Annotated in this window: 194 protein-coding genes, 6 tRNA genes, 3 rRNA genes, 6 pseudogenes and 1 riboswitch (1 of these 210 only partly in view); of the genes and pseudogenes, 112 read left to right on the top strand and 97 right to left on the bottom strand. The window is 59.5% G+C overall.

Features of this window, described 5'->3' with window-relative positions:
• Positions 1-186: 186 nt before the first annotated feature.
• The 5 genes and pseudogenes from ACA041_RS25990 to rimO all read right to left on the bottom strand — a co-directional run bounded on the left by ACA041_RS25990 (position 187) and on the right by rimO (position 4,567).
• A pseudogene (locus tag ACA041_RS25990) lies at positions 187-958 on the bottom strand (SDR family oxidoreductase).
• Positions 959-1,193: 235 nt separating this feature from the next.
• A complete protein-coding gene (locus ACA041_RS25985; protein WP_497438447.1) occupies positions 1,194-1,664 on the bottom strand; it encodes a YehS family protein in 471 nt (156 codons plus the stop codon).
• A 78-nt stretch (positions 1,665-1,742) separates the two neighbouring features.
• Positions 1,743-2,453 carry an rRNA pseudouridine synthase gene (locus tag ACA041_RS25980; protein ID WP_497438446.1) on the bottom strand — a complete coding sequence of 237 codons (711 nt, stop codon included), beginning with the start codon at positions 2,451-2,453 and terminating at the stop codon, positions 1,743-1,745.
• Between the two features lie 189 nt (positions 2,454-2,642).
• The gene (locus ACA041_RS25975) at positions 2,643-3,116 is read right to left on the bottom strand and encodes an acetyltransferase (RefSeq protein WP_497438445.1); all 474 of its coding nucleotides are present in this window, start codon (positions 3,114-3,116) and stop codon (positions 2,643-2,645) included.
• 113 nt (positions 3,117-3,229) lie between these two features.
• Positions 3,230-4,567, bottom strand: a complete 1,338-nt coding sequence (rimO, locus tag ACA041_RS25970) for a 30S ribosomal protein S12 methylthiotransferase RimO (protein ID WP_449644962.1) — start codon at positions 4,565-4,567, stop codon at positions 3,230-3,232.
• Between the two features lie 290 nt (positions 4,568-4,857).
• On the opposite strand from rimO, the gene ACA041_RS25965 reads away from it, so the two are divergent.
• Complete coding sequence (locus tag ACA041_RS25965) at positions 4,858-6,759, top strand: potassium transporter Kup (RefSeq protein ID WP_497438444.1); 1,902 nt, start codon at positions 4,858-4,860, stop codon at positions 6,757-6,759.
• 165 nt (positions 6,760-6,924) lie between these two features.
• On the opposite strand, the gene ACA041_RS25960 is transcribed toward ACA041_RS25965, so the two are convergent.
• The 4 genes from ACA041_RS25960 to ACA041_RS25945 form a co-directional block, all read right to left on the bottom strand.
• Positions 6,925-8,214: a virulence factor family protein gene (locus ACA041_RS25960; RefSeq protein ID WP_497438443.1), complete on the bottom strand. Its 1,290-nt coding sequence runs from the start codon at positions 8,212-8,214 to the stop codon at positions 6,925-6,927.
• Positions 8,214-10,850, bottom strand: a complete 2,637-nt coding sequence (gene mprF / locus ACA041_RS25955) for a bifunctional lysylphosphatidylglycerol flippase/synthetase MprF (protein WP_497438442.1) — start codon at positions 10,848-10,850, stop codon at positions 8,214-8,216. Before mprF ends, ACA041_RS25960 begins: the two co-directional genes overlap by 1 nt.
• A gap of 248 nt (positions 10,851-11,098) precedes the next feature.
• Positions 11,099-11,175, bottom strand: a tRNA-Met gene (locus tag ACA041_RS25950).
• A 220-nt stretch (positions 11,176-11,395) separates the two neighbouring features.
• Positions 11,396-11,472, bottom strand: a tRNA-Met gene (locus tag ACA041_RS25945).
• Positions 11,473-11,773: 301 nt separating this feature from the next.
• Between ACA041_RS25945 and dinB the strand changes: the two genes are divergently transcribed.
• Positions 11,774-12,835, top strand: a complete 1,062-nt coding sequence (gene dinB / locus ACA041_RS25940; RefSeq protein ID WP_497442171.1) for a DNA polymerase IV — start codon at positions 11,774-11,776, stop codon at positions 12,833-12,835.
• Positions 12,836-12,979: 144 nt separating this feature from the next.
• Here the strand turns inward: dinB and ACA041_RS25935 are convergent, their stop codons facing one another.
• The 4 genes from ACA041_RS25935 to ACA041_RS25920 all read right to left on the bottom strand — a co-directional run bounded on the left by ACA041_RS25935 (position 12,980) and on the right by ACA041_RS25920 (position 17,792).
• Positions 12,980-13,933, bottom strand: coding sequence for a hypothetical protein (locus ACA041_RS25935; RefSeq protein WP_497438441.1), 954 nt, complete (start codon positions 13,931-13,933; stop codon positions 12,980-12,982).
• A gap of 17 nt (positions 13,934-13,950) precedes the next feature.
• On the bottom strand, positions 13,951-15,666 hold the full coding sequence (locus ACA041_RS25930) for a proline--tRNA ligase (protein WP_497438440.1): 1,716 nt from the start codon (positions 15,664-15,666) through the stop codon (positions 13,951-13,953).
• 141 nt (positions 15,667-15,807) lie between these two features.
• Entirely contained in the window at positions 15,808-17,367 is a 1,560-nt protein-coding gene (locus ACA041_RS25925; RefSeq protein WP_497438439.1) for an AmpG family muropeptide MFS transporter, read from the bottom strand.
• 44 nt (positions 17,368-17,411) lie between these two features.
• Positions 17,412-17,792 (bottom strand): MGMT family protein, encoded by a 381-nt coding sequence (locus ACA041_RS25920; RefSeq protein WP_497438438.1) that lies wholly within the window; start codon positions 17,790-17,792, stop codon positions 17,412-17,414.
• A 158-nt stretch (positions 17,793-17,950) separates the two neighbouring features.
• On the opposite strand from ACA041_RS25920, the gene ACA041_RS25915 reads away from it, so the two are divergent.
• Positions 17,951-18,958, top strand: coding sequence for a DUF481 domain-containing protein (locus tag ACA041_RS25915; protein ID WP_497438437.1), 1,008 nt, complete (start codon positions 17,951-17,953; stop codon positions 18,956-18,958).
• A gap of 307 nt (positions 18,959-19,265) precedes the next feature.
• Here ACA041_RS25915 and ACA041_RS25910 read toward each other — a convergent pair whose 3' ends face one another.
• The gene (locus tag ACA041_RS25910; RefSeq protein ID WP_002554837.1) at positions 19,266-19,475 is read right to left on the bottom strand and encodes a cold-shock protein; all 210 of its coding nucleotides are present in this window, start codon (positions 19,473-19,475) and stop codon (positions 19,266-19,268) included.
• 354 nt (positions 19,476-19,829) lie between these two features.
• Here ACA041_RS25910 and dcd point away from each other — a divergent pair, with 354 nt between their 5' ends.
• Positions 19,830-20,396 (top strand): dCTP deaminase, encoded by a 567-nt coding sequence (gene dcd, locus ACA041_RS25905; protein ID WP_497438436.1) that lies wholly within the window; start codon positions 19,830-19,832, stop codon positions 20,394-20,396.
• Between the two features lie 107 nt (positions 20,397-20,503).
• Positions 20,504-20,710 (top strand): hypothetical protein, encoded by a 207-nt coding sequence (locus ACA041_RS25900; protein WP_497438435.1) that lies wholly within the window; start codon positions 20,504-20,506, stop codon positions 20,708-20,710.
• A 269-nt stretch (positions 20,711-20,979) separates the two neighbouring features.
• Here ACA041_RS25900 and pdeM read toward each other — a convergent pair whose 3' ends face one another.
• The 14 genes from pdeM to ACA041_RS25830 all read right to left on the bottom strand — a co-directional run bounded on the left by pdeM (position 20,980) and on the right by ACA041_RS25830 (position 36,256).
• The gene (pdeM, locus tag ACA041_RS25895) at positions 20,980-21,639 is read right to left on the bottom strand and encodes a ligase-associated DNA damage response endonuclease PdeM (protein WP_497438434.1); all 660 of its coding nucleotides are present in this window, start codon (positions 21,637-21,639) and stop codon (positions 20,980-20,982) included.
• Positions 21,639-24,125 carry a ligase-associated DNA damage response DEXH box helicase gene (locus ACA041_RS25890; protein WP_497438433.1) on the bottom strand — a complete coding sequence of 829 codons (2,487 nt, stop codon included), beginning with the start codon at positions 24,123-24,125 and terminating at the stop codon, positions 21,639-21,641. The genes pdeM and ACA041_RS25890 overlap by 1 nt, the downstream gene beginning before the upstream one ends.
• A gap of 181 nt (positions 24,126-24,306) precedes the next feature.
• Positions 24,307-25,071, bottom strand: coding sequence for an ABC transporter ATP-binding protein (locus ACA041_RS25885; RefSeq protein ID WP_497438432.1), 765 nt, complete (start codon positions 25,069-25,071; stop codon positions 24,307-24,309).
• 13 nt (positions 25,072-25,084) lie between these two features.
• Positions 25,085-26,203, bottom strand: coding sequence for a succinylglutamate desuccinylase/aspartoacylase family protein (locus tag ACA041_RS25880; RefSeq protein ID WP_497438431.1), 1,119 nt, complete (start codon positions 26,201-26,203; stop codon positions 25,085-25,087).
• A gap of 26 nt (positions 26,204-26,229) precedes the next feature.
• The gene (locus tag ACA041_RS25875) at positions 26,230-26,940 is read right to left on the bottom strand and encodes an ABC transporter permease (protein WP_497438430.1); all 711 of its coding nucleotides are present in this window, start codon (positions 26,938-26,940) and stop codon (positions 26,230-26,232) included.
• Entirely contained in the window at positions 26,937-27,665 is a 729-nt protein-coding gene (locus ACA041_RS25870; protein WP_497438429.1) for an ABC transporter permease, read from the bottom strand. Before ACA041_RS25870 ends, ACA041_RS25875 begins: the two co-directional genes overlap by 4 nt.
• 56 nt (positions 27,666-27,721) lie before the next feature.
• Positions 27,722-28,504, bottom strand: a complete 783-nt coding sequence (locus ACA041_RS25865) for a transporter substrate-binding domain-containing protein (RefSeq protein WP_497438428.1) — start codon at positions 28,502-28,504, stop codon at positions 27,722-27,724.
• 309 nt (positions 28,505-28,813) lie between these two features.
• The gene (locus ACA041_RS25860; protein WP_497438427.1) at positions 28,814-30,502 is read right to left on the bottom strand and encodes an ATP-dependent DNA ligase; all 1,689 of its coding nucleotides are present in this window, start codon (positions 30,500-30,502) and stop codon (positions 28,814-28,816) included.
• Complete coding sequence (locus ACA041_RS25855; RefSeq protein WP_497438426.1) at positions 30,499-31,533, bottom strand: ligase-associated DNA damage response exonuclease; 1,035 nt, start codon at positions 31,531-31,533, stop codon at positions 30,499-30,501. The genes ACA041_RS25860 and ACA041_RS25855 overlap by 4 nt, the downstream gene beginning before the upstream one ends.
• 198 nt (positions 31,534-31,731) lie before the next feature.
• The gene (locus tag ACA041_RS25850) at positions 31,732-34,182 is read right to left on the bottom strand and encodes a penicillin acylase family protein (RefSeq protein ID WP_497438425.1); all 2,451 of its coding nucleotides are present in this window, start codon (positions 34,180-34,182) and stop codon (positions 31,732-31,734) included.
• Positions 34,183-34,466: 284 nt separating this feature from the next.
• Positions 34,467-34,676, bottom strand: a complete 210-nt coding sequence (locus ACA041_RS25845) for an SEC-C metal-binding domain-containing protein (RefSeq protein WP_497438424.1) — start codon at positions 34,674-34,676, stop codon at positions 34,467-34,469.
• Entirely contained in the window at positions 34,673-35,167 is a 495-nt protein-coding gene (locus ACA041_RS25840) for an LEA/WHy family protein (protein WP_497438423.1), read from the bottom strand. The genes ACA041_RS25845 and ACA041_RS25840 overlap by 4 nt, the downstream gene beginning before the upstream one ends.
• Before the next feature lie 110 nt (positions 35,168-35,277).
• A complete protein-coding gene (locus ACA041_RS25835; RefSeq protein WP_497438422.1) occupies positions 35,278-35,754 on the bottom strand; it encodes a YchJ family protein in 477 nt (158 codons plus the stop codon).
• Positions 35,755-35,758: 4 nt separating this feature from the next.
• Positions 35,759-36,256, bottom strand: coding sequence for a DUF6231 family protein (locus tag ACA041_RS25830; protein WP_497438421.1), 498 nt, complete (start codon positions 36,254-36,256; stop codon positions 35,759-35,761).
• 191 nt (positions 36,257-36,447) lie between these two features.
• Here ACA041_RS25830 and ACA041_RS25825 point away from each other — a divergent pair, with 191 nt between their 5' ends.
• The 4 genes from ACA041_RS25825 to ACA041_RS25810 all read left to right on the top strand — a co-directional run bounded on the left by ACA041_RS25825 (position 36,448) and on the right by ACA041_RS25810 (position 39,125).
• Complete coding sequence (locus tag ACA041_RS25825) at positions 36,448-37,143, top strand: PA1041 family peptidoglycan-binding anchor lipoprotein (protein ID WP_497438420.1); 696 nt, start codon at positions 36,448-36,450, stop codon at positions 37,141-37,143.
• A 90-nt stretch (positions 37,144-37,233) separates the two neighbouring features.
• Positions 37,234-37,947, top strand: a complete 714-nt coding sequence (locus ACA041_RS25820; RefSeq protein WP_497438419.1) for a PA1041 family peptidoglycan-binding anchor lipoprotein — start codon at positions 37,234-37,236, stop codon at positions 37,945-37,947.
• A 148-nt stretch (positions 37,948-38,095) separates the two neighbouring features.
• Positions 38,096-38,374, top strand: a complete 279-nt coding sequence (locus ACA041_RS25815; protein WP_497438418.1) for a DUF1145 domain-containing protein — start codon at positions 38,096-38,098, stop codon at positions 38,372-38,374.
• Positions 38,367-39,125 carry a collagen-like protein gene (locus tag ACA041_RS25810; RefSeq protein ID WP_497438417.1) on the top strand — a complete coding sequence of 253 codons (759 nt, stop codon included), beginning with the start codon at positions 38,367-38,369 and terminating at the stop codon, positions 39,123-39,125. The genes ACA041_RS25815 and ACA041_RS25810 overlap by 8 nt, the downstream gene beginning before the upstream one ends.
• A 143-nt stretch (positions 39,126-39,268) precedes the next feature.
• Here ACA041_RS25810 and ACA041_RS25805 read toward each other — a convergent pair whose 3' ends face one another.
• Positions 39,269-39,733 (bottom strand): CopD family protein, encoded by a 465-nt coding sequence (locus ACA041_RS25805; RefSeq protein WP_497438416.1) that lies wholly within the window; start codon positions 39,731-39,733, stop codon positions 39,269-39,271.
• A 99-nt stretch (positions 39,734-39,832) separates the two neighbouring features.
• Between ACA041_RS25805 and dinG the strand changes: the two genes are divergently transcribed.
• From dinG to pdxH, 5 genes are all read left to right on the top strand, one after another.
• Positions 39,833-41,977, top strand: coding sequence for an ATP-dependent DNA helicase DinG (gene dinG / locus ACA041_RS25800; RefSeq protein ID WP_497438415.1), 2,145 nt, complete (start codon positions 39,833-39,835; stop codon positions 41,975-41,977).
• A gap of 96 nt (positions 41,978-42,073) precedes the next feature.
• Complete coding sequence (locus ACA041_RS25795) at positions 42,074-44,497, top strand: beta-agarase (protein WP_497438414.1); 2,424 nt, start codon at positions 42,074-42,076, stop codon at positions 44,495-44,497.
• A 114-nt stretch (positions 44,498-44,611) separates the two neighbouring features.
• Positions 44,612-45,757, top strand: a complete 1,146-nt coding sequence (locus ACA041_RS25790; RefSeq protein WP_497438413.1) for a serine hydrolase domain-containing protein — start codon at positions 44,612-44,614, stop codon at positions 45,755-45,757.
• Between the two features lie 114 nt (positions 45,758-45,871).
• The gene (locus tag ACA041_RS25785; RefSeq protein WP_497438412.1) at positions 45,872-46,969 is read left to right on the top strand and encodes an OmpA family protein; all 1,098 of its coding nucleotides are present in this window, start codon (positions 45,872-45,874) and stop codon (positions 46,967-46,969) included.
• A gap of 24 nt (positions 46,970-46,993) precedes the next feature.
• Positions 46,994-47,638, top strand: coding sequence for a pyridoxamine 5'-phosphate oxidase (gene pdxH, locus ACA041_RS25780; protein WP_497438411.1), 645 nt, complete (start codon positions 46,994-46,996; stop codon positions 47,636-47,638).
• A 5-nt stretch (positions 47,639-47,643) separates the two neighbouring features.
• Here the strand turns inward: pdxH and ACA041_RS25775 are convergent, their stop codons facing one another.
• Entirely contained in the window at positions 47,644-47,880 is a 237-nt protein-coding gene (locus tag ACA041_RS25775; RefSeq protein WP_497438410.1) for a hypothetical protein, read from the bottom strand.
• A gap of 169 nt (positions 47,881-48,049) precedes the next feature.
• On the opposite strand from ACA041_RS25775, the gene ACA041_RS25770 reads away from it, so the two are divergent.
• Positions 48,050-48,514 (top strand): outer membrane lipoprotein, encoded by a 465-nt coding sequence (locus ACA041_RS25770; protein ID WP_064676178.1) that lies wholly within the window; start codon positions 48,050-48,052, stop codon positions 48,512-48,514.
• A gap of 188 nt (positions 48,515-48,702) precedes the next feature.
• Here the strand turns inward: ACA041_RS25770 and nhaA are convergent, their stop codons facing one another.
• Positions 48,703-49,881: a Na+/H+ antiporter NhaA gene (nhaA, locus tag ACA041_RS25765; protein ID WP_497438409.1), complete on the bottom strand. Its 1,179-nt coding sequence runs from the start codon at positions 49,879-49,881 to the stop codon at positions 48,703-48,705.
• A 239-nt stretch (positions 49,882-50,120) separates the two neighbouring features.
• On the opposite strand from nhaA, the gene ACA041_RS25760 reads away from it, so the two are divergent.
• Complete coding sequence (locus ACA041_RS25760; RefSeq protein ID WP_497438408.1) at positions 50,121-51,215, top strand: PLP-dependent cysteine synthase family protein; 1,095 nt, start codon at positions 50,121-50,123, stop codon at positions 51,213-51,215.
• 136 nt (positions 51,216-51,351) lie between these two features.
• On the opposite strand, the gene ACA041_RS25755 is transcribed toward ACA041_RS25760, so the two are convergent.
• The 3 genes from ACA041_RS25755 to ACA041_RS25745 form a co-directional block, all read right to left on the bottom strand.
• A complete protein-coding gene (locus ACA041_RS25755; RefSeq protein ID WP_497438407.1) occupies positions 51,352-52,965 on the bottom strand; it encodes an NAD(P)/FAD-dependent oxidoreductase in 1,614 nt (537 codons plus the stop codon).
• A gap of 95 nt (positions 52,966-53,060) precedes the next feature.
• A complete protein-coding gene (locus ACA041_RS25750; RefSeq protein WP_497438406.1) occupies positions 53,061-53,726 on the bottom strand; it encodes a COG3650 family protein in 666 nt (221 codons plus the stop codon).
• A 169-nt stretch (positions 53,727-53,895) separates the two neighbouring features.
• Positions 53,896-54,495 carry a short chain dehydrogenase gene (locus ACA041_RS25745; protein WP_497438405.1) on the bottom strand — a complete coding sequence of 200 codons (600 nt, stop codon included), beginning with the start codon at positions 54,493-54,495 and terminating at the stop codon, positions 53,896-53,898.
• A 106-nt stretch (positions 54,496-54,601) separates the two neighbouring features.
• On the opposite strand from ACA041_RS25745, the gene ACA041_RS25740 reads away from it, so the two are divergent.
• On the top strand, positions 54,602-55,510 hold the full coding sequence (locus tag ACA041_RS25740) for a LysR family transcriptional regulator (protein ID WP_497438404.1): 909 nt from the start codon (positions 54,602-54,604) through the stop codon (positions 55,508-55,510).
• 191 nt (positions 55,511-55,701) lie between these two features.
• On the opposite strand, the gene ACA041_RS25735 is transcribed toward ACA041_RS25740, so the two are convergent.
• The 5 genes from ACA041_RS25735 to ACA041_RS25715 form a co-directional block, all read right to left on the bottom strand.
• Positions 55,702-56,403 carry an ABC transporter ATP-binding protein gene (locus ACA041_RS25735; RefSeq protein ID WP_064676186.1) on the bottom strand — a complete coding sequence of 234 codons (702 nt, stop codon included), beginning with the start codon at positions 56,401-56,403 and terminating at the stop codon, positions 55,702-55,704.
• The gene (gene livG / locus ACA041_RS25730; protein WP_497438403.1) at positions 56,404-57,171 is read right to left on the bottom strand and encodes a high-affinity branched-chain amino acid ABC transporter ATP-binding protein LivG; all 768 of its coding nucleotides are present in this window, start codon (positions 57,169-57,171) and stop codon (positions 56,404-56,406) included. It lies immediately after the preceding gene.
• Positions 57,168-58,424: a high-affinity branched-chain amino acid ABC transporter permease LivM gene (locus ACA041_RS25725; protein ID WP_497438402.1), complete on the bottom strand. Its 1,257-nt coding sequence runs from the start codon at positions 58,422-58,424 to the stop codon at positions 57,168-57,170. The genes livG and ACA041_RS25725 overlap by 4 nt, the downstream gene beginning before the upstream one ends.
• Positions 58,421-59,344, bottom strand: a complete 924-nt coding sequence (gene livH, locus ACA041_RS25720) for a high-affinity branched-chain amino acid ABC transporter permease LivH (protein WP_307340685.1) — start codon at positions 59,342-59,344, stop codon at positions 58,421-58,423. Before livH ends, ACA041_RS25725 begins: the two co-directional genes overlap by 4 nt.
• Positions 59,345-59,576: 232 nt before the next feature.
• Entirely contained in the window at positions 59,577-60,704 is a 1,128-nt protein-coding gene (locus ACA041_RS25715) for a branched-chain amino acid ABC transporter substrate-binding protein (RefSeq protein WP_497438401.1), read from the bottom strand.
• Positions 60,705-61,042: 338 nt separating this feature from the next.
• Between ACA041_RS25715 and ACA041_RS25710 the strand changes: the two genes are divergently transcribed.
• Together ACA041_RS25710 and ACA041_RS25705 are read left to right on the top strand one after the other, a co-directional pair.
• On the top strand, positions 61,043-61,348 hold the full coding sequence (locus ACA041_RS25710) for a DUF2288 domain-containing protein (protein WP_154979000.1): 306 nt from the start codon (positions 61,043-61,045) through the stop codon (positions 61,346-61,348).
• 234 nt (positions 61,349-61,582) lie between these two features.
• Entirely contained in the window at positions 61,583-62,476 is an 894-nt protein-coding gene (locus tag ACA041_RS25705) for an NAD(P)-dependent oxidoreductase (protein WP_497438400.1), read from the top strand.
• On the opposite strand, the gene ACA041_RS25700 is transcribed toward ACA041_RS25705, so the two are convergent.
• The gene (locus ACA041_RS25700; protein ID WP_497438399.1) at positions 62,367-64,649 is read right to left on the bottom strand and encodes a putative bifunctional diguanylate cyclase/phosphodiesterase; all 2,283 of its coding nucleotides are present in this window, start codon (positions 64,647-64,649) and stop codon (positions 62,367-62,369) included. The genes ACA041_RS25705 and ACA041_RS25700 overlap by 110 nt on opposite strands.
• 281 nt (positions 64,650-64,930) lie before the next feature.
• Between ACA041_RS25700 and ACA041_RS25695 the strand changes: the two genes are divergently transcribed.
• The gene (locus tag ACA041_RS25695; RefSeq protein ID WP_497438398.1) at positions 64,931-66,280 is read left to right on the top strand and encodes a spinster family MFS transporter; all 1,350 of its coding nucleotides are present in this window, start codon (positions 64,931-64,933) and stop codon (positions 66,278-66,280) included.
• A gap of 187 nt (positions 66,281-66,467) precedes the next feature.
• On the opposite strand, the gene rapA is transcribed toward ACA041_RS25695, so the two are convergent.
• Complete coding sequence (gene rapA / locus ACA041_RS25690; RefSeq protein ID WP_497438397.1) at positions 66,468-69,314, bottom strand: RNA polymerase-associated protein RapA; 2,847 nt, start codon at positions 69,312-69,314, stop codon at positions 66,468-66,470.
• 216 nt (positions 69,315-69,530) lie between these two features.
• Here rapA and ACA041_RS25685 point away from each other — a divergent pair, with 216 nt between their 5' ends.
• The 3 genes from ACA041_RS25685 (at position 69,531) to ccoM (ending at position 70,365) form a co-directional block, all read left to right on the top strand.
• A complete protein-coding gene (locus ACA041_RS25685) occupies positions 69,531-69,872 on the top strand; it encodes an aspartate-semialdehyde dehydrogenase (protein WP_497438396.1) in 342 nt (113 codons plus the stop codon).
• A 72-nt stretch (positions 69,873-69,944) separates the two neighbouring features.
• On the top strand, positions 69,945-70,106 hold the full coding sequence (locus tag ACA041_RS25680; RefSeq protein ID WP_007906621.1) for a hypothetical protein: 162 nt from the start codon (positions 69,945-69,947) through the stop codon (positions 70,104-70,106).
• A 145-nt stretch (positions 70,107-70,251) separates the two neighbouring features.
• A complete protein-coding gene (gene ccoM / locus ACA041_RS25675) occupies positions 70,252-70,365 on the top strand; it encodes a cytochrome c oxidase subunit CcoM (RefSeq protein ID WP_497438395.1) in 114 nt (37 codons plus the stop codon).
• A gap of 219 nt (positions 70,366-70,584) precedes the next feature.
• Here ccoM and ACA041_RS25670 read toward each other — a convergent pair whose 3' ends face one another.
• The 3 genes from ACA041_RS25670 to ACA041_RS25660 form a co-directional block, all read right to left on the bottom strand.
• Complete coding sequence (locus ACA041_RS25670; RefSeq protein WP_497438394.1) at positions 70,585-72,060, bottom strand: inorganic phosphate transporter; 1,476 nt, start codon at positions 72,058-72,060, stop codon at positions 70,585-70,587.
• Positions 72,061-72,438: 378 nt separating this feature from the next.
• On the bottom strand, positions 72,439-72,639 hold the full coding sequence (locus ACA041_RS25665; protein WP_064676198.1) for a hypothetical protein: 201 nt from the start codon (positions 72,637-72,639) through the stop codon (positions 72,439-72,441).
• Positions 72,636-72,812 carry a hypothetical protein gene (locus tag ACA041_RS25660; RefSeq protein WP_497438393.1) on the bottom strand — a complete coding sequence of 59 codons (177 nt, stop codon included), beginning with the start codon at positions 72,810-72,812 and terminating at the stop codon, positions 72,636-72,638. Before ACA041_RS25660 ends, ACA041_RS25665 begins: the two co-directional genes overlap by 4 nt.
• A gap of 496 nt (positions 72,813-73,308) precedes the next feature.
• On the opposite strand from ACA041_RS25660, the gene pcaR reads away from it, so the two are divergent.
• From pcaR to pcaC, 11 genes are all read left to right on the top strand, one after another.
• On the top strand, positions 73,309-74,151 hold the full coding sequence (pcaR, locus tag ACA041_RS25655; protein ID WP_497438392.1) for a pca regulon transcriptional regulator PcaR: 843 nt from the start codon (positions 73,309-73,311) through the stop codon (positions 74,149-74,151).
• Positions 74,152-74,281: 130 nt separating this feature from the next.
• A complete protein-coding gene (gene pcaK, locus ACA041_RS25650; RefSeq protein WP_497438391.1) occupies positions 74,282-75,628 on the top strand; it encodes a 4-hydroxybenzoate transporter PcaK in 1,347 nt (448 codons plus the stop codon).
• A gap of 269 nt (positions 75,629-75,897) precedes the next feature.
• Positions 75,898-76,755 carry a CoA transferase subunit A gene (locus tag ACA041_RS25645; protein ID WP_007947285.1) on the top strand — a complete coding sequence of 286 codons (858 nt, stop codon included), beginning with the start codon at positions 75,898-75,900 and terminating at the stop codon, positions 76,753-76,755.
• Entirely contained in the window at positions 76,755-77,534 is a 780-nt protein-coding gene (locus ACA041_RS25640) for a CoA-transferase subunit beta (protein ID WP_497438390.1), read from the top strand. The genes ACA041_RS25645 and ACA041_RS25640 overlap by 1 nt, the downstream gene beginning before the upstream one ends.
• Positions 77,531-78,736 carry a 3-oxoadipyl-CoA thiolase gene (pcaF, locus tag ACA041_RS25635; RefSeq protein ID WP_497438389.1) on the top strand — a complete coding sequence of 402 codons (1,206 nt, stop codon included), beginning with the start codon at positions 77,531-77,533 and terminating at the stop codon, positions 78,734-78,736. The genes ACA041_RS25640 and pcaF overlap by 4 nt, the downstream gene beginning before the upstream one ends.
• A gap of 38 nt (positions 78,737-78,774) precedes the next feature.
• Positions 78,775-79,479, top strand: a complete 705-nt coding sequence (gene pcaH / locus ACA041_RS25630; RefSeq protein WP_497438388.1) for a protocatechuate 3,4-dioxygenase subunit beta — start codon at positions 78,775-78,777, stop codon at positions 79,477-79,479.
• 1 nt (position 79,480) lies between these two features.
• Entirely contained in the window at positions 79,481-80,047 is a 567-nt protein-coding gene (gene pcaG / locus ACA041_RS25625; protein WP_497438387.1) for a protocatechuate 3,4-dioxygenase subunit alpha, read from the top strand.
• Between the two features lie 128 nt (positions 80,048-80,175).
• Positions 80,176-81,480, top strand: coding sequence for an MFS family transporter (locus ACA041_RS25620; RefSeq protein WP_497438386.1), 1,305 nt, complete (start codon positions 80,176-80,178; stop codon positions 81,478-81,480).
• 47 nt (positions 81,481-81,527) lie between these two features.
• Positions 81,528-82,892: a 3-carboxy-cis,cis-muconate cycloisomerase gene (locus ACA041_RS25615; RefSeq protein WP_497438385.1), complete on the top strand. Its 1,365-nt coding sequence runs from the start codon at positions 81,528-81,530 to the stop codon at positions 82,890-82,892.
• Between the two features lie 11 nt (positions 82,893-82,903).
• The gene (gene pcaD, locus ACA041_RS25610; protein WP_497438384.1) at positions 82,904-83,695 is read left to right on the top strand and encodes a 3-oxoadipate enol-lactonase; all 792 of its coding nucleotides are present in this window, start codon (positions 82,904-82,906) and stop codon (positions 83,693-83,695) included.
• A gap of 10 nt (positions 83,696-83,705) precedes the next feature.
• On the top strand, positions 83,706-84,098 hold the full coding sequence (pcaC, locus tag ACA041_RS25605; RefSeq protein ID WP_497438383.1) for a 4-carboxymuconolactone decarboxylase: 393 nt from the start codon (positions 83,706-83,708) through the stop codon (positions 84,096-84,098).
• Positions 84,099-84,290: 192 nt separating this feature from the next.
• On the opposite strand, the gene ACA041_RS25600 is transcribed toward pcaC, so the two are convergent.
• The 4 genes from ACA041_RS25600 to ACA041_RS25585 form a co-directional block, all read right to left on the bottom strand.
• Positions 84,291-85,550 carry an OprD family porin gene (locus tag ACA041_RS25600; protein ID WP_497438382.1) on the bottom strand — a complete coding sequence of 420 codons (1,260 nt, stop codon included), beginning with the start codon at positions 85,548-85,550 and terminating at the stop codon, positions 84,291-84,293.
• A 441-nt stretch (positions 85,551-85,991) separates the two neighbouring features.
• Positions 85,992-87,452: an efflux RND transporter outer membrane subunit EmhC gene (gene emhC / locus ACA041_RS25595; protein ID WP_497438381.1), complete on the bottom strand. Its 1,461-nt coding sequence runs from the start codon at positions 87,450-87,452 to the stop codon at positions 85,992-85,994.
• Positions 87,452-90,613, bottom strand: coding sequence for an efflux RND transporter permease subunit EmhB (gene emhB, locus ACA041_RS25590; protein ID WP_497438380.1), 3,162 nt, complete (start codon positions 90,611-90,613; stop codon positions 87,452-87,454). Before emhB ends, emhC begins: the two co-directional genes overlap by 1 nt.
• Positions 90,614-90,616: 3 nt before the next feature.
• Positions 90,617-91,774 carry an efflux RND transporter periplasmic adaptor subunit gene (locus ACA041_RS25585; protein ID WP_497438379.1) on the bottom strand — a complete coding sequence of 386 codons (1,158 nt, stop codon included), beginning with the start codon at positions 91,772-91,774 and terminating at the stop codon, positions 90,617-90,619.
• Between the two features lie 265 nt (positions 91,775-92,039).
• On the opposite strand from ACA041_RS25585, the gene emhR reads away from it, so the two are divergent.
• Complete coding sequence (gene emhR / locus ACA041_RS25580) at positions 92,040-92,672, top strand: efflux system transcriptional repressor EmhR (RefSeq protein ID WP_497438378.1); 633 nt, start codon at positions 92,040-92,042, stop codon at positions 92,670-92,672.
• Positions 92,673-92,842: 170 nt separating this feature from the next.
• Here emhR and ACA041_RS25575 read toward each other — a convergent pair whose 3' ends face one another.
• The gene (locus ACA041_RS25575; protein WP_497438377.1) at positions 92,843-93,328 is read right to left on the bottom strand and encodes a GNAT family N-acetyltransferase; all 486 of its coding nucleotides are present in this window, start codon (positions 93,326-93,328) and stop codon (positions 92,843-92,845) included.
• 141 nt (positions 93,329-93,469) lie between these two features.
• Here ACA041_RS25575 and ACA041_RS25570 point away from each other — a divergent pair, with 141 nt between their 5' ends.
• The 3 genes from ACA041_RS25570 (at position 93,470) to ACA041_RS25560 (ending at position 95,652) form a co-directional block, all read left to right on the top strand.
• Positions 93,470-93,895 carry a YybH family protein gene (locus ACA041_RS25570; protein ID WP_497438376.1) on the top strand — a complete coding sequence of 142 codons (426 nt, stop codon included), beginning with the start codon at positions 93,470-93,472 and terminating at the stop codon, positions 93,893-93,895.
• Between the two features lie 99 nt (positions 93,896-93,994).
• Complete coding sequence (locus ACA041_RS25565) at positions 93,995-94,339, top strand: YciI family protein (protein WP_497438375.1); 345 nt, start codon at positions 93,995-93,997, stop codon at positions 94,337-94,339.
• Positions 94,340-94,416: 77 nt separating this feature from the next.
• Positions 94,417-95,652, top strand: coding sequence for an RNA polymerase sigma factor (locus ACA041_RS25560; protein WP_497438374.1), 1,236 nt, complete (start codon positions 94,417-94,419; stop codon positions 95,650-95,652).
• 49 nt (positions 95,653-95,701) lie between these two features.
• Here ACA041_RS25560 and ACA041_RS25555 read toward each other — a convergent pair whose 3' ends face one another.
• Positions 95,702-96,556, bottom strand: coding sequence for a LysR family transcriptional regulator (locus ACA041_RS25555; protein ID WP_497438373.1), 855 nt, complete (start codon positions 96,554-96,556; stop codon positions 95,702-95,704).
• 89 nt (positions 96,557-96,645) lie between these two features.
• Here ACA041_RS25555 and ACA041_RS25550 point away from each other — a divergent pair, with 89 nt between their 5' ends.
• Positions 96,646-97,083 carry a multidrug/biocide efflux PACE transporter gene (locus ACA041_RS25550; RefSeq protein ID WP_497438372.1) on the top strand — a complete coding sequence of 146 codons (438 nt, stop codon included), beginning with the start codon at positions 96,646-96,648 and terminating at the stop codon, positions 97,081-97,083.
• Positions 97,084-97,146: 63 nt separating this feature from the next.
• Here ACA041_RS25550 and ACA041_RS25545 read toward each other — a convergent pair whose 3' ends face one another.
• Positions 97,147-98,169, bottom strand: coding sequence for a transporter (locus ACA041_RS25545; RefSeq protein WP_497438371.1), 1,023 nt, complete (start codon positions 98,167-98,169; stop codon positions 97,147-97,149).
• Between the two features lie 274 nt (positions 98,170-98,443).
• Between ACA041_RS25545 and ACA041_RS25540 the strand changes: the two genes are divergently transcribed.
• Positions 98,444-100,069 carry a methyl-accepting chemotaxis protein gene (locus ACA041_RS25540; protein WP_497438370.1) on the top strand — a complete coding sequence of 542 codons (1,626 nt, stop codon included), beginning with the start codon at positions 98,444-98,446 and terminating at the stop codon, positions 100,067-100,069.
• A 68-nt stretch (positions 100,070-100,137) separates the two neighbouring features.
• Here ACA041_RS25540 and ACA041_RS25535 read toward each other — a convergent pair.
• The 3 genes and pseudogenes from ACA041_RS25535 to ACA041_RS25525 form a co-directional block, all read right to left on the bottom strand.
• A pseudogene (locus tag ACA041_RS25535) lies at positions 100,138-100,266 on the bottom strand (sensor histidine kinase); the annotation flags it as partial.
• A 159-nt stretch (positions 100,267-100,425) separates the two neighbouring features.
• Positions 100,426-100,731, bottom strand: coding sequence for a PepSY domain-containing protein (locus ACA041_RS25530; protein WP_497438369.1), 306 nt, complete (start codon positions 100,729-100,731; stop codon positions 100,426-100,428).
• A gap of 160 nt (positions 100,732-100,891) precedes the next feature.
• On the bottom strand, positions 100,892-102,019 hold the full coding sequence (locus ACA041_RS25525; protein WP_497438368.1) for a glycerophosphodiester phosphodiesterase: 1,128 nt from the start codon (positions 102,017-102,019) through the stop codon (positions 100,892-100,894).
• A 234-nt stretch (positions 102,020-102,253) separates the two neighbouring features.
• Between ACA041_RS25525 and ACA041_RS25520 the strand changes: the two genes are divergently transcribed.
• The gene (locus ACA041_RS25520) at positions 102,254-102,580 is read left to right on the top strand and encodes a DUF2025 family protein (RefSeq protein WP_497438367.1); all 327 of its coding nucleotides are present in this window, start codon (positions 102,254-102,256) and stop codon (positions 102,578-102,580) included.
• Positions 102,581-102,741: 161 nt separating this feature from the next.
• Here ACA041_RS25520 and ACA041_RS25515 read toward each other — a convergent pair whose 3' ends face one another.
• Complete coding sequence (locus ACA041_RS25515; RefSeq protein ID WP_497438366.1) at positions 102,742-103,350, bottom strand: TetR/AcrR family transcriptional regulator; 609 nt, start codon at positions 103,348-103,350, stop codon at positions 102,742-102,744.
• A gap of 214 nt (positions 103,351-103,564) precedes the next feature.
• Here ACA041_RS25515 and ACA041_RS25510 point away from each other — a divergent pair, with 214 nt between their 5' ends.
• Positions 103,565-104,617 carry an MBL fold metallo-hydrolase gene (locus tag ACA041_RS25510; protein WP_497438365.1) on the top strand — a complete coding sequence of 351 codons (1,053 nt, stop codon included), beginning with the start codon at positions 103,565-103,567 and terminating at the stop codon, positions 104,615-104,617.
• A gap of 136 nt (positions 104,618-104,753) precedes the next feature.
• Positions 104,754-106,274, top strand: a complete 1,521-nt coding sequence (locus ACA041_RS25505; protein ID WP_497438364.1) for an amidase family protein — start codon at positions 104,754-104,756, stop codon at positions 106,272-106,274.
• A gap of 65 nt (positions 106,275-106,339) precedes the next feature.
• Here ACA041_RS25505 and ACA041_RS25500 read toward each other — a convergent pair whose 3' ends face one another.
• Both ACA041_RS25500 and ACA041_RS25495 read right to left on the bottom strand, forming a co-directional pair.
• The gene (locus tag ACA041_RS25500; protein WP_497438363.1) at positions 106,340-106,657 is read right to left on the bottom strand and encodes a helix-turn-helix domain-containing protein; all 318 of its coding nucleotides are present in this window, start codon (positions 106,655-106,657) and stop codon (positions 106,340-106,342) included.
• Positions 106,658-106,750: 93 nt separating this feature from the next.
• Positions 106,751-107,518, bottom strand: coding sequence for an AraC family transcriptional regulator (locus ACA041_RS25495; RefSeq protein ID WP_497438362.1), 768 nt, complete (start codon positions 107,516-107,518; stop codon positions 106,751-106,753).
• A 113-nt stretch (positions 107,519-107,631) separates the two neighbouring features.
• On the opposite strand from ACA041_RS25495, the gene ACA041_RS25490 reads away from it, so the two are divergent.
• Positions 107,632-108,432 (top strand): sulfite exporter TauE/SafE family protein, encoded by an 801-nt coding sequence (locus ACA041_RS25490; protein WP_497438361.1) that lies wholly within the window; start codon positions 107,632-107,634, stop codon positions 108,430-108,432.
• Between the two features lie 245 nt (positions 108,433-108,677).
• Here the strand turns inward: ACA041_RS25490 and ACA041_RS25485 are convergent, their stop codons facing one another.
• The 6 genes from ACA041_RS25485 to ACA041_RS25460 all read right to left on the bottom strand — a co-directional run bounded on the left by ACA041_RS25485 (position 108,678) and on the right by ACA041_RS25460 (position 114,440).
• On the bottom strand, positions 108,678-109,667 hold the full coding sequence (locus ACA041_RS25485) for a hypothetical protein (protein WP_497438360.1): 990 nt from the start codon (positions 109,665-109,667) through the stop codon (positions 108,678-108,680).
• A 452-nt stretch (positions 109,668-110,119) separates the two neighbouring features.
• Positions 110,120-110,833, bottom strand: coding sequence for an HNH endonuclease (locus ACA041_RS25480; RefSeq protein ID WP_497438359.1), 714 nt, complete (start codon positions 110,831-110,833; stop codon positions 110,120-110,122).
• Between the two features lie 115 nt (positions 110,834-110,948).
• On the bottom strand, positions 110,949-111,488 hold the full coding sequence (locus ACA041_RS25475) for a BRO-N domain-containing protein (protein ID WP_497438358.1): 540 nt from the start codon (positions 111,486-111,488) through the stop codon (positions 110,949-110,951).
• A gap of 416 nt (positions 111,489-111,904) precedes the next feature.
• A complete protein-coding gene (locus tag ACA041_RS25470; protein WP_008034875.1) occupies positions 111,905-113,155 on the bottom strand; it encodes a ribonucleotide-diphosphate reductase subunit beta in 1,251 nt (416 codons plus the stop codon).
• A gap of 519 nt (positions 113,156-113,674) precedes the next feature.
• Positions 113,675-113,989: a hypothetical protein gene (locus ACA041_RS25465; RefSeq protein ID WP_497438357.1), complete on the bottom strand. Its 315-nt coding sequence runs from the start codon at positions 113,987-113,989 to the stop codon at positions 113,675-113,677.
• Between the two features lie 187 nt (positions 113,990-114,176).
• Positions 114,177-114,440: a DUF2790 domain-containing protein gene (locus ACA041_RS25460; protein ID WP_497438356.1), complete on the bottom strand. Its 264-nt coding sequence runs from the start codon at positions 114,438-114,440 to the stop codon at positions 114,177-114,179.
• 473 nt (positions 114,441-114,913) lie between these two features.
• Here ACA041_RS25460 and acs point away from each other — a divergent pair, with 473 nt between their 5' ends.
• The 7 genes from acs (at position 114,914) to argR (ending at position 122,946) form a co-directional block, all read left to right on the top strand.
• Complete coding sequence (gene acs, locus ACA041_RS25455; RefSeq protein WP_497438355.1) at positions 114,914-116,869, top strand: acetate--CoA ligase; 1,956 nt, start codon at positions 114,914-114,916, stop codon at positions 116,867-116,869.
• 698 nt (positions 116,870-117,567) lie between these two features.
• Positions 117,568-118,341, top strand: a complete 774-nt coding sequence (locus tag ACA041_RS25450; RefSeq protein ID WP_497438354.1) for an ABC transporter substrate-binding protein — start codon at positions 117,568-117,570, stop codon at positions 118,339-118,341.
• A gap of 91 nt (positions 118,342-118,432) precedes the next feature.
• Positions 118,433-119,122 (top strand): ABC transporter permease, encoded by a 690-nt coding sequence (locus ACA041_RS25445; protein WP_497438353.1) that lies wholly within the window; start codon positions 118,433-118,435, stop codon positions 119,120-119,122.
• Entirely contained in the window at positions 119,119-119,817 is a 699-nt protein-coding gene (locus ACA041_RS25440; protein ID WP_497438352.1) for an ABC transporter permease, read from the top strand. Before ACA041_RS25445 ends, ACA041_RS25440 begins: the two co-directional genes overlap by 4 nt.
• Before the next feature lies 1 nt (position 119,818).
• Positions 119,819-120,931, top strand: coding sequence for a M14 family metallopeptidase (locus ACA041_RS25435; RefSeq protein WP_497438351.1), 1,113 nt, complete (start codon positions 119,819-119,821; stop codon positions 120,929-120,931).
• 27 nt (positions 120,932-120,958) lie between these two features.
• Positions 120,959-121,723: an ABC transporter ATP-binding protein gene (locus ACA041_RS25430; protein WP_497438350.1), complete on the top strand. Its 765-nt coding sequence runs from the start codon at positions 120,959-120,961 to the stop codon at positions 121,721-121,723.
• 242 nt (positions 121,724-121,965) lie between these two features.
• Positions 121,966-122,946: a transcriptional regulator ArgR gene (gene argR, locus ACA041_RS25425; RefSeq protein ID WP_497438349.1), complete on the top strand. Its 981-nt coding sequence runs from the start codon at positions 121,966-121,968 to the stop codon at positions 122,944-122,946.
• A gap of 57 nt (positions 122,947-123,003) precedes the next feature.
• On the opposite strand, the gene ACA041_RS25420 is transcribed toward argR, so the two are convergent.
• Entirely contained in the window at positions 123,004-129,909 is a 6,906-nt protein-coding gene (locus tag ACA041_RS25420) for a dermonecrotic toxin domain-containing protein (protein WP_497438348.1), read from the bottom strand.
• 306 nt (positions 129,910-130,215) lie between these two features.
• Here ACA041_RS25420 and ACA041_RS25415 point away from each other — a divergent pair, with 306 nt between their 5' ends.
• The 7 genes from ACA041_RS25415 (at position 130,216) to astE (ending at position 138,100) form a co-directional block, all read left to right on the top strand.
• A complete protein-coding gene (locus ACA041_RS25415) occupies positions 130,216-131,436 on the top strand; it encodes an aspartate aminotransferase family protein (protein WP_497438347.1) in 1,221 nt (406 codons plus the stop codon).
• Between the two features lie 198 nt (positions 131,437-131,634).
• Positions 131,635-132,654 (top strand): arginine/ornithine succinyltransferase subunit alpha, encoded by a 1,020-nt coding sequence (aruF, locus tag ACA041_RS25410; RefSeq protein ID WP_462024842.1) that lies wholly within the window; start codon positions 131,635-131,637, stop codon positions 132,652-132,654.
• Between the two features lie 85 nt (positions 132,655-132,739).
• Positions 132,740-133,765 (top strand): arginine N-succinyltransferase, encoded by a 1,026-nt coding sequence (gene astA, locus ACA041_RS25405; RefSeq protein ID WP_497438346.1) that lies wholly within the window; start codon positions 132,740-132,742, stop codon positions 133,763-133,765.
• On the top strand, positions 133,762-135,231 hold the full coding sequence (gene astD, locus ACA041_RS25400; protein ID WP_497442170.1) for a succinylglutamate-semialdehyde dehydrogenase: 1,470 nt from the start codon (positions 133,762-133,764) through the stop codon (positions 135,229-135,231). Before astA ends, astD begins: the two co-directional genes overlap by 4 nt.
• Before the next feature lie 161 nt (positions 135,232-135,392).
• Positions 135,393-136,739, top strand: a complete 1,347-nt coding sequence (gene astB / locus ACA041_RS25395) for an N-succinylarginine dihydrolase (protein ID WP_497438345.1) — start codon at positions 135,393-135,395, stop codon at positions 136,737-136,739.
• A gap of 51 nt (positions 136,740-136,790) precedes the next feature.
• Positions 136,791-137,078, top strand: a complete 288-nt coding sequence (locus tag ACA041_RS25390) for a hypothetical protein (RefSeq protein ID WP_033056735.1) — start codon at positions 136,791-136,793, stop codon at positions 137,076-137,078.
• An 11-nt stretch (positions 137,079-137,089) separates the two neighbouring features.
• Positions 137,090-138,100: a succinylglutamate desuccinylase gene (astE, locus tag ACA041_RS25385; protein WP_497438344.1), complete on the top strand. Its 1,011-nt coding sequence runs from the start codon at positions 137,090-137,092 to the stop codon at positions 138,098-138,100.
• Between the two features lie 171 nt (positions 138,101-138,271).
• Here the strand turns inward: astE and ACA041_RS25380 are convergent, their stop codons facing one another.
• Positions 138,272-138,781 carry a 6,7-dimethyl-8-ribityllumazine synthase gene (locus ACA041_RS25380; protein WP_497438343.1) on the bottom strand — a complete coding sequence of 170 codons (510 nt, stop codon included), beginning with the start codon at positions 138,779-138,781 and terminating at the stop codon, positions 138,272-138,274.
• 102 nt (positions 138,782-138,883) lie between these two features.
• Positions 138,884-139,055: riboswitch (FMN riboswitch) on the bottom strand.
• Positions 139,056-139,251: 196 nt separating this feature from the next.
• Between ACA041_RS25380 and ltaE the strand changes: the two genes are divergently transcribed.
• The 8 genes from ltaE to mgtE all read left to right on the top strand — a co-directional run bounded on the left by ltaE (position 139,252) and on the right by mgtE (position 147,199).
• Positions 139,252-140,256: a low-specificity L-threonine aldolase gene (ltaE, locus tag ACA041_RS25375; RefSeq protein ID WP_497438342.1), complete on the top strand. Its 1,005-nt coding sequence runs from the start codon at positions 139,252-139,254 to the stop codon at positions 140,254-140,256.
• A gap of 145 nt (positions 140,257-140,401) precedes the next feature.
• Positions 140,402-143,026, top strand: coding sequence for an alanine--tRNA ligase (gene alaS / locus ACA041_RS25370; RefSeq protein WP_497438341.1), 2,625 nt, complete (start codon positions 140,402-140,404; stop codon positions 143,024-143,026).
• A gap of 89 nt (positions 143,027-143,115) precedes the next feature.
• A complete protein-coding gene (locus ACA041_RS25365) occupies positions 143,116-144,357 on the top strand; it encodes an aspartate kinase (protein WP_064676255.1) in 1,242 nt (413 codons plus the stop codon).
• 186 nt (positions 144,358-144,543) lie between these two features.
• Entirely contained in the window at positions 144,544-144,732 is a 189-nt protein-coding gene (gene csrA / locus ACA041_RS25360) for a carbon storage regulator CsrA (RefSeq protein WP_002554426.1), read from the top strand.
• 62 nt (positions 144,733-144,794) lie between these two features.
• Positions 144,795-144,885, top strand: a tRNA-Ser gene (locus tag ACA041_RS25355).
• 108 nt (positions 144,886-144,993) lie between these two features.
• Positions 144,994-145,070, top strand: a tRNA-Arg gene (locus tag ACA041_RS25350).
• A 71-nt stretch (positions 145,071-145,141) separates the two neighbouring features.
• Positions 145,142-145,218: transfer RNA gene (locus tag ACA041_RS25345), tRNA-Arg, on the top strand.
• 538 nt (positions 145,219-145,756) lie between these two features.
• The gene (gene mgtE / locus ACA041_RS25340) at positions 145,757-147,199 is read left to right on the top strand and encodes a magnesium transporter (protein ID WP_497438340.1); all 1,443 of its coding nucleotides are present in this window, start codon (positions 145,757-145,759) and stop codon (positions 147,197-147,199) included.
• A gap of 211 nt (positions 147,200-147,410) precedes the next feature.
• On the opposite strand, the gene ACA041_RS25335 is transcribed toward mgtE, so the two are convergent.
• From ACA041_RS25335 to ACA041_RS25325, 3 genes are all read right to left on the bottom strand, one after another.
• Positions 147,411-147,737 carry an Arc family DNA-binding protein gene (locus ACA041_RS25335; RefSeq protein WP_003178899.1) on the bottom strand — a complete coding sequence of 109 codons (327 nt, stop codon included), beginning with the start codon at positions 147,735-147,737 and terminating at the stop codon, positions 147,411-147,413.
• 440 nt (positions 147,738-148,177) lie between these two features.
• Entirely contained in the window at positions 148,178-148,357 is a 180-nt protein-coding gene (locus tag ACA041_RS25330) for a PA3371 family protein (RefSeq protein WP_497438339.1), read from the bottom strand.
• Positions 148,358-148,379: 22 nt separating this feature from the next.
• Positions 148,380-148,613, bottom strand: a complete 234-nt coding sequence (locus ACA041_RS25325; protein ID WP_497438338.1) for a hypothetical protein — start codon at positions 148,611-148,613, stop codon at positions 148,380-148,382.
• Positions 148,614-148,901: 288 nt separating this feature from the next.
• On the opposite strand from ACA041_RS25325, the gene ACA041_RS25320 reads away from it, so the two are divergent.
• The 3 genes from ACA041_RS25320 to ACA041_RS25310 all read left to right on the top strand — a co-directional run bounded on the left by ACA041_RS25320 (position 148,902) and on the right by ACA041_RS25310 (position 151,313).
• Positions 148,902-148,978 (top strand) — tRNA-Arg (locus tag ACA041_RS25320).
• A 153-nt stretch (positions 148,979-149,131) separates the two neighbouring features.
• The gene (locus tag ACA041_RS25315) at positions 149,132-149,254 is read left to right on the top strand and encodes an SEC-C metal-binding domain-containing protein (protein ID WP_497438337.1); all 123 of its coding nucleotides are present in this window, start codon (positions 149,132-149,134) and stop codon (positions 149,252-149,254) included.
• A 157-nt stretch (positions 149,255-149,411) separates the two neighbouring features.
• A complete protein-coding gene (locus tag ACA041_RS25310; protein ID WP_497438336.1) occupies positions 149,412-151,313 on the top strand; it encodes a potassium transporter Kup in 1,902 nt (633 codons plus the stop codon).
• Between the two features lie 83 nt (positions 151,314-151,396).
• Here ACA041_RS25310 and ACA041_RS25305 read toward each other — a convergent pair whose 3' ends face one another.
• Positions 151,397-152,347: a magnesium transporter CorA family protein gene (locus ACA041_RS25305; RefSeq protein WP_497438335.1), complete on the bottom strand. Its 951-nt coding sequence runs from the start codon at positions 152,345-152,347 to the stop codon at positions 151,397-151,399.
• A gap of 66 nt (positions 152,348-152,413) precedes the next feature.
• Positions 152,414-154,000, bottom strand: a complete 1,587-nt coding sequence (locus tag ACA041_RS25300; protein WP_497438334.1) for a RimK family ATP-grasp domain-containing protein — start codon at positions 153,998-154,000, stop codon at positions 152,414-152,416.
• Positions 154,001-154,092: 92 nt separating this feature from the next.
• Here ACA041_RS25300 and rimI point away from each other — a divergent pair, with 92 nt between their 5' ends.
• From rimI to ACA041_RS25285, 3 genes and pseudogenes are all read left to right on the top strand, one after another.
• Positions 154,093-155,250: a ribosomal protein S18-alanine N-acetyltransferase gene (gene rimI / locus ACA041_RS25295; protein WP_497438333.1), complete on the top strand. Its 1,158-nt coding sequence runs from the start codon at positions 154,093-154,095 to the stop codon at positions 155,248-155,250.
• Positions 155,204-155,410, top strand: a pseudogene (locus tag ACA041_RS25290) (nickel/cobalt efflux protein RcnA); the annotation flags it as partial. The gene rimI and the pseudogene ACA041_RS25290, both read left to right, overlap by 47 nt.
• 500 nt (positions 155,411-155,910) lie before the next feature.
• A pseudogene (locus ACA041_RS25285) lies at positions 155,911-156,651 on the top strand (AAA-associated domain-containing protein); the annotation flags it as partial.
• A gap of 154 nt (positions 156,652-156,805) precedes the next feature.
• Here ACA041_RS25285 and corA read toward each other — a convergent pair.
• Positions 156,806-157,708, bottom strand: a complete 903-nt coding sequence (gene corA / locus ACA041_RS25280) for a magnesium/cobalt transporter CorA (protein WP_497442169.1) — start codon at positions 157,706-157,708, stop codon at positions 156,806-156,808.
• A gap of 391 nt (positions 157,709-158,099) precedes the next feature.
• A pseudogene (locus ACA041_RS25275) lies at positions 158,100-158,507 on the bottom strand (Arm DNA-binding domain-containing protein); the annotation flags it as partial.
• A 967-nt stretch (positions 158,508-159,474) separates the two neighbouring features.
• On the opposite strand from ACA041_RS25275, the gene ACA041_RS25270 reads away from it, so the two are divergent.
• The 4 genes from ACA041_RS25270 (at position 159,475) to ACA041_RS25255 (ending at position 165,183) form a co-directional block, all read left to right on the top strand.
• A 16S ribosomal RNA gene (locus ACA041_RS25270) occupies positions 159,475-161,013 on the top strand.
• Between the two features lie 312 nt (positions 161,014-161,325).
• Positions 161,326-164,217: ribosomal RNA gene (locus tag ACA041_RS25265) — 23S ribosomal RNA — on the top strand.
• A 156-nt stretch (positions 164,218-164,373) separates the two neighbouring features.
• A 5S ribosomal RNA gene (gene rrf, locus ACA041_RS25260) occupies positions 164,374-164,489 on the top strand.
• The 16S, 23S and 5S rRNA genes sit together here, the layout of an rRNA operon.
• A 154-nt stretch (positions 164,490-164,643) precedes the next feature.
• Positions 164,644-165,183, top strand: a complete 540-nt coding sequence (locus tag ACA041_RS25255; RefSeq protein ID WP_497438332.1) for a hypothetical protein — start codon at positions 164,644-164,646, stop codon at positions 165,181-165,183.
• Between the two features lie 7 nt (positions 165,184-165,190).
• Here ACA041_RS25255 and ACA041_RS25250 read toward each other — a convergent pair whose 3' ends face one another.
• Together ACA041_RS25250 and ACA041_RS25245 are read right to left on the bottom strand one after the other, a co-directional pair.
• A complete protein-coding gene (locus ACA041_RS25250) occupies positions 165,191-165,508 on the bottom strand; it encodes a response regulator (protein WP_497438331.1) in 318 nt (105 codons plus the stop codon).
• A 19-nt stretch (positions 165,509-165,527) separates the two neighbouring features.
• Positions 165,528-168,575: a CheR family methyltransferase gene (locus tag ACA041_RS25245; RefSeq protein ID WP_497438330.1), complete on the bottom strand. Its 3,048-nt coding sequence runs from the start codon at positions 168,573-168,575 to the stop codon at positions 165,528-165,530.
• 491 nt (positions 168,576-169,066) lie between these two features.
• Here ACA041_RS25245 and ACA041_RS25240 point away from each other — a divergent pair, with 491 nt between their 5' ends.
• Positions 169,067-170,308 carry a glutamine synthetase family protein gene (locus ACA041_RS25240; RefSeq protein ID WP_497442168.1) on the top strand — a complete coding sequence of 414 codons (1,242 nt, stop codon included), beginning with the start codon at positions 169,067-169,069 and terminating at the stop codon, positions 170,306-170,308.
• A gap of 70 nt (positions 170,309-170,378) precedes the next feature.
• On the top strand, positions 170,379-171,761 hold the full coding sequence (locus ACA041_RS25235; protein ID WP_497438329.1) for an MFS transporter: 1,383 nt from the start codon (positions 170,379-170,381) through the stop codon (positions 171,759-171,761).
• 77 nt (positions 171,762-171,838) lie between these two features.
• On the opposite strand, the gene ACA041_RS25230 is transcribed toward ACA041_RS25235, so the two are convergent.
• The 4 genes from ACA041_RS25230 to flgA all read right to left on the bottom strand — a co-directional run bounded on the left by ACA041_RS25230 (position 171,839) and on the right by flgA (position 174,448).
• The gene (locus ACA041_RS25230; RefSeq protein ID WP_497438328.1) at positions 171,839-172,585 is read right to left on the bottom strand and encodes a flagellar brake protein; all 747 of its coding nucleotides are present in this window, start codon (positions 172,583-172,585) and stop codon (positions 171,839-171,841) included.
• Positions 172,586-172,678: 93 nt separating this feature from the next.
• Positions 172,679-173,146: a flagella synthesis protein FlgN gene (locus tag ACA041_RS25225; protein WP_497438327.1), complete on the bottom strand. Its 468-nt coding sequence runs from the start codon at positions 173,144-173,146 to the stop codon at positions 172,679-172,681.
• Between the two features lie 48 nt (positions 173,147-173,194).
• Entirely contained in the window at positions 173,195-173,521 is a 327-nt protein-coding gene (gene flgM / locus ACA041_RS25220) for a flagellar biosynthesis anti-sigma factor FlgM (protein WP_497438326.1), read from the bottom strand.
• Between the two features lie 165 nt (positions 173,522-173,686).
• Positions 173,687-174,448: a flagellar basal body P-ring formation chaperone FlgA gene (gene flgA / locus ACA041_RS25215; RefSeq protein WP_497438325.1), complete on the bottom strand. Its 762-nt coding sequence runs from the start codon at positions 174,446-174,448 to the stop codon at positions 173,687-173,689.
• A gap of 81 nt (positions 174,449-174,529) precedes the next feature.
• Between flgA and ACA041_RS25210 the strand changes: the two genes are divergently transcribed.
• From ACA041_RS25210 to ACA041_RS25185, 6 genes are all read left to right on the top strand, one after another.
• Positions 174,530-175,462: a chemotaxis protein CheV gene (locus ACA041_RS25210; protein WP_497438324.1), complete on the top strand. Its 933-nt coding sequence runs from the start codon at positions 174,530-174,532 to the stop codon at positions 175,460-175,462.
• Between the two features lie 46 nt (positions 175,463-175,508).
• On the top strand, positions 175,509-176,336 hold the full coding sequence (cheR, locus tag ACA041_RS25205) for a protein-glutamate O-methyltransferase CheR (RefSeq protein WP_497438323.1): 828 nt from the start codon (positions 175,509-175,511) through the stop codon (positions 176,334-176,336).
• A 363-nt stretch (positions 176,337-176,699) separates the two neighbouring features.
• Complete coding sequence (gene flgB / locus ACA041_RS25200; protein ID WP_497438322.1) at positions 176,700-177,107, top strand: flagellar basal body rod protein FlgB; 408 nt, start codon at positions 176,700-176,702, stop codon at positions 177,105-177,107.
• A 3-nt stretch (positions 177,108-177,110) separates the two neighbouring features.
• On the top strand, positions 177,111-177,554 hold the full coding sequence (flgC, locus tag ACA041_RS25195) for a flagellar basal body rod protein FlgC (RefSeq protein WP_497438321.1): 444 nt from the start codon (positions 177,111-177,113) through the stop codon (positions 177,552-177,554).
• A 15-nt stretch (positions 177,555-177,569) separates the two neighbouring features.
• Entirely contained in the window at positions 177,570-178,292 is a 723-nt protein-coding gene (flgD, locus tag ACA041_RS25190) for a flagellar hook assembly protein FlgD (protein ID WP_497438320.1), read from the top strand.
• A gap of 31 nt (positions 178,293-178,323) precedes the next feature.
• Complete coding sequence (locus ACA041_RS25185) at positions 178,324-179,814, top strand: flagellar hook protein FlgE (protein WP_497438319.1); 1,491 nt, start codon at positions 178,324-178,326, stop codon at positions 179,812-179,814.
• A gap of 153 nt (positions 179,815-179,967) precedes the next feature.
• On the opposite strand, the gene ACA041_RS25180 is transcribed toward ACA041_RS25185, so the two are convergent.
• Positions 179,968-182,862 (bottom strand): ribonucleoside-diphosphate reductase subunit alpha, encoded by a 2,895-nt coding sequence (locus ACA041_RS25180; RefSeq protein WP_497438318.1) that lies wholly within the window; start codon positions 182,860-182,862, stop codon positions 179,968-179,970.
• Positions 182,863-183,596: 734 nt separating this feature from the next.
• On the opposite strand from ACA041_RS25180, the gene ACA041_RS25175 reads away from it, so the two are divergent.
• Both ACA041_RS25175 and ACA041_RS25170 read left to right on the top strand, forming a co-directional pair.
• Positions 183,597-184,310 (top strand): response regulator, encoded by a 714-nt coding sequence (locus tag ACA041_RS25175; protein ID WP_497438317.1) that lies wholly within the window; start codon positions 183,597-183,599, stop codon positions 184,308-184,310.
• The gene (locus ACA041_RS25170) at positions 184,307-185,917 is read left to right on the top strand and encodes an ATP-binding protein (protein ID WP_497438316.1); all 1,611 of its coding nucleotides are present in this window, start codon (positions 184,307-184,309) and stop codon (positions 185,915-185,917) included. The genes ACA041_RS25175 and ACA041_RS25170 overlap by 4 nt, the downstream gene beginning before the upstream one ends.
• Before the next feature lie 71 nt (positions 185,918-185,988).
• On the opposite strand, the gene ACA041_RS25165 is transcribed toward ACA041_RS25170, so the two are convergent.
• Both ACA041_RS25165 and ACA041_RS25160 read right to left on the bottom strand, forming a co-directional pair.
• A complete protein-coding gene (locus ACA041_RS25165; RefSeq protein WP_497442167.1) occupies positions 185,989-186,714 on the bottom strand; it encodes a 4'-phosphopantetheinyl transferase family protein in 726 nt (241 codons plus the stop codon).
• A gap of 162 nt (positions 186,715-186,876) precedes the next feature.
• A complete protein-coding gene (locus ACA041_RS25160) occupies positions 186,877-187,668 on the bottom strand; it encodes a dienelactone hydrolase family protein (protein ID WP_497438315.1) in 792 nt (263 codons plus the stop codon).
• Positions 187,669-187,814: 146 nt separating this feature from the next.
• Between ACA041_RS25160 and ACA041_RS25155 the strand changes: the two genes are divergently transcribed.
• From ACA041_RS25155 to ACA041_RS25145, 3 genes are all read left to right on the top strand, one after another.
• The gene (locus ACA041_RS25155; RefSeq protein WP_497438314.1) at positions 187,815-188,417 is read left to right on the top strand and encodes a hypothetical protein; all 603 of its coding nucleotides are present in this window, start codon (positions 187,815-187,817) and stop codon (positions 188,415-188,417) included.
• A 118-nt stretch (positions 188,418-188,535) separates the two neighbouring features.
• Positions 188,536-189,213 carry a response regulator gene (locus ACA041_RS25150; protein ID WP_497438313.1) on the top strand — a complete coding sequence of 226 codons (678 nt, stop codon included), beginning with the start codon at positions 188,536-188,538 and terminating at the stop codon, positions 189,211-189,213.
• Positions 189,210-190,556: an ATP-binding protein gene (locus ACA041_RS25145; protein WP_497438312.1), complete on the top strand. Its 1,347-nt coding sequence runs from the start codon at positions 189,210-189,212 to the stop codon at positions 190,554-190,556. The genes ACA041_RS25150 and ACA041_RS25145 overlap by 4 nt, the downstream gene beginning before the upstream one ends.
• Positions 190,557-190,713: 157 nt before the next feature.
• Here the strand turns inward: ACA041_RS25145 and ACA041_RS25140 are convergent, their stop codons facing one another.
• Positions 190,714-191,712 (bottom strand): AraC family transcriptional regulator, encoded by a 999-nt coding sequence (locus tag ACA041_RS25140; protein WP_497438311.1) that lies wholly within the window; start codon positions 191,710-191,712, stop codon positions 190,714-190,716.
• A gap of 337 nt (positions 191,713-192,049) precedes the next feature.
• Here ACA041_RS25140 and ACA041_RS25135 point away from each other — a divergent pair, with 337 nt between their 5' ends.
• Entirely contained in the window at positions 192,050-193,384 is a 1,335-nt protein-coding gene (locus tag ACA041_RS25135; protein WP_497438310.1) for a dicarboxylate/amino acid:cation symporter, read from the top strand.
• 161 nt (positions 193,385-193,545) lie between these two features.
• Positions 193,546-194,727 carry a CaiB/BaiF CoA transferase family protein gene (locus ACA041_RS25130; protein WP_497438309.1) on the top strand — a complete coding sequence of 394 codons (1,182 nt, stop codon included), beginning with the start codon at positions 193,546-193,548 and terminating at the stop codon, positions 194,725-194,727.
• A 120-nt stretch (positions 194,728-194,847) separates the two neighbouring features.
• Here ACA041_RS25130 and ACA041_RS25125 read toward each other — a convergent pair whose 3' ends face one another.
• Both ACA041_RS25125 and ACA041_RS25120 read right to left on the bottom strand, forming a co-directional pair.
• The gene (locus ACA041_RS25125; protein ID WP_497438308.1) at positions 194,848-195,342 is read right to left on the bottom strand and encodes a SprT family zinc-dependent metalloprotease; all 495 of its coding nucleotides are present in this window, start codon (positions 195,340-195,342) and stop codon (positions 194,848-194,850) included.
• A 160-nt stretch (positions 195,343-195,502) separates the two neighbouring features.
• A complete protein-coding gene (locus ACA041_RS25120; RefSeq protein WP_017340184.1) occupies positions 195,503-196,105 on the bottom strand; it encodes a Yip1 family protein in 603 nt (200 codons plus the stop codon).
• 292 nt (positions 196,106-196,397) lie between these two features.
• Here ACA041_RS25120 and ttcA point away from each other — a divergent pair, with 292 nt between their 5' ends.
• Together ttcA and ACA041_RS25110 are read left to right on the top strand one after the other, a co-directional pair.
• The gene (gene ttcA, locus ACA041_RS25115) at positions 196,398-197,222 is read left to right on the top strand and encodes a tRNA 2-thiocytidine(32) synthetase TtcA (RefSeq protein ID WP_497438307.1); all 825 of its coding nucleotides are present in this window, start codon (positions 196,398-196,400) and stop codon (positions 197,220-197,222) included.
• Between the two features lie 132 nt (positions 197,223-197,354).
• A complete protein-coding gene (locus ACA041_RS25110) occupies positions 197,355-198,029 on the top strand; it encodes a DNA-3-methyladenine glycosylase I (RefSeq protein WP_497438306.1) in 675 nt (224 codons plus the stop codon).
• A gap of 99 nt (positions 198,030-198,128) precedes the next feature.
• Here the strand turns inward: ACA041_RS25110 and ACA041_RS25105 are convergent, their stop codons facing one another.
• From ACA041_RS25105 to arsC, 3 genes are read right to left on the bottom strand one after another with little or no spacing between them, the layout of a single operon-like run.
• Positions 198,129-198,554 (bottom strand): DUF2069 domain-containing protein, encoded by a 426-nt coding sequence (locus ACA041_RS25105; protein ID WP_497438305.1) that lies wholly within the window; start codon positions 198,552-198,554, stop codon positions 198,129-198,131.
• Position 198,555: 1 nt separating this feature from the next.
• On the bottom strand, positions 198,556-199,152 hold the full coding sequence (gene wrbA, locus ACA041_RS25100) for an NAD(P)H:quinone oxidoreductase (RefSeq protein ID WP_497438304.1): 597 nt from the start codon (positions 199,150-199,152) through the stop codon (positions 198,556-198,558).
• Positions 199,149-199,502 (bottom strand): arsenate reductase (glutaredoxin), encoded by a 354-nt coding sequence (gene arsC / locus ACA041_RS25095; protein WP_497438303.1) that lies wholly within the window; start codon positions 199,500-199,502, stop codon positions 199,149-199,151. Before arsC ends, wrbA begins: the two co-directional genes overlap by 4 nt.
• A 114-nt stretch (positions 199,503-199,616) precedes the next feature.
• Between arsC and ACA041_RS25090 the strand changes: the two genes are divergently transcribed.
• A complete protein-coding gene (locus ACA041_RS25090) occupies positions 199,617-200,084 on the top strand; it encodes a TlpA family protein disulfide reductase (RefSeq protein ID WP_497438302.1) in 468 nt (155 codons plus the stop codon).
• 113 nt (positions 200,085-200,197) lie between these two features.
• Here the strand turns inward: ACA041_RS25090 and ACA041_RS25085 are convergent, their stop codons facing one another.
• From ACA041_RS25085 to ACA041_RS25070, 4 genes are all read right to left on the bottom strand, one after another.
• Positions 200,198-200,602, bottom strand: coding sequence for an META domain-containing protein (locus ACA041_RS25085; RefSeq protein WP_497438301.1), 405 nt, complete (start codon positions 200,600-200,602; stop codon positions 200,198-200,200).
• A complete protein-coding gene (locus ACA041_RS25080; RefSeq protein WP_497438300.1) occupies positions 200,602-201,036 on the bottom strand; it encodes a hypothetical protein in 435 nt (144 codons plus the stop codon). The genes ACA041_RS25085 and ACA041_RS25080 overlap by 1 nt, the downstream gene beginning before the upstream one ends.
• A gap of 77 nt (positions 201,037-201,113) precedes the next feature.
• Positions 201,114-202,106 carry a 2-hydroxyacid dehydrogenase gene (locus ACA041_RS25075; RefSeq protein ID WP_497438299.1) on the bottom strand — a complete coding sequence of 331 codons (993 nt, stop codon included), beginning with the start codon at positions 202,104-202,106 and terminating at the stop codon, positions 201,114-201,116.
• 49 nt (positions 202,107-202,155) lie between these two features.
• Complete coding sequence (locus ACA041_RS25070) at positions 202,156-204,909, bottom strand: response regulator (RefSeq protein WP_497438298.1); 2,754 nt, start codon at positions 204,907-204,909, stop codon at positions 202,156-202,158.
• A 213-nt stretch (positions 204,910-205,122) separates the two neighbouring features.
• On the opposite strand from ACA041_RS25070, the gene ACA041_RS25065 reads away from it, so the two are divergent.
• From ACA041_RS25065 to ACA041_RS25030, 8 genes and pseudogenes are all read left to right on the top strand, one after another.
• Entirely contained in the window at positions 205,123-205,845 is a 723-nt protein-coding gene (locus ACA041_RS25065; protein ID WP_497438297.1) for a response regulator transcription factor, read from the top strand.
• Complete coding sequence (locus tag ACA041_RS25060; protein ID WP_497438296.1) at positions 205,832-207,256, top strand: sensor histidine kinase; 1,425 nt, start codon at positions 205,832-205,834, stop codon at positions 207,254-207,256. Before ACA041_RS25065 ends, ACA041_RS25060 begins: the two co-directional genes overlap by 14 nt.
• 68 nt (positions 207,257-207,324) lie before the next feature.
• A pseudogene (locus ACA041_RS25055) lies at positions 207,325-208,105 on the top strand (PDDEXK nuclease domain-containing protein).
• A 108-nt stretch (positions 208,106-208,213) separates the two neighbouring features.
• The gene (gene cysM / locus ACA041_RS25050) at positions 208,214-209,116 is read left to right on the top strand and encodes a cysteine synthase CysM (RefSeq protein ID WP_497438295.1); all 903 of its coding nucleotides are present in this window, start codon (positions 208,214-208,216) and stop codon (positions 209,114-209,116) included.
• Positions 209,116-210,468: a 23S rRNA (uracil(1939)-C(5))-methyltransferase RlmD gene (gene rlmD, locus ACA041_RS25045; protein ID WP_497438294.1), complete on the top strand. Its 1,353-nt coding sequence runs from the start codon at positions 209,116-209,118 to the stop codon at positions 210,466-210,468. The genes cysM and rlmD overlap by 1 nt, the downstream gene beginning before the upstream one ends.
• A gap of 123 nt (positions 210,469-210,591) precedes the next feature.
• Entirely contained in the window at positions 210,592-212,835 is a 2,244-nt protein-coding gene (relA, locus tag ACA041_RS25040; RefSeq protein ID WP_497438293.1) for a GTP diphosphokinase, read from the top strand.
• A 121-nt stretch (positions 212,836-212,956) separates the two neighbouring features.
• Entirely contained in the window at positions 212,957-213,790 is an 834-nt protein-coding gene (mazG, locus tag ACA041_RS25035) for a nucleoside triphosphate pyrophosphohydrolase (RefSeq protein WP_497442166.1), read from the top strand.
• Between the two features lie 28 nt (positions 213,791-213,818).
• Positions 213,819-214,361 (top strand): DUF2058 domain-containing protein, encoded by a 543-nt coding sequence (locus tag ACA041_RS25030; RefSeq protein WP_497438292.1) that lies wholly within the window; start codon positions 213,819-213,821, stop codon positions 214,359-214,361.
• A 70-nt stretch (positions 214,362-214,431) separates the two neighbouring features.
• On the opposite strand, the gene ACA041_RS25025 is transcribed toward ACA041_RS25030, so the two are convergent.
• The 6 genes from ACA041_RS25025 to ACA041_RS25000 form a co-directional block, all read right to left on the bottom strand.
• On the bottom strand, positions 214,432-214,620 hold the full coding sequence (locus ACA041_RS25025; protein WP_497438291.1) for a hypothetical protein: 189 nt from the start codon (positions 214,618-214,620) through the stop codon (positions 214,432-214,434).
• Between the two features lie 402 nt (positions 214,621-215,022).
• Positions 215,023-216,243: a beta-ketoacyl-ACP synthase I gene (gene fabB, locus ACA041_RS25020; RefSeq protein WP_497438290.1), complete on the bottom strand. Its 1,221-nt coding sequence runs from the start codon at positions 216,241-216,243 to the stop codon at positions 215,023-215,025.
• Positions 216,244-216,254: 11 nt separating this feature from the next.
• Positions 216,255-216,770 (bottom strand): 3-hydroxyacyl-[acyl-carrier-protein] dehydratase FabA, encoded by a 516-nt coding sequence (gene fabA / locus ACA041_RS25015; protein WP_497438289.1) that lies wholly within the window; start codon positions 216,768-216,770, stop codon positions 216,255-216,257.
• Between the two features lie 247 nt (positions 216,771-217,017).
• Positions 217,018-218,928: an ATP-binding protein gene (locus tag ACA041_RS25010; RefSeq protein WP_497438288.1), complete on the bottom strand. Its 1,911-nt coding sequence runs from the start codon at positions 218,926-218,928 to the stop codon at positions 217,018-217,020.
• Complete coding sequence (locus ACA041_RS25005) at positions 218,925-219,854, bottom strand: ABC transporter substrate-binding protein (protein ID WP_497438287.1); 930 nt, start codon at positions 219,852-219,854, stop codon at positions 218,925-218,927. Before ACA041_RS25005 ends, ACA041_RS25010 begins: the two co-directional genes overlap by 4 nt.
• Position 219,855: 1 nt before the next feature.
• A complete protein-coding gene (locus ACA041_RS25000) occupies positions 219,856-221,979 on the bottom strand; it encodes a TonB-dependent receptor plug domain-containing protein (protein WP_497438286.1) in 2,124 nt (707 codons plus the stop codon).
• A 196-nt stretch (positions 221,980-222,175) separates the two neighbouring features.
• Here ACA041_RS25000 and ACA041_RS24995 point away from each other — a divergent pair, with 196 nt between their 5' ends.
• From ACA041_RS24995 to ACA041_RS24950, 10 genes are all read left to right on the top strand, one after another.
• Positions 222,176-223,201: an NAD(P)H-dependent glycerol-3-phosphate dehydrogenase gene (locus ACA041_RS24995; RefSeq protein WP_497438285.1), complete on the top strand. Its 1,026-nt coding sequence runs from the start codon at positions 222,176-222,178 to the stop codon at positions 223,199-223,201.
• A 31-nt stretch (positions 223,202-223,232) separates the two neighbouring features.
• Positions 223,233-223,580 (top strand): DUF4389 domain-containing protein, encoded by a 348-nt coding sequence (locus ACA041_RS24990; RefSeq protein ID WP_497438284.1) that lies wholly within the window; start codon positions 223,233-223,235, stop codon positions 223,578-223,580.
• Positions 223,577-224,029 carry a phosphohistidine phosphatase SixA gene (gene sixA, locus ACA041_RS24985; protein ID WP_497438283.1) on the top strand — a complete coding sequence of 151 codons (453 nt, stop codon included), beginning with the start codon at positions 223,577-223,579 and terminating at the stop codon, positions 224,027-224,029. Before ACA041_RS24990 ends, sixA begins: the two co-directional genes overlap by 4 nt.
• Before the next feature lie 209 nt (positions 224,030-224,238).
• Positions 224,239-225,906, top strand: a complete 1,668-nt coding sequence (locus tag ACA041_RS24980; protein WP_497438282.1) for an AMP-binding protein — start codon at positions 224,239-224,241, stop codon at positions 225,904-225,906.
• Between the two features lie 32 nt (positions 225,907-225,938).
• Entirely contained in the window at positions 225,939-226,382 is a 444-nt protein-coding gene (locus ACA041_RS24975) for a hotdog fold thioesterase (protein WP_497438281.1), read from the top strand.
• Positions 226,383-226,548: 166 nt separating this feature from the next.
• Positions 226,549-227,355: an alpha/beta fold hydrolase gene (locus tag ACA041_RS24970; protein WP_497438280.1), complete on the top strand. Its 807-nt coding sequence runs from the start codon at positions 226,549-226,551 to the stop codon at positions 227,353-227,355.
• Complete coding sequence (locus ACA041_RS24965) at positions 227,352-228,206, top strand: alpha/beta hydrolase (RefSeq protein ID WP_497438279.1); 855 nt, start codon at positions 227,352-227,354, stop codon at positions 228,204-228,206. Before ACA041_RS24970 ends, ACA041_RS24965 begins: the two co-directional genes overlap by 4 nt.
• A 50-nt stretch (positions 228,207-228,256) precedes the next feature.
• The gene (locus ACA041_RS24960; RefSeq protein ID WP_497438278.1) at positions 228,257-228,916 is read left to right on the top strand and encodes a glutathione S-transferase family protein; all 660 of its coding nucleotides are present in this window, start codon (positions 228,257-228,259) and stop codon (positions 228,914-228,916) included.
• Positions 228,917-228,924: 8 nt separating this feature from the next.
• Positions 228,925-229,731 carry a DUF4892 domain-containing protein gene (locus ACA041_RS24955; RefSeq protein ID WP_497438277.1) on the top strand — a complete coding sequence of 269 codons (807 nt, stop codon included), beginning with the start codon at positions 228,925-228,927 and terminating at the stop codon, positions 229,729-229,731.
• Positions 229,732-229,799: 68 nt separating this feature from the next.
• Positions 229,800-230,686, top strand: the 5' portion of a protein-coding gene (locus ACA041_RS24950; RefSeq protein ID WP_497438275.1) for an AI-2E family transporter. Its footprint extends 169 nt past the window's final position; only the first 887 of its 1,056 coding nucleotides appear in the window; it begins with the start codon at positions 229,800-229,802; the stop codon falls past the right edge of the window.

Raw genomic sequence — 230,686 nt, 5'->3', positions numbered from 1 at the left:
GTGGTGCCTGTTGGTCAGTATTCGCGAGCAGGCTCGCTCCCACAGTTGGTCTCTGGTGGTCACAACATTGGTGAACACAGCAAGTCCCCGTGGGAGCGAGCCTGCTCGCGAAAGTCACGCCGCCGATTTAAAGACTGAACCCGACCTGTAGGAGCGAGGCTTGCCCGCGAAGGCCGCGCCGCCGATCTAAAGACTGAACCCACCATCCAGAGGAATAATATTCCCGGTCATGTAAGCCCCCGCCGTACTCGCCAGACTGATCGCCAGCGCCGCCATCTCTTCCTCCCGCCCCCAGCGCTTCATCGGAATCAACGCCGTATCCTCCGCCAGCGCCTGCTCATCATTGCCAATGTGCTGCGTCATCTTGCTCGGAAAGCGCCCCGGCGCAATCACGTTGACGTTGATGTGCTGGCTCACCAGCTCCCGCGCCAGAATCCGCGACAATATGATGCAGGGCAGCCTTGCTCGGCCCGTAGGCATAAGCCTGTTCACCAAAGGAAGAAATCCCGGCCACCGAGCCTATGTTGATGATCCGCGCCGGATTCGCTTGGGAACCCGCCTTGCGCAGCAGGGGCAAGAACTGCTGAATGCAGTTGAAGACCGAGGTCACGTTGAGCTGCATGACCTTTTCCCAGCCCTTGACCGGGTAATTCTCCAGCGGCGCACCCCAGGTGGTGCCGGCGTTGTTCACCAGAATATCCAACTGGCTGATCTGCTCACCCAGGCGTGTGGCCAGCTGATGTACGCCGTCTTCGGTCGCCAGATTGGCCGCCACGGCGTGGCAACGGCCGAGTGCGCTCAGTTCATCAACCGTTTGCTGGCAGGCTTCGGCGTCCCGCGCGCAGACGTAAACGGTGGCGCCGGCTTCGACATAGGCCTTGGCGATCATTTTGCCGATACCACGGGTGCCGCCGGTCACCAGGGCGGTGCGGCCTTGCAGGGAAAAGTAGGGGTGCATGGCGAATCCTGAGGGCTGAGGGTCACTACACCCTAGTCGTCAGCCGCCGGAAGTGGAGCCACTATTTTTGCGAGGAATGGGGGGGCATACAGCCTGCGAACACCATTGTAGGAGCCGGCCTGTTGGCGATGGCGCTTTGAAGGTCGCCATCGCCGGCAAGCCGAGCTCCTACAGGGCGATGGCGTTTGAAGGTCGCCATCGCCAGCAAACCGGCTCCTGCAGAGCAGGCGTGCGCTTATTGTGGGCGCACGCGCAGGGTCAGGCCCTTGAGGAAGTTGCGCAGCAACTGGTCGCCGCACGCGCGGTAGTTGGTGTGGCCGAATTTGCGGAACAGCGCGCTCAACTCAGGCTTGGACACCGGGAACTCGGAGGCCTTGAGGATCGCGTGCATGTCGTCTTCCTTCAGTTCGAAGGCCACGCGCAGTTTCTTCAGGATAATGTTGTTGGTCACCGGCGTTTCGATCGGCTGCGGCGGACGGCTTTCGTCCTTGCCGCGCTTGAAGATCACCAGGCCATCGAGGAAATGTGCCATGACCTCGTCCGGGCAGCGTACGAAACCTTCCTCGTCTTCCTCTTTTTTATCGAGGTACGTCACCAGGTCTTCCAGGGTGACGTCCATGCCGCCGAGCTTGATGATCTCGATGACTTTCTTGTCGCTGATGTCGAGCATGTAGCGCACGCTGCGCAGTACGTCGTTATGAATCATGGTGTGCAGTCCTGGTATTCAGCAGTGGGCGCCGCGCAAAAAACGGTGGCACCAAAATGTGTGGCGGCGTGAGCAGTCTTAGAACTTCTCTTTGCCGGACAGGTAGCGCCATTGCCCCACGGGCACTTTGCCAATGGAGACACCGCCAATGCGGATACGACGGATGGCGACGACCTTCAGGCCGACGGCCTGGCAGAACAGGGCGATCACACCCGGTTGTGGGTTTTTCATCGCAAAGCGCAGACGGTTTTCATTCTGCCAGCTGGCTTTGACCGGCGGCAGTTCCTTGCCCTTGTAGGTCAGACCGTGGTTCAGGCGATTGAGGCCGTGAGCCACCATGTCGCCTTCAACCTCGACCACGTACTCCTGCTCGATCTTGGCGGAGTCGGCGGTGAGCTTGCGCAGGATCTTCCAGTCCTGGGTGAACACCAGCAAGCCGCTGGCGTTGGCCTGCAGGTCGGTACTGGCGGTCAGGCGCAGGAAGTGGCCCTTGAGCGGACGTTTGCTGAAGCGGTGTTCTTCGCTCAGGGTCTCGGCGCTGATGGTCGCCATGGCCGTTTGCGCGTCCATGCCCGCTGCGACGTTGAACAGGATGGTCACCGGCTCCGGCGCAGTGGCCTTGGCCTCGGGATCGAGCTCGACTTTCTGGGTGTCGACCTTGAACTGCGGCTCATCGATGACTTCACCGTCCACGGTGACCCAGCCGCCCTCGATGAACAGCTCAGCCTCCCGACGGGAACAGCCGACGAGTTCGATGAGGCGTTTGGAGAGACGAATCGGGTCAGTCATGACAGGGCCGTAACAAAAAAGGGGTGGGCATTGTACCTGCCTGGCGCCGGTTAATCCCGGCTCCATTTCAATGCGGTTGCATTTCCTGTGGGAGCTGGCCTGCCAGCGATTGCATCAACTCGGTTTATCTGACAAACCGTAGCGTCTGCATCGCTGGCAGGCCAGCTCCCACAGGGGGGGTATGGTGTGTCAGGCATGTTGTGAGCGCTGCTGGTTCTGGCGCAAACGCATGTGCAGCAATGGATAGGGCTGCCCCATGCCATCGACTTCCGAGCGGCCAATCACTTCGAACCCCTGCTTGAAGTAGAACCCCAGGGCTTGCGGGTTCTGCTCGTTGACGTCCAGTTCGTAAGCATTCAAGTGTTCCATGGCATAACGCAACAGCTGTTTGCCCAGGCCCTGGCCTCGATGCGTCGGGTCGATGAAGAGCATTTCGATCTTGCCCGCCGCCACCCCGGCAAACCCGGTGATGCGCTGGCGCGAGTCCTTGGTGCAGATCAGCATCACCGCGTCGAGGTAGCGGGTCAGCACCAGGTTCTTCAGCAGTTCGATGTAACTCTGCGGCAGAAAGTCATGGGTGGCGCGCACCGAGGCTTCCCAGACCTGCGTCAGTTCTTTGTAGTCGCTCTGTTTCGGCGTATGGATGACCGAATGTTGGCGCATGGCCGAATGCCCCTTTTGGCGGTTGATCGTGCGAGTCCTTTCTCCCGCAAACGATAGACGTAAAAAAGCCCCGCATCTCATCAAGAGAGCGGGGCTATGGGTATTTTTTTAGTTTAGATCTGTTCGGCCCACAGATCGTACTCGTCGGCGTCAGTCACTTTGCACCAGACCTTGTCGCCCGGCTTCAGGTTGCTGCCGTTGTCGATGAACACGTTACCGTCGATTTCCGGGGCATCGAAGAAGCAGCGGCCGACCGCGCCTTGCTCGTCGACTTCATCGACCAGCACTTCGATTTCACGGCCGACGCGCATTTGCAGGCGGGCCGAGCTGATGGCCTGCTGGTGCGCCATGAAGCGATCCCAACGGTCTTGCTTGACGTCGTCCGGCACGATGTCCAGATCCAGGTCGTTGGCCGGTGCGCCATCGACCGGCGAGTACTGGAAGCAGCCGACACGGTCGAGCTGGGCTTCGGTCAGCCAGTTCAGCAGGTACTGGAAGTCTTCTTCGGTTTCGCCAGGGAAGCCGACGATGAAGGTCGACCGGATGATGAGGTCCGGGCAGATCTCGCGCCAGTTCTTGATGCGGGCCAGGGTCTTGTCTTCGAAGGCCGGGCGTTTCATCGCTTTGAGCACTTTCGGGCTGGCGTGCTGGAACGGGATGTCCAGGTACGGCAGGATTTTCCCGGCGGCCATCAGCGGGATCAGCTCGTCGACGTGCGGGTACGGGTAAACGTAGTGCAAGCGCACCCAGACGCCGAGGGTGCTCAAGGCTTCGCAGAGTTCGGTCATGCGGGTTTTCACCGGCGCGCCGTTCCAGAAACCGGTGCGGTATTTCACGTCGACGCCGTAGGCGCTGGTGTCTTGCGAGATCACCAACAGCTCTTTGACGCCGGCCTTGACCAGGCGCTGGGCCTCGTCCAATACATCACCGACCGGACGGCTGACCAGTTTGCCGCGCATCGACGGAATGATGCAGAAGCTGCAGCTGTGGTTGCAGCCTTCGGAAATCTTCAGGTAGGCGTAGTGACGCGGGGTCAGCTTGATGCCTTGCGGCGGCACCAGGTCGATCAGCGGGTTGTGATCCTGGCGCGGCGGCACGGCGTCGTGCACGGCGTTGACCACCTGCTCGTACTGCTGCGGACCGGTCACGGCCAGCACGCTTGGGTGAATCTTGCGAATGTTGCCTTCTTCGACGCCCATGCAGCCAGTCACGATGACCTTGCCGTTTTCCTTGATGGCTTCGCCGATCACTTCCAGGGACTCGGCCTTGGCCGAATCGATAAAGCCGCAGGTGTTGACCACCACGACATCGGCGTCCTGATAGGTGGACACGACGTCATAGCCTTCCATGCGCAGCTGGGTAAGGATGCGCTCGGAGTCGACCAGTGCTTTTGGGCAACCCAGGGATACGAAACCAACCTTTGGATTGGCTGGCGCAGGAGTGGTGGACATGTCTAACCTCGGTATGGGGTAGCGCCTCCAGCCGAAGACGGCAAGGCGACAGACGGGCGCTTGGGTGCGCCTCTGATCAAAAAGTGCGCAATTCTAGCGATGGGGAGCGCACTTGACCAGCTTTATGCAGCGAAATACGACGAGTGCTGCGCTATGCTTCGCGCCGTTACACCTTGCCGATTTCCTGTAGTCAACAAAACGTCTGTAACAGTAAGTAAAACAGCGCATGCTGCGCGGCAAAGCATAGTGTTTTTTCCCAAGCGATTCTGGTCTGGATGTAGGAGTGGTGGATGGGTCAGGCAAGTAGTCAGGCGGCGGGTGCCGAGCATTCGGCGGCCAAGCCGATCGGCATGCTGGTCGCGGCGGTCGGAGTGGTTTACGGCGATATCGGCACGAGCCCGCTGTACACCCTCAAAGAAGTGTTTTCCGGTGGCTATGGGGTGCCCGTCACCCATGACGGGGTGCTGGGGATTCTGGCACTGATCTTCTGGTCGCTGATCTGGGTGGTCTCGATCAAATACATGATGTTTGTCCTGCGCGCCGACAACCAGGGTGAAGGCGGGATCATGGCCTTGACCGCGCTGGCGCGGCGGGCGGCCGCGGGGCATGCCCGGTTGCGTACCTTGCTGGTGGTCTGCGGGTTGATCGGCGCGGCGCTGTTCTATGGCGACAGCATGATCACCCCGGCGATTTCCGTGCTCTCGGCCATTGAAGGGCTGGGGCTGGCGTTCGAGGGCATCGATCATTGGGTGGTGCCACTGTCGTTGATCGTGCTGGTGGCGTTGTTCCTGATTCAACGCCACGGCACCGCACGCATCGGCATCCTGTTCGGTCCGATCATGGTCACCTGGTTCGTGGTGCTGGGGGCGCTGGGTGTCTATGGCATCCTGCAGCATCCGGAAGTGTTGCAGGCGATGAACCCGGTGTGGGGCGTGCGTTTCTTCATCGTGCACCCGGGCATGGGCGTGGCGATTCTCGGTGCGGTGGTGCTGGCGCTGACCGGTGCCGAAGCGCTATACGCCGACATGGGCCACTTCGGTCGCAAGCCGATTGCCCGCGCGTGGTTCATCCTGGTGTTGCCGGCACTGGTGCTGAACTACTTCGGCCAGGGGGCGCTGTTGCTTGGTGATCCGGAAGCCGCGCGCAATCCGTTCTACCTGCTGGCGCCAAGCTGGGCCCTGATCCCGTTGGTCGGCCTGTCGACCATGGCGACGGTCATCGCTTCCCAGGCGGTAATCTCCGGGGCGTTCTCCCTGACTCGCCAGGCGATCCAGCTTGGCTATATTCCGCGCATGCACATCCAGCACACCTCCAGTGCCGAACAGGGTCAGATCTATATCGGCGCGGTAAACTGGTCGCTGATGGTCGGCGTGATCCTGCTGGTGCTGGGCTTCGAATCCTCCGGCGCCCTGGCCTCGGCCTACGGTGTCGCGGTGACCGGCACCATGTTGATGACCACCATCCTGGTGTCGGCGGTGATGTTGCTGTTGTGGAAATGGCCACCGATCCTCGCGGTGCCGGTGTTGCTCGGCTTCCTGTTGGTGGACGGCCTGTACTTCGCCGCCAACGTACCGAAAATCGTTCAGGGCGGGGCATTCCCGGTGATCGCCGGTATTGTGCTGTTCGTGCTGATGACTACCTGGAAGCGCGGCAAGCAACTGCTGGTCGATCGAATCGACGAGGGCGGATTGCCGCTGCCGATCTTCATCAGCAGCATCGCCGTCCAACCGCCCCATCGCGTCCAGGGCACCGCCGTGTTCCTCACCGCGCGTCCGGACGCCGTGCCCCACGCGTTGTTGCACAACCTGCTGCATAACCAGGTGTTGCACGAGCAAGTGGTGCTGCTGACGGTGGTCTACGAAGACATTCCGCGAGTGCCGCCGACGCGACGCTTTGAAGTTGAATCCCACGGTGAAGGGTTCTTCCGGGTGATCCTGCACTTTGGCTTCATCGATGAGCCGGACGTACCGCAAGCGCTGAAGCTGTGTCATCTCGATGACCTGGACTTCAGCCCGATGCGCACCACCTACTTCCTTAGCCGCGAGACGGTCATCGCCTCCAAGCTCGAAGGCATGGCCCGCTGGCGCGAGGCGCTGTTCGCCTTTATGTTGCAGAACGCCAATGGCAATTTGCGGTTTTTTAATCTGCCGTTGAACCGGGTGATTGAGTTGGGTACCCAGGTCGAAATGTAACCCTCATCAAAAAGCCCCCGTTGCCGTGAAGGCAGCGGGGGCTTTTTTGTGGCCGGGGCGCCTGATCACCTGTAGGAGCGAGCTTGCTCGCGAAGGACTCGAGAGCAACACGTTCATCCAGGATGAATGCGTTATCGTTGACGTCCATCGCGAGCAAGCTTGCTCCTACAGCGCCGTTTCCTTCGCCTGGCGCTTCTCGATCACATCCACCAACCGCTGAGCCAGAGCCGGGTAGTTCTCATCAAAGTGATGCCCACCAGGCAGTTTCATCGCCTCACCGACGGCCGTCTTGTCAGTACAGCCACTCTCATCGACTTCTTCCTCACCATAAATGCACACCACTTTCTCCGGCGGCAGCTTGGCCATTTCCGGCCCAGTGGCGGCTTCCTTGCCTGCATTGCCGAGCCAGCCTTCGACTTCGATTTCGAAGCTGCCGGTGCGGGCGAAGGCCAGTAGGATGATCGCATCGACCCGTTGTTGCTCCGCAGGCTCCAGGCGGTTGTAGATCGCCGGCAATACGTCGGCACCGAACGAGTAGCCAGTCAGGATGAAGCGCTTGGTGCCCCATTTCTGCCGGTAATGCTGCATCAGTTCGGCCAGGTCGAGGGCGCTTTGCTCGGGGCTCTTGTGCTGCCAGTAGTAGCGCAGGGTGTCGATGCCGACCACCGGGTAGCCGATCTTGGCCATCTCGCCCGCCACGTCGCGGTCCAGGTCGCGCCAGCCGCCGTCACCGGAGAGGAACAGGGTGACCGTGTCCCGGGCCTGGCCGGCCGGGACTTCGACCACCGGGATCTGCAGGCCGCCGGCGGCTTTGTCGCCACCGACCAGGAGTTTGCGCAGTTCGTTGTTCAGCACTTGCGGCAGGCTGATGTCGTAGTCGCTGATGCGGGTTTCGGCATTGGGTTGGTCACGCACGAAGCCGGCGCTGGTGTCGTCCGGGTTGTCGTTCCAGGCCGCCAGCCAGTGACCATGGGCGGCACTTTTTGGCAGCAGGTGGGTGCAGCCGGGTTTTTCCAGGGCCAGGTCCACCGACACGGCCTGGGCTTTATCGTTCTTCTGCTCGGACAGCCAGCGCCATGCCAGCACGGCACCGGGGCCGATGCCGCTGACCAGGGTCGCCGGGCCGTTCAGTGCCCTCAGGCCCGATTGCAGGGCACGGCTTTGCAGCAGGCAGTCTTTGGGCAGGATCACCTGGACGATCTGCGCCGAGCCGCTGCGGCTCAGGGTCAGCAGTTGTTTATCGCTCAGTTTCTGCTCAGCGTTGACCGCCACCAGCACCTGGGCGCGCGGTGTGTTGCCGGGGATGACTCGAGTCATCGCCGCACCGTCGGCCGGCGTCAGCTGTTCGAGGGTCGGTTCGGGTGCCGGGCGTTTCAGGTACCAGTAACCGCCACCGAGAATCAGGGCCAGCACTACCAGTGTGGCCAGTACATACCGCAGGGAGCGTTGAATCATCAGCGTTTCACCAATCCAGTCAAGCCACCCGCAATCAGGGCGGCAGTGTCGGCCAGGGCAACCAGCGGATCGAGTCCGGCGGGCACGGCCATATAACGGGGTTCCCAGTCAGGCTGGAACTTGTCTTTGAAGCGGCGCAAGCCTTGGAAGTTGTAGAGCTGCTCACCACGGCGGAACACCATCGAGCCCAGGCGCTGGGTCAGCGGTGCGCCACGACGGGGTTGCAACCCCGACAACGGCACCATGCCCAGGCTGAAGCGCGCGTATCCATGATTTTTATAATGTTGGATCAGGCCGACCATCATGAACTCCATGGTCAGCTTCGGAGCGTCCGGGTGCGCGCGCATCAGGTCGAGGCTGGCCAGGTCATGGCTGTAGGTCTCAAGCAGGTTGGCGAAGGCCACCGGGCGCCCTTCGAAACGAATCACCGCGATGCGGAAATGCTTGAGGTAGTCATCGCTGAAACGGCCGAGGGAGAAGCCTTTCTCGCGCACGTTCTTGCCGGTCAGCCAGGCATCGGAAATCACCTTGAGTTCATCCATGGGCGCTTGCCCCGGCTCATGGATCTCCAGCGACAGGCCATCGCGGGTGCCGCGGTTCCAGGTGTAGCGCAGGTCCTTCATCTCTTTGCCCTTGGCCTCGAGATCGAAGCGCTGCAGATCGACCCGGGCTTCTTCGCCAAGCTTGATCGCGGTCAGGCCGATGTCCATGTAGTACGGCAAATTTTCGGCGCGCACTTGATAGAACACGGGGCGGGCGTGGTGGAGGTCACACAGGTCACGGAACTGCCAGATCATCTCGGCCCGTTGCTGGGCCGGGCCGATCGGGTCATACAGAGCCACCAGGCTGCGACCGCGGCGCGCGTACATCAGGAACGCTTCGTCGTTGGGGTGAAACAGCAGCGCCTTGTCACCGGTCAGGGCCAGGCCGCCATCCGGTTGGGCCGAGGCCATGAGGATCTTTACCGCGCGGTCCAGCTCTTCGGTGGTCGGTAGATGGATCACCGGGCGTGCGGTGCGCAGCAGCCAGGTCAGGGACACCACCAGCAGCAGGACGGTGGCGCCGAGCAGCGAGCGCAAGCCACGGGGGGCATCGGCGTCGAGGGTGAACTGCCACCAGAGTTGATGGCTGTAGGGAACGTCCTGATAGGCGAACAGCAGCAGCCAGATCGACGCACCGAGCACGCACAGGCTGGACACCAGGTACAGCGGCGAGAAGGGCAGTTCGGTCAGGCGGCTGGGGCGATAGAACGAGCTGCGGAAAACCCCCAGCAGGCTCGCGGTCAGCGTCATCAGGCAGGCTTCTTCCCAGTCGAAACCCTTGAGCAGCGAGAGCAGGGCGCCCACCAGCAACAGAATGGTGGTGAGCATCCACGCCGCCGACAGGCGTCGGCGCAGACCTTGAGCCAGCAGCAGGCAAAGCACGCCGACCAGGCTGGCGCCGAAGTGCGAGGCGTCGACCAGTCGATGCGGAATCAGAAAACCGATGTGCTCCAGGCGCGTATCGATTTCCGGCGTCACACCGGAGAACAGCAGCACCACGCCGGACAGGAACACCAGCACCGCCAGAATCGGTGCGGCCAGGCCGGACGCGGCACGCAGGGTCTGACGTGTCTGGAACAGTCGCTGCCCTTCATTGATCAGCAGCAGCAGACAGGCCACCAGCAACGGCAACACCACATAGATCAGGCGATAGAGCAGCAGCGCAGCAGCCAGCGGCGCGGCGCCGAGCTTGTCGGCGAAGGCCGCCAGGAGAATCGCCTCGAACACCCCGACTCCGCCGGGAACGTGGCTGAGCACCCCCGCGGCCAGGGCCAGCAGGTACACCAGCAGGAAAGCGCCGAACGGCGGCGCTTGCGGTAGCAACAGATAGAGCACGGTCGCGGCGGCAGCCACGTCCAGAGCGGTGATGAGCAATTGCAGGAAGGTCAGGCGACGCCCTGGCAGGCGCAAGGTGCGGCGACCGACCTTGACCAGCAGATTGTCCGGGTAAGGCTGTTCCGGCAGGCGACGACGGTAGATGCCGATGGCCAGCACCGTAAAGAGCAGCAGCACGGCGGCAGCGACCGCGCCGAGCAAGGTCTCGGACAGACCCAGGGCGGCGGCAGCGGCAGGCAGATCACTGAGAGTGGCGAGCGCCGCGAGCGGCGGCAGCGCACAGCCCAGCGAAAGGCTGGCAAACAGCGTCATGTGGGCGACTTCCGAAGCCCCCAGGCCATGACGTGCATATAAACGGTAGCGAACCGAGCCTCCCGAGAGCATCGACAGACCGATTGCATTGCCGATGGCGAACGCGGTGAACCCGCCCAGGGCGAGGATGCGCGGCGCCAAGGTCACGCCGGCATAACGACTGGCCGACCATTCATAGCCCAGCAAGATGATAAAGCCGACCAGGGTCGCAGCCAGCGCGCCGAGCAGCGCCGGTTTCGGTACTTCGAGAATCGAGTCGTGCAGCGCGTACAGATCGAGTTCGCTCAACAGGTGACGACAGGCGATCAGCGCGATAGCGAACAATAGCAGGGTGACCGCCAGACCTATGGGGTGACGGTATTTACTGACCAGATCGAGCAAGCGCAGACGCTCGGCCTTGATTGTCTTTGTGACGGTGTCTTGTGGATCAGACGAGTTGGCGCGCATCAATCACCTCTTGGATTGTGCGCGACAGGATGGGGGTATCCAGCCAAGTTACCAATCCCTGTGGAAAAAAATAGTTACAAATATTGATCCCTCTCACCGGGATCCGGCGATGTGCGATCGAGCATAGTTTGGCGTTAGCGCACTCGAGGCCCGAACAGGTGTGCTGGACGATGATAGATCAAGGTTGCGAAGGGCTTTTTCAACGGACACAAAAAAGGCCACTCTTTCGAGTAGCCTTTTTTGATGTTTGGTTGCGGGAGCCGGATTTGAACCGACGACCTTCGGGTTATGAGCCCGACGAGCTACCAGACTGCTCCATCCCGCGTCTGTGTGGCGGCATTCTACAGGCGAACGGCGGTGTGTCAACCGTTAATCCTGAACCTGGTCAAATAAGTGCAAATGAATGGCAAAACGCGGCAGGGGAGAGCTAAGTTCAGGAATCAGAACGATTTCTCTTTTCTGCGTTACCAATGGTGAGCGCTGCACCTGCACAAAATAGACGCGCACAAAAAAGGCCACTCTTTCGAGTAGCCTTTCTTGATGTTTGGTTGCGGGAGCCGGATTTGAACCGACGACCTTCGGGTTATGAGCCCGACGAGCTACCAGACTGCTCCATCCCGCGTCTGTGTGTCGGCATTCTACAGCGGATGGCGGGTGTGTCAACCCTAATCCTGAAAAAACCTGTTAATGGTCAATCGCTTAGCTCTCCATGAGGGTGGGTCGGGAAGCCTGTAAGGCCGATGTGGCAAGGCCTGCAGCTCTATTGGAGGGGGTTGTTCGATAGAGAAATTAAATTCACCCGGTACTTGTCCTACGTATGGAAAAGAACATTCCCAGTACTGGTGCTATATACAGGTGTCAGTGAGATACTGCCTGTCCGGCAGGCCATGACTCCATTTCTTCGCCATGAATACCGCTTTTATATGACCCAGCGAAAAATCATTCACGTCGATTGTGACTGTTTCTACGCCGCGATCGAGATGCGCGACGACCCCCGCCTGGCCGGCAAGCCTCTGGCAGTGGGCGGGGCGGCGGAGCGGCGAGGGGTGATCGCTACCTGCAATTACGAAGCGCGGGCGTATGGCGTGCGTTCGGCCATGTCGTCGGGGCATGCCTTGAAACTGTGCCCGGACCTGACCATCGTCAAGCCGCGCATGGACGCCTATAGAGAAGCGTCGAAGGAAATTCACACGATCTTTCGCGATTACACTGACTTGATCGAGCCGCTTTCCCTGGATGAGGCCTACCTCGATGTGTCGGATTGCGCGCATTTCGGTGGTAGCGCCACGCGCATTGCCCAGGACATCCGGCGCCGGGTATCCAATCAGTTGCACATCACCGTCTCGGCCGGCGTGGCGCCGAACAAGTTTCTCGCCAAGATCGCCAGCGACTGGAAGAAGCCCAACGGCTTGTTCGTCATCACGCCGGATCAGGTCGAGGACTTCGTCAGTGGTTTGCCCGTGAGCAAGTTGCACGGCGTAGGCAAGGTGACGGCAGACAAGCTGGGCAGGCTCGGTATTGTCGACTGCTCGCATTTGCGCGAATGGGACAAGTTGGCGCTGGTGCGGGAATTCGGCAGCTTTGGCGAGCGACTCTGGAGCCTGGCCCGTGGGATCGATGAGCGTCTGGTGCATAACGATAGTCGTCGACAGTCGATCAGTGTCGAAAACACCTATGACGAGGATCTGCCGGATCTGGTGAGCTGCCTGGATAAACTGCCCGAACTGCTGGAGACCTTGGCCGGACGCATGGCGCGGATCGACAGCAGTTATCGGCCGGGCAAGCCGTTCGTCAAAGTGAAATTCCATGACTTTACCCAGACCACGCTGGAGCAGGCCGGGGCAGGGCGGGATCTTCAGAGTTATCAGTTGTTGCTGACCCAGGCGTTCAATCGCGGCGGCAAGCCGGTGCGGTTGTTGGGGATCGGGGTCAGGCTGGAGGATTTGCGCGGTGGGTTTGAGCAGATGGAGTTGTTTGAGCGGTAGTGGCAGTTTTCGTGTAGCGGTGAATGTGAGGCCGCCTTCGCGAGCAGGCTCGCTCCCACATTTGCCCGCATCCTTTCTGATTAGAACGCGGTTCCTTGTGGGAGCGAGCCGGCTCCGGGCGGCGTTCCGACGAAGCTTTTGCTCTTAATTCGGCCCCGGATCCGCCACCAGTCGCCCGGCATCCCTGGTCAACGACTTGAGGAATTCGGTCTGTAACTCCGGATCGTTGCGAGTCAGCTCGATCAGGCTCTGCTCCAGCTCCGTGGCTTCTTCTTCCAGGCCCAATTCCGACAGACGCTTGACCCGGTGTACCCACTGGCTCACTTCGTCGTCTTCGAGGTCGTCGTAAATCAGCCCATGGGCTTCGAGCAGTTTGCCGCGCAATCCACTGCTGACCGCCAGGGACGAGTCGGAGTGCACGTCGTCCTGGGCGTCTGCGACAGTGATCAGCAGTCGGCTCAGATGATTGATGTCATGTTCGGCGAACGGGCTGTCCAACAAGTTCAGGCGCAAAATGCCGTTCTTGTCGGTGCTCAGTTGGAAGGTTTCCTTGCCGGCCTTGACCTCTACCGGGCGCTCGCTCCACGGCAGGCTCGAGTACTCGGTGCGCTTGTCCAGCTGGACTTCGTCGATACCGGCCAGGTTCTGTTGCGCACGACCATTGGACTGCGCGTTCATGAACGGGTTGAGCCCGTCGAAGCCGTAGCTGAACCAGTCCCGGGTGACACTGTCTGGAAGGTTGCCAAGGGCGAACACGTTGACCACGTTCGCGCCGACACCGCCCACCACCGCCACCGCGCCCAGCGGAATCTCGTAGACCTCCCGCCAGGGTTGGTACGGCGTGTAGCGATCATAGTGGCGCGTGACTTCGAATTCGGTGACTTCGAAGGTCTTCTGCTCGTGGATTTTCACCCGCCGTTGCGGCAGCTCAAGCACCTTGGGCTCGCCGACATCGATCTGCAGGCTGTGATCGAGCAATTTGCGCTCGACACGCTCCTCGTGCTCGCTGCGTTGCGACATGTGATTGGCACAGCCGCTGACCAGCAGGGCGCCGCACAAGGCGGCACCACTGAGGCCTAAGGTGTTTCGCTTGAACATGACTTCTCTATCTGGTGTCAGCGGCGGATACGGGCCTGGAGGAAAGACAGCACTTCAGCGACCGGCAGCGCTTGCGCCTCGGGCTCGGTGCGGCTCTTGTATTCCAGATTGCCATCGGCGAGGCCGCGGTCACTGACCACGATCCGGTGCGGAATGCCGATCAGCTCCATGTCCGCGAACTTGATGCCCGGGCTGGTTTTCTTGTCACGGTCGTCCAGCAGCACTTCGAAGCCGGCTGCAGTCAGTTCTGCATACAGTTTGTCGGTGGCTTCGCGAACCTGTTCGGTTTCGTAGCGCAGCGGTACCAGGGCGACCTGGAAGGGGGCCAGGGTGTCGCTCCAGATAATGCCGTTTGCATCGTTGTTCTGTTCGATGGCCGCAGCCACCACGCGAGACACGCCAATGCCGTAGCAGCCCATTTCCAGGGTGACCGGCTTGCCGTTTTCGCCCAGCACTTCGCACTTCATCGCTTTGCTGTACTTGTTGCCCAGCTGGAAAATGTGCCCGACTTCAATGCCGCGCTTAATTTCCAGGGCGCCCTTGCCATCCGCACTTGGATCGCCGGCCACGACGTTGCGCAGGTCGGCCACGGTCGGTACCGGCAGGTCACGCTCCCAGTTCACGCCGAAGTAGTGCTTGTCGTCGATGTTGGCGCCGATGCCGAAGTCGCTCATCAGCTCGACGGAACGGTCGATGATGATCGGCAGCGGCAGGTTCAGCGGGCCAAGGGACCCGGCACCGGCGCCAATGGCGTCGCGCAGTTCGGCTTCGGACGCCATCACCAGCGGGCTGGCAACGCCTGGCTGGTTGGCGGCCTTGATTTCGTTCAGCTCGTGGTCGCCACGGATGATCAGGGCAATCAGCTTGCCCGGCTCTTCAGCGTGGACTACCAGGGTCTTGATGGTCTTCTCGATCGGCAGATTGAAGCCTTCGACCAGTTGCGCGATGGTCTTGGCGTTCGGCGTGTCGACCAGGCGCAGCTCTTCGGCAGGTGCGGCACGGGACGTTTCCCGTGGCACGGCTTCGGCTTTCTCGATGTTTGCCGCGTAGTCGGAGCCGTTGCAGAAGACGATATCGTCTTCACCGGATTCGGCCAGCACGTGGAACTCGTGGGAACCGGCGCCGCCAATGGAACCGTTGTCGGCTTCAACCGCACGGAACTTCAGGCCCAGGCGGGTGAAGACATTGCAGTACGCCTGGTACATGCGATCGTAAGTGACCTGCAACGAAGGCTGGTCGGCATGGAAGGAGTAGGCGTCCTTCATGATGAATTCGCGGCCGCGCATCAGGCCGAAGCGTGGGCGGATTTCGTCACGGAATTTGGTCTGGATCTGATACAGGTTGATCGGCAGCTGCTTGTAGCTGCTCAACTCGTTGCGCATCAGGTCGGTGATCACTTCTTCGTGGGTCGGGCCGGCGCAGAAGTCGCGACCATGGCGATCCTTGAAGCGCAGCAATTCCGGGCCGTATTCTTCCCAGCGACCCGATTCCTGCCACAGCTCAGCCGGTTGTGTGCTCGGCATCAACACTTCAAGAGAGCCCGCGGCGTTCATTTCTTCACGAACGATGGCTTCGACCTTGCGCATCACTCGCAAGCCCATCGGCAGCCAGGTGTACAGGCCCGAGGCGAGTTTGCGGATCATGCCGGCGCGCAGCATCAGCTGATGGCTGATGACTACGGCATCGGAAGGCGTTTCTTTCTGTGTGGCGAGCAAAAATTGACTGGTGCGCATGGTTGGCCGTTGTCGGTTGCTGATGACGAGAAATGACGGGGCATTGTACGGGTGAGATCTGCTGGCGTACAGGCGTGCGGTCGGCGGGGTGGCAGAAGGGCGCAATCGTCGGCCCTTCTGCGATCTTGCTGTGTTCGGCGCTTACGATTCTTCCGCGACCTGGGTCGGGACCGGCTCCGGCGTCGGTGTCGGACCGGCGCGGCGGTTCTCCTGGTACCAGTGCACGGCGATCAATACCAGGGTCGGAACACCCAGGAGTGCGGTGATCAGGAAGAAGTTGTGATAACCGAATTTCTCCACCATCACCCCTGAATAGCCACCGATCAGGCGTGGCAGCAGCAGCATGATCGAACTGAGGAGTGCGTACTGGGTGGCGGAGAATTTGAGGTTGGTGAGGCTCGACAGGTAGGCGACGAACGCCGAAGTCGCCAGGCCCGAGCTGAAGTTGTCCAGGGAGATGGTGCCGATCAGCATGTTCAGGTTGGCGCCCATGTCGGCGAGCATCAGGAACAGCAGGTTGGTGCCGGCCGACGTGATGCCGCCGATGAACAGGATCGGCAGGATGCCGAAACGCACGATCAGCAGGCCGCCCATGCCGGCGCCGACCAGGGTCATGATCAGGCCGAAGATTTTGCTGACGCTGGCAATCTGATCCTTGGTGAAGCCCTGGTCGATGTAGAACACGTTGGCCATCACGCCCATGACCGTATCGGACATCCGGTAGGTGGCGATCAGCCCGAGCAGCAGCAGCGCCTGCCAGCGGTAGCGCAGGATGAAGTCGTTGACCGGCGTCAGCACCGGTGCCAGGCCGCGGCGGCCCATGGCTGACAGGCACAGTGCGGTCAGTGTGATGTAGAGGATTGCCCGCAGGAAGGCGCGGTCTTCGAGCAGCAGGTCGAGCAGGCTCTCGCCCTGGAACAGCACGCTGGCGAAGTCGGTGTTGTAGAGCTGGGTGAACATGGCCGGTACGGACACCAGCAGTACGATCAGCACGAAGACCGAGGCCAGTTGATGCACAAAGCTGTAGCGCCCGGCTTGCAGTTGGGTGCGCAGGGGCACCGGCGGTTCGCGCATGAAAAAGGAGGTCAGCAGCGCCGGGACCATCAACACGCCGAACAGTATGTAGGTGCCGGCCCAGGCCGAATGCTGGTAATTGAAGCCGGTGGAGCCGAAGCCTTCGGCAAAGAACAGCGCGCCAGCGGTGGCCAGCAATGCGGCGATCCGGTAACCGGCCATGTAGCTGGCGGCCAGCGCTGCCTGGCGGCTGTCGTCGGCGATTTCCAGGCGATAGGCGTCGACCGCGATGTCTTGCGTGGCGGAGGCGAAGGCGACGACCACGGCGATAGCGATCAGCCAGGACAAGTGCTTTTGCGGGTCGCAGAAACCCATCCCGATCAGGCCGAGAATCACCAGTGCCTGGGAAAGCACCAGCCAGGAGCGTCGGCGACCGAGCTTGCCGAGCAACGGCAGGCGCCATTGATCGAGCAGCGGTGACCAGACCCATTTAAAGGCGTAGGCCAGACCGATCAAGCTTGCATAGCCGATGGTTTCGCGAGCCACACCGGCTTCACGCAGCCAGACCGAAAGTGTCGAAAACACCAGCATGTAAGGCAGGCCGGCGGCGAAACCAAGCAACAACAGTACAAGCGTTGAAGGGCTGGCATAGGCGGCGAGCGCGGCGCGCCAGGTTTTACGGGGCATGGGCTGGAGTCTGCCTCAAGAATTACGGAAACAAAGCGCGCACTCTAACCGCTGTGCTCTACCGGGCGCCAGCCATGGCGCTGAATATCAACACGATTATTCAGGATACTGACGCCTTCCATGCGCAAACGCGCGCGCTGTTCGTCCCCCGAAGGGCTGCCCACCGGCAGGCTGATGCGCCCGCCGGCACCGAGTACGCGATGCCAGGGTAATTTGCTGTCACCGGGCAGTTGGCTCAACGTTCGTCCGACCCAGCGGGCAACACGCCCCAGGCCCGCCAACTCTGCGAGTTGGCCATAACTCACGACTTTGCCCTCGGGCACCTGCGCCAGGGTCAGATAGAGCGCCGTGCGTCGGATTTGCGCCGGGCTTTCATTTTCAGCGGTCGAGTCGGTCACGTCCGGAGTTCCTGGGGAGGTTCGCATTACCGTCTGTAGAGTAATTCCTGAATCACCAATTGAGAAATGAACTCAATAGAAATAGTCGTGTCAGTCCTTGCTAGGGTTTTATTCCTACGGATCCACAGTCCTTTTCCTACGGATAATGCCGACTTTTTTTCGCAATCTTGAGCCTGTATTCGCTTATGGTGTCCAGAACCCTGCTGTGCCTCGCTGTCTTCACTGCTTCCACACCCTTGCTCGCCGATACCGTCTGGTTGAAGAACGGTGACAAGCTGAGCGGCAAGATCACCCTGTTCGACGGTGGTAAATTACTGATTCAGACCGAATACGCCGGTGCGGTCCCGATCGACTGGAAACAGGTCAAAACCCTGGAAAGCGATCAGCAGTTGCTGGTCAAACAGGATGCCTACACCGGCGAGAAGGCCAAGGCCCTGCATGCCGCGGAAGACGGCAAGGTGACCCTTGCCAACGGCGACGGTCCCAAGACCGTGGAACTGGCCAGTATCCAGCAGATGCTCAAGCCCAAGCCGGTGGTCGAAGATCTGGTGTGGAAGGGTAATGTCGACATGGCGCTGGATTATCAGCGGGCGGAAAAAGACACCGATGATTACGACGTCGACTTCAAGACCAGTGCCCGCCATGGCAGATGGCGCCACATCGCGGAAGGCGAGTACAACCGCGAATTCCAGGATGACGTGGTCACCACGGACAACTGGCGGGGCGAGTACTCCCTCGACCGCTTCCTGACCGACAAATGGTTCTGGCAGGGTCGTCTGGTCTACAAGCGTGACAAGGTCGAAGACCTTGCCCGTCAGCGCACCGTCGGTACCGGTCCCGGTTACCAGTTCTGGGATGACGAGCTGGGTGCATTCTCCCTGGGCTCGCTGCTCAACCGCACCGACTATGAATACAGCGATGGCGGCAAGGACAACTTCTACTCTGTTGCCATGAAGTGGGACTACAACCGCTACCTGGTCGGCAAGAAGGTGGAGTTCTTCACCAATGGCGAGGTGGGCAAGCCGCTGGGCAACGTGGCGGATTATGCGCTGGATGCCGAAGTCGGGCTGCGCTACAAGGTGACCGATTGGGCGTCGCTGAACCTGAAGGCCGAGAAGGACATCATCACCGGCAGCGATGAAGCTGACCTTAGCAAGACCCGCTATACCGCAGGGTTTGGCGTCACCTGGTAAACCTCGCTCCCTGTAGGAGCGAGCTTGCTCGCGAAGAACCCGAGGATGACGCGTTCATCCAGACAGCACGCGTTATCGTTAACGTCCTTCGCGAGCAAGCTTGCTCCTACAGGGCGGCGTGTTCATCCAGACTGCGCGCGTCATTGTTGACGTTCTTCGCGAGCAAGCTTCGATCAGGTTCATCGAGGCCGTTCGCGGACTTGCCGCGAAGGCGTCAGCCCAATCAATGAGATTGATCGGCAAAAACACACAGGCACAAAAAAGCCCCGCTTTTGAGGGCGGGGCTTTTTACTAAAGCAAGTACAAGTTAGATAACTTGAACTTCTTCAGCTTGCATGCCTTTCTGACCGCGGGTAGCGATGAAAGAAACCTGTTGGCCTTCTTTCAGGCTTTTGAAGCCGTCGGATTGGATAGCTTTGAAGTGAACGAACAGGTCGTCACCGGATTGTGGAGTGATGAAGCCGAAGCCTTTTTCATCGTTGAACCACTTAACGGTACCGGTTTGGCGATTAGACATGGTGTAACTCCTTGAACAAAGATAACTGCGACACAGGAAGAACCCTGGACGAGACTGAGTGCAAAGAGCAGGAAAAATTCTTGTAGATGGTTGGATCGAAATTCAACATATCGTGTAGAGATTCTCAGTGACACAAGCAGCACAGTGGCGCCACCTTAACCCTTTTTGCGGAACGTGCCAATGTTTCTTGCGAAGGTTTCTCTATTTTCGTGACTGACGGTGCAGTGCATGGCGGCTAAGTCCCGCAAATTAAGGGGCGGATGGCGAGAATTGTGCCTCGGACTTTGAACCCGGCGGCGCGCCCGGTAAGATGCCGGACAGAATTTTTCCACCTCGCTATTCAGGACACCCGCCATGAGCATCAAATCGGACAAGTGGATTCGCCGCATGGCGCAAGAGCACGGAATGATCGAACCTTTCGTCGAACGCCAGATCCGCGGCGAAGGCGCCGAGCGAGTGATTTCCTACGGTGTGTCGAGCTACGGCTACGATGTGCGTTGCGCCGATGAATTCAAAGTGTTCACCAATATCAATTCGGCGACCGTTGATCCGAAGAACTTCGACGAGAAGAGCTTTGTCGACGTCAAGAGCGACGTCTGCATCATCCCGCCGAACTCCTTCGCCCTGGCGCGCACCGTGGAATTTTTCCGTATCCCGCGAAACGTGCTGACCATCTGTCTGGGTAAAAGCACCTACGCCCGTTGCGGCATCATCGTCAACGTGACGCCGCTCGAGCCTGAGTGGGAAGGCCATGTGACCCTGGAATTCTCCAACACCACCACCTTGCCAGCGAAAATCTACGCCAATGAAGGTGTGGCGCAGATGCTGTTTTTCGAATCCGACGAAGAGTGCGAAGTCTCCTACAAGGACCGTGGCGGCAAGTATCAGGGCCAGCGCGGCGTCACTCTGCCACGCACCTGATTGGGTCCATCGGACGGTCAGCGGGAATTCTTGAGCGGGTAGACACTCTATTGGGTGTACTGCCCGGTTCGCGTACAGCGGACGAGGCCATTGCTCAGGAGTGTCCCATGAAGATCGATCCGCGAATAAGTGCCGAACTGGCAAGGCTTGAGCCCAATCAGGTTGGCGTGATGGCCTGGTCCCTGCTGGCACACCCGCCAATGATGGCAGGGGGCATCCCCGGCCAGCCTGATCCCGATACCCCCAACGAACAGCCGACAGAACCTGGCGAGCCCACCCTGCCGGATGAGCCGCCTCCCGCGCCTGTTGCTTGATCATTGGGGGCTAGCTTGCTCCGGGCGGCGTTCCGACGATGGTCGTCAACGATGACGCGGCAAGCCTGATACCCCGTGGGGAACTCGGGTTTTTCGCGAGCAAGCTCGCTCCTACAGGGTGGTCGTCAGCGATGATGGGGCAAGCCTGATACCCCGTGGGGGACTCGGGTTTTTCGCGAGCAAGCTCGCTCCTACAGGGTGGTCGTCAGCGATGATGTGTAAGCCTGACACCCTCGGCGGGTTCGGGTTTTTCGCGGGCAAGCTTGCGCCTACAGGCTGACTGGCCATATTTCGTTGTCGCCAATGACGAATATCCTGCAACTGTCATCCAGTTCTACCTGATAACCCCCGGTAAACGCGCCGAAGGCGGGTAATAGACTGATTTCATCTGCGAGCCTGAAGCAGGGCAGACGCAGACTTTGCCGTCCTCGACCTTTCAATCGGTAGACCGGGTGCACATGGCCGGCCAACACGTGCCGACTCATATGAGGGGTAGGCTCGTGTTGCAAGGCGAACGGCCCCAGCAGCAAAGGCTCGGGCACCACGCGAATGTTCAGTAACGCGGGCGGGTCTCCGGCGCGCTTGTCGTGGTTGCCACGGATCAGGGTCATTGGCAGGTCGCGGTGCTGTTCTCGCCACTCGAGTAAAGCGCTTAGCGTAGATTTTGCGTGAGAACCGGGACCGTGCAGAAAGTCCCCGAGAAAAATCAGCTGCCGACAGGGCAGGGCTGCCAGTAAGCCGTTCAATACGGCGATATTGCTGGCGGTGGTTCCCTGAGGTACCGGTTGGCCGAGGCTCCGATAAGCGGCAGCCTTGCCGAAATGCACATCGGCGATCAGCAAGGCCTGTTGCGCCGGCCAATAGACAGCCTTCTCCGGCAGCAACCAGAGTTCTTCACCCCCTAGGCGGACCGGATAGGGCGTATTCATCAGGCTTTCCCGGTTTCGGCAGATTTTTCGAGATCGCTGACCATGCGTCTGATGCGATCGGCGAGTTTTTCCGAACTCATGCTTTCGCGCATGCGCTCCACCAGTAAAGGAAACCCCAGGGGCGTCGGGCGTTTGAGCTGATGCAGGTCCAGTTTCAATCGATTGAGCTGCTCCAGGGTTTGTTCGAGACGACGAATATCCAGTTCCTCCCGCAGGACCTCCTCCCCGGCCTGGGTCAACAGCAGATTTCCAGCGTCGTATTGTTTGAATACTTCAAAGAACAAACTGCTCGACGCCTGCACCTGGCGCGTGCTTTTCGGCGCGCCGGGATAGCCGGCGAACACCAGTCCGGCGATGCGCGCGATTTCCCGAAAGCGGCGCAACGCCAATTCGCCTGCATTCAGGCTGGCGAGTACGTCCTTCAACAAATACTCAGGGCTCAACAGTTCAGGATCCAGATGCCTGGACCAATCGACGCAGGTGGCGCTGAGCAGTTCCAGGCCATAGTCGTTGACCGCTATCGAAAACGTGACGGCCAACCGTTGGCTGACTCGCCAGGCCAGCAGGCTCGCCAGCCCCAGATGCACCTGGCGTCCGGCAAACGGGTAGAGGAAGAGGTGCCAGCCTTCGCGGGATTTCAGCACTTCGGCCAGCAGAGTGGTCTCGGTGGGCAATCCGGACCAGCGTTGCTGTACCTCCAGTAGCGGGCGCAGGGCCTGCATTTCCGGGCCGATAAAGGTGCCTTGGGCCGCTGCACTGAAGCGCGCCACCACGGCGTGCGCCAACTCGCTGGACAACGGCATGCGCCCACCATTCCAGCGTGGCACCGCGGCTTTTTTCGTGGCGCTGCGTTTGACATAAGCGGTCATGTTTTCCACCCGGACCAACTCCAACAAGCGCCCGGCAAACAGAAAGCCGTCGCCGGGCTTGAGCCTGGCGATAAAGCCCTCTTCCACACTGCCCAACTGCTTGCCGCCGCCGCCCTTGCTCCAGAACTTCAGCTGGATGCTCGCATCACTGACGATGGTGCCGATGCTCATGCGATGCCGTCGGGCCAATCGCGCGTCCGTCACGCGCCACACACCGTGCTCATCCGGTTCTGCCCGGCGATAGTCCGGATAGGCCGTCAGGGAAAGCCCGCCGTGGCGGACGAAAGCCAGGGCCCAGGTCCAGTCCTCGGTTGTGAGGTCGCGATAAGCCCAAGCCCCGCGCACTTCCTGGTACAACTCATCGGGTAAAAAACCGCCGCCCAATGCCATGCTGACCAGGTGTTGAACCAGTACATCCAGCGGCTTGTGCGGCGACTCGCGGGGCTCGATCCGGCGCTGCGCCACCGCGTCCTGTGCCGCGGCGGCTTCGATCAATTCCAGACTGTGGGTGGGCACCAGCGTCACCCGCGACACCCGGCCCGGCGCATGACCGGAACGTCCCGCGCGCTGCATCAGCCGCGCCACGCCTTTGGCCGAGCCGATTTGCAGCACCCGCTCGACGGGCAGGAAGTCCACCCCAAGGTCCAGGCTGGAGGTGCAGACCACGGCTTTGAGCTGACCTTCCTTGAGCGCCCGCTCGACCCAGTCGCGGGTATCCCGGGACAGCGAGCTGTGATGCAGGGCGATCAACCCGGCCCAATCGGGGCGCGCCTCCAATATCGCCTGATACCAGATCTCCGATTGGGCACGGGTGTTGGTGAAAACCAGGCTGCTGGGGCTGGAATCGATCTCTGTAACAACCTGCGGCAACATTTTCAGCCCGATGTGCCCGGCCCACGGGAATCGCTCAATGGCGGGCGGCAGCAAAGTGTCGACCCGCAGCGCCTTGGATGTTTGCCCCTGCACGCTGATACCACCGCCTTGGGGGATGAGTACCTGTTCGGCATGGGCCTGATTGCCCAGGGTTGCGGAAACGCCCCAGACGATCAGCTGCGGATGCCAGTGGCGCAGGCGGGCGAGGGCCAATTGCAGTTGCACGCCGCGCTTGTTGCCGAGCAATTCGTGCCATTCGTCGACCACCACCATGCGCAAGGTCGACAGCGCGGTCTGCGCATCGGCGCGGGCCAGCATCAGGGTCAGGCTTTCCGGGGTGGTGATCAGCGTGGTGGGCAGGCGCCGGCTCTGCCGTGCTCGTTCGGCGCTGCCGGTATCACCGGTGCGCAGGCCGATGCTCCACGGGATCTGCAAGTCGTGCAGCGGCGCTTCCAGCGCGCGGGCGGTATCGGCAGCCAGGGCGCGCATGGGGGTTATCCACAGGACAGTCAGCGGTTCGGCTACCGGTTTGCGTTTGCGAGGTATATCCACAGAGGGCGCGGCGCGGGCGAAGCGCTGAAGTGCACCAAACCACAGGGCATAGGTTTTACCGGCACCGGTGCTGGCATGCAGCAAACCGGACTGTCCGTTCCTGACCGCAGTCCACACCTGTTTCTGAAAGGCAAACGGCTTCCAGCTGCGAGCGGTGAACCACTGTTTTGCGAAGTCAGGGGAGGTTCCCATGCCGGCCGTGTGCGCTCTGAAAGTCTTCTTTCAGTGACCACGGCGCAATGGGACAAGTTTAATTGCGCTGTTCTTGTGGGAGCGGGCTTGCTCGCGAAAGCGGTGTAACAGGCACATCGATGTTGAATGTGCCACCGCCTTCGCGAGCAAGCCCGCTCCCACAGGGAGGTTTCGTGTACCGTTACTTAAGGTTGCCGCTGAGGAACTGTCTGAGCCGCTCACTCTTCGGCTGGCCCAACACGTCTTCCGGCGCGCCTTCTTCCTCGACCAAACCCTGATGCAGAAACAGCACCTGGCTCGATACCTTGCGGGCAAAGCTCATTTCGTGGGTGACCATGATCATGGTCCGGCCTTCTTCGGCCAGGCCCTGGATCACCCTGAGCACTTCACCCACCAGCTCCGGGTCGAGTGCCGAGGTCGGTTCGTCGAACAGCATGACTTCCGGTTCCATGGCCAATGCGCGCGCAATCGCGACGCGTTGCTGCTGGCCGCCGGACAGAAATGCGGGGTATTGATCAGCCACGCGCGCCGCCAGCCCGACCTTGTCCAGATAACGCCGCGCGCGGTCTTCGGCTTCCTCTTTGCTGCAACCCAGCACCCGGCGTGGCGCCATGGTGATGTTTTCCAGGACCGTCATGTGGCTCCACAGGTTGAAATGCTGGAACACCATGGCCAGGCGGGTGCGGATCCGTTGCAGTTCATCGGCGTCGGCGACATGGATGCCGTGGCGGTCCTTGGCCATGCGGATGTTCTGGCCATCGAGGCTCATGGTGCCCTCGTTGGGTTGTTCAAGAAAATTGATACAGCGCAGAAACGTGCTTTTGCCCGAGCCGCTGGCGCCGATCAGGCTGATGACGTCGCCGGTATTGGCCTTGAGCGAAACGCCTTTGAGCACATGATGGTCGCCATAGCTCTTGTGCAGACCTTCGATGGTCAGTTTGTACATGGGGCATGCATCCTCAAGGCGAAAGTAGGTAGCCGCTGCGATAGGCTTCGGTGCCCGCGACGTGCGCGATCACCATGCCAGCAGTAGCCATGCGTCGCAGCGAGCGGGCGTACATCAGCCCGGCGGCGGCGCAATGAACGGGGGTGACACGGTCCAGGATCGGGTCAATGATTTCGGCAACCTGTTGTCCGGCTTCCAGGTACTCGCCCGGTAGCGCGGTAAACACCAGCAATCCGCCGACTGGAGTGGCCACCGGTTCGACGCCGGCCAGCGGTGTGGCCGGGTAGGGCAGTTCGGGCAGGGGCGCAGGCTCCCCGGCAATGGCGCCATAGTGAATCAGATAGTCCACCAGCGCCTGGCAGTCGAGGCTGGCCAGCGGGTGGTTGACGTCGCCCTGGCCACGCAGTTCGACGGTGACCGAAAAGCTCCCCAGCGGAATGTCGAAGTGTTCGCCAAAGCGCTCCTTGAGCTGCCACCAGAGCAGGGTGAAGCATTCATCGAACGACTGGCCGCCCGAATCGGTGGCCAGCAGACTGGCTTCGGCGCCAATGTAGCGGGCCAGCGGCTCGACCCGCGGCCAGGCCTCGGGTGTGGTGTAGAGGTGCGCGACCGCTTCGAAATCGCAATGCAGGTCCAGCACCATGTCGGCATCGCAGGCCAGCCTTTGCAGAATCAGGCGCTGGGATTGCAGTTGCGTGGCGGCGCCCTGGCGCGTCAGCGCCTCACGCAGGCTGCCGCGGATCAGTTCGAGGTTGCGCTGCGGATCGTCGCCGAGCTGGTCCTCGATCGCATTGCCGACTTCTTCGCTCAAATCGACGAACCAGCGGTTGAAGTTCTGCCCGCTTTCCAGTTCGTAGCGGCCCAGGGGCACATCCATCAGCACCTGTTCCAGCCCGACCGGATTGGCCACCGGCACCAACACGATTTCGCTGCGCAGGCGGCCGGCGGCTTCAAGTTCCGCCAGGCGCTGCTTGAGGTGCCAGGCCACCAGCATGCCGGGCATTTCATCGGCGTGCAGGGAGGCCTGGATGTAGATCTTGCCTTGGGCCGAGGTCGGGCCGAAGTGGAAGCTGTGAATCTGTCGTGCAGTCCCCGGCACCGGGGCCAGCAGGTCATGAATCTGGTGGCGCATTCTGTGTTTCCTGAAGCGAATGAGTCCTAGTGGGTCGGCCCGAGAAAGGCCAGCCATCGGCGTTCGGCGAGGCGGAACAGGCCGACCAGCGCAAAGGTGACGGTCAGGTAGATCAGCGCGGCGATGCCGAACGACTGGAAGGTCAGGAAGGTCGCCGAGTTGGCGTCCCGCGCGACTTTCAGCACATCCGGGATGGTCGCGGTGAACGCCACGGTGGTCGAGTGCAGCATCAGGATCACTTCGTTGCTGTAATAAGGCAACGAGCGACGCAGGGCCGACGGCATGATCACATAGGCATACAGCTTCCAGCCGGTCAGCCCGTAAGCCTTGGCCGCCTCGACCTCACCATGGGCCATGCTGCGAATCGCCCCGGCAAAAATCTCCGTGGTATAGGCGCAGGTGTTCAAGGCGAATGCGAGGATCGTGCAGTTCATCGCATCACGAAAGAACGCATCGAGTATTGGCTGCTCACGCACCGCGGCCAGGCTGTAGATACCGGTGTAGCAGATCAGCAGCTGGATATACAGCGGCGTACCGCGGAACAGGTAGGTGTAGAACTGCACCGGCAGACGGATGTAGAAGTGCGGTGAAACCCGGGCGATGGACAACGGGATCGACACCACGAAACCGATGAAGATCGAAGCGCTGAGCAGCCACATGGTCATGGCCAGGCCGGTGATGTTGTAGCCGTCGGTATAAAGAAAGGGTCTCCAGTATTCCTGCAAGAGTTCGATCATCGTACGGCCTCCCGGGTACCGGCGGCGTAGCGACGTTCAAGCCAGCGCAGGACGACATTGGAGGCGCTGGTGATCAGCAGGTAAATCAATGCGGCGAGCACCAGGAAGTAAAACAGTTGATAGGTGCTTTTACCGGCATCCTGGGCCGCCTTGACCAGGTCGGCGAGGCCGATGATCGAGACCAGCGCGGTGGCCTTGAGCATTACCATCCAGTTGTTGCCGATGCCGGGCAGGGCGAAACGCATCATTTGCGGGAACACCACGATTCGAAAACGCTGGCCGCGTTTGAGGCCATAGGCGGTGGCCGCTTCAACCTGGCCCCGGGGGACGGCGAGGATCGCGCCACGGAAGGTTTCGGTGAAATACGCGCCATAAATGAAGCCCAGGGTGATGACCCCGGCGCTGAACGGGTTGATCTCGATATATTCCCATTCCATGAAATCGGTAAAGGTCGTCAACCAGGTTTGCAGGCTGTAGAAGATCAGCAGCATCAGCACCAGGTCCGGCACGCCGCGGATCAGCGTGGTGTAGAGCTGGGCGGGGATGCGCACCAGCTTGACTTTTGACAGCTTGGCACTGGCCCCGAGCAGACCGAGCAACACGGCCAGCAACAGTGACAACACCGATAATTTGATGGTCATCCAGGTGCCTTCCATCAGCAACGGACCGAAGCCCTTGAGGCTGAAGGCTGAGAGCCCCAGATCCTGCAGTAGATTTTCGAACATAAATCAGCAACCTGATCGGATGAAAAAAGCGCCCATCGCGAGATGGGCGCCGGGCATTATTTGCCGCTGTACAGATTCAGATCGCCAAAGTGTTTCTTCTGAATGGTGGCGTAGGTGCCATCGTCGTGTAACGCTTTGATACCTTTATTCAAAAGCTCTTTGAGGTCTTTGTTACCTTTAGAGATACCGATAGCTGTTTTGGACGGCAGCAGTTCGCTGGCGACCGGCTTGCTGACTTCGTAGCCTTCGCCTTTTGGCGACTTCAAGAAGCCCAGTTCGGCTTGCAGCATGTCCTGGATCGCCGCGTCGAGGCGACCGGACATCAGGTCGGAATACACCTGATCCTGGTTCTGATAGGCCTGGGTTTTGACCCCGGCCTTGTCCAGCACGGCCTTGGCGTAGGCTTCCTGAATGGTGCCTTGCTCGTAGCCTACGGTCTTGCCCTTCAACGAAGCGACATCTTCGCTCAGGCCGGACCCTTTCTTGAACACGTAAGCGGTCGGACCGGAAAACAGCTCATCGGAGAAGTCGATGACTTTTTCGCGAGCCGGGGTGACGGTCATCGAAGAGATCACACCGTCGAATTTGTTGGCCTTCAGGCCCGGAATCATGCCGTCGAAATCGCTCTCGACCCATTTGCACTTGACCTTCAGCTCGGCGCAGATCGCGTTCCCCAGATCGATATCGAAGCCCACCAGGCTACCGTCGGCCGCTTTCGACTCGAACGGTGCATAGGAAGGGTCAACCCCAAAACGCAATTCCTTGTACTCCTTGGCCACGGCGGAGCCCGCAGCCATGCACAACGCCAGTGCAGAAAGGGTCAGCAATGCTTTTTTCATTATTCAATCCCTAAAAACCAATATGAGCGCTTGTGGCGCAGAATTATTGTTACTGGAAAGCGTAAGACCCTATGAAAGTAGCAATTTCCGAACCAGAGTCCCGAACAAGCGTTTAAAAGGTAGTACAAGAAATGACGGGGAGGGATTTATGCACGAAATTGGGCGCTGGAAAAAGACTGCACCGTTTTGGTTCGAATCGGCATAAATCCCCTGTGGGAGCGAGCCTGCTCGCGAAGAGGGGGAGTCAGTCAAATTAAATGGGTTTGAAAGACCGCTTTCGCGAGCAGGCTCGCCCCCACAAGAACACCGTCAGCCCAATAAATCCTGCAGGGTGCCAAGATTGTCAGCCTCCTCGACCGACTTGTCCTGCCGCCAGCGCAGCATCCGCGGAAACCGTACGGCGATCCCGCTCTTGTGCCTCTTCGAAAGGGCAATCCCCTCGAACCCCAGCTCGAACACCAGGCTCGGCTTCACACTGCTGACCGGTCCGAACTTCTCCACCGTGGTCTTGCGCACGATGCTGTCGACCTGGCGCATTTCTTCATCGGAGAGGCCCGAATAGGCCTTGGCAAACGGCACCAGCGTGCGTTCGCTGGCGCCGGGTGGGCCATCCCACACGGCGAAGGTGTAGTCGCTGTAAAGACTGGCTCGGCGGCCATGCCCCCGTTGCGCATAGATCAGGATCGCGTCGACGCTGAACGGGTCGACTTTCCATTTCCACCAGACGCCCATGTCCTTGGTCCGGCCGACGCCATAGAGTGCATCCCTGGCTTTGAGCATCATGCCCTCGACACCCAGGCTGCGGGACGCTTTCCGTTGTCGGGCGAGGTCGAACCAATCGTCACCGTTGAGCACCGGCGAGGGCATTAACACCGGGTTGGCGCAGGTGGCAATCACCTGATCCAGCTGAGTGCGACGTTGGCTTTGGGTCTGGTTGCGCCAGTCTTCGCCTTGCCATTCCAGCAAGTCGTAGCCGAGTATCACCACCGGCACCTCGTCGAGGATTTTCTTGCCCAGGATCTTGCGGCCAATGCGCTGCTGCAGCAGGGCAAAGGGTTGCACCGCGGGCGCGGCGGGTGCTTGTGGATCGAAGGCATCCTCGGTGTCCGGTCGAACGGTTTTCCAGGCAACGATTTCGCCGTCGATCACGGTGCCGTCAGGCAGGCAGTGAACCAGGCTGTTCAGTTCGGGGAAACGCTCGGTCACCAGTTCTTCGCCGCGCGACCAGATCCACAGGCGTCCTTCGCGCTTGACTACTTGGGCGCGAATGCCGTCCCACTTCCATTCCACTTGCCAGTGGCTGGCGGGGCCGAGCAGGGCTTCAAACTGTTCGACCGGCTGTGACAGCGCATGGGCCAGAAAAAACGGATAGGGCTGGCCGCCCCGTTGGGCGTGCTCGTCGGAGGATTCGGCGGCAATCAGCTTCAAATAGCTGGCCGCGCTCGGACGATTGGACAGGTCGGTATAGCCCACCAGCCGCTGCGCCACGCGTTTGCTGTCGAGGTGCGCCATGGCCGCCAGGGCGCGCGTCACCAGCAGCTTGGAAACGCCGACGCGGAAACTGCCGGTGATCAGTTTGATACAGAGCATCAGGCTGGGGCGGTCCAGTTGTGACCAGAGCGCCGGAAGTCGTTCGGCGAGCACGTCCGGTGGTTCGCCGCGCAGTGGCAACAGCTTGTCTTCGATCCACACCGCCAAGCCATCCGTGGAACTGTGGGCTGCTTCTGGCAGTACCAGCGAAATGGTTTCCGCCAGATCGCCGACGGCCTGATAACTCTCCTCGAACAGCCACGTCGACAGGCCGGAAAACTTCACCGCCAGTTCGCGCAGGATACGCACCGGCACCAATTGCCGGGGGCGTCCGCCGGACAAAAAGTAAACCGCCCACGCCGCATCTCCTGGAGCAGCCTCAGCGAAATAACGTTGCATCGCCGCCAGTTTGGCGTTGCTCGACGTCGTGGCGTCGAGCTCGGCATACAACTGGGCGAAGGCCTTCATGTCGGCACCTCGGCGAGTGCCGGTTCGATGATCGGAGTTTCTTCCTCGTCGTCGCCGTACTCGGTGTTGAAACTCTGTGCGTCGAGTCCTTGCTCACGCAGATGGCGCACCAGTATGGCGACCGAGCCGTGGGTGACCATCACCCGTTCCGCGCCGGTTTGCTCGATGGCCCACAGCAGGCCGGGCCAGTCGGCGTGGTCGGACAAGACGAAGCCGCGGTCGACACCGCGCCGCCGACGTGTGCCGCGCAAACGCATCCAGCCACTGGCAAAGCCGTCGCTGTAGTCGCCGAAGCGTCGCATCCAGGTGCTGCCGCCAGCCGAAGGCGGGGCCAGCACCAACGCCTTGCGCATGATCGGGTCGCTCTTTTTCAGCTCGCCGGCGTAGATGGTTGGTGGAAGATAGACACCGCTCTCGCGATACACCCTGTTCAAGGGTTCTACCGCGCCGTGAACCAGAATGGGGCCGAGGCTGGCGTCAATTCCATGGAGGATGCGCTGCGCCTTGCCGAAGGAGTAGCAGAACAACACGCTGGCCTTGTCGGCGGCGGCATTGGCTTGCCACCACTGATTGATCTCGGCAAAGACCTGCGCCTGGGGCTGCCAGCGATAGATCGGCAGGCCAAAGGTCGATTCGGTGATGAAGGTGTCGCAGCGTACGGGTTCGAACGGTGCGCAGGTGCCGTCCGGCTCGATCTTGTAGTCCCCCGAGGCGACCCAGACTTCGCCACCGTATTCCAGGCGAACCTGGGCCGAACCGAGCACGTGCCCAGCGGGATGGAAACTCAAGGTCACGCCATGGTGAGCCAGTGGAACGCCGTAAGGCAGGGTTTGCAAATTGATATCGGCCCCCAGGCGAGTGCGCAGGATGCCTTCGCCGGGAGCCGCCGCCAGATAGTGCTGGTTGCCACCCTTGGCATGGTCGCCATGGGCGTGAGTAATCACCGCGCGTTCGACGGGGCGCCAGGGATCGATATAGAAATCTCCGGCGGGGCAGTACAGACCTTCGGGACGGGCGATAACAAGGTCCATGTTTGTTACCAAAAATGGAGGGATTTGTTAGCTATGAGGTGGGCGCGAGGCGAGAAGTTCTATCGGGATTCTTGGGACAAACGACATTCAACTGGGGGAGCGGGCTTGCTCGCGAAGAGCGCGTATCAGTCGACATTGCTGTTGAATGACACACCGCTTTCGCGAGCAAGCCCGCTCCCGCACAGGTCGCGGTGACGCTTATTTGCCCGGTGTCAGGGTCAACCGCTTGCTCCCATACACCTTGTCAAAGTTCTGCGGCTGCATCGGCAAGCTCATGTACTGGCGCTTGAGCCACGGATCGATGCTGTCCAGGTAGTTCGCACTCGCCGGGTTGCCGGACTGGCCTGTACCGTTTTGTCCCATCAGGGGTTCAGCCTGGCCGAAGTCGACGATCATGCGCATGGCCGGCGCCAGGGTGGTGTTGAAATCCTGGCCCCAGGTGAATGCCGCGGTGTTGAGCGTCGTGTGATCGCCGCCCGCCGCCAGCGGACCGCGCACGACCTGGCCACTGGCATTCTTCCATTCGTAGCGGTGCAGTTTGCCCCACTGCCAGGCTTTGTGATCGCCACCCAGCTGACTGTCACCGGCGCTGATAGCCGCCGCGAGGCTGCGAGCGAGGATCGCCGGTTTGTCTTCTTTTTGCGCCGTGCGAGTGTCATCCCAGAACGGGCTGTCCTCACGGCCCAGCAGGTGATCGGCCTGAGCTGCGTAGGACAACGTGCCGTTGGCGATAAAGGCTTTCCACGCCGGGCTGTTTTCCGGACCCAGTTCGTCGAGAAAGATCTGCCGGGTGCTTTCCTGGAGGAACAGTTCGTAGATCGCCGCGTCGGCGGAGACCGGACTGAGTTTGCCGTCGAACGCCATCAAGCGGGTGTGTGCCTCGCGAGCCTTGTCGCGGTCGGCAGCCGGCAATGCGTCGATGGCCTGCTTGAGCGGCTGGGCCATGCCCGGCGCGGCGAACACTTTCTTCAGCTTGGCGGCGAACGTAGTGCTCTGGTCATATTGCATGGCGATCAGGCTGCGGGTGTCATGTTTGCCCGCGCCAGCCAGTTCGGCCATGCGTTCGCCACGTTCCGGGGCCGACCAGGAATTGGACAGCTGCATGCCATAGCCATGGGGAATGACCCGCTGGTTGGCAGTGCCGAGCCAGCCTTGGGCCGGATCCTGATCGTAGGGGTGCAGCATCGGGTCGGCGTAACCGTCCCAGTCGTAACGGCCTTCCCAGCCCGGGGAGGGCAGCAGGCCTTCGCCTTCGCGACGGTTCGGGTAGCGACCGGTGACTTGCCAGCCAATGTTGCTGGCGTCGGCGAAGACCAGGTTCAGGGTCATGGCGCGGATTTCGCGGCTGGCATCCGACGCTTTTTCGACGTTCTGCGCCCGGGACAGGTCGAAAAACGCATCCAGGGTCTTGTCGTCGGTGAAGTTCGGCGTCTGCAAGGCCAGGCCGAAGCCGTTGGCCAGCGCGGCGCCCTGGGCACTGTTGAGCAGTGGGCCATGGCGAGTTTCGTAGACAGGTTCACGAATCGGCCGCTGGCCTTTGACGAAATAGGTTTCGTTGCGCACGATCGCCGGTTGCCATTTGCCACCAACTTCGTAGGAAAGTCCGTTGCCCTGGCGTTTGATTTTTTCCAGAAACAGGTCCTGGTTATCGCCCATGACCGACGTCATGCTCCAGGCCACCTTGCCGTTGAAACCGCCCAGCACCATGGGCAAGCCGGCGACGGTCGCACCGGAAGCCTGGTACTTCGGCGCGCGAATCTGCACGTAACTGAACAACGACGGCACGCCCAGCGGCCCATGGCTGTCGCTGGCCAGCAGGCTTTTACCGCTGCGGCTGCGTTGCGGGGCAATCGCCCAGTTGTTCGATGAAGTGGCGCCCAGCAGGTTCAGATCCGACAGTTGGCCGGTGGCTTTGTTGATTTGCGCCAGGCCCGGGATCTGCCCGTTGAGCTTGATGCCCTGAAGTTTCTCGGCTTCGGCCACCGGCAGTTTTTCATCGGGCGCGGACGGAGTCAGCCACGCCAGTTTGTCGGTGCTGACGGTCTGGGCCAGCATCAGCGAGGAAATTTCTTCCGGCAGGTTGGCCGATTGACTGAAATTGAGCAGGCAGAAAATCAGCGCCGAGTCTTCCGGTTTCCAGTATTCAGGCTTGTAGCCGGTGGCGGCGAGGTCCGCCGGCAGCTTGTCCTGGAAGCGGAACAGGTAAGCGTTGACGCCACGAGCATAGACCTCGAAAAAGCGCTTGAGGCGCGGCGACGACGCTTTATACAGCTCGCCCGCGCTCTTTTTCAGGTTGACCGCACGCATGTAGCGGTCGGCGTCGAGCAGGTCCGAACCGGACATCTCCGATAGACGGCCCTGTGCCAGCAGGCGCAAGGTCACCATTTGCGCGATGCGGTCCGTGGCGTGCACGTAGCCGAGGGCGAACAGCGTGTCGTGGAAGTTGCTGCTTTCGATCAACGGCACGCCCATGGCATTGCGCCGCACCGAAACGTTCTGCGCCAGGCCTTTGAGCGGCTGTACACCGGTGGCTGGCGGAAGGGTGTCCTGGGTGTTCCAGGTCTGACAACCGGTCAGGCTCAAAACACCGGCCACTGCTGCGGCAACGCCGAACCGGGGAAGAAAATGTGTGAGGGCTGGCGAGGCCATGGCAAAGCTCCTGCGGGGGTAGCGTCAGTAAAGGCGCTACGTTAGTGAGCAGGAGGTGGGCGCGCAAGCGGGGGGTAAGGTTATTTCAGGATTTGGAGTGAGTTGCTCGCGATGGCGCCGCGGTTTTGTCAGAAAGGGCGCGTTATCGTTGACCACCATCGCGGGCAAGTCGGGTCGTCGCATCGCTCGCTCCTACAGGGGGTATGTCGTTCACAGGACCCCTGTGGGAGCGGGCTTGCTCGCGAAGGCGATTCAACAGGCGAAGAAAATCTTCGCCAGAAGCCTCAGGCCCCGTGGCACTTCTTGAATTTCTTGCCGTTGCCGCATGGGCACGGGTCGTTGCGGCCGACGTCTTTCAGGGCGTTGCGCACCGGTTCCTGGTGGGCGTGGCCGCAGTTCGGGCCGTGGACATGGCCTTGGTCGTGATCATGGTGCTCGTGATGGTCATGATCGTGGTTGCAGTCAGGGCCATGGACATGAGGTTGCTGGGTCATCGAGGTTGCTCCGGAATTAAATCGGCGGGGATTATCACGCCATTGCGCGCAAGGTGCACGTAGTGCGCGATGAATAAACCGGTTTCCATTTCGCCTTCCAGACGGTAGGGGATGGGCTGATCGGGTTTCTTCAGCAGTTTCACCAGATCCCGGACCTTGGGCCACAGGTTGGTGCGAACCGGTACCTTGAAGTACGCACTGCGCTTGGGACCGACCGTAAACCAGTGTTCGTGCTCGCCTTCGGTCAGCAGCATGTCGCCCAGGTGGATGCGATATTCGAGGCCGCGCACTGTCAGGTCGCTGTCGTTGGGGTTGTCGACGCGAAAGTAGAGGAGGAATCGTTGCTGCATCAGCTTGGCCTGGACGACTTCGACCTTGACCAGATGCACCTGCGGCTCTGGCAGATCGTCGCCGAACCAGGACGCGCAGCCGCCAAGCCCCAGACACAGGAGCAGGGCGAGCAGATGCAATGCGAGCCGGCGGGTGATCATGGTCGAATTTCTCCCTTGAACACCAGTTTAGTCTTTAAAAGATCGCAGCCTTCGGCAGTACGCCGACCAAATGCAGGAGCTGTCGAAGGCCGTCGGCTTTTGACCTCACTTCACGCGGCGAAATACCCCGCGCAGCACTTCTTGAATTTCTGCCCGCTGGCGCATGGGCAGGCATCGTTGCGCCCGGCCTTGAGTGGCACGGTGGGATCGATGAAGTACCAGCGGCCGGCGTTCTGCACGAACGATGAGCGTTCGCGGTGGCTGTGTTCGCCGCCGCCGTCGTGCCAGCGCGCCGTGAAAGTGACGAATGCGTGTTCCGGCTGACCGCCGAGGACCTCGGAACTCTCTACTTCCAGGCCCAGCCAGGTGCTTTGGGCGCTCCAGTCGCTGATGGACTGCCGGTCCAGGCCTGGCTGTTGCGCAGGCAAGGTGGTCGTCACCAGATAATCGATCAGGCCCAGCACATAAGCGCTGTAGCGCGAACGCATCAAGGCTTCGGCACAAGGCGCCGGATGCCCGGCATGGTAATGACCGCAGCAGGCGTCCAGCAGGGTGCCGCTGCCGCAAGGGCAAATGGATGTACTCATTGCGTTACCACCAATATTTCCCGAAGTTTTCCGGATTGGCCCAGAACCGCGAATTGAGCCAGTCGGGTACTTGTTTATAGTCAAGCAGATCGTAGGTAAACAGTGTCAGCACCTGCTCGTCGCGCTGGAAGCGTTCGCTGGCTTGCAGGGCTAAAGAGAAGAAGTCGGTTTCTTGCCAGCCACTGGCCGGCAAGTCCGCCAGCACCGCGATGCGGCTGGCGTTGAGGTTGCGAATCCCGCCCAACAGGTTCAGGCCGTCGCGTTTAGGCAAATGTTCCAGGCAATCGACCACCAGCGCCAGGTCGAACCGGCGTGCCGCCAGTTCAGCCGGCAACGGCCCGGGTGCCGCGTGGGCCACGCAGGTGTCCGGATGGGCGAGCTTGAAGGCTTCAAGCGCGGGGAATTGGCTGGCACCAATCAGCAACAGGCGCAGCGGGGCGTAACGATCGAGCAAAGCGGCCAGCGCTTGCTGGGGCGTGCGCGGAGAATAACCTGCAATCATCGAAGATCCTCAATCAGAGCGCCAAGACTAGCCTGCCCACAGGTCCAGATATAGAGCTGTATCAGGTTAAAAGTGCCGATCAGCCGGGAAACACAGGACGAAACGGCAATAGCCTATTGTTGGCGGAGATTAAAACTCGGGTCTTTACTCCCTAGAATCGGTTTCAAGCCGATCCCTCAGGAGAAAACTAGATGAGCATAGTTCGGACAGCATTACCCTTGGTTCTGCTAACCAGTGTGTTGACTGGTTGTGCAGGTTTGCAGAAAACCGACTGGCCGACCTGTGCGGCAGTCGGCGGTGTCGTGGGTGCGGGGCTCGGCGCAACCGAGAGTTCGGCATGGGCAGGGTATGGCGCGCTGCTGATCGGCGGCACGGCTGCGGCCTATTGCTGGGTTCACGGCGATGGCGACGAAGACGGCGATGGTGTGCCGGATAGCCGCGACAAGTGCCCGGGTACGCCTCGAGGCGTACAGGTCGATGCCGATGGTTGCCCGCCACCGGTGCCTGCGCCAGTGGTCGAAGAGGCTGTGGTGGTCAAGGAAGAAGTCATCGTCATCCGCGATGTTCATTTCCAGTTCGACAAAGCCACACTGACCCCTTCGGATAAGGATGTACTCAACATCATCGCCACCCGCCTGAAACAGGAGGCCAGTACCGCCCAGTTGACCGTGACCGGTCACACCGACAGCGTGGGCAGTGACGCTTATAACCAGAAACTGTCGGATCGTCGCGCGCACTCGGTGGTCGAATACCTGATTTCCCAGGGTGTACCACGCAGCAGCTTTGTGTCCGTGACGGGTGCCGGTGAAAGCCAGCCGGTTGCCGACAACAAAACCGCTGACGGTCGTGCGTCGAACCGTCGCACCGAAATCAAAATCAACCGCTAGGCCCCTCGCATTGCGCGGCTTGTGCAGTCGCGGATGCGGGTCTTTACTCCTGTGTAACCGGCATCGGCCGGTAACACAGGAGCTTTCACCATGAGTGTTCTCACAAGGACCGTCTTGCCGGTTCTGCTGCTTGGCAGTCTGTTGACCGGTTGCGCTACTCACAGCGATGGCACCGCCCCCTTGAATCAACGAACCTGGCCGATCTGCAGCGTCGTCGGCGGGCTGGTCGGCGGGGGCCTGGGCGCTTTGCAAAGTAGCGGTTGGGCGGCTGGTGGAGCGGCGCTCGGTATCTTGACCGGTGGTTTGATCTGTTTCGCCCAGGATGGCGACGAAGATGACGACGGCGTCTTCGATCGTCGTGATCGCTGTCCTGACACCCCCGCCGACACTCCCGTCGAGCATCACGGGTGTCCGTTGCCACAGTATCCGGTCAGCGTGAAACCCGTTGAACCGGTACGCGCCGAAGTCATCGTCCTCAGAGACGACGTGCTGTTTGCCTTCAACAAGTCCGACCTGACCCCTTCGGCGCAAAGCAAGCTGGATTCGCTGATGAGCAAACTGCAAGGCGCCGATGTGGTGAGCATCAAGGTGATCGGTCATACCGACAGCAAAGGCTCGGACGCCTACAACCAGGCACTCTCTGAACGGCGGGCCAGCGCCGTGGCGGACTATCTGTTGAGCCGGGGCCTGGCGGCGAACAAACTCACCAGCGAAGGCCGCGGGGAGCTCGAGCCGGTGGCCGATAACGAAACAGACGCGGGGCGTGAGCAAAACCGTCGCGTGGAGTTGCACATCAATCGCTGAGGCCCGTCATAGAGCCGTCGGACAGACATCTTGGTAGGTCCGGCGGCCATTGGGCACCTTCCGGAAGAATTTGCACATTGCCCTCTGGCTTATCCCGTGTGGAAGCCGTTACTGTGCGTGCAAAGAATAATTCTCACGGAGGGAGCGTATGAAGGTGTTCTGGTGGCTGGGGAAGCTGTTGACCCTGCTGTTCTGGTTGGTGGTGCTGGTCAACCTGCTCATGCCGTTTATCAATCCGCTGCATTTACTGGTCAATATGGCTGGTACCCTATTGGCAGGCCTTCATCTGCTTGAGGCGGTATTTTGCTTTCGCAGCCTCAGAGGCCGCCCCCACCCATGGCTTGATCGCCTGAAAATCCTCTTCTTCGGCGTTTTCCACCTGCAAACCATTCCGGCTCCCACCGTATCGAAGGCTTCCCATGCGTAAACTCTGTCTGCTCGCCGCACTCGTCAGTCCATTGGCCTGCGCACAGGTGGTAAGCGTTGAAACCAACTCGCTGATGCGTTTGCCCAATACCGCCAGCACCTTGCATCTGGAACGCCTGGAAGTGGCGGATTACGGCACCTTGTTGATTCCTTCAAACGTGACCGAAGTGTCCGTCGACCAGTTGCACATGGGGCGTGAAGCGCGGATCGCGATCGTACCCAGCGAACAGGCCCTGGCGCTGAAGGTCAGTCGTGCGCAATTGTCCGAAGGCAGTCAGATCACCGCTCGCGGTGCGCCGGGAACCTACCTCAAGGCTGCCCGTTCCGGGCGCAACCTGACGTTGCAGATCAAGGCACTGAATGCGCCACAATTGTCGGTGGACGCGCGCGGTGGTGCGGGTGCACCGGGTTTTGTCGGTCTCGATGGGGCCAACGGACAGGCGCCGGGTTGCACCTGGGGCCAGGCCGGTCGCGGAGCCGATGGCAGCAATGGCAGCGACGGCCAGCCGGGAGCGTCGGGGGCGTTGGTCCGGCTGGAAGTGCCGCGCGATTACCCGATAGAACAGATCAAGGTCCAGGTCGCCGGCGGCATCGGTGGGCTGGCCGGCCCTGGCGGCAAGCCGGGGGCGGGTGGCAAGGCCAAGGGCTGTTTCGTATACAAGGCCGATGGCGGTAAGAGCGGGCGCCCTGGCGATGACGGCCAGCCGGGGCCTGCGGGTGCGGAAGGTTCGGTGACTGTTCAGCGGTTGTAATCCATTCCTGAGATATGTGTCGTTTGATCGATTGTCTTCGCGGGCAAGCCTCGCTCCTACGGGTTTGTGTCGTTCGCAATGTCTTGCACGACTCAAACCCTGTAGGAGCGAGGCTTGCCCGCGAAGGCGTCAGTCCAGCCGCCTCAAAACATAGGCCTGGCCGCAGCCACTGCCACCAGCACCAACCCAACCAACAGATTAATCCCCACCAACCTGCGAATCCTCCCCAGCACCGCCGCCCCCGTCGGCCAGTCCTGCGCCGTCACCGCCATGCGCAATTCCGGCAACAACAACGCCTGGATCCGGATAAACAGCGCAGTCATCACCACATACAACCCCATCATCACCTGCACATACCGCGGCGCGGTTTCAAAACCGGCGTACTGCATATGAATCATGCCCACGCCGCTGATCGGCAGAAGTACCACCGCCACCCAGACCCAGCGGAAAAAACCCTGAAACACTTCTACCCACAGCTTCAACCGGGCAGGCCCCTCCAGCGCCTTCATCGCCGCCGGGCGCAAGACCATCCAGGCGAAAAACATGCCGCCGACCCATACCAGGGCGGACAGGACATGCAGGGTATAAACGATGCCAAAAGGTGTCATTGAGGTACTCCGTTCTGCGCGGGATTAATTAGCGGGGTATGATAGCGACCGAACCGAACCACTGAAAATTTATCCAGCGTTTTTTGCGCCCGACAATCCATGATCAGCACCGAACTCAAAACCACGATCCAGGGCGCCTACTCGCGTTTTCTCGAAGCCAAGAGCCTCAAGCCGCGCTACGGACAACGCCTGATGATCGCCGAAATTGCCAAGGTCCTCGGTGCCATCGACACCGACGACGAAGGCCGGCGCAGTGGCGACCCCGCGATTGTCGCGGTGGAAGCTGGCACCGGTACCGGTAAAACCGTGGCCTACAGCCTCGCGGCCATCCCCACGGCGAAGGCCGCCGGCAAGCGCCTGGTGATTGCCACGGCCACCGTGGCCCTGCAAGAGCAGATCGTCTACAAGGACCTGCCCGACCTGATGCGCAACAGCGGGCTGAACTTCAGCTTTGCCCTGGCCAAGGGGCGGGGGCGCTACATGTGCCTGTCCAAGCTCGACATGTTGCTCCAGGAAGGCCACGCACAAACCGCCACGGCGCAGCTGTTCGAAGAAGACGGCTTCAAGATCGAGGTCGACGAGGCCAGCCAGAAGCTGTTCACCAGCATGATCGAGAAGCTCGCCGGCAATAAGTGGGACGGCGATCGCGACAGTTGGTCTACCGCCCTGGAAGACGCCGACTGGGCACGCCTGACCACCGACCATAGCCAGTGCACCAACCGCCATTGCCCGAACTTCGGCCAGTGCGCCTTTTACAAGGCCCGCGAAGGCATGGGCAAGGTCGACGTGATCGTCACCAACCACGACATGGTCCTGGCCGACCTGGCCCTCGGCGGCGGCGCGGTGCTGCCGGACCCGCGCGACACCATCTACGTGTTCGACGAAGGTCATCACCTGCCGGACAAGGCCATCGGCCACTTCGCCCATTACACGCGCCTGCGCTCCACCGCCGACTGGCTGGAAACCACCGCCAAGAACCTGACCAAATTACTGGCCCAACACCCGCTGCCGGGGGATCTGGGCAAGCTGATCGAACAGGTGCCGGAGCTGGCGCGGGAGATCAAGACCCAGCAGCAGTTCATGTTCACCGCCTGCGAGCAGGTCGCCGATTTCAAACCCGGCGAAGACGTCGAAGGCCGCGAGCGGCCGCGGCACCGTTTCGTCGGCGGGGTGATTCCCGAGCATATGCGCGAGATGGGCATCGAACTGAAGAAGGGCTTTGCCCGTCTGACCGACCTGTTCACTCGGCTTACCGAACTGCTCAAGGAAGGCATGGACGGCGAGGTCAACATCGGCATCGCCAGCAACCAGGCCGAAGAGTGGTATCCGCTGTTCGGCAGTCTGTTGTCCCGTTCTTCGGGCAACTGGGAGTTGTGGACCGCCTTCACCGTCGAAGACCCGGAAGACAACCCCCCCATGGCCCGTTGGCTGACCCTGGCTGAAAGCGGTTCGCTGTTCGACATCGAGGTCAACGCCAGCCCGATCCTCGCGGCGGAAATGCTCCGACGCAACCTGTGGAACGTGGCCTATGGCGCGCTGGTAACCTCGGCGACCCTGACCGCCCTCGGAACCTTCGATCGTTTCCGGATGCGCGCCGGCCTGCCGAAAAAAGCCGTCACCGCCGTAGTCCCGAGCCCGTTCCACCACGCCGATGCCGGTGTGCTGCGGGTACCGGACCTGAAGGCCGACCCGCGTGATGCGCCGGCCCACACCGCCGCGATCATTCGCGATCTGCCGCAATTGGTCGAAGGTTCCCGTGGCACCCTGGTGCTGTTCTCCTCGCGCAAACAGATGCAGGACGTATTCGACGGCCTGGATCGCGACTGGCGCAAGCAAGTGTTCATTCAAGGCAACCTGTCGAAACAGGAAACCCTGAACAAGCACAAGGCGCGGGTCGATGGCGGGGATTCCAGTGTGCTGTTCGGCCTGGCGAGTTTCGCCGAAGGGGTCGACTTGCCCGGTGCGTATTGCGAACACGTGGTGATTGCCAAGATTCCGTTCTCGGTGCCCGACGATCCGGTCGAAGCGGCGCTGGCGGAATGGATCGAAGCCCGTGGCGGCAATCCGTTCATGGAAATCTCCGTGCCGGATGCCTCGCTGAAACTGGTCCAGGCCTGCGGGCGTTTGCTGCGCACCGAAGAAGACCGCGGCACCATCACCTTGCTCGATCGGCGCCTGGTGACCCAGCGCTACGGCAAGGCGATCCTCAATGCGTTGCCGCCATTCCGTCGTGAAATTTCCTGAAACAGGGCTGGGCAATTTTGCCCAACCTGTTGTCTATCTCTCTACCATCGCTATTCCATTGGCCCATTGAAGGTCGTTAGGGAGAACTTCGTTCCTATGATTCGCCGTTCGTTGCCTGCTGTTTTTGTCCTGATGTTTGCAGCCCCTGTGCTGGCGGCCCCCGCCGGCCAACAGACGCTGTTCAACTTCGTGCGCCCCGCCGACGTGGTCCAGGTGGCGACTCAGGATGCCAGCCTGCCGCAAGCCAACGCCGAACAAACGGCTGAAGGCGAGGTGTTGCGCCGGGTGACGTTCAACCCGGCGGCGCAGCCAACCTTGCGCCTGAGCCCGCAAACCGGTGCCTGGGACTGGTCGCAGTCGGGTTTCATGAGCCTGCGGATTCAAAGCGCGATGAATTGGGCCGTGACCCTGCACGTGAAAATCCAGAGCAACGACGGCAAGACCCTGGTCAGCCGCGTCGATCTGCCGGCCGGCCCTGCGCAAACCTTGCTCGTGCCGCTGCAGCCGTTTACGCCATTGAGCCTGGGCATGAAAGCCGGGCCGCCGATGCCCATGACCTTTGACGGCCAGCGCGTATTGCTGGCCAGCAGCGCGGGTGAGCTGGAGCGCAGCCAGGTGGTGTCGGTGACCTTGTCGATGGATCAGCCGAAAGTCGCCCAGAGCATTCTGCTCGAGCGGTTCGGCGTGCAGGATGGCGAAGCGGTGACCAAAGCGGCTTATGGCGGCCTGGTGGACGCTTACGGGCAATCCACCCGCGGCAAATGGCCAGAGAAGATCGGCAACGACGAACAACTCAAAAGCGTCGCCGCCAAGGAACAGCAACAGCTGAAAACCTGGCTGGCCGAGCGTCAGAAGTCCTCGTTGGACAGGTTCGGAGGCAGGGAAAAAGGCCCGGTGTTCAAGGCCAGTGGCTTTTTCCGCACCGAAAAACGTGACGGGCGCTGGTACCTGGTGACCCCAGAAGGGCATCCGTTTTACTCGCTTGGGGTCAACACCGTGACTCCGGACGTCAATCGGACCTACATCGCCGGTCGCGAATGGATGTTCGAATCCCTGCCAAAACCCGATGAGCTGCTGGCCAGTCACTATGGCGAAGGCGACAACCGCGGAGGCAACGGTGCCGATCAGGGCCGTGGGTATAACGCCGGTCGCTGGTACGACTTCTATGGGGCCAACTTGCAGCGTGTGTATGGCGAACCTTGCGCCCTGGGCAGCGACACCAAGGCCGGTGTCGCCGAGGCGGCCAAGGCCGACGCGGTCGAGTCGACGGTCGACAAGGCCGCCGAGCAACCCGCCGCACCTGCAGCTGCCGAGTCCAAGGCCGGTGTCGCCGAAGCGACGAAGTCCGAGGCCGTTGCAGCAACGGTCGTACAAACCGCTGAACAGACAGCCGCCGAGCCGTGCAAGGCCGTGGTCGATGAAAAGCAATGGGCCAACCATGCGCTTGACCGCCTGCAGGCCTGGGGCTTCAACACCGTCGGTAACTGGAGTGCTCCGGTATTGGCCAACTCCGACCGGGTGCCCTATACCTTGCCGCTGTCGATCGTCGGTGATTACGCCAGTATCAGCACCGGCAGCGACTGGTGGGGCGGCATGCCCGACCCGTTCGATCCGCGGTTCGCCATGGCTACCGAACGTGCCGTCGCCATCGCTGCCCGCGACCATCGCGACGATCCGTGGCTGATCGGCTACTTCGCCGATAACGAACTGGCCTGGGCCGGTCCCGGCGACGACCCGAAGGCCCGTTACGCGCTGGCCTATGGCACCTTGAGAATGACCACCGACGTGCCGGCCAAACGCGCCTTCCTCAAGCAGCTGCGGGACAAATACCGCAACCAGGCGGGCCTGTCCAAAGCCTGGGGCATCGATTTGCCGGCCTGGGAACTGATGGAAGACCCGGGCTTCGTGCCGCCATTGCCGAGCGCTGAATACCCGGAAATCGAAGCTGATTTCAAATACTTCCAGAAGGTCTTCGCCGACACTTACTTCAAGACCATTTCCGATTCGCTGAAATGGCATGCGCCGAACCAGATGTTGCTGGGCGGCCGCTTCGCCATCAGCACCCCGGAAGCCGTGACCTCCTGCGCCCAGTATTGCGATGTGTTGAGTTTCAACATGTACACCCTGAAACCGCAGGACGGTTATGACTTCGCCGCGTTGCGCAGCCTGGACAAACCGGTGCTGATCACCGAATTCAACTTCGGCTCCGCCGATCGCGGCCCGTTCTGGGGTGGCGTGACGCAACTGGCCAAGGAAGAAGACCGTGGGCCGGCCTACGCGAACTTCCTCAAACAGGCGATGAGCGAGCCGTCGATTGTCGGGGTGCATTGGTTCCAGTACCTCGATCAACCGGTGACCGGGCGTCTGCAGGACGGTGAGAACGGTCACTTTGGCCTGGTGGGCATTACCGATCTGCCGTTCCAGGGATTTGTCGACAGTGTGCGCAAGAGCAACCTGGCGATCGTTGATCAATTGGGCAAAGAGGCCGGGAAGGCCAAGGCCGAGGAAAAGACGCCATGAATTGCTGATCTAGGCAAAGGCGACCAACCGCCGAGCCCGCCCCTGTTCCCAAAACCCTCAATGGCTGGAACAATGCGGGCCACTTTATAGTGCGTTTATCCAAGGGAGTTGCGGGTGCAGATTCAGGGTTATTACGATCTAAAGTTCGAAGCGGTGCGTGAGGCGTTCGCGGCGCTGTTCGACGATCCCCAGGAACGTGGCGCAGCGTTGTGCATCCAGATCGGCGGTGAAACCGTGGTCGATCTTTGGGCCGGCAGTGCCGACAAGGATGGCAGCGAAGCCTGGCACAGCGACACCATCGCCAACCTGTTCTCCTGCACCAAGACCTTTACCGCCGTCACCGCCCTGCAATTGGTGGCCGAAGGCAAGTTGCAACTGGACGCCCCGGTTGCCCGCTATTGGCCCGAGTTTGCTGCCGCCGGCAAAGGATCCGTGACCCTGCGCCAATTGCTCTGCCACCAGGCCGGTCTGCCGGCGCTGCGCGAACTGCTGGCACCCGAAGCGCTTTACGACTGGCAAACCATGGTCGATGCCCTGGCCGCCGAAACCCCGTGGTGGACGCTGGGTGAGGGTCATGGTTACGCCGCGATAACCTACGGCTGGCTGGTCGGCGAGTTACTGCGGCGTGCCGACGGCCGAGGGCCGGGCGAGGCCATCGTGGCGCGGGTTGCCAAGCCGTTAGGGTTGGATTTTCATGTCGGCCTGGCGGATCAAGAGTTTCACCGCGTGGCGCACATTGCCCGGGGCAAGGGCAGTGTCGGCGATGCCGCGGCCCAGCGCTTGCTGCAAGTGACGATGCGCGAGCCAACGGCCATGACCACGAGGGCGTTCACCAACCCGCCGTCGATCATGACCAGCACCAACAAGCCAGAGTGGCGTCGGATGCAGCAGCCGGCGGCCAATGGCCACGGCAATGCCCGCAGCCTGGCCGGGTTCTACGCCGGCTTGCTCGACGGCAGCCTGCTGGAAAGCGAGATGCTTGATGAGCTGACCCGCGAACACAGCCTCGGCGAAGACAAGACTTTACTGACCCGGACCCGTTTCGGCCTGGGTTGCATGCTGGATCAACCGGACGTCGCCAATGCGACCTACGGCCTTGGCCCTCGTGCCTTCGGCCATCCGGGCGCGGGCGGTTCCACCGGTTTTGCCGACCCTGAATACGACGTGGCCTTCGGTTTTGTGACAAATACCCTGGGGCCGTACGTCTTGATGGATCCACGGGCGCAAAAGCTGGCGCGGATACTGGCCACTTGTCTGTAAATCCTGCTCAAGGGTTCCAGGGCCGGAACCCAAAGGCCTTTATGTTTTCAAAGCGTCTGTTTATCCCGGGTCAATCCGGCCTGTTTTTTCATTACTTCATTTTGTGGAAATCCAATGTCATCCAATAAAACCCTCGCCTTGGCCCTGTGCTTCGCCATTACCGGTTGCGCACAAACTCCACAAAATGATTCGGATGGCAGCAGCTGGTGGCCGTTCGGTTCGTCCGACAAAGTCGCCAATAAAGAACCGGCTCCAGCAGCAGCCCCGGCTCCCCTCAAGCCTGCCGCGACTGCACCTGTCGCCAAGGCTGAAAGCGCCAGCCCATGGTACTGGCCGTTTGGCTCCGAAGAGGTGCTCGACAAGAAGCCGGAAGTAAAACCTGAAGCCAAACCGGTCGAAGTGGCCAAGGCTGAGGCCGCTGCCGGCGGCAAATGGTGGTGGCCGTTCGGTGGCAAGGAGCAAAGCACCGCCAAAGCCGTGCCAATGCCTGATCCGAAAGTCACCCAGGCCTGGCTCGACGATTACGAACCGCGTCTGCGCGCAGCCATCAAAGACAGCAATCTGCAGCTTGAGCGCCGTGAAAACGTTCTGGTGGTCACCGCGCCGGTAGAAGGCTCGTTCAACCCTGACCGTCCGGCCATGCTGCTGCCGGTGACGCTCGGTCCGTTCACCCGGGTTGCAAAAATTCTCGAAGTCGATCCAAAGACTGCCGTACTGGTGCTCGGTCACAGCGATACGTCAGGCGCCGCACCGGCCAACGTGAAGCTGAGTCAGGAGCGTGCCCAGTCCGTGGCCGCGATTTTCCGTCTCAGCGGTCTGCAACGTGATCGCCTGATGTTGCGTGGCATGGGCGGTGAAGCCCCGCGTGCTGCCAACGACAGCAATGAAGGTCGTGCCTTGAACCGTCGCGTGGAACTGCTGGTGACCCCGCAGAACACCATGGTGGCGCTGCTGAGCAAGTACAACATGCCGGCCCCGGCGCCAATACGCCTGGTCGCCGCTCAGGACGTCAAGCCAGTGGCCGCGCCGGTCACTCCTGCGCCAGCCGCGAAGAAAGCCGCTGTACCTGCTGCGAAGAAGGCGCCAGCCAAGAAAGCTGCCAAGGCTCCAGCCAAGAAAGCACCGGCTAAAACGCCGGCGAAAAAGACCGCGCCAGCCAAAGCCGCAGCCGCCGACAAGAAAGTCGCAGCTGCCGAAGCTGCAAAAAAGTGATCCGTTAACCAAAAGGAATGCGCCATGACCCAGGGCCTGGCTGATATGCGTCGCGACTACACCCGTGATGGCCTGACGGAGGCGCAAGCCCCGGCAGAGCCGTTCGCGCTGTTCCATCAGTGGTTCGCCGACGCGGTGAAAACCGAGCAGGCGCCGGTGGAAGCCAACGCCATGACCCTGGCCACCGTCGATCAGGACGGTCGGCCGCATTGCCGCATCCTGCTGCTCAAGGGACTGGACGAGCAGGGCTTCACCTTCTTCACCAACTACGACAGTGCCAAGGGCCAGCACCTGGCGGCGAACCCGTTCGCGGCCATGACCTTTTTCTGGCCGGCCCTGGAGCGCCAGGTGCGCATCGAGGGTCGGGTGGTGAAGGTAACGCCCGAGGAGTCCGATGCCTACTTTCAAGTCCGGCCGCTGGGCAGCCGGCTGGGTGCCTGGGCTTCACCGCAAAGTCGCGTGATTGCTGATCGTGACGAACTGCAAGCGCTGCTCAAGAACACCGAGCAACGCTTCAGCGACACCCAGCCTCACTGCCCCGAGCATTGGGGAGGTTATCGCCTGCTGCCTGAGCGCATCGAATTCTGGCAGGGCCGTCCGAGCCGCCTGCACGATCGCCTCAACTACCGTCTGGGCGCCAACTGGATTCTTGAACGTCTGGCACCCTGAGCAGTCTACCGAGCGGGATAGCCTGCCGCAGCGGCCTCCAGCCACTGGGGCAGGTCCCGACGCTTGATCTTCTGCGCCTGAGCGTTTGCCAATTGTTGCAGCATGAAGGCTTTCTTATGCTCATCGCTGCCAGCAAGGGCCAACGCCAGATCGCGGTCCATCCAGCGCTTGATCCGTACGTACAACCACCCATGGAAGTACAGGCCGGCGACAGTGGTGACGACAATGATGAAGTAATCCATGACAATCCTTGAGTCAGCGGGGCAGATCCCGGAATTTGCCGCTACTGTGTGGTGAGTTTGCGAGGGCGTCTGTACCGGAACTGAATGAAACCAATTTTATCCGGGCGATGCCGTGACAGGCGTCATGCTGCGGAGTTTAATGAATACCTGTCTTTTTGGAGTTAATGCTATGCGTAAGTCTGTTCTGTTGGTTGCTTCCTTTTCCACCATGGCGATGTTGCTCACTGGCTGCCAATCGAACCTGACCGGTGACTCCTATTCCCGTGACGAAGCGCGTCGTGTACAGACGATTCGCATGGGCACCATTGAAGCATTGCGTCCGGTAAAAATCGAAGGCACCAAGACCCCGATCGGCGGCGCAGCTGGCGCAGTTGTAGGCGGTGTCGGCGGTAGCGCCATCGGCGGCGGTCGCGGCAGTATCGTTGCAGCCGTCATCGGCGCAGTGGCGGGCGGTCTGCTCGGTTCCGCAACCGAAGAAGGCCTGACCCGCACCCAGGGCGTGGAAATCACCGTCCGTGAAGACGACGGCAGCATGCGCGCCTACGTGCAACAGGTTCAGGAAAACGAAGTGTTCCGTGTTGGCGAGCGTGTGCGGATTGCCACGGTGGATGGTACGAGCCGCGTTTCGCATTAAGCCGGACGAGGCAAAAGAAAACCCCGATCAGGTGACTGGTCGGGGTTTTTTTTCGGATGCAAGATTGGAGTGGCGGGTGATCTCATCTCCCCCTGTAGGAGCCAGCTTGCTAGCGATGGACGCCAACGATAACGCGTACTGCCTGAATGAATGCGTCGCTCAGGAGTCCATCGCGAGCAAGCTTGCTCCTACAGCGCGTGCTTGCGACTCGCCACTGCCGTCACCGCATACCCGATCACCGCCGCCAGAATCGAACCCGTCAGAATCCCCATCCGATCCATCCCGGCGTATTCACTGGCGCCCGGCACAAACGCCAGGGAGCCAACAAACAGACTCATGGTGAAACCGATGCCGCAGAGGATCGCCACGCCCAGTACCTGGCCCCAGTTGGCGCCTTGGGGCAGGGCGGCGATGCCGATTTTCACCGCCAGCCAGGTCAGGCCGAACACGCCGAGCATCTTGCCCAGGAGCAGGCCGACGGCGATGCCCATCGGCACGTCGTGGGTGAAGCTTTCGACGGTGACGCCGCTCAGGGACAGGCCGGCGTTGGCGAAGGCGAACAGCGGCAGGATGCCGTAGGCCACCCATGGATGCAGGGCATGCTCCAGGGTCAGCAGCGGCGAAGGTTCGGCATTGCGGGTGCGAAGCGGAATGCAGAAGGCCAGGGTCACGCCGGCCAGGGTGGCGTGGACGCCACTCTTGAGGACGCAGACCCACAGGATCAGGCCAATGATCATGTACGGCCCGAGCTTGACCACGCCCAGTCTGTTCATCGCGATCAGTGCCACGATGCAGGCGGCGGCAAGGCCCAGGGACAGGGTCGATAATGCGCCTGAATAGAAGATCGCGATGACGATGATGGCGCCAAGGTCATCGATGATCGCCAGGGTCATCAGGAACAGTTTCAGCGACACCGGCACCCGCTTGCCCAGCAGGGCGAGCACGCCGAGGGCGAAGGCGATGTCGGTGGCCATCGGAATGGCCCAGCCGCTGAGAGCTGGCGGGTTATCGCGGTTGAGAAACCAGTAGATCAGCGCCGGTACCACCATGCCGCCAATGGCGGCCGCGCCGGGCAAGACGATCTGTGACGGCTTGGACAGCTGGCCGTCGAGCACTTCGCGCTTCACTTCCAGGCCGATCAGCAGGAAGAACATGGCCATCAGACCGTCGTTGATCCACAGCAGCAAGGGCTTGGCGATTTTCAACGCGCCGATCTGGGCGACCACGGGGGTATCCAGCAGGCCGCTGTAGAGCCACGACAGCGCAGAGTTGTTGATGATCAAAGCCAGGGCTGCAGCGGCGATCAGTAACAGACCGCTGGCAGCTTCCAACTGAAAGAAACGCGTGAAAGTGCTACGCAGAGGCAAGGTCGCTCTCCATCGATTGGTTCAAAAGGTGGCACACCCTAACCCGTACCGTTAGTTGTTAAAACAAAAGTTATATTCTTTTTTGTTATATACCGTTACAACGGTAATGGCCGACTCGGAGCTGAGCCTAGCAGTTGCCGGGCGTATTGAACCTCAGCTGTATCTGTGCGTGATGTAGGATCTTTCCTAAGCTTGTCTGCTGAGCCTTGCACAAAGGCCGACTCGACGAGAAAACCACCATGAGCGACAACCGACAGTGGGCCCGCGAAGCCATCCGGATCATCGAAGCCGATTTCCAGCGCAGTGCCGATACCCACCTGATCCCCTTGCCGTTGCCGGGTTTTGCGGGCATCGAGTTGTATTTCAAGGACGAGTCCAGTCATCCCACCGGTAGCCTGAAACATCGGCTGGCCCGTTCCCTGTTCCTTTATGCGCTGTGTAACGGCTGGCTCAAACCCGGTGCGCCGGTGATCGAAGCGTCGAGTGGCTCGACGGCCATTTCGGAGGCGTATTTTGCTCGTTTGCTGGGCTTGCCGTTCATCGCGGTGATGCCCGCGACCACCTCCAAAGAGAAAATCGAGCAGATCGGGTTCTATGGCGGCAAGAGCCATCTGGTCGATGATCCGACGCAGATCTATGCCGAATCCGAACGTCTGGCCCGCGAGCAGGACGGGCATTTCATCGACCAGTTCACCTACGCCGAGCGCGCCACCGATTGGCGCGCCAACAACAATATCGCCGAATCGATCTTCCAGCAGATGCGTTTCGAACAGCATCCCGAACCGAGCTGGCTTATTTCCAGTCCCGGCACTGGCGGCACCACCGCGACCCTCGGGCGTTACGTGCGTTATCGCCAGCATTGCACCCGCGTGCTATGCGCCGATGCCGAGCGTTCGGTGTTTTTCGATTACTACCAGACGGGCGACGCCAGCCTGCGCCTGGATCATGGTTCGCGAATCGAGGGCATTGGTCGGCCCCGGGTGGAAGCGTCGTTCCTGCCCAAGGTGATCGACGCGATGGTCAAAGTGCCGGACGCCCTGTCCCTGGCGGCGATGCATTACCTGGCGCAGCACTTGGGGCGAAGAGTAGGCGGATCCAGCGGGACCAATCTGATCGGCGCATTGATGGCGGCTCAGCAGATGGTTGCAGCGGGCGAGACGGGGTCGATCGTGGCGATTTTGTGCGATGGCGGTGAGCGCTATGCGACCACCTATTACGATCAGGATTGGCTCAAGGCTCAGGGGTACGAATTGAGTGGTTTGATGGCCGCGGTGGCGGCTAGCGCCGAGCGCGGCGAACCGCTGCCGGACACTGTGCTGCGCGCCAATATCTAAGCTCGACACAACCCCCCTGTAGGAGCGAGGCTTGCCCGCGAAGAACGATGACGCGGTCTATCTGGAAGACCGCATTATCGTTCTTCGCGGGCAAGCCTCGCTCCCACGGGGAAATGTGTCGATCGTGGGTTTTTGGTCAGGCCTCGAGACCAAGGATATCGCGCGCTACCGCTTCCGCAATCCGAATCCCGTCCACACCCGCCGACAGAATCCCGCCCGCATAACCCGCGCCTTCACCCGCCGGAAAAAGGCCCTTCACGTTCAGGCTCTGCATCGACTCGTTACGGGTAATCCGCAGCGGCGACGAAGTGCGCGTTTCGATCCCGGTCAATATCGCGTCGTGCAGCGAATAACCACGGATCTGCTTCTCGAACGCCGGCAGGGCTTCGCGGATGGCTTCGATGGCAAATGCCGGCAACGCCAGCGCCAGATCACCCAGGGCAACCCCCGGCTTGTAGGACGGTTCAACACTGCCCAGCTCGGTGGACGGCTTGCCCGCGATAAAGTCGCCGACCAGTTGCGCCGGCGCTTCGTAGTTGCTGCCGCCCAGCACAAAGGCGTGGGATTCCAGGCGTTCCTGCAGCTCGATCCCGGCCAGCGGGCCGCCCGGATAATCGACTTCCGGGGTGATGCCGACGACGATCCCGGAGTTGGCGTTGCGCTCGTTACGCGAGTACTGGCTCATGCCGTTGGTGACCACGCGACCCGGCTCGGAGGTCGCCGCCACCACGGTGCCGCCCGGGCACATGCAGAAGCTGTAGACCGAACGTCCATTGCTGGCGTGGTGCACCAGTTTGTAGTCGGCGGCACCGAGTTTTGGGTGGCCGGCGTACTTGCCCAGGCGCGCGCGGTCGATCAGCGACTGCGGATGTTCGATGCGAAAGCCCACCGAGAATGGCTTGGCTTCCATGAACACGCCACGACCGTGGAGCATGCGGAAGGTGTCCCGGGCGCTGTGGCCCAAGGCCAAAATCACGTGTTTCGAATGAATTTGCTCGCCGCCGTTGAGTTCGACGCCGACCAGCTGACCGTCCTCGATCAAGACGTCGGTAACACGTTGCTGGAAGCGTACTTCGCCGCCCATGGCGCGAATCTGCTCACGCATGTTTTCCACCACGCCGGTCAAGCGGAACGTGCCGATATGCGGTTTGCTGACGTAAAGGATTTCTTCCGGTGCGCCGGCCTTGACGAACTCGTGCAGGACTTTGCGCCCGATGAATTTCGGGTCCTTGATCTGGCTGTAGAGCTTGCCATCGGAGAACGTCCCCGCGCCGCCTTCACCAAATTGCACGTTGGACTCCGGGTTGAGCACGCTCTTGCGCCACAGACCCCAGGTGTCCTTGGTGCGCTGACGCACTTCGGTGCCACGCTCGAGAATGATCGGCTTGAAGCCCATTTGTGCCAGCAGCAGCCCGGCGAAAATCCCGCACGGCCCGAAACCTACGACAATCGGGCGTTGCTGCAGGTCGGCCGGCGCCTGGCCGACCGCCTTGTAGCTGACATCCGGCGCCACGTTGACGTTACGGTCATCGGCGAACGTGTGCAGCAGCGCCGCCTCATCGCGAACGTTGAGGTCGATGGTGTAGATGAAGCACAGTTCGGAAGACTTTTTACGCGCATCGTAGCTGCGCTTGAACAAGGTGAAATCGAGCAGGTCATCACTGGCGATGCCCAGGCGCTGCACGATGGCAGGGCGCAGGTCTTCATCGGGATGGTCGATCGGCAGCTTGAGTTCAGTGATTCGTAACATGACGGGATCCGGTTCGCGGGGCGCACAACTGCGCCAAGGCGTATGAAACCGGCGATTATAAGCCCCAAAGGCGCATTCCCGTGAGGCTTAAACGATCAGTCGTCCCGGGATCCGCCGAAATACCCGCAGCCACGCTGAACCTTGCCGTCGATGCGCAGTTCGGCGCTCATGTGCTGGACACTGCCGGTGGTGCTGTCGACACAACGTTGTGGCGTGACCCACAGCTCGATGTGTTGGTTATTGGCTTCGGTGCTGAGGTTGAAGCGGCCATCGCCCAATTGTTCTTCAACGTACGGCACCGCCAATGGCTTTTGACCGACGCGGTCGATGATCATGCCTTTGGCGCTGACCCTGACGTTCCACTCAGGACCGTGGCCGGCAGCACGCAGGATCAACTTCTTGAAGTCTGGATCGTCACAGGCGGTGCCGGAACGCTCGACGCGGTAGAGCTGCTGCAGATCGAGCCGGTTATCGGCTCCATTGGCAACGATTCGGCCACGCACGTCGGCGAACAGCTTGCCCCGGGCATTGGCCAGGGTGGCGGCCTCTTGCAGGACGCTGGTGCCACCGGTGTCGTTGACCACGTAGCTGCGTTGTTCGTTGCATGGCACAAACAGCAGCTTGCCGTCGGCCGCCGTCAGTTGACCCTGCAGGCGGGTTTGTCCCGCCTGGGAAGCGCTTTCACGCGGTCCATCGAGTAATTGGCAGGCAGCGAACAGCGGAAGCAGGGCGACAAGGACTAAGGAACGGGCGACACGCATCTTTGGTTCTCCAGACAAGTGCCGACACGTTACTCAGCATGACCGCTCATCACAACCCCGCCGGCTCATGATTTGGGTGCATCGATCAACCTGTAGGAGCCGGCTTGCTGGCGATGGCGATCTTGAGGGCGCCATCGCCAGCAAGCCGGCTCCTACAGGTTGTGCTGGTTTAGCCGACGTGAAAAGTCTGGCCGGTCTGCAGGCCTTCGACGCTTTTGGCGTAGGCCAGCGCCACATCGGCTGCCGGAACCGGCTTATAGCCACGGAAGTACGGCGCGTACTTGCCCATGGCTTCGACCAGCACGTTCGGGCTCACCGAGTTGACGCGCAGGCCGCGCGGCAATTCGATCGCGGCGGCACGAACGAAACTGTCGATGGCGCCGTTGACCAGGGCTGCCGAGGCACCGCTGGCAATCGGGTCGTGGCTGAGCACGCCGGTGGTGAAGGTGAACGAGGCACCGTCATTGGCGAATTCACGGCCGATCAGCAACAGGTTGACCTGGCCCATCAGCTTGTCTTTCAGGCCCAGGGCAAAACTGTCTTCAGTCATTTCATTCAGTGCCGCGAAGGTCACGTTACCGGCGGCGCAAACCAGCGCATCGAACTTGCCGGTCTGTTCGAACAGTTGGCGGATCGAGGCGCTGTCACTGATATCCACATGGAAATCACCACTGCTGCGACCGATGCGGATGACCTCATGGCGCTCGGACAGCTCCTTGTCGATCGCTGTACCTATGGTGCCGCCTGCGCCTATCAAAAGAATTTTCATGGTGCTGATCCTCGTGAGCTATGAAAGAGGGCTCAGTGTAGGAGTGGTTTTTTCCGCTGATAAGCGTGCTAATAGGCAACCTTTGGTTTTCAAAAGGAAACAATCCATGAGCGAAATGGATGATCTGACGGCGTTTGCGGTATTGATCGAAGCGGGGAGCTTCACCCTGGCGGCGCAGCAATTGGGTTGCAGCAAAGGCCAATTGTCCAAACGCATCAGCCTGCTGGAGGCGAAGTTTTCGGTGGTCTTGCTGCAACGCACCACGCGCCGCTTGAGTTTGACCGCCGCCGGCGCGGCGCTGTTGCCGCAAGCCCAGGCGCTGGTCGTACAGGTTGAGCGGGCCCGTCAGGCGTTGGCGCGGTTGAAGGACGATATGGCCGGGCCGGTGCGTATGACGGTTCCGGTCTCGCTGGGGGAAACTTTCTTCGACGGCTTGTTGCTGGAGTTTTCCCACGCCTATCCCGAGGTGCAGATCGAACTCGACCTCAGCAATGACTACCGTGATCTGGCCCGTGACGGTTTCGATCTCGCCGTTCGCTCCGAGGTGGGCAATGACGAGCGGCTGGTCGCCCGACCCCTGCTGGCCTGGCACGAGATGACCTGCGCTAGCCCGGCCTATCTTGAGCAATACGGCGAGCCATCGACGCCACAGGACCTGGTCGAACAGCGCTGTCTGCTCAATAGCCATTACAGCGGCCGCGAAGAGTGGCTTTATCATCAGCAACACGAGTTATTGCGGGTTCGCGTGTCGGGACCTTTCGCCAGCAATCATTACAGTCTGCTGAAGAAAGCGGCACTGGCCGGCGCCGGTATTGCGCGTTTGCCGTCGTATTTGCTGCAAACGGAATTGGCTGACGGACGATTGCGCTGGCTCCTGCGCGATTATCAGACCCGCAAAATGCCGATGTACCTGGTACATCCCTATCAGGGTGGCTTGCCCAGACGCACCCAGGTGCTGGCGGATTACTTGATTGGCTGGTTCAAGCGCAGTGGGGAGGCGTTGGACAGGCTTTAACTGATCACACAACCCCTGTAGGAGCGAGCTTGCTCGCGAAAAACCTGAGAGCGCCACGTGCATTCAGGCAGCCAGCGTCATCGTTCACGACCATCGCGAGCAAGCTCGCTCCTACAGGGGGCTGTGTTGTCGGAATAGGGGCAGGCATAAAAAAAACGGCCCGAAGGCCGTTTTTTCATTACCGCAAAGGCTTAACCACCGAGGTACGCTTCACGCACTTTCGGGTCGGTCAACAGCGCTTCACCGGTGCCCTGCATCACCACCCGACCGTTCTCCAGAACGTACGCGCGATCAGCGATTTTCAGTGCCTGGTTAGCGTTCTGCTCCACCAGGAACACCGTCACGCCGTCCTTGCGCAGCTGTTCGATGATGTCGAAGATCTGCTGGATGATGATCGGCGCCAGACCCAGCGAAGGCTCGTCGAGCAACAGCAGTTTGGGCTTGCTCATCAGCGCCCGGCCGATGGCGAGCATCTGTTGTTCGCCGCCGGACATGGTGCCGCCACGCTGGGCGAAGCGCTCTTTCAGGCGGGGGAACAGTCCGAGAACCTTGTCCATCTGCTCCTGATAATCACCCTTGTCGGTGAAGAAACCGCCCATGGCGAGGTTTTCTTCCACGGTCAGGCGGGCAAACACCCGACGACCTTCCGGCACGACGGCGATGCTCTTGCGCATGATCTGCGCCGAGGTCTGCCCGACGAGCTCTTCGCCCATGTAGCGGATGCTGCCGCTGTGGGCCTGCGGCGAACCGCAGAGGGTCATCAGCAGGGTCGACTTGCCGGCACCGTTGGCACCGATCAGCGTGACGATTTCGCCCTGACGGATTTCCACGTTGACGCTGTGCAGGGCCTGGATCTTGCCGTAGAAGGTGGAAACGTTTTCGAATTGCAGCATTTACGCTTCCCCCAGGTAGGCTTTGATCACTTCAGGATTGTCGCGGATCTGTTGCGGCGTACCGTCGGCCAGGGGGGTGCCCTGGTTGATCACGACGATGTGGTCGGAAATGCTCATGACCAGTTTCATGTCGTGTTCGATCAGCAGTACGGTGACGTTGTGCTCTTCACGCAGCATGCTGATCAGCGCCTTGAGGTCCTCGGTTTCCTTCGGGTTCAGGCCGGCAGCCGGTTCGTCGAGCATGAGGATCCGCGGACGGGTCATCATGCAGCGGGCGATTTCCAGACGACGTTGCTGACCGTAGGCCAGGGTGCCGGCCGGACGGTTGGCAAACGCCGTGAGGTTGACCTTTTCCAGCCAGTACTCGGCGAACTCCATGGCCTCGCGCTCGCTCTTGCGGAACCCCGGGGTTTTGAACAGGCCGGCCAGGAAGTTGGTGTTCAGGTGACGGTGCTGAGCGATCAAAAGGTTCTCGACCGCGGTCATGTCCTTGAACAACCGCACGTTCTGGAAGGTGCGCACCACGCCTTTGAGGGCGATCTTGTGGCCGGGCAAGCCTTCGATTGCCTGACCATCAAGCAGGATGCTGCCGCCACTGGGCTTGTAGAAGCCAGTCAGGCAGTTGAACACCGTGGTCTTGCCGGCGCCATTGGGGCCGATCAGCGCCACTACCTGTTTTTCCTTCACGGTCAGGGCCACGCCGTTGACCGCCAGCAAGCCGCCGAAGCGCATGCTCAGATTTTCGACTTTAAGGATCTCGCGGCTCATTTGCGCAGCTCCATGTGAGGACGTTGCATGGGCAGCAGGCCTTGAGGACGCCAGATCATCATCAGCACCATCAAGGCGCCGAACATCAACATGCGGTACTCACTGAACTCACGCATCATTTCAGGCAACAGGATCATCACCACGGCGGCCAGGATCACACCCAGCTGCGAGCCCATGCCACCCAACACCACGATGGCAAGAATGATCGCCGACTCGATGAAAGTGAAGGACTCCGGTGTCACCAGGCCTTGGCGGGCGGCGAAGAAGCTGCCGGCGAAACCGGCGAAGCTGGCGCCCAGGGTGAAGGCCGACAGCTTGATCACCGTAGGGTTGAGGCCCAGCGCACGGCAGGCGATTTCATCTTCACGCAACGCTTCCCAGGCGCGGCCCAGCGGCATGCGCAGCAGGCGGTTGATGACGAACAGCGCAGCCAGGGCCAGGAACAAGGCAACCAGGTACAGGAAAATCACCTTGTTGATCGAGTTGTAGGCCAGGCCGAAGTACTCGTGGAAGGTCTGCATGCCTTCGGCCGCCTTACGCTCGAAGGTCAGGCCGAAGAACGTGGGCTTCTCGATGTTGCTGATGCCGTTCGGGCCACCGGTGAGGCCGGTCAGGTTACGCAGGAACAGACGGATGATTTCACCGAAGCCCAGGGTCACGATCGCCAGGTAGTCACCGCGCAGGCGCAGTACCGGGAAACCGAGCAGGAAGCCGAAGGTGGCCGCCATCAGGCCGGCGATCGGCAGGCAGATCCAGAAGCTCAGGCCGTAGTAGTGCGACAGCAGCGCATAGCTGTAGGCGCCGACGGCATAGAAGCCAACGTAACCGAGGTCGAGCAGCCCGGCCAGGCCGACCACGATGTTCAGGCCAAGGCCGAGCATCACGTAGATCAGCACCAGGGTGGCGATATCCACCGCCCCGCGAGAGCCGAAGAACGGCCAGATCAGGGCACCCGCGATCAACGCAATGATGATCCAGCGCTGGGTGGTCGGCAGGGTCAGGAAGTTACTCGCCTTGGCCGGAATCAGCGGCATGCTTGGCGAAGAACGCCAGGCCGAGCTGATCTGCTGGTCGAACAGCACCCGCAGGAACATCAATACCGAGCACACGGCGATGGTGATCAGTGTGGCGTCACTGGTGCCATGGACTTCGAGGTTGATGCCGACGATGGTCAGTTTCAGACCGAGTACCGGATACGCCACTGCCCAAACCAACAGCGCGCTGAACAACGCCTGTTTAAGATTCCTAGTCATACTTTTTCAACCTCCGGACGGCCCAGCAGGCCGGTTGGCCGGAACAACAACACCAGAACCAGCAGGCCGAACGCGACAACGTCCTTGTACTGGTCGCCGAAGATATCGGCACCGAAAGCTTCCGCCACCCCGAGCACGATCCCGCCGAGCATGGCGCCGGGAATGCTGCCGATACCGCCCAGTACCGCAGCGGTGAAGGCCTTGAGGCCGACCAGGAAACCGGCGTTCGGGTTGATCACGCCGTATTGCATGCTCAACAGCACGGCGGCGATCGCTGCCAGTGCGGCACCGATGACGAAGGTCAGGGCGATGATGTTGTTGGTGTTGATGCCCAGGAGGTTGGCCATCTTGATGTCTTCGGCACAGGCGCGGCAGGCGCGACCCAGGCGAGAGCGGGAGATGAACATCGTCAGGCCGAGCATGGCGACGAAGGTCACCACGAACACCACGATTTGCATGTAGGAAATCAGCACTTCTTGTGCGCCACCTGGCCCGATGGAGAAGTTACCAGGGATCAGGTTGGGGATGGATTTGTCCTTGGAGTCTTGCGCCAGCAGAACGGTGTTCTGCAGGAAGATCGACATGCCGATGGCGGAAATCAGCGGGATCAGTCGGTTACTGCCACGCAAGGGGCGGTAGGCGATCCGTTCGATGCTGTAGCCGTAGGCACTGGTCACGACGATGGTCGCGATGAAAGCGGCGGTCATCAACAGCGGAACACTGTCGAGTCCCATCATGGCCAGCCCGGCGATGGCGATGAACGCCACGTACGAACCGATCATGTACACCTCGCCGTGGGCGAAGTTGATCATTCCAATGATGCCGTAAACCATCGTATAGCCGATGGCGATCAGGGCATACGTGCTGCCAATGGTCAGACCATTAACCAGCTGTTGGAAAAAGTGATAGATGTCAGGCATTACAGCGCTCCTAAAAACCTGATACGCATTTCACTGGTGGAGTCATTTTCCCCCTCGAGCCCCATGGATCTGCACCCACTTCGAATTCGAGATTTGCCAGCGAACCGCTGATGACGGTTTTGAGATTTTCAGGTGGGGAGACTGGCGGATCACGCCAGCGCGGCCCAATACGTTCGTAAAACAAAGCCCACGGCACGCCGTGGGCTTTGTTGGCAGTCAGTCAGGCAGCGCCTTACTGAGGCTTGGCTTCAGTTTTTGGCTTGCCGAAGTGCCACTCGTAAACCACGAACTTGAAGTCTTTCAGGTCGCCCTTGGCGTCGAAGCTCAGGTCGCCAGTCGGGGTTTTGAACGTGCCGGCGTGAATGGCTTCAGCCACTTTTGCCGTGTCTTCGCTCTTGGCGGCCTTGATGCCTTCGGCAATCACGGTCACTGCCGAGTAGGACGGGAACACGAACGGACCGCTTGGATCTTCTTTCTTGGCTTTGAACGCATCAGCCAGGGCAATGTTGGCCGGATCCTGGTCGAAGGATTTCGGCAGGGTCACCAGCAGGCCTTCGGAAGCGTCCTTGGCGATCTGCGAAATGGAGTCGTTACCCACGCCTTCCGGACCCATGAACTTGGCTTTCAGGCCTTTTTCACTGGCTTGACGCAGGATCAGACCCAGCTCCGGGTGGTAGCCGCCGTAGTAGACGAAGTCGACGTTGGCTTGCTTGAGCTTGGAGATCATCGAGGAGAAGTCTTTGTCGCCGGCGTTGATGCCTTCGAACACGGCAACCTTGGTGCCTTTTTTCTCGAGAGTCTGTTTAACGGCGGTGGCAATGCCTTCACCGTATTGCTGCTTGTCGTGCAGCACGGCAACGATTTTAGGTTTTACGAAGTCGGCGATGTAGTTACCGGCGGCAGGGCCCTGGGCGCTGTCCAGACCAATGGTGCGGAACACCATTTTGTAACCACGGGAGGTGATGTCCGGGCTGGTGGCAGCCGGGGTAATCATGATCACGCCTTCGTCTTCGTAAATGTCCGAAGCCGGTTGGGTGGAGCTGGAGCACAGGTGACCGACGACGAACTTGACGCCGTCGTTGACGACTTTGTTCGCAACAGCCACGGCTTGTTTTGGATCGCAGGCATCATCGTATTCAACGGCTTCCAGTTTCTTGCCGTCTACGCCGCCTTTGGCGTTGATTTGTTCGATGGCCATTTTGGCGCCACTGAACTGCATGTCGCCGTATTGGGCTACAGGGCCGGTCTTGGGGCCGGCGATGCCGATCTTGATGGTGTCGGCTGCGAACGAATGGCTGGCCACCCCGGCCAGAACCATAGCGGCAAACAGTTTGGAAATCTGCTTAGTAGCCTTAGTCATAGTGCTCCACTCTTGCTGTTGTAGTTTTTATAGTCCTGGCGCCGTAGCAGCAGAACCGGGTCAGATATCTTCGATATCCTCCGGAAAATGCCCCCGGCAACTGTACCGGTACAGTGTAGAGCGCTGATTGTCAGCCTGGGAAGCTGGCGCCAGGGGGCAAATCCTGAGGGTGTCGCTTAATTGAAAGAAAAAGACAGAATTGCGGCGGGGGTTATAGCTGAAGTATCAGCAATCCTTGGCGTTCCTGCTCTTTTCGTTCGGTGACTCAATTGCATCCGGGTTTTTCTGCCAGAGCACCGACGTTATGATGACGACGATTATTTTCCCGGACAGGACCCATGACTCAAGAACCTAGCACCCTCTATGCCAAGCTGCTTGGTGAAACCGCATCCATCACCTGGAAGGAGCTTGAACCGTTCTTCGCCAAAGGTGCCCTGTTATGGGTCGACCCGGGCCTTGATTTGATCGCCGCCGCCGAGGCCGTGGCGACGGATGAGGGCGAGAAAGTGGCTGCCTGGCTGGCCGCCGACCAGCTCGCCAAGCTCTCTGAAACGCGGGCGCTGGATCTTTTCGAACGTGATCCCGAGCTGTGGGCGGTGGTGGTTTCGCCGTGGATTCTGATCCAGGAAAGGGCGACGAGCTGAGGTGCGCACATTATTGGTGCGTCGCTTTTGGCGGATAAAAGTGTGTAGGTGAGTAGCGTGATGGCATGTTGCCGTGAAGAAAGGCCACAGAAGGGTCTTGGCGAGGGTGACGTGCGCGTAACGGGAACAGTTTATTGCGCTGCCTTGGTGCTGCTTAATTGTTTCAGATTGTGAGCAAGACACTGGGTTTTGCGGCCAGCATTTGACGATCTTCAATTGAAAAGAGGTTAAAGCATGGTAACGCTACCGTCGCTCGGATTTGCCGGGATCGGCCTGATGGGCTTGCCCATGTGCCGGCGCCTGCTGGCCGCGGGTTATCCGTTGACCGTGTGGAATCGCAATCCGGCCAAGTGTGCGCCGCTGGTCGAGGCTGGCGCGCGACAGGTCGCCACGGCCGCTGAACTGTGCCAGCACGCGCAGGTGGTGATGTTATGCCTGGCGGACACTGCAGTGGTGCGCGAGGTGGTTTTTGGCGCGGCGGGGGTGGCGCAAGGTGCGCAAAGCGGCCAACTGTTGGTGGATTTCTCCAGCCTGGACCCTGCCGCGACGCGGGAAATGGCGGCAGCGCTGGCCAGCCAGACCGGCATGAGCTGGCTGGACGCTCCAGTGTCCGGCGGAGTGGCCGGCGCTGAGGCCGGCAGCCTGGCGATCATGGTCGGCGGCGAAGCGACGGATCTGGAGCGAGTCAGGCCAGTACTGATGAGCCTCGGCCAGCGCGTGACCCACATGGGCGCCGTCGGGGCAGGGCAGGTGACCAAGGCTTGCAATCAGATGATTGTCGCCTGCAATGCGCTGGTGATCGCCGAAGTGGTGGCGTTGGCCGAGCGTTCCGGCGTCGAAGCCCGCCTGATCGCCGAGGCCCTGGCCGGTGGTTTTGCCGATTCCAGGCCGTTGCAGATACTCGCGCCGCAAATGGCCGAGAGTCGTTTCGAACCGGTGAAATGGCACGTACGGACGTTGCTCAAGGACCTCGACACGGCGGTGAAATTTTCCCGTGAACAGGGCTCGGCCACGCCCATCAGCGGATTGGCCGCACAACTGATGCGCCTGCATGGGGGCCAGGGTTTTTTGGAAAAGGACCCGTCAACGTTGGTGCAGCTGTACCGCCAGCCAGACTCAGAGGGTTGACCGGGCGGGCGTGCTGGCGCTGATTGATTTCGTTCAGCACCGGATGCAATTCACTCAGCGGCACCGGACGGCTGAGCAGGTGACCCTGGACAAAGTCACAGCCATGGCGCTCGAGAAATGCGTACTGCTCGAAGGTTTCGACGCCTTCGGTGACCACCTGCAGATGCAGGCTGTGGGCCATGACGATGATCGCCTGGACGATTTGCATGTCCTGGGTGGCCTGGGGAATGTCCTTGATGAACGAGCGGTCGATCTTCAGGGTATCGAGCGGCAGGCGCTTGAGATAGGCCAGCGAGGAGTAACCGGTGCCGAAGTCGTCGATCGACAGCGAGACACCGAGGGCACGAATCCGGTGCAATACCTCCAGCGTATGGGCAATGTTACCCATCAGCGCATTCTCGGTGACTTCCAGTTCGAGCCGTTGCGGCGCCACGCCGACGATTCGTAGCGCGTCTTCAATCTCATCGGCCAGATCTTCGCGGGCCAGATTCAGGGGCGAGCAATTGACCGCGATGTGAAGTTCTTCGCAGCCCTGGCGTGACAACTCGCCCAAGTCCTCGCAGGCCTTGCGCAGCACCCAATAGTCCAGTTCGGCAATCAGGCCATTGGCTTCGGCGATGGCGATGAACCGGTCCGGTGCCATCAGGCCGTGGACCGGATGTTGCCAGCGAATCAGTGCTTCAAGCTTGCTGACCTGGCCAGTCTTCAGGTCATAGATCGGCTGGTAATGGAGCATCAGTCCGCGATCCTCGCGCAGGGCGCTGCGCAACTCCTCTTCCAGCTGCAACTCCAGGGGGGCGCGGGTTTTCAGGTGGGCACTGAAGAAACTCAGGCCGTTGCGGCCGCTGCCCTTGGACTGATACAGCGCCAGATCGGCGTTTTTCAACAATTCTTCGCACGTTTTGCCATCTTCCGGAAACAGACTGATGCCGATGCTGGTGGTCATGACCATGCGTCGTCCGGACAGATAGATGGGTTCTTTCATTTTCAACATGATGCGTTGGGCCATGTGTCGTGCCTCTTCGCGATCGTGCAGGCCGATGAGGATGCAGAATTCGTCGCCACCGAAGCGCGCCACCACATCATCGTGGCCGCGCACCGAGTCCTTGATGTGGCCGGCCAGGACTTTGAGCAATTCGTCACCGGCGTCATGGCCGAGGCTGTCGTTGATCCGCTTGAAATGGTCGATGTCCAGGAACAGCACGGCCAGCATGCCGCCTTCGCTGGTTTTCTCGATCAGCTTTTCGGCGAAGACCTGGTTGAAACCGCGGCGATTCATCAGGTTGGTCAAGGCATCGTAGTGCGCCACCTGTTGCAGCGACATGCGCGCCTGATCGAGTTGACGGAGCAGGGTATTGACCCGCTGCAGGTCACATTCCTTGTGTTGCAGCTTCTTGTCCGCCAGGGCCGCGCTGATGCTACTGCCGATGATCAGCAACGCCATCACCGCCACCGTCAGCCCCAGTTGCAGGTGATTGTTATCGCCGGGCAGCGTGTGCAGGCTGCCCGTGGGCAGCACCAGATTGAAGGCGGCCATACCGGTGAAATGCATGCTGACAATGCCTGCCCCAAGTACCAGGCTGGCGCTGTATTTGAGCAGTGAATGGAACAGTCCGGTGCCATTGCGCAGACGACTCGAGATCAGCAAGGCTGCCAGGCTGGCGCCGATAGCGATCACGATTGAAAGGGCAAACAGCGCGGGTTGATAGTAGGCCACCGCATTCGAGCGCATGGCGCCCATGCCCACGTAATGCATGGCGGCAATGCCAAGCCCGATACAAATCGACGCCTGGAAGTATCGCCAGAGGCTCAGGTGCGGATGGCTGAGCGTAAGCATCGCCAGCCACGAAGCGATCAGGGCGATCAGCAGCGAAAGCAGGGTGATGGGCAGCTCGTAGTGGATTTCGATCGGTGCCTGGAACGCCAGCATGCCGATGAAGTGCATGGTCCAGATTCCGCCAGCCAGACACCCGGCACCGACCCAGCGCCATAGACGTTGCGAGGCGGATTTTTGCGCATTGCCGACCCGTTCGGCGATGTCCAGGGTGGCGAAACTGCCCGCACAGGCAACCAGATACGCCACCAGCACCAGAAAGGGGCTGTGTGTGCAATTGAGTATTAGATGCCCGTTCGCTGTTAGCTCGGTAATGAAATGCAAACCAAGCCACTCCATAGCACGCCCCGTTCGTTCTCATCCAGCCAACGCCATAAATTCTGGCGAATGCGTTGGAGTATAGGAGTGCATGTCACGACCGGGAGCGGTAGTGGCAAATCAATGTCAATGATTTTGGAATGATTGTCAGGGCCTTTAGAAATAAATCGTTGCATGGCCCACGCCAGCGGCCATGGGCAGATATCAGCTTTACGAATAATTACAGACAGCTTCGGCGGGTCTGACTAGATTGCAGGTTCCGGGACAGTGATGTCTCCAATAACAATAAAAGAGACGGACCCATGCAGAACTCGACCCAAGCGGCGAATGCCTGGCGCATTCTGTTCCTGCTGTTCCTGGCCAACCTGTTCAACTTTTTCGACCGCACCATTCCGGCCATCATCATTGAGCCGATCCGCATGGAATGGCACCTCAGCGATTTTCAGCTGGGGATCATCGGCACTGCATTCACCATCGTCTACGCCATCGCCGGTCTGCCGCTGGGGCGGATGGCAGATACCGGCTCGCGCAGCAAGCTGATGGGCTGGGGCCTGGCGACGTGGAGCGCGCTGACTGCCGTCAACGGGCTGGTGGGCAGCTTCTGGAGTTTCCTGATCGTGCGCATGGGCATCGGCATCGGCGAAGCCAGCTACGCGCCGGCTGCCAACTCACTGATCGGCGACCTGTTCCCGGCCCACCGCCGCGCGCGGGCGATGGGTATTTTCATGCTCGGCCTGCCGTTGGGGTTATTGCTCGCCTTCTTCACCATTGGCTGGATGGTCAAGGCGTTCGACAGCTGGCGTGCGCCGTTCTTTATCGCGGCGGTACCGGGGCTGATCCTGGCGGTCTTCATGTTCTTCATCAAGGAGCCCAAACGCGGTGCCGCCGAAAGCGTGCAAGTCTCGCAGGAACGTGTGGACCGGCCGATCCGTCGCGTCCTGGCCGTACCGACCTTCCTGTGGCTGGTGATGGCGGGGCTGTGCTTCAACTTCGCGACCTATGCCTGCAATTCGTTCCTGGTGCCGATGCTGCAGCGCTATTTCCTGATGCCGCTGCAGGACGCGGCGGTGGCGACCGGGGTGATCGTGGGCGTGACCGGGTTGTTCGGTCTGACGCTGGGCGGCTGGGTCGCCGACAAGATTCACCAGCGCATAGCCAATGGTCGCCTGCTGTTTGCGGCATTCAGCCTGATCATCTCGACGGTGTGCACGGCCTGGGCCCTGCATTCGGGGCGGATCGAGATCGGAGTGTTTGTCGCGGTGTTCAGCCTGGGCTGGTTGTTTGCCTACAACTTCTACACCTGCGTTTACACGGCGATTCAGGACGTTGTCGAACCGCGCCTGCGGGCGACGGCGATGGCCCTGTTCTTTGCCGGTTTGTATTTGCTCGGCGGTGGGTTGGGGCCGGTGGTAGTGGGGGCTCTGTCCGATCACTTCGCCCATGCCGCCATGCTGTCGGCCGGTGCCGAACAGATGACCGAGGCGTTCAAGGCGGTGGGCCTGCATGACGCGATGTACCTGATTCCGGTGGCGTTGTTTTTCACGATGGTGTTTCTGGTCCTGGCTTCGCGGTGTTTTGTGCGCGATGCCAAGCGGATGAAGGATGGGTTGGTGGCGATGGTTGAGCCTGGGGTTACTGCGGCGACAGCCTGATCGCCTTCGCGAGCAGGCTCACTCCCACAGTTGATTAGTGGTGTCCTTAAATAATGTATCCACATCAGATCCTTGTGGGAGCGAGCCTGCTCGCGAAGAGGCCATCGGCAACAGCACAATAATCAAGCAGACAAAAAAAGGCCCGCATCACTGCGGGCCTTCTTTTTCACCGGTGGAGCAGGGGGACTTAACCCGCGACCAACACCCGGATCGCTTCCAGTCGCAACGCCGCCTTGTCGAGCATGGCCAAGCCTTGTTCGCGCTGTTTGCGCAGGGCAATCAGTTCGCTGTCGCGCACGGTCGGGTTGACCGCTTGCAACGCGGTCAGGCGTGCCAGTTCTTCGTCGGTGTCGGCTGCCAGGCGACGCTGGGCTTCGGCCACGCGCTCGGCGTGACGCGGGAAGATCTTCTCTTCGCCGGCGTTGATCCGTGGTGTCAGCTGATCGCGCTGGGCCTGGATGAACTTGTTGGCGCTGGCGCGGGGCACGCTTTCCAGTTGGTCGTTCAGGGTTTCGAACGAGACCCGGGCCGACAGGTCGTTGCCATTGGGATCAAGCAGGCAGCGAAGAGCGGCCGGCGGCAGGTAACGGCCCAGTTGTAGCGAGCGTGGGGCAACCACTTCGCTGACGTAGAGCAGTTCCAGCAACACGGTGCCAGGTTTCAGCGCCTTGTTCTTGATCAGCGCCACGGCGGTGTTGCCCATGGAACCGGACAGCACCAGATCCATGCCGCCCTGAACCATCGGGTGTTCCCAGGTGATGAACTGCATGTCTTCGCGAGACAGCGCCTGGTTGCGGTCGTAGGTGATGGTCACGCCTTCGTCGTCGCCCAGAGGGAAGCTGGCGTCGAGCATTTTTTCGCTCGGCTTGAGGATCAGGGCGTTTTCCGAGTGGTCTTCGCTGTCGATACCGAAGGCGTCGAACAGGGTTTCCATGTAGATCGGCAGGGTGAACTGATCGTCTTGCTCGAGGATGTCCTCGACCAGCGCATCACCTTCACCGGCTCCGCCGGAGTTGAGCTCCAGCAAGCGGTCACGGCCGGTGTGCAACTCGGCTTCCAGCCGCTCGCGCTCGGCGCGGGCTTCGTCGATCAGTGCTTGCCACTCGCCGTCGTCGGCATTTTCCAGCAGCGGCAGCAGGCGCGGGCCGAACCGGTGCTGCAAGGCGTTACCGGTCGGGCAGGTATTCAGGAAGGCGTTCAGCGCTTCGTGATACCACTGGAACAGCCGCTCTTGCGGGCTGGTTTCCAGGTACGGCACGTGCAGTTCGATGATGTGCTTCTGGCCGATCCGGTCCAGACGTCCGATACGCTGTTCCAGCAAGTCCGGGTGCGATGGCAGATCGAACAGCACCAGGTGATGGGAGAACTGGAAGTTGCGACCTTCACTGCCGATTTCCGAACAGATCAGCACTTGCGCGCCAAATTCCTCGTCGGCGAAGTAGGCGGCGGCGCGGTCACGCTCGAGGATGTTCATGCCCTCGTGGAACACCGTTGCGGGGATGCCGGAACGCACGCGCAGGGCGTCTTCCAGGTCCATGGCGGTTTCGGCGTGGGCGCAGATCACCAGCACTTTGGTGCGCTTGAGCATCTTCAGGGTGTCGATCAGCCATTCGACGCGCGGGTCGAATTTCCACCAGCGTTCTTCTTCGTTGGCGTCCGGCTGGGCCTGGAAGCTGACTTCCGGGTACAGCTCGGCGTGATCACCCAGCGGCAGTTCGAGGTATTCGTCCGGGCACGGCAGCGGGTACGGGTGCAGTTTGCGCTCCGGGAAGCCCTGCACCGCGGCACGGGTGTTACGAAACAGCACGCGGCCGGTGCCGTGACGGTCCAGCAGTTCGCGGACCAGACGGGCGCTGGCTTCGGTGTCGCCATCGTTGACCGCGGTCAGCAGCGCTTCGCCTTCGTTGCCTAGGAAGCCATGAATAGTCTTGTGCGCTTCGGGCGACAGGCGCCCCTTGTCCAGCAGCTCCTGAACGGCCTCGGCCACCGGGCGATAGTTTTCGCTCTCGGCACGAAAGGCGTGCAGGTCATGGAAACGATTCGGGTCGAGCAGGCGCAGACGGGCGAAGTGGCTGTCCTGGCCCAGTTGTTCCGGGGTTGCGGTCAGCAGTAATACGCCAGGGATCGTTTCCGCCAGCTGCTCGACCAGGGTGTACTCGGGGCTGGCCTTGTCTTCGTGCCACACCAGGTGGTGAGCTTCGTCGACCACCATCAGGTCCCAGCCGGCGGCGAACAGCGCGTCCTGGGCCTTCTCGTCGTCCACCAGCCACTCCAGTGCAACCAGCGCGAGCTGGGTGTCTTCGAACGGGTTGGAGGCATCGCTTTCGATAAAGCGTTCTTCGTCGAACAGCGCCACTTGCAGGTTGAAGCGCCGGCGCATCTCCACCAGCCACTGGTGCTGCAGGTTTTCCGGCACCAGGATCAGCACGCGGTTGGCGCGACCCGAGAGCAGTTGGCGATGGATCACCAGGCCGGCTTCGATGGTTTTGCCCAGACCCACTTCGTCCGCCAGCAATACCCGCGGCGCAATGCGGTCGGCGACTTCACGGGCGATGTGCAGCTGGTGCGCGATTGGTTGCGCGCGCACGCCGCCCAGGCCCCACAGCGCGGACTGCAATTGGCGGCTGGTGTGTTCCAGGGTGTGATAACGCAGGGAGAACCACGCCAGCGGATCGATCTGGCCTGCGAACAGACGGTCGCTGGCCAGGCGGAACTGGATGAAGTTCGACAGCTGGGTTTCCGGCAGGGTCACCACTTCGTTCTGCGCGTTGAGGCCGTGGTAGACCAGCAGGCCGTCGACGTCATCGACTTCCTGTACGGTCAGTTTCCAGCCTTCGAAGTGAGTGATCGAGTCGCCCGGCGAAAACCGCACACGAGTGAGGGGCGCATTCCGTAGCGCGTACTGGCGAGTGTCGCCAGTGGCCGGATAGAGCACGGTCAACAAGCGCCCGTCCTGTGCCAGAACGGTGCCCAAACCCAGCTCGGCTTCGCTGTCACTGATCCAGCGTTGCCCCGGTTGATACTGCTGCGCCATGCTGCCTGACTCCCACCTTGAAAAAGCCGGCTATCTTAACGGAATGAGGGCTTCAGGGCCAAAGGACTCTCATAAAACTGACGCTATTACCTTAGACTACCCATGCGAAGGGGGCAGGCCGGGGCACCTATTGGTGCCAACCGGGTCACAGTTTGCGACCGATGGCTCAAGTCGCCATCTGCGCAGCCGACAGCCTGCAGACAGGAGACTCATCTTATGCTGCCACCGATGCTCCCCTTGAGTGCGGTTCCGATCACCTCACAGCTCGACCCGGTCCGCCCGCGTCCGGATATCCCGCCTGTGGTGCCGGTGCAGGAAAGCTCCAGCGAAAGCACCATCGACCTGCAGCAGCGCGATCCGGAAGAAGCGGCGTTTCAGTTGCGCGAGGAGCAGCGTCGCAAGCAGGAGCGGGAAAAGCGTCGTCGTGAAGCGGATGAAGGCGCTGAAGTTCACCTGGCGATTCCCGGGACTGAGCTCAACGCCGACAATACCGTGCCGGTCGTGCCGCTGATTGAGGACGAGCCGCGTCAGGGATTGTGGGTTGATATCAAGATTTGAGTCGATGGCTGTTCAGGGTTGCCGTCAGACCGCATTATTAAGTCAAACCTGCCAAGCGATGCACTGAATGCCATGAGCCAAGACGACAAGCTGATCGACCTCAACACGGAACGCGCAAAGCGGGTTCATGACCTCAACGAAAAACGCCTGAACGAAGTGCGTCAGGCGTTTGAGCAGGCCATGCCGTTGGGTAAAGCGAAGAAAAAGCCGAAAAACAAACCGAAAAAGCGTTGATGCCCCCCCTGCATCCGTTGATGCAGGTCAATTTTCTCCCTCCTTTACGCCCAGTCTCGGGCGACATTGATCCCGGTCAATTTTCTCTTCTGCCCGATTGGTTACCTTGGCTCCATCGCAACAGGGCAACAGCAGGAGAGCCAGCATGTTCCTCGACAATGTGGTGATCGCCGGAGTGCTGACAGTCGGCCTCATGGTTCTGTTTTTCGCAGGGTTTGGATTTTTTATCTGGAAGGATTCGCATAAGCGCAAATCGTAGGTCTTTCTGGAAGCAATGAGCACGCAAGGCATTTTGGGCGACTTCGGTCGCCTTTTTTTTTGCCCGATTTTTGAAGATGTACTACCACAGTGGATTGGTGGGGTTTGGAAGTAGGGTTGTCTAGTCCTGAAACAGGTGTAAACCTTATTCAGGACGGGACAGGTGCAATAAAAAAGGCGCGAACCTCACGGAACGCGCCTTTTTTTCTTCAGCTGTGAATCAGCTGCCGAGCGCTTTCGATGCCAGCCAGAACAGGCCAGCGGACAGCGCCACGGTGGCCGGCAGGGTCAGGACCCAGGCCAGCAGGATGGTTCTGACGGTGCCGCCTTGCAGGCCGCTTTTGTTGGCGACCATGGTGCCGGCCACGCCCGAGGACAGGACGTGGGTGGTGGACACCGGCAGGCTGAAGATGTTGGCCATGCCGATCAGGCTAGCGGTAGTGATCTGTGCCGACATGCCTTGGGAATAAGTCATGCCCTGCTTGCCGATCTTCTCGCCGATGGTCAGTACCACGCGTTTCCAGCCGACCATGGTACCCAGGCCGAGGGCCAGGGCGACCGCCAGAATCACCCAGAACGGGGCGTATTCGGTGGTGGTGGTCAGGTCTTTGCGCAGCTTGTCCAGGTCAGCCTTTTCACGGGCCGCCAAGCCAGGCAGCTTGCCGACTTTCTTCGCCGTGTCATCCAGGCACAGCAGGTAGCGACGCACTTCGATACGGCTTTCCGACGGCAGCGAGTGATAGTCGGCTACACCCTTGAGGGTGCCAAGCAAGGCGGTGATGGTCGGCTCGGTCTGTTGCGGGTTGCAACGGAATTTCTCCGGCAGATCGCCTTCCACGCTTTTGCCCAGGGCCAGGTATTCACCCAGCGTATCGACATTGCGCTTGTAGAACTGGCTCAGGTGCAAGGTCGCGTCGCGAGTCCGCTCGATCTGGTACGTCGTGCTGCCCAGGTCGAGCACGAACTGCGCCGGCACGATACCGATCAGCACCAGCATGATCAGGCCGATACCTTTCTGGCCATCGTTGGAGCCGTGCACAAAGCTCACGGCCATCGCCGAAATCACCAGTACCAGGCGGTTCCAGAACGGCGGGTGTTTCTTGTCGTCGATCTTGCGGCGCTGTTCCGGCGTCTTGTGCATCTTCGACAGCGGACGCCACCATTTAAGGCCGATCAGGATCAGGGCTGCGACCAGGAAACCGGCCATCGGCGAGAACACCAGGGAGGCGCCGATATCGATCGCTTTCTGCCAATTGACGCCATCGGCCAATGGAATGTCGTTGATCAGGGCGTTGGCCAGGCCGACACCGAGGATCGAACCGATCAGCGTGTGGGAACTGGAAGCCGGGATGCCGAAATACCAGGTACCCAGGTTCCAGGTAATGGCGGCGGCAAGCAACGAGAACACCATGGCCAGCCCGTGACCGGTGTTCACATTGATCAACAGCTCTACCGGCAACAGGTGGACGATGGCATAGGCCACGCCAACCCCGCCCAGCAGCACGCCGAGAAAGTTGAACACACCGGAAAAGAACACCGCCAGATGAGGCGGCATGGCTTTGGTGTAGATGACAGTGGCCACCGCGTTAGCGGTGTCATGAAAGCCGTTGATGAACTCGAAGGCGAGGACAAAGGCCAGGGCGAGCAAGAGGCTCACAAGCACCCAAGCATCCAGTCCGCTGAATAAATCGATCATGAAGGTTTTCTGACCCGGTCGTAAGGGGGCGCGATTATGCCAGAAAAGACCGGAAATCGATGCACTTGCTGCTCATCGGTAACATTCTTCAACGAATTAATTTGTAAAAATACCTTGGGCCCCCGTGTTTTACCGGGGTTTACAAGTCATTGAATTCCTTTGGAAAGCCCACAGGCACAAGGGTTTCTCTCGTTGGAACGAGAAGCTTCAACACTTGTGTGAAATATCTGAAAAGAGGGCCAGACATAAGCCATTTACCTCATCCGGTGGCTGAGGCGGCCGCTGCCCGCGGTTAACGGGCGCGAAAAGGCAACATCGATACACGCCGCTTGTAACGGGTGCAGACACAGGCCCATGAAAAGATTCAGGCCGAAGCGGTCACGGCTCTTCGGCTTTGAGTTCCTTTTCCATCTTCTGCAATTCTTGAGTGAATGCCTGATCCTGAACGGTGGCGCGTTTGCGCCAAGGCTTGCGTTCCGGTTCGGGCTGAGCGGCGTAGGTGGTAACTGCCCCGCCGTAAACTTCCTTGTAGCGTTGTTCCTGGCGCTCAAGTTCCGCGCGCAGTTCGTCTTTCGTCACAGTGCTACCTGATTGAGATGAGGGTTAATTCTGGTGAAACGCGCTGCATCAAACCATTGACCACGCTCGCCGAAAGACAAAGCCGCGAAGGCATCGTTCTTTTTGGGCATTGCGATCAATACTTCCATGTTGCAGGCGGCCACGGCACCAGAAACAAACAGCTGACGTAGCATCAGATTCCTGTTTCAGCAAGCGCGTAGCCGTTGCATGTAAATGAGCGTCTGGCGCTTGCTGCGGGTAGCGGTGATGGGACATCGCGCTACCGGGTGGCGAATTCGGCAAGTAAAAACCGGTCACCACTGAACTGTATTATAGCGGTCGATTCGAAGAACACTATCTCCCGGGAGTTAAAAGTGGTTCTCCATGTGTGATTGTTTTGTTATTCGCAAGTTCAAGGCCAACTAGGATGCCCTGGATGTCAGGTTAACAGCGGTGTCTTTCTGACGCCATTAAGTCGATCACATAAAGACATCTATATTGGCCATTGATGTGCGCCCGACAGTCGTGACTTAAGAGGGAAGGGTAATGACCTCACCGGGTGCTTGATCCCATCGATTGCGATAATCGGCTGAGTGTTCGATAATCGCCCACTGCAGGGCGCTACGGCTTGTGCAGGACGCCGGGAGCCGCTTGTAATAGTTGGTGATCCGTATGGGAAAAGGACCTGATATGAACGACCAGATGCGCAATTCCTTCGCTTCAGTGGCGCCGCCGATTGTTGCGTCGCCGGCCAAGCGGATTCAGGCCATGACCGGCGACCCGGATTTCATGACTTCCCTGGCCCGTGGCCTGGCAGTGGTGCAAGCGTTCCAGGAGCGCAAACGGCACCTGACCATCGCCCAGATCAGCCACCGCACGGAGATTCCCCGCGCTGCGGTGCGACGTTGCCTGCACACGCTGATCAAGCTCGGCTATGCCACTACTGACGGCCGCACCTATTCGCTGCTGCCCAAAGTACTGACCCTGGGCCATGCATACGTGTCCTCGACTCCGCTGGCGGTCTCTGCCCAGCCGTACCTGGACCGGATGAGCGAGCAACTTCACGAGGCTTGCAACATGGCCACCCTGGAGGGTGACGACATCTTGTATATCGCCCGCTCCGCCACCACCCAGCGTCTGATTTCAGTCGATTTGTCGGTGGGTGGACGCCTGCCGGCCTATTGCACTTCGATGGGGCGGATTCTGCTCGCCGCGCTGGATGATACTTCGCTGGGTGAATACCTCGATCACGCGGAGCTGCAAGCCAAGACCAGTCGTACCTTGCACACCCCCGAGGCATTGCTCGAATGTCTGCAGCAAGTGCGGCGGCAAGGGTGGTGCATTGTCGACCAGGAACTCGAGCAAGGCCTGCGCTCGATCGCCGTTCCTGTGTACGACGCGTCCGGGCAAGTCGTGGCGGCATTGAATGTCAGTACTCACGCCGGCCGGGTCAGCCGCAATGAGCTGGAGCAACGTTTTCTGCCGGGTTTGCTGAGCGCCAGTCGAGACCTGAGTGCGCAGCTCTTCGCCTAAGCTGTTCGATAATCGCACAGAGTCGCATTTAGCGAATTGACGCTCTTTCACCAGGATCACTAATGTCGCGACAGCGTCAGCCCTAGGCTGACTCCTGTCCGACTGCGTTCTTGCGTGGAATAAAAGAATAATGAACCAGCCTCAGTCCGCTGTAGGGAACTGCCTCGATGTGCAGTCCTTCATCAATGCTCAACCCATTTCGCGCTATCAGTGGCGAGTGGTGATCCTGTGTTTCCTGATTGTCTTCCTCGATGGCCTCGACACCGCGGCGATGGGGTTCATTGCGCCAGCCCTGTCCCAGGATTGGGGTATCGACCGCGCCAGCCTCGGCCCGGTGATGAGTGCCGCATTGATCGGCATGGTCTTCGGGGCACTGGGTTCCGGCCCATTGGCTGACCGCTTCGGACGAAAAGTCGTCCTGGTCGGCGCGGTGCTGTTGTTCGGCGCCTTCAGCCTGGCATCGGCCTACAGCACCAACGTCGATCAATTACTGGTACTGCGCTTCCTCACGGGTCTGGGGCTGGGCGCCGGAATGCCTAACGCCACGACGCTGCTGTCGGAATACACGCCTGAGCGCAACAAATCCCTGCTGGTGACCAGCATGTTCTGTGGCTTCAACCTCGGCATGGCCGGTGGCGGCTTTATTTCGGCCAAACTGATTCCGGCATTCGGCTGGCACAGCCTGCTGCTGATCGGTGGGATTCTGCCGCTGATCCTGGCTGTGGTCCTGCTGTTCTGGCTGCCGGAATCGGCGCGTTATCTGGTCGTGCGCAATCGCGGCACGGACAAAGTGCGCAAGACCCTGGCGCCCATCGACCCGACGGTCGTCGCCCGGGCCTCCAGCTTCAGCGTGCCGGAACAAAAAATCGTCAAGGCCCGCAACGTGTTCGCGGTGGTCTTTTCCGGCACCTATAGCGCCGGCACCTTGTTGCTGTGGCTCACCTATTTCATGGGCCTGGTGATCGTTTACCTGCTGACCAGCTGGCTACCGACGTTGATGCGCGACAGCGGCGCCAGCATGGAGCAGGCGGCCTTCATCGGGGCGCTGTTCCAGTTCGGTGGCGTCCTGAGCGCGGTGGGCGTGGGCTGGGCCATGGACCGGTTTAATCCGCACAAGGTCATCGGCATTTTCTACCTGCTGGCCGGGGTGTTTGCCTACGCGGTGGGGCAGAGCCTGGGCAACATCACGTTACTGGCGACCCTGGTGCTGGTGGCCGGGATGTGCGTGAACGGCGCGCAATCGGCGATGCCATCCCTGGCGGCACGGTTTTATCCGACCCAGGGTCGGGCGACCGGTGTGTCGTGGATGCTCGGGATTGGCCGCTTCGGCGCCATTCTCGGTGCGTGGATGGGCGCAACGTTGCTGGGCCTGGGCTGGAACTTCGAGCAGGTGTTGACGGCGCTGGTGATTCCGGCGGCAGTGGCGACGACGGCGGTGGTGATCAAGGGCATGGTCAGTCACGCGGATGCGACCTGACAGTCTGATCCGGAATCTCAAGTGGTTTTGATGGCCTCTTCGCGAGCAGGCTCGCTCCCACAGTTGATTGTGTTTCCCTGTGGGAGCGAGCCTGCTCGCGAAGCTTTTGAGGTCGATAGGCAGACAACAATGTGTTCGATAAACGAACACTCAGTCGATTATCGGATTGTTTGGGATTTTTCAGGGGCTTACTCTTTCAGTCATTCCGGCGCTGCGCATCGCGCCTTTTTCTACCACTGTCGGTTCATAACAACACGGGAGCCTGCCCCATGGCTGAAATCCTTTCCCTGCACGACGCGGTGAAGCAATTCGTCAACGACGGAGACACTGTCGCGCTCGAAGGCTTCACTCACTTGATCCCTACCGCGGCGGGTCATGAAATCATTCGCCAGGGCAAAAAAGACCTGACCCTGGTGCGCATGACCCCGGACTTGATCTACGACCAGTTGATCGGTGCCGGTTGTGCTCGCAAGCTGATCTTCTCCTGGGGCGGTAACCCGGGCGTCGGTTCACTGCACCGTCTGCGCGACGCCGTCGAGAAACAGTGGCCGCACGCGCTGGAAATCGAAGAACACAGCCACGCCGACCTGGCCAATGCCTACGTCGCTGGCGCTTCGGGCCTGCCTTTCGCTGTGCTGCGCGCCTACGCCGGCTCCGACTTGCCGAAGGTCAACCCGCTGATCAAGACCGTCACTTGCCCGTTCACCGGCGAAGTGCTGGCGGCCGTGCCGTCGGTGCGACCGGACATCACCGTGATTCATGCGCAGAAAGCCGACCGCAAAGGCAACGTGCTGCTCTGGGGCATTCTCGGGGTGCAGAAAGAAGCCGCGCTGGCCGCCAAGCGTTGCATCGTCACGGTCGAAGAAATCGTCGACGACCTCAATGCACCCATGAACTCTTGTGTCCTGCCGACCTGGGCCCTGAGCGCGGTCTGCCACGTCCCCGGCGGCGCGCACCCGTCCTACGCCCACGGCTACAACGAGCGCGATAACCGTTTCTACCAGGCCTGGGATCCGATTGCCCGCGACCGTGAGACGTTCACCGCTTGGATCAACGAGTACATCCATGGCTGCGCTGACTTCAGCGAGTTCCAGGCCAAGCTGGCCGCTGCTTCGGAGGCGAAGTAATGACTTACACCACCAATGAAATGATGACCGTCGCCGCCGCCCGCCGCCTGAAGAACGGTTCGGTGTGCTTCGTGGGCATCGGCCTGCCGTCGAAAGCGGCCAACCTGGCACGTCTGACCTCGTCGCCAGATGTCGTGCTGATCTACGAATCGGGCCCGATCGGTGCCAAGCCGAGCGTACTGCCGTTGTCGATCGGTGATGGTGAGTTGGCGGAAACCGCCGACACCGTGGTCCCAACCGGTGAGATCTTTCGCTATTGGCTGCAGGGCGGGCGCATTGACGTCGGCTTCCTCGGCGCCGCGCAAGTCGACCGCTTCGGCAACATCAATACCACCGTAGTTGGTGATTACCACGCGCCGAAAGTCCGCCTGCCGGGTGCCGGTGGCGCGCCAGAGATCGCCGGTTCCGCTAAAAGCGTGCTGATCATCCTCAAGCAGTCGGCGCGTTCCTTTGTCGACAAGCTCGACTTCATTACCTCGGTCGGGCATGGCGAGGGCGGTGATTCCCGCAAGCGTCTCGGTCTGCCAGGCGCAGGTCCGGTCGGCATCATTACTGACCTGTGCATCATGGAGCCGGAAGCGGATACCCACGAGTTCGTGGTCACTGCACTGCACCCGGGCGTCACCCGCGAGCAAGTGACCGCTGCCACGGGTTGGGCGATTCGTTTTGCCGAACACGTTGAAAACACTGCCGAGCCGACCGAAGTCGAGCTCAAGGCACTGCGCGATCTGGAAGCCCGCACTGCCGCGGCCCACGGCCAAGCACCCGGAGAAGCATGATGCGTGACGTTTATATCTGCGACGCGATTCGCACCCCTATCGGCCGATTCGGCGGTGGCCTGTCGGCCGTTCGCGCCGACGACCTGGCCGCCGTGCCGATCAAGGCGCTGATCGAGCGCAACCCGTCGGTGGACTGGAATGCGGTGGACGAGGTGTTCCTCGGTTGCGCCAACCAGGCCGGCGAAGACAACCGTAACGTGGCGCGCATGGCGTTGCTGCTGGCGGGCCTGCCGGAAACCATTCCCGGCGTGACCCTCAATCGCCTCTGCGCCTCGGGTATGGATGCCATCGGCACCGCGTTCCGGGCCATTGCCAGCGGCGAAATGGAGCTGGCGATTGCCGGTGGCGTCGAGTCGATGTCCCGCGCGCCGTTCGTGATGGGCAAGGCCGATGCCGCGTTCTCGCGCAACATGAAACTTGAAGACACCACCATCGGCTGGCGCTTTATCAACCCGTTGATGAAGGCCCAGTACGGCGTGGATGCAATGCCGCAGACCGCCGACAACGTCGCCGACGATTACGAAATCTCCCGCGAGGATCAGGACGCTTTCGCCCTGCGCAGCCAGCAACGTACCGCCGCCGCGCAGGCCGCAGGATTTTTCGCCGAAGAAATCGTTGAAGTACGCATTGCCCACAAGAAAGGCGAAAGTGTCGTCAGCCAGGATGAGCATCCTCGCGCCGACACCACCCTGGAAACCCTGGCCAGGCTCAAACCGGTCAACGGTCCAGACAAAACCGTTACGGCGGGCAATGCCTCGGGTGTGAACGACGGTGCGGCCGCGCTGATCCTGGCCTCCGGCGACGCAGTGAAGAAACACGGCCTGACGGCGCGTGCCAAAGTATTGGGCATGTCCAGCGCCGGTGTCGCGCCTCGGGTCATGGGCATCGGCCCGGTGCCCGCGGTGCGCAAACTGACCGAACGCCTGGGCCTGGCCGTCAGCGAGTTCGACGTGATCGAACTCAACGAAGCCTTCGCCAGCCAGGGCCTGGCCGTGTTGCGTGAACTGGGACTGGCGGACGACGCGGCCCAGGTCAACCCGAACGGCGGCGCCATTGCCTTGGGCCATCCGTTGGGCATGAGCGGTGCGCGCCTGGTGCTGACTGCGCTGCATCAGCTGGAAAAGACCGGTGGCAAGAAAGGTCTGGCGACCATGTGCGTCGGCGTTGGCCAGGGTCTGGCGTTGGCAATCGAACGCGTCTGACACGTCACCTGCAACAATAAGATCTGAGGGAATGCTCCATGACTGACAAGCCTGGTTACCGTCGCCCGCAGGCGGGCACTCAGCCGGAATACCTGCACCCGGCTTACCAATCCACCAACCGTCGCTCGCCGTCCAAGCCGCTGGTGTTTTTGCCTCATTCGCTGTCGGAAATTACCGGTCCGACCATCGGCGCCGAGCGCATCAGCGAAAAGGACAACGACCTGACCGCTCAACATCAGGGCGAACCGCAGGGCGAGCGCATCATCATCCACGGCCGCGTTCTGGACGAGGACGGTTTGCCAGTGCCCGGGATTCTGGTGGAGATCTGGCAGGCCAACGCCGCCGGTCGCTACAACCATGATCGCGACCTGCACGATGCGCCGCTGGACCCGAACTTCACCGGTACCGGCCGTACCGTGACCGATGCCGATGGCTGGTACCAGTTCCAGACCATCAAGCCCGGTGCCTATCCGTGGGGTAACCATCACAATGCGTGGCGCCCGGCGCATATCCATTTCTCACTGTTCGGGCCGAGCATTCTGACGCGCCTGGTCACCCAGATGTATTTCCCCGGTGACCCGTTGCTGGCATATGACCCGATCTACAACTGCGTGCCGGATACCACCGCCAAAGAGCGCCTGATCGCCAGTTTCGACCTGGAAAAAACCATTCCTTCCTACGCCCTCGGTTATCGCTGGGACATCGTCCTGCGCGGCCGCGAAGCCACGCCGATGGAGAAATAAGATGACGCTGAACGCGACTACGTCCCACACCGTCGGGCCGTACTACCACATTGGTCTGACCTGGCTGAACCGCGAAGACCTGACCGTCGAACAAACCCTCGGCGAGCGCGTGGCGATCACCGGGCAGGTCATCGATGGCAACGGCGATGTCGTCAACGACGCGATGCTGGAAGTCTGGCAGGCCAACGCCGCTGGCAAGTACGACCATCCCGAAGACGATCAGGACAAACCCCTGGACCCGAACTTCGAAGGCTTCGGCCGGGTGCCGGTGGATGCGCAAGGGCGTTTCCGCTTCACCACCATCAAGCCGGGTACGGTGCAAGGCCTCAAAGGTACGACCCAGGCCCCGCACCTGGTGGTGCTGGTGTTTGCCCGCGGGTTGGTCAAGCACTTGCTGACGCGGATCTACTTTGAGGGCGAGCCGGCCAATGTGGCTGATTCGCTGCTCGAATGTGTACCTGCCGAGCGCCGCGCTACCTTGCTGGCGAAAAAGGATGCGTCCGGTGTGTACCAATGGAATGTCATCCTGCAGGGCACCGATGCCGAGACGGTGTTTTTCGACTATTGAGAGAACACCATCAATCCATGTGGGAGCAAGCTCGCTCCCACAGGGGATGTATGTTGCCAGTGCTTCTGTGGAACGGGACTGTTGCAAATTGTGTCTAGACTCTCACGGTCCCCAAAGAGTGAATATCCATGACTACCCCCACCGCTATTCCAGCGCACTACACCCGTGAAGAGCGCAGCAAACGGATCTTTGCGATTGTCGGCGCCTCGTCGGGCAACCTCGTCGAATGGTTCGACTTCTACGTCTACGCCTTTTGTGCAATCTATTTCGCGCCAGCGTTCTTTCCGTCCGACAACCCCACGGTGCAGCTGGTCAACACGGCCGGCGTATTCGCCGCCGGGTTCTTGATGCGGCCTATCGGTGGCTGGATCTTCGGCCGGGTCGCGGACAAACACGGGCGCAAGAATTCGATGTTGATCTCGATTCTGATGATGTGCTTCGGTTCGTTGCTCATCGCTTGCCTGCCGACCTATAAGGACATCGGCGTCTGGGCGCCGATCATGCTGCTGTTCGCCCGCTTGCTGCAGGGCTTGTCGGTAGGCGGTGAGTACGGCACCACGGCGACCTACATGAGCGAAGTCGCCCTCAGGGGCCAGCGCGGTTTCTTCGCCTCGTTCCAGTACGTAACGCTGATCGGCGGGCAGTTGCTGGCCGTGTCGCTGGTGGTGGTCCTGCAACAGTTTCTCACCGAAGACGATCTGCGCGCCTACGGCTGGCGGATCCCGTTCGTGGTCGGTGCGGCGGCGGCATTGGTTTCTCTGTTCCTGCGTCGTTCGCTCAAGGAAACCACCAGCAAGGAAATGCGCGACAACAAGGACGCCGGCAGCATCCGGGCGCTGTTCCGCGACCACAAAGCCGCGTTCATTACCGTGTTGGGTTACACCGCCGGTGGCTCGCTGATTTTCTACACCTTCACCACGTATATGCAGAAGTACCTGGTCAACACCGCCGGCATGCACGCCAAGACGGCCAGCTACATCATGACCGGCGCGCTGTTCCTGTATATGTGCATGCAGCCGTTTTTCGGCATGCTCGCGGACAAGATCGGTCGCCGCAAGTCGATGCTCTGGTTCGGCGCCCTCGGTACCTTGTGCACCGTGCCGATCTTGCTGAGCCTGAAAAGTAACACCAGTCCGTTCCTGGCCTTTGTGCTGATTACCCTGGCGCTGGCGATCGTCAGCTTCTACACCTCCATCAGTGGCCTGGTGAAAGCCGAAATGTTCCCGCCGGAGGTGCGCGCATTGGGTGTCGGCCTGGCGTATGCGGTGGCGAATGCAATCTTTGGTGGTTCGGCGGAGTATGTGGCCTTGAGTCTCAAAGCCGTGGGCTTGGAAAACTCCTTCTACTGGTACGTGACGGTGATGATGGCGGTGGCGTTCCTGTTCAGCCTGCGTCTTCCGAAGCAGGCGAAATATTTGCACACCGATATTTGATCATTTTTCCCGTGGGCCTGACCGGCCCACGCCTCCAGGGACTGTTTATGAACCAGCGACCGGGCAATCAATTGTTCGATGCCTATTTCACTGCCCGCGATATGCGTGACGTGTTCTGCGATCAGGGCCGGGTTCAGGCCATGCTCGATTTCGAAGCGGCACTGGCCCGGGCCGAGGCGCGGGTCGGGTTGATTCCGCCGTCTGCCGTCGCACCCATCGAAGCGGCTTGTCGGGCCGAGCAATACGACTTCGTCGCCCTCGGTGAGGCAATTGCCACGGCGGGTAACTCTGCGATTCCGCTGGTCAAGGCGCTGGGCAAGCAGATCGCGATAAAGCATGCCGAGGCCGAGCGCTATGTGCATTTGGGCGCCACCAGCCAGGACGTGATGGACAGCGGCCTGGTGCTGCAGCTGCGCCGAGCGCTGGCATTGATTGAAAGCGACCTGGCGCAACTGGGAAACATCCTCGCGGCCCAGGCCTCGCGCTACATCGCCACGCCGCTGGCCGGGCGCACCTGGTTGCAACATGCGACGCCGGTCACCCTCGGCATGAAGATCGCCGGTTGGCTGGGCGCCGTGACCCGTAGCCGCCAGCGCCTGCAAGAACTCAAACCGCGACTGCTGGTGCTGCAATTCGGTGGGGCCTCCGGCACGCTTGCCGCCCTGGGCGAACAGGCGCTGCCGATTGCTCAAGCGCTGGCCGAAGAACTGCAACTGACCTTGCCCGAACAACCCTGGCACACCCAGCGCGATCGCCTGGTGGAGTTCGGTTCGGTGCTGGGCTTGATCGCCGGCAGCCTCGGCAAGTTGGGCCGCGACATCAGCCTGTTGATGCAGACCGAAGCCGCCGAAGTCTTCGAGCCTTCGGCGCCGGGCAAGGGTGGTTCCTCGACCATGCCGCACAAACGCAACCCGGTGGGCGCAGCGGTGCTGATCGGTGCCGCGACCCGGGTGCCGGGCCTGCTGTCGACGCTGTTCAGCACCATGCCTCAGGAACACGAGCGCAGCCTGGGCCTGTGGCATGCCGAATGGGAAACCCTGCCGGAGATTTGCTGCCTGGTATCCGGTGCGTTGCAGCAAGCGTTGCTGGTTGCCGGCGGACTGGAAGTGGATGCCGATCGCATGGCCCGCAACCTCGATCTGACCCAGGGCCTGGTGCTGGCTGAAGCGGTGAGCATTGTCCTTGCGCAACGGGTCGGCCGCGACACCGCCCATCATCTGCTCGAACAATGCTGCAAGCGCGCCGTGGCGCAACGACGGCATCTGCGCGCGGTACTCGGCGACGAGCCGCAAGTGACCGCCGAGCTGTCTGCCACTGAACTCGATCATCTGCTGGACCCCGCCCATTACCTCGGTCAGGCCCATACTTGGGTCGAACGAGCAGTGGCTGAACATTCTGCGTTGACTGCCTGAAGGAGATTGCTGTGGCTTTCGTACAACTCGCCGAGGGCGAACTGAACTACCAACTCGATGGGCCGGCCGATGCGCCAGTGCTGGTGCTGTCCAACTCGTTGGGCACCGACCTGCACATGTGGGACGCGCAGATTGCGGCGTTCACCGAACAGTTCCGGGTGTTGCGTTTCGACACCCGTGGCCACGGCAAGTCGCTGGTCACGCCGGGGCCCTACAGCATCGAGCAACTGGGCCAGGACGTCCTGGCACTGTTGGACGCCTTGCACATCGAGCGCGCGCATTTCTGCGGCCTGTCCATGGGCGGCTTGATCGGCCAATGGCTGGGGATCAACGCCGGCCAGCGTCTGCACAAACTGGTGGTGTGCAATACCGCGGCGAAAATCGGCGACCCGTCGGTATGGAACCCGCGCATTGAAACCGTGCTGCGTGACGGCGCTGCAGCGATGGTCGCGCTGCGCGATGCCTCGATTGCGCGCTGGTTCACCGCGGATTTTACCGAAGCCAATCCCGCAGCGGCGAAGAAGATCACCGATATGCTTGCGGCCACCTCGCCTGAAGGCTATGCCGCCAATTGCGCCGCCGTTCGCGATGCCGACTTCCGTGAACAGCTGTCCTCGATCAAGGTACCGTTGCTGGTCATTGCTGGCACCGAAGATGCGGTTACGCCGCCAGCCGGTGGGCACTTCATCCAGGAGCACGTGCAGGGCGCCGAGTACGCCGAGTTCTACGCCGCGCACCTGTCCAACGTCCAGGCCGGCGCTGCGTTCAGCGAACGGGTACTGGCATTTTTGTCAGCTCGTTAAGGGGATTGTCGTGGACGAGAAACAACGTTACGACGACGGCTTGAACGTCCGTCGCGCGGTACTCGGTGACGCCCATGTCGACCGCAGCCTAAATGCCCTGACCGAGTTCAACTCGGAGTTTCAGGAGATGATCACCCGCCACGCCTGGGGCGACATCTGGACCCGCCCGGGCCTGCCGCGCCACACTCGCAGTCTGATCACCATCGCCATGCTGATCGGCATGAACCGCGAGGGTGAACTCAAACTGCACCTGCGCGCCGCCGCCAACAACGGCGTGACCCGCGGCGAGATCAAGGAAGTGATCATGCAGAGCGCGATCTACTGCGGCATCCCGGCGGCGAACGCCACAATCCACCTGGCGGAGTCGGTGTGGGACGAGTTGGGGGTCGAGTCGCGGGAGTGATCCTGGTGATTTGCGGTGCCTGAGCTGGCCCCTTCGCGAGCAGGCTCGCTCCCACATTTAACCGAGTCCTTCCAGAAAGAATGCGGTCGAAAGTGGGAGCGGGCTTGCTCGCGAAGACGGTCTGACAGCCAACATCTCTGCTGAATGATAAATCGCCATCGCGAGCAAGCCCGCTCCCACAAGTTCGTGTGTTTACAACAAGCTGATCGGATAGCTGACGATCACCCGGTTCTCATCGAACTCGTTATTGCTGAAGTCGCGGCGGATGGTCGAGTTACGCCATTTGAGGTTCAGGTCCTTGAGCGCTCCGCTCTGTACGGTGTAGCCCAGCTCACTTTCGCGACCCCATTCCTTACCGTCGGTGAGGGTGCCGGTGTGCACGTTGTCGCCGCTGATATAACGGTTCATCAGGGTCAGGCCCGGCACTCCGAGTGCGACGAAGTTGTAGTCGTGGCGCAGCTGCCAGGACTTCTCCCTGACGTTGTCATAGCTGGCGTTATAGCTGTCGTTGGCCAGGGTGCCGCCGCTGGTGCCGTTGACCCGCATCCAGGCATTGTCGCCGGTGAGCTTTTGCAGGCCGACGTAGAAGGTGTGGCCGCCGTATTTGGCGGAGAACATGCCTGACCAGGTCTTGTTATCCAGCTCACCGGCCCGGGCGCTGCCGTCATCCTTGCCGTAGAAGAAACCGAGGTTGGCGCCCAGGGTCCAGTCGCCAATCGGCTGGCTGTGGACCAGATTGACGTATTGCTGGCTGTAAATGTCCTTGAGTTCGGCGTTCCACAGGCCGATCTGGGTGCGTTTGTCGTTAAACAGGTATTCGCCGCCCTGGAAGTTGAAACGGTCTGAAGTGAAGGCGACTTGGCCAGTCATCGACATGTCGCCCATGCTGCTGTCGTCCCGCGGGCTGTTGGCGCGGAACTGGCCGCCGTAGAGGGTCAGGCCGTCGATTTCCCTCGAAGTGATCTGGCCGCCGCGGAACGTTTGCGGCAGGGAGCGGCCGTCGTCGGAGCGCAGGATCGGCAGCACCGGCATCCATTCGCCGACCTTCACTTCGGTCTGGGACAGCCTGGCCTTGAACGCCACGTTGGTGCGACCGAAGTTGTCCGCCGGGCGACCGTCGCTGTCCAGCGGCAGCAATTGCGTGCCGCCAGTGCCTTTGCCGCCGTCGAGTTTCACCGAATACAGCCCCAGTACATCCATGCCGAACCCGAGGGTGCCCTGGGTGAACCCGGACCTGGCGTCGAGGATGAAGCTTTGCGTCCATTCTTCGGCCTTGCCCTGAGCCCTGGTCGGGTTGGTGAAGTTGCGGTTGATGTAGAAGTTGCGCAGGTTCAGGTTGACCTTGGCCCCTTCGACAAAACCCGATTCCTGTGCCGCGGCGGGCAGGGTGCTGCTGGCCAGAGCGATGGCGATCAGGCTGGGGAAAAAATACGGCGCGGTGGAAGGCGTCATGGGCTCGGTCTCTCTGATTTTTGGAGATGAAACGGGGCGATGCCGCAACCTGGGGTTGCAGTCCAAAGATTCGAAATCGGGAACAGCAGGGCGGGATCAGCCGGAGAGGGCAGGGCGCTGGGACATGGTGTCGAACCTGTTGTTATTGGTTTTGTGGGGCGAATGGTGCGGGGAATGTACTAGTTAGTTCAATCAGACAAAACGGGTTTTGGGCGATAATCGAACGTAAGATTGACTGAATGTTATGTGTTGCTTGCACTGGCCCCATCGCGAGCAAGCTCGCTCCCACTGGGTCCGAGCTGCACATACGCGTTGTGAACCCCGCTGAACCTGTGGGAGCGAGCTTGCTCGCGATGGGGCCAGTAGGGCCAGCACAACTTTTCCCGCAGCCAACAAAAAGCCCACCAAAAAGGTGGGCTTCCAGTTTTTTTCACCGCGCTATCAGAACAACTTCAGCTTCGGCGCTTCTTCTTTCTGCGGCTCGACTTTCGCGGTCTGCTCGTTCCAGCCACCCCCCAGTGCCTTGTACAAATTCACCGCACTGGTCAACTGCGCCAAACGGTCGGTGATCAGCGCCTGTTGGGCACTGAACAGCTGACGCTGGGCATCGAGGAAGGTCAGGTTGCTGTCGACGCCGATGCGGTAACGACGCTCGGCCAGGCGGTAGTAGTCCTGGTTGGCGGTGACGAAGTCACGCTGGGCCTGCAGCTGCTCGGTATAGGTCTGGCGGGCAGCCAGGCCGTCGGCGACTTCCTGGAAGGCCGTTTGAATGGACTTCTCGTAGTTCGCCACGCCGATGTCTTTCTGGATTTTCGAGTAATCCAGGCTGGCGCGCAGGCTACCGGCGTTGAAGATCGGCAGGTTGATCTGCGGCTGGAACAACCAGGTGCCCGAGCCGCCCTTGAACAGGCCGGACAGGTCCGGGCTCAGGGAGCCGGCATTGGCCGTCAGGCTGATGCTCGGGAAGAACGCAGCCCGTGCCGCGCCGATGTTGGCGTTGGCCGCCTTGAGGTTGTACTCGGCCTGGAGGATGTCCGGACGACGTTGCAGCAAGTCCGACGGCAGGCCGGGCGGAACTTCGCTCAACAGATCGTCGGACAGCGGCTTGGCGGCTTGCAGGTTGGCCGGGATACCGGTGCCTAGCAGCAACACCAGGCTGTTTTCATCCTGGGCGACCTGACGGGTGTACCGGGCCAGTTGCGCCCGGGCGTTTTCCACCGAGGTACGCGACTGGGCCAGGTCCAGGGCCGATGCCACACCGACTTCGTTGCTGCGCGCGGTGAGCTTCAAGCTCTCCTCGAACGCACCGAGGGTGTCCTGGGTCAGTTTGCGCAGCTCTTTGTCAGCCTGCCAGGTCAGGTAAGCGTTGGCCACGCTGGCCACCAGGCTGATCTGCGTGCTGCGGCGTCCTTCTTCAGTGGCGAAGTACTGCTGCAGGGCTTCTTCGCTCAGGCTGCGAACCCGACCGAACAGGTCGAGTTCATAGGCGCTGATGCCGACCGTGGCCGAGTAGGAACTGGTGATGCCCGCTTCGCCCGTCTGCGAAGCCCGTGCCGGGACCCGCTGCCGGCTGCCGGTGCCATTGGCCGACACCGCCGGGAACAGGTCCGCACGCTGGATGCGGTACTGCGCCGCGAAGGCATCGATGTTCAGCGCCGCGACCCGCAGGTCACGGTTGTTCTCCAGGGCGACCTGGATCAGCTGCTGCAGTGCAGGGTCATGAAAAAACTGCTTCCAGCCCTGTTCGGCGGCGGCCTGGGCAGGCGCCTGGGCCGGCGAATACGCCGGGCCCTGCGGGTACTGCCCTGCCACCGGCGCTTCAGGCCGCTGATAATCAGGTATCAGTGAGCAACCGCTCAGCACCAGGGCCGCGATTGCGATGGAGAGTAGCGACTTGCTCATTAGCCAGCCTCTTTAGAAGGTTCGAGAGCGTCATCCTGGTCAGCGGTTTTGCGCTGCCCAATGGCCGACACAGTGACGAAAAACAATGGGACCCAGAAGATCGCCAGGATCGTGGCCGTGAGCATACCGCCAATCACCCCGGTACCGATCGCATGTTGGCTACCTGAACCTGCGCCCGTGGAGATGGCCAGTGGTACCACACCGAGCACGAAGGCGAGCGAGGTCATGATGATCGGTCGCAAACGCATCCGGCAGGCTTCGATCGCCGCATCGCGCAGGCTACGCCCTTGTTCATGCAGTTCCTTGGCGAACTCGACGATCAGGATGGCGTTTTTCGCCGCCAGGCCAATGGTCGTCAACAGCCCCACCTGGAAGTACACGTCGTTGGACAGGCCGCGCAGGCTGGTCGCCATCAGCGCGCCGATGATCCCCAGCGGCACCACCAGCATCACCGCGATCGGGATCGACCAGCTTTCGTACAACGCCGCCAGGCACAGGAACACCATCAGCAGCGACAACGCATACAGCGCAGGCGCTTGCGAGCCCGACAGACGTTCTTCGTACGACAGGCCGGTCCAGGAAATACCGACACCGGCCGGCAACTTCTTGGCCAGGGCCTCGACTTCGGCCATGGCTTCACCGGTGGAATAGCCGGGCGCCGGGGCACCGAGGATTTCCATCGCTTCCACGCCGTTGTAACGCGACAGCTTCGGTGCACCGTAGATCCATTCACCCTTGGCGAAGGCCGAGAACGGAACCATGGTGCCGGCGCTGTTGCGCACATACCATTTCTTCACGTCTTCAGGACTCATGCGTGCACCTGGCTCGCCTTGCACGTAAACCTTCTTCACCCGACCGCGGTCGATGAAGTCGTTCACGTAGCTACTGCCCAGGGCAATCGACAAGGTGTTGTTGATGTCGGTGAGGGTCACGCCCAGGGCGCTGGCCTTCTCGTCATCGATTTCCAGCTGATATTGCGGTTCGTCGTTCAGGCCGTTGGGACGCACTTGCGAGAGGATCTTGCTCTGCGCTGCCATGCCGAGGAACTGGTTGCGCGCTTCCATCAACTTGTCGTGACCGATACCGGCGCGGTCCTGCAGGAACACGTCGAAACCGGTGGCGTTACCCAACTCCAGAACCGCCGGCGGTGCGAATGCAAACACCATGGCGTCACGGAAGGTGAAGAAGTGCTGCTGCGCCCGGGCCGCGAGTTTGAACACGCTGTTGTCAGCGTTACGCTCGTCCCAGGGTTTGAGCATGATGAACGCCATACCCGAACTCTGGCCACGACCGGCGAAGTTGAAGCCGGTCACGGTAAACACCGAGGCCACTGCATCGCCTTCACCGCCGTCCGCGCTCGGTCGCAGCAGGAACTCACGCATCTCGTCCACCACCACCTGGGTGCGCTGGGCACTGGAGCCGGCCGGGGTCTGCACCTGGGCAAACAGTACGCCCTGGTCTTCTTCCGGCAGGAACGCCGTTGGAATGCGGGTGAACAGCCAGATCATGCCGACCACAATAATGATGTATGCCAGCAGGTACGGAGCCTTGTTCGAGAGCATGTTGCCCACGCCACGCTCGTAGCTTCTGACACCACGGTCGAAGCTGCGGTTGAACCAGCCGAAGAAGCCGCGTTTGGGCGTGCCGTGCTCGCCCTTGGGAATCGGCTTGAGCATGGTGGCGCACAGTGCCGGAGTGAAGATCAGCGCGACCAGTACCGACAGGGCCATGGCCGAGACGATGGTGATCGAGAACTGCTTGTAGATCACACCGGTGGAGCCGCTGAAGAACGCCATCGGCAGCAGTACCGCCGACAGCACCAGGGCAATACCGACCAGTGCGCCCTGGATCTGCCCCATGGATTTCTTGGTGGCTTCCTTGGGTGACAGGCCTTCCTCACTCATGACCCGTTCGACGTTTTCCACCACGACGATGGCGTCGTCCACCAGCAAGCCGATGGCCAGCACCATGCCGAACATGGTCAGGGTGTTGATGCTGAAACCGAATGCCGCGAGGATGCCGAAGGTACCCAGCAATACCACCGGTACCGTCATCGTGGTGATGACGGTGGCGCGGAAGTTTTGCAGGAACAGGAACATCACCAGGAACACCAGCACGACCGCTTCGACCAGGGTTTCAACCACGCCCTTGATCGATTCGGTCACCACCGGCGTGGTGTCGTACGGGAACACCACTTCCATCCCTTGCGGGAAGAACGGCTTGAGGGTGTCGATGGTCTTGCGCAGGGCTTTTGCCGTGTCGAGGGCGTTGGCGCCGGTGGCCAGTTTCACCGCCAGGCCGGACGCCGGGCTGCCGTTGAACTGGGCGCTGATCGCATAGTTTTCACCACCCAGACCGACATCTGCCACGTCGCCGACGCGCACTTGCGAACCGTCCTTGTTGACCTTGAGCAGGATCGCCTTGAACTGCTCGGCCGTCTGCAGACGGGTCTTGCCGATGATCGTCGCGTTCAGTTGCTGGCCTTGCACGGCCGGCAAACCGCCGAGTTGACCGGACGACACCTGGACGTTCTGCGCCGCGATGGCGGTTTTCACGTCCACCGGGGTCAGGTTGTAGTTGTTCAGCTTGGCCGGGTCGAGCCAGATCCGCATCGCGTACTGGGCACCGAAGACCTGGAAGTCACCGACACCGGCGGTCCGCGAGATCGGATCCTGCATGTTCGACACGATGTAGTTGGACAGGTCGTCCTTGGTCATGCTGCCGTCACGCGACACCACGCCGATCACCATCAGGAAGTTTTTCACTGCCTTGGTCACGCGGATGCCCTGCTGTTGCACTTCTTGCGGCAGCAGCGGGGTGGCCAGGTTCAGTTTGTTCTGGACCTGAACCTGCGCGGTATCGGAGTTGGTGCCCTGCTCGAAGGTCGCGGTAATGGTCATGCTGCCGTCGGAGTTACTTTCCGAAGAGACATAACGCAGGTTATCGATGCCGTTGAGCTGTTGTTCGATCACCTGCACCACGGTGTCCTGCACGGTTTGTGCGGACGCGCCCGGGTAGGTCACCTGGATCGCAATGGCCGGAGGCGCAATGCTCGGGTATTGGTTGATCGGGAGTTTGAGGATCGATAGTGCCCCGACCAGCATGATCACCAGGGCAATGACCCAGGCGAAAATAGGACGGTCGATAAAAAATCTGGACATGGTTTACTCCCCTTTGCCGCTGGCAGCTTTTTCAGCTACCTGTGCGGGGGCCGGGTTCTTGGCGCTGACGTTAGTGGCTTCAGTGGCTTTGACTTCCACTCCAGGCTTGACGTATTGCAGCCCTTCCGTGATCAGGCGATCGCCAGCCTTCAAGCCATCCTCGATCAGCCATTGGCTGCCCACCGTGCGGCTGGCCTTGAGCTGACGCAGTTCGACCTTGTTGTCCGGGCCGACGACCAGTGCGGTCGGGGTGCCTTTGAGGTCGCGGGTCACGCCTTGTTGCGGCGCGAGGATCGCCGCGCTGTTCACGCCGGATTGCAGACGGGCGTGAACGAACATGCCGGGCAGCAGGGTGTGGTTTGGGTTGGGGAACACTGCACGCAGGGTCACGGAACCGGTGGTCTGGTCGACCGAGACTTCGGAGAACTCGAGCTTGCCCGGTTGTTGGTACTCGCTGCCATCCTCGAGCATCAGCTTGACCGCCGCGGCGGTGTCGCCAGCCTTTTGCAGGCGACCGCTTTCGAGTTCGCGGCGCAATTCGAGCAGTTCAACCGACGACTGAGTCACGTCGACGTAGATCGGGTCGAGTTGCTGAATAACGGCCATGGCGTCTGCCTGGCCGTTGGTCACCAGCGCGCCTTCGGTGACCGAAGAACGGCCGATACGGCCCGAGATCGGCGCGTAAACCTTGGTGTAGCGCACATTGATCTGGGCGCTTTGCATGGTCGCTTCCGATTGCAGGCGGTTGGCCAGGGCCGTGTCGTATTCCTGGCGACTGACAGCCTGTTCTTTGACCAGCTGCTGGTAGCGATCCGAGATCGACTTGGTCTGTTGCAGGTTGGCCTGGGCGCTTTTCAGGGTGGCTTCATAAATGGCCGGATCGATCTGATACAGCTGCTGGCCGGCCTTGACGTCGCCGCCTTCCTTGAACAGACGCTTGAGAATGATGCCGTTGACCTGAGGTCGAACTTCGGCGATGCGGAACGCGCTGGTGCGGCCCGGCAGCTCGGACGTAAGAGTAAAAGCTTGGGGTTGCAGGGTTACGACGCCGACCTGAGGGGGCGGTGCGGCAGGCGCCGCCTCTTCCTTTTTACATCCGCTAAGCAGTGTTGCCAAGGCGACGGCGGTGACCAGAGCGGTAACAGCTGGCTTGAATTGCATGAAAATCCTCGGGTCAGGCGCGCAAATCGCGCACAAGAAAGGTGGAAGGTTAAAAATTGTGCGCTGAGTAGATAAGTAGCTTGCTAAGTAATATACTTACGTTCATGGTTGTTTGTAAATAGCTTCGCCGCGTACCCATACCGTTACAAAAGTTGTTCAAGGGTTCGAATTGTAGGCCGGGGATGACGCCTGAGAGCGCTCGCCCCACTTTTATTCAGCTGATATTCAGACATCGCTGAAGCATCCTGATTGAGGTTGTACTGCCATGGTCCGTCGTACCAAAGAGGAAGCTCAAGAAACCCGTAGCCAGATACTCGAGGCGGCCGAAAAAGCCTTTTTCGAGCGGGGCGTGGCGCGCACGACACTGGCGGAAATCGCGACCCTGGCCGGCGTCACGCGCGGGGCCATCTATTGGCATTTCAGCAACAAGGCGGCCGTGGTGCAGGCCATGCTCGACACCCTGCATGAGCCGCTGGATGAAATGGCCAAGGCCAGCGAAAGCGCAGAAGAACTTGATCCGCTGGGTTGCATGCGCAAGCTGCTGATTCATTTGTTTCATCAAGTTGCCCTGGACCCGAAAACCCGACGGCTCAATGAGATTCTGTTTCATAAGTGCGAATTCACCGATGAAATGTGCGACCTGCGCCAGCAGCGCCAGGTGGCCAGTCTCGATTGCAATGTGCGGATCGCCCTGGCCTTGAGTAATGCAGTGAATCGGGGACAGTTGCCGGAAAACCTCGACACAGACCGCGCCGCCATCAGCCTGCATGCGTACATCGATGGCATCCTGTACCAGTGGCTATTGGCGCCCGACAGTTTTCAACTGCACGCCGAAGCCGAGCGTTGGGCCGATACAGGGTTGGATATGCTGCGCTTGAGCCCGAGTCTGTGCAAATAAAACAAAATTCGTAAAGGGAGCCGGTGGTGTCAATCCTCGACAGGGTGACGCCCTGATCCTGGCCTGCGTTGTTGCATTGGGGTGCTTTTATATACGTAGGCCCGCCCGGTTGACAGGCAGCGGGCCAAGTATTTTGTAGGGATTTTGTGTTCAGTGTGTCGCTGAGCCCATCAGAAGACCAGACCCATTCGCCGCTCGTAACCGATCCGGCCCTTGTAGGCTTCGCCACTGTCGACCCAGCCCAGTTTTGCGTAAAGCGCGATGGCCGCTTCGTTGTCGGCATCCACTGACAACTCCAGCCCCTTTATTTCCGGCCAGGCCTGACGCGCCACTTCGGGCAAGGCTTGCAGACAGACCTTGCCATAGCCTTTGCCCTGAGCGCGGCGATCCACTTGCAATGCATGCAGGGTCGCGCTGTGTTCGTCGGCCCACGCCGGCAGCACCGGCGGGCGTTTGAGCAGCAGGAAGGCCACCGGAATACCCTCGGCCAGCAGGGCAAATCCTTTGACGCCGGGGCCGGGCTTTGACAGCAGGGTGTGCAGTGCACCGTGGATGTCGCCGGAGAACCTGATCTGTTCTTTGTGTACTTCAATGGCCTCGATCTGCCGGCGCTGGAGCGCGTTGAGGCTTTCGTAAGGCACGAGTCTGGCTGTCACTGGAGTATCCTTTTTCCATTACCAATTGTTGTCGAATTCTAACGAGTTTGCGCCGATGGATTATTTTTATTTGAGTTGTCGATTTGGCGTTCAGCCAGACGACAAAGGGTGTCTTCACAACAAAAAACACGGAGAACCACCATGAACGCTACCCACGAAATCCAGACCCTGATCGACACCTATCGTCAGGCGGTCATCGCCAAGGATGTCGAGAAAATCATGGCCCTGTACGCCGACGACATCGTCTCCTACGACGCAGTCAAGGCCCTGCAATTTCGGGGCAAGGCCGCCTACCGCGCGCATTGGCTGGAGTGCATGGAAATGTGCCAGGGCGCGCACACGTTCGACTTCGACCATATGAATATCGTGGTGGACGAGCACATCGCCTTCGCCCATTGGCTGGCCCATTGCGGTGGCACCAATGAAAAGGGCGAAACCCAGGCCTGCTGGATGCGCGTGACCGCCTGTTATCGGCGCGAAGCCGGACAATGGCGCATCGTCCACGAACACTGGTCAGCCCCGTTCGACATGATGAGCGGCACTGCGCTGTTCAATCTGGAACCCTGATCCTCGGGCTGTTGATCGGCAAGCCGCGCCAACATGCCAATCTGCAGCCATAGTTGATCAGTTCGATTAGGGCAGAGCCTCAAGAAATGGAGAGCGTCCATGAAATATCTATGCCTGGTCTACAGCAACGAGCTCGAGTTGCACTCGCAGCCCGAAAGCCCGAAAGACGCCGAATGCATGGCCTACGCCGAGTCGATCCAGGGCAGCGGCCGGATGATCGCGGCCGAAGCGCTGGAGTCGGTGCAGACCGCGACCACCGTGCGCATGCGCAACGGGAAAATGTCGATCACCGATGGCCCGTTCGCCGAAACCAAGGAGCAGTTGGCCGGCTTCTACCTGATCGATGCCAAGGACCTCAACGAAGCCCTCCAGGTCGCCGGCAACATCCCGGCGGCCCGGGTCGGTTGTGTCGAGGTGCGTCCCGTTCGCCAGCTGAATCCCTGAACAACCATCAAAAAACAGGAGATCTGCATGAACCCGCAACCTTGTAGCAAGCAGCCTGCCGCAGGCCTGCCGGACTGATGCCTGACGTCTCGGTTACGACTCGGGTCGAGCAGGTCTACCGTGAAGACTCACGGCGGATCCTGGCGACCCTGATCCGCTTGCTTGGCGATTTCGATCTTGCCGAAGAAGCCTTGCACGAGGCGTTTTTCGTCGCGGTCGAGCGCTGGCAGCGCGACGGTGTGCCGGACAATCCGCGTGCCTGGCTGGTGTCCACCGGCCGCTTCAAGGCCATTGACGTGTTGCGTCGGCGTGCGCGGTTCAACGCGTCCCGGCCGATGTTGATCGCGCAACTGGAGGCACTGGAGCAGGCCGACTGGAGTGACGAAGACGTGGAAGACGACCGCCTGCGCCTGATTTTTACCTGCTGTCACCCGGCACTGGCGGCGGACGCCCAGGTGCCGTTGACCCTGCGGGAAGTCTGCGACCTGACCACCGAAGAAATCGCCCGGGCCTTTCTTTCGGCACCGACCACCATTGCCCAGCGCATTGTGCGGGCCAAAGCGAAAATCCGTGACGCGAAAATCCCCTATCAAGTGCCGACCCTGACCGAGTTGCCCGAGCGCCTCGACAGCGTGCTACGGGTGATTTACCTGGTGTTCAACGAAGGCTATTCGGCGTCCGTCGGTGCCGAACTGACCCGTGAGGATTTGACCCGCGAGGCGATACGGCTCGGCAGGTTGTTGGTCGAGTTGCTGCCGGAACCGGAGGTGATGGGCCTGCTGGCGCTGATGCTGTTGCACGAGTCGCGGCGCCCGGCCAGGACTTCGGCGAGTGGTGAATTGATTGTGCTGGATGAGCAGGACCGTTCGTTGTGGGATGCCCGGATGATTGCCGAAGGCTGCACGCTGGTGGAGCAGGCGCTGACCACCGGGCGTTTCGGGCCTTATTGCCTGCAGGCGGCGATCGCGGCGGTGCATGCCGAAGCGCCGACGGCGCAGGAGACGGACTGGCCGCAGATTGTCGGTCTGTATGACGTGCTGCTGCGAGCCCTGCCTTCGCCGGTGATCGAGCTGAACCGGGCGGCGGCGTTGGCCAAGCGGGATGGACCGTTGGCGGGGTTGATCTTGATTGAAGGGATTCTGCAGCGTGGTGAGCTGCTGGATTATCACCTGGCGCATTCGGCGCGGGCGGAGTTTTGTCGGCAGTTGGGGCGGGTGGAGCAGGCGCGCGAGGCTTATCGGCGGGCGTTGGAATTGACGCAGCAGGTGCCGGAGCGGCGGTTTATCGAGGGGCGGCTCAAGGCGATGGAGTGAGGTGATCTTGCGGGCCTCTTCGCGAGCCTGCTCGCGAATGGCGGCACCGCTATTCCAGCATTTTGCTGATTAACCAACTCCCGGCTGGCCCCGGCGGATGCAGGCTCGACCACAGCGCGTCCACCGACACGGTCTTCGGCCAGCCACGCACCTGAATCTCTTGCAACGACCCCGCCCCAAAGCGCTCCACCAACCACCGGGGCAAGGGTGCCCAGCCGAATCCGCCTTGAGCCATTTCCAGCAGCATCAGGTAACTCGGCGCCGACCAGACACGCCCCTTGGCCCGGCTTTCATAGGGATTGACGATGGTCGCCAGGCGCAGTTCGCGATGCTGCTGCAGCACGTCCTGATCCACCTTTGCCAACGCTGCCAACGGATGTTCAGGGGCTACGAACAGGGCGATTTCCGTGCGTTCGTCCACCGTTGAGCTGAGCAGGTCCGGCGGGTAGCTGTCTTGCCTCTCGGCGAAGGCGACATGGGCTCGACCGCTTTGCACCAGCGCCACCAGGTCATCGCATTCGGCAATCAGGCATTCGAGTTCCAGGTCCGGATATCGCTGTTCGAAGGTACTCAACGCCGCTTCGAAGCGATCGGACTGGTAGGTGTCGGACAGCGCCACCGTCAGTTTCGCCTCGATCCCCTCGGCCAATTGGCTGGCGGTCATTTCCAGGCGGCTGGTGGCGGCCAGGATTTCTTCGGCCCGCTGTAACACGACGTGCCCGGCCGGGGTCAGACCGGGCTTGCGACTGCTGCGATCGAACAAGGTCAGGTTCAGGTCGATTTCCAGGCTGGCCACCGCCGCGCTGATGGTCGACTGACTGCGGCCCAGCTTGCGCGCCGCAGCGGAAAACGAGCCTTGCGTCGCCGCCTGGACGAACGCCAGCAGCACTTCGTGAGAGGCCATGAACTATCGCCCTGATCGATGGTTATTGATTATGAAGTATCGGCGTGATGACAGACCATGGCAACCACAGTCACTCAAGGAGTCTGGCCATGAACGCCAATAAATCCATCACTGAACGTATTCTCCAGGCCATGGGTTTCGAACTGCTGGCGGTGCTGATCTGCACCCCGTTGCTCGCCTGGGTCATGGACAAACCGATGCTGGAAATGGGCGTGGCGACCATTGCAATCGCAGGGTTGGCCCTGGCCTGGAACGTGATCTTCAACGGCTTGTTCGACCGCGCGCTCAAGCGTCTTGCCCTGGTGCGTAACGCCTGGCTTCGCGTGGTACATGCGTTGCTGTTCGAAGGCGGGCTGGTCGCCGTCGGCGTGCCGCTGATAGCCTGGTGGCTGAATATCAGCCTGTGGCAAGCGTTCCTGCTGGACATTGGCGTGTTGCTGTTTTTCCTGCCGTACACCTACGTTTATCACTGGGCGTATGACGTGGTGCGTGAGCGGGTGGTAATGCGCACTTCTTTCGATGGATAAAAGTAAAGATCGCAGCCTGCGGCAGCTCCTCGGATCGCCGCGCCGCTCGCTCCTACAGAGAACTCAATAATCCTGCCGCTTGCGAAACGCCCAGCGCCCGGCGATCACGGTAAAGGTCGCGACCAATGCCACCAGGATCCAGAACCCCTCAGGGTCACCGGAAAGCGGTACCCCACCGACGTTCATGCCAAAGAACCCGGCAATGATGTTGATCGGCAGCGCCAGCACCGTGACCACGGTCAGGGTGAACAAGGTGCGGTTACTTTGTTCATTGAGGTTGGCGGCGATTTCTTCCTGCAACAGCTTGATCCGTTCCCCCAGTGCCGTGAGGTCGTTGATGATCAGCGCAAACTCCTCGGTGGATTTGCGCAACTCCTTCACGTCCTCTTTCTGCAACCACTGCGGCGGCCGATTGAGCAACCGCAGCAACGAGCCCGGTTCGAGCGCCAGCAGGCGTTGCAGGCGCACCAGCACCCGGCGGTTGGCGCCCAGTTCCGCGCGATTGGTCGACAATCGTGAGGACAGTAATTCATCTTCGATCTGGTCGACACTGAGGCTGGTCTTGCGCACGATCTGCGTCAGCACTTCGCCCTGATCGCGCAGTAAATGCACCAGCAATTCCAGCGGCGAGCGAAAGCACTCGCCGGCCTTCACCGACGAGCGCAATTTATCCACCGAATGCAGTGGTTGCAGGCGCGCGCTGATGATCAGCCGGCTGCGAGCACAGACCCACAGGGTCGACACATCGGACGACACCATGCTGCTGAGGTTGAACACCACATCGTTGACCACCGCCAGCAGCGCCGAATCGACGTGCTCGATACGCGTCGAACGCGAGCCTTCATGCAGTGCTTCAAAAAACTCTTCGGGCAACTCCAGATGATTTTTCATCCAGCGCTCGCACGCGGCATGTGCGAGGTTGAGGTGCAGCCAGAGAAATTCGTCGCTGTCATCCGGCTGATCCAGGCACTGCAAGGCCCTGGCCGAATCGATTTCCCGACCGCGTTCGCCGGGGCGGAAACTGAAACCGTACAGCAGACCGAACAGGTCCGGGTCGCGATGACTTTGATCGATGCTGTGGTTCATGGAGGCTCGCTGCGAGGAGGCGCCTGTCGCGGGTTTCACAGGTTCCCTTGAGCCACATCATCGCAAGCCGCGATGACGGTTTTGTGACAGTTAAATAACGCAGACGATTGCTCTGCCATTGGTCGAATTAATCTCAAGAACCGCTCTGGCACGCCGATTACGCTTGGGTTAGATTGCGCGCCTTCGGCCATCTGCCAAGGTCGCAGACAGGGATGTCCCAACTACTTTACGTCTTACCCAAGGCGTACCTCACTCCTGTCACGAGTACCTTCCGATGTTTTTGCAAAAGTCCTTGAGAGCGCAAATTCTCGCCCTGCTGAGCGGCAGTCTGTTCGCAATGTTGTTGATCGCCCTGGCCTGCTTTCACTTTCTGTCCAGCGGTGTTCAGAGCTACGCCAAGCTGATCGAAGGCCCGTTGCAGACTTCGCAATTGATCGATGAAGCCAACTTGCAATTCAAGGTGCAGGTTCAGGAATGGAAAAACGTCCTGCTGCGCGGCAAACAACCGGCGGACCTGGAAAAGTACTGGAAACAATTCGAAGACCGTCAGCGCGATGTACAGGGCATCCTCGGGGAGTTGGCCGGGCAGAAGGGCATCGAGCCGCAACTCAAGACCCGCATCGAACGTCTGCGTGAGGAACATCGTCTGCTAGGCGCGGCGTATCGGAAGGGGCGCGATGCGTACGTGGCAGCCGGTGCCGATCCAACCGCGGGTGACACTGCGGTGAAGGGCGTGGACCGTGCGACCAGCGATCAAATGAGCGAACTGGTCAGCGAGTTGCGCCAGCAGGGCGCCGAGCAGTCGAAACTGATCAGTGCCAGCGCTGATCAGACGGTGCTGTCGGGAATTGTGGTGATGCTCGCTTCGGGGCTGTTGATCGGCCTGTTGAGCCTGTGGCTGATCAACCGCAACCTTGTGGTGCCGATCCGCAAGCTGATCGAGTACGTGGCGCAACTCAGTCAGGGCAGGTTTGCCGAGCGTGTGGCCAGCAACCGTCAGGATGAGTTGGGCAAATTAGCGATTGCGGCCAATACCCTTCGCGATTTTCTCGCCGACACCTTCAGCCGTTTGCAGGTCAGCGCCAAGGATCTGGACAGCGCCAGCGGTGAGCTCAAAGCGATCGCCAGCCTCATGGCCGGTGGCACCAACGAGCAGTTCAACCGTACCGATCAGGTGGCCACGGCAATGACCGAAATGTCCGCCACCGCGCAGGAAGTCGCGCGCCACGCCGTCGACGCCGCCCGTGCCGCCGACGATGCCGACCAGAGCGCGCAGCAGGGCGAGAAAGTCATGCAGGGCACCATCCACACCATCACCCAAATGCGCGGAGAAATCGCCAACACCGCCACGGTCATCCGTCGTCTGGAAACCGACAGCGGACGCATCGGCAAAGTGCTGGAAGTGATTCGCGGCATCGCCGAGCAGACTAACCTGCTGGCGCTCAACGCGGCTATCGAAGCGGCTCGCGCGGGTGAGGCCGGGCGTGGTTTCGCCGTGGTGGCCGATGAAGTGCGCAGCCTGGCCCAGCGGACGGCGGCGTCGATCATCGAGATCAACCAGATTATACAAAGCGTGCAAACCGGAGCGGTGGACGCAGCCCAGGCGATTGAAAGCGGCCAGTCGCGCAGCGAGGAAAGTGTCCAGCAAGTGACCGAGGCAGGCGCCATGCTGGAACGCATCACCCAGGCTGTGGAAGCCATTCGCGACATGAACCGCCAGATCGCCACGGCCGCCGAAGAGCAGACCTCGGTGGCGGAAGACATCTCGCGCAACCTGAGCGAGATCACCAGCATCGCCAGTACCAACCTGGACAACGTGCAGCGTACCGAAGCGGCCAGCCACAATCTGCACGGGTTGTCGGGGCAGCTGAACGAGGTGACGGCGCGCTTGAGCGCCTGATCAGTGGCTCAATACCTGTTCACTTCGGTGTGGGCAGGCTGAAGGTAAAGATCGTGCCCTGCTCGGCGGGAATCTTCGGTGACGCGGGCCACTGCGGCAAAGCGCTGGCCGGTCATTTCGCGGATCACCTGAAGAATGGCGGGCACCGCGCCGATGCGACCGATGGTGGCGATGTCTGCTGCCGCTGTTTGACCCATGTACGTTGTTCTCGCTGCAGGATGCCGAGGCGTGTCGAGGAGTTCCAGCGGGCTGGCGCGAGGTTGGCGTCACTTGATTGATGGTGTTGGGGATCGGCTGCCGCAAGATGCAAAAAAGCCGCACGGACCCGAAAGTCGTGCGGCTTTTTGATGTGTGTATCAGTCGTCTTTTTTGTTTTTCAGGACTTCGCCAGTGGCGGCGTTCAGATCCACGTCCCACTCGACGTTCTTGGCATCACGCAGTTCGACTTCGTATTCGTAGCCGTTGAAGTGGTTGTCCAGGTCGCTGTCGGTAATCGTGGCACCCTTGTGCAACTTCAGTGCGATCTGGTTCAGTTCTTCCAGCGGCTTGATCTTGCCGTCTTTGACCAACTGAGGGATCTGGTCGACAGGAACATCGGCCTGGGCCAGGCCAGCGGTGAGGGTCAGGGCAGCAGCGGTGAACAAGGCAGTCAGGGTTTTCATGGGATTCTTTCCTTGGATGATCTGTTTAAGTGGGATCAGATTAACTGTGGCAACTTAATTCACCCTTAATTCCTAAAACCGCGTCGTAAAGTTTGCGCAGCCCCTGTAGGAGCTGGCTTGCCAGCGAAGCAGGCGACTCGGTGTATCGCCAGGCGCAAAATCAATACCCATTGTTCTGCAACAACTGCGTAACACTCGCCGCCGCCGGCCGTTTATAAAACTTGAGCAATTCGCTGGCGCGATTGGTAAAGATGCCATCGACGCCGGCGTCCATGACTATCTGATAATCCACTGCATCGTCGACAGTGTAAGCATGCACCAGCAAGCCCTGATCATGGGTGTACTGGTTCATCCACGGTTGCACCAGGTCCGAATAACTCTGATCGCCCCCTTGGGTCAGCCTGACAGACGGGCCGGTGCCGATCGCGCCCTGGGCCTTGGCATACTCGACCCAGCGCTGGAATTCAGCTTTGTCCTTCGGTTGCTGCTTGGCATAAAACGTCGCTTTGTCCTTGTCGCCGGACTCGGCAAAAGTCACCTTGGACTTGGGCTCGATGCTGCCTTCGCCGACCCACAGCAACAGGATCTTCGGCACTTGCGGCATTTCCTTTTCCAGCAGTTCAAGGCTGCCCTTCTCAAATGTTTGCAACACCACCTTGCCTTTGCCCTGGCCGACTGCCAGTTCACTTTTCACCAACTTCGAACCGGTCGGGCTCAACCAGCCGCGATCCTGGAGTTTTTCCTTGAGGTCGCGTTCGAGACCGGGAAACTGCTTCGGTTCCTTGGTTTCGATGTACAGGCCCGGCTTGTGCAGCGGGTTACCCTGGGCGATGTCGATGATCTCGTCCAGGGTCAGGATTTTCAAACCCGCATAGGCCGGACGGGCGCGATCCGGGTAAGCGCTGTTGAACCAGCTGCCCGCATCGAGGGTTTTCAGTTCGGCAAGGGTGAAGGCGTTGGCCGGGCTGTCCTTGCGCTCCGGAAATTTGGTGGCGACGTCGGTAGTGCGTTGCAGGTTGTCGTCGTGCAGGGCGAACAGCACGCCGTCCTTGCTGCGCTGCAAGTCCAGCTCCAGGTAGTCGGCGCCCAGATCGCGCGCCAGTTTGTAAGCCGGGGCGGTGGACTCCGGTGCATCGAAAGACGCGCCACGGTGGGCGATCACGGCCGGATGCGGGATACCCAGGCGGGTCGCCAGTGCGGTGGGGCTGGGTTCGCTGGCGGCCTGTGCCTGGCCGAGGCCGAGCAGCACACTCAGCAGCAGGGCGCTTTGGGTGAAGTTGACAGGCATGGGTCGAGGTCCTTTCGCAGTTTTTCAAAGAGCTCTCTTTTAACAACTGAGCGCCGCCGGCGCTATCGCGAGACCGACATAAACCTGTTCAAAGCAGATTTTTCCGCGCTTTTGTGCGGTTCTTTGCAGTACCCTTGGCCCCGGCAGTTTCCCCGACAGAGGGAAAAACCCTTCGCTTGCCTTGCGTGTAAACCATCGATCACCGGTCCTTCGCGACCCTTTGTGAGGTTTACCATGCGCATCACTTCCCAGCTTATCTGCCAGGCCGCTGACCAACTCAAAGGCTTCGTCGGCCTCAATCGCAAGACCGGCCAGTACATCGTTCGTTTCAGCGAAGACTCGTTCGGCATGGACGTGGCCGATGACGGCATTATTCCTGTGAGTGAGTTCGTCTGGGCGCCCGGCCCGGAGCAAGCCATGACGCTCAAGCGCGAGTTGATCCAGTTGCTGCTGGATCAGAATATCGATGACCGGATCAACATCACCGAGCCGTTGCGGGTGTATATGGCTCGGCGGGAAGTGCCGGAGATTTCGGCGGTGCGCAGTTTGGTGTCTGGCTGAGTTTTGCGGTGTCTGAGCGGGCCCCTTCGCGAGCAAGCCCGCTTCCACAGGGGATCCGGGTCGTACACAAAATGTGTGAACAACAAAGATCAAATGTGGGAGCGGGCTTGCTCGCGAAGGCGGCCTGAAGAGCTCAACAATTGTTACCGCTCAAGCTTGAGTTACACCTGGTAGCAAGCCAGAAACATATCCAGCGCCGACTCCACCACGGTGGCCTGCCTCTCGGGCGACAGACCCGGTAAGCCCATGGAAATCTGTGGCCAGAACGCAAAGGATTTGAGCATCCCTTGAATCTGCTGCGCGGCAAATTCCGGGTCAACCGGTTTCAAACGGCCATCGGCCTGGGCGGCACGGATCCACAGAGTCAGGTTCTCTTCACGTTCGCCCATCCGCGCGACCATGTTTTGCGCCCGCTCCGGGGAGTGGATGGTGGCGGCGATGGCGACCCGGGCCAGGTTGAGAAAATTGTCATCGCCCATCATCTGCAATTTAGCCATCAGCATCCGGCGCATCTGGTCGCGCAGGGGCAGGTCAGGGCGGTAGGACGTTTCCGGTTCTGCAGTCAGCCGCGCCCACAACTGATTGAGGATTTCGGCGAACAACTCTTCCTTGCTCGGAAAGTGGTTGTACACCGTGCGCTTCGACACCCCCGCGGTGGCGGCGATCTTGTCCATGCTGGTGATGTCGAAGCCGTTGGTACGGAATTCGGCAATCGCCGCCTGAATGATGGCTGCACGTTTTCGATCGGTGAGGCGCTGTGGAGCAGTCATGGGAACGCTTCGTAAGGATTAGGTAAAGAATTACACTGAGCAGTTTACTTGTGATCGGCATTGATGCAACCTAGAAACTACACTGTGCAGTGTAACGCTCTGTTAATCCTGTGCAGTAAAAATAGAGCTTTTCGGCTAATGCGTGCGTGCTTGGCCATTTATCGTTTCAAAGCAGAGAGCCGCGATTCATGCGGTTTTCCTGGAGTCCTCAGTCATGGCCTGTTCAATTTCCCCGGCGGACAACGCCTCCACACCCCAAGCCTCTCGCCAGACCCAAGGGCAGTACCGAAACCATGCCCCGGTGCAGCGCGAAGGCTTTCGTACAACCTTGCGCATCCTGTGGAACGTGATCTTCCACAAACCGAACAACACCCGCCCGACTGCGCCCGTTCCGGTTCAGAACCTGACTCGAGACGCCTTGATTGCCGCCCCCAATCACAGCGTCTACCGCCTTGGCCATTCCACCGTATTGCTCAAACTGCGGGACAAATTCTGGATCACCGACCCGGTTTTCGCCGAACGCGCCTCGCCGGTGCAATGGGCCGGCCCCAAGCGTTTTCATCAGCCGCCCATCAGCCTGGAAGAGCTGCCGCCGATTGAAGCGGTGATCCTGTCCCACGATCACTACGACCACCTCGATTCTCAGGCGGTCCTTAAACTGGCGGACAAGACCCGCTACTTCCTGACTCCGTTGGGCGTTGGCGATACCTTGATCAAGTGGGGGATCGACCCCGGCAAAGTGCGTCAACTGGACTGGTGGCAGGGCACCGAGGTCGATGGCCTGCAGTTCATCGCTACGCCTTCGCAGCATTTTTCCGGCCGTGGCCTGTTCGATGGCAACAGCACGTTGTGGGCTTCATGGGTGATGATCGACGGCGATACGCGAATCTTCTTCAGCGGCGACAGCGGCTACTTCGACGGCTTCAAACGCATCGGTGAACACTATGGGCCGTTCGACCTGACGCTGATGGAAACAGGCGCCTACAACGTCGAGTGGCCCCATGTGCACATGCAGCCAGAGCAAACCTTGCAAGCGCATATCGATCTCAAAGGACGGTGGTTACTGCCCATTCACAACGGTACGTTCGATTTGTCGATGCATGCCTGGTACGAGCCGTTTGACCGGATTCTGGCACTGGCCTGGGAGCGCAATGTTTCGATCGCCACGCCGCAAATGGGCCAAGCGTTTAATGTGAACTATCCACAGCGCGGCAGCACCTGGTGGGATGAGGTCGAGCAGCGGACGTACCAACAGAGTGTCGGCTGAAGCGGCTACAGATGGGTGCGAGTATTCGTACAGGATCCAGCGATAAGTGATGACGGACATTTTCAGCGGCGTCTGTAGGCTGGAAACCGAGTGAGCTCAATCACTCGCCATCAATTATCACAAGGATCTTTTTCACATGGATGTGACATTAAAAGCCTGCATGACGCGGCTGGTCCCGCTTGTCCTGCTTTCGATCGCCAGCGCAACCCTTGCGCAAATAGCGGCAGCTGAATCGAGGCTGGAGTATTTAAGTGTCGATGAAATCAACAAGAGAATGGAGCGCGACCAGCTGAGTGCTGTAGTGCTGGTGCAGCACCTGCAACAGCGGATCGAGAGGCTGGATAAACGGGGGCCGGCGATCAACGCGATCATTGAGCTCAATCCGGACGCATTGGCCATTGCCGAGTCGCTGGATCAGGAGCGACGACAAGGACACGTGCGCGGTCCTCTGCACGGAATTCCGGTATTGCTCAAAGACAATATCGATACCTCCGACCAGATGCAGACCAGTGCCGGCTCGTTGGCCATGGTCGGGCAACCTGCCGCGCAGGATGCCTTTATCGTGCAAAGGCTCAGAGCCGCCGGGGCTGTCATCCTGGGTAAAACCAACCTCAGCGAGTGGGCCAATTTTCGCGACCCTGCCATCCCCGATGGCTGGAGTGGCCGCGGCGGACAAACCAAGAACCCGCACGTGTTGAGTGAAACCCCCTGCGGTTCCAGCTCGGGCTCCGGCGCTGCCGTCGCCGCGGGTTTTGCACCCTTGGCTGTCGGGACGGAAACCTCTGGCTCGATCATCTGCCCGGCATCCCTCAACGGCGTGGTGGGCCTCAAGCCTACCGTGGGCCTGCTCAGTCGTAGCGGCATCATTCCCGTGACGGACAAAACCGATACACCTGGGCCGATGACGCGCACCGTTCGCGAGGCTGCACTGCTGTTAAATGCCATGACGGGCAATGACGGCGCCGAACCCGTCAAAAAGCCACATTCCGTGCGCGGCGTGGACTATACGCAACTACTGCAACCGAACGCCCTGGCTGGACGGCGCATCGGTTACCCGATCAAGTTCGATACCAGCATCGAGGCGAAACAAATCGACCCTCAGTTTTCCCTGGCGCTGGAAATCATGCAGGCTGCAGGCGCCACCTTGATTCCGGTGGAGTTCATCGATCCTGAATCAAAAGGGGTAGAGGAGGCGTTCTCGATGGGTATCAAACGCAACCTTCCCGTCTATCTGGCAACGCGCAAAGGCCTTGCGGCACGGAGCCTGGAGGATCTTGTGAAATTCAACGATAACTCTCCCGGCGCCGAAGGTTATGGACAAACCACGTTGAGCGCAGCCAACGACATTGATTTTGACGAGCGCACGTACAACCAGTTGTGGCAAAAAATCCAAAGTGAAAATGCGGCCGCCATCGACAGCTTGCTGGTCACCCATCAACTGGATGCCCTGGTGCTGGACGTCGGTTCACCCGGCTTGAACGTGGCCCCGCTGGCGGGGTATCCCGGCATCATGATGCCTTCGGGGATAGACGATGCCGGGGTGCCTACCTCGGTGTACTTCTTCGGTGCACGCTGGAGCGAGGCCACGCTTCTGGCGCTGGCTTACGGTTATGAACAAGTGTCTCGTGCGCGGCGGGCACCGGCGTTTATTCCGTAGGTATTGACGGGTGCGGAACAGGTCGTAGCTCGGATGCTCATCGAGTATTAGAGCTACTACCTGTGTCACTCAACCATCGCAAAATCCGGCCGCCCCACCGGATTCGGCGTCGACCCCCTCACATTCATCCCTCTCCCCGGTGCAAAACCCGGGAAGAACACCAAGCCCTCCGATTCAAACCGATAAGCCAACGCCAGCCGGGTTACATCCAGCACCTCGCGCTCGGCTTCAAACCGTTGAATGGCGTCAACCGAAACACCGGATTCCTCAGACAGCTCTTCAACGCTCCAACCCAGCATCGCCCGGGCCTGGGCGCAGTGTGTGGGGGTGAATTGGAAAAGGGCGATACGTTCCAGGGTAATTTTCATCGCAAGAGAGGCCATGGTGTTCTCCGGGCTCGAGAGTGTCGGTTCAAAATATACTGTGTTTTTGTACAGTTGTTTTGCCCCCGGATCAAACTCATTTTTTGATGGATCCTATTTCACACCCTCCAACCAGACGGACGGTGGCTGCCCCAACACCCGGCGAAACATGGTCGAAAACGCCGCCGGACTCTCATAGCCAAAATCCAGGGCAATGCGCGTCACCGGTTCACCCACGGCCAATCGCGCGAGCGCCAGCACCACACACGCCCGCTGCCGCCACTGGCTGAAACTCAGATCGGTCTGTTGGCGAAACAGACGATTGAACGTGCGCAAACTGATATGTAACTGATCCGCCCATTGCTGCGGTGCCTGATGCGCGTCGGGCCGCTGCAAAAAGCCCTGGCACAACCCGAGCAGACGGGCATCGACGGGCAGCGGAATGTGCAAGGGCAGGTGAGCGCTACGCGACAGTTCATGCAGCAGCAAGTCGACCAATGCGCCATCGCGGCCGATTTCTTCGTACTCCAGCGCCATCTCCACCGCCTCCATCAGCAGATGCCGCAGCAACGGCGAAACACTGATCACCTGGCAACGAAGCCCCAAGTCCACTGCTCCCGGTTCGATGTACAAGCTGCGAGTACTCACCCCCAGCATCAACACCTCATGGGCCACCCCCGGTGGAATCCACACCGCTCGTTGCGGTGGCACCACCCAATTGCCGTCGTGGGTGCTGACCTGCATCACCCCGCTGGCGCCGTACAACAACTGCGCCCGACGGTGCGTATGCCGAGGCAACAAATGACCATGGGGATAATCCGTGCCGATGGCTACCACTCGCCGTGGAGTGTCATCCAGCAGATCAATCGAAACATTGCGCATCGAAGCAGCACCCGGCGGTTGGCGTAAACGAACACATTATTGGCCGACTTGCTGAAGCAGGCCAAGTCGCCTCGCTCTATCGTCGACCGCTCTCAACCCACGGATGAAACACAATGTTCTATCTCTTGCTGGCACTGTTCGGCTGCATGACCGGCATCACCGCCGTGCTGTTCGGCTTCGGCGGCGGCTTCGTCGTCGTGCCATTGCTCTACCGCATGCTCATGGCCAGCCACGGCGCAGACGACCCCATCGGCCAATCGGCAATGCACATTGCCGTGGCCACCTCGACCTGCGTGATGATCGTCAACGCGCTGATGGCCACGGCAAAACACCGCCGAGCCGGTCATCTCATTCGCCATTATGTATGGCCATTGGCTGGATTCATCGGCATGGGCTCAATCATCGGCGCCGCCGCGGCAATGTGGGTGAGCGGCGAGGTGATCCGGTATGCGTTCATTGCCTACCTGGGCGTGACCATTGTTGACTGTCTGTTCAGACGCGGCTTTCTGACGCAATCCAATGACGCCATTCCACGGCGGTTGGGGAGGGTGGAAGTGTCTGGAGGTGGCGTAGGAATCGGCGCTATTGCCACGTTTCTCGGTGTAGGCGGGAGCGTCATGACTGTGCCGCTGTTGCGGCGATGCGGGTTGAGCATGACCCGGGCGACGTCCATGGCCAATCCTCTGAGTTTGCCGGTGGCGGTGGCTGGGACCCTGACTTACATGGCGATGGCTCGCTTCACCGAATTTGATCTGGGGCCGTGGTTTGTCGGTTACGTGGATGTGTTGGCGTTTGCGATATTGACGTTGGGATCCTTGCTGGGGATCAGGCTGGCAACACCATGGATCGGACGGCTACCGGACCGAATGCATGCGCGGGTCTATATTGGTTTGTTGGTTTGTTGGTTTTGGTGATGCTGAGTATGTGCGCCAGGTAAAGTTGGAATCAGCAGGCGTATTCGCAAGAATATGCCTTCGGCAAAGGCCATAAAGACCATTACTTCCCGGATGAGGAAATGATGGCTCACGGGGGCCGGCAATATTGCGGACTCGATGAAACCGGCATTCAGGCTGCGCGGGATCGACGTGACGAAGTGAAGCAGGAGATATGGCGCTGCAAAGACAACTTGACGCGCAATAAGCCAGCGCTGTGATTCGGATCACTTGCCCTCCAACCCTGGCGCCTCACGAATAATGAAGTGATCCAGGTTCTCGATATTGGCACTGAACACCCCGAACGTCTGCTCGGGGTTCTTCTTGCTCGGCACCTGCTGCAACTCCGGCGTCACACCATAGAAGAAGCAGTACAACTCGGCATCACTGTCGATGGCATGCTTGATCTCTTCCAGAAACGCTTTGCGCTTGCGGTAGTTCTCGATCAGCTTCTTGCTCAGGTAAACGTTGACCGAATAAGGCTTCTTCTTCGCCTCGTCCGCTTGCTTGAACCAGACCTTCTGCTCGAAATCGATGCGAAAGCTCTGGGTGTAGTCTTTGATTTCCTTGATCCTGCCCCAGTAGATCAGTCCCTTGTTGTCCTGCAGATACTCGATCTTCTTGAAGAACGATGCATAAGGCGCCGTATGCTCGCCAATCTTCAGCGGCATGCGCTTGAGCAACTCCTTGCCCTCGAAGTTCGACACGAAGCACTCTACCGGGTGGGCGAAGACACTGGTCTTGTCCGGCGCTGAATCGCGAGTCGGATGATCGACGTCATTGACCGCTGAAAATGGTTTGGGATCATCCCGCATGACATCCGCCGCCACCGCCGGGCTGGACGGCTTGCGCACATACTCACGCCGAGTCAGCAACAACTCCGACGGGAAATGTTCCTCGCGACTGTCATCTGTTTCCGCACCATCCGCCTCCACGCCCGACGCTGGCGTCTTCAGGCTGACATAAGGACAACCCTCAACATGCCGGGTGCTGGGTATGTTCTTGAAGTGCGGCGTGCGCACGTAATTCACATTTTTGGCGTTGAACGTCCCCAACACATTCGCTGCATCGAACGCCAATCGACAAGCATCGTTGGGGCACTGGAAGTGCTCTTTGGCGGAATCGAACGCCATCGTCTCGTCGAAATTCAAATCGCGCACGTCATAGATCGACAGCTTGTCGTCGAGACTGAGGCAGTAGGCGAGGTCGAATTTCATGGCGAGCTCAAGTACTTGAGTGGGAAAGGCTATTAATAGCGAGAGGCGGGCCGAGTTGCACTGACTGTTTTCAAAACCCCGCAAAACCCGCAACAAGCCACCGGCCCTGTAGGAGCGAGCTTGCTCGCGAAAAACCCAAGAACGCCACTGGGCATCTGGATACACGCATCATCGCTCAAAACCTTCGCCGAAACGCCACCCCTAGCCAGCTCGCTCCTAAGAACGAAGCCTGACAGAACTATTGATAGATTTGACGGCAGCCTGTGAGGTCATTTATTAGGGGAAGCCCACGCGCTTCTCATCCCCCTGTGGCGAGGGAGCTTGCTACCGCTGGGCTGCGCAGCAGCCCCAAATCCAGCAACGCGGTGAGTCAGACATACTCAGTTGTTTACTTGGCGACTGCTCCGCAGTCGACGGGAGCAAGCTCCCTCGCCACAGATTCGATCAGCCACTCATTCCTCTTCCAGCCGGCCCACCTTCTCATAAAGCTGAGCAGTGAATTCATCCCGGTCACTAGAATGGTGACAGCGGCGATGACAATTCGGGCACAACGCCACAGCATTGCTCGGACGATCCGAACCTTCCTGCGCTAAATGCTTAACGTGATGAACCTCCATAAACGGCCTGCCGTCCTTTTCAAATGGAGCCGGCTTTGCGCAACCCTCGCAGATGCCCTTGGCTTCTTTCCGCACCCAGGCTCTAACCTCAGGATCTCGTACAAAAGAGTTGCCCGAGCTCGGAACTTGTTGGGGTTTTAAAATCCCTTTCGGTTCGCCCTTGAACGATTGCTTCTCAAGTTTGATGGCGCGTTGTTCAAGCGTCGCTTCATCAGCCGTCGGGGCAAAGTCCTCGGGCGTTAAAGGACTAGGAGCGTTCAGCGCGTCGCGAATGCTGCGAATAACATTCGCGCCGACATTCTTGGCGGGTTTGTAGCCCACAATGCGCTTTCGCCCAAGTTCTTCCAACACGGTAGAAATGTTCTGCATCCGAAACTCAACCGAACCTTTGGTGCGGCCTGCTAAGGCCCCTTCGCGCAGGACACGATTCTCATGAGCCTTATTGACCGTCTGACCGCTCTGCTCGCGTGACAACATACTGAGATAGGCATCTACCGCAGCCTGAATCTCCGCGTCGCTCCAATCGCTGTTGCTCTTTTTCGTATCCATACAATCGCCGAGGGTAGAAAACCCTCGGACGATACTGAGTGGCCATCACGACTGTCTACGAAAATTCCTACAGAAAAAAGTAGCGATTCTTACGGTCGGTCCTACAAAGCGCTTTTCAGCGCTGACCAATCAAATGCTTCGAAGACTGAAACACCTCCAAAACTTTCCGCCACCAAGGCTTTACCACGGGCACTCGCCGCCGCGTGCGATTGAGCAGTAGATAAGGCATATCACGAAGTCTAATCCAGCCTTCATCTTGCCAATGCAACAGGCTCAACGACATCTCCCGCCAGTCCATCAAACTCATCATTGGCCGATCCGCATTTTTCGACTGTCCCGAATCGCGTAGTGTCGGTACCACGTGATGAGTCAACCACTCACGCAGCAACCTATGCCCCGGTGCGTAGTGATACACCAACAATGCATACACACCGGACTCGCTGAGCATCAACCGTTTTTCTGGTTGACCGTAGTAATCAATCAACAAGGTCTGGCGCTGATCCTCATCAAGCTTGCTGACCACACGATCATTCAGATGCACGCCTATCAAGCGACCCAGATCACGGGCGCAAAACCACGTCTGGTTTTCGAGAAGTAGGGCGTGGAGGGGGAGGTTGTGGCGTATGAATATCGTTGGGATGAATTGATCATGCATGACCGATCTCCGAAGCGGAGGGAGAACGGAGTGGAATTGATATAGGCATTTTCCCGAACCTCTACGTATGTATTTGGAGTGGGCCAGAACCCGACGTAGAGGACTTAAGAACATCCCAACAAGCATTCTTTCAAACACAAAGTTGTACGTATGTCTTTGAGACAAGCGCATTTCTGTGTGAGGAAGTTGCTTCTACGTTGGGCGTTTCTTAGGCACCTGCAACGGAGATTAGAGGTGATTTTAATGGGCATCAATGCGGAAGCAGCCGTAAGTGCTGTAGGAAATTTAGTTTCGTATCGTAGGGGTGAAAAAAGTACATTCACTGACCCATAAAAAAGCCCCGATCAGATCGGGGCTTTTGCTTTTTCGGTTTGTCGATTCAGATTGAGATCGTCAAATCGCGGCGAGCTCGGGAATCAATCCCAGCTAAGCGCACCACCGGTTTGGTATTCAATAACCCGAGTCTCAAAGAAATTCTTCTCTTTCTTCAAGTCCATAATCTCGCTCATCCAAGGGAACGGGTTAGTCGTCCCTGGATACTCTTCTTTGAGACCAATCTGCGACAGACGACGGTTAGCGATGAACTTGAGGTAGTCCTCCATCATCGCCGCATTCATCCCCAACACCCCACGAGGCATGGTATCGCGAGCGTATTCAATCTCCAGCTGAGTCCCCTGCAGAATCATCTGACTCGCTTCTTCCTTCATCTCGGCATCCCACAAATGCGGGTTCTCGATTTTGATCTGGTTGATCACGTCGATGCCGAAGTTCAGGTGCATGGATTCGTCGCGCAGGATGTACTGGAACTGCTCGGCGACGCCGGTCATTTTGTTGCGGCGGCCCATGGAGAGGATTTGGGTGAAGCCGCAGTAGAAGAAGATGCCTTCCAGGACGCAGTAGTAGGCGATCAGGTTGCGCAGCAGTTCTTTGTCGGTTTCGACGGTGCCGGTTTCGAACTTCGGATCGGAGATCGAGCGGGTGTATTTGAGGCCCCAGGTGGCTTTTTTCGCGACCGATGGGATCTCGTGGTACATGTTGAAGATTTCGCCTTCATCCATGGCCAGCGATTCGATGCAGTACTGGTAGGCGTGGGTGTGGATCGCCTCTTCGAACGCCTGGCGCAGGATGTACTGGCGGCATTCCGGGTTGGTGATCAGGCGGTACACGGCCAGGACCAGGTTGTTGGCTACCAGGGAGTCGGCGGTGGAGAAGAAGCCGAGGTTACGCATCACGATGCGGCGCTCGTCGTCGGTCAGGCCTTCCGGGTCTTTCCAGAGGGCGATGTCGGCGGTCATGTTGACTTCTTGCGGCATCCAGTGGTTTGCGCAACCGTCCAGATACTTCTGCCAAGCCCAGTCGTACTTGAAAGGTACGAGTTGGTTGAGGTCGGCGCGGCAGTTGATCATGCGCTTTTCGTCGACGGCGACACGGGCGGAGGCGCCTTCGAGTTCGGCGAGGCCTTCGGCGATGTCGAGGTTGTCCAGGGCTGCTTTGGCACGGGCGATTGCGGCGGAGTCGGACGCGGTAACGGCGCGAGCTTCTTGAGCAGCAACACCGCCAGCGGTGTCGAGGCGGTCCATGTTGGCTTCAGTCGCGTGGCCGGCGTTGGCGCCTTTTACAACGGTTTCGCCGCTGTCTTCTTTGTCGAATTCGTCCCAGCTCAGCATGACGTGTCGTCTCCTGCGTGAGGGCCAGATGCCCGTGTGAAAACTGATAGGTTGGTTTTTCACACGACCGTACTGGCCGCATTGGATAGCGTTTTTTGCAGCGGTACACGCAGGCAAATAAACATAATTTTGTACGGGGTTCCGAGAGCCTCTGACGGGCGCAGAAATCTGTGAAGACTTCGGCGTGGGCTTCAGACTGGCTGTTATCCCTGTAAGGGGATATTGCAGGCCCGTTTAAGGCGGCATTATAGGGAAATTTTTGCGGCCGTGGTGGGGCGAATCCGCGCATGGGGCAGTCGAGAATGAGGGGTTTTTCGGTCGGAGCGAGGGTTTACAGGGCTTTGGCTGGATATCGCGGGTGCAGATTTTTTTTCATAAATTTTGCCGAAGATTTTTTTTGTTCAAAAAACAGCCAGAAAATCGACTTTTTCACTACATCTTGTGTTTTTAGTCGTTTTTCGGTAGCTCCAGACACAACTAAGCCCGACCGAAGTCGGGCTGTGAAGTCGCACTCGAGGATCAGCTGAGGCGAGCAGCACCTACATGATCAGAACCATCGGCAGCGACTTTGGCGGCGCCGGTGTGATCGAAGCCGTCAGCAGCGACTTTGGCGGCGCCCGTGTGATCAAAACCATCCGAGGCGAGTTTGCCGGCTGCGGTGTGATCGGAACCGTCGGAGGCGAAGGACGCCGAACCGGTATGGTCGTAACCGTCAGAAGCGACAGCCGCCGAGGTGGTGTAGGCAGCCGAACCCGTGCGGTCGTAACCGTCGGCGGCGAAGGTGTTGGCGGCCAGGACGGAGAGGGTCAGGGCGAGGATCAGTTTGGTTTTCATGGTGTTGGCTCCAGGTTCGTTGGCGTTTTGTGCCTTGGGTGTGGAATTCATATTACGCCGATGAGTTCGATTAAAAAGCGCAAATAGATGCTTAAAACAATCGGTTTAATCGATATAAGGTTCGACGCTTCATTTGCCGAGGAGGGCGATCGGGTGGGTCGAACCTTGGGAAAAGGAGAGCGGAGGATCAGCCGTTGGAGCAGCCGTTGCCCATGACGCTGTAACGCAGAATGTGACGCTGGCCCTTGGAGTCGTCGTATTCCATTTTTGCCGGAACAACTTCGCAGACGTTGGGGATTTCGCTCATCGATATGACTTTGGCGATGTCCAGGTCGGTGGAGTAAGTGTATTCCTCGATGGCCGGTTGTTGCTGTGCGACATCAGTCGGCACCTCGTCTGCCATGGCGGTTGCGCACAGGCTGCTGAGGGCCAGAACTAATAAAGCTTTCATTTCAGGGTTACCTTTCAAAGGTCGAGTGGGGTCACGCAACCTTTTTGGGGTTGCGTGTGGAACTTTGTTGAAGAGTTTTGGATTAACTGCCTTTGTGGGGGCTGCGACTTGGTTAATCACGGTGCCTTGTTGGCGGGGCTGATTTTAGGGGTGGGGGGTGGATTCATATAGGTGGGCTTTTGATAAACACCTTTGGCAAATTTTGTAACAATCATCGGATAACGGTGGGGGAATGGGTTTGTTCGTGTGGGGTGTGGGCGATAATGCGTGCGGTCTGACGGCCCGTGGTGTTCTCTGGTTTTTCGCGAGCAAGCTCGCTCCTACGGAGGGTTGCGGGGTGTTTGGGGGGTGGGTTTCGGGCTTATCACGGTAATTTGTAGGGGCTTGTTACTACCATCGTCGAATGGTTCTATAGGCCCGGTCCGGCTACAACTGGGTCATACAAAAACAACTATTCCACCGAGGTAAGAAAGATGAGTGCGGCTTCTTTGTATCCCGTTCGTCCCGAGGTAGCAGCCAACACGCTGACTGACGAGGCCACCTACAAGGCCATGTACCAGCAGTCGGTCGTCAACCCGGACGGATTCTGGCGCGAGCAAGCCAAGCGTCTCGACTGGATCAAGCCTTTCACCACGGTGAAGCAGACCTCTTTCGACGATCACCATGTCGACATCAAGTGGTTCGCTGACGGCACCCTCAACGTTTCCTACAACTGCCTCGACCGTCATCTGGCCGAGCGCGGCGATCAGGTCGCGATCATCTGGGAAGGGGATGACCCTGCCGAGAGCCGCAACATCACCTACCGCGAATTGCACGAAGAAGTCTGCAAGTTCGCCAACGCCCTGCGCGGCCAGGATGTGCACCGCGGCGACGTGGTGACTATCTATATGCCGATGATCCCCGAAGCCGTGGTCGCCATGCTGGCCTGCACCCGGATCGGCGCGATTCACTCGGTGGTGTTCGGTGGTTTCTCGCCGGAAGCCCTGGCTGGCCGGATCATCGACTGCCGCTCCAAAGTGGTGATCACCGCTGACGAAGGTGTTCGTGCCGGCAAGAAGATCCCGCTCAAGACCAACGTCGATGACGCGCTGACCAACCCGGAAACCAGCAGCGTGCAGAAAGTCATCGTGTGCAAGCGCACCGGTGGCGACATCAAGTGGAACCAGCATCGCGACATCTGGTACGAAGACCTGATGAAAGTGGCGGGCAGTGTCTGCGCGCCGAAAGAGATGGGCGCCGAAGAAGCGTTGTTCATCCTTTACACCTCCGGTTCCACCGGCAAGCCCAAGGGCGTGCAGCACACCACCGGCGGTTACCTGCTGTATGCGGCGATGACCCACGAGCGCGTGTTCGACTATCGCCCTGGCGAAGTCTACTGGTGCACCGCTGACGTCGGCTGGATCACCGGCCACACCTACATCGTCTACGGCCCGCTGGCCAACGGCGCGACCACGCTACTGTTCGAAGGCGTGCCGAACTATCCGGACATCACCCGGGTGGCGAAGATCGTCGACAAGCACAAGGTCAATATCCTCTACACCGCGCCGACCGCGATTCGCGCAATGATGGCGTCCGGCACTGCCGCTGTTGAAGGTGCTGATGGCAGTAGCTTGCGCCTGTTGGGTTCGGTCGGTGAGCCGATCAACCCGGAAGCCTGGGATTGGTACTACAAGAATGTCGGGCAGTCCCGTTGCCCGATCGTCGACACCTGGTGGCAGACCGAAACCGGCGCCACCCTGATGAGCCCGTTGCCGGGTGCTCACGGTCTCAAGCCGGGTTCTGCGGCGCGTCCGTTCTTCGGCGTGGTGCCGGCCCTGGTGGATAACCTGGGTAACATCATCGAAGGCGTGGCCGAGGGCAACCTGGTGATTCTCGATTCGTGGCCGGGCCAGGCGCGTACGCTGTATCGCGACCATGACCGCTTCGTCGACACCTACTTCAAGACGTTCCGTGGCATGTACTTCACCGGTGACGGTGCGCGTCGTGACGCCGATGGTTACTACTGGATCACCGGTCGTGTGGATGACGTGCTCAACGTGTCCGGGCACCGCATGGGTACGGCAGAGATCGAAAGCGCGATGGTTGCCCACCCGAAAGTCGCCGAGGCGGCAGTGGTGGGTGTGCCGCACGACATCAAGGGGCAGGGCATTTATGTCTACGTCACGCTGATCGGTGGCGAAGAGCCGACCGAGCAGTTGCGCCTGGAACTGAAAAACTGGGTGCGTAAAGAGATTGGCCCGATTGCTTCACCGGATGTCATCCAGTGGGCGCCGGGGCTGCCGAAAACCCGTTCGGGCAAGATCATGCGCCGGATTCTGCGCAAGATTGCCACGGCTGAGTACGATGGGTTGGGGGATATCTCGACCCTGGCGGATCCGGGTGTGGTGCAGCATTTGATTGATGAACACAAGATCATGAACGTCGCTTAACCTGGCGTTCCTGAGTCATCGAAGCCCCGCCCGGCATTGCGCCGGGTGGGGCTTTTTTTGTCTGGGGTTTTTGTGGGGGGGCATTCGGGCCTCATCGCTAGCAGGCTAGCTCCCACAAGGATCTCCAGTGGATTCACAATTTGAACCGAGCGCAGTTCCCATGTGGGAGCTAGCCTGCTAGCGATGGCGATCTGTCAGACGCTAAATAAACATCGACCAATAATTATCGGCTTCACCCGTAAGCCAATTCCCACTGTTACCCATCCCCCTTCAAGTAACTGAATGTGTAACCGCTCGCGCCGTTACGGGGCCTTGGGAAACGCAAAGTCTCACTTTCGGACGTCCTGCGCCTTCATAAAAAATTAGGTATGACGCTACGCTTGCCGGATTAGAAGGCTTTGCCAATAATAGGCCCGCAATTTGCAACTATGATCGGTTCACTGTCTTTTGCTCTTGCATGAAATTGCACAGCTGTCAACGCGCCCAAACCGCTTTCTCGGTGCATCTGTAATTTGTTGTCGCATTGAAGAAATATCGGCTTCGGGCCTGTCGTTAGAATGCCGATCACTCGCTCGTCGTTGCTCGCGTTGAAAACAACGCGGTTTCCCAGGACGCAGCACTGCTTTGCGGTTCACTCATTCGCATATTGGGCTGTCGCTCACTCTGCCGTTTTAGCCCTTTACCGATGGAGTCCCAAGATGAAGAAACTCGTGCTGCTTGGCGCCCTGGCACTGTCCGTGCTGTCCCTGCCAACTTTTGCCGATGAAAAGCCTCTGAAAATTGGTATCGAAGCGGCCTACCCTCCGTTCGCTTCCAAAGCGCCGGACGGCAGCATCGTTGGTTTCGACTACGACATCGGCAACGCCTTGTGCGAAGAGATGAAGGTCAAGTGCACTTGGGTCGAGCAAGAGTTCGACGGCCTGATCCCGGCCCTCAAGGTGCGCAAGATCGACGCGATTCTGTCGTCCATGTCGATCACCGAAGACCGCAAGAAATCCGTGGACTTCACCAACAAGTACTACAACACCCCGGCTCGCCTGGTCATGAAGGCCGGCACTCCAGTCAGCGACAGCCTGGCTGAGCTGAAGGGCAAGAACATCGGCGTACAACGTGGTTCGATCCACGAGCGTTTCGCCCGCGAAGTCCTCGCCCCGCTGGGTGCCGAGATCAAGCCTTACGGTTCGCAGAACGAAATCTACCTCGACGTGGCCGCTGGCCGCCTCGACGGCACCGTGGCAGACGCTACGCTGCTGGATGACGGTTTCCTGAAAACCGACGCCGGCAAAGGTTTCGCCTTCGTGGGCCCGGCCTTCACCGACGAGAAGTACTTCGGCGACGGCATCGGCATCGCAGTGCGCAAGGGTGACGCGCTCAAAGACAAGATCAACACCGCGATCACGGCCATTCGCGAGAACGGCAAGTACAAGCAAATCCAGGACAAGTACTTCGCCTTCGATATCTACGGCAAGTAATCCGTCCCGACGACCCGTCAGAAATGGCGCAAGCAACAGGATCTCTGAGGTTTGCGCCATTTTTTCATCCCAACTTTCGAGGACCTGAATCATGTTGAAAGGCTACGGGGCTGTCATCCTCGATGGCGCATGGTTGACGCTTCAGCTCGCCTTGTCGTCCATGGTCCTGGCCATCGTCCTGGGGCTGATCGGCGTTGCGCTGCGTCTGTCGCCGATCCGCTGGCTGGCCTGGCTAGGCGACCTGTATTCCACGGTGATCCGCGGGATTCCCGACCTGGTACTGATCCTGCTGATTTTCTACGGTGGTCAGGACCTGCTCAACCGCGTCGCGCCGATGCTGGGTTTTGACGATTACATCGACCTCAACCCGCTGGCGGCCGGTATCGGCACCCTGGGCTTCATCTTCGGGGCGTACCTGTCGGAAACCTTCCGTGGTGCCTTCATGGCCATTCCCAAAGGTCAGGCCGAAGCCGGCGTGGCGTATGGCATGAGCAGTTTCCAGGTGTTCTTCCGGGTGCTGGTGCCGCAGATGATTCGCCTGGCAATTCCCGGTTTCACCAACAACTGGCTGGTCCTGACCAAGGCCACCGCGCTGATTTCGGTGGTGGGTCTGCAAGACATGATGTTCAAGGCCAAGCAGGCGGCGGATGCCACCCGCGAGCCTTTCACCTTCTTCCTCGCAGTGGCGGCGATGTACCTGGTGATCACCAGCGTCTCGTTGCTGGCATTGCGTCACCTTGAGAAGCGCTACTCGGTAGGCGTAAGGGCGGCTGATCTATGATCTTCGACTACAACGTCATTTGGGAGGCCCTGCCGCTGTACTTCGGCGGCCTGGTGACCACCCTCAAGTTGCTCGCGCTGTCGCTGTTTTTCGGCCTGCTGTGTGCCTTGCCGCTGGGCTTGATGCGCGTCTCCAAGAACGCGGTCGTCAACATGACGGCCTGGCTCTACACCTACGTGATCCGCGGCACGCCGATGCTGGTGCAGCTGTTCCTGATCTACTACGGTCTGGCGCAATTCGAAGCCGTGCGCGAAAGCTTCCTCTGGCCGTGGCTGTCCAGCGCCACGTTCTGTGCCTGCCTGGCTTTCGCGATCAACACCAGCGCCTACACCGCCGAAATCATCGCCGGCAGCCTGCGCGCCACGCCCAATGGCGAGATCGAAGCGGCCAAGGCCATGGGCATGTCGCGCTACAAGCTGTACAAGCGCATCCTGCTGCCGTCGGCCCTGCGCCGGGCGCTGCCGCAGTACAGCAACGAAGTGATCATGATGTTGCAGACCACCAGTCTGGCGTCCATCGTGACCCTGATCGACATTACCGGCGCCGCGCGCACGGTCAACGCGCAGTTCTACCTGCCGTTCGAAGCCTACATCACCGCTGGCGTGTTCTACCTGTGCCTGACTTTCATCCTGGTGCGCCTGTTCAAACTGGCCGAGCGCCGCTGGCTGGGCTATATGGCCCCGCGGAAGCATTGATATGGAACGCATCGATCATGCATTGCCGTGGAACCACCTGGGCAGCGAACGCCAGATTACGGTGTTCCGCTTCGGCAGTGGCGAACGCAAGGCCTATATCCAGGCCAGCCTGCACGCCGATGAATTGCCGGGGATGCGCACGGCCTGGGAGCTGAAAAAGCGCCTGACCGAACTCGAAGCCCAAGGCTTGCTCAATGGTGTGATTGAATTGGTGCCGGTGGCCAACCCGTTGGGTCTGAGCCAGTTGCTGCAAGGCAATCATCAAGGCCGTTTCGAAGCGGGCAGCGGCAAGAATTTCAACCGCGATTTCGTCGAGCTGAGCGCGCCGGTTGCCGCCGCGCTGGATGGCCATCTGGGCGATGATCCGCACGCCAATATCCGCCTGATCCGTCAGGCCATGAGCGATGTGCTCGACGCGTTGCCGCAGGCTACAAGTCAGTTGCAAGGCATGCAGCGCATCTTGCTCAGCCATGCCTGCACTGCCGACGTGGTGCTGGACTTGCATTGCGACACCGACGCGGCGCTGCACATGTACGCCTTGCCGCAGCACTGGCCGCAATGGCGTTCGCTCGCCGCGCATCTGAATGTGAAGGTGGGTTTGCTGGCGGAAGATTCCGGCGGCAGTTCCTTCGACGAAGCCTGCTCGCTGTCGTGGCTGCGCCTGTCACGGCTGTTTCCGGATGCGCAGATTCCGCTGGCGTGCCTGGCGACTACCATCGAACTGGGTGGTCAGGCTGACACCGGTCGCGCTGAATCCGAAGCTTACGCCGAAGGCATCCTGGCGTTCCTCGCCGAGCAGGGGCTGATCAGCGGCGAATGGCCGAAACCAGCGCATGAGGCGTGCGAAGGCCTGCCGTTCGAAGGCACCGAATTGCTGTTCGCGCCGCACCCGGGCGTGATCAGCTTCTTGCGTAAACCCGGCGAGTGGATCGAGGCCGGCGACGAGATTTTCGAAGTGATCGATCCGTTATCGGATCGGGTCAGCACGGTGTGTGCTGGTACGTCCGGGGTGCTGTTTGCCATTGAACGGCTGCGTTATGCCCAACCCGGTTTCTGGCTGGCCAAGGTGGCGGGGCGCGAAGCGCTGCGGCACGGGCGCTTGCTCAACGACTGACTGACTGTTTTTGTGAGAACCGACCGCATGTACAAACTTGAAGTCCAAGACCTGCATAAACGCTATGGCAGTCACGAAGTGCTCAAGGGCGTGTCCCTGAAAGCGGCGGCTGGCGATGTGATCAGCATCATCGGCTCCAGTGGCTCTGGCAAAAGTACTTTCCTGCGCTGCATCAACCTGCTCGAGCAGCCCCACGCGGGCAAGATCCTGCTCAACAACGAAGAGCTGAAGCTGGTGGCGAACAAGGACGGCGCGCTGAAGGCGGCCGACCCGAAACAGCTGCAACGCATGCGTTCGCGCCTGTCGATGGTGTTCCAGCATTTCAATCTGTGGTCGCACATGACCGCGATGGAAAACATCATGGAAGCGCCGGTCCACGTGCTCGGCATGTCCAAGGCCGAAGCTCGCGAGAAGGCCGAGCTGTACCTGAACAAGGTGGGCGTGGCCCATCGCAAGGACGCCTACCCCGGCCACATGTCCGGCGGCGAACAGCAGCGCGTGGCGATTGCCCGGGCGCTGGCGATGGAACCGGAAGTGATGCTGTTCGACGAACCGACGTCGGCGCTCGACCCGGAACTGGTCGGCGACGTGTTGAAAGTCATGCAGTCCCTGGCCCTTGAAGGCCGGACCATGGTGGTGGTGACGCACGAAATGGGCTTCGCCCGGGAAGTGTCGAACCAGCTGGTGTTCCTGCACAAAGGCGTCGTCGAAGAAAGCGGCAACCCGCGTGAGGTGCTGGTCAATCCACAGTCCGAACGCTTGCAACAATTCCTCTCGGGCAGCCTGAAGTAATCGCTCCCGTTACGCACCGGGATAGTGCATGCTTCGCAACCTGAAGGCTGGCCCCGATCCCTGTGGGAGCTGGCCTGCCAGCGATAGCGGTGGGCCAGTTTGCATCTCTGGCACAGACACGCCGCCATCGCTGGCAGGCCAGCTCCCACAGTTTGATCTCCATCGGTTTTGAGATTTGCGTTCATTTACGGGCTAGCATTGGCCCATGCCTTCATCACTGTTTTCGTTTCGGATTGCCCGCCATGACTGCCCATCGAATTGGTTTCCTGATTTGGCCCAGCACTAAAGCATTGACGCTTGCGCTGGCTGAGGAGGCCTTGCGTGTTGCTCAGCGTGTGCATCCGGAGGTGGTCTACGAACTGTCGTTCCTGCAGGCCGAACCGCAGGCCGAAGGCGCCTGGCAATTGCCGGGTGAACCCTGGGCCGGCAAGCTCGAGCACTTCCAGAAACTGTTCCTGCTCGCCGATGAGCCGCCGACCACACTGGCGCCGGCGCTCAGCAGTGCGCTGAAGCAATTGGTGCGTGCCGGTTGCGTGATCGGCGGTCTGTCGGCCGGTGTCTACCCGTTGGCGCAGCTCGGTTTGCTCGACGGTTATCGCGCCGCCGTGCACTGGCGCTGGCAGGACGATTTCGCCGAGCGCTTCCCGAAAGTCATTGCCACCAGCCATTTGTTCGACTGGGATCGCGATCGATTGACCGCGTGTGGCGGCCTGTCGGTACTCGATCTGTTGCTGGCGGTGCTGGCCCGTGATCACGGTGCGGAACTGGCCGGTGCGGTCTCCGAAGAGCTGGTGGTCGAACGCATTCGCGAGGGCGGTGAGCGCCAGCGCATTCCGCTGCAGAACCGTCTCGGCTCCAGCCATCCGAAGCTGACCCAGGCGGTGTTGCTGATGGAAGCCAATATCGAGGAGCCGCTGACCACCGACGAAATCGCCCAGCACGTGTGCGTGTCCCGTCGGCAACTGGAACGGATCTTCAAGCAATACCTCAACCGTGTGCCGAGCCAGTACTACCTGGAGCTGCGCCTGAACAAGGCCCGGCAGATGTTGATGCAAACCAGCAAGTCGATCATCCAGATCGGCCTGTCGTGTGGCTTCTCTTCGGGGCCGCATTTCTCCAGCGCCTACCGCAACTTCTTCGGCGCCACGCCGCGCGAAGACCGCAACCAGCGGCGCAGCAGCAGTCCGTTCGAGTTGTCTTCGGCACCTTCCGAGCGCGGCTAGTCCAGGCGTGAGCGGGCCATGGAAATGACTCCCATGGCCCGGAGTTATCGGGAAAGATCAATGTGCATCAAGCTGCTGCTCGCTGATCAAGGTGGCGGCTTCGGCTTGCCGGCGCGCCAGTTCGACGCGTCCGTCGGCCAGCGAACCGGGCAGGCGATAGATAAAATCGCTTGCCTGTTCATTATCAAAACCGGGGTATAACGCTTTCACTTGATCGATATCGTCTTGGGCGGCCAATACTCCCAAGTCTATTTCTGTGCGCTGGTAGTAAGTTTTAATCCGCTCCAGAGTCGTTTCGGAGAGCGGGTTGTTGCCGAAATCAAAGCCCTCGCCCACCGCGGCGGAAAGGTTGTAAATGCCGTGCGGTATTTCAGTTATTTGATTGTTGCTCAGAATGGCAAATTTAAGCCGGGGATGGCTCGACAGGCCGGCAGGAACGCTGTCAATGCCAGTACTTGAGAGGTCGATATAAGTCAGGGTCGGCAGGGCCGCTACATCCGGGGCCTGGGTCAGTGGGTTATTGAACAGGTCCAGCATTTCCAGGCGTGGGAGCGCGGACAGTGCGGCCTGTCCCTCGGCGTCGAGTACGACGCCGCAATGACTTAATACCAGTCTTTCAAGGGATGGCATGCCGGTGATCGCCTCAGGCACGCGGCCCATGGCCAAATTGCGCAATTCCAGGTGCTCCAGACCCGTAAAGCATTCAAGAAAGCGGGAAGAGACACCCAATGCAGTGTTGCCGTTGAGAGCCAGCGTCGAGACGTGGCTGAAGTCTGCTGTCAGCGCTGGCATATCGCCGATAAAGGCCAGGTCTGACTTGAGCGTTTTTTCTACAAACCTTTGGCGCCAGCATTGCTCCAATGCCTGGCTGAATTCGTTTCTTGCTATGCGCTCCGCACGCTTGTCGAGGGGGCTCAATGCGTCGCCCGTCGAAGGGTTATGCGTTGGAATGTCATCGGCCCAGGTGCGGAGGTCACTGGTGAGCCGGGCAATTTCCGCTTCCCAGTGCAACAGCTGAGTACGGCCGTCTTCCAGCGTTCCGGGCAGTTTGTAGATCACATTACTCGCGTCTTCGATATCCAGGTCTGGAAACAGGGCTTGTGCGCGATCGATGTCGGCCTGGTCGGCCAGCACGGCGAAGTCGTTTCCGTTTTTTGCGTAGTAGGTTTTTATCCGCTCCCGACTGATTGAGGACAACGGGTTATTGGCGAGGTCGACCCCTTCGGCGAGATCGAGGTCAAGATCGAAGAAGGCCTCGGGCAGTTCGGTGATCTGGTTGCCATTGAGAATCACGGTTCTTAGATACTGACGGCTGGTGAGACCGTTTGGCAGGCTGGAAATACCGGTGTTGGACAGTCGGATGTCGTTCAGTTCAGCCATGGTTTCGATATCGGGAGCGATCGCCAGTGGATTGTCACTCAGGTTCAGAACATAAAGCTCGCTCAAAGATGAAAGCGCTGACTGGCCTTCGGGCGTGATGGTCACGCGGCATTTGCTCAGTGTCAGCTCCTTGAGGTTGGGCATGCGCGTGATGGCCTGGGGCACTTGGCCCAGAGCGAATTCGTGCATTTGCAGACTGTGCAGATTCGGAAAAAGGTCGAGGAATGGGCCAGTTGCACGAATTGCATCGTTGCCATTGAGGGTCAGGCTGGAGACATGGCCGAAATCCGCACTCAGCCGCGGCATGTCACCCGAGAAGGTCAGATTGGCTACCAGGCGGTCGTCCCGCATCCGGGATACATCGGGTCGACGACGCCAGAACTGTTCCAGTTTTTGCCCGAACTCTGCTCTCGAAACGTGCTCGGCATACATCTGATTGGCGTCGAGCGGTTCATCGGTGACAGGGTGATGCGAAGGAACTTCGCGTGCCCAGGTCGCCAGGTCACCGGACAGTTGTGTGAATTCGTCTCTCCAGCGTTCGAGTCGCAGCCGGCCATCGTCCAGTGTCCCGGGCAAGTCATAGATCACATCACTGGCGTCTTGCGTGTCTAACGCTGGAAACAACTCCCTGGCCAGGTCGATGTCGGCCTGGGCGGCTCGTACTCCAAAGTCTTGCCCGGTTTCACGGAAGTAAGTTTTGATGCGTTGCCGGGTGGCTGCCGATAGCGGGTTATTCGCAAAGTCAAACCCGTCACTGCGGCTGGCGGGAAGCTTGAAAAGGGCGTCGGGCAGCTCGGTAATCAGGTTGCCATTGAAAATGGCGGTACTCAGGCCTGGATGCTCCGCCAGGCTGGCGGGAACCTCGGAAATACCGGCATTGGACAGGTCGATGTAGGTCAACCCGGGCAGAGCAGTGACATCAGGTGCGGTGCCAAGTGGATTGTTGATCAGTTCCAGGCTGGCAAGGTTGTTCAATGAGGAAAGCGCTGCCTGACTTTCGGAGGTCCACACCACGGCGCAATCGTCCAGTACCAATGTGTCGAGCTCCGGCATGCTGGTGATTGCCTGGGGCACTTGCTCCAGTGCAAAGTCACGCAGATCCAGACGCCGTAAGCTCGGGAAGCGCTGCAGGAAGGGGGTGGTAGCAGAAATGCTGGTGTTGCCAGTCAGGGCCAGACTGGAAACATGGCTGAAATCCGCAGTAAGGACTGGCATGTCACCCATGAACGCCAGGGAGGTGGCGAACTGATCATTCAATCTGCTGCGCCATGCCTGCTCCAGCTGTTGTCCGAACCTTTCTCTGGCGCGCTGTTCGTTGAACTGCTCATTGAGATTGAGAGGCTGTCCGGTCGAGAGATCGCGCTCAGGAATGTTTTTGACCCATAGCTCGAGCTCATCCTTCATTTGCCCGATCTCGGTCTCCCAGTTGGTGAGTTGAACTCGACCTTGCTCCAGCGTCCCGGGCAAGCGATACAGCAGGTCTGTCGCCTGGTCGGCATCCAGGTCTGGAAACAGGGACGTCGTGCGATCGATATCCGCCTGCTCGGCCAGAATTCCGAAGTGTTTCCCTGTGCGTTGGTAGTGGATCTTCACCTTCTCTCGGGTGGCCGCGGACAGCGGGTTGCCCGCAAAATCAAATCCGTCACTGAGGGGGCTGGCTAAATTGAAAAGCGCGTCAGGCACTTCGGTGATCTGGTTGCCATCGAATCTGCCGACGATGAGTTGAGGATGATCCAGCAGACCGGTTGGCGGCGTGGAAATCTCCGTATTGGACAGATTGAGGTAACGCAGCGAAGTCATGGTGTGTATGTCGGGGGGGAGCGTCAGCGGGTTGTCCTGAAGATCCAGCAGGGACAGCTCGGGTAATGAAGAGAGTATCTGCTGGTCAGTGGGAGAGAGTGTAATGCCGCAGTTACGTGCTATCAGTTGTCGAAGTGTCGGCATTGAAGTGATGGATTGTGGCAGGTTCGGCAGTGAGAGGTTCTGCGCGTCCAGATACAGCAACCTTGGGAAGTGCTGCAAAAAAGGATCGACGGCCTGGGTGCTGGCGTTGCCATTGAGGGACAGCGAGGCAACATGGCTGAAGTCGGCGTCCAGTTTCGGAAGCTCACCCAGTATCGGATCCGCTATCAGGAGCGAGTACCCGGCCGGCCCTCGTGTTTGCCTGCGCCAGCAACGCTGGATAGCGTTTCTGAGTGCCGAGCGACTGTGCAAGGCCGCGCGGTGCTGATCGGCTGTCAGTGGGAGGTTGCTGGCGGGATCGATGGTCGGTACGTCGGTCTCCCAGCGGCGCAGGTCATCGCTGAGTCGGGTGTATTCGTTGCGCAGGCGAGTCAGTTCCCCGCGCACACCTGCCGGATGATCCTGCAGGCTGGCAATCAACGCCTGCACTTCCTCGGGGGGGAGCCCCGGATAAACCTCTCCTACCCTGTCTTCCAGGGTACGAGGCAGCTCGGACCGCAGGTGTCGATAACCTTCCGTGCCCACCAGACGCAAGGTGTCAATGGCCGGCTCTGGAACCGATTGGGGTGTAATCGCCAATCGCAGCTCGCTTCGCTCAAGAGGTCGCTCGCGGATCGCATTTTTCAGCTTTTCTCCCTGGCCTATGTGGATGTTCAGGGCCTGACGTTCGGCGTCCGGCAGGGCGTGCAAAACACTGGAGTAAAAGTCGGTGACCGAATGCAGTACCTGGCCGCGGTCGTTGTAGGGTTGATAGGTGCCATCCGTCTGACGCACCAGGACTTTCTGATGGGACGCATCTGCACGTCCGGTGCTGTCCAGCATCGGCCCTTTAAAAGCCTGGTCGCGGATCTCGATGCGCACCTCGCCGGTCCAGCCTGGCAAGCGTTGGAGGCTGTGCAGGGCCAGGGTATCGGTATCCGGATTGCTCACGGAGTCCAGCTCCAACCCTTCATAGGCACGGGTGACGCGCACTTCCTGATTGGCCAGCTGCATGAGGTCTTGTTGGCGTTGCGGCAATTGCCCTTCACTGATTTGTAGCAGCTCCTCGCCGGTGGCGGTATTGAGCAATTCACGCGTGACACTGGCCGGCAGCTGCGGATCGTGTTGCGCGATCTGCTGTGCCAGCGGGTCTTCATTGACCTCGAGTGCCTTGTAGCGTGTTTCGAACATTGAGGTTCGTTGTTGTCGGGCGAGCTGGGCCATCTGTTTTCTCAATGCCCGGGTGCGCACATCCAGGGTGAACGTCGGGCCGCCGAACTCTTCTCCCAGCAGTGCTTTGGCTTGCTGTTCATCCAGGGAATAAAGCAGGGTCTTGAGCAGGTCGCCGCCTATCAGGCTGTCCTGACGAATCTCTGTCAGCGGCAAGGTTTCGTCAGTGGAAGACTGCCAGACGAGTTCTCCCTGTTGATCCATGAAACGCAGGCGTTTGCTGGTTGGCCATCGGCCGTGGTCAGTCAGCAGTTGCAGCTGGGTGACCGGATCGGTGCGCAGGTACTCCTCGGGCAGTTCGCTATCCAGGTAATCGGTGAATCGTTGCAGGTCCTGATCGATCTTGAAGCGTTTGATGCTGTCGGCCAGCAGCGGCGGCAGTGGTTCCTGATCGACATGCATTTTGCGCAGGGCATCTTCGTTGAAGCCGCTGACCTGAAGGATCGTCTCGCGCTGGGCTGGGGAAAACGATTCGACCGAATGGCCGATGCGGCGCAACGCCGTGGGTTTGTCCCACTCCAGCGGTTGTTCGAGTTCGGTGTGCCACGCGCCGTCGCCGTTATGTCGCACTGACGGTTTGTAGGCGTCGGGCCGGGTCGGATGTTCAATCTGGTACTGGCCGGGGATCGGGCCTTCGCTCACCGCAAAGTGCGCGTCTTCGAGGGGCAGCAGTTGACTTCCCTGGTGCTGATGCAGGCCCAGTTCATTGGGACTGGAGTCCGCGCCAGGAATGCTTTTGTGCTCGTAGCGGGTCAGGTCCGGCTCCCAGTACCGGGTTTGACCATTGGGCAGTTCGACAGGCTTGAATCGGTCTATGAAGGCGACGATCTCTTTGGGCAAGACTTTGCGGTACTCACCCGCGCCAATGGCGCCACCTACCGCAAACACTCCCAGTTGTATCAGCGATTCCACGGTCCCCATAAAGTGCTCGAACGCTTCGGTGGTTCGGCCCTGGGCCCATTCGACGATCCCTTCGAAGGCTTCGTCGAGCAGCTGATAGGCCATGTAAGCCATCATCGCTTCACCCAGCACGGGCACGAACGGCGCAATGATGAACGCGGCGGTCTGGAGAATCGACGAGGCGATGTTGACCAGGGAATCCCAAAGTGCCCAGCGGGCTTTCTGATCGACTTTTGCAGTCGGGACGGCGATGACCCCGGCGTCATTAAGGATCTTGTTGAGCTTGGCCTGATAGAGGTGTTGCCACAGATTGTCGTTGAACGGCATGAATGCCGTCTGCAGATTGGGACGGTCGATGGGGGTTTCCCTCCACGTCGGCTCTGAGCTACCGGCAATGGGCGGATGCCACGTCACTTTGGTCAGGCGGTCATTGAGGCTGGCGAAGAAAAAACCTCGCTGTTCGTGATTCACGAACCGACTGAAGAAGTGCTGATAATCCTTCGAGCGCAGCTGACGGGTCAGTTCGATGACCATCTCGAGCGCCGAGTCGTATTCCTTGATCGGGTGCTCGGGGTCATCCGGCACATAGGCCACCACTTTGGCCACTGTTTGAACCTGATTCAGGTCAGGGGCAAATACGACGATGCCGGTGAGAGGGGCGCTGAGCATGGTCACGTCGTGACACAACAAGGCCTGCCCATTGAGCCGCATGCCTTGCAGGCCGTCGGCCAAACCGCTGACCAGACGAAAGTAACTCTCCCCGATGTCGCCCGTCATCCGCGCCAATTGCAGGGCGGCTTTCAAGGCGGCTTGTTGGCTCTCGTCTATTTTGAGCTTCATTACCGACGCCGCGACCGGGTCGGAAAAACCGAGGTTGTCGTTAAGATAGGTTGTGTACTGGCTTCCGATATCCAGCTCTCGGCACAGTTTGGTAAAGGCCGGGATACTCAGCTTGCCTTTGATCAAGGGCAGGGTGTCGAACTGCCCGGTCGCAGAGGGTTCGGTGATGAAGGTCGAATCGGTTTCGTAGGCGGCGTCTTCGGTTTCCTTCTCTTCGAAGTTATGCAGCGCCGCATCCAGCAGCGAAACCGTCCAGGCGCGGGCGCCGGTCTTGATCGCAAACCCAGGCGTCGTCACGGGTATATACAGGCGCAGGAAGGTTTTCCTGACGTCCAGGTCCAGGCCGAAGTGACGTTTCAAAGCTGCTTTGAGCAAGGGCTCGGCGAAGGCGCTGGCGTCTTGCAGGTGTTCCAGGCGTTTGTCGATATCACTTTGTGCGGTCCAGTGTGCGGCGTTGAGTGCCATCAGCTCCCGATGCTGCGCGGTGGGCGCAGTGGTGAGCTTGCCCGGAAGTCGGGGCTGAGCGTTCTTCAGTACCTGACGCCTGGCAGGCGATGCCTTGCCAAGCCATTCGGGAATTGCGTTTTTGAGAGGCTGATAATGGCTATCGGGGTGTTGCGAATAGTCAGCGTCGCTTGCGGCTGTGGGTTGCCATCCTTCAGGTTGTTGCATTGTGTCCGTCCTTGAGTGTTTAGCGAATACCCAAGGAAATCAGGAAGTGACGATCAGCGTGCGGTACATATTTAGGGTGCGGGCGAGTTCTGCACATCAAATTCCGGCAACGCTGCCGCTAATCCCGTCGGACAGTTAAACTGCGCCTTTGCGACGCTATTTGTCGCATTGCCGTAAACCCGGTTGAAACCGGGGTTTGCGCTATAAGAAGTTGTCGCTTGGCGGCAAGGCCGGGCACAAAACTGTCCCTACAATCCTCACCAAGCTCGCCAGTTTCAGGCGAGTGTTCCTCTTCAGGAGACTCCGATGTCCGTTGAGCACGCTGCGGTACAACGCGCCGATTTCGACCAGGTAATGGTTCCCAACTATGCGCCTGCCGCATTCATTCCTGTGCGTGGCGCCGGTTCCCGCGTCTGGGACCAGTCTGGCCGCGAGCTGATCGACTTCGCTGGCGGGATTGCCGTCAACGTATTGGGCCATGCGCACCCGGCGCTGGTCGGTGCCTTGACCGAGCAGGCGAACAAGCTGTGGCACGTGTCGAACGTATTCACCAATGAGCCGGCGCTGCGCCTGGCCCATAAGCTGATCAACGCTACTTTTGCCGAGCGCGCATTCTTCTGCAACTCCGGCGCCGAAGCCAACGAGGCCGCCTTCAAGCTGGCCCGTCGCGTCGGCTTCGATCGTTTCGGCAGCGAGAAGTACGAAATCATCGCCGCGCTCAACAGCTTCCACGGTCGCACCCTGTTCACCGTGAACGTCGGTGGCCAGTCGAAATACTCCGACGGCTTCGGTCCGAAAATCACCGGTATCACCCATGTGCCGTACAACGATCTGGCAGCGCTCAAAGCCGCCATTTCCGACAAGACTTGCGCTGTGGTCCTGGAGCCGATCCAGGGCGAGAGCGGTGTCATTCCTGCGGAACTCGAGTACCTGCAAGGTGCCCGTGACCTGTGCACCGCGCACAACGCGCTGCTGATTTTCGACGAAGTGCAGACTGGTATGGGCCGCAGCGGCAAGCTGTTCGCCTATCAGCATTACGGTGTGGTCCCGGACATCCTGACCAGCGCCAAGAGCCTGGGCGGCGGTTTCCCGATCGCCGCGATGCTGACCACCGAAGACCTGGCCAAACACCTGGTCGTCGGCACCCACGGCACCACCTACGGTGGCAACCCGCTGGCATGCGCGGTCGCCGAAGCGGTGATCGACGTGGTCAACACCCCTGAAGTGCTGGCGGGCGTCAACGCCAAGCACGACAAATTCAAGGCCCGCCTGGAACAGATCGGCGAGAAGTACGGCCTGTTCACCCAGGTCCGGGGGCTGGGGCTGTTGATCGGCTGTGTGCTGAACGATGCCTGGAAAGGCAAGGCCAAGGACATCTTCAACGCCGCTGAAAAAGAAGGCCTGATGATTCTGCAAGCCGGCCCGGACGTGGTTCGTTTCGCGCCAAGCCTGGTGGTTGAAGATGCCGATATCGATGCCGGCCTGGATCGTTTCGAGCGTGCTGCGGCCAAATTGACCCAAGCCTGATAGACCCTTCGGCGCCTGACCTTTCAGGCGTCGAACCCAATTTTCATGCAGGGCCCGCTTTTCTGTAGGAGCGAAGCTTGCTCGCGAAGGTGTGTCAGCCGACATCGCGGTGGCTGACACACCTTCGCGAGCAAGCTTCGCTCCTACAAGGGCCCCGCTTATTTTCCTCAAAGAGTTTTTCGAGAAAGGAGTGACACCATGCTGGTGATGCGCCCCGCGCAAATGGCTGATCTGGGCGAGGTACAGCGTCTGGCTGCGGACAGCCCGATTGGTGTCACTTCCTTGCCGGATGACGTTGAACGCCTGAGCGACAAGATCGCCGCAAGCGAAGCCTCGTTTGCCGCCGAAGTCAGCTTCAACGGCGAAGAGAGCTATTTCTTCGTCCTCGAAGACACCGCCACCGGCAAACTGGCCGGGTGCTCGGCGATCGTGGCATCGGCCGGGTATTCCGAGCCGTTCTATAGCTTTCGCAATGAAACCTTCGTGCACGCCTCCCGCGAGCTGAAGATCCACAACAAGATCCACGTGCTCTCCCAGTGCCACGACCTGACCGGCAACAGCTTGCTGACCAGTTTCTACGTGCTGCCGGAGCTGGTGGGTTCGGCCTGGTCGGAACTCAACTCCCGTGGGCGCTTGCTGTTCGTGGCCAGCCATCCGGAGCGTTTTGCCGATTCGGTGGTGACCGAGATCGTCGGTTACAGCGATGAAAATGGCGACTCGCCGTTCTGGGACGCCATCGGTCGCAACTTCTTCGACCTCAATTACGCCGAAGCCGAGCGTTTGTGCGGGCTCAAGAGCCGCACGTTCCTGGCCGAGCTGATGCCGCATTATCCGATTTACGTGCCGCTGCTGCCGGACACCGCGCAAGAAGCGATGGGCCAGGTGCACCCGCGGGCGCAGATCACCTTCGACATCCTGATGCGCGAAGGCTTCGAGACCGATCACTACATCGATATTTTCGACGGCGGCCCGACCCTGCATGCCCGTGTCTCGGGGATCCGCTCGATCGCCCAGAGCCGTGTGGTCCCGGTGAAAATCGGTGAGCCGGTCAAAGGCGCCGGTCGTCAGTACCTGGTGGCCAACGCCCAGTTGCAGGATTACCGCGCCGTGTTGCTCGAGCTCGACTACGCGCCGGGCAAACCCGTGACCCTGGATCTGGAAGCAGCCGAAGCGCTGGGCGTCGGTGAAGGTGCCAGCGTGCGCCTGGTGGCGGTTTAACGCCTGCTGCCACGCCTGGAAAAGAATGCTTGGAAAAGCAGCGAAGTTTCACGGGAGGCGCAAGCGGCCCGTTTGAGGAGATAGCATGATCGTTCGTCCCGTACGCAGCAGCGATTTACCCGCTCTGATCGACCTGGCCCGCAGCACCGGCACCGGCCTGACCACCTTGCCGGCCAACGAAGAACGTCTGGCCCATCGGGTCGGCTGGGCCGAGAAGACCTTTCGCGGCGAAGCCGGGCGGGGCGATGCGGACTATCTGTTCGTACTCGAAGACGACGACGGCCGCGTGGTGGGCATTTCCGCCATCGCTGGCGCCGTCGGCCTGCGTGAGCCCTGGTACAACTTCCGGGTCGGCCTGACCGTCAGCGCCTCGCAAGAGTTGAACATCTATCGGGAGATCCCGACGCTGTTCCTGGCCAACGACCTGACCGGCAACTCTGAACTGTGCTCGCTGTTCCTGCACGCCGATTACCGCAGCGGCCTCAACGGTCGCATGCTGGCCAAGGCGCGGCTGCTGTTCATCGCCGAGTTCCCGCATTTGTTCGGCAACAAGATCATCGCCGAGATGCGCGGCATGTCCGACGAAGCCGGGCGTTCGCCATTCTGGGAAAGCCTGGGCCGACACTTCTTCAAGATGGAATTCAGCCAGGCCGATTACCTGACCGGGGTCGGTAACAAGGCGTTCATCGCCGAACTGATGCCAAAATTCCCGCTGTACACCTGCTTCCTGTCACCGGACGCGCGCAACGTGATCGGTCAGGTCCACCCGGACACCGAACCGGCGCTGTCGATGCTCAAGAGCGAAGGTTTCAGCTACCAGGGCTACGTCGATATTTTCGACGCAGGCCCTGCGGTGGAGTGCGAAACCGGCAAGATCCGTGCGATCCGCGAAAGCCAGCCGCTGGTCCTGGCCGTCGGTACGCCGGGTGACGACGCCACGCCTTTCCTGATTCACAACCGCAAGCGCGAGGACTGCCGGATCACGGCTGCTCCCGCACGCTTCGCCGCCGGCACGTTGGTGGTCGATCCACTGACCGCCAAACGTCTTCAACTCAACGCCGGCGATCAAGTGCGCGCCGTTCCGTTGTCCGCTGCCCGGGAGTCGAAATAATGAATTCGTTATACATCGCAGGTGAATGGCTGGCCGGTCAGGGTGAAGCCTTCCAGTCGCTGAACCCGGTGACCCAGCAGGTACTGTGGGACGGCGAGGGCGCCACCACCGCTCAGGTCGAATCGGCCGTGCAAGCCGCGCGTCAAGCGTTCCCGGGCTGGGCTCGGCGCACCCTGGAAGAACGCATCACAGTACTGGAGGCGTTTGCCACCGCGTTGAAAAATCACGCTGACGAACTGGCGCGTACCATCGGTGAGGAAACCGGCAAACCGCTGTGGGAGGCGACCACCGAAGTCACCAGCATGGTCAACAAGATTGCGATCTCGGTGCAGAGCTACCGCGAACGTACCGGCGAGAAGAGCGGCCCGCTGGGCGACGCTACCGCCGTGCTGCGCCACAAGCCACACGGCGTGGTGGCGGTGTTCGGGCCTTACAACTTCCCCGGTCACTTGCCCAACGGTCACATCGTGCCGGCGCTGTTGGCCGGTAACAGCGTGCTGTTCAAACCCAGCGAGCTGACCCCGAAAGTCGCCGAGCTCACGGTCAAGTGCTGGATCGAAGCCGGTCTGCCGGCAGGCGTGTTGAACCTGCTGCAGGGTGCGCGGGAAACCGGGATCGCCCTGGCGGCGAATCCAGGCATCGATGGCCTGTTCTTCACTGGTTCAAGCCGCACCGGCAATCACCTGCACCAGCAGTTTGCCGGCCGTCCGGACAAGATCCTCGCGCTGGAGATGGGGGGTAACAACCCGCTGTTGGTCGATGAAGTGGCTGACCTCGATGCCGCTGTCTACACCATCATTCAGTCCGCGTTCATTTCCGCCGGCCAGCGTTGCACTTGTGCCCGTCGTTTGCTGGTGCCACAGGGCGCCTGGGGCGATTCGCTGCTGGCGCGCCTGGTTGAAGTCAGTTCGACCATTGAGGTCGGCCCGTTCGATCAGCAACCGGCGCCGTTCATGGGTTCGGTGATTTCCCTCGGCGCTGCGAAAGCCCTGATGGAAGCGCAAGAACATCTGTTGGCCAACGGTGCTGTGGCGCTGCTGGAGATGACTCAACCGCAGGCTCAGGCAGCCTTGCTCACCCCTGGCATTCTGGACGTTACGACCGTGGCCGATCGTCCTGACGAAGAGCTGTTCGGCCCACTGCTGCAAGTGATCCGCTACGCTGATTTTGAAGCCGCGATTGCTGAAGCCAACGACACCGACTACGGCCTGGCGGCCGGTCTGCTGTCGGATTCCGAAGCGCGTTACCAGCAGTTCTGGCTGGAAAGCCGCGCCGGTATCGTCAACTGGAACAAGCAGCTGACCGGTGCGGCGAGCAGCGCGCCATTCGGCGGCGTCGGCGCCTCGGGCAACCACCGCGCCAGTGCCTACTATGCCGCGGATTACTGCGCGTACCCGGTGGCCTCGCTGGAAACCCCGAGCCTGACGTTGCCAGCGACCCTGACGCCCGGCGTGAAGATGGCGTGATGCCCATCGCCAGCAGGCTGGCTCCCACAGGTTCGGTGGTGTTCACACATTTTGTGTACCACCCAGTCACTGTGGGAGCCAGCCTGCTGGCGATGGCCGCGCCGCGGTCTTACTGAATAGTTACTGAAGCCATAACAACAGATTCTCGTGGAGCCTCGCTGATGAAATCCTATGAAGTCAATTTTGACGGTCTAGTGGGGCCGACCCATAACTACGGCGGCCTGTCCTACGGCAACGTCGCGTCCCAGAGCAACAGCCAGCAATCTTCCAACCCCAAGGAAGCGGCGCTGCAAGGCCTGGCGAAAATGAAAGCGCTGATGGAGATGGGCTTTCAGCAAGGCGTCCTGGCACCCCAGGAGCGCCCTGATGTGGCCGCCCTGCGTCGCCTGGGTTTCAGTGGCACCGATGCGCAAGTGATCGAACAAGCCGCCAGGGACGCCATGCCGTTGCTGGTTGCCAGTTGCTCGGCGTCGAGCATGTGGGTCGCCAACGCCGCCACCGTCAGCCCAAGCGCCGACACCGCGGACGGTCGCGTACATTTCACCGCCGCCAACCTCAACTGCAAGTACCACCGCAGCATCGAGCACCCGACCACCAGCCGCGTGCTGGGGGCGATGTTCGCTGACCAGCAACACTTCGCGCACCACGCCGCATTGCCGGCCGTGGCTCAGTTCGGTGACGAAGGCGCGGCCAACCACACCCGTTTCTGCCGTGAATATGGCGAAGCCGGCGTCGAGTTCTTCGTGTTCGGTCGCAGTGCGTTCGACACCCGTTACCCGGCGCCGCAGAAGTACCCGGCACGCCAGACGCTCGAAGCTTCCCAGGCGGTCGCCCGCCTGCATGGCTTGAGCGAAGAAGGTGTGGTGTACGCCCAGCAAAACCCTTCGGTCATCGATCAGGGCGTGTTCCACAACGACGTGATCGCGGTGGGTAATGGCGAAGTGCTGTTCTATCACGAGGATGCATTCCTCGACACCGAACAGATGCTGGCTGAACTGCAGGGAAAACTCGCCAAAGTCGGTGGGAAATTTCAATCGATCTGCGTACCGCGTTCCGCCGTTACCGTGGAGGACGCAGTTCGTTCCTACTTGTTCAATAGCCAGCTGCTGACGCGTCCTGACGGCTCCATGCTGTTGATCGTGCCGGAAGAATGCCGTGGCAATGAGCGGGTCTGGCAGTACCTGCAGGGTTTGACCAGCTCCGGCGGGCTGATCCGCGAGGTCAAGGTGTTCGATCTCAAGCAAAGCATGCAGAACGGCGGTGGCCCTGCTTGCCTGAGGTTGCGCGTGGCCCTCAACGAAACCGAACTGGCTGCCGTCAACTCAGGGGTTATCATGACGGCACCGTTGTACGGCTCGTTGACCGAATGGGTCGACAAGCACTATCGCGACCGCATGACCGAAAACGATCTGGCGGACCCGCAATTGCTGCTTGAGTGCCGGACGGCACTGGATGAACTGACGCAAATCCTTAAACTGGGCGCGGTTTATCCATTCCAGATCAATTGAGAGTCGGCGCTGCACGCGCCGATTCATCTCCTTTAGAGAGCGTAAAAAAACATGAGCGATACCCTGCAGCTGATCCTTGAAGACACCGACGGCACGCAACTGGAAACGTCCTGCACCCGCGTCGCGGTCATGTGGCAAGGCAAAGAGCTGTGGATCCAGCAGGATGGCCGCGGCCAGCTGCTGATCGGAGTGGACGTCGAAGAAGGTGACGCTGAATACGCCAACCTGCTGCTGCGCCCATTGGCAACTAATCTGGTAAGTCTGCAACTGGAAATGGAGCCGGCCGAAGTCGGTGACGAAGACCACGTGCACGGCCCGGATTGCGCCCACGACCACTAAGGAAACCGCTTATGCTCGCCCTCGGCAAACTGCTTGAACTGACCCTCGCCGGCCGCGAACCGGCGGAGAAGACTCAACTGACTGTCGAAGGCGTGCGGATGCGCTGGTTGAGCGAGGGGGCGCTGGAAGTGCGGCCTCCGCAAGCGCGCGACAATGGCCTGGACCTGCTGCTGTCAGCCGGCATCCATGGCAACGAGACCGCGCCGATCGAGTTGCTCGACCGCCTGTTGCATGACATCGCCCGCGGTGACGTTAAACCGCGCGCACGTATTCTGTTCCTGTTCGGCAACCCCGAGGCGATTCGCAAGGGCGAGCGTTTTGTCGAGCAGGATGTCAATCGGCTGTTCAACGGCCGACATGAACAAAGCAGCGGCTCCGAAGCCCTGCGTGCTTGTGAACTGGAGCGGCTGGCGGCCAGCTTCTTCAGCCTGCCGGATCGCAACCGCTTGCACTATGACCTGCACACGGCAATCCGTGGTTCGAAAATCGAGCAGTTCGCCTTGTACCCCTGGAAAGAGGGCCGCCAGCATTCTCGCCAGGAGCTGGCTCGCCTGCGCGCCGCTGGCATGGAAGCGGTGCTGCTGCAGAATAAACCCTCGATCGTCTTCAGCTCCTACACCTACGACAAGCTCGGTGCCGAATCCTTCACTCTCGAGTTGGGCAAGGCGCGGCCGTTCGGGCAGAACGACGGCGTCAACGTCGACCTGCTGGAAACCCGCCTCAAACAGATCATCGAAGGCAACGAACCGCCGCTGACCGAAGCGCCGCTGGACGGTTTGCAGCTATTTAGCGTGGCGCGGGAAATCATCAAGCACAGCGATAATTTCCGCCTGAACCTGCCGGCGGACATCGAAAACTTTTCGCAACTGGAAGTGGGTTATCTGCTGGCCGAGGACATTGCCCAGACCCGTTGGATCATCGAGGAGGAGGGCGCCCGGATCATCTTCCCCAACCCCAAGGTCAAGAACGGCCTGCGCGCCGGCATCCTGATCGTGCCGACCACCGACGAAAACCTGGCCTGACCACGATCTTCGGCTGGACATAAACCCCCCTGTAGGAGCGAGCCTGCTCGCGATAAACGTGAGAACACTGCGGGGTATCAGGCCCCCAGCGTTATCGTTCACGACCATCGCGAGCAAGCTCGCCCCTACAGGGGGGGGCAAAAGACCCCACCAAACCACGGCTTTTGTGTGTTAAACGGCTACCGCGCGGTGCTCACTACGACGCAACGCCCGCATCTTGTGCAGCGTATCGGCACAGGTCTTCGCCGCTTCCTGACCCTTGTGCACGAAGTGCTCGAAGAAGAACTTCTGATGTTCTTCGCCGGCATGGAAGTGGTGCGGGGTCAAAACCACCGAAAACACCGGCACTTCGGTTTCCAACTGAACCTGCATCAACCCGCTGATCACCGACTGGGCGACGAATTCGTGGCGGTAGATGCCACCATCGACCACCAGGCCCGCGGCGACGATGCCGGCATAACGGCCGGACTTGGCCAGCAACTTGGCGTGCAGCGGGATTTCAAAGGCACCGCCGACTTCGTAGAAATCGATCTCCGATTCCTGATAACCCTGAGCAATCATTTCAGCGACGAAGCCTTTGCGGCTCTGGTCGACGATATCCTTGTGCCAGCAGGCCTGGATGAACGCAACGCGCTCGCCCTGATGGTTTTTACTTTTGCTATCGATTGCGGTGGGTTGCATGTTCTGACTCCTGTTTGTGTAAAAAACAGGGCTTATGAATCGAATGGGATTTAAGGGTACGCACGCTCGCACGAATGCCTGCGGACGGCCCTTTGGCGCCAATCCCGTTCTCTCTTCATCCGGACTGTAACCGTCGGCCCCGGGATCACACCGGGTCTGCTGACCTTGTCGCCAATCACCGCCGAAGCCGTGGTTGTCGCCAAGCGCTCGCGGGCTATGCGCATTGCGCGCAATTACCGCCGGTGGGGAGTTGCACCCCGCCCTGAGAACGTTGTGCCGCCAGATTGTTTGGCGGCGCAGCGTTTTTAACACATATTTCTCACCTGTGCATGGCTGCTATCTGATGATTGCTATCGACTTTTCTGTTGGCTCAAGCAGCCTTTTGCTGTGCAAGGGTTGATTATTCGTCGGCATGACCGCAGTAATTCCCACTTGAAAGGGATTTTCCCCTGCTTACCGAGGCCAGATTCATGAGTGTTATCGATCTTCGCAGCGACACCGTCACCCAACCGACCGCCGGAATGCTCCATGCGATGGCCACAGCGGCCACCGGTGACGACGTTTATGGCGAAGATCCGACGGTCAATCGTCTGGAAGCCGAGTTGGCAAAACGGCTGGGTTTTGCCGCCGCGCTGTTCGTACCGACCGGCACCATGAGCAACCTGCTGGGCCTGATGGCGCACTGCGAGCGCGGTGACGAGTACATTGTCGGCCAACAGGCTCACACCTATAAGTACGAGGGCGGCGGGGCGGCGGTGCTGGGTTCGATCCAGCCGCAACCACTGGAGGTGCAGGCCGATGGGTCGCTGGATCTGGCCCAGGCGGCGGCCGCGATCAAGCCGGACGACTTCCATTTCGCCCGCACCCGTTTGCTGGCGCTGGAAAACACCATGCAGGGCAAGGTGTTGCCGTTGGAGTATCTGGCCCGGGCTCAAAGCTTTACCCGTGAACACGGCCTGGCCTTGCACCTGGACGGCGCGCGGTTGTACAACGCCGCGGTCAAGCTGGGCGTCGATGCGCGGGAAATCACTCAGTATTTCGATTCCGTTTCGGTGTGTTTGTCCAAAGGCCTGGGCGCACCGGTCGGTTCGGTGCTCTGTGGTACGGTGGAGTTGATCGGCAAGGCGCGCCGCCTGCGCAAGATGGTCGGCGGTGGCATGCGTCAGGCCGGGATTTTGGCGGCGGCGGGGCTGTACGCGCTGGATCACAATGTTCAGCGCCTGGCCGACGATCACGCCAATGCGCATATCCTGGCTGACGGCCTGCGAGCGGCCGGTTATGAGGTCGAGCCGGTGCAGACCAACATGGTTTATGTGCACATGGGTGACAAGGCCGAGGCGATCAAGGCCTTCGCCGCCGAGCGCGGGATCAAGATCAGCGCTGCCGCACGCCTGAGAATGGTCACGCACATGGATGTGAGCCGCATCCAGATCGGACAGGTCGTAGCGGCATTCGTCGAGTTTTCGCGCAACTGACAGCGTTACCGGTCCAATTGACTGTTTCTATCGTATAAACACGCTGTACCCCGCGCGCAGGGCCGATATAATGCGGCCCTTTGCCGTCGCTTCGTCTGTTGACGTTTCGAACAGGCCTTTGGCCGCAGCCTCCGTGGAAGAACCTATGAAAAGCGCAGAAATCCGTGAAGCCTTCCTTCGCTTCTTCGAAGAGCAAGGCCACACCCGTGTAGCCTCCAGCTCTTTGATTCCGGGCAACGACCCAACCCTGCTGTTCACCAACGCGGGGATGAACCAGTTCAAGGACTGTTTCCTGGGCCAGGAAAAGCGCGCGTACACCCGCGCCGTCAGCAGCCAGAAATGCGTACGCGCCGGCGGTAAGCACAACGACCTGGAAAACGTCGGTTACACCGCCCGTCACCACACGTTCTTCGAAATGCTGGGTAACTTCAGCTTCGGTGACTACTTCAAGCGTGACGCGATCACCTACGCCTGGAACTTCCTGACCTCAGAGCAGTGGCTGAACCTGCCGCAAGAAAAGCTCTGGGTCACCGTCTACGCCAGCGATGACGAGGCGTACGACATCTGGACCAAGGAAATCGGCGTACCGGCCGAGCGTATGGTTCGCATCGGCGACAACAAAGGCGCACCGTACGCGTCCGACAACTTCTGGACCATGGGCGATACCGGCCCGTGCGGTCCCTGCACCGAGATTTTCTACGATCACGGCGCCGACATCTGGGGCGGCCCACCGGGCTCGCCGGAAGAAGACGGTGACCGCTACATCGAAATCTGGAACAACGTGTTCATGCAGTTCAACCGCACGGCCGATGGCGTGTTGCACCCGCTGCCAGCACCGTCGGTCGACACCGGCATGGGCCTGGAGCGGATCAGTGCCGTGCTGCAGCACGTTCACTCGAACTATGAGATCGACCTGTTCCAGAGCCTGTTGAACGCGTCGGCCAAGGCCATCGGTTGCACCAACGACGCTCAGGCTTCCTTGAAAGTCGTGGCCGACCACATTCGTTCGTGCGGCTTCCTGATTGCCGACGGCGTGCTGCCGTCCAACGAAGGCCGCGGCTACGTGCTGCGCCGGATCATTCGTCGCGCCTGCCGTCACGGCAACAAACTCGGGGCCAAGGGCAGCTTTTTCTACCAGATCGTTGCAGCCCTGGTCGCCGAGATGGGCGAAGCCTTCCCTGAGCTGAAATCCCAACAGGCGCACATCGAGCGCGTCCTCAAGGCTGAAGAAGAGCAGTTCGCCAAGACCCTGGAGCAGGGCCTGAAAATCCTCGAGCAGGACCTGTCCGAACTCAAAGGCGACGTGGTACCGGGCGATGTTGTGTTCAAGCTCTACGACACCTACGGCTTCCCGATGGACCTGACCGGCGACATCGCTCGCGAGCGCAGCCTGACCATCGACGAAGAAGGTTTCGAGCGCGAGATGGAAGCCCAGCGCGTGCGCGCCCGTTCCGCCAGTTCCTTCGGCATGGACTACAACAGCCTGGTCAAGGTTGATGTCGCTACCGAGTTCACCGGCTACAAAGCCACCAGCGGTTCGGCGAAAGTCGTTGGCCTCTATAAAGATGGCCAGGCGGTCGACGTATTGAGCGAAGGCGAAGAGGGCGTGATTGTCCTCAACCAGACCCCGTTCTATGCCGAGTCGGGCGGTCAGATCGGTGACTGTGGCTACCTGCAGGCCGGTGCATCGCGCTTCGACGTGCGCGACACCACCAAAACCGGTGGCGCCTTCCTGCATCACGGCGTGCTGGCATCGGGCAGCCTGACCATCGGCGCGCCGGTAGAGACTCACGTGGATGCCGAAGTGCGCCACGCCACCTCGCTGAACCACTCGGCGACGCACTTGCTGCACGCCGCCTTGCGCCAGGTGCTGGGCGAGCATGTTCAACAGAAAGGCTCGTTGGTCGACAGTCAGCGCCTGCGCTTCGACTTCAGCCACTTCGAAGCCATCAAGCCTGAGCAGTTGAAGGCGCTGGAAGACATCGTCAACGCCGAGATCCGCAAGAACTCCGCGGTTGAAACCGAAGAAACCGACATCGAAACCGCCAAGCAGAAAGGCGCCATGGCGCTGTTCGGCGAGAAGTACGGCGATAGCGTGCGCGTACTGAGCATGGGCGGCGATTTCTCCGTCGAGCTGTGCGGTGGTATCCACGTCAACCGTACCGGCGACATCGGCCTGTTGAAAATCGTCAGCGAAGGCGGTGTGGCCTCCGGCGTGCGTCGTATCGAAGCGATCACCGGTGCCGCGGCGTTGGCCTACCTGAACGCTGGCGAAGAACAACTCAAGGAAGCGGCCAACCTGGTCAAGGGCAGCCGCGATAACCTGATCGACAAGCTGTCGGCTGTGCTGGAGCGCAACCGTCTGCTGGAGAAGCAACTCGAGCAGTTGCAGGCCAAGGCTGCCAGCGCAGCGGGCGACGATCTGTCGGCTTCCGCGCTGGACGTCAAAGGTGTGAAAGTGCTGGCCGTGCGTCTGGACGGTCAGGATGGCAAGGCGCTGCTGGCGCTGGTCGATCAACTGAAAAACAAACTCGGCCGCGCAGTGATCCTGCTCGGCAGTGTCCATGAGGAAAAGGTCGTGCTGGTTGCTGGCGTGACCAAAGACCTGACTGGCCAACTCAAAGCCGGTGATTTGATGAAGCAAGCCGCTGCGGCAGTGGGCGGGAAGGGCGGTGGTCGTCCAGACATGGCGCAGGGCGGCGGTACCGACGCTGGCGCACTGGATGCGGCATTGGCCCTGACTGTTCCATTTGTAGAGCAGGGTTTATAAGGCAGTGTCCGGCCCGCAGTCTAGTGGCGGGCCGGAACGCTGTTTGAGTGATAATTTGGGCGCCCTTCATGGGCAGAGGCGGCTTTGAAATGGCTTTGATCGTACAGAAATTTGGAGGCACCTCGGTCGGCACTGTCGAGAGAATCGAGCAGGTCGCCGACAAGGTTAAGAAATTCCGCGAAGCCGGCGATGACCTGGTGGTTGTGCTGTCAGCAATGAGCGGCGAAACCAACCGTCTGATCGATCTGGCCAAGAAAATCAGTGGCGACGGCCAACCGGTTCCCCGTGAACTGGATGTGATCGTCTCCACCGGTGAGCAGGTAACGATCGCATTGTTGGCCATGGCGCTGATCAAGCGTGGCGTGCCAGCGGTGTCCTACACCGGCAACCAGGTGCGGATTCTGACGGACAGCGCGCACAATAAAGCGCGTATCTTGCAGATTGATGACCAGAAGATTCGCGGTGACCTGAAGGCGGGTCGTGTGGTGGTTGTCGCCGGTTTCCAGGGCGTCGACGAACACGGCAACATCACCACCCTCGGTCGTGGCGGTTCCGACACCACCGGCGTGGCGCTGGCGGCAGCCCTGAAGGCTGACGAATGCCAGATCTACACCGACGTCGACGGTGTCTACACCACCGACCCGCGCGTAGTGTCCGTGGCTCAGCGCCTGGACAAGATTACTTTCGAAGAGATGCTGGAAATGGCCAGCCTCGGGTCCAAGGTGTTGCAGATCCGTGCGGTCGAGTTCGCCGGCAAGTACAACGTTCCGCTGCGCGTACTGCACAGCTTCAAGGAGGGTCCGGGCACCCTCATTACTATTGATGAAGAGGAAACCATGGAACAGCCGATCATTTCCGGTATCGCTTTCAACCGCGATGAAGCCAAGCTGACCATCCGTGGCGTGCCAGACATCCCGGGCGTTGCCTTCAAGATTCTCGGCCCGATCAGTGCCGCGAACATCGAAGTCGACATGATCGTGCAGAACGTTGCGCACGATAACACCACCGACTTCACCTTCACCGTGCACCGCAACGACTACCAGGCGGCGCAGACCGTGCTGGAAAAAACCGCTGGCGAGCTGGGTGCCCGTGAAGTCATCGGCGACACCAAGATCGCCAAGGTGTCGATCGTTGGCGTTGGCATGCGCTCCCACGCGGGCGTAGCCAGCCGCATGTTCGAAGCACTGGCCAAGGAAACCATCAACATCCAGATGATCTCGACGTCGGAAATCAAAGTCTCCGTGGTGATCGAAGAGAAGTACCTGGAACTGGCTGTGCGCGCGCTGCACACGGCTTTCGAACTGGACGCACCGGCCCGCCAGGGCGAGTGATGCGTTTGTCCAAGGGCGCGGTCTGACCGCGCCCTTCGTTTTTTTGAATGGTGTGACTCAAGGCTGTTCTTTTGCTCGCGCTAGTCAATACTCAGGCATGTAGGGCTGCGATCGTTCCGGTTGTAGGTCGAGTGCCTTTTTTTTGCAGACTGTTGTCCCTGAAATGAAATGCGTGAGGAGAAAGGTATGCTGATTCTGACTCGTCGGTGCGCAGAAAGCCTGATTATCGGTGATGGAGAAATCACTGTGACCGTGCTCGGCGTCAAAGGAAATCAAGTGCGAATCGGTGTCAACGCCCCGAAAGAGGTTGCGGTCCACCGTGAGGAAATTTACCTGCGTATAAAGAAAGAGAAGGACGAAGAACCAAGCCATTAATTTTTATCGTTTTTTATGTTTGCAAACGGGGAAGAAGCTGGTTAATATACGCCCCGTGTTGCGGAGAGCTGGCCGAGTGGCCGAAGGCGCTCCCCTGCTAAGGGAGTACACCTCAAAAGGGTGTCGGGGGTTCGAATCCCCCGTTCTCCGCCATTATTTGCGTAGTACGTTGTAATCTGGCTTCTTCGGTAAGTTGTTGAAATTACTAGAAAAAAGCGCTTTACAAAAAGATTCAACGGCCTATAATGCGCGGCAACAAATGCACTCGTAGCTCAGCTGGATAGAGTACTCGGCTACGAACCGAGCGGTCACAGGTTCGAATCCTGTCGAGTGCACCATTTAAGAGTTGTTTGCAGCAATGTGAATGACTTTGCTTCAGCCAGTTGTGGTCTGGTATAAAAACACAAATGCACTCGTAGCTCAGCTGGATAGAGTACTCGGCTACGAACCGAGCGGTCACAGGTTCGAATCCTGTCGAGTGCACCAAACACCAAAAAGCCCGCCTTCAAAGCGGGCTTTTTGCCGTCTGGAGTTTGGCTTTTTCTGTGATTGATCCTTTCTTGTCGAATCGACCTGCGCACTGCGACTTCACTTGAATTTGTAGCGGTAACGGGTGGTCGAACATTCGAACGCTGGATTCATCGGGTGCCCCCTGCGCTTTCTCGACAATCTTGCTGGCTCATGCCGGCGTCTACCCATGATGCGGAATCGTTCCCCGGGATTCTTTGGGGGAGCGGGCTGCCACATTTTTCGAGCGGGTTGTGTTTTATTCTCAGAAAGAGTCGTCGCATTTTCAGAGATAAGGACGGTAGTCAGGTATGTCTTGCAACCGCTTGTTTCGTCCGCGATTTTTTAACGTTCAAAAACCGTCGGGCGGTGTATCATTGCGCCCGTCAGCCCCGCCGGGGCTTATGGAATACCTCCATGGACTTACCCAGTAGTTACTCAGTAAACCGTTTTTCCAATCACGAATTGACTGATTGATCCTTCCGGCGCGCTCCGCTGCTGGGAGTGGAGTTCGCCTATGTCTCAAAATGAAGTAAAGAAAACACAAGAAAGCCTGCAGGACCGCCTCGCTCAAGTCGTTGAGCTGCTGCAGCGTCAGCGGGTGGTCGAAGACCTGACTCATCGCCAGGAAGGTCCGCATCACGAACGGGTCGAGAACCTGGTTCACCGGCAGAATATCGTCGAGCTGCAACGCAAGCTTGATGACCTGCACTCCGCCGACGTTGCCTACATCCTTGAAGCCTTGCCGCTGGACGATCGTCTGACGCTTTGGCAGCTGGTCAAGGCTGATCGCGACGGCGACATCCTGCTCGAAGTATCCGATTCGGTTCGTGAAACCCTGATCGCCGATATGGACGATCACGAGCTCCTGGCCGCTGCCAAGGACATGGATGCCGACGAACTTGCTGACCTGGCTTCCGAGCTGCCGCGAGACGTCGTCCATGAGCTCATGGAAACCCTGGATAGCCAGCAGCGTGAGCGCGTGCGTTCGGCCCTGTCCTATGACGAGGAGCAGGTCGGTGCGCTGATGGACTTCGAGATGGTGACGATCCGTGAGGACGTCAGTCTCGAGGTGGTCTTGCGCTACCTGCGTCGCCTGAAGGAGCTGCCAGGCCACACGGACAAGTTGTTCGTGGTCGATTACGGTGGCGTGCTCAAGGGCGTGTTGCCGATCAAGCGTTTGCTGGTCAATGACCCGGAAAAACAGGTGGCTGAAGTCATGGCCAGCGATCCGGTGAGTTTTCACCCGGATGAAGATGCCTACGACGCCGCCCAGGCGTTCGAGCGTTACGATTTGATCTCGGCGCCCGTCGTCGACAAGAACGGCAAATTGATAGGCCGTCTGACCATCGATGAAATGGTCGACCTGATCCGTGAAGAGAGCGAAAGCGAAGTGCTCAACATGGCGGGTCTGCGTGAAGAAGAAGATATCTTCGCCTCTGTCTGGAAATCCCTGCGCAACCGTTGGGCCTGGCTGGCAGTGAATCTGATCACCGCCTTTATTGCATCCCGCGTGATCGGGCTGTTCGAAGGCTCCATCGAGAAGCTGGTGGCGCTGGCGGCATTGATGCCGATCGTGGCGGGTATCGGCGGCAACTCCGGCAACCAGACCATCACCATGATCGTTCGCGCCATGGCGCTGGATCAGGTGAGCACGGGCAATACTTCGCGTCTGATGCGCAAGGAGTTGGCGGTAGGCCTGATCAATGGCCTGGTGTGGGGAGGGGTGATCGGGGTCGTTGCCTATCTGCTCTATGGCAGCTGGTCCCTTGGCGTGGTAATGACCGCGGCCATGACGCTCAACCTGTTGCTTGCAGCCTTGATGGGGGTGTTGATTCCCATGACCCTGGCACGGCTTGGGCGCGACCCGGCGATGGGCGCCAGTGTGATGATCACCGCCATGACCGACAGTGGGGGCTTCTTCATCTTCCTTGGGTTGGCGACGATTTTCCTGCTCTGACTTTCCGGTTGTTTTCTATTGTAGGAGCAAGCTGCTCGCGATGGACGTTAACGATATCGCGTTCTTCCTGATGAATGCGTAGTCCTTGAGACCTTCGCTAGCAAGCTCGCTCCTGCAGTCCGGCATGACCCGCTGATTGGCGGGTTTTTTGTGCCTGAATTTCAGGCAAAAAAAAGCCAGCGACTAAGCTGGCTTGTACTTTCGTGATGAATCAGGAGGCGTCTGCGGCCATTTCTGCGTCATGGGCAATCAGCGAAACAAGGGCGTTTTGCTGGCGGTGGGAAAGTTGGCGGAAGCGTTGCAACAGTTCACGCTCATGCAGTGACAGCTCAGGGCTGTCCAGGCGCATGCTCAGTTCTTCACCCAGGGCGCCTTCCTGAATAAGGCTCTGCTCAAGGCGCGCGATGATTTCGGAGTTCATGCTGCGATGATGATTGCGAGCCACCTCGGCAATGCGTTCACGCATTCCGTCTGGCAGACGTACGACGAACTTGTCAGCCGTGCGGCTGGAATAGATTGCCTGTTTCAATGGGCGCATATATTTAACCGGTTAGTTCAGGGGAGCGGTTCTCGGGACTGGCCGCAGGATGTCAGATAGGACAAGCTCTTAGGCCAAATGTTCAACCTGAATTGATAGAGGCTCGCATCATGCCTCAAGAAAGCCAGTTCATTGGCGTCAATTCTGTGACAAATATTGAACTGGCTAAAGGCGTTATGCCAGCACCTATTGTCAGAAATGCGGACTGGTTGGAAAGTTTGCACGTCCGTATCACTGGCCGCGTCCGGTTGCCCTTGCGGTGATGTCCGAAGACGCCGAAGGCGCATGTTATGCGGATTAACTCCCTGTTCCCTTTATAGTACAGGATAGTGGCAAATGGCCGATTTGCTAGGAGAACTGCGTACTGAGAAGCGATTACAGATGGATGGTGCGCTGGATTGGAGCTGTGCCGGGTCGCGATGACGATCTGGTGAACGGTATTAGCGTAATACCGGATCGAACTTGATTTTGCGCCCGAGGATCAAGGCCAACATAAACAGGGTGCCAAATATGACGCAGGCTATGAGAGGCGGGGTGACGACCATGTCGTCGACCCAGGACAAATGTATAAGGCCGCTCAGTAGAGTCAGGATGAAAAATCCTGCGGCTGATTTGGACATGCTGTGCTCCTGGCAGGGTGATTCAGAATACGAGTCGTTCGGAAGTTTGCGCTGGCACCAGGATCTTGTCCTGGCTCACTTCCTGGCTTGAAAAGCCGGTCTGATCGGTGATGACGGCCAGCTGCGGTGCTTTTTGTAGCTGGAGGTAGTGAGGTGTTCGTTGGGCAACCGGCTCAGTGCTGTTCTCGGGGGCAAAATGAAAGCCCAGCAAGACTGCCAGGGCGATCGCATTCGAGAGTAAAAGGGCGCTGTTCATGAGGGTTGACCTCCGTTGTTCCATGGAGGAACTGAAGCAGCCACCATGCCAAAACTCTAAATGGCATTAACTCTTTATAAATCAAATGATTAGAGCGAAAATACGAGACGTGATCCTTGCAAGTTGCAATGGTGGTTTTTTGGGGTGATGCAATTTGCACGGTCAGAGGCGCCGTTAGGCCTTGAAGTATCTGCCTACACTTAAAAAGCCCACGGACGACATGACAAACGCAGGCCTGCCCGTTAACATGCTCGCCGTCCATCACTGCGCGTTCGCGGGGTGATTTGTGTCTCAGTAGCTCAATTGGATAGAGCATCCCCCTCCTAAGGGGAAGGTTGGCAGTTCGAACCTGCCCTGGGACACCATATAATTTAATGCTTCCAGCCTATGTCGCCTCACAGCTTAAAAGTCCGTGACAGCAGGGTGGCAGCAGCAGCTACAAATAGAGCCCCGCTAAGGATGTCCTTTCGGGGCTTTTTCGTTGTGAAAATTATCTTTCGGTGAAAGCAGGAGGCTTGATGAAGACTGGTAGAAACCATCCTTGCTGGTGTGGATCAAGCCAGAAATTCAAGCGCTGCCATTTGGGGCGTGAATCAGAAGAGCGGGCTAAGCCGTGGGAAGTGACTGCGCAATTGCCGTAAAATTTTTACGCTTTCTTTACGGTAGGTGTTTCTACTCGCAACGATACTGGCCGCGATTTTAGATCGTCCATGTGCCTTGCGTTTCCAATGACCCTGGCAAATCGTATTGCCCAAGGATGGCATGCACTTCCTCCCCGCAATTTGAGAGAAGCGACCCTTGAGTGAAACAGTGACCAGTGCACATGCAGACTCCCAATCCAAAACGTCAGGAGTGGGCTTGATCGTCGCCGCTGTCGGAGTGGTTTACGGGGACATTGGCACCAGCCCCCTCTACACGCTGAAAGAAGTATTTTCCGGCCACTACGGAGTTCAGGTAAATCACGACGGGGTGCTAGGCATTCTGTCGTTGATCTTTTGGTCACTGATCTGGGTGGTCTCGATCAAATACGTTCTGTTCATCCTGCGTGCCAACAATCAGGGCGAAGGCGGCATTATGGCGTTGACGGCGTTAGCCCGTCGCGCGGCAGCACCTTATCCGCACATGAGCAAGGTACTGGTACTGCTCGGCTTGTTCGGTGCGGCGCTTTTTTACGGGGACAGTATGATCACCCCGGCCATTTCGGTGCTTTCTGCGGTTGAAGGACTTCAGCTAGCGTTTGACGGAATCGAGCACTGGGTTGTGCCGTTGTCAGTGATTGTTCTGGTGGCACTGTTCTTGATACAGAAACATGGTACGGCTCGAATCGGCATCCTGTTTGGTCCGGTCATGGTGCTGTGGTTTGTGGTGTTAGGTGCGCTTGGGATTTACGGTATTTTGCAGCGCCCCGAAGTGCTGCAAGCACTCAACCCTGCTTGGGCAGTGCAGTTTTTCGTGGTTCATCCGGGTATGGGTGTGGCCATCTTGGGCGCTGTAGTGTTGGCATTGACCGGGGCGGAAGCGCTGTATGCCGACATGGGGCACTTTGGCCGCAAGCCGATTTCTCGTGCCTGGTTTATTCTCGTGCTGCCTGGCCTGGTGCTCAATTACTTCGGCCAAGGCGCCTTGATCCTGGGAAACCCGGAGACCGTGCGCAACCCGTTCTATTTGCTGGCGCCTGAATGGGCACTGTTACCGATGGTCGCGCTCTCCACTCTGGCCACCATCATCGCTTCTCAAGCCGTGATCTCCGGTGCTTTCTCTCTGACTCGCCAGGCCATTCAACTGGGTTACGTCCCTCGCATGTTTATCCAGCACACCTCCAGCCAGGAGCAGGGGCAGATCTACATCGGCACGGTTAACTGGGCGTTGATGGTCGGTGTCGTGCTGCTGGTGATTGGTTTCGAGTCCTCCAGTGCCTTGGCCGCCGCTTATGGCGTCGCGGTGACGGGAACCATGTTGATCACCACCATCTTGTCCTCTGCTGTCGTCCTGCTCCTATGGAAAACGCCGCGCTGGTTGGCCATCCCGATGCTGCTCGGATTTTTGCTGGTAGACGGTCTGTATTTCGCGGCCAACGCACCAAAGATTTTTCAAGGCGGTGCGTTTCCAGTGATTGCCGGCATTGGCCTGTTCATTTTAATGACCACCTGGAAGCGGGGTAGAAAAATTATTGTTGAGCATCTGGATGAAACCGCGCTGCCTCTACCATTATTCATCGCCAGTATCCGTATGCAGCCTCCTCATCGCGTACAAGGCACGGCGGTGTTTCTGACGGCCAGGGCCGACGCTGTACCGCATGCGTTGCTGCACAACTTGCTGCATAACCAGGTCTTGCATGAGCAGGTGGTGTTGCTCACTGTCGTGTCTGAAGACAGCCCTCGCGTGAGTGCTGAACAGCGGTTCGAGGTTGAAGCCTATGGTGAAGGCTTCTTCCGGGTCAGTCTGCATTTTGGTTTTATCGAGGAGCCCGATGTTCCCTTGGCGTTGAGTCTCTGTCACTTGGCTGAGCTGGATTTCAGTCCGATGCGCACGACCTATTTCCTCAGCCGAGAGACGGTCATTCCGACCAAACGCATCGGTATGGCTCGTTGGCGAGAAAGCCTGTTCGCATTTTTGCTCAAGAACGCCAACAGCAACCTGAAGTACTTCAATTTGCCGTTGAATCGGGTGATAGAGCTGGGCACACAGGTTGAGATGTAAAGAGTCTTCATCCAAGGGGGCTCATGGGGCGGCAGCGCGAGAAGGTCGAAGCTGCCGCACTGCCTGTGCAGCGCCTCGAGAGTTCAATGCGGGCCATTCATGCTGGATGAACCACGCGTCAGACGCTTGAGCGCGATGACCATCAGGCCCCCGGCAACCAGCATTCCCGTGAGAAAAAGTGGATAGGCAACCCACCAGGGGAGGGCTGAGGTCATCATGCTGAACTCGGACATGCCACCAATGCTGGCGATCAGGTTAAGAGGCAGGAAGACCACATTGATCAGCGTCAGTTTGCGTAGCAGGTTGTTCATGGTGTTGTTCATCAAATTGCCGCGTGCATCGATCAAGCCGGCAAACACCCTGGAGTAGATTTCCGCCTGTTTGTTGCACTGGTTGTTCTCGATGATCAGATCGTCGATAAGCGCGATCGCCTCGACGCTGAAGTGCTCTTTTTCTGCATGGTTGCGCAGCCGGGTCAGGACAGCGCCATTGCTGTGAATCGCGTTGATGTAATAGATCAGGCTTTCGCTGAGGTTAAACATCTGGATCAGATGTCGATTCTCCATCGAGGAGTTGAATTTCTGCTGCAACTCGCGAGCCACCATCTTGATCACCTTGAGGTGGCCCAAGTAGTGGTGGAGGTTGTTGAACAGCATGTCCAACAGCACATCCAACGGTGTGTGCAAGGGGTGCCGCTCCCCCAGTCCGCTCAACTGGGAATCGTCGGTCGCGATGACCAGCAAGCGTGTTTTAGAGAACAGTAAGCCGAACGACGAGACCTCGAAGGCCAGGCTTTCTCCGCCCGAGTAACTTTCCGGACGCTTCCAGATCAAAAACAGATTATCCGGGTGGAATTCGATGCGTGAGACTTCGTCAGGATCCAGCGCCGAAGCCAACGCGTGATCGTCCAGTTTGAAATCGCTGCGCAGTAGATCCCGTTCTGCGATATCGGGATTGCTGAACAACATCACGTCGGCATTGAGGTGTTCAACCGATACCAGCACTCCATTGGCGAGTTGAAAACTCTTGATCACATCTGACCTCTGGCGTTATCGATTGAGGAAGTCAGTGTCTTGCAGGATGCGTGTCGGATCAAGCATTCACCACGCCTGGCCGCGACGTTTGAGTTCCAGGCGCCGGACGAATTCTTCCAGCACCAGTGAATACAAATCGTCCTGCAAGTAAGCGTCTTCGATGCCGGCGTCCATGTTTGGGTTGTCGTTCACTTCGATCACCACCACCTTATCGCCGGACTGCTTCAAGTCGACGCCGTACAAACCATCACCGATCAGGTTGGCCGTTTTTACCGCCAGTTCCACCACTGCCCGCGGAGCTTCGTGAACCGCCAGGGTGCGGCATTCCCCATTGATGTCCTGGCCCTTGGCTTTGTGGTTGTAAATCTGCCAGTGACCTTTGGACATGAAGTACTGGCAAGCGAAAATCGGTTTGCGGTTGAGCACGCCGATGCGCCAGTCGTATTCGGTGTAAAAGAACTCCTGAGCCAGCAACAGCACCGAGTGTTCGAATAGCTCAGCGGTGGCTTCCAGCAGTGCCTGTTGGCTCTCGACCTTGATTACGCCACGGGAAAAACAGCCATCGGGAATCTTCAGTACTAATGGGAAGCCCAGGCGTTCACCCACTCGCTCAAAGTCTTCCGGTCGTTCCTTGTAAAGAATCTCGGTTGCCGGCATACCCAATTGATGGCTTTTGAGCAGGTCAGTCAGGTACACCTTGTTGGTACAGCGCAAGATTGAAGCGGGATCGTCCATTACTACCAGACCTTCGCTTTCCGCCTTCTTGGCGAAGCGATAGGTGTGGTTATCCACGCTGGTGGTTTCGCGAATCAGCAGGGCGTCATACTCGGCGATTCGTGAATAGTCTTTCTTTTCGATCAGATCGACATCAATACCCAAGCCTTTGCCGACCCGGATAAAATTCTCCAGTGCCTTGGCATTGGAAGGCGGCAACGCTTCTTGCGAGTCATGCAAAATGGCCAGGTCGTAGCGGGCCACGCGTGGTGAACGCGGCATTCGCCATATCTTGCGGCTGAAACTGTCCAGCGAATTGGCAAATTGATCCTCTTGATCTTCGCGTAATTTTTGCAAGACGCCAGACTTTATTCCTTCGATGCGCCAACTATTGCTTTTGCGGAACTCTACCAAGAGAATCGGACATGGGAATATTTCGAAAATTTGTCGCGCCAGTTCCTGCAAGGGCTCAAGGTTGGTTTTACCAAAGTATAGAGTGAGCGTGAATCCTTCGGTATTACTATAAAGGTGGTTGTTCAGTGCTTTGTCGAGAGCTTTGTCCAGATCATCCAGCGCCAGGCCATACAGTGACTTTCGGGTCAGCTCGCTGATGGTTCGCACAGATGGAATAACTTTATGGCCGCGTGCTTCCGCCAGTAATGAACAATAATACCCGTGTCCTAAGTACTTGTAGCTCCGACACAGGTTAATAACCTGAACACGCTTGCCGGCTTCGCTTTCAAGGGGCTGCTCGAGATACTCCTGTGCACTCATCACATCCTCTGAGGGGAAATAAGAGGCCCAGTCTTCTTTGCGCTCAACAATAATAACTACCTGGCTAGACCTTTTAGGTGTACCCGGTAAATAATTAAGGTTTGATATTGCCGCTAGTCGATTTTGCTCTGATACTTCACGCAAATCACCCTGTACTGCTGACATATGAGAAGGTCCGTTGGAGAACAAGTCCTTATCTATTAAGCACGATCCTTTAAAAATGTCTCGTTTCATTACGCAACTTTTACGGCGGCTATATGAACCTGTTATTTCGCAAGGCTACACAAGATGATCTGAAGTCTCTGCTGGAATTGGAAAACCAGTGCTTTACCTATGATCGGCTGACTCCTCGCAGTTTTCAGTGGATGATTAGCCGAGCCCATGCCAGCCTGATCGTTGCGCAAGCTGGGAGTCAGCTGATGGGCTACTGCCTGGTCCTGTTTCACCGTGGAACCTCCCTGGCGCGTCTGTACTCAATCGCCATCGCCACCCACAGTCGTGGCCTCGGCCTTGGAAAGCAGCTATTGGATCAGGCGGAAGATTGTGCTCGCGCACACGACTGCGCCTACCTGCGACTGGAAGTCCGACCGGATAATCCCGTGGCTATCAGTCTTTATGAGCGCAATGGATACCGACGCTTCGCTGTGGTCCACAACTACTACGAAGACCATGTGCATGCGCTGCGTTTGGAGAAGCGCATTCTGCAACATCGGGAAAGCCGTGAATTCCAAGTGCCCTATTACCAACAGACCACTGAATTTACCTGCGGCCCGGCTTGCCTCTTGATGGCCATGAGGGCATTGCAACCCGATCGTTTAATCGAGCGTAGGGACGAACTGCAAATCTGGCGTGAAGCCACGACGGTGTTCATGACTTCGGGGCACGGCGGTTGCAGCCCCCAAGGGTTGGCACTGGCGGCCTGGCGCCGAGGGTTTCGCGTACGCCTGCAAGTGAGTATCGCAGGTCCGCTATTTCTCGACGGCGTGCGCGACGAACATAAAAAGGAGGTTATTCGCCTGGTACACGAAGAGTTCTGCACGGAACTTCAGCAGAGCGATGTGGAGCAGGTCAGCAGCAACCAGCTGGATCTGGCCCTCACGCTGAAGGCCGGCGGTCAACCCTTGGTGCTGATCAGTAGCTACCGTCTGACTCGCTCGAAAGCCCCGCACTGGGTCATTGTCACTGACTACGATGAAGACTTCGTTTACCTGCATGACCCGGACATTGATCACAGTCAGCACCGTCAGGCACTCGACTGCCAGCATCTTCCCGTCAGTCACAAGGCGTTCGATAAGATGTGTGCTTTCGGCGGCAATAAGCTGCGCGCCTCCGTGACGCTATACGCATACGAGCAGTCCAGCAGCAGATCACGGGCATGCGCATTCCGAACTGGAAGGCTTGGAGCCGTCGATTGATGGCTATCAGGATGCACATGAACGAGCGCATGCCAACGATATTCGTAAGCGCTTTACCAACCGTGAGGTGACCACGGGTCAGGTCATCATGTTCGGTTTAACCGGTGGCCTGATCCCTTGCCCTGCGGCGATTACGGTTCGGCTGCTCTGCCTCCAGGTCATACCCATGACGACCAACTGCTGGCTGCTGCAAGCGCAGGCGTTGGATTACGACTTCAGCCCAAGCCGCGTAGGCGAGCACAATCGCAACTTCCCGCAAGGCTGGAACGGCAAGTTGGTATGCGATGATTTGGGCGGCTCCAAGACCAGCTTTGAACTGGGCGTGACCGAAATAAGCTGCATGACCAAATTGCTTACGACTGCCAAACAGGTAGGCACATAGTGGATGCGGAGCATCTATCACTACGCAAATCAGTGATCCTTTAAGCTTCAAAAGTTACGTTAATTTTACCCATTTGTAACATTTTGATACGTATAATTCGGTCTCGGAAAGCTATGCGTTAACGTCTAGCTCACCAGCAACGGCAACACACAATCTGATGGCTTGATGGCGTTACAGCCAGGCTATCACTTCGCTTTCCAGCCCAGAAGCCAATTTCAAGCCACCAAAGGAGCGTCCGGCCATGGACCCTGCCCATTCTCGGTGGGTCATGCATATAGAAGCCAAGCGCGATCAAATCCATCCTGATCGTGACGCACAACATCGAAGAAGCCGTTTTGATGTGCGACCGCATTCTGGTCTTGTCATCCAACCCTGGCCGAGTCGTGGCAGAAATCAAAGTGTCCTTCGTCCATCCACGCAACCGGCTGGACCCGACCTTTAGGCAAATGGTCGACGACATCTATGCATTGATGACCGACCGCCGCAGGGCTGACGCCAGCACCGGCAAAGCCGAACTGACGATGGGCAGTCCGCTGCCAGAAGTCTCCACCAACCTCATGGCCGGCCTGATCGAAACCCTCGCTGCCGAACCCTATAACGGGCATGCCGGCCTGCAAGACGTTGCAGAACGGCGCTTGCTGGAAGTGGACGACCTGTTCCCTGTCGCCGAAATGCTCGAATACCTGGGGTTCGCTGAACTCAAGGGCGCGGACATCACCCTGACTGAGGCCGGCAAGTTATTCGCGGAGTACGGCACCCAGGAGCGCAAAACTCTCTTTGCCGAGCACCTGGTCAAGCACGTACCACTGGCCGCCCGCATTCGGCAGGTGTTGCAGGAACGATACGGGCACCGGGCGCCACGGGTGCGCTTTGAGCAGGAACTGGAAGACTCACTCACTGAGGCGTTTGTGGAGAAAACACTGGAGAGCGTGATTGCGTGGGGGCGCTACGCTGAAATTTTCTCCTATGACGACCACTCCGAGACGTTCAGCCTGGAAGATGTCGAAGGCAGCCTATAGACCTTCTCGCGCCATATGATGGCGTCCACAACAGGGTACGATCTGCGCCCTGTTGGTGGGATGCCCTGATCGAGTCGGTCACAAGCGATCTGCGGATCCACGCGTTACCTTACCGTCCTTATCGACTTCTAAATTTCCTCTGAAATGCCCTCGGTCAAACCCATCCTACCCGCCTGAGCTTGCGGTACAGGGTGGTGCAGCCTACTAGTACCCCGATGAGAGTAGCCGGATAACCAAACTTCCAATGCAGTTCAGGCATGAACTCAAAATTCATGCCGTACAGGCTGAAGAGCATAGTGGGTATCGCTAGAATGGCACCCCATCCAGCCAGTCTCTTGACGACCTCATTCTGTCGAATGGTAACTTGAGCCAATGCCACTTGCATTGCCGCATTGATCATTTCCCTCATGCGTTCGCATCCCTGAGTGATACGAGCAACGTGATCAAGAATGTCTCTATAATACACTCTAGACTCCTTGGGGATGATATCGCCATGAAATCTTAGCAGTCGGGTGCAGATATCAATCAATGGTAAGGTCGCAGCTTCAAGTATCAAAATCTCGTTCTTTAGTTTATAAAAGCTTTGCAGATTATCTTTCTCAGGTGAAGCCTTGAACAATTCTTCTTCTAAGCGCCGGAATTCTTGCTGAAGATATTCCATGCAAGGCTTATACTGATCTACAATGAAGTCAATGATTGAGTAAAGCACATACCCTGGGCCCTGAGCGAGCCGGTCCGTTGTGCTCTCACAACGCTGGCGTACCGATTGGTAACTGAGTGAGTCACCATGACGGACAGTCACTATAAAATTGGCCCCAACGAAGATATGGGTCTCACCAATTTTTATTTTTCCTTCAACAAGCTTAGTTGAATACAGGACTACAAATAGCGAATCACCATACTCTTCCAGCTTTGGGCTTTGATGCGCATTTCTCGCATCTTCGATGGCGAGTTCGTGCAGTCCAAATTCCTCCCGCATTTTTGCCAGCAGCTCAACATATGGCTCCAGCAGTCCAATCCATACGAACGTGTTGGGCTCTTTAATAACTTCGCTTATATCATCTATGGGGAAGCTATCTAGTTTTTTCCAGCCTTATAGGCGGAGCAATTGACAATGCTAGTTTGGTGAGTCGTTTCGGCCATGTATCGATACCGTCTGTATTCGTTAATAATGCATTTTAATTGCGCGCCGGATATTTGGCGACCTCTCGGCGCACGTTACAGATCAACTCAACAGCTCTTAGCTTGCAGAATGTTGTATCCGCCGTCGCTACGTGGAGATCCGTGTCCTTTGGTTTAGCGACGCTACTGTTGAAAATTGATGCGGCATGATGCCCCCTGAAACCCGATGAATGGCGACTCATCTCCTTTGCCATTGCCATTGCCATTGCCAACCGCCTACCTCGCCCATTTATTGCGTCTGGGTCGCGTGCAACTATGCATCATGCCCCCAGGCGCTGGGGCATGATCGCGTCGAAGTTGTTGTTGAGCGTGTGTAGAGTTTTCTCATGCCCTCTATGGTGAGTCTCGAACCAGGGCATATAGGTGTCGTCGATGAATTGGCGCAGGGTGGGGAGGGCGGCGCCTTTCCGGCCTTGAGTGATAGCCACCGATTCCCCGTGGGCGTGCGCATCTGCCAAATATTGGGCTGCCTCGGTGCGCGCTTGATCAAGCGTTATCACTCCAACGCGGCCGAGGGTGGCATTCTTGTTGCGCCCCCAGGTGACCATGTAGGATTTATGCCCGCTCGGCAGCACACGGATGAACAGGCCTGGCTGTACGGTGTCATGCACCCGGTAAGCCTTCGGCTCGGTAGGCAGGCTGCTGATGAGCTTTTGGGTGATCTTCGTTTTCAAGCAATACAACTCCGTGCCAGCACCGTGGCGCAAAAAGACCTGTACGGCGCCGTTTTCACGGACGCAACCGGACGAAAAGTCCAGTAATTACAAGGTTTTCCCAAGCGGGGTGGCTTCTAAATTGACCCTCCCAAGGGGAAGGTTGGCAGTTCGAACCTGCCCTGGGACACCATATATTCAATGCCGGCAAATTTGCATCCCCTCAACAGCTTCGTGACTGGCGAGGGATTTCAGGCGTTCGAAAGCCCCGCTCAGGTAGCCATTTTCTGACGGGGCTTTTTTGTTGTTGGGGTGCTGACTCGAATACGCTGCATGGCTTGATGTGATGGACTGACGATTCTTCTATATAGAAGGCATGGATTGCTTTCCTGTAGGAGGAGGGCAGTTTTGCGGCCCTTGGCTAATTATTGATGGGGAAGCAGAATTAACGCTTGACGGCAGATTCAGGAAGTCTATAATTCGCCCCACTTCCGGCGCAGTCGAAACGGAAAACTCCTTGGTAAACAAAGAGTTAGGCAGTTTTCGGCAGCGGGGTGCTTCAGATCATCGAAGCCTGGAAGGAGTTGGTAGGGCAGTGTGTTGTCGCCTTGTTAACGATTCGATCTTCTCGGTCGAAGCGGTGTAAAAGAGGTGTTGACAGCAGCGACTAACGCTGTAGAATTCGCCTCCCGCTGACGAGAGATCGGAAGCGCAAGTGGTTGAAGTTGCAAAGGAAACTTTGAAAACTTCTGAAAATAACCGCTTGACAGCAGCAGAGGAAAGCGTAGAATGCGCGCCTCGGTTGAGACGAAAGATCTTAACCAACCGCTCTTTAACAACTGAATCAAGCAATTCGTGTGGGTGCTTGTGGAGTCAGACTGATAGTCAACAAGATTATCAGCATCACAAGTTACTCCGCGAGAAATCAAAGATGTAACCAACGATTGCTGAGCCAAGTTTAGGGTTTCTTAAAAACCCAAAGATGTTTGAACTGAAGAGTTTGATCATGGCTCAGATTGAACGCTGGCGGCAGGCCTAACACATGCAAGTCGAGCGGCAGCACGGGTACTTGTACCTGGTGGCGAGCGGCGGACGGGTGAGTAATGCCTAGGAATCTGCCTGGTAGTGGGGGATAACGCTCGGAAACGGACGCTAATACCGCATACGTCCTACGGGAGAAAGCAGGGGACCTTCGGGCCTTGCGCTATCAGATGAGCCTAGGTCGGATTAGCTAGTTGGTGAGGTAATGGCTCACCAAGGCGACGATCCGTAACTGGTCTGAGAGGATGATCAGTCACACTGGAACTGAGACACGGTCCAGACTCCTACGGGAGGCAGCAGTGGGGAATATTGGACAATGGGCGAAAGCCTGATCCAGCCATGCCGCGTGTGTGAAGAAGGTCTTCGGATTGTAAAGCACTTTAAGTTGGGAGGAAGGGCAGTTACCTAATACGTATCTGTTTTGACGTTACCGACAGAATAAGCACCGGCTAACTCTGTGCCAGCAGCCGCGGTAATACAGAGGGTGCAAGCGTTAATCGGAATTACTGGGCGTAAAGCGCGCGTAGGTGGTTCGTTAAGTTGGATGTGAAATCCCCGGGCTCAACCTGGGAACTGCATTCAAAACTGACGAGCTAGAGTATGGTAGAGGGTGGTGGAATTTCCTGTGTAGCGGTGAAATGCGTAGATATAGGAAGGAACACCAGTGGCGAAGGCGACCACCTGGACTGATACTGACACTGAGGTGCGAAAGCGTGGGGAGCAAACAGGATTAGATACCCTGGTAGTCCACGCCGTAAACGATGTCAACTAGCCGTTGGGAGCCTTGAGCTCTTAGTGGCGCAGCTAACGCATTAAGTTGACCGCCTGGGGAGTACGGCCGCAAGGTTAAAACTCAAATGAATTGACGGGGGCCCGCACAAGCGGTGGAGCATGTGGTTTAATTCGAAGCAACGCGAAGAACCTTACCAGGCCTTGACATCCAATGAACTTTCCAGAGATGGATTGGTGCCTTCGGGAACATTGAGACAGGTGCTGCATGGCTGTCGTCAGCTCGTGTCGTGAGATGTTGGGTTAAGTCCCGTAACGAGCGCAACCCTTGTCCTTAGTTACCAGCACGTAATGGTGGGCACTCTAAGGAGACTGCCGGTGACAAACCGGAGGAAGGTGGGGATGACGTCAAGTCATCATGGCCCTTACGGCCTGGGCTACACACGTGCTACAATGGTCGGTACAGAGGGTTGCCAAGCCGCGAGGTGGAGCTAATCCCAGAAAACCGATCGTAGTCCGGATCGCAGTCTGCAACTCGACTGCGTGAAGTCGGAATCGCTAGTAATCGCGAATCAGAATGTCGCGGTGAATACGTTCCCGGGCCTTGTACACACCGCCCGTCACACCATGGGAGTGGGTTGCACCAGAAGTAGCTAGTCTAACCTTCGGGAGGACGGTTACCACGGTGTGATTCATGACTGGGGTGAAGTCGTAACAAGGTAGCCGTAGGGGAACCTGCGGCTGGATCACCTCCTTAATCGACGACATCAGCTGCTCCATAAGTTCCCACACGAATTGCTTGATTCACTGTAGAGGCGATAGACATCCATAAGGTTGTCTTTTTCGTTAGAGTTTAGAAATGAATATTCCATGGCGAATATTGATTTCTAGTCTTTGATTAGATCGTTCTTTAAAAATTTGGGTATGTGATAGAAAGATAGACTGAACGTTACTTTCACTGGTAACGGATCAGGCTAAGGTAAAATTTGTGAGTTGCTCTTAATTGAGTATTATCGAATTTTCGGCGAATGTCGTCTTCACAGTATAACCAGATTGCTTGGGGTTATATGGTCAAGTGAAGAAGCGCATACGGTGGATGCCTTGGCAGTCAGAGGCGATGAAAGACGTGGTAGCCTGCGAAAAGCTTCGGGGAGTCGGCAAACAGACTTTGATCCGGAGATGTCTGAATGGGGGAACCCACCTAACATAAGTTAGGTATCTTAAGCTGAATACATAGGCTTAAGAAGCGAACCAGGGGAACTGAAACATCTAAGTACCCTGAGGAAAAGAAATCAACCGAGATTCCCTTAGTAGTGGCGAGCGAACGGGGACTAGCCCTTAAGTGGCTTTGAGATTAGCGGAACGCTCTGGAAAGTGCGGCCATAGTGGGTGATAGCCCTGTACGCGAAAATCTCTTAGTCATGAAATCGAGTAGGACGGAGCACGAGAAACTTTGTCTGAATATGGGGGGACCATCCTCCAAGGCTAAATACTACTGACTGACCGATAGTGAACTAGTACCGTGAGGGAAAGGCGAAAAGAACCCCGGAGAGGGGAGTGAAATAGATCCTGAAACCGTATGCGTACAAGCAGTGGGAGCCCACTTTGTTGGGTGACTGCGTACCTTTTGTATAATGGGTCAGCGACTTATTTTCAGTGGCGAGCTTAACCGAATAGGGGAGGCGTAGCGAAAGCGAGTCTTAATAGGGCGTCTAGTCGCTGGGAATAGACCCGAAACCGGGCGATCTATCCATGGGCAGGTTGAAGGTTGGGTAACACTAACTGGAGGACCGAACCGACTACCGTTGAAAAGTTAGCGGATGACCTGTGGATCGGAGTGAAAGGCTAATCAAGCTCGGAGATAGCTGGTTCTCCTCGAAAGCTATTTAGGTAGCGCCTCATGTATCACTGTAGGGGGTAGAGCACTGTTTCGGCTAGGGGGTCATCCCGACTTACCAAACCGATGCAAACTCCGAATACCTACAAGTGCCGAGCATGGGAGACACACGGCGGGTGCTAACGTCCGTCGTGAAAAGGGAAACAACCCAGACCGTCAGCTAAGGTCCCAAAGTTATGGTTAAGTGGGAAACGATGTGGGAAGGCTTAGACAGCTAGGAGGTTGGCTTAGAAGCAGCCACCCTTTAAAGAAAGCGTAATAGCTCACTAGTCGAGTCGGCCTGCGCGGAAGATGTAACGGGGCTCAAACCATACACCGAAGCTACGGGTATCACTTAGGTGATGCGGTAGAGGAGCGTTCTGTAAGCCTGTGAAGGTGAGTTGAGAAGCTTGCTGGAGGTATCAGAAGTGCGAATGCTGACATGAGTAACGACAATGGGTGTGAAAAACACCCACGCCGAAAGACCAAGGTTTCCTGCGCAACGTTAATCGACGCAGGGTTAGTCGGTCCCTAAGGCGAGGCTGAAAAGCGTAGTCGATGGAAAACAGGTTAATATTCCTGTACTTCTGGTTATTGCGATGGAGGGACGGAGAAGGCTAGGCCAGCTTGGCGTTGGTTGTCCAAGTTTAAGGTGGTAGGCTGGAATCTTAGGTAAATCCGGGATTCTAAGGCCGAGAGCTGATGACGAGTGTTCTTTTAGAACACGAAGTGGTTGATGCCATGCTTCCAAGAAAAGCTTCTAAGCTTCAGGTAACCAGGAACCGTACCCCAAACCGACACAGGTGGTTGGGTAGAGAATACCAAGGCGCTTGAGAGAACTCGGGTGAAGGAACTAGGCAAAATGGCACCGTAACTTCGGGAGAAGGTGCGCCGGTGAGGGTGAAGGACTTGCTCCGTAAGCTCATGCCGGTCGAAGATACCAGGCCGCTGCGACTGTTTATTAAAAACACAGCACTCTGCAAACACGAAAGTGGACGTATAGGGTGTGACGCCTGCCCGGTGCCGGAAGGTTAATTGATGGGGTTAGCTAACGCGAAGCTCTTGATCGAAGCCCCGGTAAACGGCGGCCGTAACTATAACGGTCCTAAGGTAGCGAAATTCCTTGTCGGGTAAGTTCCGACCTGCACGAATGGCGTAACGATGGCGGCGCTGTCTCCACCCGAGACTCAGTGAAATTGAAATCGCTGTGAAGATGCAGTGTATCCGCGGCTAGACGGAAAGACCCCGTGAACCTTTACTATAGCTTTGCACTGGACTTTGAATTTGCTTGTGTAGGATAGGTGGGAGGCTTTGAAGCGTGGACGCCAGTTCGCGTGGAGCCAACCTTGAAATACCACCCTGGCAACTTTGAGGTTCTAACTCAGGTCCGTTATCCGGATCGAGGACAGTGTATGGTGGGTAGTTTGACTGGGGCGGTCTCCTCCTAAAGAGTAACGGAGGAGTACGAAGGTGCGCTCAGACCGGTCGGAAATCGGTCGTAGAGTATAAAGGCAAAAGCGCGCTTGACTGCGAGACAGACACGTCGAGCAGGTACGAAAGTAGGTCTTAGTGATCCGGTGGTTCTGTATGGAAGGGCCATCGCTCAACGGATAAAAGGTACTCCGGGGATAACAGGCTGATACCGCCCAAGAGTTCATATCGACGGCGGTGTTTGGCACCTCGATGTCGGCTCATCACATCCTGGGGCTGAAGCCGGTCCCAAGGGTATGGCTGTTCGCCATTTAAAGTGGTACGCGAGCTGGGTTTAGAACGTCGTGAGACAGTTCGGTCCCTATCTGCCGTGGACGTTTGAGATTTGAGAGGGGCTGCTCCTAGTACGAGAGGACCGGAGTGGACGAACCTCTGGTGTTCCGGTTGTCACGCCAGTGGCATTGCCGGGTAGCTATGTTCGGAATAGATAACCGCTGAAAGCATCTAAGCGGGAAACTAGCCTCAAGATGAGATCTCACTGGGACCTTGAGTCCCCTGAAGGGCCGTCGAAGACTACGACGTTGATAGGTTGGGTGTGTAAGCGCTGTGAGGCGTTGAGCTAACCAATACTAATTGCCCGTGAGGCTTGACCATATAACACCCAAGCAATTTGACTACTCGAAAGAGCATCAGATTGCGGTGTGTGAAGACGAAATGAACCGAAAGTTCGAATCTTGCAAACACCGAAAGCTATCACATACCCAATTTGCTGAAGCGAGGCCATCTGGTCACGACTCAGTACCCGAATTTCTTGACGACCATAGAGCATTGGAACCACCTGATCCCATCCCGAACTCAGCAGTGAAACGATGCATCGCCGATGGTAGTGTGGGGTTTCCCCATGTGAGAGTAGGTCATCGTCAAGATTAAATTCCGAAACCCCTATCTGCGTATGCAGGTAGGGGTTTTGTTTTTGTCCGCAGAAAAGCGGCGTGACGATAAAAGACCCGCCCGACGACCTACATGGAAAGTCTTTCCGTGCTGTGCCTTACTCCAGGGACCATTCATGGAGTGAATCCGATGCGACGCAGAGGTGCCCAGTTCTGGTTATGGACCAATAGACGCTTACCCCTCCACTCTCACGAAGAAATCCTCGGCGATGGCGTACAAATCGAGGTCCATGCGCGGATCAATCATGAGGGGCTGACCCAGGTATTCGTGGGCGTCTACGGTACCGACGGCTGGGCGATTGGCGAAGAATTCTATGACCGGCATGTCGGCGAGCACCACTGTGCAGCCTTGAAGTGGGGCACCCAGCGGGCAAGAGAGATTGTCGTGGACACTCAAGGATTCGTCGCGCCGCATCGGGTGCAACTGACCTTGAATACGGTGATCACCGATGAGTCGGTATTGGCATTGAGGCGCATGGAGATGACCCCGCGCGAGCGTTTGAAGCTCAGGTCCGAAGATGCGTGGGCAGAGTACCGGGCTGCCAAGACCGCCATGCTGGCCTTGATGCGCTCAACCAAGGTTGATCCGAGGATGTGGGCCGATCACAAGGAGCGGCTCAGGCAGGCGATCGACCGGCGCGCCAGCGTGCAGCGCGCCTACCTCGACTGAGCTTGTTTCACCGCTGTAACTGGCGCAAGGCCTCGATGGTTTCAATCAGGTCATCATAGGACACCGGCTTGCCAATATGCTGGTCAAAGCCCGATTGCCGTGATTTTTGAATGTCGCTGTGGGCTCCATAGCCCGTCAGTGCAATGGCCGGCACATCCTTGACGTGAGGCAACTGACGCAGGGCGCTCATCAACTCATGGCCGCTCATGACTGGCATGCCCAAGTCCGAAATGATCAGATCGAAACGGGTATTTTTTGCCGCGTCCAGGGCCGCCACCGGAAGATCGAAGGCAATCACCTGCGCATCCTCCATCTCCAGCAGCATTTTCAAGGTTTCCAGCACGTCAGCAGAGTCGTCGACCAACAGGATCGTCAACCCACTCAGTCGTCAGTTGCTGGCTCTGCTCTTCGTGCTGGCGTTTATGACCAGTCAGGTCCCGGGCAATTTTCACATAGCCCTTGAGGTTGTCGCCGTTTAGCAGCGTCACTTCGCCGCTGCAATAGAAGCGGCTGCCGTCCTTGCGCAGGTGCCAGCGCTCATCTTCGCTGTGGCCATGAGTACGCGCCGCTAACAGTTCGTTTTCAGGTACCCCGGCCGCGCGATCGTCGGCGCAGAAGATGAAGTCGTAATAGGCACCTTCAGCCTCGGCCTTGCTATGGCCGAAGATCAGCTGGGCGCCTTTGTTCCAGCTGGTGATGATACCCAGCTCGTCGAGGGTGATGATCGCGTAATCGCGGGTACTCTCAGCCACCAGGCGCATGCGTTCTTCGCCCAGGCGCAGCTCTTCTTCGGCAGCACGACGTTTGCTGATGTCGATGAAGGTCAGGACGGTACCGTCGATGTGGTCTTCGCTGGAACGGTAGGGCAGCAGGCGCGCGATGTACCAGCGGTTGTCGTTGCTGCTGACTTCGCGCTCGATCATGTTCAAGGATTCGAACACCTGTGCGGCATCGGCGGCCAGGTCGTCGTAGTGCAGGCGATGGGTAATGTCGAGCAACGAGCGACCGGTGTCCACCGGCAACATGCTGAAGATGTCGGTGGCACGCGGGGTGAACCACTTGATACGCATGCAGCGATCGACAAACACCGTGGCGATGTCGGTGGAAGCGATCAGGTTGGTCAGGTAGTCGTTGATCTTGTCGGTTTCTTCGACCTTGGTTTTCAGTTCGTAGTTGACCGTCAGCAACTCTTCGTTGATCGACTGCAGTTCTTCCTTGCTGGTTTCCAGCTCTTCGGTGGTCGAACGCAATTCTTCGTTGATCGCCTGCATTTCTTCGTTGGAAGCCTTGAGCTCTTCGCTGGAGACTTCCGATTGCTCGATGGTGTCCTGCAGGTGCATTTTGGTGCGTTGCAGTTCGCGCTCCAGGTTGGACAACACCTGGCCTTCGGTTTGTAGCACGGTGGTCGCCGCCAATTCCGAAGGGTCGACCTCTACCTCATCGAATATCACCAGCACGTAGTCGCCGTCCGATTCTTCATCCTTGTAGGGATGGACGACCAGATCGATCAAGTAGCGCCGGTCCTCGCGCTTGATCGGCACTTCGCGGGATTTGACCGGCTGGCCGCTCTGCTGGACCTGGAACAACGTGGTGCGGATCTCCAGGCGCAGCTCCGGAAGAATCAGCGTCAGCAAGTTGCGCGACAATTCACCGCCGACATGCCGCAGGAAGCGTCCGGCACTCTCACTCATGTGCAGGATGTCGGCATTGGCATCGACGATCATGCTCGGTGGCGCGGACTGTTCCAGGGCGCATTGATGAATATCGGCGACGGACAATTTACGCGGCTGGCTGTTTTTCGGCGCCTGTTGGGAAACACTGGTTCGCACGTAGCCACCGCGGGGCATGGTCGGGGTGCGACGGCTGTTGGCCGTGCCGGTTTTGGCGCGGAAGATCCGGTTGCGCTTGTCTACCGGAGCGAACAGTTCATGGCACGCGTCCGCGCTCTCGGAAGAGCCGAGAAACAGGAAGCCGCCGGGGCGCAGGGCAAAATGGAACATCTGCAGGATTTCCCGTTGCACCTCGCGATCCAGGTAGATCAGCAGGTTTCGGCAAACGATCAGGTCGATTTGCGAGAAGGGCGGATCGGACAACAGGCTGTGTTTGGCGAACAGGACCTTTTCGCGAATTTCCTTGCGAATTCGATAGTGGTCGTTCTCCTTGGCGAAGTAATGGCGCAACCGCGTGGGCGGTACGTCGGTAACGATCGCTTGCGGGTACAGCCCGGCCCGGCCGACGCTGATGGCGCGCTCGTCGATGTCGGTGGCAAACAGTTGAAACGAGGCCGCGCTTCTGTCCAGTTGCAGTTGGTCGTTGAGCAGCATCGCCAGGCTGTAGGCTTCTTCGCCCGTGGAGCAGCCAGCGGACCAGACGCGGATCTCGTCTTTCTCCGGTTGCGCCGCTACCACGGCGCTGATCAGCTGCGGCACGACATCCCGCTCCAGGGCTTCGAAGGCCTCACGGTCGCGGAAGAAGTTGGTCACGCCGATCAGCATGTCGCCCAGCAGTGCCTTGGTTTCCTCGGGGTTGTTTTGCAGGAAGCGGTAGTAGGAAGCCAGGTCCGGCTGGGCGGTGACCTGCATCCGGCGTTCAATCCGGCGCAACACGGTGGCGCGTTTGTAGTGCTTGAAATCATGGCCGGTGCCGGTGCGCAACTGGATCAGAATGTCGTGCAGCCATTGTTCGGCAACCACGGCTTCGCGTTCGGACGCGGCGGCAATGGCGTGCAGTTCGGGGTCGTTGGCGGTAGGCAAGTTGATTTCCTGAGAGTTACGCCACAGTTCCAGCAGCTTTTGCGGCATTTCCACCACTGGCAACACCAGGTCTACCAGGTGCGTGTCGATGGCTGCGCGGGGCATGCTGTCGAACTCGGCGTCTTCCGGTGCCTGGGCTAGGGTGACCCCACCCTGTTCCTTGATACGCGACAACCCGACAGCACCATCGGAACCCGAGCCTGACAGCACCAGACAAAATGCCCGCTCGCGGTGCACATCGGCCAGGTCGCGGAAGAACAGATCGATGGACGCATGGCGCCCTTGACCCGGGTCACAGGGGCGGACTTCAAGAAATCCATCATTCATCGCCAGCCGTTGCGCCGGTGAAATGACATACACCCGGTTTTTCTCGATGGGCACCGTTTCGGTGACCTGCAGCACCGGCATCTTGGTCGATTCCTGGATGATTTTGTCGGCGATGCTTTGGTGGTCGGGGGATAGATGGAGGATGATCACGAACGCCATGCCGTTGTCCTGCGGCATGTTTTCGAAGAACAGTTTGATGGCTTGCAGTCCGCCGGCCGACGCGCCAATGCCCACCACCGGAAAATCCAGGGTGCCGGGGCGCAAGGCGTTTTGTTCGGAAACAGTGTCCGAACGCTTGGGAGTGGTGGTCATGACTTCGGCCTTTGGCAGCGACGGAAAGCGTCTTGAGTTCAAGCGACGGGCAGGGCACATCAATAGGTCAGGATAATCCCGTTTTTCAATAACGCCTTCAAATATATAGCTCCGAAATCGGAGTCACCCTCGTATCACCAAAAGCGTTTTCTGATCGTCGATGATTTTCGGATTTGCGCAGTTTCGTCCTGATGGCCAGGCAACTGCAAATACTCGGACAGCCCGATGCCGGTGCACCTGTATCACGTATTCGCCAGCAAGCCGACTCCTGCAAGGACGTGTTCATCCGCCATGAAGTATTTTGTTTGCCGGTGCTTGATATTCCGAACAGGCGGAGCCTATTTTGTACGGTCGCCGTTCGCGGCTCGCACAATAACAAGGATTGCGTCATGACGACCGATGGCCAGCGTTCACTCGCGCAACGATTGACGGGCATTGATGAGATTGAATGTGTCACGCCGGACTTGAATGGCGTACCCCGTGGCAAGGTGATGACCGCCGAAGGATTTCTCGAAGGACGGCGCTTGCAGATGGCCCGTGGGGTGCTGCTGCAATGCATCATGGGCGGATATCCGCCAGCGCGTTTCTACGGCAGCGATGACGGCGACCTGGCGCTGGTTCCCGATCCTGCGCAGATCCACCGCTTGCCCTGGAGCGATCAACCGCGAGCCTTCGCCATTTGTGATGCGGATGAGTTGACCGGCGAGCGCTCAAATCTGTCCACCCGCGGCCAGCTCAAGGCCGTCATCGCGCGGTATGCAGCCCTCGGCCTGGCCCCGGTGGTGGCAACCGAGCTGGAATTCTTCGTCTTCGCCCCCAACCCCGACCCGACTCAACCCTTCCAGCCCCCGGTAGGCCTGGACGGGCGCCGCGAGGACGGTCACTCGGCGTTCAGCGTCAGTTCCAACAATGGCTTGCGGCCGTTCTTCAGCAAAGTCTACGCCTGCATGGCGGCCCTGGGCTTGCCCCGCGATACCTTCATGCACGAGATGGGTGTCAGCCAGTTCGAGATCAACCTGCTGCACGGCGATCCGTTGCTGCTGGCCGACCAGACCTTCCTGTTCAAGCACCTGCTCAAGGAAGTCGCGCTCAAGCATGGTTTGAACGTGGTGTGCATGGCCAAGCCCCTGGCACACACCCCAGGCAGTTCGATGCACATTCACCAGAGCATCGTCGAGATCGGCACCGGGCGTAACGTGTTCAGCGACGAGAGCGGTGAGCCGACCGCGACCTTCCGTCACTTCATTGCCGGTCAGCAGGCGGGCATGGCGGACTTCACCGCACTGTTCGCGCCGAATGTGAACTCCTACCAGCGTTTGTGTCATCCGTTCGCCTCACCGAATAATGCCTGCTGGTCCCACGACAACCGTGCTGCCGGTTTGCGCATTCCGGCCAGTTCGCCGCTGGCGCGTCGGGTCGAAAACCGTTTGCCGGGAGCGGATGCCAATCCGTATTTGGCGATTGCCGCGAGCCTGGCGGCGGGGTTATATGGCATCGAAAACCGACTGCAGCCAAGCGAGGCGATTCAGGGCGAATTCCAGGTGCCGGATAATCTTTCATTGCCGTGTACCTTGCATGCCGCTCTCGAGCGTCTGAAACGTAGTCAATTGGCGAAGGAACTGTTTGGCAAGGAGTTCATCGAAGGCTACGTCGCTTCGAAGACCATGGAGTTGACCAGCTTCTTTGATGAAATTACTCCCTGGGAGCGGCGTGTTTTAGCGGCCCAGGCCTGACGATCCGTCGACACCGGGCTATCTTTTCGGATAGTCCGTTTCTCACTGCAAGGAGCCGCTCGGAACGCCGATGCGCCAAATCTGGAAACCCTTTCGAGCGCTTTATTTCGCCTCGCTGATGATGTTGATCGGCTCAGGCTTGCTGAGTACTTACCTGGCCTTGCGCCTGGCCGCCGATAATGTCGACAGCCTGTGGGTCGGTGCGTTGATGGCGGCCAACTATTTCGGCCTGGTACTGGGCGGCAAGATCGGCCACAGGCTGATCGCCCGGGTCGGGCATATCCGAGCCTATTCGGCGTGTGCCGGGATTGTCGGCGCGGCGGTGCTGGGCCATGGCCTGGTGGACTGGCTACCCGCGTGGCTGTTTCTGCGGGTCATCGTCGGCCTCGGCATGATGTGCCAGTACATGGTCATCGAAAGCTGGCTCAATGAGCAGGCGGAAGCCAAACAGCGTGGCATCGTATTCAGCGGCTACATGATCGCGTCCTACCTGGGGCTGGTATTGGGCCAGCTGATTCTGGTCATGCATCCGGGCCTGGGTCTGGAACTGCTGATGCTGGTCGCCCTGTGCTTCGCCCTCTGTCTGGTGCCGGTGGCCCTGACCCAGCGGATTCACCCGGCAGCCTTGCACCCGGCGCCGATGGAGCCGCGCTTCTTCATCAAGCGCGTGCCGCAATCATTGAGCACGGTGCTGGGGGCGGGGCTGATCGTCGGCTCATTCTACGGCCTGGCGCCGCTGTACGCCTCGCAGCAAGGCTTGTCCACGGAGCAAGTGGGTCTGTTCATGGGTAGCTGCATTTTCGCCGGCCTGCTGGTGCAGTGGCCGCTGGGTTGGCTGTCCGATCGTTATGACCGGGCGCTGTTGATCCGCTGTTTTGCCTTCAGCCTGGCGCTGGCGGCATTGCCATTGGCGATCATGAAGCAGGTGCCGCTGGAAGTATTGTTCCTCGCCGGTTTCCTCTGCTCGCTGGTTCAGTTCTGCCTGTATCCGTTGGCAGTGGCGTTCTCCAATGACCACGTCGAGGGTGATCGTCGGGTATCCCTGACGGCGATGCTGCTGGTGACCTATGGTGTCGGCGCCAGTATCGGACCGCTGGTGGCGGGGGTGCTGATGAAGCTGTTCGGCAGCCAGATGCTGTATGCCTTCTTCAGTTTCTTCGCGTTGGTGCTGGTATGGCGGATCCGCCCTAAAGCGGTGACCAACCTGCACCAGGTGGACGATGCGCCGCTGCATCACGTCGCCATGCCGGACAGCATGTCGAGTTCACCGCTGGTGGCCTGTCTTGATCCACGGGTCGATGAGCAGGTGGTGCAGGAGCAGATGCAGAACCCGATCGAGCCCGAGCCGGACCCCGCACCTGAAACGGAGACCGAAACGCAGACTGAAACCGATTCGTCCCCGGATGACACTGACCTGGGGCGTGAGCAAAGCTTTACCGAGGCCAGGCCTTGACAGCTGATCCTTGAAACCTGGGATAAAAAAACGGGCAGTCACCGCAAGGGGCTGCCCGTTTTTTATGGTGCTTCGTTTCAGAGGTCGTCTTTGTCGAAGCGCCGCGCTTCGCGCTGAAGTTGATAGACGAACCGCTCGACCTGGCGCTGCACCAGCCCGCTCATGTTGTGAAAGCGCACGCCGGCGAAGGTGGTGGAGATTCTTTCTTCGAAGTGCAGGTACCGCAGTTCGACCGGTGCCGTCATTTTACCAAAGGGCAGGGCGGCGGCGAAGCGGTCGTAAACCTGGCCAAGCTGCAGGCTGCTGCTGATGTCGCCTTCGAAGCGTAACTTGCAACCGGTGGCGGAAATGTCCAGCAATTTACCGCTGATCGGTGCCTTGAGCTTTTCACCGTCCAGATTGACGTTGACCAATTGTGCCAGCTTCAACGCGGCGCGAAAGGCATTGCGCCGCTGATGGTAGACCACTTGATCGGGCAGGGGGCCGCGGTAGCAGCGGGTATCGCCGGAATCGTCGAGGGTCAGTGGGCCGTTGCTGTCCCAGGCAATGCGCACGCCGTCGTGGAAGCCTTCGACCTTGAATGGCTCGCCGGCCAGCAGGAAGCGTTCACCGTCGCGGGGAATCATTTCGTCCAGGGCGATCGTTTTGCGTTCACGGTCGATGTCCACCAGATAGCTCTGGAAGCGCTGGGTCCGTTCATGGAACGTAATGATCAGCGGGTCATGGCTCTCTTGCAGCTGACGCAGGTTGCCGGAGATTTCCAGGGGCGTGGAGAGCACCTTGGGTGGCTGCGGAGCATCTTCCGCGTTTAAGGCATTGGACACGGTTCATCAATCTCCAGACAAAATATGACTGCGGCTAGCCAGCATTTTGCCAGCATGTTTCGCGTCTTGATAGGGCGTGCTCATGAAGCAGGCTCAAGCCTGACTGAGCGGGCGCGGCTTTACGAGCGTGGAGAATGATCCGCTGGCATTGTAGAGCGCGGGCGGCTCACCGCCGGTGAGAATTTTCAGCTGGGTGGCCGTGGCGGCCTGCTGCATCACGATCGACTGGCCATTGCTGAGGTTGGCGGTCTGGCATTGGGCCAGAAGGTCGGTCAGCACATCGCTTTGCGTCAGCAATTGCTCACCGATGCTCGATTGGCTGGCCAACTGCTCAAGGCCCTGGCGAGTGGTGGGCAGGTTGAGACTGGCGAGGATTTCACTGCGCTTGCGGCCATGCTGCTCGAGCAGAATGATCAATGCCTGCTTGCGCGCCAGAATGTCTTCGAGCAGTCGCATGTCACGACCGTGCAAGGCGAGGGACTCGGTTTGCAGTAACTCAAGCAGTTGTTGCGCTGGGGCAAAGTCGTCGGTGATCAGTTGCAGCAAATTAGTGTCGTGCATGGCTGGCCTTGGGTTTTAAGCGTCCAAAAGCCTGGCGCGGGCCGTGGCCTAGCGCTGGGCTTCGAAGTTGAGCAGTTTGCTGGCTACACGGTTGCTGTCGACTTTATAGCTGCCATCGGCAATCGCTGCTTTCAACTCGGCCACCCGGGCTTTGTCGACGGCAGGCTGATCGCGCAGCGAGTCAGTGACCTTCTGCAACTTTTGAGCCTCATTGCTGAGGTGTACCGATTCCCCGCTTTTGACGGTACTGGCCTGTTCGGCCGGAGTGTTCAGCGGCGCGGATTTGCCGGCTTCGGCGGTTTCCCTGGCAACGCTGGTACGTGTACTGCCCGTCAGTGACGAGGAGCTGTTCAATCGGCTGAAATCGATGACCATGGTAAAAAACCTCTGGGTATTTGGACGCTTGCCATGTTTTCGGCCATACCCGGGAAAACTTTAGGCTCATTTCTCAATGAGCTTGCGCGCGTCAGCGCTTGCCCTGCCTGGAGCACAGTTTAGGTAACAGTCGAGTGGTGCGCCACATCTTCACTAACCAGAGCCCTACATGGCCACTTCCACCTGGCCTGGCGCGACAACCTGCGCCTTGATGACCCGCTGGGAGTTGAGGTTTTTCACTCGAATCTGTTCACGCAAGCCACCATTGGACAGGGCTTCACCCGGCATGCGCACGCTGAGCGTACCACTGCGGGCAGTTATCACTACCTGGTCGCCTTTGCTGATGACTTCAGCCTGTTCCATATGCACCAGGGTGATGACCTGGTCGGCGACCATTGGTCGGGTCAGTTTTTGCCCGATGGCCTGGTCGAGCGAGGTCAGGTAACCCTGATTGATCAGGCTAATGTCCCGCTCACGCAAAGTCACGTCTTGCGGCTCGACGATATCGGCGCGGCGCAGGGGCCGGGTGGTGGCCACAATGTCGCGAAACAGGCGCACTTGAGCGGGTACGAAGACCGTCCAGGGCGAACTGCCCTCGCAGCGCACCTTGACCGTTACCCGACCGAGCGGCCTGGCCGGGCTCTCGAGGGTCGCTGTCAATTCCTTGTCGCACATCGGCATGCGCAGGCGCGGATCGAGCTGATTGACCTGGATCTCGTAACGGCCTTCGGTTTGACTGGTCGCCAGATAGTCTTCTACGGTGAATTCAAGAAAGCCCTGGGTCACGCCGATAAGCATGTCAGGCAAGGTAACTGCGTCAGCAAGGGCAGGGCTGCCGGCGGTGAACAAGCACACGGCCGACATCGCACAGAGCACTCTGCGGTATGGTGATGTCAGGCGTCGGAAAAATGTCGGGTCTGTGTTCATAAGAGTTAAAAAGCAAGCGCCGTGCCGTTTAGTGATGAATGTGCGTCGCAACACACTTAGCGTTGGTGTAGGAGTCTGGGCATGGCTGGTGTAATGGATTCGGTAAACCAGCGCACGCAACTGGTAGGGCAGAATCGCCTTGAGCTGTTGTTGTTCCGTCTCGACGGCCAGCAGCTGTATGGAATCAACGTATTCAAGGTTCGTGAGGTGCTGCAATGCCCCAAGCTGACCCTGATGCCCAAATCCAATCCTGTCGTGTGCGGAGTGGCGAGTATTCGTGGGGCGACTATTCCGATTCTCGATCTGGCGATGGCGACCGGTTCCGGTCGGCTGAAAGATCAAAGCAATCCCTTCGTGATCATCACGGAGTACAACACCAAGACCCAGGGTTTCCTGGTGCGCTCGGTGGAACGCATCGTCAACATGAACTGGGAGGAGATCCATCCGCCGCCCAAGGGCACGGGACGCGATCATTACCTGACGGCGGTGACCCGGGTCGACAATCAGTTGGTGGAAATCATCGACGTCGAGAAAGTGCTGGCGGAAGTGGCGCCGACGCCGGAAGCGATTTCCGTCGGCGTGGTGGATGTCGAGACCCAGCACAAGGCGTTGTCCTTACGCGTGCTGACAGTCGATGACTCGTCGGTGGCGCGCAAGCAGGTCTCGCGTTGCCTGCAAACGGTCGGTGTCGAAGTGGTCGCGTTGAACGACGGTCGGCAGGCGCTGGACTACCTGCGCAAGCTGGTCGACGAGGGCAAGAAGCCGGAAGAAGAGTTCCTGATGATGATTTCCGACATCGAGATGCCGGAAATGGACGGGTACACGCTGACGGCCGAGATCCGCAACGACCCGCGCATGCAAAAGCTTCATATCATCCTGCATACTTCGTTGTCAGGTGTGTTCAATCAGGCGATGGTCAAGAAAGTCGGTGCCGATGACTTCCTGGCCAAATTCCGTCCTGATGACCTGGCCTCCCGGGTGGTCGACCGGATCAAGGCAGCAGATATCAGCTAGGGGCGTTTTGCCCCTGGCGGTTTACACGATTTAAGAGGCGGCATCTTTGTCTACGGGTAATTTGGATTTTGAACAGTTCCGGGTCTTCCTGGAAAAAGCCTGTGGCATTTTGCTCGGTGAAAACAAGCAGTACCTGGTCTCGAGCCGTCTCAACAAACTGATGGAACAGCAAGGCATCAAGTCCTTGGGTGAACTGGTGCAGCGCATCCAGACCCAGCCGCGCAGTGGCCTGCGTGAAATGGTGGTGGATGCCATGACGACCAACGAAACCCTGTGGTTTCGTGACACCTATCCGTTTGAAGTCTTGAAGAACAAGGTGCTGCCCGAAGCGATCAAGGCTGCCCCCGGCCAGCGCCTGCGGATCTGGTCGGCGGCGTGCTCGTCGGGCCAGGAACCCTATTCGCTGTCGATGTCCATCGATGAGTTCGAGCGGGTCAACCTGGGCCAGTTGAAGATGGGCGTGCAAATTGTTGCCACCGACCTGTCCGGGACCATGCTGAACAACTGCAAGACGGGCGAGTACGACAGCTTGGCCATTGGCCGCGGCCTGTCGCCGGAGCGCCTGCAGCGTTATTTCGATCCCAAGGGACCGGGACGCTGGGCCATCAAGGCGCCGATCAAGAGTCGGGTGGAGTTCCGCTCGTTCAACCTGCTGGACAGCTACGCGGCCCTCGGCAAGTTCGACATCGTGTTCTGCCGCAACGTGTTGATTTACTTCTCCGCCGAGGTGAAGAAAGACATCCTGTTGCGGATTCACGGGACGTTGAAGCGCGGTGGTTATCTGTTCCTCGGCGCGTCCGAAGCGCTGAACGGTTTGCCGGATCATTACCAGATGGTCCAGTGCAGTCCGGGGATTATTTACCAGGCTAAGTGATGGGGCGGTAGCAAAAAAAAGGGAGTCCTAGGGGCTCCCGTTTTTTTGCCTGCTCATTCCTCAAACCCACCACCCATCCCCTGTGGGAGCGAGCTTGCTCGCGATAGCGGAGTGTCAGGCGACGAAGATGTTGACTGACACGACGCCATCGCGAGCAAGCTCGCTCCCACAGGGTCAGGCGGTATTCTCCAGACCGTGTGAAGCGGCAGAAAAGCGGCAGCCAGCGGAAACCGGTTGCCGCTTTTCTGGCATTGCCGGCTTGCCCCCGCCCCTAAAGCCCCGGTTTACGGGCATTTCTGAATTTGGCATGACGCTTGCTATGTCCATTGTACGAAAAATCAGGTCACCCGAAGGTTTCCCGACATGAGCATCAGCTTCGATAAAGCGCTCGGTATCCACGAACAGGCCTTGGGCTTTCGCGCCAAGCGCGCCGAAGTCCTGGCCAACAACATCGCCAACGCCGACACCCCGAACTACAAGGCTCGGGATCTGGACTTCTCGAAGGTGCTCGCCGAGCAGAACGAAAAGACCAAGGGCGGTCATTTCGCCTTGAATATGACCAGCAGCCGGCATATCGAAGCCGAAGGCCTGGGCGATGGCGACGAGTCGCTGCTGTATCGCACGCCGATGCAAGCGTCGATCGACCAGAACACCGTGGACGCTCAGCTTGAGCAATCGGCCTATGCGCAAAACTCGGTCAACTTCCAGGCCAGTTTCACCCTGCTCAACAGCAAGTTCAAAGGGTTGATCTCAGCCCTTCGTGGAGAATGATTCATGTCCCTCGCCAGCGTTTTCAACATTGCCGGTAGCGGCATGAGTGCCCAGACCACTCGCTTGAACACCGTCGCCAGTAACATCGCCAACGCCGAGACGGTCTCGTCGAGCATCGACCAGACCTATCGCGCGCGTCACCCGGTGTTCGCCACCATGCTCCAGGGCAGCCAGAGTGGCGGCAGCGATTCGCTGTTCCAGGACCAGGGCGCGGCCGGCCAAGGCGTGCAAGTGCTGGGCGTGGTCGAAGACCAGAGCAATCTGGACGCACGTTACGAGCCCAACCACCCGGCCGCCGACGCCAAGGGCTACGTCTACTACCCCAATGTCAACGTGGTGGAAGAGATGGCTGACATGATTTCCGCGAGCCGTTCGTTCCAGACCAACGCCGAAATGATGAACACCGCCAAAACCATGATGCAGAAGGTTCTGACCCTCGGTCAGTGATAAGGGACGACTCAGATGAGTGTTATCGATACCACCAGTGGTCTGAACCTAAACGACATCCTGGCCAACTCCTCGATCAAGACCAACACCAATGCCGACGGCCTGGCCTCGGCAACGGGCAGCGCCACCGGCAAAAAAGCCCTGGGCAAGGATGCGTTCCTGCAGTTGCTGGTCACCCAGCTGAAAAACCAGAACCCGCTGGAGCCGCAGGACAACGGCGAGTTCGTCGCCCAGTTGGCGCAGTTCAGTAGCCTGGAGGGGATCACCACGCTCAACGACACCGTGACGGGCATTGCCGGCAACTACAACTCGTCCCAGGCATTGCAGGCTTCCTCGCTGGTGGGACGTTCGGTCGTCGCACCGGGCGACAAAGCCGTGGTCGACACCTCCAAGAGCATGACCGGTACGGTGGTGATCCCGGATTCAGTGGCCGGCGCCACCTTGAAGATCACTGACAAGGACGGCAAGGCCGTTCGCACCATCGACCTGGGCAGCCAGGCAGCCGGCAACGCCAGCTTCATCTGGGACGGCAAGGACGATGCCGGCAAAACGGTTGAGTCGGGCACTTACACCTTCGCCGCTTCGACCACCATCGATGACAAGGCTGTAGCGCTGATCACCCATCTGCCGGCCACCGTTAACAGCGTGACCATCAGCCAGACCGGCGGTGAGTTGATGCTCAACCTGGCCGGGTTGGGCAGCGTCGCCCTGTCCAAAGTACAAACCATTGGTATGTAGAGCCGACTAACACGGCACAACGGAGTGGAATATGTCTTTCAATATCGGCCTTAGCGGTCTCTATGCAGCCAACAAACAACTGGACGTGACCGGCAACAACATCGCCAACGTCGCCACCACCGGTTTCAAATCGTCCCGTGCCGAATTCCAGGACGTTTACTCGGCGAGCAAGCTGGGGACCGGCAGCAAGGCCGTCGGTAGCGGTGTGCGCCTGGCCAACGTTGCCCAACAGTTCACCCAAGGCGACATCAACAACACCGGCAACGTGTTGGACATGGGCATCAACGGTTCCGGCTTTTTCGTACTGAATGACAGCGGTTCGCTGTCCTACACCCGTGCCGGTACGTTCAAGGTCGACAAGGAAGGCTACGTTACCAACACCGACGGCTCTGCGCGTCTGCAGGGCTACGGTGTGGATGCCAACGGCAAGATTCAGAACGGTGTGTTGACCGACCTGCGCATCGATACGTCGAACCTGGCACCGAAAACTACCACCACCGTGTCGTCGACGATCAACCTGAACTCCACCGCTGACGTGATCGATCAGTCGATTGCCGCCAACAGGTTCGATCCGTCCAAGCAAGCCACCTTCACCAAGCAATTCAGCACCCCGGTTTTCGACAGCCAGGGTAACCAGCACGTCATGGATCAATACATGGTCAAGACGGGCCCCAATACGTGGGACACCTACACCCTGATCGATGGCCGCAACCCGGATGGTACCGACCCTGCTGTCGTTGCTATCCCTGCTACCCCTGAGATCCCTGCTGTTCCTGCTACTGCTGGCAGCCCTGCCATCCCTCCTAATCCTGCTATCCCTGGTGACCTTGGCACCCCTGCTGTTCCTGCTACCCCTGGTACCCCAGCCATCCCCGGAACCCCTGCTGTCCTTGCCAACCCTGCGATCCCTTCGACCATGACGTTCGATTCGAGCGGCAAGCTGGTTTCGGTCAGCACTCCGGTGACGCCGCCGACCACTCCACCCACCGCGACTCTCGGCAACGATCTGAAGATCACCGGCTGGACTCCGGGCACTGTGACCGCCGGCGTCTGGAAGCCTAACGGCGCCGCCGCCAGCCCGGAGGGCTTGACCATCTCCATGGGCAGCACGACGCAGTTCAACGCCGATACCGCGCGTTCGATTCCTGCGCAGAATGGTTACGCCACCGGCCAGATCACCAGCCTGACCATCGACCGCGGCGGTGTGTTGCTGGCCAACTTCAGCAACTACCAGACCAAGGCTATCGGTCAGATCTCGCTCGCCAGCTTCACCAATGAGCAAGGTTTGCAGCCTGTAGGCGGCTCCAGCTGGAAAGAAACCGATTCGTCGGGCATTCCAGGCTTCGATGCGCCGCAAAGCGGGACCCTGGGCATGATCGAATCCAACTCTCTGGAAGAGTCCAACGTCAACCTGACTAACGAACTGGTCGACTTGATCAAGGGTCAGAGCAACTACCAGGCGAATGCCAAGACCATCTCCACCCAGAGCACCATCATGCAGACCATTATTCAGATGGCGTGAAGTTGGCTGGCGGATAGCGTTTTACAAAGAGCCCCTCGGAAGAGGGGCTTTTTTGTCACCGGGATTTTGTGTCGGGCAAAAGAAAACCCCCGATAAGCCAGAGGCTCATCGGGGGTTTCAGGTAAAGCGCTTTTCGGCGCCTACCGGCTCAGCTTATTGGCAAGCTTCGCAATCCGGCTCGTCGATGGCGCAAGCCTTCGGCACTGGAGCAGGACCGGCAGGGGCTGCCAGGACCGAATCGTCACCGTGGTTGCCGCCGCTGGAAACAGCGTTCAACTTACCGGTGTTGATGGTCGACTTCTCGGTGCTGGTTGCGGCCAGGGCACGGAGGTAGTACGTGGTTTTCAGGCCACGGTACCAGGCCATGCGGTAGGTCACGTCCAGCTTCTTGCCCGAAGCGCCAGCGATGTACAGGTTCAGCGACTGAGCCTGGTCGATCCACTTCTGACGACGGCTTGCCGCGTCGACGATCCACTTGGTGTCCACTTCGAAAGCCGTCGCGTAGAGCGCTTTGAGCTCTTGCGGGATGCGCTCGATCTGTTGCACCGAACCGTCGTAGTACTTCAGGTCGTTGATCATGACCGAGTCCCACAGACCGCGAGCCTTCAGGTCGCGAACCAGGTACGGGTTGATCACGGTGAATTCGCCCGACAGGTTCGATTTCACATAAAGGTTCTGGTAGGTCGGTTCGATCGACTGCGACACGCCAGTGATGTTGGCGATGGTGGCGGTCGGTGCGATGGCCATGATGTTGGAGTTACGAATGCCTTTCTGCACACGGGCGCGAACCGGTGCCCAGTCCAGGGATTCGTTCAGGTCGACATCGATGTACTGCTGGCCACGTTGCTCGATCAGGATCTGTTGCGAGTCCAATGGCAGGATGCCCTTGGACCACAGCGAACCCTGGAACGTCTCGTAGGCGCCGCGCTCATCGGCGAGGTCGCAGGAAGCCTGGATCGCGTAGTAGCTGACCGCTTCCATCGACTTGTCGGCGAACTCGACGGCAGCGTCGGAACCGTAAGGAATGTGCTGCAGGTACAGCGCGTCCTGGAAGCCCATGATGCCCAGGCCGACCGGACGGTGCCTGAAGTTGGAGTTCTTCGCTTGCGGCACCGAGTAGTAGTTGATGTCGATCACGTTATCGAGCATGCGCACGGCGGTGTTCACGGTGCGTTGCAGCTTGGTGGTGTCCAGCTTGCCGTTGACGATGTGGTTCGGCAGGTTGATCGAGCCCAGGTTGCAAACGGCGATTTCGTCCTTGTTGGTGTTCAAGGTGATCTCGGTGCACAGGTTCGAGCTGTGGACCACGCCGACGTGCTGCTGCGGGCTGCGCAGGTTGCACGGGTCTTTGAAGGTCAGCCATGGGTGGCCGGTTTCAAACAGCATGGACAGCATTTTGCGCCACAGGTCTTTGGCCTGGATGGTCTTGAACAGCTTGATCTTGCCCGGGTACTGGGACAGGGCTTCGTAGTACTCGTAGCGCTCTTCGAAGGCCTTGCCGGTCAGGTCGTGCAGGTCCGGCACTTCGGATGGCGAGAACAGGGTCCACTGACCGTCATCGAAGACGCGCTTCATGAACAGGTCAGGGATCCAGTTGGCGGTGTTCATGTCGTGGGTACGACGACGATCGTCACCGGTGTTCTTACGGAGTTCGATGAACTCTTCGATGTCCATGTGCCAGGTTTCCAGGTAGGCACAGACAGCGCCTTTGCGCTTGCCACCCTGGTTGACGGCAACGGCGGTGTCGTTCACCACTTTCAGGAACGGCACGACGCCCTGGGATTTGCCGTTGGTGCCCTTGATGTACGAGCCCAATGCACGCACCGGGGTCCAGTCGTTGCCCAGGCCACCGGCGAATTTGGACAACATGGCGTTGTCGTGAATCGCGTGGTAAATGCCCGACAGGTCGTCCGGCACGGTGGTCAGGTAGCAGCTCGACAGCTGTGGACGCAGGGTGCCAGCGTTGAACAGGGTCGGGGTCGAGGACATGTAGTCGAAGGACGACAACAGGTTGTAGAACTCGATCGCACGGTCTTCTTTGTTCTGCTCTTCGATCGCCAGGCCCATGGCCACGCGCATGAAGAAAATTTGCGGCAGTTCGAAACGGATACCGTCCTTGTGGATGAAGTAACGGTCGTACAGGGTTTGCAGGCCCAAGTACGTGAACTGCTGATCGCGCTCGTGGTTGATCGCCTTGCCGAGTTTTTCCAGGTCGAAGGTGGCCAGGACCGGGTTCAGCAATTCGAATTCGATACCCTTGGCGATATAGGCTGGAAGCGCCTTGGCGTACAGGTCGACCATTTCATGGTGGGTCGCGCTCTCGGCGACTTCCAGGAAGTTCAGGCCTTCGGCACGCAGGGTGTCCATCAGCAGGCGCGCGGTCACGAACGAGTAGTTCGGTTCGCGTTCAACCAGGGTACGGGCGGTCATCACCAGGGCGGTGTTGACGTCGGTCAGGGCCACGCCGTCATACAGGTTTTTCAGGGTTTCGCGCTGGATCAGGTCGCCGTCGACTTCTTCCAGGCCTTCGCACGCTTCGGTGACGATGGTGTTCAGGCGGCCCATGTCCAGGGGCGCAAAGGTGCCATCGGCGCGGGTGATGCGGATCGACGGGTGAGCGTTGACTGCTTCTTCGGCCGGTGCGTGGGCAGCGCGTTCTTTCGAACGACCATCACGGTAGATCACGTAGTCGCGCGCCACTTTCTGCTCGCCGGCACGCATCAGGGCCAGTTCGACCTGGTCCTGGATTTCTTCGATGTGGATGGTGCCGCCCGAAGGCATGCGACGCTTGAAGGTCGCGGTGACTTGTTCGGTCAGGCGGGCAACGGTGTCGTGGATTCGTGACGAGGCGGCAGCGGTACCGCCCTCAACTGCGAGGAACGCTTTGGTGATAGCGACGGTGATCTTGTCATCGGTATAAGGAACGACAGTGCCGTTACGCTTGATCACGCGCAGCTGACCAGGCGCGGTGGCGGACAGATCCGAAGTCGAATCAGCGGCCTGCGGCAAGGTACCCTGCGGGTTCTCGCGAGTTGTGTCGGTTTGCATGGGGGGTTGTCTCCACATTCTCTATGTTTGTTTGGGCACCATCACGGTGCCCACCGTTCTGTCCTGAAGCACTACAACCGACAGGCGTCGGGCATAACAACTTCGGGACAGTAGGAAAAAAGGCTAATGGTGCCGCTTCCTTGCCGAAGTCTTTGGCTGCGAGCCTGGGCTCAAAACCGGATTCCTTTCAGGGTGACAGTAATGACTGCAACACCCGTACCGTTCTGGCCGTTCTGGCCTGAAAAAACGGTGCCATCCGCTAGTGCGGTTTGGGCTTGTAAAATCATGCTTGGTTCAACCATTAACAGGCAATAAAGCGCTTGAGTTTCTGGTCTGAAATGTGGTTGGGCTTTTTAGCAAAAACCCTACATGTAGGGTTTTTTTCGCGCAGTGCTACAAGATAATGCGTTTCTAGGGGTGTTGCAACGTACTGCCTGTGGATAAACCTGTGCGTAAATTGTGTGTGAAAGGCGCATCGAGCGTGTAAGCCGCGACGCTGCTGGAGCGGACCGTTTTGGATCGATTTTCAATGATTGAAAACAGTCGTTTGGATTTTTAAGGGCGCGAACCCTATCACAAAAAACCGGCTTGTCCGAACGCATTTACCAGCTTGTGTTCTCGGCGAGCGGCGTTTATACCATCGGCCAGTGCAGACGCATTTTTATCCGCCCTGATCATTACAAAAAGACGGGTGGTTCCTCCTTATTTCGAGTTGTTGGCAAGCAGAGGTCACCGTGGAGCAAGAAGCCTGGCAGGTATTGATTGTGGAGGACGACCAGCGTCTGGCCGAATTGACCCGCGAATACCTGGAGGCCAACGGTCTGCGTGTGTCGATCGAAGGCAACGGCGCCTTGGCTGCGGCGCGCATCATCAATGAGAAACCGGATCTGGTCATTCTGGACTTGATGTTGCCTGGCGAGGATGGCCTGAGCATCTGCCGCAAGGTCCGCGATCGTTTTGATGGCCCGATCCTGATGCTCACGGCCCGCAGCGACGATACCGATCAAATTCTGGGCCTGGACCTGGGCGCCGACGATTATGTCTGCAAACCGGTGCGCCCACGCTTGCTGCTGGCGCGCATCCAGGCATTGCTGCGGCGCAGTGAAGTGCCCGAAGCAACCCCGGAAAAGCTCCGGCGCCTGCAGTTCGGTCCGCTGGTGGTGGACAATGCCTTGCGCGAAGCCTGGCTCAATGACAAAGGCATCGAGCTGACCAGCGCCGAGTTCGACCTGCTGTGGCTGCTGGTGGCCAACGCCGGGCGCATTCTGTCCCGGGAGGAAATATTCACCGCGTTGCGTGGCATCGGCTATGACGGCCAGGATCGCTCCATCGATGTGCGCATCTCGCGTATCCGCCCCAAGATTGGCGACGACCCGGAGCACCCGCGGCTGATCAAGACCATCCGCAGCAAAGGCTATTTGTTCGTCCCAGAGGCCTGCACCCTGTGAATTCGATCTTCCTGCGCATCTATGGTGGCATGTGCGCGGCGTTGATTCTTGTGGCGGTACTGGGCGTACTGGCGTTGCACATGCTCAACGAGGTGCGCAGCGAGCAATACCGTGAACGCCTGGCCCATGGCACGTTTTCGCTGATGGCCGACAACCTGCAACCGATGAACCAGACCGAGCGCCACCGAGCCCTGCTGGTGTGGGAGCGACTGCTGGGGATTCCCCTGGCGCTGAAGACCTTCGATCAGACCGGCCTCGACCTCACGCAACGCACCCGTGTGCTGCGCGGTCAGGCTCTGGTGGAGCAGACCGGTCCGCACGCGGCGAAGGTTTACCGCCTGGTCAGCGACAAGGAGCAGTTGGTGCTGACAGGCGAGGTGCAGCAGATCAGCGAGCAATTGGCGCGCGCGACCATTTACCTGCTGGCGGATGAACTGGTGCGCGTCCCGGTGGCCGAGCAGCCCAGGCGCCTGGCGCAATTAAAGAAAGAGAAGGGCTTCGGCTTTGATCTGCAGCTGGTCACGGTCGATCAGGCCGACATGGACGAAGACCAGAGCCGCCGGGTGTCCGAAGGCGATACGGTAATGGCCCTGGGCAAGGGCGGCGACTCGATCCGCGTGTTTGCCGGCATGGTCGGCACGCCCTGGGTATTGGAGATCGGCCCGCTGTATCAGATGAATCCTTATCCGCCGCAATGGCTGGTGCTGATCGCGGCCCTGGGTTTGAGCCTGATCGGTTTGATCGTCTATTTATTGGTGCGCCAGTTGGAGCGCCGCTTGCGAGGCCTGGAAGCCGCGGCCACGCGCATCGCCAAGGGCAGCCTGGAAACCCGGGTGCCGGCACGCGGCGCGGACTCGGTGGGGCGCCTGGCCTCGGCGTTCAACGGCATGGCCGAGCACTTGCAGCAATTGCTGGCGATTCAGCGCGAACTGGTGCGTGCCGTGTCCCATGAGTTGCGCACACCGGTGGCACGCCTGCGCTTTGGCCTGGAAATGATCGGTTCGGCCACTACCGCACAAGCGTTGGAAAAATACTGCGAGGGCATGGACCGCGACATCGAGGATCTCGATCGACTGGTGGACGAGATGTTGACCTATGCACGGCTGGAGCAGGGCTCGCCAGCGTTGAATTTCCAGCGAGTCGATCTGGATGCCTTGGTCAATCAGGTGATCGAGGAGCTGGCACCGCTGCGCGCTGAAGTCACGGTGCGGCGCGGTCTGTGCCTGTCGGCAGCCGATTGCGACAACGCCTGGGTCGAGGCCGAGCCACGCTACTTGCACCGGGCGTTGCAGAATCTGGTGAGCAACGCCATGCGCCACGCTCAATCGCAGGTGACCGTCAGCTATCAGGTGGGGCAGCAGCGCTGTCGGGTGGATGTCGAGGATGACGGGCCGGGCGTGCCGGAAACGTCGTGGGAGAAGATTTTCACTCCGTTCCTGCGCCTGGATGACAGCCGCACCCGTGCCTCGGGCGGGCATGGGTTGGGGTTGTCCATCGTGCGACGGATCATCCATTGGCATGGCGGGCGTGCGCTGATCAGCAAGAGCAAGAGTCTGGGTGGGGCTTGTTTCAGCTTGAGTTGGCCGCGCAATCAGGAGAAGCGTTGAGATCTTTGTTGCTTTTGAGGGCCTCTTCGCGAGCCTGCTCGCGAAGAGGCCCTGTAAGACCCTGAAAATATTCAGGCCTTGATACTGACCAGACTCAACAACTGCCCATCCATCACCGCAAACTGCGCATCCAGCTCGGTCCCGCTACACCATTCACTGGACAAATCCATCAGCAATCGCAGCCGTACCTCACCGCTTTCGCTCCACTCCAGCACTTCAGCATGTTCAAAATAGAACCGCTGCTGCACGATCGGATACAGCGCCTTGAACAGGCTTTCCTTCACCGAAAACGTCAACGTCACCAGCAGTGCCAGCTGATCCCGACAGCCTGCACTCATGCGCTGCAACTCCGGCGCGGTGAGGATTTCCCCGGCCAGGCGTTCGGCCCGGTCAGGAGCGAGCAGGTTTTCCAGATCCATGCCCAGCCCGCGCCAGTGGGCTTTCTTCGCAACAATCGCCGCGGCCCGTCCGCTGCTGTGGGTGATCGAACCGGTGATGTGTGACGGCCACACCGGTGCCCGGTCCTCACCAATGGGCGGGGTAAAACTCAGGCCTTCCAGGGCTTGCAATGCCGCTCGAGCGCAGACCCGTCCGGCGAGAAACTCTGCCTGGCGCTTAGCGACCGAGCGCTGGATGCTGGCCGGGGGCTCGATCGCGCAGCGTTGAAAGTCATCGCTGGCCAGTTGCGCGGTATCGAAGTGGGTGCCCAACAGGACCGTATCGGGCAGCACCAAGGGCAGCGGCCAATGGGCATCGAGCGGGGTGCAGCAGGCGGGTAGGGCGGGGGCGCAATTCATGTCGGGCATTTTGCCGGGTTGCCTGGGTGCTGGGTAGTGCCAAGGTTGAGATTGCGGGGAGGCCATTCGCGAGCAGGCTCGCTCCCACAGGATCCTCGGTGTGGCAAAGATCCAATGTGGGAGCGGGCTTGCTCGCGAACGGCAGCGCCGCGGTCTACCTGATCAACCAAAGATCTTCTTGAAGAACGCCTGCATGTCCGCCCAGGATTTTTCATCCGCTTCCTTGCTGTAGCCGATGTCCGGCCCGCCGTGACCGGTATGGCCGAGACGATCCGCCTCGGGGTTGCTGAACCCATGCTTGGCGCCTTCAAGCGTGACGAATTGATAGTCGGCACCGGCCTTGTCCATCTCGGCCTTGAACGCCGCCACGTTATCCTGGGTGATCATACTGTCCAGAGCGCCATGCTCGACGAGGATTTTCGCCTTGACGCTGCCGGGCGTTGCCGGTGTCTTGGTCGCCAACGCGCCGTGGAAACTCACCACGCCCGCCAGTGGCAAGCCCTGACGTGCCGCGTTCAACACCACCCCGCCACCGAAGCAATAACCGATGGCCGCCATTTTGGCCGGATCGGTTTGTGGCTGTTTCTTCAACAGGTCGAGACCGGCCTGGAAGCGTGCGCTGGACGCCGCACTGTCTTTCGATGCCGCCTGCATGAAGGCCATGGCGTCCTTCGGATGGTCGGTGTTCTTGCCATCGCCATACATGTCGATGGCCAGGGCGCTATAACCCAGGCCGGCCAGATCCCGTGCGCGACGCTTGGTGTATTCGTTAAGCCCCCACCATTCATGCACCACGACCACGCCCGGGCGTTGACCCTTGATGGCGTCGTCGTAGGCGTAATAACCGATCAGCCGGGTGCCGTCGGTACTTTGATAAGGGATTTCCTGGGTCTTGATGGCGGCTTGGGTCAGCCCGCTGACGGCCAGCAAGAAGAGAGCGATGAGCATACGCATGATCGGAACTCCTGCAAGAAAGTCATTGAACAGTTGGGTGAGTCTGGTTCAGCTCAGGTTAAGCGCGTGTTCAGGGAGAGTTCAGGGTGGGGTCAGTAATCTTGCCCCGTAGCCAAACAACACGTAACTCACGAGGAGTTTCACCCATGACTGGATTCAAAAAACTGCTTCTGGCATTCACCGTAATGGGCGCGAGCACGGCAGCATTCGCCTCCGACGACATGTTCACCGGTCTTACTTATGGACAGACCAGCGACAAGGTCAAAAAGTCCCGCGCCTTGAGCGATAACCTCGACCGCCCGAACGCCAACGGCGTGATCGACAAGGATAATACCTGGGGCGTGCGCTTGGGCCGGCAAAACAACCAGGGCCGCTACTACGCCACTTACGACAATGTGTCGGGGTCGCACAATGGCATTAAACTGCGTCAGGAAAACGTGCTGGGCAGCTACGATCTGTTCTACCCGGGCGGTGGCAGCACCAAGCTGTTCGGCGGCGTCTCGGCGGGGTTGACCAAAGTGAGTCAGGAATCGACAGGCTTCAGCCGCGACACCAACGTCGGTTACACCTATGGTGCGCAGGGGGGCGTTTTGCAACAGGTTTCGCAAAACACGTCGGTTGAACTGGGTTACCGTTACCTGCGCACCAATGCCAGCACCGAGATGCGCGACCACAGCGGCAGCAAACAGGGTTCGCTGGGCATGAACAGCAGTTCCCAGGCGTACATCTCCGCTAATTACGCTTTCTGACAAGCGTTCGCGACAGGCCGGCACCGGATCAACCCAGGAGGCTGATCCGGCGTCGCCCTGTCAGTTATCGAGGTGCGTCGTTCATGTCTCAAGATGTTGATTTGCCCGGGAGGGCGTTATGAAACTGCTGGTCGTCGAAGATGAAGCGCTGTTGCGCCATCACCTGCAAACCCGCCTGACGGATAGCGGCCATGTGGTCGAGTCCGTGGCCAACGCCACCGAAGCGCTGTATCAGACCGGGCAGTTCAACCATGATCTGGCGGTCATCGATCTCGGGTTGCCGGGCATGGACGGGCTGGACCTGATCCGTCAGCTGCGCTCGCAGGGCAAGACCTTTCCGATACTGATTCTCACCGCACGCGGCAATTGGCAGGACAAGGTCGAAGGCCTGGCGGCCGGGGCGGACGACTATGTGGTCAAGCCGTTCCAGTTCGAAGAGCTGGAGGCGCGGCTCAACGCCTTGCTGCGTCGCTCCAGCGGTTTTACCCAGTCAACGATTGTGGCCGGGCCGCTGCTGCTCGACCTCAATCGCAAGCAGGCGTCCCTCGACAAACAACCGCTGGCGCTGACCGCGTATGAGTACCGGATTCTCGAGTACCTGATGCGCCATCACCAGCAGGTGGTGCCCAAGGACCGCCTGATGGAGCAGCTTTACCCCGATGACGACGAGCGCGATCCGAACGTGATCGAAGTGCTGGTCGGCCGTCTGCGCCGAAAGCTGGAGGGACCCGCGGGCTTCAAGCCAATCGAAACCGTGCGTGGGCTCGGTTATCTGTTCAATGAGCGCTGCACTTGATCCGTTCTCTTCGCATTCGGCTGATGCTCGCCGCCACGATCCTGGCGGTATTGTTCATGCTGGCATTGCTGCCGGCGATGCAGGGCGCGTTCAGCCTGGCGCTGCAGGATGCCATCGAGCAGCGCCTGGCGTCGGACGTCACTACCTTGATCTCCGCCGCACGGGTAGAGAACAACCGCTTGCAAATGCCGGCACAACTGCCTGATGAACGTTTCAACCTGGCCGACGGCCGTTTGCTCGGTTACATCTACAACCGCGAAGGTCGCCTGGTCTGGCGCTCGAAAGACACCCTCGAAGAGAACATCAACTACAAACCCCGTTACGACGGACACGGTAACGAGTTCGCGAGGATTCGCGAGGATAATGGCCAGGAATTCTTCGTCTATGACGTTGAGGTCAAACTGCTCGGCGGCAAAAGCGCGGCGTTCAGCTTCGTCGCGCTGCAACCGCTGCGCGAGTACGAAATCACCCTTGAAGGCCTGCGGGAAAACCTCTATCTGGGCTTCGGCGCGGCCCTGCTGGTGTTGCTGGCGTTGCTGTGGGCCGGTCTGACCTGGGGCTTGCAGGCGTTGCGCCGGTTGAGTCAGGAACTGGACGAGATCGAAAGTGGCACCCGCGAAAGCCTCAGCGAACAACACCCCAGCGAACTGCTGCGTCTGACCGGCTCCCTGAACCGCTTGCTGCACAGCGAGCGCGACCAGCGCCGCCGCTATCGTGATTCCCTGGATGATCTGGCCCACAGTCTGAAAACCCCGCTGACAGTGCTGCAAGGTGTCAGCGAGGACATGGCCCGGCGGCCGGAGGATCGCGATCAGGCCTGGGTCCTGCAAACCCAGATCGAGCGCATGAGCCAGCAGATCGGTTACCAGCTGCAGCGCGCCAGCCTGCGCAAAAGCGGTCTGGTGCGCCATCAGGTGCGCTTGCGCCCGGTCTTGCAAAGCCTTTGCGACACCTTGGACAAGGTCTATCGCGACAAGCAGGTGCGGGTGACCATCGATTTGCCGGAGCGCTGTCATGTGCCGATCGAGCAGGGCGCCTTGCTGGAGATGATGGGCAATCTGCTGGAGAACGCCTACCGCCTGTGTCTGGGCGAAGTGCGCATTAGTGTGCGCGAGACTGCCGATGATATCGAGTTATGCGTGGAGGACGACGGCCCCGGCGTGCCGCCGGATCAGCGCGCGCGGATTCTGCAGCGCGGCGAACGTCTTGACCGCCAGCATCCGGGGCAGGGCATTGGCCTGGCGGTGGTCAAGGACATCATCGAAAGCTATGGCGCGAAGCTGACTCTGGATGATTCACCCTTGGGTGGGGCGGCGTTCCGGGTTCAGTTTCCGGTTGTTTGATTGGGTTTTCGGTGTGCTTTCGGGCATATTCGCGAGCAGGCTCGCTCCCACAGTGGTCCGGTGTGAGCGCCAATTTGTGTTTATCCGAGATTTCCTGTGGGAGCGAGCCTGCTCGCGAAGAGGCCCGCCCAACCACCACAAAATCATAAGCTTGCCCTCAATTCTCCTGCGCGCGGTAAGCCCCAGGCGTCAACCCCGTCCATTTCTTGAACGCCCGATGAAACGCCGAAGGCTCGGAAAACCCCAGCTGCTCGGCAATCTGTTGCAGCGACAGATCCGCTCGCCCCAAGTGATAAATCGCAATGTCCCGGCGCAACTGGTCCTTGAGTTCCTGAAAGCTCGAACCCTCTTCACGCAAGTGCCGTCGTAGCGTCTGCGGGCTGATGTGCAGGTGTGCGGCCACCGTTTCCAGGTCTGGCCAGCATGAACTGTCGCGGCTGAGCAAACGGCGTAGCTGGCTGCTCAGGCTGTCGCCGTCATCCGGGCGCGACAGCAGGTCGGCGGGGGACCGCTCGAGGAAATGCTTGAGGGTTCGTTCGTCCTGCAACAGCGGCATGCTCAGGTAGCGGCTGTGAAACACCAGGCTGCTCTGTATTGTCTTGAACTGCAGCGGGCAGGAAAACAGCAAATCGTATTCCGCACCGTGTTCGGGTCTTGGATAGCTGAAGGTTGCCTGCTCGAGGCGAATGCGCTGGCCGATCATCCAGCTGCCGAGCCGGTGCCAGATCACCAGCAGGCTTTCGCTGAGAAAATGGTCCGGGTCCCACAGCTGCGAATCATCCAGGGTCAGGCGCACCCATTCGTCTTCGCGGGTCAGGTTCAGGCGCGGAGCACCGGGGAATAATCTATAAAACAAGAGGCCGCGATTGAGTGCTCTTTCCAGGTTGCGGCAATGAATCACCGCATGACACATCATCGCGAAGCTGCCTGGTTTGCTCGGGGCCGGCCCGAAACCCAGGTACTCGTCATCCAGTGCCAGCCACAGTTCCTGAATTAACCGGGTGAACTGTTCGGGCGCGAGGCGCGCACGCGGCTCATCGAGCAATTCGGGGCTGATACCCAACTGCTGCAACAGGGTCGAATAGTCGTATCCACGCCGCCGCGCACCCCCCAGGGCGGCGCGGGCGAAATGACTGGCGATGGTGCGTTCGCGCATGGGGCAGGTCCGTCTATTGAGCAGCGAATGGTAGCCGGAGCCGCCGCAGACCAACAAGGCGGATATCCGCCAAATTGCAGGACGCGTTTTGGCTGATTGGCGGGATTCCGCCACGCGAAGGTCACTGTTCAACGGCCCGGAAAATCCTGTAACCCTTGATGTCAAAAGGCTCGCGGGGATTTCGCCGAAGGTGGCACGCGCCTTGCGATACAACGAGCAGATGCCTGCCGTTGCGCAGCTCGACAAAACAAATCCCTCCAGTGCAGGAGGGTTCGCAAATGAGGTGTCGTCGACAACAGATGGATGTTGTCGCGGGACGCTCTTGAGGAACTTTGCAATGACGACTCGTCAGCCACTGTACAAATCCCTGTATTTCCAGGTGATCGTTGCAATCGCCATCGGCATCCTGCTTGGTCACTTCTACCCGCAGACCGGTGTGGCCCTCAAGCCGCTGGGTGACGGGTTCATCAAACTGATCAAAATGATCATCGCGCCCATCATCTTCTGCACCGTTGTCAGCGGTATCGCCGGCATGCAGAACATGAAGTCGGTCGGCAAGACCGGCGGTTACGCGTTGCTGTACTTCGAAATCGTTTCGACCATCGCATTGCTGGTCGGTCTGGTGGTGGTCAATATCGTGCAGCCCGGTGCCGGCATGCACATCGACGTCACCACGCTGGATGCCTCCAAAGTCGCTCAGTATGTAGCCGCCGGTGCCGATCAAAGCGTGGTTGGCTTCCTCCTGAATGTCATCCCGTCCACCATCGTCGGCGCGTTCGCCACAGGTGACATCCTGCAAGTGCTGATGTTCTCGGTGATCTTCGGTTTCGCCCTGCATCGCCTGGGTGCCTACGGCCGGCCGATCCTGGACTTCATCGATCGCTTCGCCCACGTGATGTTCAACATCATCAACATGATCATGAAGCTCGCGCCAATCGGTGCCTTCGGTGCCATGGCGTTCACCATCGGTGCCTACGGTGTGGGCTCGCTGGTGCAGTTGGGTCAGTTGATGGCCTGCTTCTACATCACTTGCCTGCTGTTCGTTCTGGTGGTGCTGGGCGGTATCGCTCGCGCTCACGGCTTCAGCGTGCTGAAAGTGATTCGTTATATCCGTGAAGAGCTGCTGATCGTGCTGGGTACTTCCTCCTCGGAGTCGGTACTGCCACGCATGCTGATCAAGATGGAACGCCTGGGCGCGCAGAAGTCCGTCGTAGGCCTGGTGATCCCGACCGGTTACTCGTTCAACCTCGACGGTACTGCGATCTACCTGACCATGGCGGCCGTGTTTATTGCTCAGGCCACCGACACCCACATGGACATCTCTCACCAGATTACGCTGCTGGTGGTGTTGCTGCTGTCCTCCAAAGGCGCTGCGGGCGTGACCGGTAGTGGCTTCATCGTGCTGGCTGCGACCCTGTCTGCGGTCGGCCATCTGCCGGTTGCCGGCCTGGCGCTGATCCTCGGCATCGACCGTTTCATGTCCGAAGCCCGCGCCCTGACCAACCTGGTGGGTAATGCCGTTGCTACCCTGGTAGTGGCCAAGTGGGTCAAGGAGCTGGACGTCGATGTGATGCAAGCCGAACTGGCTTCCGGCGGTCGCGGTATCGCTGACGAGCGTGAAGAAGATGACCTGGGCGTGGCCGAAGGCCCAACCCCGAACAGCGTCAAGTAACCCTCGCTTCACAGCTTGACAGGCTGCAACAGAAAACCCGCTTCGGCGGGTTTTTTGTCATGTGCGATTTGAGCGCAACGGTCACTGTAACTGACGCAAAAGGTGATTGCTGCAACGCCATTGGCTGCCTAGTCTGGGGGTATCGTTTACGGAGAAAACCCATGCTCGGTCCCCTGGCATCACTCAAGGTTCTGGATTTCTCGACATTGTTGCCGGGGCCGTTTGCCTCGTTATTGCTGGCGGACATGGGCGCCGAGGTGTTGCGCATCGAATCGCCGGAGCGCATGGACCTGTTGCGGGTACTGCCGCCCCATGATCAGGGTGTATCGGCCAGCCACGCCTACCTCAATCGCAACAAGCGCAGCCTGGCGCTGGACCTCAAACAACCTGAAGCGCTGGAGGTGATCAAGCAACTGCTGCAGGACTACGACATCGTGCTGGAGCAGTTCCGCCCCGGGGTGATGGAACGTCTGGGCCTGGGTTATGAAGCCTTGAAGGCGATCAATCCAAAGCTGATCTACGTCTCGATTACCGGTTACGGTCAGACCGGCCCTTACAAGGACCGGGCGGGCCATGACATCAATTACCTGGCACTGGCAGGTCTGGCCAGTTACACCGGCCGCGCCGACAGCGGACCGTTGCCCATGGGCATGCAAGTCGCGGATGTCGCCGGTGGTTCCTTGCACGGGGTGATAGGGCTGCTGGCGGCGGTCATCGCTCGCCAGCAAACCGGGTTGGGACAACAGCTTGATGTGAGCATGACCGATTGCGTGTTCAGTCTGAACGCCATGGCCGGCGCCGGCTACCTGGCCTGTGGCGCGCAGCCGCACTGGGAGGACCAGATGCTCAATGGCGGCAGCTTCTACGACTATTACCGTTCCCGCGACGGTCGCTGGTTATCGGTGGGCAGCCTGGAACCGCCCTTCATGAAACAACTGTGTACCGCGCTGGGGCTGGAGGAACTGGCAACCTTGGGACTGTCGCCGGAACCGGCACAGCGGAAAAAACTCAAGGAAGCGCTCAAGACCGAGTTCGAGAAACACGACTTTGCCGAATTGTGCGCGCTGTTTGCCGAGCTCGATGCCTGTGTCGAGCCGGTATTGAACCTGGGCGAAGCGGTTCGGCATCCTCAGTTGCGATCGCGGCAATTGGTCACTGAAGTGCCCCGCAACGATGGCTCAACGCAACCGCAGATGGCCTGTCCGTTGAAGTTTTCAGACGGGTTGCCCGAACCGCGACACATCGGTGCGGCGCTGGGTGAGCATACCGATCAGGTGTTGGGAGAGTTGGGGTATAGCGCTGAGCGGATCGAAGCGTTGCGGCGTGCCAGAGTTATTATGTAGTGCCTATCAGGACGCCTTCGCGAGCAGGCTCGCTCCCACATTGTCCCTATGTCACACCGACGAACCTCTGTGGGAGCGAGCCTGCTCGCGAAGTGGCCGGCACATGCACCACACATCTCACTACTCGACCCGCATCTCCCCACTGAACACCAACGTGCTCCGACAGCGCCGACACAAATACCGCCGCCCTTGCCGCACCAGCCCATGGCGCTGCGCCGAAAACGGGAAATCACTGTCGGCACAAGGGCATTTGTAGATGTAACGGGTCACGCTGCGGCGTTTGACGTCGTAGGTGTGGCAGCGATCAGGCGGCAGTTCGTACACGCCGCGCATGATCAGTTGCCATTCTTCGCCATGGGGCTGGATGCGGTCGCCGAACAACTGATGGGCGATCAGGTGCGCGACCTCATGAGCCACGGTCTGCTTGAGGAAATCTTCGGCGTTTTCCCGGTACAGCTGCGGATTGAAGCGCAGCATGTTCTCGTGCAAGTGCGCGACACCGGCTTTTTGACCGCGCAGCTTGAAGCTCACCACGGGGCGTTTGAAAGGTCGTTTGAAAAAGGATTCAGCTTGTTGGAAACAGTCTTCGACGCGGCTATTGAGTTGCTCGGGCATGCTTGATGGATCTCCAGAGACGTCGAGTATGCCGCAACCCTCGGGACTTGCGAATCGTCGAAGTGCCGAGTGGTCACCACCGCCCACCATCCAGAACGCGTTAAAAGGCCGCCTGATGGCGGCCTGTGTTGGCAGATCTTGTTTTAGGTAAACAGCATCGTTAATTGGTGTAGACCGGCCCCACGCCGAGTCCCCAGACAATCACGGTGAACGCCATGATGGCTACCAGCACCACCAGACCGACGGCGAGCACCGAACTCGAAAACAGGAATCCCTCGTCCGATGGAATGTTCATGAACGTCGGTAAACCGACATATAACAGGTACACCGTGTAACAGATGGCCGCGGTGCCGACGATCATTCCCAGCCACATGTGTGGGTACAGCGCCGCCAGACCGCCTATGAACAGGGGAGTCGCGGTATAGGTCGCAAACGCGACGCAGCGGGCCAGGCTCGGGTTGGCATCATAGGTGCGGGCCATCCAGTGGATGAACGCGCCCATCACCGCGACGCCACCGAGCATCGCCAGGTACGACATGATCGTCATCCATAGCGCACTCTCTGTCGTCAGCATCACCGGCGCTCGATTGCCGATGACCCAGCCGACCTGCGTAGTACCGATAAACGCCGACACCGCCGGGATCGCGGCCAGAATCAGCGTGTGGGTCAGGTACATGTGGCTGATGCTTTCCTCCTGATCGCCACGAATTTCTTTCCATTCTTGGTCAGGGTGGGTGAATAGCCCCACTACGTGATGGATCATGCCAGTCACTCCTCTTGTTTTACCGTCGCCCCCCAGTGGAGCGCCTACAGGCCAAGGTGGCCGAGTAAGGGAAAGGTCTGGATATGTGTGCGACCTTATGTCGCAGTATAGAAAGGAGTTACTGGCGCAGGTTGCAGGGCGTTAGAGCAAATCGCGCTGTAAACACCCTTGTTAATCGCCTCTGGGACTGTCACCGAATCCATTGATCCCACAGGGGATGGTGGGCACTTCGCCCCGGGGGCGTTTTTGCGTAAAATGCCGGCCTTTCGTCACACCTCACGGATTTCGCGTCATGGGCACTCTCACGGTCAACCAGAACAAACTGCAAAAGCGCCTTCGCCGCCAGGCCGGTGAGGCTGTCGCCGATTTCAACATGATTGAAGACGGCGACAAGGTCATGGTCTGCCTGTCCGGTGGCAAGGACAGCTACACCATGCTCGACGTGCTGATGCACTTGCAGAAGGTGGCGCCGATCAGGTTCGAGATCGTGGCCGTGAACATGGACCAGAAGCAGCCGGGCTTTCCGGAGCATGTACTGCCGGCCTACCTGAAGACGCTGGGTATCGAGTACCACATCGTCGAGAAAGACACCTACTCGGTGGTCAAGGAGCTGATCCCGGAAGGCAAGACCACCTGCTCGCTGTGCTCGCGCCTGCGTCGCGGCACGCTCTATACCTTTGCCGACGAAATTGGCGCGACCAAGATGGCCCTCGGTCATCACCGCGACGATATCGTCGAGACCTTCTTCCTGAACATGTTCTTCAACGGATCGCTCAAGGCCATGCCGCCGAAGCTGCGGGCCGACGACGGTCGCAACGTGGTGATCCGCCCGCTGGCCTACTGCAACGAAAAAGACATCCAGGCCTACTCCGACTTCAAGCAATTCCCGATCATCCCGTGCAACCTCTGTGGCTCCCAGGAAAACCTGCAACGTCAGGTGGTCAAGGACATGCTCCAGGAGTGGGAGCGCAAGACCCCGGGCCGCACCGAAAGCATTTTCCGCAGCTTGCAGAACGTGATCCCGTCGCAACTGGCGGACCGTAACCTGTTCGACTTCACCAGCCTCAAAATCGACGAAACCGCCGCTTCGCGTTTCGTCAACGTCGTAAACATCTAAACACAATCACTGTGGGAGCCAGCCTGCTGGCGATGGCGGTGGGTCAGACACATCATTGTTGACTGACCCGCTGCCATCGCCAGCAGGCTGGCTCCCACAGGGGGCTATTTCACTTATTCATCAGGAGAGGGCATGCGCGACTACAAGTGGCTACACGAATACTGTCTGAACCGCTTCGGTTCAGCGGCTGAACTGGAAGCCCATCTGCCCGTTCCCAAGACCCCGGCGCAATTGCGCAAGATAAGCGATGACCGCTATCTGTCGACCATGGCATTGCGCGTGTTTCGTGCCGGGCTCAAGCACAGCCTGGTGGACGCCAAGTGGCCGTCCTTCGAAGAAGTGTTCTTCAAGTTCGACCCGGAAAAAGTCGTGCTGATGAGTGCCGAACACCTGGAGCGCCTGATGCAGGATGCGCGGATCATCCGTCACCTGGGAAAGCTCAAGAGCGTGCCGCGCAACGCGCAGTTCATCCTTGATGTGGCCCATGAGAAGGGCAGTTTCGGTGCGTTGATCGCCGATTGGCCGGTGACCGATATCGTCGGTCTGTGGACTTACCTGAAAAAGCACGGGCATCAGTTGGGCGGGTTGTCGGCGCCGCGATTCCTGCGGATGGTCGGCAAGGATACGTTTGTGCCGAGCTACGATGTCGTAGCGGCGTTGAATGCGCAGAAGATCGTCGACAAGGTGCCGACCAGTTTGCGCGATTTGGCCACGGTGCAGAATGTGTTCAACCAGTGGCATGAAGAGAGTGGCGGGCGGGCGATGAGCCAGATTTCGATGATGTTGGCTTACACCGTGAATCATTGAGACCGAGTCGCGCCATTCGCGAGCAGGCTCGCTCCCACAGGGGAGTTGTGAACGACGCTAATCCAGTGTGGGAGCGAGCCTGCTCGCGAAGGCGTCAGGTCAGGCGACGGAGATTTCGCCTTCACCCGCCAACCTGCGATTCAACTGAAACCGCCACCGCACAAACAACAGCGCCGAACAGAACACCGCCAGGCTTGCCCCCATCTCCAGCACACCGAACAGCTGCCGGTTCGGGTCGAACGCGGCCAAGGCGCCCTTGATGAAATACAGGTTCACGACAAAGCACATCCACGAATGCCCGCGCGGGCTGCCGCTGATCATTCCCGGCGCCAGTAACAGCAGCGGCACCAGTTCGATCAGCAGAATGACCCAAGGCCGTGCGCCGTGCAGGTCGGCGACCAACAGGTAGTAGACGCAGAGCAGCCCCACCAAGCCGAAAAAGCACAGCAGGCTGATGGCACGCATCGCCCGTACGCGCGGTTCGAGCCATTCGATGGGGGGTAGAATCTTCGGTTTCCTGGCCACGTCAGCTCTCCAGCTTCTGCGCGGTCTTGGCCAAACGCAGACCCAAGGCTCGGCACAGCGCCACTTCATGTTCATTCAAGCCGCTTTTGCCATCGGCCCCGGCGTGGTGACTGGCGCCATAGGGCGTGCCGCCGCCGCGGGTTTCCAATAATGCCGACTCGCTATAAGGCAGGCCGGTGATCAGCATGCCGTGGTGCAGCAGTGGCAACATCATCGACAGCAGCGTGGTTTCCTGGCCGCCGTGCAGGCTCGCGGTGGAGGTGAATACTCCGGCCGGTTTGCCCACCAGTGCGCCGGTCAGCCACAGGTTGCTGGTGCCGTCGAGGAAGTATTTGAGTGGCGCCGCCATGTTGCCGAACCGGGTCGGACTGCCCATGGCCAGGCCCGCGCAGTTTTTCAGGTCGTCGAGGCTCGCGTACAGCGCGCCTTCGTCGGGGATGTCCGGCGACACGGCTTCGCATTCGGTGGAGATCGCCGGCACCGTGCGCAACCGGGCCTCAAGACCGGCCTGCTCGACGCCCCGGGCAATCTGCCGGGCCATTTCATTGGTCGAGCCGCTGCGGCTGTAATACAGAACCAGAATATAGGGTGCGCTCACGGCAGCAGCTCCAGCACATTCTCCGGCGGACGGCCGATGATGGCTTTGTCGCCGACTTGCAGGATCGGGCGCTCCATGAGTTTCGGGTGCGCGGCGATGGCGGCGATCAGTTGCGCCTCGCTCAGGCTGCTATCGGCCAGATTGAGGGTTTTGTACTCCTCCTCGCCGGTGCGCAGCAGTTGCCTGGCACTGATGCCGAGCTTGGTCAGCAGGCTCTGGATTTGCCCGGCGTCCAGCGGGGTTTCCAGGTAACGGACTACAGTCGGGGCCAGGCCACGGGCTTCAAGCAGTTCGAGCGCACCGCGGGATTTCGAGCAGCGCGGGTTGTGATAAAGCGTCAGATCGGTCATGTGCGGGTCGCATCTTGCGTAAGGTGGCGGCTATTCTAACTGGGCAGCGCGTAATCCAGAACCTTGGGTGGCAATGGGTCGCGGCAGTATTCTTTTTTTGACAAGGATCACGACATGACAAGACGACTGGCAGCGGCATTGGCGATCATCGGGACATTGATGCTGGGGGGCTGTGGCAACGACTACGGCATCGACCAGAACGGTCGGGCAATCGCTGCCGAGCGTCTGGACAAGCAGTGGCTGGTGCTCAACTACTGGGCCGAATGGTGCGGGCCGTGCCGTACCGAGATCCCGGAATTGAACGCGCTGGCCGATCAGCTCAAGGACAAGCAGATCGGCGTGTTCGGGGTCAACTTCGACAATGTGCAGGGCGAAGAGCTGAGAAGCGCCAGTGAGAAGCTGGGGATCAAATTCACGGTGTTGGCGCAAGACCCGGCCGATCTGTTCGAACTGCCGCGCAGCGAGGCGCTGCCGGTGACCTACATCATCGACGACAAGGGCAAGGTGCGGGAACAGTTGATGGGCGAGCAGACGGCGGCGGGGGTGATGGCGAAGCTGGAGGCGTTGCAGGCTAACAACTGATCGTCCGTGCTATAGGAGCCGGCTTGCTGGCGAAGGCGGCGCAACGGCCAACATACATGTCGCCTGACACACCGCTATCGCCAGCAAGCCGGCTCCTACAGGTTTGCGTCGGATCAACCCTCTTCCAGCCACCAGCGCAACGGCTTGCCTTCGGCCGGCCAGAAACGCATCTGGTCGATCGGCGAAATGTCCCAGCGCTGCACATTTTCCAGTGCCTGGAGGAAACGCTTTTCCTGTTCCATCAACGCTGGCGCGCACATCTTGCGAGTGCTGCCGACCCTGCCGAAGCTCAGCTTGTCGCCATCCAGGGTGTACGGCGCGAACCAATGGTTGCAGCCGCCATTGCCATAGGCCCGACCGTCGTCACCGAGGGTGATGGTCAGGTGGCTGTAATCCATCAACGGACGTTCGCCGATCCACTCCAGAATGTAGCTGCGGTTCTGTTGCAACTGTATCGGTTCGGCGGCACAGCCCAGCAGGCTGGCGCCAACCATGGCGCTCAGGGCAAGGCGTTTCATCACGCTGGCTCCTGGCATGTCGGGCACAGGTGTTTCTCGCCAGCCGTGGTCCAGCCCAACTCGGCGATTCGCGCGGTAGCGGCCGGCTTTTCGGCCTTGTTGCCCAGCGTGGCATCGACCGCGAACTCGAAGCTCAGCTCTTTGGCGCAGCTGTCGCAGTTCACTTTCCAGGTGTGGATCGCCAGTTCGCCGAACACTGGACCACTGGCCACCGCGACCCATTGGCCGGGCGGGTTGATCAAGTGGCGAACCGTTTCGACGGTCAGGCGCATGGACAAGTCCTTGCTGCCTTTAAGGGTCACGACCAGCACGTCGTTATTGCGAATCGAGCCGCCGTTGCCGGTGACTTGATAACGCCCCGGCACCAGGGCGCGGCATTCGGTGAGGGTGTGTTGCGGGTTCATCAGGCTATAGCGGAAATCGTGTTCGACCATGGGTCCTCCAAATATGCGCGGCATGCTAGCACGGACATCAACGCAGCATCGCGCGGGCATATGACCTTCGATCTGGTTCAGCCGCCAGCAACTTGATTCTGAGTATTACCGACAGCCCAGGCCGCGATGTTCTGCAGGGTGGTCGCGGCAATCGCTCCCAGGGCCTCGCGGGTGAGGAAGGCCTGGTGTGCGGTAATGATCACGTTGGGAAAGGTCAGCAAGCGGGCCAGCACGTCGTCCTGCAGCGGCAGATCGGAGCGATCCTCAAAGAACAGCTGCGCCTCCTCTTCATACACATCCAGTCCCAGATAACCCAGTTGGCCGTCTTTCAACGCATCGATCAGCGCGGGGGTATCCACCAGGCCGCCGCGACCGGTGTTGATCAGCATCGCGCCGGCTTGCATGTGCGCCAGTGACTCGCGATTGATCAAGTGCTTGCTCTGCTCGTTGAGCGGGCAATGCAGGCTGATGATCTGCGACTCGGCCAGCAATTGCGGCAAGCTCAAATAACGGGCACCGAGGGCCTCGACCTGAGGATTGGGGCAGGGGTCGTACGCCAGCAACCGACAGCCGAAGCCGTTCATGATTTTGGCGAAGGTCGCGCCGATCTGTCCGGTGCCGACCACGCCGACGGTCTTGTCGACCAGGTCGAAGCCGGTCAGCCCGTGCAGGCTGAAATCGCCTTCGCGCGTGCGGTTGTAAGCGCGATGCAGGCGGCGGTTGAGCGCCAGGATCAGCGCCACCGCATGTTCGGCCACCGCATGGGGCGAGTAGGCCGGCACCCGTACGATCGTCAGCCCCAGAAGCTTGGCCGCGGCCAGGTCGACATGGTTGTAACCGGCCGACCGCAGGGCAATCAGACGGGTACCGCCGGCGGCCAGGCGTTCGAGCACCGGGGCGCTGAGGTCGTCATTGATAAACGCGCAGACCACCTCGTGATACTCCGCCAGCGCCACCGTATCGAGGCTCAATCGTGCCGATTGAAAGTGCAACTCGATACCGGCGGGCAGGGCGGCGGCGAGAAAGCTGTCGCGGTCGTAGGTCTGACTGCTGAAAAGAATCGTGCGCATCGTGTCCTCCGTTTTCCCGACCCCTGTAGGAGCTGCGGTAATGGGTCAGTCAAGCATTGATACGGGCATGGGCGGCCAGGCGGTTGATCGCCCGGTCGAGTTCTTCCAGGGCGCCGGAGGCTTTCGGGTCCTGTTGCTTGAGCAGGGTTTCACTGCGCTGGCAGGCGGCGCGCAGTTGCGGTACGCCGCAATAGCGGGTCGCGCCGTGCAGGCGATGGACGCGCTCGATCAAGGCGTTCTGGTCATTGGAGTCCCGAGCGCAGCGAATGGCCTCGCGGTCGGCTTCCAGTGACGCCAGCAGCATCGCCAGCATGTCCGCCGCCAGATCGGCCTTGCCGGCCGCCAGACGCAAACCTTCTTCGTGATCGAGCACCTGCAACTCGTGGCCGCCGCGATGGCTGTCACTGGAACGCTCCGGCCCATGGTTGCGCAGCGCCAGGCCGGTCCACTTCAGCACCACTTGGGCCAACTGCCGTTCGCTGATCGGTTTGGTCAGGTAGTCGTCCATGCCGCTTTGCAACAGTGCGCGCTTTTCATTGGCCATGGCGTGGGCGGTGAGGGCCACGATCGGCAACGGCGTGCAATGCCGTTCGCTTTCCCACTGGCGAATCGCTTCGGTGCTCTGGCGCCCGTCCATGCCGGGCATCTGCACGTCCATCAGCACCAGATCGAAGGTTTCGCTCTGCACCGCCTTGACCGAGGCGTAACCACTTTCCACCGCGAGGACCTTGGCGCCCATGTCTTCGAGCAGGGTCTGCACCAGCAACAGGTTGGCCGGATTGTCGTCGACACACAGCACCTTAGGCGCACGGCTGGACACCGGTTCGCCCGGCTCGCTGCGCAGCTGGCGCGGGTTGACCAGATCGGACAGGGCCCGCCGCAGTTTGCGGGTGCAGGCCGGTTTGGCCTGGAGCTGGCTGTGGGGGTTGGGCACCGAGAGGTGGAACAGCGTCTGTTCGGTGGTCGGACACAGCACCAGCACCTTGCAACCCAGGTGCTCGAGGTCCCAGATATGCTGGTTGAGGCGCTCCGGCGGCATATCGTTGCTGGTGACGCCCAGCACCGCCAGGTCAATCGCCTGATCGGTCTGATGGGCGCCGGTCACGCCATTGGTCAGGCTTTCCAGGGTATTGAACGGGGTGACTTCGAGGCCGCAGTCCTCCAATTGATGCTGCAATGCCTGACGGGCCAGTTCGTGATTCTCCAGCACGGCCACCCGGCGTCCGAGCAGTGGCGGGCCCGGCAGGTCTTCGGCGTCGTCGCGGGTTTTTGGCAGGCTCAGGCTGATCCAGAACTCCGAGCCTTCGCCCGGCGTGCTGTCGACCCCGATTTCGCCGCCCATCTGTTCGATCAGGCGCTTGGAAATCACCAAGCCAAGGCCGGTGCCGCCGGGTTGTCGGGACAGCGAATTGTCGGCCTGGCTGAAGGCCTGAAACAGCGCGCGCACGTCCTGGTTCGACAGGCCGATGCCGGTGTCCTGGATGCTGATGCGCAATTGCACGCTGTCATCATGTTCTTCTTCGAGCATGGCCCGGGCGACAATGGTGCCTTCGCGGGTGAACTTGATCGCGTTACTGACCAGATTGGTGAGGATCTGCTTGAGCCGCAGCGGGTCACCCACCAGCGACAGCGGCGTGTCGCGGTAGACCAGGCTCACCAGCTCGAGCTGCTTGGCGTGGGCGGCCGGGGCGAGAATGGTCAAGGTGTCCTGCAACAGGTCGCGCAGATTGAACGGAATATGGTCGAGCACCAGTTTGCCGGCCTCGATCTTGGAGAAGTCGAGGATCTCGTTGATGATCCCCAACAGGCTGTCGGCGGATTTTTCGATGGTGCCCAGATAGTCGAGCTGGCGCGGGGTCAGCTCGCTTTTTTGCAGCAGATGAGTGAAGCCGAGTATGCCGTTGAGTGGCGTGCGGATTTCATGGCTCATGTTGGCTAGGAATTCGGATTTGATCCGGCTCGCTTCCAAAGCTTCCTTGCGTGCCAGGTCGAGTTCGATGTTCTGGATTTCGATGGTTTCCAGATTCTGCCGTACGTCTTCGGTGGCCTGGTCGATGCTGTGCTGCAATTCTTCCTGGGCATTTTGCAGGGTGCCGGCCATGCGGTTGATGCCGGACGCCAGTTCATCCAGCTCCTGACTGCCCAAGGGGGGCAAGCGGGTTTCCAGATGCCCGTCCTTGAGTTGCGTCACGGCTTGCTTGATCTGGCTCAACGGCCGGTTGATGGTGCGGCCCATGCGCAATGCCAGCAGCGCCGCACCGCCCAGGCCCGCGGCGATCAGCAGCAGGCTGGCGAACAGGCTGCGGTAACCACGCAGCAGCATGCCGTTGTGGGACAGTTCGAGTTCGACCCAGCCGAGCAAGCGGTCGGCTTCATCGGGGATCAGGTCACCGGCCAGATTGCGGTGCTTGCCGAATACCGGCAGCAGATAGCGAGTCGCATCGTTGCCGCTGCGGCGCAGCAACTGCGAGCCGTCGCCCAGAGGCGCCGGATTGAGCATGATCGGGCCGGCATGGGCCAGTAGCGTGCGGTCTGGCGCCAGGAAGGTCACCGCGCGAACGTCCGGTTGCTCCAGTGACTGGGTGGCGATGCGTTCCAGCAAATCGTTGTTCTTGTGGCCCATGGCCGGGGCCACCAGTGGCGCCAGCTGTTCGGCGATCATTTCGCCACGCTGCATGAGTTGGGCTTGCAGGTCGGACTGCTGCATCCAGGTAAAGTAGCCACCCAGCACCAATGCCATCAGGCTGGTCGGCAACAGGGTCAATAACAGCACGCGGCCTTTGATTCCCAGTTTCTTGAGCACGCATCTCTCCTGCTTCCAGCTATTCAATGACCTGCACTACGTGCGGCACGCACCACCTGCGCAGTGTAGCGATTTGATCGCGGGCTATCCCGGTAAAATTGAAGCAGTCATTCGTCGGCCGGCTGGCCGCTTTCGCGCCGAGGGCAAACCTTGGGTTGCCCCTGACGAGCCAATCTTGAATAATCGCCAACTGAGAATTATTTGCAGATACTCATGACTCCCATCTCTGTTGGCCATCCGCGCATCCTTTCCATCGAAGACGACCTCGTGCTCGGTGCCTATGTCCATGAGCACCTGGGACGCTGCGGGTTTCAGGTGACCTGGTGCCAGAACGGTCAGGAAGGCCTGGCCATTGCCCGCCAGCAAGCCTTCGACGTGGTGCTGATGGACATTCTGCTGCCGGGCCTGGATGGGCTGAACGTGCTGACGCAATTGCGCCAGAGCCATTCGACGCCGGTGGTGCTGATGTCCGCGCTCGGGGCCGAGGCGGATCGCATCAGTGGCTTTCGCCTGGGCGCCGATGATTACCTGCCCAAACCCTTCAGCATGGCGGAGTTGCGGGTGCGCATCGAAGCGATCCTGCGGCGGGTGGCGCTTGACCGGCGACCGGCGCCTGCGCCGAGCATCCCCTCGGCGGACAACCTGCGCTTCGATGATGAGCTGTTCGAGGTCTTTTACGGCGCACAGGCTGCCGGCCTGACCCGCAGCGAGTATCGGCTGCTGGAAACCCTGAACCGCAACGGCGATGAGGTGCTGAGCAAGGCCTTCCTTTATCAGCATGTGCTGCAGCGCGGTTACGCAGCCCATGACCGCAGCCTCGACATGCATATCAGCCAGATCCGCCGCAAGCTCAAGGTCATCGGCTACACCGAGCGGGAAGTGCGTACGGTCTGGGGCAAGGGCTATGTCTTGAGTGCCGGCGATGAAATGGTCTGATCTGCCGGGCAGGCATTCGCTGTTCTGGAAGCTTGCCTGCTTGCTGGTGGCCTTCTGTCTGTTGATGATCTGGCTGAGCTGGTCCTGGGGCCGCTACATGGAACAGCGCAACCAGTTCCTGTCGGATGACGCCCGGGCCACCTTGACGCGCTATGCCGCCGAGGCCGAGCAGGCGTGGCAGCAGCGCCAGCGCGCTGGCGTCGATGGCTGGCTGCTGGGCATGCAACAGCGCGAAACAGGCTGGGCGGGCGTCATTAGCAGTGATTTGCAGTCGTTGAGCAGCAAACCGCTGTTGGACAAGGAGATCCAGCGCCTGACCTTTCTGCGCGGCCTGGACTGGCCCATCCATAAAAAAGGCCTGCCGTGGCTGCGGGTGCCGTTTCCCGGCGATCGGACCGCCGGCAGCCTGGTGATCGAATTGCCCCAGCGGTTGGCACCCGGGCGCTATCGGGTGGTCTGGCGCGTGATCACCAACGGCGTCATTCCCGGACTGTTCACCTTGCTGCTGTGCGTCGGGCTGTATCGGTTGCTGGTGGTCCCGCTCAATAACCTGCGCGAGCAGGCCAATGCGTGGCGTGCCGACCAGCTGGGCGTGCGTCTGTCGAGCCGTACAACCAACCGTTCCGATGAATTGGGTGAGCTGGGTCGAGCCTTCGACCACATGTCCGAACGCCTGCAAAGCACCGTGGCCCTGCAACAACAATTGCTGCGCGATCTGTCTCACGAGCTGCGCACGCCGCTGAGCCGCCTGCGGGTGGCCAGCGAGAGCGAGCAAGGGTTGACGCAATTGCGTGAACGCATCGGGCGCGAAGTCGACGGGATGCAGCGGCTGGTGGAGGACGCCCTGCAACTGGCGTGGCTCGACACCGAACGCGCGCCTTTGCCCGACGAAGCGATCCAGATCCAGGCCTTGTGGGAAATGCTCACGGAAAATGCCTGCTATGAAAGTGGCTGGCCGGCGATTCAGCTGCAATGCGCGGTGGACTCGTCCTGTTGGGTGCGCGGCAATCTCAATACCCTGGCCCAGGCGCTGGAGAACATTCTGCGTAATGCCATTCGTCACTCACCGCAGAGCGGCGTTGTACGCCTCGATGGGCGACGTGATGGCGACTGCTGGCATCTGTGGCTGGAAGATGAGGGCGGCGGGGTGGCTGATGAAGACCTGGAGCGGATCTTCTCGCCGTTCATTCGCCTCGATGGGTCGCGGCCAGGGGATGGTGGGTTTGGATTGGGGTTGAGCATTGCGAGGAATGCGGTGCAGCGCCAGGGTGGGAGGCTTTGGGCTGAGAATGCCGGGAGGGGGTTGCGGGTGAATATGCGGTTGGTGGCTGATGCCGATGGCGTCAGTGATGACGCCTTCGCGAGCAGGCTCGCTCCCACAATGGATGGGTGTCGGCCACAAACTGTGTGATCACCTCAGATCCCCAGTGGGAGCGAGACCGGCTTGCCGGCGAAGAGGCCCTCACATCCACCACCGCGCTGATTCACACAGCCAGGCGGCAGGCCATGCAGGCGGTGAATACCCGGCTGATCGAACTGTCTTGGCAGGTCGGTGCTTATATCAGTCGCAAGCTGGAACTGGCTGAATGGGGTGATGCAGTGGTCAGTCAACTGGCCGAGCATCTGGCTCAGACGCAACCCGGGTTGCGCGGCTTTACTCGGCGCAATCTGTTCCGTATGCGCCAATTTTACGATGCTTATCGGGGCGATGAAAAAGTGTCAGCACTGATGACACAATTACCTTGGACCCACAACCTGCTCATTCTGACCCAGAGCAAACACCCGCAAGAGCGTGAGTTTTATCTGCGTCTGGCAGTCCAGGAAAAGTGGTCGACGCGCGAATTGGAGCGTCAGCTCAAAGCTGCTCTGTTCGAGCGCAGCATGCTTTGTCGGTTCCCAATACCCGCTGCAAGTGGGCGGGCGGGATTTCGCCCTGGATCTTTTGTTCTTTCACCGCGGGCTCAACTGTCTGGTGGCCATTGAGCTCAAGGTTGGTCGTTTTGAACCGGAGTATTTGGGTAAGTTGGGGTTTTATCTGGAAGCGCTGGATCGCGATGAATGCAAATCCCACGAAAACCCTGCCATTGGAGTATTGCTCTGTGCCAGCAAGGACGACGAAGTGGTCGAATACGCCCTTAATCGCAGCCTGTCGCCCGCGCTGATCGCTGAGTACCAGGTCCAGTTACCGGACAAACAGTTGTTGCAAGCCAAGCTGCATGAGTTCTATGCGTTGAATGCCGCGCATGCAGAGGAGTGCTGAACCCACCCCTTATTCCCATAAGCCATAAGCACCGCACTTTGCGTGATATGGCCTTCCAGCGTTTGCCGGTATGATAGGCGCCCCCGCAGTCTGGATTGCGAATACGCCATGATCTTGCAGTACCCAACCATCGCCGATTGCGTCGGCAACACTCCGCTGGTCCGTTTGCAGCGCCTGCCCGGCGCCACCAGCAACACCCTATTGCTCAAGCTCGAAGGGAATAACCCGGCGGGTTCGGTCAAGGACCGTCCGGCGCTGTCGATGATCACCCGCGCCGAGTTGCGCGGGCAGATCCACGTCGGCGATACGCTGATCGAGGCGACCTCGGGCAACACCGGGATCGCCCTGGCGATGGCTGCCGCGATCAAGGGTTACAAGATGATCCTGATCATGCCGGACAACTCCAGCGCCGAACGTAAAGCCGCCATGACGGCTTATGGCGCCGAGCTGATCCTGGTCACCCAGGAGGAAGGCATGGAAGGCGCGCGCGACCTCGCTCAGCGTATGGAAGCCGAAGGCCGTGGCAAGGTGCTGGACCAGTTCGCCAATGGCGACAACCCCGAGGCGCATTACACCAGCACCGGCCCTGAAATCTGGCGTCAGACGGAAGGCACTATCACCCATTTCGTCAGTTCCATGGGCACCACCGGTACCATCATGGGTGTCTCGCGCTACTTGAAAGAGCAGAACGACAACGTGCAGATCATTGGTCTGCAACCGATGGAAGGTTCGGCGATTCCAGGTATCCGCCGTTGGCCGCAGGAATACCTGCCGAAAATCTACCAGGCCGATCGCGTGGACCGGATCGTCGACATGGCGCAAAGCGAAGCCGAAGACGTGACCCGTCGTCTGGCCCGCGAAGAAGGCATCTTCTGTGGCGTATCCTCGGGCGGTGCCGTGGCGGCGATGCTGCGCCTGTCCAAAGAAGTTGAAAATGCGGTGATCGTCGCGATCATCTGCGACCGTGGCGACCGTTACCTGTCGACCGGCATTTTCGACGCGCCCAACTGATGGCCAAGCAAGAGAGAGGCCTGCGCTTCCAGCCCACCGGCGGCAGCAAGGCGCCGCAAATCCCGACCGGCAAAAAGCAGCGCCTGAGCATCGAGCGCCTGGCCAATGACGGTCGCGGCATCGCGTTTTTCGAAGGTCGCACCTGGTTCGTTATCGGCGCATTGGCCGGTGAAGAAGTCGAAGCGCGGGTGCTGGGCGCCCACGGCAAAGTGGTCGAGGCGCGCACCGAACGCGTGTTCCAGGCCAGCGAACTGCGTCGTCCGGCACCGTGCCCCCATGCCGGTCGCTGCGGCGGTTGCAGCGTGCAACATTTGCCGCACGATGAACAACTGGCCCTGAAACAACGCATGCTGGCCGAGCAATTATCGAAGGTCGCCGGTGTCGAACCCCAGGAGTGGGCAGCGCCGTTGAGCGGTCCGCAATTCGGTTACCGCCGTCGCGCCCGGGTGGCGGTGCGCTGGGACATGAAAGCGAAAAAACTCGAGGTCGGTTTTCGCGCGGCAGGCAGCCAGGACATCGTTGCCATCAACGAATGCCCGGTGCTGGTTCAGCCGTTGCAGCCGATCATGACCCGCTTGCCGGAAATGCTCCGGCGCTTGAGCAAGCCTCAGGCGTTGGGCCATGTGGAATTGTTCAGCGGCTCGTCCCTGGCCGTCTTGCTGCGCCACATGGCGCCGTTGTCCGACGCCGACCTGACGATCCTCAAGGATTTCTGCGCCTTCCATGAAGCCCAGTTGTGGTTGCATGGCGAAAACGGGCCGCAACCGGTCGATGCCGATCAAACACTGGGCTATCGCCTTGAACAGTGGGATTTGAATCTGGCGTACCGCCCGGGAGATTTCATTCAGGTCAACGGCGCGGTCAACGAAGCGATGGTCGCCCAGGCGCTCGACTGGCTGCAGCCGAAAGCGCAAGAGCGTGTTCTCGATCTATTCTGTGGGTTGGGCAACTTCGCTTTGCCGCTGGCCAAGGCTGTTCGCGAGGTGGTGGCGGTGGAAGGCGTGCAGACGATGGTCGAGCGGGCAGCCGCCAACGCCGCCAGCAACAATCTGCATAACACGAAATTTTTTCAGGCCGATTTATCCCAGCCTTTGACCGATGCCGAATGGGCGCGCGAAGGCTTTTGTGCGGTACTCTTGGACCCACCCCGTGACGGCGCTTTCGAGGTCGTGCGCAAGCTCAAGTCGCTGGGCGCCGAACGGTTGGTGTATGTGTCATGCAACCCTGCGACTCTGGCGCGTGACACGGTCGAATTGATCAAGCAGGGCTACCGGTTAAAACGTGCCGGGATTCTCGATATGTTTCCTCAAACGGCACATGTCGAAGCCATGGCGTTATTTGAAGCGAGCTAGGAAGGCTCGTCTGGTCCGACTGGCCCGCCCGTGCAGCCGCGCACCAGCCCGACGTGGGCTCACGGGCAACGAAGGTCAGCGATTTTGACGCATTGAATCTGCGTCGTAGGGAAGGTAAGCAAGATGGTACAGGTGAGAGCACACCAGCCGATCAACACCGACGGCAGTATCAATCTCGAGGCTTGGCTCGATCATGCGGTCAGTGTCGATCTGGCACTGGATCGCGAAGCCTTGAAGGAAGCGTGCGAGTACGCTCGCGCGTCGGAACAACAGGCCAATGCGGCGAAAAATCTGTGGTCCGAAGGGACCTCGAGTTTCCGCACCGGCCTTGAGATCGCCGAAATTCTCGCCGACCTCAAACTCGATCAGGATTCGTTGGTTGCAGCGGTTCTGTACCGCGGCGTGCGCGAAGGCCAGATCGAATTGCCGGCAGTCAGCCAGCGCTTCGGTCCGGTGGTCGCCAAACTCATCGACGGCGTGTTGCGCATGGCGGCGATCAGCGCCAGCTTGAGCCCCCGTCAATCCCTGGTGCTGGGCACCCAGGGCCAGGTGGAAAACCTGCGCAAGATGCTGGTGGCCATGGTCGACGACGTACGCGTCGCGCTGATCAAGCTGGCCGAGCGCACCTGCGCGATCCGTGCGGTAAAAACCGCCGACGACGAGAAACGCAACCGCGTGGCCCGTGAAGTCTTCGACATCTATGCGCCCCTGGCTCACCGTCTCGGTATCGGTCACATCAAGTGGGAGCTGGAGGACTTGTCCTTCCGTTACCTCGAGCCCGATCAGTACAAGCAGATCGCCAAGTTGCTCCACGAGCGGCGTCTGGATCGCGAGCGCTTCATCGCCGACGTGATGAGCCAGCTCAAGAACGAATTGCAGGCCACCGGGGTCGATGCTGATATCAGCGGCCGGGCCAAACACATCTATTCGATCTGGCGCAAAATGCAGCGCAAGGGTCTGGAATTCAGCCAGATCTACGACGTGCGCGCCGTTCGCGTACTGGTGCCGGAAATGCGCGACTGCTATACCGCGCTCGGCATCGTCCACACCCTGTGGCGGCACATCCCGAAAGAATTCGACGACTACATTGCCAACCCCAAGGAGAACGGCTACCGCTCGCTGCACACAGCAGTGATCGGGCCGGAGGGCAAGGTGCTGGAAGTGCAGATCCGCACCCACGCCATGCATGAAGAGGCGGAGTTGGGTGTTTGCGCTCATTGGCGTTACAAAGGCACCGACGTCAAATCCGGCTCCAACCACTACGAAGAGAAAATCTCCTGGCTGCGCCAGGTCCTCGAGTGGCATGAAGAGCTGGGCGACATTGGTGGTCTGGCAGACCAGCTGCGGGTCGATATCGAACCGGACCGGGTCTACATCTTTACCCCGGACGGGCACGCCATCGACTTGCCCAAAGGGGCGACGCCGCTGGACTTTGCCTATCGCGTGCACACCGAGATCGGTCACAACTGCCGTGGCGCGAAGATCAACGGACGGATCGTACCGCTCAACTACAGCCTGCAAACCGGTGAACAGGTCGAGATCATCACCAGCAAGCACGGCACGCCGAGCCGCGACTGGCTGAACCCGAACCTGGGGTACATCACCACCTCACGGGCACGGGCGAAGATTGTCCACTGGTTCAAACTGCAGGCGCGCGATCAGAACGTCGCGGCCGGTAAAACCTTACTCGAACGCGAACTCGGCCGCCTCGGTCTGCCGGCGGTGGATTTCGACAAGCTGGCCGACAAGGCCAACATGAAAACCGCCGAGGACATGTACGCCGCCCTTGGCGCCGGTGACTTGCGCCTGGCGCAACTGGTCAACCTGGCGCAGCAGCTGGTGGAGCCGGAACGCGGCAACGAACAGCTGGAACTCATCCCGCGCAAGGCCACCGGCTACAAACCGGGCAAGCGCGGCGATATCCAGATCCAGGGCGTCGGCAACCTGATGACGCAGATGGCCGGCTGCTGCCAGCCGTTGCCGGGGGATGCGATCGTCGGTTACATCACCGTGGGTCGCGGCGTGAGCATTCACCGTCAGGACTGCGCCTCGGTCTTGCAACTGGCCGGGCGCGAGCCCGAGCGGATCATCCAGGTCAGCTGGGGACCGGTGCCGGTGCTCACCTATCCGGTGGACATCATCATCCGGGCCTACGACCGGTCCGGCTTGTTGCGTGACGTCTCGCAAGTGCTGCTCAACGAGCGGATCAACGTGTTGGCGGTCAATACCCGTTCCAACAAAGAGGACAACACCGCGTTGATGTCGCTGACCATCGAGATTCCTGGGCTGGATGCACTGGGGCGGTTGCTGGGACGTATTTCCCAGTTGCCGAACATCATCGAGACCCGGCGTAACCGCACACCGTGATGATGCCTCCGTGTGGGAGCTGGCCTGCCAGCGATGCAGGCACCTCGGTCTTTCAGAGAGTCGAGGTGATGCCATCGCTGGCAGGCCAGCTTCCACAGGTTTTTGTGATGAGACATGAATGATGTATAGCCTTCAAGACTTGCTGCACCTGATGAACCGCCTACGCGACCCGCAGTTTGGCTGCCCGTGGGACATCAAGCAAACCTACGCCACCATCGTCCCGCACACCCTCGAGGAAGCCTACGAAGTCGCCGACGCCATCGAGCGCGGCGACCTCGATCACTTGCAGGGTGAGTTGGGGGATTTGCTGTTCCAGGTGGTTTATTACAGCCAGCTGGCCCGTGAAGAAGGGCGCTTCGAATTCGCTGGCGTGGTCGACTGCATCACCCGCAAGTTGATCCGCCGCCATCCGCACGTCTTCCCGACCGGCGATCTGTATGCGCCGCTGGATGTTCCGCACCTGAGTGAAGAGCAGGTCAAGCAGCGCTGGGAAGAGATCAAGGCCCAGGAGCGCGCAGAGAAATCATCCGCGCCTGAGCAGTTGTCGTTGCTCGATGACGTACCCGCGGCACTGCCGGCGCTGTCCCGTTCGGCCAAGTTGCAGAAGCGTGCGGGGCAGGTCGGATTCGACTGGCCGGACGCCTTGCCGGTGCTGGACAAGGTCCGCGAAGAACTCGATGAAATACTCGAAGCAATGGCCGATAACGACCCGGAGGCGATTGCCGATGAAGTCGGTGACCTGCTGTTTTCCGTGGTCAATCTGGCGCGCCATCTCAAGGTCGACCCGGAAACGGCATTGCGTGGTGCCAACGGCAAGTTCGAAAGACGCTTCCGATTTATCGAACAGGCATTGCGCGACACCCACCGTCCCATGGAAGATTGCACCCTCGAAGAGTTGGACGCCTTGTGGGGCGAAGCCAAACGTCAGGAAAAGAATATGCCCAGCTGCGGTTGAGCAGTTGCCTAAGTGAGAAATAAGCACCATGAGCATTTCCCTTCGCGACCAGTTGCTCAAAGCAGGGCTGGTCAATCAGAAGCAGGCCAAGCAGGTCGGCAAAGAGAAACAGAAGCAGCAACGTCTGGCCCACAAAGGCCAGATCGAACTGGATGATTCGCAACAGCGGGCAGCTCAGGAAGCCATGGCCGAGAAGGTCAAACGTGACCAGGAGCTGAACCGTCAGCAGCAGGAGAAGGCCGAGGCCAAGGCCCGCGCCGCGCAGGTCAAGCAATTGATCGAAGTCTCGCGCCTGCCGAAGTTGACGACCGAGGACTACTACAACTTCGTCGATGACAAGAAGGTCAAGCGCCTCTGCGTCAACACCCTGATGCGCAACAAGCTCAGCAACGGTTCGCTGGCGATTGTGCACCATGCCGGCGGCTATGAAGTGATCCCGCGTGAGGCGGCCCTGAAGATCCAGGAGCGCGATCCGCAACGTATCGTGCAGCTCAATGTGAAGACCGAAGAAGTCGCAGCCGAAGACGATCCGTACGCGGCCTATCAGATCCCTGACGATCTGATGTGGTAAACCGTTAAAGGCTGCAACAACGACAAACCCCGCTCATGGCGGGGTTTGTCGTTTTCAATGCTGTCATTGCTTATGCGGATTGGAGCTCTCGTTGCTGTTCCAGTGTTTCCAGTTCGGCCTTGTAGCTGTGGGCGTCCGTCTCGGAGTGAAACATCCCCACCAGCATGTCTTGTTGATGCACGTCCCAGATCCGGATGCCGGCGGCTACGCCTTCGTGGGACATATGTGAATCGTCGCGTTCAGTTACTTTTACAGTCATCTGCTAGCTCCAATCTCTGTTATCTGCAGCAAGGCGTGTGCAGGGCTTCGTTATATGTTTGGTTAGCTGGCTAAGTAAACGACTGGATTTGGTAACAGACTTTTGCAGGATCGGAGAAAATCCCGCAGCCCGCGAACTGCGCGACATTTGGTCGCAGGGCTTGGAGTTTCATGACAAAAGCTTCATGTTCTAACCAGGGAAACTGCAGGCTAAATGCAAAACCTGTGGGAGCGAGCCTGCTCGCGAAGGCGGTATGACAGTCGATGAATCTGTTTGATGTGATGCCCTCTTCGCGAGCAGGCTAGCTCCCACAGGGTTCTGCGCCATGACCCCGTATTTCGAACAAAAAAAAACGCCCCGAACCAGTCGGGGCGTTTTTGTGTGCAGCGAAGCGGCGGGGTATTACTTACCCGACCAGCGCTTCAATACCAACGTGGCGTTGGTACCACCGAAGCCGAAGCTGTTGCTCATTACGGTGTTGATGGTGGCATCTTCGCGAGTCTTGGTCAGGATCGGCATGTCTGCCACTTCCGGGTCCAGTTCGTCGATGTTGGCGGAACCCGCCATGAAATTGCCTTCCATCATCAGCATGCAGTAGATCGCTTCGTGAACGCCGGCGGCGCCCAGGGAGTGACCCGACAGGCTCTTGGTGGAACTGATGGCCGGAGCCTTGTCGCCGAACACTTCACGCACACCCTTCATTTCCATGACGTCGCCGACCGGAGTCGAGGTGCCGTGGGTGTTCAGGTAGTCGATCGGAGCGTCAACGGTGGACATGGCCATCTGCATGCAGCGGATGGCGCCTTCGCCGCTAGGGGCGACCATGTCGTAACCGTCGGAGGTCGCACCGTAGCCAACGATTTCGGCGTAGATCTTCGCGCCGCGGGCCAGAGCGTGTTCCAGCTCTTCGACCACGACCATGCCGCCACCGCCGGCGATGACGAAACCGTCACGCTTGGCGTCATAGGCACGGGAGGCCTTTTCCGGGGTTTCGTTGTACTGGCTGGACAATGCGCCCATGGCGTCGAACAGGAACGACTGGCTCCAGTGTTCTTCTTCACCGCCGCCGGCGAACACGATGTCCTGCTTGCCCATCTGGATCTGTTCCATGGCGGTACCGATGCAGTGAGCACTGGTGGCACAGGCAGAAGCGATGGAGTAGTTCAGGCCCTTGATCTTGAACGGCGTGGCCAGGCAAGCGGAAACGGTGCTGCTCATGGTCCGCGTTACACGGTATGGGCCAACGCGCTTGACGCCTTTCTCGCGCAGGATGTCCAGCGCTTCCATCTGGTTCAGCGTGGAGGCACCACCGGAGCCGGCGATCAGGCCGGTACGCGGATTGGAGACTTGCTCATCGCTCAGACCGGAGTCGGCGATGGCGTCCTTCATGGCCAGGTAGGCGTAAGCCGCTGCATGGCCGACGAAGCGAAAGATCTTGCGGTCGATCAGCTCTTCGAGGGGAAGGTCAATGGAGCCGGAAACCTGGCTACGCAGACCCATTTCAGCATATTCCGGGTTGAACCGGATGCCAGGGCGGCTTGCACGCAGGTTAGCGGAGACGGTCTCTTTGTCATTGCCCAGGCACGAAACGATGCCCAGACCAGTGATAACGACGCGGCGCATGCGGATAACCCTTAGAAGTTGTCAGTGGAGGTGAAAACGCCGACCCGAAGGCCTTCGGCGGTGTAGATCTCGCGGCCGTCGACACTGACCGAACCATCGGCAATGGCCAGGTTCAGCTTGCCTTTGAGCACGCGCTTGATCTGAATGTTATACGTAACTTTACTGGCGGTCGGCAGGACCTGACCAAAGAACTTCACTTCGCCCGAACCCAGCGCGCGGCCGCGGCCCGGCAGACCTTGCCAGCCAAGGAAGAAGCCGACCAGTTGCCACATGGCGTCGAGGCCCAGGCAGCCTGGCATCACCGGGTCACCTTCGAAGTGACAGGCGAAGAACCACAGATCCGGAGTGATATCCAGCTCGGCGACCAATTCACCCTTGCCGTACTTGCCACCCGCTTCGCTGATATGGGTGATGCGATCCACCATCAGCATGTTCGGGGCGGGCAGTTGCGCGTTACCTGGGCCGAACAGCTCACCGCGACTGCAGCGCAGCAGGTCTTCCCGAGTAAAGGCGTTTTGTTTGGTCATGCGAGCTCCTCAATAGTCCCATGCGGCAGGTGGGGCAAATCTTCCCGGCCGGTCGAAGCATTCGCGCCTCGAGTCAGCAGCCTACTCATAGACTATTGCGTTGTGGTGAAAGTCACAGCGCCAAGGACACGAATGTACACTTGTGCACTGAAATTATTTTTCAAGCCCCTTTTCGGGCCTGTTCGGGTGCCTAAGACTGCCGCACTTTCGCTTTTCACGCCAGTCGCAGATGCTCGAAAGGCCAGCATTACTGCACCCATCGCTGCAGAATTTGCTGCAGATCAGTGCGTTTGAAGGGCTTGGCCAGGTAATCGTTCATTCCCGCCGATAAACAGGCTTCGCGGTCGCCCTGCAAGGCATTGGCGGTCAGGGCGATGATTGGCAAGCCAGCACAGCCGGGCAACTGGCGAATCTGCCGGGTCGCCTCGTAGCCATCGATGACAGGCAGTCGGCAATCCATCAGAATCGCTTCGAAAATCAGACTCTCGGCACTGCGCACCGCCTGCATTCCATCGGTCGCGACGCTGACAGTAAAGCCCAGGCTGCGCAACATTGCCTCGATTACCGTCTGATTGACCGGATTGTCCTCGACCAGCAGCACATTGCGCCCCTCGCCATCACCGCTGCCGGTGGGCGTACGTGGGGTCAGTGTCGGCAGCGTCTGTTTATTCTGTTTATGAAGTGCCAGCGGAATTTCCAGCGTGAACACCGAACCACGACCTTCTTCACTCTGGGCGCGCAAGGTGCCACCCATGCGTTCCGCCAGGGTGCGGGCGATGGGGAGCCCCAGCCCGGTGCCGCCATAGCGCCGTGAAATGGAACTGTCGGCCTGCTGGAAGGCATTGAACATCGACTCCAGGTTCTCGTTGGAAATACCGATCCCGCTGTCGCGCACCGTGCAGGTGAACCAGAGCAGTTCGTGATCCAGCGACTGCCATTGCGGCTCGATGGTGATGCGACCTTTCTCGGTGAACTTCAGCGCATTGCCGATCAGGTTGACCAGGATCTGGCGGATCCGCGTCGGGTCGCCCAGCACCTGCAACGCGCGCATGCTGTCGGGGATCAGCAGTGCCAGGTCCAGCCCGCGTTGTGCCGCGCCATACGAGAACGACTGGGCGCAACTGCCGATAAGGTCCGAGAGGTTGAACGCAATGTGCTCCAGTTCCAGTTCCGAGCGCTCGATGCGCGAGAAGTCGAGAATGTCGTTGATGACCTTGAGCAAATGTTCGGTGGACTCCGAAGCCAGCGCCGCGTATTCGACCTGTTCCTCGGTCATGTCGGTGGTTTCCAGCAGTTGCAACATGCCCAGCACGCCATTCATCGGGGTGCGCAGTTCGTGGCTCATCATCGCCAGGAAATCGGACTTGGCATTGTTGGCCTTTTCCGCCTCTTCGCGGGTCTGGATCAACTGGGCCATCGCCTGATGCTGTTCGCGGCTGGCTTGTTCGAGGCCGCTGGCGAGGTTGTTGATGTGCTGCGACAGCGCCCCGAGTTCGGTGTCATCGACGATCGGCAGCGGGGTTTTATAGTCGCCGTCCTGGATCGCCTTGACCGCGTTGCCGATGTCGCGGATCGGCTGCGACAGGCTACCGGCCAGGCGCCGGGCGATCAGAAAGGTAAACAGCAGGGCGAACAACGCCAGAATACCCGCCTTGAACAGGATTTCCTGCTGGCGCTGGCTGAAGGCATCGTTGGACAGGCCGACGATGACCCGGCCCAGATAATCCTCGGTGGGCGTGGCGGTGGGGGCTTTGCCGCCCTGGAAAAAATCATTGTGTAGCGCAATGCGTTGCAGCCGCACCGGGGCCTGGAAGACTTCGACCTGATGTGAGCGGGTGTGGGTTTCCGACGGTTGTTCGACGTACACCAGAATCCTGTTGGTGCTGTCCTGAACTTCCAGGAATCGCACGTTGGGCGTGGCCAGAGTGGCCTTGAGCAAGCTTTCGAGCACCTCGTTGTTGCCCGAAATCACCCCGTATTCGGTAGCTGGCGCCAGTTGGTTGGCGATCAGTTGACCGGTGTGGTTGAGTTCCTGGCGCAGGTCCTGGATTCGTACGAAGGTGAAAAAACTGATCAACAGCAACGTCAGCAACAGGGCAGGGCCGAGACTGATGATTTGCGTGCGGGTGCTGATATCCCAGCGACGATGGAAAGTCATGGGTGGCTTTCTCCTGCGGCCAACTGTGTTGCGACAGAGGCTTCATCTATCTGTTCAATACCTAATGAACGAGCCACTTGTGGATTACTCAAGACCTGGAAGCGCTGCGGGTAATGGGTGCGTGGCCAGCTGGCCGGTGGCTGCCCGAGCAGTTGGTCAAGAATCGCCAGCCAGTCGCCCTGATCGCTGTAGGTGCTGGCCAGGCTGCCGGCCTTGACGAAACCGGCATTAGGGCCGATCAGCGCCAGTTGCCGTGCGTAGCTGCTGAGCAACAGGTTTTTTGCGGTCTTAGGGTTGAACAGGTCGGGATCGTCGAGTCCCAGCAGCACGTCACTGTTTTTCAGCAAGGACTGCAATGGACGGCTGTCACTGGTGTTGTCCCAGCGCTCGGTGACGATTTCAAGGCCGAGCGGCAGGGCGGCCTGGCGCAGCTCCTTCAAGAGAAATTCACTGTGGCTGTCGTAGAGCACGCCGACCCGCTTGGCCTCAGGCAGCAGGGTCCGGATCAGGCGCAACTGACGATCCAGCGGCGGATCGCTCCACAGCAGGCTCAATTCCGGGGGCAGGGTAGCGCCCAGGCGTTGGCGGGCTTGCAGGCGACTGATGCGCAATACCAATGTCGCCGGGCCCTGGGTCTCCTGCAGGCGCCAGTCGAGGCTCGGCAGGTCCAGCAGAATCAAACGGGTGCTGGTGGGCAGTTTGCCCGGTGCCGGCAGACTGGCCAGTGGCTGGAAGCGCACGCTGTCGGCAGGGTGAAGCGCACTCAGGGCCTGGGCGAAGGATTGCACGCCGGGGCTGTCTTCGGCGGCGGTCAACAGAATGTCGGCGGCCCGAATCGGCAGGCTGCACAGCAGACCGGTAATTATCAGGCATAGCACGGCCAGCAGGTGGCCAAGGGTTGGCATCTTCCGTGACCGATAGCGCATCTTAGAACGCCAACTCCGCGCTGAAGTAAATCACCCGGCGCTCGTTGTAGTTGTTGTCGACGAAGGTGGTGGGCTGATTGTCCAGCCGTTGCTGGAGCACACCGGCCAGTTCCAGGTTGGCCTTGCCCAGTTCGATGCGTTTGGCGATCCGTGTGTCGACCCGCTCGAAGCGATAGCCGTTGAGCGCGTCGTTGCCATAGTAGAAGAGTGCGCTGTTCCAGCCATGGCCCCAGTCCCGCAGCCAGCCGGCGGAACCACTGTTGCGGGCGGTCAGTTGCGCATCCTGCGGATTGCTCGCCTCGGCGTCGACGTAGGCATAGGTCAGGCGCACGCGATCGGCGCTGCCCAGGCGCCAGTCAAGTTGGGTTTCGGTCCCCGAGAAGCGCGAGGTGTTCGAGTTGCTGGCGATGTACTGATTGTTGCGCAGCGGTTCGCTGATCATGCCGGTGATTTCGTCGTAGAACAGCTTCACATCGAGCGCCAGCCCCCACTCGGCGAAGTAACCGTTGTAGCCCAGTTCCCGGGAGCGCATGTGTTCCTGTTCGAGATCGCCGGGGCCGCGGGTCCTGACGAAGTAGCGGGCACTGGACTGGCCATAGGCGGCCGGTCGCAGGTTGGTCACTTGGTAACTCCAGTTGACGTTGTTCTCGAACATGTCCGGTGAACGGATGGCCTCCGAATACACCGCCCGCAAACCGTGGCGCGGGTTGATCAGGTAGTTGACCGCGACCCGCGGGGTCAGCGAACTGCCGATCAATCGGGTGTCCTCGAACATTGCACCGCCCTGCAGCAACCAGTGCTCCGTGGCGCGCCACTCCAGTTGGCCGAATGCCCGCCAGGTCGTGTCGTCGAGGGTGCCATTGAAGTAAGTCTCGGAACTTGCCCGGTCGTAACGATAGTTCAAGCCACTGACCAGTCGGAGACTGTCGGACAGGCTGAGGGTGTCCTGCAATTCGAGGTCGTAGCGCGACTCCCGGGCGCTTTGGTCGATGTCGCCGCACAGCGTTTGGCTGGCGCCATTGCGCCATTGCTCGAGCACCTGATTGGCCAGGGCTTGTTCCGCCGCCGTGCCGGGTGGTGCACCGGGGCCGGTGAAACGTTCGATGTTGCGCGCCAGGCGTTCGGTGTAGTTCGGGTTGAGCTGCCAGAGTTCGGTCAGCTGCGGGCTGAACGAGACCTCGGCATCACAGGCGCGCCAGGCCTGCTGGCGATCCCAGTGCTGCGCCGAGCCTTGAATATAGAGGCTGTGAGCGGGATTGATGTCCAGGTTCCAGCGCAGGGAGCCTGCGTAGTCCTTGGCGATGACGTCGGAATTGTTCCCCGCCGCGGTAATCCCGGAGAACACCGGGCGGTAGGTATACGGCCGCTGGTTGCTTCCGTCCTTGGCATTCAATTGCCAGTCGAGGCTCTGATTTTCATTGAGCGCCTGGCTGACAGCCAGGTTGAAACGGTTCAATCGCCGGCTGTCGCGGTAGTCGGCGCCATTGCGGTCCGAGTCGAAACCATCGTCTTCCTGGCCGGACAGTGACAAGCGCAGATCGCCGCCATCCCAGCCGGTGCCCTGGCTGGCGTAGAAGTCGTTGATGCCACGCTGGCCCCGGATGAGTTTTATCCGCGTGCCGTGGCTGTCGGCCGGGTTGCGCGTGATGATGTTGACCACTGCCATCAGCGCATTGGCGCCATAACTGACGGTGTTCGGGCCGCGGAAAACTTCGATGCGCTCGATGTCCTCCAGCGCTACCGGAATATCGCTCCAGTCCACCGTGGCCAGGCCAGCGCGGTACACCGAACGCCCGTCGATCAGCACTTGCATGCGCCGCGCTTCGCTGACACTGGTACCGTGGTAGTTCACCACCGCCTGATTGCCGCTGATGTTGCCGACCATCATCCCGGGGACCAGGCGCAGCAGTTCACTGATATCACGGGCGCCGCTGGCGTTGATCAATTCGCTGTCGAGTACCGTCATGCTTCCCGGTACGGCGGCCGGCGATTGCTTCAGACGCGTGGCCGTCAGCACTTGCGGTAGCGGCTCGCTGTCGAGGAACAGGTCGTCGGCCAATAATGGCGGGCTGAAAATCAGCGCCAGAACCAGCGGCGAGCGAGGTGAGGGGGGGCCAAACGACACGACACATCCTTGATGGCGAACAATTGGCGCGCATGTTAACCGAGCCGTTCGACTTTTCCAGTCACGATGGCGGCATTTTCCTTGAATTTATTGGTCTTCTTCCTACAAGTGTTGGTAATTGATGCGGGGGCTGGCCGCCACCGGGCTGCTCCGTATAATGCCGGCATCGCCACTGGTATGGATTAACGGATTGCATATGACTGTACAGCGCCCAATTGCGGTCCTGGGAGGCGGAAGTTTTGGTACCGCCGTGGCTAATCTGCTGGCCGAAAACGGGCATCAGGTCCGGCTGTGGATGCGTGACCCCGAGCAGGCCGAGGCCATTCGGGTCAATCGCGAGAACCCGCGTTACCTCAAAGGCATCAAGATCCTGCCGGCCGTGGAAGCCGTCACTGACCTGCTGGCCACCCTGGAAACCAGCGACCTGTGCTTCGTCGCGTTGCCGTCCAGCGCGTTGCGCTCGGTGCTGGCGCCGCACGCCGAACGGTTGAGCGGCAAGATGCTGGTGAGCCTGACCAAAGGCATCGAAGCCCACACCTTCAAACTGATGAGCGAGATCCTCGAAGAGATCGCGCCGCAAGCGCGCATCGGCGTGCTGTCCGGGCCGAACCTGGCCCGTGAAATCGCCGAGCACGCACTGACTGCCACAGTGGTCGCCAGCGAAGACGAAGACCTCTGCCAGCAGGTCCAGGCTGCGCTGCACGGTCGCACCTTTCGCGTCTACGCCAGCGCCGACCGCTTCGGCGTGGAGTTGGGCGGGGCGTTGAAAAACGTCTACGCGATCATCGCCGGCATGGCAGTGGCGCTGGGCATGGGCGAAAACACCAAGAGCATGTTGATCACCCGGGCGCTGGCGGAAATGACCCGCTTCGCGGTCAATCAGGGCGCCAACCCCATGACCTTCCTCGGTCTGGCGGGCGTGGGCGATTTGATCGTCACCTGTTCGTCGCCGAAAAGCCGTAACTACCAGGTCGGGTTCGCCCTCGGCCAGGGCTTGAGCCTGGAAGAAGCGGTGACACGCCTGGGCGAAGTCGCCGAAGGGGTCAATACTCTGAAAGTGCTCAAGGCCAAGGCCCAGGAGGTTGGCGTGTACATGCCGCTGGTCGCCGGGCTGCACGCGATTCTCTTCGAAGGGCGCACGCTGAACCAGGTGATTGAACTGTTGATGCGCGGCGAACCGAAAACCGACGTCGACTTCATCTCTACCAGCGGTTTCAACTGAATACTTATATCGACAGGGCAGGGAGCTGGACATGAACGATCCGAAAGTAGAAGCCAAGTACGAATCCATCCTGCTGCGAGTGCTGTGGATGATCGTCTTCTTGCTGGTCTGGCAAGTGGCGCAGTTCATCCTCGGGGCGGTGGTGCTGGTGCAGCTGATCTATCGTTTAATTTATGGCGCCCCGAGCGCCAGCCTGATGAACTTCGGCGACAGCCTGAGCCAGTTCCTGGCGCAGATCGGTCGTTTCGGCAGTTTCCACAGCGACCAGAAGCCCTGGCCGTTTGCCGACTGGCCGACGCCGCGTACGCCGGAAGGTGAAGCGCCGCACGTTGTGGCGCCAGCGCCGCATCCGGCTCGAGATGAGGAACCGAAATTATGAAACTCTGGGTATTGCGTCATGGTGAAGCCGAACCGCACGGCAAGGGTCCTGATTCCGAGCGGGCATTGACGGCCCACGGTCGCGAGGAGGTGCTGCGCACCGCCGCCGAACTGATGGATAAAAAGCTCACCGCTATTTATGCCAGCCCCTACCGGCGTGCGCAGGAGACCGCGCAATTAGTGCGTGACACGCTGGGTTTCGCGCCGGAAATCCGCACGGTCGAGTGGCTGACCCCCGACTACAGCCCACAAGTGGTCGCGGAGCAGCTGGTGTCCGTGGATCGTGCATTGCTGGTCAGCCATAACCCGCTGGTGGGCAATTTACTGGGCTACCTGCAGCACGGTCATGTACAAGACCCGGAACGGATTGCTACCGCCGGTCTCGCGGAGCTCGAGGGTGATTTGCCGCTGGCGGGCGCGATGAAGCTCAACGGCATCAAGCACCCGTAACCGCTTTGCTTTTGGGTTTTGCTTTTGGGCTTTGCTTTTGTAGGAGCGAGGCTTGCTCGCGAAGCTTTTAGCGTTCCCGAGGGCCCTTCGCGGGCAAGCCTCGCTCCTACAGGGTCGGCGGCGTTGCTGGTTTTTGTGTGAAATAGTCAACCAAGCAACTGCTTGGTTGACTACGCTTGCTCCAGAACAGAAACAAAGGAGCGAGTCGCATGTCAGCCGCTTTTCGTTTGCCGCTGGACGTCTTCTACGAGCGTGAAGCCCGTCATTCCCGCCAGCGCTTTCTGGTCCAGCCCATGGGCGGCGGACAAGTCGAGACCCTGAGTTGGGCCGACGTCGGGCATCAGGCCCGCTGCGCCGCGCATTGGCTACGCGCACAGGAATTGCCCCAGGGCAGCCACATCGCCCTGATCTCGAAAAACTGCGCCCACTGGATCATCGCCGACCTGGCGATCTGGATGGCCGGGCATGTTTCGGTGCCGCTGTACCCGAATCTCACGGCCGAATCCGTTGCGCAGGTACTGGAACATTCAGAGGCGACGTTGGCGTTCATTGGCAAACTCGATGACTGGCCAGGCATGTCCCGCGGGATCAATCCCGATCTGCCAACCATCAGCCTGCCATTGCACCCGCCCGGTATTTTCGATTTCAGCTGGGATGATCTGCAAGCGAGTTCGCCGATCCAGGACGATCCCAAGCCGTCCGCCGACCAGTTGGCGACCATCATCTACACCTCCGGCACCACCGGCCTGCCCAAGGGCGTGATGCACAGCTTCGGAAATCTGGGGTTTGCCACCAGCCATGGCACGCAATTGTTCGGTCTCAACGAGTCGGACCGGCTGCTGTCCTACCTGCCGCTGTGCCACGTCGCCGAGCGGATGTTCGTCGAACTGGCGTCGATCTATACCGGGCAAACCGTGTTCTTTGCCGAGAGTCTCGATACCTTCCTGACTGATTTGCGCCGTGCGCGGCCCACTGCACTGTTTGGCGTGCCGCGAATCTGGACCAAGTTCCAGATGGGCGTATACAACAAGATTGCGGCGAAACGGCTCGACTTCCTGCTCGGTTTGCCGTTCATCGGCAAGCGGGTCGGGCACAAAGTCCTTGCCGGGTTGGGCCTGGATGCGCTTCGCGTGGCCTTGTCCGGCGCCGCGCCCGTGCCGCAGACCTTGCTGTTGTGGTACCGCAAGTTGGGGCTGGATGTGCTGGAGGTGTATGGCATGACCGAGAGCTGCGGTTATTCGCACGTCTGCCGGCCGGGCGAGAACAAACCCGGCTGGATCGGCAAGCCCTGCCCCGGGGTGGAAGTGCGCATCGAGCCGTCCGGCGAAGTGCTGGTACGCAGCGGCGCAACCATGCTCGGGTATTTCAAAGAGCCGCAGAAAACCGCCGAAACCATCACCGAGGACGGTTTCCTGCGTACCGGTGACAAGGGCGAGCAAGACGCCGAAGGCAACCTGCGCCTGACCGGGCGCCTGAAGGAAATCTTCAAGACCAGCAAAGGCAAATACGTCGCCCCGGCACCGATCGAAAACCGGCTGGCGGTGCACTCGCGGATCGAGCAGGTGTGTGTGGTCGGCGATGGATTGAGCGGCCCGCTGGGGTTATGCGTGCTCTCGGCGGTCGGGCAACAGGACGCCGGCACAACGGCGCGCGCAAGCCTGCACTCGAGTCTGGAAAAGCTCCTGGAGGAGGTCAACGGCGTGCTCGACAAACATGAACGCTTGCATCGGCTGGTGGTGGTCAAGGACAGTTGGGCAGTGGAAAACGGCTTTTTGACGCCGACCCTGAAGATCAAACGCAACATGATCGAAGCGGCTTATGGTGCCCGGTTCGCAGAATGGAGCGAGCGCAGCGAGACGGTGCTGTGGCAGGATTGAGCCGCGAATAAAACCAATAAGGAAGATCTGCAATGAGTCTGTGGCGTACCACTCCCAACATCGAGCAGTTGAACGCGATCCAGAAAAACACCATCGGCGAAGTGCTGGATATCCGCTTCGAAGACTTCGATGAAGCGTCTTTGACCGCCAGCATGGTCATCGACCACCGCACTCACCAGCCTTACGGCCTGCTGCACGGTGGCGCCTCGGTGGTGCTGGCCGAATCCGTCGGTTCGATGGCCAGTTACCTGTGCATCGACACCAGCAGGTTTTATTGCGTGGGCCTGGAGATCAACGCCAACCATTTGCGTGGATTGCGCAGTGGACGGGTGACGGCGGTGGCCAAACCGATTCACATTGGCCGCACCACCCATGTCTGGGACATTCGGCTGACCAGCGACGAGGGCAAGGCCAGTTGCGTGTCGCGCTTGACCATGGCGGTGGTGCCGTTGGGTGAGAATCCGCCGGCGCGTTGATTGATGAAAGATCAAAAGGTCGCCGGCTTGGTATAGGAGCGACCGCAGGCTGCGATTTTTTGACTTTGCGACATTTCCTACCACCATTACTGACAGTTATGGTCATTGCTGTAGGACGTCCTCTTACGGACAATCAACGCCTGTCCTCGCTCATGGATTTGCCGGTATGTCGCAACAGATATTCTTCGCCCACGCCAATGGTTTTCCTTCAGGAACCTACGGCAAGTTGTTCGCGGCGCTGGCGCCCGAGTATCAGGTGACTCATCTGGAGCAGCACGCCCACGACCCGCGTTTCCCGGCGGACGACAACTGGCACAACCTGGTCGACGAGTTGATTCATCACCTCAAGCAACAACCGCAACCGGTGTGGGGTGTTGGCCACTCGTTCGGTGGCGTGCTGCACTTGCACGCAGCCCTGCGCTGCCCAGAGTTGTATCGCGGGGTGGTGATGCTTGATTCGCCGGTGCTGACCCGTGCCGATCAATGGGTCATCCGCGCCGCCAAGCGCTTCGGTTTCATCGACCGCTTGACCCCGGCCGGCCGCACCCTGGGTCGTCGGGAAGAGTTCGCCGATCTGGAAGCTGCGCGTCTGTATTTCGCTGGCAAAACCCTGTTTCGCAGTTTCGACCCGGAATGCTTCGACGCTTACCTGCAACACGGTTTGCAAAAGGTGGGCGACAAGCTGCGCCTGCGCTTCGACCCCGCCACGGAAATCAGTATCTACCGCGGCGTGCCCCACACCAGCCCTGGCCGTGCCAGGCAGCTGAAAGTACCGTTGGCGGTGGTTCGCGGGCACAAGAGCCGGGTGGTGATGCGGCATCACGCCAGTTCCGTCGCACGCTTGCCGCTGGGCGAGTCCCTGACCATGCCCGGCGGTCACATGTTTCCCCTCGAACGTCCCCAGGACACGGCCACGCTGCTGAAAAACCTGTTCAGCCGCTGGGAAGGTCGCCACCAGCAGGATTGCGCATGAGCCATGTCGTCGAAGAAGTTCGCCTGAGCCTGCCGCATATCGAATTGGCGGCGCATCTGTTCGGGCCCGAAGACGGTGTCCCGGTGATCGCCTTGCACGGCTGGCTGGACAACGCCAACAGCTTTGCCCGGTTGGCGCCGAAGCTAGACGGGTTGCGCATCGTCGCCCTGGACATGGCCGGGCATGGTCACTCCGGGCATCGGCCCGCGGGTGCCGGTTACGCGCTCTGGGACTATGCCCATGACGTGCTGCAAGTGGCTGAACAATTGGGCTGGAAACGCTTCGGGTTGCTGGGGCACTCGATGGGAGCGATTGTTTCACTGGTGCTGGCCGGGTCGCTGCCGGAGCGGGTGACCCATCTGGCCCTGATCGACGGCATCATTCCTCCTACAGACAAAGGCGAAAATGCCGCCGAGCGCATGGGCATGGCCCTGCAGGCGCAGCTGAATCTGCGGGAAAAACGCAAACCGGTCTACAGCACCCTCGACCGCGCCATCGAGGCACGGATGAAAGGTCTGGTGGCGGTCAGTCGCGAAGCGGCCGAGCTGTTGGCGCAAAGGGGCTTGATGCCGGTACCGGGGGGGTACACATGGCGTACCGATAACCGTCTTACATTGCCATCGCCGCTGCGTCTGACTACCGAACAGGCGATGGCCTTCGTCCAGCGGGTCAGCTGTCCTGCAACGCTGGTGGTTGCGGCTGACGGCATGCTGGCCAAACATCCGGAGTTGCTGGAGCGTCTACCCTTTAGCCGAGAACAGCTGCCTGGCGGCCATCATCTGCACCTGAATGACGAGCCCGGTGCCGACCTTGTCGCAGACTGTTTCAATCGGTTCTTCGCCGTTCCTTGACTTGCGCCGGGCAACTGTCGAGGCTGGGCGGGTTGAAATGGGAGACAACCATGATAGATCTCTACACCGCTGCGACCCCGAATGGCCACAAGGTCTCTATCGTGCTCGAGGAACTCGGCCTGCCCTACAGGGTGCACGCCTTGAGTTTCGACAAAAAGGAACAGAAATCCGAGGACTTCCTCAAGATCAATCCCAATGGCCGGATTCCGGCTATTGTCGACCGCGGCAACGGCGATTTTGCCGTGTTCGAATCCGGCGCCATCCTGGTTTATCTCGCCGAGCTGAGCGGCAAGCTGCTGCCACAGGATCCGAAGGGACGCTCGGTGGTCCTGCAGTGGCTGATGTTCCAGATGGGCGGGATCGGCCCGATGCAGGGTCAGGCCAACGTGTTTTTCCGTTATTTTCCGGAAAAGCTCCAGGGTGCCATCGACCGTTATCAGCATGAAACCCGGCGCCTCTACGAAGTGCTCGACACGCGCCTGCAAGCTGTAGAGTTTCTGGCGGGCGAGTACAGCATTGCCGATATTGCGACCTTTCCATGGGTTCGTGGCCATGAGTGGTCCGGTGTCGAGGTGGAGGGCTTGCCGGCCTTGCAGCGCTGGATGGCGACCATGGAGGCGCGCCCGGCAGTACAGCGTGGTCTGCTGGTGCCCGAGCGCCTCGATGATGCCAGCATTGTCAAAGGTGCCCAGGCCATGCTGATCCGATGAGCCTGACCATGCGTTCACTCAGTCTGCTGGCGCTTTGCTGTTTCAGTCCCCTGTCGTTTGCCGCCGATGTCCCGGGCAGTCAGGACCTGCCCATCGTGCCGCGTGTTACCGATGCGCAGATCGTCGACTATCGCCCATCGGCCGAGCTTGAGCGGATCTACCCGCTGGGTTCGATCCGCAAGATCAGCGGCCAGCTGCGCTTCGATGGGCAGGTCAGCGCCCGTGGCAATGCGACCTCGGTCACCTACGAGCTGCCACCGGAGCACTCGTCGCTTGACGCCTTCACCGCAGCCCGCGAAGCCCTGCAGAAGCAGGATGCCGAGTTGCTGTTCTGGTGCCAGGCCCGGGATTGCGGGGAGAGCAGCCTGTGGGCCAACGATGTCTTCGGCAACGCCAAGCTCTATGGTGCCGACGATAAGCAAGCGTATCTGCTGCTGCGTCTGGCGGCACCCCGGGACAACACCCTGGTGGCGCTTTACAGCATCACCCGTGGCAATCGCAAAGCCTATCTGCACGTCGAACAATTTGACGCCGCGGCACCGCTGGGCAATTTGCTGCCGACTTCCGCGACCTTGCTGCGCGAGCTCAAAAGCACCGGTGAGCTTGATTTCCCCAAACTGACCGGCGACCCTGACGAAACCTGGCTGCGTTTGATTTCCCGTGGGTTGAATCTGGATACCACGTTGCGGGTCAGTATTTCCGGGCCGAAGGCCGAAGCCTGGCGTCAGGCCCTGATCGAGCAGGGTGTGCGTACGGCCAGAATGGAAGCCGGCAGCGTCGACGGCGCCGGCTTGCACCTGAAGCTGTTGCGATAAGCTATACCCGGTGAACGCGTTCGCGCGTTCACCGACTTTTTTACTGGCTGACTTTTTTCGAGACTTGGATGATCAATAACGATCGGCTGTTGGTGCAGATCCTGCTCCTGGTGCTGTTTGGCGCGAGCTTCTGGGTGATGGCGCCATTCTGGTCCGCCTTGTTCTGGGGCGCGGTGCTGGCCTTCGCCAGCTGGCCGCTGATGCGTTTGCTGACCCGCTGGCTCAACGGTCGCGAATCCCTGGCGGCAGCGCTATTGACCATGGGTTGGATGGTGCTGGTGGCGGCACCGCTGGTGTGGCTGGGGTTCAACCTGGCGGACCATGTGCGCGATGCCACGGCGTTCATCAAGGATGTGCAGGTCGATGGTCTGCCTGAAGCACCGACCTGGTTGGGGAGTATTCCCTTTGTGGGCGAGCGGCTGGTAGTGATCTGGAACAGCATCGATCAGCAGGGCGCGGCCATGATGCTGGCGATCAAGCCCTATCTGGGCCAGGTCGGTAACTGGTTGTTGGCGCGCAGCGCGCAGATCGGCGGCGGCATTCTCGAACTGACGTTGAGCATCGTCTTCGTGTTCTTTTTCTACCGGGACGGGCCGCGGTTGGCGGCGTTTGTTCATGGGCTGCTGCAACGGCTGATCGGTGATCGCGCCGGCTATTACATCGAGCTGGTGGCGGGAACGGTACAACGGGTGGTGAACGGGGTGATCGGGACGGCGGCCGCTCAGGCGGTGCTGGCCTTGATCGGCTTCCTGATTGCCGGTGTGCCAGGGGCGCTGGTGCTGGGGATCGTCACGTTTTTGTTGAGCCTGATTCCGATGGGGCCGCCGCTGGTGTGGATTCCGGCCACCGCCTGGCTGGCCTGGAAGGGTGACTACGGGATGGCGGTGTTCCTCGGGATCTGGGGCATGTTCATCATCAGTGGGGTCGACAACGTGCTCAAGCCTTACCTGATCAG

This window comes from Pseudomonas sp. LBUM1676 (assembly GCF_059695605.1).
Note: the sequence above shows the minus strand (reverse complement) of the source record. Positions and strands in the feature narration are given on the sequence as shown.

Excerpts from the sequence above, each read along its gene's own strand:
- ACA041_RS25065 (WP_497438297.1), top strand. The coding sequence starts at position 205,123 with ATGACTCCCATCTCTGTTGGCCATCCGCGCATCCTTTCCATCGAAGAC.
- mprF (WP_497438442.1), bottom strand. The coding sequence starts at position 10,850 with ATGCGCGCCAACTCGTCTGATCCACAAGACACCGTCACAAAGACAATC.
- ACA041_RS25420 (WP_497438348.1), bottom strand. The coding sequence starts at position 129,909 with ATGCAACAACCTGAAGGATGGCAACCCACAGCCGCAAGCGACGCTGAC.
- sixA (WP_497438283.1), top strand. The coding sequence starts at position 223,577 with ATGAAACTCTGGGTATTGCGTCATGGTGAAGCCGAACCGCACGGCAAG.
- ACA041_RS25480 (WP_497438359.1), bottom strand. The coding sequence starts at position 110,833 with ATGGATACGAAAAAGAGCAACAGCGATTGGAGCGACGCGGAGATTCAG.
- alaS (WP_497438341.1), top strand. The coding sequence starts at position 140,402 with ATGAAAAGCGCAGAAATCCGTGAAGCCTTCCTTCGCTTCTTCGAAGAG.
- ACA041_RS25160 (WP_497438315.1), bottom strand. The coding sequence starts at position 187,668 with ATGCGTATGCTCATCGCTCTCTTCTTGCTGGCCGTCAGCGGGCTGACC.
- astA (WP_497438346.1), top strand. The coding sequence starts at position 132,740 with ATGATCGTTCGTCCCGTACGCAGCAGCGATTTACCCGCTCTGATCGAC.
- ACA041_RS25935 (WP_497438441.1), bottom strand. The coding sequence starts at position 13,933 with ATGTTCAAGCGAAACACCTTAGGCCTCAGTGGTGCCGCCTTGTGCGGC.
- ACA041_RS25645 (WP_007947285.1), top strand. The coding sequence starts at position 75,898 with ATGGCTGAAATCCTTTCCCTGCACGACGCGGTGAAGCAATTCGTCAAC.
- ccoM (WP_497438395.1), top strand. The coding sequence starts at position 70,252 with ATGTTCCTCGACAATGTGGTGATCGCCGGAGTGCTGACAGTCGGCCTC.
- ACA041_RS25660 (WP_497438393.1), bottom strand. The coding sequence starts at position 72,812 with ATGCTACGTCAGCTGTTTGTTTCTGGTGCCGTGGCCGCCTGCAACATG.
- ACA041_RS25850 (WP_497438425.1), bottom strand. The coding sequence starts at position 34,182 with ATGGCCTCGCCAGCCCTCACACATTTTCTTCCCCGGTTCGGCGTTGCC.
- ACA041_RS25415 (WP_497438347.1), top strand. The coding sequence starts at position 130,216 with ATGTCCGTTGAGCACGCTGCGGTACAACGCGCCGATTTCGACCAGGTA.
- ACA041_RS25330 (WP_497438339.1), bottom strand. The coding sequence starts at position 148,357 with ATGTCCAAATCAGCCGCAGGATTTTTCATCCTGACTCTACTGAGCGGC.
- ACA041_RS25500 (WP_497438363.1), bottom strand. The coding sequence starts at position 106,657 with ATGGCCTCTCTTGCGATGAAAATTACCCTGGAACGTATCGCCCTTTTC.
- aruF (WP_462024842.1), top strand. The coding sequence starts at position 131,635 with ATGCTGGTGATGCGCCCCGCGCAAATGGCTGATCTGGGCGAGGTACAG.
- ACA041_RS25530 (WP_497438369.1), bottom strand. The coding sequence starts at position 100,731 with ATGAAAACCCTGACTGCCTTGTTCACCGCTGCTGCCCTGACCCTCACC.
- ACA041_RS25915 (WP_497438437.1), top strand. The coding sequence starts at position 17,951 with ATGGTGTCCAGAACCCTGCTGTGCCTCGCTGTCTTCACTGCTTCCACA.
- argR (WP_497438349.1), top strand. The coding sequence starts at position 121,966 with ATGACTGCCCATCGAATTGGTTTCCTGATTTGGCCCAGCACTAAAGCA.
- ACA041_RS25365 (WP_064676255.1), top strand. The coding sequence starts at position 143,116 with ATGGCTTTGATCGTACAGAAATTTGGAGGCACCTCGGTCGGCACTGTC.
- ACA041_RS25010 (WP_497438288.1), bottom strand. The coding sequence starts at position 218,928 with ATGACTTTCCATCGTCGCTGGGATATCAGCACCCGCACGCAAATCATC.
- relA (WP_497438293.1), top strand. The coding sequence starts at position 210,592 with ATGGTACAGGTGAGAGCACACCAGCCGATCAACACCGACGGCAGTATC.
- flgD (WP_497438320.1), top strand. The coding sequence starts at position 177,570 with ATGAGTGTTATCGATACCACCAGTGGTCTGAACCTAAACGACATCCTG.
- ACA041_RS25700 (WP_497438399.1), bottom strand. The coding sequence starts at position 64,649 with ATGGAGTGGCTTGGTTTGCATTTCATTACCGAGCTAACAGCGAACGGG.
- pdxH (WP_497438411.1), top strand. The coding sequence starts at position 46,994 with ATGACCCAGGGCCTGGCTGATATGCGTCGCGACTACACCCGTGATGGC.
- ACA041_RS24980 (WP_497438282.1), top strand. The coding sequence starts at position 224,239 with ATGTCAGCCGCTTTTCGTTTGCCGCTGGACGTCTTCTACGAGCGTGAA.
- ACA041_RS25710 (WP_154979000.1), top strand. The coding sequence starts at position 61,043 with ATGACTCAAGAACCTAGCACCCTCTATGCCAAGCTGCTTGGTGAAACC.
- ACA041_RS25075 (WP_497438299.1), bottom strand. The coding sequence starts at position 202,106 with ATGCGCACGATTCTTTTCAGCAGTCAGACCTACGACCGCGACAGCTTT.
- ACA041_RS25140 (WP_497438311.1), bottom strand. The coding sequence starts at position 191,712 with ATGCGCGAACGCACCATCGCCAGTCATTTCGCCCGCGCCGCCCTGGGG.
- ACA041_RS25815 (WP_497438418.1), top strand. The coding sequence starts at position 38,096 with ATGAAGGTGTTCTGGTGGCTGGGGAAGCTGTTGACCCTGCTGTTCTGG.
- ACA041_RS25450 (WP_497438354.1), top strand. The coding sequence starts at position 117,568 with ATGAAGAAACTCGTGCTGCTTGGCGCCCTGGCACTGTCCGTGCTGTCC.
- cysM (WP_497438295.1), top strand. The coding sequence starts at position 208,214 with ATGATCTTGCAGTACCCAACCATCGCCGATTGCGTCGGCAACACTCCG.
- ACA041_RS25615 (WP_497438385.1), top strand. The coding sequence starts at position 81,528 with ATGAACCAGCGACCGGGCAATCAATTGTTCGATGCCTATTTCACTGCC.
- ACA041_RS25515 (WP_497438366.1), bottom strand. The coding sequence starts at position 103,350 with ATGACTGCTCCACAGCGCCTCACCGATCGAAAACGTGCAGCCATCATT.
- ACA041_RS25250 (WP_497438331.1), bottom strand. The coding sequence starts at position 165,508 with ATGCTGCTGGAGATGGAGGATGCGCAGGTGATTGCCTTCGATCTTCCG.
- ACA041_RS25510 (WP_497438365.1), top strand. The coding sequence starts at position 103,565 with ATGGCCTGTTCAATTTCCCCGGCGGACAACGCCTCCACACCCCAAGCC.
- ACA041_RS25695 (WP_497438398.1), top strand. The coding sequence starts at position 64,931 with ATGCAGAACTCGACCCAAGCGGCGAATGCCTGGCGCATTCTGTTCCTG.
- ACA041_RS25930 (WP_497438440.1), bottom strand. The coding sequence starts at position 15,666 with ATGCGCACCAGTCAATTTTTGCTCGCCACACAGAAAGAAACGCCTTCC.
- ACA041_RS25090 (WP_497438302.1), top strand. The coding sequence starts at position 199,617 with ATGACAAGACGACTGGCAGCGGCATTGGCGATCATCGGGACATTGATG.
- ACA041_RS25470 (WP_008034875.1), bottom strand. The coding sequence starts at position 113,155 with ATGCTGAGCTGGGACGAATTCGACAAAGAAGACAGCGGCGAAACCGTT.
- acs (WP_497438355.1), top strand. The coding sequence starts at position 114,914 with ATGAGTGCGGCTTCTTTGTATCCCGTTCGTCCCGAGGTAGCAGCCAAC.
- ACA041_RS25505 (WP_497438364.1), top strand. The coding sequence starts at position 104,754 with ATGGATGTGACATTAAAAGCCTGCATGACGCGGCTGGTCCCGCTTGTC.
- dcd (WP_497438436.1), top strand. The coding sequence starts at position 19,830 with ATGAGCATCAAATCGGACAAGTGGATTCGCCGCATGGCGCAAGAGCAC.
- rapA (WP_497438397.1), bottom strand. The coding sequence starts at position 69,314 with ATGGCGCAGCAGTATCAACCGGGGCAACGCTGGATCAGTGACAGCGAA.
- rimI (WP_497438333.1), top strand. The coding sequence starts at position 154,093 with ATGAACCTGTTATTTCGCAAGGCTACACAAGATGATCTGAAGTCTCTG.
- ACA041_RS25680 (WP_007906621.1), top strand. The coding sequence starts at position 69,945 with ATGAGCCAAGACGACAAGCTGATCGACCTCAACACGGAACGCGCAAAG.
- livH (WP_307340685.1), bottom strand. The coding sequence starts at position 59,344 with ATGCCTGACATCTATCACTTTTTCCAACAGCTGGTTAATGGTCTGACC.
- ACA041_RS25860 (WP_497438427.1), bottom strand. The coding sequence starts at position 30,502 with ATGAAGGCCTTCGCCCAGTTGTATGCCGAGCTCGACGCCACGACGTCG.
- ACA041_RS24995 (WP_497438285.1), top strand. The coding sequence starts at position 222,176 with ATGACTGTACAGCGCCCAATTGCGGTCCTGGGAGGCGGAAGTTTTGGT.
- ACA041_RS25620 (WP_497438386.1), top strand. The coding sequence starts at position 80,176 with ATGACTACCCCCACCGCTATTCCAGCGCACTACACCCGTGAAGAGCGC.
- rimO (WP_449644962.1), bottom strand. The coding sequence starts at position 4,567 with ATGTCCACCACTCCTGCGCCAGCCAATCCAAAGGTTGGTTTCGTATCC.
- ACA041_RS25830 (WP_497438421.1), bottom strand. The coding sequence starts at position 36,256 with ATGATTGCAGGTTATTCTCCGCGCACGCCCCAGCAAGCGCTGGCCGCT.
- ACA041_RS25130 (WP_497438309.1), top strand. The coding sequence starts at position 193,546 with ATGCTCGGTCCCCTGGCATCACTCAAGGTTCTGGATTTCTCGACATTG.
- ACA041_RS25560 (WP_497438374.1), top strand. The coding sequence starts at position 94,417 with ATGCCTGACGTCTCGGTTACGACTCGGGTCGAGCAGGTCTACCGTGAA.
- ACA041_RS25825 (WP_497438420.1), top strand. The coding sequence starts at position 36,448 with ATGAGCATAGTTCGGACAGCATTACCCTTGGTTCTGCTAACCAGTGTG.
- emhC (WP_497438381.1), bottom strand. The coding sequence starts at position 87,452 with ATGAGCAAGTCGCTACTCTCCATCGCAATCGCGGCCCTGGTGCTGAGC.
- ACA041_RS25870 (WP_497438429.1), bottom strand. The coding sequence starts at position 27,665 with ATGTTCGAAAATCTACTGCAGGATCTGGGGCTCTCAGCCTTCAGCCTC.
- ACA041_RS25705 (WP_497438400.1), top strand. The coding sequence starts at position 61,583 with ATGGTAACGCTACCGTCGCTCGGATTTGCCGGGATCGGCCTGATGGGC.
- ACA041_RS25440 (WP_497438352.1), top strand. The coding sequence starts at position 119,119 with ATGATCTTCGACTACAACGTCATTTGGGAGGCCCTGCCGCTGTACTTC.
- ACA041_RS25135 (WP_497438310.1), top strand. The coding sequence starts at position 192,050 with ATGACGACTCGTCAGCCACTGTACAAATCCCTGTATTTCCAGGTGATC.
- fabB (WP_497438290.1), bottom strand. The coding sequence starts at position 216,243 with ATGCGCCGCGTCGTTATCACTGGTCTGGGCATCGTTTCGTGCCTGGGC.
- flgM (WP_497438326.1), bottom strand. The coding sequence starts at position 173,521 with ATGGTCATCGATTTCAGCCGATTGAACAGCTCCTCGTCACTGACGGGC.
- ACA041_RS25380 (WP_497438343.1), bottom strand. The coding sequence starts at position 138,781 with ATGCAACCCACCGCAATCGATAGCAAAAGTAAAAACCATCAGGGCGAG.
- flgB (WP_497438322.1), top strand. The coding sequence starts at position 176,700 with ATGAGCATCAGCTTCGATAAAGCGCTCGGTATCCACGAACAGGCCTTG.
- dinB (WP_497442171.1), top strand. The coding sequence starts at position 11,774 with ATGACCCAGCGAAAAATCATTCACGTCGATTGTGACTGTTTCTACGCC.
- ACA041_RS25235 (WP_497438329.1), top strand. The coding sequence starts at position 170,379 with ATGCGCCAAATCTGGAAACCCTTTCGAGCGCTTTATTTCGCCTCGCTG.
- astB (WP_497438345.1), top strand. The coding sequence starts at position 135,393 with ATGAAATCCTATGAAGTCAATTTTGACGGTCTAGTGGGGCCGACCCAT.
- ACA041_RS25475 (WP_497438358.1), bottom strand. The coding sequence starts at position 111,488 with ATGCATGATCAATTCATCCCAACGATATTCATACGCCACAACCTCCCC.
- ACA041_RS25525 (WP_497438368.1), bottom strand. The coding sequence starts at position 102,019 with ATGCCTGTCAACTTCACCCAAAGCGCCCTGCTGCTGAGTGTGCTGCTC.
- ACA041_RS25315 (WP_497438337.1), top strand. The coding sequence starts at position 149,132 with ATGAAGACTGGTAGAAACCATCCTTGCTGGTGTGGATCAAGCCAGAAA.
- ACA041_RS25555 (WP_497438373.1), bottom strand. The coding sequence starts at position 96,556 with ATGGCCTCTCACGAAGTGCTGCTGGCGTTCGTCCAGGCGGCGACGCAA.
- dinG (WP_497438415.1), top strand. The coding sequence starts at position 39,833 with ATGATCAGCACCGAACTCAAAACCACGATCCAGGGCGCCTACTCGCGT.
- ACA041_RS25805 (WP_497438416.1), bottom strand. The coding sequence starts at position 39,733 with ATGACACCTTTTGGCATCGTTTATACCCTGCATGTCCTGTCCGCCCTG.
- ACA041_RS25775 (WP_497438410.1), bottom strand. The coding sequence starts at position 47,880 with ATGGATTACTTCATCATTGTCGTCACCACTGTCGCCGGCCTGTACTTC.
- ACA041_RS24970 (WP_497438280.1), top strand. The coding sequence starts at position 226,549 with ATGTCGCAACAGATATTCTTCGCCCACGCCAATGGTTTTCCTTCAGGA.
- ACA041_RS25165 (WP_497442167.1), bottom strand. The coding sequence starts at position 186,714 with ATGAATTGCGCCCCCGCCCTACCCGCCTGCTGCACCCCGCTCGATGCC.
- ACA041_RS25885 (WP_497438432.1), bottom strand. The coding sequence starts at position 25,071 with ATGTACAAACTGACCATCGAAGGTCTGCACAAGAGCTATGGCGACCAT.
- ACA041_RS25495 (WP_497438362.1), bottom strand. The coding sequence starts at position 107,518 with ATGCGCAATGTTTCGATTGATCTGCTGGATGACACTCCACGGCGAGTG.
- csrA (WP_002554426.1), top strand. The coding sequence starts at position 144,544 with ATGCTGATTCTGACTCGTCGGTGCGCAGAAAGCCTGATTATCGGTGAT.
- ACA041_RS25750 (WP_497438406.1), bottom strand. The coding sequence starts at position 53,726 with ATGCGTGTCGCCCGTTCCTTAGTCCTTGTCGCCCTGCTTCCGCTGTTC.
- fabA (WP_497438289.1), bottom strand. The coding sequence starts at position 216,770 with ATGACCAAACAAAACGCCTTTACTCGGGAAGACCTGCTGCGCTGCAGT.
- pcaF (WP_497438389.1), top strand. The coding sequence starts at position 77,531 with ATGATGCGTGACGTTTATATCTGCGACGCGATTCGCACCCCTATCGGC.
- mazG (WP_497442166.1), top strand. The coding sequence starts at position 212,957 with ATGTATAGCCTTCAAGACTTGCTGCACCTGATGAACCGCCTACGCGAC.
- ACA041_RS25155 (WP_497438314.1), top strand. The coding sequence starts at position 187,815 with ATGACTGGATTCAAAAAACTGCTTCTGGCATTCACCGTAATGGGCGCG.
- ACA041_RS25900 (WP_497438435.1), top strand. The coding sequence starts at position 20,504 with ATGAAGATCGATCCGCGAATAAGTGCCGAACTGGCAAGGCTTGAGCCC.
- ACA041_RS25125 (WP_497438308.1), bottom strand. The coding sequence starts at position 195,342 with ATGCCCGAGCAACTCAATAGCCGCGTCGAAGACTGTTTCCAACAAGCT.
- ACA041_RS24965 (WP_497438279.1), top strand. The coding sequence starts at position 227,352 with ATGAGCCATGTCGTCGAAGAAGTTCGCCTGAGCCTGCCGCATATCGAA.
- ACA041_RS25445 (WP_497438353.1), top strand. The coding sequence starts at position 118,433 with ATGTTGAAAGGCTACGGGGCTGTCATCCTCGATGGCGCATGGTTGACG.
- ACA041_RS25565 (WP_497438375.1), top strand. The coding sequence starts at position 93,995 with ATGAAATATCTATGCCTGGTCTACAGCAACGAGCTCGAGTTGCACTCG.
- ACA041_RS25060 (WP_497438296.1), top strand. The coding sequence starts at position 205,832 with ATGAAATGGTCTGATCTGCCGGGCAGGCATTCGCTGTTCTGGAAGCTT.
- ACA041_RS25795 (WP_497438414.1), top strand. The coding sequence starts at position 42,074 with ATGATTCGCCGTTCGTTGCCTGCTGTTTTTGTCCTGATGTTTGCAGCC.
- ACA041_RS25185 (WP_497438319.1), top strand. The coding sequence starts at position 178,324 with ATGTCTTTCAATATCGGCCTTAGCGGTCTCTATGCAGCCAACAAACAA.
- ACA041_RS25725 (WP_497438402.1), bottom strand. The coding sequence starts at position 58,424 with ATGACTAGGAATCTTAAACAGGCGTTGTTCAGCGCGCTGTTGGTTTGG.
- arsC (WP_497438303.1), bottom strand. The coding sequence starts at position 199,502 with ATGACCGATCTGACGCTTTATCACAACCCGCGCTGCTCGAAATCCCGC.
- ACA041_RS24990 (WP_497438284.1), top strand. The coding sequence starts at position 223,233 with ATGAACGATCCGAAAGTAGAAGCCAAGTACGAATCCATCCTGCTGCGA.
- ACA041_RS25240 (WP_497442168.1), top strand. The coding sequence starts at position 169,067 with ATGACCGCCGAAGGATTTCTCGAAGGACGGCGCTTGCAGATGGCCCGT.
- ACA041_RS25150 (WP_497438313.1), top strand. The coding sequence starts at position 188,536 with ATGAAACTGCTGGTCGTCGAAGATGAAGCGCTGTTGCGCCATCACCTG.
- ACA041_RS25840 (WP_497438423.1), bottom strand. The coding sequence starts at position 35,167 with ATGATCACCCGCCGGCTCGCATTGCATCTGCTCGCCCTGCTCCTGTGT.
- ACA041_RS25600 (WP_497438382.1), bottom strand. The coding sequence starts at position 85,550 with ATGACGCCTTCCACCGCGCCGTATTTTTTCCCCAGCCTGATCGCCATC.
- ACA041_RS25960 (WP_497438443.1), bottom strand. The coding sequence starts at position 8,214 with ATGATTCAACGCTCCCTGCGGTATGTACTGGCCACACTGGTAGTGCTG.
- ACA041_RS25540 (WP_497438370.1), top strand. The coding sequence starts at position 98,444 with ATGTTTTTGCAAAAGTCCTTGAGAGCGCAAATTCTCGCCCTGCTGAGC.
- ACA041_RS25490 (WP_497438361.1), top strand. The coding sequence starts at position 107,632 with ATGTTCTATCTCTTGCTGGCACTGTTCGGCTGCATGACCGGCATCACC.
- ACA041_RS25390 (WP_033056735.1), top strand. The coding sequence starts at position 136,791 with ATGAGCGATACCCTGCAGCTGATCCTTGAAGACACCGACGGCACGCAA.
- ACA041_RS25810 (WP_497438417.1), top strand. The coding sequence starts at position 38,367 with ATGCGTAAACTCTGTCTGCTCGCCGCACTCGTCAGTCCATTGGCCTGC.
- ACA041_RS25760 (WP_497438408.1), top strand. The coding sequence starts at position 50,121 with ATGAGCGACAACCGACAGTGGGCCCGCGAAGCCATCCGGATCATCGAA.
- ACA041_RS25005 (WP_497438287.1), bottom strand. The coding sequence starts at position 219,854 with ATGCGCTATCGGTCACGGAAGATGCCAACCCTTGGCCACCTGCTGGCC.
- emhB (WP_497438380.1), bottom strand. The coding sequence starts at position 90,613 with ATGTCCAGATTTTTTATCGACCGTCCTATTTTCGCCTGGGTCATTGCC.
- ACA041_RS25845 (WP_497438424.1), bottom strand. The coding sequence starts at position 34,676 with ATGACCCAGCAACCTCATGTCCATGGCCCTGACTGCAACCACGATCAT.
- ACA041_RS25855 (WP_497438426.1), bottom strand. The coding sequence starts at position 31,533 with ATGGACCTTGTTATCGCCCGTCCCGAAGGTCTGTACTGCCCCGCCGGA.
- ACA041_RS25335 (WP_003178899.1), bottom strand. The coding sequence starts at position 147,737 with ATGCGCCCATTGAAACAGGCAATCTATTCCAGCCGCACGGCTGACAAG.
- ACA041_RS25545 (WP_497438371.1), bottom strand. The coding sequence starts at position 98,169 with ATGAACCACAGCATCGATCAAAGTCATCGCGACCCGGACCTGTTCGGT.
- ACA041_RS25925 (WP_497438439.1), bottom strand. The coding sequence starts at position 17,367 with ATGCCCCGTAAAACCTGGCGCGCCGCGCTCGCCGCCTATGCCAGCCCT.
- ACA041_RS25770 (WP_064676178.1), top strand. The coding sequence starts at position 48,050 with ATGCGTAAGTCTGTTCTGTTGGTTGCTTCCTTTTCCACCATGGCGATG.
- ACA041_RS25755 (WP_497438407.1), bottom strand. The coding sequence starts at position 52,965 with ATGTTACGAATCACTGAACTCAAGCTGCCGATCGACCATCCCGATGAA.
- ACA041_RS25085 (WP_497438301.1), bottom strand. The coding sequence starts at position 200,602 with ATGAAACGCCTTGCCCTGAGCGCCATGGTTGGCGCCAGCCTGCTGGGC.
- ACA041_RS25920 (WP_497438438.1), bottom strand. The coding sequence starts at position 17,792 with ATGCGAACCTCCCCAGGAACTCCGGACGTGACCGACTCGACCGCTGAA.
- ACA041_RS25245 (WP_497438330.1), bottom strand. The coding sequence starts at position 168,575 with ATGACCACCACTCCCAAGCGTTCGGACACTGTTTCCGAACAAAACGCC.
- ltaE (WP_497438342.1), top strand. The coding sequence starts at position 139,252 with ATGAGTGTTATCGATCTTCGCAGCGACACCGTCACCCAACCGACCGCC.
- astE (WP_497438344.1), top strand. The coding sequence starts at position 137,090 with ATGCTCGCCCTCGGCAAACTGCTTGAACTGACCCTCGCCGGCCGCGAA.
- ACA041_RS25875 (WP_497438430.1), bottom strand. The coding sequence starts at position 26,940 with ATGATCGAACTCTTGCAGGAATACTGGAGACCCTTTCTTTATACCGAC.
- ttcA (WP_497438307.1), top strand. The coding sequence starts at position 196,398 with ATGGGCACTCTCACGGTCAACCAGAACAAACTGCAAAAGCGCCTTCGC.
- ACA041_RS24960 (WP_497438278.1), top strand. The coding sequence starts at position 228,257 with ATGATAGATCTCTACACCGCTGCGACCCCGAATGGCCACAAGGTCTCT.
- ACA041_RS25585 (WP_497438379.1), bottom strand. The coding sequence starts at position 91,774 with ATGCAATTCAAGCCAGCTGTTACCGCTCTGGTCACCGCCGTCGCCTTG.
- ACA041_RS25570 (WP_497438376.1), top strand. The coding sequence starts at position 93,470 with ATGAACGCTACCCACGAAATCCAGACCCTGATCGACACCTATCGTCAG.
- rlmD (WP_497438294.1), top strand. The coding sequence starts at position 209,116 with ATGGCCAAGCAAGAGAGAGGCCTGCGCTTCCAGCCCACCGGCGGCAGC.
- ACA041_RS25965 (WP_497438444.1), top strand. The coding sequence starts at position 4,858 with ATGGGTCAGGCAAGTAGTCAGGCGGCGGGTGCCGAGCATTCGGCGGCC.
- ACA041_RS25110 (WP_497438306.1), top strand. The coding sequence starts at position 197,355 with ATGCGCGACTACAAGTGGCTACACGAATACTGTCTGAACCGCTTCGGT.
- ACA041_RS24975 (WP_497438281.1), top strand. The coding sequence starts at position 225,939 with ATGAGTCTGTGGCGTACCACTCCCAACATCGAGCAGTTGAACGCGATC.
- ACA041_RS25715 (WP_497438401.1), bottom strand. The coding sequence starts at position 60,704 with ATGACTAAGGCTACTAAGCAGATTTCCAAACTGTTTGCCGCTATGGTT.
- ACA041_RS25180 (WP_497438318.1), bottom strand. The coding sequence starts at position 182,862 with ATGCAAACCGACACAACTCGCGAGAACCCGCAGGGTACCTTGCCGCAG.
- ACA041_RS25300 (WP_497438334.1), bottom strand. The coding sequence starts at position 154,000 with ATGTCAGCAGTACAGGGTGATTTGCGTGAAGTATCAGAGCAAAATCGA.
- pcaK (WP_497438391.1), top strand. The coding sequence starts at position 74,282 with ATGAACCAGCCTCAGTCCGCTGTAGGGAACTGCCTCGATGTGCAGTCC.
- ACA041_RS25980 (WP_497438446.1), bottom strand. The coding sequence starts at position 2,453 with ATGACTGACCCGATTCGTCTCTCCAAACGCCTCATCGAACTCGTCGGC.
- ACA041_RS25865 (WP_497438428.1), bottom strand. The coding sequence starts at position 28,504 with ATGAAAAAAGCATTGCTGACCCTTTCTGCACTGGCGTTGTGCATGGCT.
- mgtE (WP_497438340.1), top strand. The coding sequence starts at position 145,757 with ATGTCTCAAAATGAAGTAAAGAAAACACAAGAAAGCCTGCAGGACCGC.
- ACA041_RS25485 (WP_497438360.1), bottom strand. The coding sequence starts at position 109,667 with ATGAAATTCGACCTCGCCTACTGCCTCAGTCTCGACGACAAGCTGTCG.
- flgA (WP_497438325.1), bottom strand. The coding sequence starts at position 174,448 with ATGAACACAGACCCGACATTTTTCCGACGCCTGACATCACCATACCGC.
- ACA041_RS25030 (WP_497438292.1), top strand. The coding sequence starts at position 213,819 with ATGAGCATTTCCCTTCGCGACCAGTTGCTCAAAGCAGGGCTGGTCAAT.
- pcaG (WP_497438387.1), top strand. The coding sequence starts at position 79,481 with ATGACGCTGAACGCGACTACGTCCCACACCGTCGGGCCGTACTACCAC.
- ACA041_RS25430 (WP_497438350.1), top strand. The coding sequence starts at position 120,959 with ATGTACAAACTTGAAGTCCAAGACCTGCATAAACGCTATGGCAGTCAC.
- ACA041_RS25890 (WP_497438433.1), bottom strand. The coding sequence starts at position 24,125 with ATGGGAACCTCCCCTGACTTCGCAAAACAGTGGTTCACCGCTCGCAGC.
- livG (WP_497438403.1), bottom strand. The coding sequence starts at position 57,171 with ATGAGCCGCGAGATCCTTAAAGTCGAAAATCTGAGCATGCGCTTCGGC.
- emhR (WP_497438378.1), top strand. The coding sequence starts at position 92,040 with ATGGTCCGTCGTACCAAAGAGGAAGCTCAAGAAACCCGTAGCCAGATA.
- ACA041_RS25325 (WP_497438338.1), bottom strand. The coding sequence starts at position 148,613 with ATGAACAGCGCCCTTTTACTCTCGAATGCGATCGCCCTGGCAGTCTTG.
- ACA041_RS25640 (WP_497438390.1), top strand. The coding sequence starts at position 76,755 with ATGACTTACACCACCAATGAAATGATGACCGTCGCCGCCGCCCGCCGC.
- flgC (WP_497438321.1), top strand. The coding sequence starts at position 177,111 with ATGTCCCTCGCCAGCGTTTTCAACATTGCCGGTAGCGGCATGAGTGCC.
- ACA041_RS25910 (WP_002554837.1), bottom strand. The coding sequence starts at position 19,475 with ATGTCTAATCGCCAAACCGGTACCGTTAAGTGGTTCAACGATGAAAAA.
- ACA041_RS25740 (WP_497438404.1), top strand. The coding sequence starts at position 54,602 with ATGAGCGAAATGGATGATCTGACGGCGTTTGCGGTATTGATCGAAGCG.
- ACA041_RS25785 (WP_497438412.1), top strand. The coding sequence starts at position 45,872 with ATGTCATCCAATAAAACCCTCGCCTTGGCCCTGTGCTTCGCCATTACC.
- ACA041_RS25745 (WP_497438405.1), bottom strand. The coding sequence starts at position 54,495 with ATGAAAATTCTTTTGATAGGCGCAGGCGGCACCATAGGTACAGCGATC.
- ACA041_RS25820 (WP_497438419.1), top strand. The coding sequence starts at position 37,234 with ATGAGTGTTCTCACAAGGACCGTCTTGCCGGTTCTGCTGCTTGGCAGT.
- ACA041_RS25735 (WP_064676186.1), bottom strand. The coding sequence starts at position 56,403 with ATGCTGCAATTCGAAAACGTTTCCACCTTCTACGGCAAGATCCAGGCC.
- ACA041_RS24955 (WP_497438277.1), top strand. The coding sequence starts at position 228,925 with ATGCGTTCACTCAGTCTGCTGGCGCTTTGCTGTTTCAGTCCCCTGTCG.
- pdeM (WP_497438434.1), bottom strand. The coding sequence starts at position 21,639 with ATGAATACGCCCTATCCGGTCCGCCTAGGGGGTGAAGAACTCTGGTTG.
- pcaH (WP_497438388.1), top strand. The coding sequence starts at position 78,775 with ATGACTGACAAGCCTGGTTACCGTCGCCCGCAGGCGGGCACTCAGCCG.
- ACA041_RS25685 (WP_497438396.1), top strand. The coding sequence starts at position 69,531 with ATGCTGCCACCGATGCTCCCCTTGAGTGCGGTTCCGATCACCTCACAG.
- ACA041_RS25835 (WP_497438422.1), bottom strand. The coding sequence starts at position 35,754 with ATGAGTACATCCATTTGCCCTTGCGGCAGCGGCACCCTGCTGGACGCC.
- ACA041_RS25435 (WP_497438351.1), top strand. The coding sequence starts at position 119,819 with ATGGAACGCATCGATCATGCATTGCCGTGGAACCACCTGGGCAGCGAA.
- pcaR (WP_497438392.1), top strand. The coding sequence starts at position 73,309 with ATGAACGACCAGATGCGCAATTCCTTCGCTTCAGTGGCGCCGCCGATT.
- ACA041_RS25080 (WP_497438300.1), bottom strand. The coding sequence starts at position 201,036 with ATGGTCGAACACGATTTCCGCTATAGCCTGATGAACCCGCAACACACC.
- ACA041_RS25520 (WP_497438367.1), top strand. The coding sequence starts at position 102,254 with ATGCGCATCACTTCCCAGCTTATCTGCCAGGCCGCTGACCAACTCAAA.
- ACA041_RS25120 (WP_017340184.1), bottom strand. The coding sequence starts at position 196,105 with ATGATCCATCACGTAGTGGGGCTATTCACCCACCCTGACCAAGAATGG.
- ACA041_RS25025 (WP_497438291.1), bottom strand. The coding sequence starts at position 214,620 with ATGACTGTAAAAGTAACTGAACGCGACGATTCACATATGTCCCACGAA.
- ACA041_RS25460 (WP_497438356.1), bottom strand. The coding sequence starts at position 114,440 with ATGAAAGCTTTATTAGTTCTGGCCCTCAGCAGCCTGTGCGCAACCGCC.
- ACA041_RS25985 (WP_497438447.1), bottom strand. The coding sequence starts at position 1,664 with ATGATTCATAACGACGTACTGCGCAGCGTGCGCTACATGCTCGACATC.
- ACA041_RS25225 (WP_497438327.1), bottom strand. The coding sequence starts at position 173,146 with ATGCACGACACTAATTTGCTGCAACTGATCACCGACGACTTTGCCCCA.
- ACA041_RS25880 (WP_497438431.1), bottom strand. The coding sequence starts at position 26,203 with ATGCGCCACCAGATTCATGACCTGCTGGCCCCGGTGCCGGGGACTGCA.
- ACA041_RS25465 (WP_497438357.1), bottom strand. The coding sequence starts at position 113,989 with ATGAAAACCAAACTGATCCTCGCCCTGACCCTCTCCGTCCTGGCCGCC.
- ACA041_RS25210 (WP_497438324.1), top strand. The coding sequence starts at position 174,530 with ATGGCTGGTGTAATGGATTCGGTAAACCAGCGCACGCAACTGGTAGGG.
- ACA041_RS25975 (WP_497438445.1), bottom strand. The coding sequence starts at position 3,116 with ATGCGCCAACATTCGGTCATCCATACGCCGAAACAGAGCGACTACAAA.
- ACA041_RS25670 (WP_497438394.1), bottom strand. The coding sequence starts at position 72,060 with ATGATCGATTTATTCAGCGGACTGGATGCTTGGGTGCTTGTGAGCCTC.
- ACA041_RS25255 (WP_497438332.1), top strand. The coding sequence starts at position 164,644 with ATGCGACGCAGAGGTGCCCAGTTCTGGTTATGGACCAATAGACGCTTA.
- ACA041_RS25550 (WP_497438372.1), top strand. The coding sequence starts at position 96,646 with ATGAACGCCAATAAATCCATCACTGAACGTATTCTCCAGGCCATGGGT.